Annotated in this window: 188 protein-coding genes, 1 tRNA gene, 4 pseudogenes and 2 riboswitches (2 of these 195 only partly in view); of the genes and pseudogenes, 102 read left to right on the forward strand and 91 right to left on the reverse strand. The window is 63.5% G+C overall.

Annotation, left to right across the window (positions count from 1 at the left end; genetic code table 11):
• Position 1: a 1-nt sliver of a TetR/AcrR family transcriptional regulator gene (locus tag AC1DOP_RS01295; protein WP_477249295.1), read on the forward strand. The gene continues 653 nt to the left of window position 1, outside the view; just 1 of its 654 coding nucleotides falls inside the window; its start codon lies off the left edge, out of view; the stop codon is cut by the window's left edge — 1 of its three bases falls inside, at position 1.
• A gap of 115 nt (positions 2-116) precedes the next feature.
• On the opposite strand, the gene AC1DOP_RS01300 is transcribed toward AC1DOP_RS01295, so the two are convergent.
• Positions 117-575 (reverse strand): RrF2 family transcriptional regulator, encoded by a 459-nt coding sequence (locus AC1DOP_RS01300; protein WP_477249297.1) that lies wholly within the window; start codon positions 573-575, stop codon positions 117-119.
• Between the two features lie 214 nt (positions 576-789).
• Between AC1DOP_RS01300 and pdxR the strand changes: the two genes are divergently transcribed.
• Positions 790-2,223, forward strand: a complete 1,434-nt coding sequence (gene pdxR / locus AC1DOP_RS01305) for a MocR-like pyridoxine biosynthesis transcription factor PdxR (protein ID WP_477249299.1) — start codon at positions 790-792, stop codon at positions 2,221-2,223.
• Here the strand turns inward: pdxR and AC1DOP_RS01310 are convergent.
• On the reverse strand, positions 2,220-2,627 hold the full coding sequence (locus tag AC1DOP_RS01310) for a cupin domain-containing protein (protein WP_477249301.1): 408 nt from the start codon (positions 2,625-2,627) through the stop codon (positions 2,220-2,222). The two genes, pdxR and AC1DOP_RS01310, sit on opposite strands and share 4 nt — an antisense overlap.
• A gap of 4 nt (positions 2,628-2,631) precedes the next feature.
• Positions 2,632-3,072 carry a carboxymuconolactone decarboxylase family protein gene (locus AC1DOP_RS01315; protein WP_477249303.1) on the reverse strand — a complete coding sequence of 147 codons (441 nt, stop codon included), beginning with the start codon at positions 3,070-3,072 and terminating at the stop codon, positions 2,632-2,634.
• 1,268 nt (positions 3,073-4,340) lie between these two features.
• Here AC1DOP_RS01315 and AC1DOP_RS01320 point away from each other — a divergent pair.
• Positions 4,341-4,982 carry a hypothetical protein gene (locus AC1DOP_RS01320; protein ID WP_477249305.1) on the forward strand — a complete coding sequence of 214 codons (642 nt, stop codon included), beginning with the start codon at positions 4,341-4,343 and terminating at the stop codon, positions 4,980-4,982.
• A 123-nt stretch (positions 4,983-5,105) separates the two neighbouring features.
• On the opposite strand, the gene AC1DOP_RS01325 is transcribed toward AC1DOP_RS01320, so the two are convergent.
• Positions 5,106-6,782, reverse strand: a complete 1,677-nt coding sequence (locus AC1DOP_RS01325; RefSeq protein ID WP_477249307.1) for a putative bifunctional diguanylate cyclase/phosphodiesterase — start codon at positions 6,780-6,782, stop codon at positions 5,106-5,108.
• 513 nt (positions 6,783-7,295) lie between these two features.
• Here AC1DOP_RS01325 and AC1DOP_RS01330 point away from each other — a divergent pair.
• From AC1DOP_RS01330 to AC1DOP_RS01355, 6 genes are all read left to right on the forward strand, one after another.
• Positions 7,296-7,679, forward strand: a complete 384-nt coding sequence (locus AC1DOP_RS01330; protein ID WP_477249309.1) for a thioredoxin family protein — start codon at positions 7,296-7,298, stop codon at positions 7,677-7,679.
• Between the two features lie 287 nt (positions 7,680-7,966).
• Positions 7,967-8,419, forward strand: a complete 453-nt coding sequence (locus AC1DOP_RS01335) for a MarR family winged helix-turn-helix transcriptional regulator (RefSeq protein ID WP_477249311.1) — start codon at positions 7,967-7,969, stop codon at positions 8,417-8,419.
• A gap of 45 nt (positions 8,420-8,464) precedes the next feature.
• Complete coding sequence (locus AC1DOP_RS01340; protein WP_477249313.1) at positions 8,465-9,913, forward strand: efflux transporter outer membrane subunit; 1,449 nt, start codon at positions 8,465-8,467, stop codon at positions 9,911-9,913.
• Positions 9,914-9,930: 17 nt separating this feature from the next.
• The gene (locus AC1DOP_RS01345) at positions 9,931-11,124 is read left to right on the forward strand and encodes an EmrA/EmrK family multidrug efflux transporter periplasmic adaptor subunit (RefSeq protein ID WP_477249315.1); all 1,194 of its coding nucleotides are present in this window, start codon (positions 9,931-9,933) and stop codon (positions 11,122-11,124) included.
• 1 nt (position 11,125) lies between these two features.
• Positions 11,126-12,634 carry an MFS transporter gene (locus AC1DOP_RS01350; protein WP_477249317.1) on the forward strand — a complete coding sequence of 503 codons (1,509 nt, stop codon included), beginning with the start codon at positions 11,126-11,128 and terminating at the stop codon, positions 12,632-12,634.
• 5 nt (positions 12,635-12,639) lie between these two features.
• Complete coding sequence (locus AC1DOP_RS01355; RefSeq protein ID WP_477249319.1) at positions 12,640-13,275, forward strand: TetR/AcrR family transcriptional regulator; 636 nt, start codon at positions 12,640-12,642, stop codon at positions 13,273-13,275.
• 102 nt (positions 13,276-13,377) lie between these two features.
• On the opposite strand, the gene AC1DOP_RS01360 is transcribed toward AC1DOP_RS01355, so the two are convergent.
• Genes AC1DOP_RS01360 through AC1DOP_RS01385 form a run of 6 tightly spaced genes read right to left on the reverse strand, consistent with a single transcriptional unit; the run spans position 13,378 to position 18,529 of the window.
• Positions 13,378-14,190, reverse strand: coding sequence for a c-type cytochrome (locus AC1DOP_RS01360; RefSeq protein ID WP_477249321.1), 813 nt, complete (start codon positions 14,188-14,190; stop codon positions 13,378-13,380).
• Entirely contained in the window at positions 14,187-15,806 is a 1,620-nt protein-coding gene (locus AC1DOP_RS01365; protein ID WP_477249323.1) for a cbb3-type cytochrome c oxidase subunit I, read from the reverse strand. Before AC1DOP_RS01365 ends, AC1DOP_RS01360 begins: the two co-directional genes overlap by 4 nt.
• Positions 15,793-16,380 (reverse strand): cupredoxin domain-containing protein, encoded by a 588-nt coding sequence (locus AC1DOP_RS01370; RefSeq protein ID WP_477249325.1) that lies wholly within the window; start codon positions 16,378-16,380, stop codon positions 15,793-15,795. The genes AC1DOP_RS01365 and AC1DOP_RS01370 overlap by 14 nt, the downstream gene beginning before the upstream one ends.
• Complete coding sequence (locus AC1DOP_RS01375; RefSeq protein ID WP_477249327.1) at positions 16,377-16,550, reverse strand: hypothetical protein; 174 nt, start codon at positions 16,548-16,550, stop codon at positions 16,377-16,379. The genes AC1DOP_RS01370 and AC1DOP_RS01375 overlap by 4 nt, the downstream gene beginning before the upstream one ends.
• Before the next feature lie 3 nt (positions 16,551-16,553).
• Positions 16,554-17,837: a c-type cytochrome gene (locus tag AC1DOP_RS01380; RefSeq protein WP_477249329.1), complete on the reverse strand. Its 1,284-nt coding sequence runs from the start codon at positions 17,835-17,837 to the stop codon at positions 16,554-16,556.
• A 5-nt stretch (positions 17,838-17,842) separates the two neighbouring features.
• Positions 17,843-18,529, reverse strand: a complete 687-nt coding sequence (locus tag AC1DOP_RS01385) for a c-type cytochrome (protein WP_477249633.1) — start codon at positions 18,527-18,529, stop codon at positions 17,843-17,845.
• 448 nt (positions 18,530-18,977) lie between these two features.
• On the opposite strand from AC1DOP_RS01385, the gene AC1DOP_RS01390 reads away from it, so the two are divergent.
• The 4 genes from AC1DOP_RS01390 to AC1DOP_RS01405 all read left to right on the forward strand — a co-directional run bounded on the left by AC1DOP_RS01390 (position 18,978) and on the right by AC1DOP_RS01405 (position 21,585).
• Positions 18,978-20,018, forward strand: a complete 1,041-nt coding sequence (locus AC1DOP_RS01390) for a hypothetical protein (protein ID WP_477249331.1) — start codon at positions 18,978-18,980, stop codon at positions 20,016-20,018.
• Between the two features lie 107 nt (positions 20,019-20,125).
• Positions 20,126-20,548 (forward strand): hemerythrin domain-containing protein, encoded by a 423-nt coding sequence (locus AC1DOP_RS01395; protein ID WP_477249333.1) that lies wholly within the window; start codon positions 20,126-20,128, stop codon positions 20,546-20,548.
• 270 nt (positions 20,549-20,818) lie between these two features.
• Positions 20,819-21,010: a toxin-antitoxin system YwqK family antitoxin gene (locus AC1DOP_RS01400; RefSeq protein WP_477249635.1), complete on the forward strand. Its 192-nt coding sequence runs from the start codon at positions 20,819-20,821 to the stop codon at positions 21,008-21,010.
• Between the two features lie 95 nt (positions 21,011-21,105).
• On the forward strand, positions 21,106-21,585 hold the full coding sequence (locus AC1DOP_RS01405; protein WP_477249335.1) for a MarR family winged helix-turn-helix transcriptional regulator: 480 nt from the start codon (positions 21,106-21,108) through the stop codon (positions 21,583-21,585).
• Positions 21,586-22,332: 747 nt separating this feature from the next.
• Here the strand turns inward: AC1DOP_RS01405 and AC1DOP_RS01410 are convergent.
• Together AC1DOP_RS01410 and AC1DOP_RS01415 are read right to left on the reverse strand one after the other, a co-directional pair.
• Positions 22,333-22,554 carry a hypothetical protein gene (locus AC1DOP_RS01410; protein ID WP_477249337.1) on the reverse strand — a complete coding sequence of 74 codons (222 nt, stop codon included), beginning with the start codon at positions 22,552-22,554 and terminating at the stop codon, positions 22,333-22,335.
• A 175-nt stretch (positions 22,555-22,729) separates the two neighbouring features.
• Complete coding sequence (locus AC1DOP_RS01415; protein ID WP_477249339.1) at positions 22,730-23,179, reverse strand: RrF2 family transcriptional regulator; 450 nt, start codon at positions 23,177-23,179, stop codon at positions 22,730-22,732.
• A 538-nt stretch (positions 23,180-23,717) separates the two neighbouring features.
• Here AC1DOP_RS01415 and AC1DOP_RS01420 point away from each other — a divergent pair.
• The gene (locus AC1DOP_RS01420) at positions 23,718-24,929 is read left to right on the forward strand and encodes a hypothetical protein (RefSeq protein ID WP_477249341.1); all 1,212 of its coding nucleotides are present in this window, start codon (positions 23,718-23,720) and stop codon (positions 24,927-24,929) included.
• 174 nt (positions 24,930-25,103) lie between these two features.
• Here the strand turns inward: AC1DOP_RS01420 and AC1DOP_RS01425 are convergent, their stop codons facing one another.
• Genes AC1DOP_RS01425 through AC1DOP_RS01435 form a run of 3 tightly spaced genes read right to left on the reverse strand, consistent with a single transcriptional unit; the run spans position 25,104 to position 27,383 of the window.
• A complete protein-coding gene (locus AC1DOP_RS01425; RefSeq protein ID WP_477249343.1) occupies positions 25,104-25,355 on the reverse strand; it encodes a non-oxidative hydroxyarylic acid decarboxylases subunit D in 252 nt (83 codons plus the stop codon).
• A complete protein-coding gene (locus AC1DOP_RS01430) occupies positions 25,348-26,775 on the reverse strand; it encodes a non-oxidative hydroxyarylic acid decarboxylases subunit C (RefSeq protein ID WP_477249345.1) in 1,428 nt (475 codons plus the stop codon). The genes AC1DOP_RS01425 and AC1DOP_RS01430 overlap by 8 nt, the downstream gene beginning before the upstream one ends.
• Positions 26,776-26,786: 11 nt before the next feature.
• Entirely contained in the window at positions 26,787-27,383 is a 597-nt protein-coding gene (locus AC1DOP_RS01435) for a UbiX family flavin prenyltransferase (protein WP_477249347.1), read from the reverse strand.
• Between the two features lie 89 nt (positions 27,384-27,472).
• On the opposite strand from AC1DOP_RS01435, the gene AC1DOP_RS01440 reads away from it, so the two are divergent.
• On the forward strand, positions 27,473-28,381 hold the full coding sequence (locus AC1DOP_RS01440; RefSeq protein WP_477249349.1) for a LysR substrate-binding domain-containing protein: 909 nt from the start codon (positions 27,473-27,475) through the stop codon (positions 28,379-28,381).
• Between the two features lie 1,083 nt (positions 28,382-29,464).
• Here the strand turns inward: AC1DOP_RS01440 and AC1DOP_RS01445 are convergent.
• Complete coding sequence (locus tag AC1DOP_RS01445) at positions 29,465-29,878, reverse strand: hypothetical protein (protein WP_477249351.1); 414 nt, start codon at positions 29,876-29,878, stop codon at positions 29,465-29,467.
• A gap of 641 nt (positions 29,879-30,519) precedes the next feature.
• Here AC1DOP_RS01445 and AC1DOP_RS01450 point away from each other — a divergent pair.
• Positions 30,520-30,882, forward strand: coding sequence for a helix-turn-helix domain-containing protein (locus tag AC1DOP_RS01450; RefSeq protein ID WP_477249353.1), 363 nt, complete (start codon positions 30,520-30,522; stop codon positions 30,880-30,882).
• A gap of 184 nt (positions 30,883-31,066) precedes the next feature.
• Here AC1DOP_RS01450 and AC1DOP_RS01455 read toward each other — a convergent pair whose 3' ends face one another.
• From AC1DOP_RS01455 to AC1DOP_RS01465, 3 genes are read right to left on the reverse strand one after another with little or no spacing between them, the layout of a single operon-like run.
• Complete coding sequence (locus AC1DOP_RS01455) at positions 31,067-31,696, reverse strand: DUF6988 family protein (protein WP_477249355.1); 630 nt, start codon at positions 31,694-31,696, stop codon at positions 31,067-31,069.
• Positions 31,689-35,579 (reverse strand): hypothetical protein, encoded by a 3,891-nt coding sequence (locus tag AC1DOP_RS01460; protein ID WP_477249357.1) that lies wholly within the window; start codon positions 35,577-35,579, stop codon positions 31,689-31,691. Before AC1DOP_RS01460 ends, AC1DOP_RS01455 begins: the two co-directional genes overlap by 8 nt.
• Complete coding sequence (locus tag AC1DOP_RS01465; RefSeq protein WP_477249359.1) at positions 35,572-38,442, reverse strand: hypothetical protein; 2,871 nt, start codon at positions 38,440-38,442, stop codon at positions 35,572-35,574. The genes AC1DOP_RS01460 and AC1DOP_RS01465 overlap by 8 nt, the downstream gene beginning before the upstream one ends.
• Positions 38,443-38,924: 482 nt before the next feature.
• Between AC1DOP_RS01465 and AC1DOP_RS01470 the strand changes: the two genes are divergently transcribed.
• Positions 38,925-39,479 (forward strand): hypothetical protein, encoded by a 555-nt coding sequence (locus tag AC1DOP_RS01470; protein WP_477249361.1) that lies wholly within the window; start codon positions 38,925-38,927, stop codon positions 39,477-39,479.
• Positions 39,480-39,556: 77 nt separating this feature from the next.
• On the opposite strand, the gene hmpA is transcribed toward AC1DOP_RS01470, so the two are convergent.
• The gene (hmpA, locus tag AC1DOP_RS01475; protein ID WP_477249363.1) at positions 39,557-40,738 is read right to left on the reverse strand and encodes an NO-inducible flavohemoprotein; all 1,182 of its coding nucleotides are present in this window, start codon (positions 40,736-40,738) and stop codon (positions 39,557-39,559) included.
• Positions 40,739-41,844: 1,106 nt separating this feature from the next.
• On the opposite strand from hmpA, the gene AC1DOP_RS01480 reads away from it, so the two are divergent.
• The 3 genes from AC1DOP_RS01480 (at position 41,845) to AC1DOP_RS01490 (ending at position 45,137) form a co-directional block, all read left to right on the forward strand.
• Positions 41,845-43,392 (forward strand): S1/P1 nuclease, encoded by a 1,548-nt coding sequence (locus AC1DOP_RS01480; protein ID WP_477249365.1) that lies wholly within the window; start codon positions 41,845-41,847, stop codon positions 43,390-43,392.
• A gap of 194 nt (positions 43,393-43,586) precedes the next feature.
• Positions 43,587-43,907: a helix-turn-helix domain-containing protein gene (locus AC1DOP_RS01485; RefSeq protein ID WP_477249367.1), complete on the forward strand. Its 321-nt coding sequence runs from the start codon at positions 43,587-43,589 to the stop codon at positions 43,905-43,907.
• A 3-nt stretch (positions 43,908-43,910) separates the two neighbouring features.
• Complete coding sequence (locus AC1DOP_RS01490; RefSeq protein ID WP_477249369.1) at positions 43,911-45,137, forward strand: type II toxin-antitoxin system HipA family toxin; 1,227 nt, start codon at positions 43,911-43,913, stop codon at positions 45,135-45,137.
• Positions 45,138-45,302: 165 nt separating this feature from the next.
• On the opposite strand, the gene AC1DOP_RS01495 is transcribed toward AC1DOP_RS01490, so the two are convergent.
• Together AC1DOP_RS01495 and AC1DOP_RS01500 are read right to left on the reverse strand one after the other, a co-directional pair.
• Positions 45,303-46,100 carry a hypothetical protein gene (locus AC1DOP_RS01495; RefSeq protein ID WP_477249640.1) on the reverse strand — a complete coding sequence of 266 codons (798 nt, stop codon included), beginning with the start codon at positions 46,098-46,100 and terminating at the stop codon, positions 45,303-45,305.
• A gap of 141 nt (positions 46,101-46,241) precedes the next feature.
• Positions 46,242-46,388 (reverse strand): annotated as a pseudogene (locus AC1DOP_RS01500) (DUF4236 domain-containing protein); the annotation flags it as partial.
• Between the two features lie 105 nt (positions 46,389-46,493).
• On the opposite strand from AC1DOP_RS01500, the gene AC1DOP_RS01505 reads away from it, so the two are divergent.
• Genes AC1DOP_RS01505 through AC1DOP_RS01515 form a run of 3 tightly spaced genes read left to right on the forward strand, consistent with a single transcriptional unit; the run spans position 46,494 to position 49,862 of the window.
• Positions 46,494-47,153: a vWA domain-containing protein gene (locus tag AC1DOP_RS01505; protein ID WP_442124819.1), complete on the forward strand. Its 660-nt coding sequence runs from the start codon at positions 46,494-46,496 to the stop codon at positions 47,151-47,153.
• Complete coding sequence (locus AC1DOP_RS01510) at positions 47,138-47,908, forward strand: PP2C family serine/threonine-protein phosphatase (RefSeq protein ID WP_477249371.1); 771 nt, start codon at positions 47,138-47,140, stop codon at positions 47,906-47,908. Before AC1DOP_RS01505 ends, AC1DOP_RS01510 begins: the two co-directional genes overlap by 16 nt.
• Positions 47,909-47,918: 10 nt before the next feature.
• Positions 47,919-49,862 (forward strand): helix-hairpin-helix domain-containing protein, encoded by a 1,944-nt coding sequence (locus AC1DOP_RS01515; protein ID WP_477249372.1) that lies wholly within the window; start codon positions 47,919-47,921, stop codon positions 49,860-49,862.
• A 126-nt stretch (positions 49,863-49,988) separates the two neighbouring features.
• On the opposite strand, the gene AC1DOP_RS01520 is transcribed toward AC1DOP_RS01515, so the two are convergent.
• From AC1DOP_RS01520 to AC1DOP_RS01540, 5 genes are read right to left on the reverse strand one after another with little or no spacing between them, the layout of a single operon-like run.
• Positions 49,989-50,498 carry a hypothetical protein gene (locus AC1DOP_RS01520; protein ID WP_477249374.1) on the reverse strand — a complete coding sequence of 170 codons (510 nt, stop codon included), beginning with the start codon at positions 50,496-50,498 and terminating at the stop codon, positions 49,989-49,991.
• Positions 50,495-52,588 (reverse strand): hypothetical protein, encoded by a 2,094-nt coding sequence (locus AC1DOP_RS01525; RefSeq protein ID WP_477249376.1) that lies wholly within the window; start codon positions 52,586-52,588, stop codon positions 50,495-50,497. Before AC1DOP_RS01525 ends, AC1DOP_RS01520 begins: the two co-directional genes overlap by 4 nt.
• Positions 52,588-53,778 carry a nicotinate phosphoribosyltransferase gene (gene pncB / locus AC1DOP_RS01530; RefSeq protein ID WP_477249378.1) on the reverse strand — a complete coding sequence of 397 codons (1,191 nt, stop codon included), beginning with the start codon at positions 53,776-53,778 and terminating at the stop codon, positions 52,588-52,590. The genes AC1DOP_RS01525 and pncB overlap by 1 nt, the downstream gene beginning before the upstream one ends.
• A 24-nt stretch (positions 53,779-53,802) precedes the next feature.
• Positions 53,803-55,773: a hypothetical protein gene (locus tag AC1DOP_RS01535; RefSeq protein ID WP_477249380.1), complete on the reverse strand. Its 1,971-nt coding sequence runs from the start codon at positions 55,771-55,773 to the stop codon at positions 53,803-53,805.
• Positions 55,774-55,792: 19 nt separating this feature from the next.
• The gene (locus AC1DOP_RS01540; protein ID WP_477249382.1) at positions 55,793-57,070 is read right to left on the reverse strand and encodes a hypothetical protein; all 1,278 of its coding nucleotides are present in this window, start codon (positions 57,068-57,070) and stop codon (positions 55,793-55,795) included.
• Between the two features lie 124 nt (positions 57,071-57,194).
• Here AC1DOP_RS01540 and AC1DOP_RS01545 point away from each other — a divergent pair.
• The 5 genes and pseudogenes from AC1DOP_RS01545 to AC1DOP_RS01565 form a co-directional block, all read left to right on the forward strand.
• Positions 57,195-57,554, forward strand: a pseudogene (locus tag AC1DOP_RS01545) (nicotinate phosphoribosyltransferase); the annotation flags it as partial.
• Between the two features lie 17 nt (positions 57,555-57,571).
• The gene (locus AC1DOP_RS01550; RefSeq protein WP_477249384.1) at positions 57,572-58,318 is read left to right on the forward strand and encodes an SDR family NAD(P)-dependent oxidoreductase; all 747 of its coding nucleotides are present in this window, start codon (positions 57,572-57,574) and stop codon (positions 58,316-58,318) included.
• Positions 58,319-58,410: 92 nt separating this feature from the next.
• The gene (locus tag AC1DOP_RS01555; protein ID WP_441934115.1) at positions 58,411-59,799 is read left to right on the forward strand and encodes an FAD-binding oxidoreductase; all 1,389 of its coding nucleotides are present in this window, start codon (positions 58,411-58,413) and stop codon (positions 59,797-59,799) included.
• Positions 59,800-59,866: 67 nt separating this feature from the next.
• A complete protein-coding gene (locus tag AC1DOP_RS01560) occupies positions 59,867-60,628 on the forward strand; it encodes a helix-turn-helix transcriptional regulator (RefSeq protein WP_477249385.1) in 762 nt (253 codons plus the stop codon).
• A 66-nt stretch (positions 60,629-60,694) separates the two neighbouring features.
• Positions 60,695-61,657: a DMT family transporter gene (locus AC1DOP_RS01565; protein ID WP_441934119.1), complete on the forward strand. Its 963-nt coding sequence runs from the start codon at positions 60,695-60,697 to the stop codon at positions 61,655-61,657.
• Here the strand turns inward: AC1DOP_RS01565 and AC1DOP_RS01570 are convergent.
• A complete protein-coding gene (locus tag AC1DOP_RS01570) occupies positions 61,654-62,547 on the reverse strand; it encodes a LysR family transcriptional regulator (protein WP_441934121.1) in 894 nt (297 codons plus the stop codon). The genes AC1DOP_RS01565 and AC1DOP_RS01570 overlap by 4 nt on opposite strands.
• Positions 62,548-62,659: 112 nt before the next feature.
• On the opposite strand from AC1DOP_RS01570, the gene AC1DOP_RS01575 reads away from it, so the two are divergent.
• Together AC1DOP_RS01575 and AC1DOP_RS01580 are read left to right on the forward strand one after the other, a co-directional pair.
• On the forward strand, positions 62,660-63,268 hold the full coding sequence (locus tag AC1DOP_RS01575) for a glutathione S-transferase family protein (RefSeq protein WP_477249387.1): 609 nt from the start codon (positions 62,660-62,662) through the stop codon (positions 63,266-63,268).
• A 10-nt stretch (positions 63,269-63,278) separates the two neighbouring features.
• Positions 63,279-64,187 (forward strand): pyridoxamine 5'-phosphate oxidase family protein, encoded by a 909-nt coding sequence (locus AC1DOP_RS01580; protein ID WP_477249389.1) that lies wholly within the window; start codon positions 63,279-63,281, stop codon positions 64,185-64,187.
• Here AC1DOP_RS01580 and AC1DOP_RS01585 read toward each other — a convergent pair.
• Positions 64,170-65,063: an AEC family transporter gene (locus AC1DOP_RS01585; protein ID WP_477249391.1), complete on the reverse strand. Its 894-nt coding sequence runs from the start codon at positions 65,061-65,063 to the stop codon at positions 64,170-64,172. The genes AC1DOP_RS01580 and AC1DOP_RS01585 overlap by 18 nt on opposite strands.
• Before the next feature lie 144 nt (positions 65,064-65,207).
• Here AC1DOP_RS01585 and AC1DOP_RS01590 point away from each other — a divergent pair, with 144 nt between their 5' ends.
• Positions 65,208-65,360 (forward strand): hypothetical protein, encoded by a 153-nt coding sequence (locus AC1DOP_RS01590; RefSeq protein WP_441934129.1) that lies wholly within the window; start codon positions 65,208-65,210, stop codon positions 65,358-65,360.
• 9 nt (positions 65,361-65,369) lie between these two features.
• Here AC1DOP_RS01590 and AC1DOP_RS01595 read toward each other — a convergent pair whose 3' ends face one another.
• The 3 genes from AC1DOP_RS01595 to AC1DOP_RS01605 form a co-directional block, all read right to left on the reverse strand.
• On the reverse strand, positions 65,370-66,416 hold the full coding sequence (locus AC1DOP_RS01595; RefSeq protein WP_477249393.1) for an L-dopachrome tautomerase-related protein: 1,047 nt from the start codon (positions 66,414-66,416) through the stop codon (positions 65,370-65,372).
• Positions 66,417-66,443: 27 nt separating this feature from the next.
• Positions 66,444-67,592, reverse strand: a complete 1,149-nt coding sequence (locus AC1DOP_RS01600) for a DNA topoisomerase IB (protein WP_477249395.1) — start codon at positions 67,590-67,592, stop codon at positions 66,444-66,446.
• Between the two features lie 147 nt (positions 67,593-67,739).
• Entirely contained in the window at positions 67,740-68,165 is a 426-nt protein-coding gene (locus AC1DOP_RS01605) for an SgcJ/EcaC family oxidoreductase (RefSeq protein WP_477249398.1), read from the reverse strand.
• A gap of 209 nt (positions 68,166-68,374) precedes the next feature.
• Between AC1DOP_RS01605 and AC1DOP_RS01610 the strand changes: the two genes are divergently transcribed.
• Positions 68,375-69,985, forward strand: a complete 1,611-nt coding sequence (locus tag AC1DOP_RS01610) for a L,D-transpeptidase family protein (protein WP_477249400.1) — start codon at positions 68,375-68,377, stop codon at positions 69,983-69,985.
• A 52-nt stretch (positions 69,986-70,037) separates the two neighbouring features.
• Here AC1DOP_RS01610 and AC1DOP_RS01615 read toward each other — a convergent pair whose 3' ends face one another.
• From AC1DOP_RS01615 to AC1DOP_RS01625, 3 genes are all read right to left on the reverse strand, one after another.
• Positions 70,038-70,718, reverse strand: a complete 681-nt coding sequence (locus AC1DOP_RS01615) for an NAD(P)H-binding protein (RefSeq protein WP_441934137.1) — start codon at positions 70,716-70,718, stop codon at positions 70,038-70,040.
• 183 nt (positions 70,719-70,901) lie between these two features.
• On the reverse strand, positions 70,902-74,483 hold the full coding sequence (locus AC1DOP_RS01620; RefSeq protein WP_477249402.1) for a M1 family aminopeptidase: 3,582 nt from the start codon (positions 74,481-74,483) through the stop codon (positions 70,902-70,904).
• Between the two features lie 9 nt (positions 74,484-74,492).
• Positions 74,493-75,416: an ABC transporter ATP-binding protein gene (locus tag AC1DOP_RS01625; protein WP_477249404.1), complete on the reverse strand. Its 924-nt coding sequence runs from the start codon at positions 75,414-75,416 to the stop codon at positions 74,493-74,495.
• A gap of 210 nt (positions 75,417-75,626) precedes the next feature.
• Between AC1DOP_RS01625 and AC1DOP_RS01630 the strand changes: the two genes are divergently transcribed.
• Positions 75,627-76,070: a nuclear transport factor 2 family protein gene (locus AC1DOP_RS01630; RefSeq protein ID WP_477249406.1), complete on the forward strand. Its 444-nt coding sequence runs from the start codon at positions 75,627-75,629 to the stop codon at positions 76,068-76,070.
• 12 nt (positions 76,071-76,082) lie between these two features.
• On the opposite strand, the gene AC1DOP_RS01635 is transcribed toward AC1DOP_RS01630, so the two are convergent.
• The 3 genes from AC1DOP_RS01635 to AC1DOP_RS01645 form a co-directional block, all read right to left on the reverse strand.
• A complete protein-coding gene (locus tag AC1DOP_RS01635) occupies positions 76,083-77,717 on the reverse strand; it encodes a Na+/H+ antiporter (protein WP_441934145.1) in 1,635 nt (544 codons plus the stop codon).
• 66 nt (positions 77,718-77,783) lie between these two features.
• Positions 77,784-79,970: a hybrid sensor histidine kinase/response regulator gene (locus AC1DOP_RS01640; protein WP_477249409.1), complete on the reverse strand. Its 2,187-nt coding sequence runs from the start codon at positions 79,968-79,970 to the stop codon at positions 77,784-77,786.
• Positions 79,971-80,042: 72 nt separating this feature from the next.
• Positions 80,043-81,188: a pyridoxal phosphate-dependent aminotransferase gene (locus AC1DOP_RS01645; RefSeq protein ID WP_477249411.1), complete on the reverse strand. Its 1,146-nt coding sequence runs from the start codon at positions 81,186-81,188 to the stop codon at positions 80,043-80,045.
• A 215-nt stretch (positions 81,189-81,403) separates the two neighbouring features.
• Between AC1DOP_RS01645 and AC1DOP_RS01650 the strand changes: the two genes are divergently transcribed.
• Both AC1DOP_RS01650 and AC1DOP_RS01655 read left to right on the forward strand, forming a co-directional pair.
• Positions 81,404-81,739 carry a hypothetical protein gene (locus AC1DOP_RS01650; protein WP_441934149.1) on the forward strand — a complete coding sequence of 112 codons (336 nt, stop codon included), beginning with the start codon at positions 81,404-81,406 and terminating at the stop codon, positions 81,737-81,739.
• A 135-nt stretch (positions 81,740-81,874) separates the two neighbouring features.
• Entirely contained in the window at positions 81,875-82,480 is a 606-nt protein-coding gene (locus tag AC1DOP_RS01655) for an isochorismatase family protein (RefSeq protein WP_477249413.1), read from the forward strand.
• A 4-nt stretch (positions 82,481-82,484) separates the two neighbouring features.
• On the opposite strand, the gene AC1DOP_RS01660 is transcribed toward AC1DOP_RS01655, so the two are convergent.
• Genes AC1DOP_RS01660 through AC1DOP_RS01670 form a run of 3 tightly spaced genes read right to left on the reverse strand, consistent with a single transcriptional unit; the run spans position 82,485 to position 86,762 of the window.
• A complete protein-coding gene (locus AC1DOP_RS01660) occupies positions 82,485-83,987 on the reverse strand; it encodes a tetratricopeptide repeat protein (RefSeq protein WP_477249415.1) in 1,503 nt (500 codons plus the stop codon).
• A 1-nt stretch (position 83,988) separates the two neighbouring features.
• Positions 83,989-86,277: a xanthine dehydrogenase family protein molybdopterin-binding subunit gene (locus tag AC1DOP_RS01665; protein WP_477249417.1), complete on the reverse strand. Its 2,289-nt coding sequence runs from the start codon at positions 86,275-86,277 to the stop codon at positions 83,989-83,991.
• Positions 86,274-86,762: a (2Fe-2S)-binding protein gene (locus AC1DOP_RS01670; RefSeq protein ID WP_441934156.1), complete on the reverse strand. Its 489-nt coding sequence runs from the start codon at positions 86,760-86,762 to the stop codon at positions 86,274-86,276. The genes AC1DOP_RS01665 and AC1DOP_RS01670 overlap by 4 nt, the downstream gene beginning before the upstream one ends.
• A gap of 104 nt (positions 86,763-86,866) precedes the next feature.
• Here AC1DOP_RS01670 and AC1DOP_RS01675 point away from each other — a divergent pair, with 104 nt between their 5' ends.
• A complete protein-coding gene (locus tag AC1DOP_RS01675; protein ID WP_477249419.1) occupies positions 86,867-87,706 on the forward strand; it encodes a hypothetical protein in 840 nt (279 codons plus the stop codon).
• On the opposite strand, the gene AC1DOP_RS01680 is transcribed toward AC1DOP_RS01675, so the two are convergent.
• The 8 genes from AC1DOP_RS01680 to AC1DOP_RS01715 form a co-directional block, all read right to left on the reverse strand.
• Entirely contained in the window at positions 87,688-89,016 is a 1,329-nt protein-coding gene (locus tag AC1DOP_RS01680) for an erythromycin esterase family protein (protein ID WP_441934160.1), read from the reverse strand. The two genes, AC1DOP_RS01675 and AC1DOP_RS01680, sit on opposite strands and share 19 nt — an antisense overlap.
• A 16-nt stretch (positions 89,017-89,032) precedes the next feature.
• Entirely contained in the window at positions 89,033-90,295 is a 1,263-nt protein-coding gene (locus AC1DOP_RS01685; protein WP_441934162.1) for an SRPBCC family protein, read from the reverse strand.
• Positions 90,246-90,986, reverse strand: a complete 741-nt coding sequence (locus tag AC1DOP_RS01690; protein ID WP_477249422.1) for a phosphoribosyltransferase — start codon at positions 90,984-90,986, stop codon at positions 90,246-90,248. The genes AC1DOP_RS01685 and AC1DOP_RS01690 overlap by 50 nt, the downstream gene beginning before the upstream one ends.
• 30 nt (positions 90,987-91,016) lie before the next feature.
• Entirely contained in the window at positions 91,017-91,487 is a 471-nt protein-coding gene (locus AC1DOP_RS01695) for an Hsp20/alpha crystallin family protein (protein WP_477249424.1), read from the reverse strand.
• A gap of 122 nt (positions 91,488-91,609) precedes the next feature.
• The gene (gene fghA / locus AC1DOP_RS01700) at positions 91,610-92,467 is read right to left on the reverse strand and encodes an S-formylglutathione hydrolase (protein ID WP_441934168.1); all 858 of its coding nucleotides are present in this window, start codon (positions 92,465-92,467) and stop codon (positions 91,610-91,612) included.
• A 78-nt stretch (positions 92,468-92,545) separates the two neighbouring features.
• Positions 92,546-93,133, reverse strand: a complete 588-nt coding sequence (locus tag AC1DOP_RS01705) for a chromate transporter (RefSeq protein ID WP_441934170.1) — start codon at positions 93,131-93,133, stop codon at positions 92,546-92,548.
• The gene (locus AC1DOP_RS01710) at positions 93,130-93,723 is read right to left on the reverse strand and encodes a chromate transporter (protein ID WP_441934172.1); all 594 of its coding nucleotides are present in this window, start codon (positions 93,721-93,723) and stop codon (positions 93,130-93,132) included. The genes AC1DOP_RS01705 and AC1DOP_RS01710 overlap by 4 nt, the downstream gene beginning before the upstream one ends.
• Positions 93,724-93,777: 54 nt before the next feature.
• The gene (locus tag AC1DOP_RS01715) at positions 93,778-93,948 is read right to left on the reverse strand and encodes a hypothetical protein (RefSeq protein WP_441934174.1); all 171 of its coding nucleotides are present in this window, start codon (positions 93,946-93,948) and stop codon (positions 93,778-93,780) included.
• Between the two features lie 195 nt (positions 93,949-94,143).
• Here AC1DOP_RS01715 and AC1DOP_RS01720 point away from each other — a divergent pair, with 195 nt between their 5' ends.
• Both AC1DOP_RS01720 and AC1DOP_RS01725 read left to right on the forward strand, forming a co-directional pair.
• Positions 94,144-94,332, forward strand: a complete 189-nt coding sequence (locus AC1DOP_RS01720; protein WP_441934176.1) for a hypothetical protein — start codon at positions 94,144-94,146, stop codon at positions 94,330-94,332.
• Between the two features lie 301 nt (positions 94,333-94,633).
• Positions 94,634-96,739: pseudogene (locus tag AC1DOP_RS01725) on the forward strand (ATP-dependent helicase).
• Positions 96,740-97,059: 320 nt separating this feature from the next.
• On the opposite strand, the gene AC1DOP_RS01730 reads toward AC1DOP_RS01725, so the two are convergent.
• The 6 genes from AC1DOP_RS01730 to AC1DOP_RS01755 form a co-directional block, all read right to left on the reverse strand.
• On the reverse strand, positions 97,060-97,890 hold the full coding sequence (locus AC1DOP_RS01730) for an SIR2 family NAD-dependent protein deacylase (RefSeq protein ID WP_477249428.1): 831 nt from the start codon (positions 97,888-97,890) through the stop codon (positions 97,060-97,062).
• Positions 97,877-98,488: a phosphohydrolase gene (locus AC1DOP_RS01735; RefSeq protein WP_441934182.1), complete on the reverse strand. Its 612-nt coding sequence runs from the start codon at positions 98,486-98,488 to the stop codon at positions 97,877-97,879. Before AC1DOP_RS01735 ends, AC1DOP_RS01730 begins: the two co-directional genes overlap by 14 nt.
• Positions 98,489-98,567: 79 nt before the next feature.
• Positions 98,568-99,797: a CaiB/BaiF CoA transferase family protein gene (locus AC1DOP_RS01740; protein WP_441934184.1), complete on the reverse strand. Its 1,230-nt coding sequence runs from the start codon at positions 99,795-99,797 to the stop codon at positions 98,568-98,570.
• A gap of 11 nt (positions 99,798-99,808) precedes the next feature.
• Positions 99,809-100,585: an enoyl-CoA hydratase/isomerase family protein gene (locus AC1DOP_RS01745; RefSeq protein ID WP_477249430.1), complete on the reverse strand. Its 777-nt coding sequence runs from the start codon at positions 100,583-100,585 to the stop codon at positions 99,809-99,811.
• A 65-nt stretch (positions 100,586-100,650) separates the two neighbouring features.
• Positions 100,651-101,934 carry an MFS transporter gene (locus AC1DOP_RS01750; RefSeq protein WP_441934188.1) on the reverse strand — a complete coding sequence of 428 codons (1,284 nt, stop codon included), beginning with the start codon at positions 101,932-101,934 and terminating at the stop codon, positions 100,651-100,653.
• Positions 101,935-101,979: 45 nt separating this feature from the next.
• Entirely contained in the window at positions 101,980-103,215 is a 1,236-nt protein-coding gene (locus AC1DOP_RS01755) for a pyridoxal-phosphate-dependent aminotransferase family protein (RefSeq protein ID WP_441934189.1), read from the reverse strand.
• A gap of 163 nt (positions 103,216-103,378) precedes the next feature.
• On the opposite strand from AC1DOP_RS01755, the gene AC1DOP_RS01760 reads away from it, so the two are divergent.
• The 3 genes from AC1DOP_RS01760 to glpD all read left to right on the forward strand — a co-directional run bounded on the left by AC1DOP_RS01760 (position 103,379) and on the right by glpD (position 108,750).
• The gene (locus tag AC1DOP_RS01760) at positions 103,379-104,095 is read left to right on the forward strand and encodes a GntR family transcriptional regulator (RefSeq protein ID WP_441934191.1); all 717 of its coding nucleotides are present in this window, start codon (positions 103,379-103,381) and stop codon (positions 104,093-104,095) included.
• 1 nt (position 104,096) lies between these two features.
• On the forward strand, positions 104,097-107,120 hold the full coding sequence (locus tag AC1DOP_RS01765; protein ID WP_477249434.1) for an FAD-binding and (Fe-S)-binding domain-containing protein: 3,024 nt from the start codon (positions 104,097-104,099) through the stop codon (positions 107,118-107,120).
• An 82-nt stretch (positions 107,121-107,202) separates the two neighbouring features.
• The gene (gene glpD, locus AC1DOP_RS01770) at positions 107,203-108,750 is read left to right on the forward strand and encodes a glycerol-3-phosphate dehydrogenase (RefSeq protein WP_477249435.1); all 1,548 of its coding nucleotides are present in this window, start codon (positions 107,203-107,205) and stop codon (positions 108,748-108,750) included.
• Between the two features lie 81 nt (positions 108,751-108,831).
• Here the strand turns inward: glpD and AC1DOP_RS01775 are convergent, their stop codons facing one another.
• Complete coding sequence (locus tag AC1DOP_RS01775; protein ID WP_477249437.1) at positions 108,832-111,489, reverse strand: M1 family metallopeptidase; 2,658 nt, start codon at positions 111,487-111,489, stop codon at positions 108,832-108,834.
• Between the two features lie 118 nt (positions 111,490-111,607).
• Here AC1DOP_RS01775 and AC1DOP_RS01780 point away from each other — a divergent pair, with 118 nt between their 5' ends.
• Positions 111,608-112,231 (forward strand): glutathione S-transferase family protein, encoded by a 624-nt coding sequence (locus AC1DOP_RS01780; RefSeq protein WP_477249439.1) that lies wholly within the window; start codon positions 111,608-111,610, stop codon positions 112,229-112,231.
• Between the two features lie 2 nt (positions 112,232-112,233).
• Here the strand turns inward: AC1DOP_RS01780 and AC1DOP_RS01785 are convergent, their stop codons facing one another.
• From AC1DOP_RS01785 to AC1DOP_RS01800, 4 genes are all read right to left on the reverse strand, one after another.
• On the reverse strand, positions 112,234-112,686 hold the full coding sequence (locus tag AC1DOP_RS01785; protein ID WP_477249441.1) for a RidA family protein: 453 nt from the start codon (positions 112,684-112,686) through the stop codon (positions 112,234-112,236).
• A 90-nt stretch (positions 112,687-112,776) separates the two neighbouring features.
• Positions 112,777-113,526 (reverse strand): helix-turn-helix transcriptional regulator, encoded by a 750-nt coding sequence (locus AC1DOP_RS01790; protein WP_477249443.1) that lies wholly within the window; start codon positions 113,524-113,526, stop codon positions 112,777-112,779.
• 36 nt (positions 113,527-113,562) lie between these two features.
• Positions 113,563-114,420 carry a CheR family methyltransferase gene (locus tag AC1DOP_RS01795; RefSeq protein WP_441934204.1) on the reverse strand — a complete coding sequence of 286 codons (858 nt, stop codon included), beginning with the start codon at positions 114,418-114,420 and terminating at the stop codon, positions 113,563-113,565.
• 34 nt (positions 114,421-114,454) lie between these two features.
• Positions 114,455-119,383, reverse strand: a complete 4,929-nt coding sequence (locus AC1DOP_RS01800; RefSeq protein WP_441934206.1) for a response regulator — start codon at positions 119,381-119,383, stop codon at positions 114,455-114,457.
• A gap of 357 nt (positions 119,384-119,740) precedes the next feature.
• Here AC1DOP_RS01800 and AC1DOP_RS01805 point away from each other — a divergent pair, with 357 nt between their 5' ends.
• Complete coding sequence (locus AC1DOP_RS01805; RefSeq protein WP_441934208.1) at positions 119,741-120,472, forward strand: helix-turn-helix transcriptional regulator; 732 nt, start codon at positions 119,741-119,743, stop codon at positions 120,470-120,472.
• On the opposite strand, the gene AC1DOP_RS01810 is transcribed toward AC1DOP_RS01805, so the two are convergent.
• Both AC1DOP_RS01810 and AC1DOP_RS01815 read right to left on the reverse strand, forming a co-directional pair.
• Positions 120,447-120,770 carry a helix-turn-helix domain-containing protein gene (locus AC1DOP_RS01810; protein WP_441934210.1) on the reverse strand — a complete coding sequence of 108 codons (324 nt, stop codon included), beginning with the start codon at positions 120,768-120,770 and terminating at the stop codon, positions 120,447-120,449. The two genes, AC1DOP_RS01805 and AC1DOP_RS01810, sit on opposite strands and share 26 nt — an antisense overlap.
• Before the next feature lie 89 nt (positions 120,771-120,859).
• Positions 120,860-122,965 carry a prolyl oligopeptidase family serine peptidase gene (locus AC1DOP_RS01815; protein WP_477249446.1) on the reverse strand — a complete coding sequence of 702 codons (2,106 nt, stop codon included), beginning with the start codon at positions 122,963-122,965 and terminating at the stop codon, positions 120,860-120,862.
• Between the two features lie 60 nt (positions 122,966-123,025).
• Between AC1DOP_RS01815 and AC1DOP_RS01820 the strand changes: the two genes are divergently transcribed.
• The 5 genes from AC1DOP_RS01820 to motA all read left to right on the forward strand — a co-directional run bounded on the left by AC1DOP_RS01820 (position 123,026) and on the right by motA (position 136,211).
• Entirely contained in the window at positions 123,026-126,079 is a 3,054-nt protein-coding gene (locus AC1DOP_RS01820) for a CHASE domain-containing protein (protein WP_477249448.1), read from the forward strand.
• A 69-nt stretch (positions 126,080-126,148) separates the two neighbouring features.
• The gene (recC, locus tag AC1DOP_RS01825) at positions 126,149-129,592 is read left to right on the forward strand and encodes an exodeoxyribonuclease V subunit gamma (RefSeq protein ID WP_477249450.1); all 3,444 of its coding nucleotides are present in this window, start codon (positions 126,149-126,151) and stop codon (positions 129,590-129,592) included.
• The gene (recB, locus tag AC1DOP_RS01830; protein ID WP_477249452.1) at positions 129,589-133,248 is read left to right on the forward strand and encodes an exodeoxyribonuclease V subunit beta; all 3,660 of its coding nucleotides are present in this window, start codon (positions 129,589-129,591) and stop codon (positions 133,246-133,248) included. The genes recC and recB overlap by 4 nt, the downstream gene beginning before the upstream one ends.
• Entirely contained in the window at positions 133,245-135,233 is a 1,989-nt protein-coding gene (recD, locus tag AC1DOP_RS01835; protein ID WP_477249454.1) for an exodeoxyribonuclease V subunit alpha, read from the forward strand. The genes recB and recD overlap by 4 nt, the downstream gene beginning before the upstream one ends.
• 117 nt (positions 135,234-135,350) lie before the next feature.
• Entirely contained in the window at positions 135,351-136,211 is an 861-nt protein-coding gene (gene motA / locus AC1DOP_RS01840) for a flagellar motor stator protein MotA (RefSeq protein ID WP_441934222.1), read from the forward strand.
• An 84-nt stretch (positions 136,212-136,295) separates the two neighbouring features.
• Here the strand turns inward: motA and AC1DOP_RS01845 are convergent, their stop codons facing one another.
• Together AC1DOP_RS01845 and AC1DOP_RS01850 are read right to left on the reverse strand one after the other, a co-directional pair.
• Positions 136,296-137,237: a serine hydrolase gene (locus tag AC1DOP_RS01845; RefSeq protein WP_441934224.1), complete on the reverse strand. Its 942-nt coding sequence runs from the start codon at positions 137,235-137,237 to the stop codon at positions 136,296-136,298.
• A 303-nt stretch (positions 137,238-137,540) separates the two neighbouring features.
• Positions 137,541-138,557: a sulfate ABC transporter substrate-binding protein gene (locus AC1DOP_RS01850; protein WP_477249457.1), complete on the reverse strand. Its 1,017-nt coding sequence runs from the start codon at positions 138,555-138,557 to the stop codon at positions 137,541-137,543.
• Positions 138,558-138,766: 209 nt separating this feature from the next.
• On the opposite strand from AC1DOP_RS01850, the gene AC1DOP_RS01855 reads away from it, so the two are divergent.
• From AC1DOP_RS01855 to AC1DOP_RS01890, 8 genes are all read left to right on the forward strand, one after another.
• Positions 138,767-139,285, forward strand: coding sequence for a GNAT family N-acetyltransferase (locus AC1DOP_RS01855; protein ID WP_441934228.1), 519 nt, complete (start codon positions 138,767-138,769; stop codon positions 139,283-139,285).
• Between the two features lie 115 nt (positions 139,286-139,400).
• Positions 139,401-140,072 (forward strand): YcbK family protein, encoded by a 672-nt coding sequence (locus AC1DOP_RS01860; protein ID WP_477249459.1) that lies wholly within the window; start codon positions 139,401-139,403, stop codon positions 140,070-140,072.
• A gap of 90 nt (positions 140,073-140,162) precedes the next feature.
• Positions 140,163-140,444: a DUF378 domain-containing protein gene (locus AC1DOP_RS01865; RefSeq protein ID WP_441934231.1), complete on the forward strand. Its 282-nt coding sequence runs from the start codon at positions 140,163-140,165 to the stop codon at positions 140,442-140,444.
• Positions 140,445-140,458: 14 nt separating this feature from the next.
• Complete coding sequence (locus tag AC1DOP_RS01870) at positions 140,459-140,914, forward strand: metallophosphoesterase family protein (protein ID WP_441934233.1); 456 nt, start codon at positions 140,459-140,461, stop codon at positions 140,912-140,914.
• Between the two features lie 82 nt (positions 140,915-140,996).
• Positions 140,997-141,413, forward strand: coding sequence for a hypothetical protein (locus tag AC1DOP_RS01875; RefSeq protein WP_441934234.1), 417 nt, complete (start codon positions 140,997-140,999; stop codon positions 141,411-141,413).
• Between the two features lie 78 nt (positions 141,414-141,491).
• Complete coding sequence (locus tag AC1DOP_RS01880; protein WP_477249462.1) at positions 141,492-142,298, forward strand: transporter substrate-binding domain-containing protein; 807 nt, start codon at positions 141,492-141,494, stop codon at positions 142,296-142,298.
• A 21-nt stretch (positions 142,299-142,319) separates the two neighbouring features.
• Positions 142,320-142,991, forward strand: a complete 672-nt coding sequence (locus AC1DOP_RS01885) for an amino acid ABC transporter permease (protein WP_441934238.1) — start codon at positions 142,320-142,322, stop codon at positions 142,989-142,991.
• Positions 142,992-143,086: 95 nt separating this feature from the next.
• The gene (locus AC1DOP_RS01890; RefSeq protein WP_477249464.1) at positions 143,087-143,587 is read left to right on the forward strand and encodes an EAL domain-containing protein; all 501 of its coding nucleotides are present in this window, start codon (positions 143,087-143,089) and stop codon (positions 143,585-143,587) included.
• 50 nt (positions 143,588-143,637) lie between these two features.
• Here AC1DOP_RS01890 and AC1DOP_RS01895 read toward each other — a convergent pair whose 3' ends face one another.
• Positions 143,638-145,314, reverse strand: a complete 1,677-nt coding sequence (locus AC1DOP_RS01895; protein WP_441934242.1) for an electron transfer flavoprotein-ubiquinone oxidoreductase — start codon at positions 145,312-145,314, stop codon at positions 143,638-143,640.
• 223 nt (positions 145,315-145,537) lie between these two features.
• Here AC1DOP_RS01895 and AC1DOP_RS01900 point away from each other — a divergent pair, with 223 nt between their 5' ends.
• Genes AC1DOP_RS01900 through AC1DOP_RS01910 form a run of 3 tightly spaced genes read left to right on the forward strand, consistent with a single transcriptional unit; the run spans position 145,538 to position 147,494 of the window.
• The gene (locus AC1DOP_RS01900; protein ID WP_441934452.1) at positions 145,538-146,278 is read left to right on the forward strand and encodes an SDR family oxidoreductase; all 741 of its coding nucleotides are present in this window, start codon (positions 145,538-145,540) and stop codon (positions 146,276-146,278) included.
• Complete coding sequence (locus tag AC1DOP_RS01905; RefSeq protein ID WP_477249466.1) at positions 146,275-147,021, forward strand: alpha/beta fold hydrolase; 747 nt, start codon at positions 146,275-146,277, stop codon at positions 147,019-147,021. Before AC1DOP_RS01900 ends, AC1DOP_RS01905 begins: the two co-directional genes overlap by 4 nt.
• Positions 147,022-147,062: 41 nt before the next feature.
• Complete coding sequence (locus AC1DOP_RS01910; protein WP_441934246.1) at positions 147,063-147,494, forward strand: acyl-CoA thioesterase; 432 nt, start codon at positions 147,063-147,065, stop codon at positions 147,492-147,494.
• 6 nt (positions 147,495-147,500) lie between these two features.
• Here AC1DOP_RS01910 and AC1DOP_RS01915 read toward each other — a convergent pair whose 3' ends face one another.
• Both AC1DOP_RS01915 and AC1DOP_RS01920 read right to left on the reverse strand, forming a co-directional pair.
• On the reverse strand, positions 147,501-150,401 hold the full coding sequence (locus tag AC1DOP_RS01915; protein ID WP_477249468.1) for a hypothetical protein: 2,901 nt from the start codon (positions 150,399-150,401) through the stop codon (positions 147,501-147,503).
• 91 nt (positions 150,402-150,492) lie between these two features.
• Entirely contained in the window at positions 150,493-151,023 is a 531-nt protein-coding gene (locus tag AC1DOP_RS01920; protein ID WP_477249637.1) for a LuxR C-terminal-related transcriptional regulator, read from the reverse strand.
• A 168-nt stretch (positions 151,024-151,191) separates the two neighbouring features.
• Here AC1DOP_RS01920 and AC1DOP_RS01925 point away from each other — a divergent pair, with 168 nt between their 5' ends.
• Together AC1DOP_RS01925 and AC1DOP_RS01930 are read left to right on the forward strand one after the other, a co-directional pair.
• On the forward strand, positions 151,192-151,890 hold the full coding sequence (locus AC1DOP_RS01925) for a CoA transferase subunit A (RefSeq protein WP_441934250.1): 699 nt from the start codon (positions 151,192-151,194) through the stop codon (positions 151,888-151,890).
• Between the two features lie 23 nt (positions 151,891-151,913).
• Positions 151,914-152,564, forward strand: a complete 651-nt coding sequence (locus AC1DOP_RS01930) for a CoA transferase subunit B (RefSeq protein WP_441934252.1) — start codon at positions 151,914-151,916, stop codon at positions 152,562-152,564.
• Between the two features lie 48 nt (positions 152,565-152,612).
• Here AC1DOP_RS01930 and AC1DOP_RS01935 read toward each other — a convergent pair whose 3' ends face one another.
• Together AC1DOP_RS01935 and AC1DOP_RS01940 are read right to left on the reverse strand one after the other, a co-directional pair.
• Positions 152,613-153,887, reverse strand: a complete 1,275-nt coding sequence (locus AC1DOP_RS01935; protein ID WP_477249471.1) for a TonB family protein — start codon at positions 153,885-153,887, stop codon at positions 152,613-152,615.
• A complete protein-coding gene (locus tag AC1DOP_RS01940) occupies positions 153,884-154,270 on the reverse strand; it encodes a BlaI/MecI/CopY family transcriptional regulator (protein WP_477249473.1) in 387 nt (128 codons plus the stop codon). Before AC1DOP_RS01940 ends, AC1DOP_RS01935 begins: the two co-directional genes overlap by 4 nt.
• Before the next feature lie 149 nt (positions 154,271-154,419).
• Between AC1DOP_RS01940 and AC1DOP_RS01945 the strand changes: the two genes are divergently transcribed.
• Both AC1DOP_RS01945 and AC1DOP_RS01950 read left to right on the forward strand, forming a co-directional pair.
• Entirely contained in the window at positions 154,420-156,789 is a 2,370-nt protein-coding gene (locus tag AC1DOP_RS01945; RefSeq protein ID WP_477249474.1) for an ABC transporter permease, read from the forward strand.
• Positions 156,790-156,810: 21 nt separating this feature from the next.
• A complete protein-coding gene (locus tag AC1DOP_RS01950; protein ID WP_441934259.1) occupies positions 156,811-157,611 on the forward strand; it encodes an SIMPL domain-containing protein in 801 nt (266 codons plus the stop codon).
• 72 nt (positions 157,612-157,683) lie between these two features.
• Here AC1DOP_RS01950 and AC1DOP_RS01955 read toward each other — a convergent pair whose 3' ends face one another.
• The 3 genes from AC1DOP_RS01955 to AC1DOP_RS01965 form a co-directional block, all read right to left on the reverse strand.
• Entirely contained in the window at positions 157,684-158,649 is a 966-nt protein-coding gene (locus tag AC1DOP_RS01955; RefSeq protein WP_477249477.1) for an HDOD domain-containing protein, read from the reverse strand.
• 97 nt (positions 158,650-158,746) lie between these two features.
• Positions 158,747-160,051 carry a dicarboxylate/amino acid:cation symporter gene (locus AC1DOP_RS01960; RefSeq protein WP_441934456.1) on the reverse strand — a complete coding sequence of 435 codons (1,305 nt, stop codon included), beginning with the start codon at positions 160,049-160,051 and terminating at the stop codon, positions 158,747-158,749.
• Positions 160,052-160,219: 168 nt separating this feature from the next.
• Positions 160,220-161,512, reverse strand: a complete 1,293-nt coding sequence (locus AC1DOP_RS01965) for a metal-dependent hydrolase family protein (protein WP_477249479.1) — start codon at positions 161,510-161,512, stop codon at positions 160,220-160,222.
• Positions 161,513-161,734: 222 nt separating this feature from the next.
• Between AC1DOP_RS01965 and AC1DOP_RS01970 the strand changes: the two genes are divergently transcribed.
• The 5 genes from AC1DOP_RS01970 (at position 161,735) to AC1DOP_RS01990 (ending at position 171,087) form a co-directional block, all read left to right on the forward strand.
• Positions 161,735-164,710 (forward strand): reprolysin-like metallopeptidase, encoded by a 2,976-nt coding sequence (locus AC1DOP_RS01970; RefSeq protein WP_477249481.1) that lies wholly within the window; start codon positions 161,735-161,737, stop codon positions 164,708-164,710.
• Between the two features lie 30 nt (positions 164,711-164,740).
• Positions 164,741-165,310, forward strand: a complete 570-nt coding sequence (locus AC1DOP_RS01975) for a cohesin domain-containing protein (protein WP_477249483.1) — start codon at positions 164,741-164,743, stop codon at positions 165,308-165,310.
• A gap of 165 nt (positions 165,311-165,475) precedes the next feature.
• Positions 165,476-168,067, forward strand: a complete 2,592-nt coding sequence (locus AC1DOP_RS01980) for an EAL domain-containing protein (protein ID WP_477249485.1) — start codon at positions 165,476-165,478, stop codon at positions 168,065-168,067.
• Positions 168,064-169,434, forward strand: coding sequence for a putative bifunctional diguanylate cyclase/phosphodiesterase (locus AC1DOP_RS01985; protein ID WP_441934271.1), 1,371 nt, complete (start codon positions 168,064-168,066; stop codon positions 169,432-169,434). The genes AC1DOP_RS01980 and AC1DOP_RS01985 overlap by 4 nt, the downstream gene beginning before the upstream one ends.
• A 21-nt stretch (positions 169,435-169,455) precedes the next feature.
• Positions 169,456-171,087 (forward strand): methyl-accepting chemotaxis protein, encoded by a 1,632-nt coding sequence (locus AC1DOP_RS01990; protein ID WP_477249487.1) that lies wholly within the window; start codon positions 169,456-169,458, stop codon positions 171,085-171,087.
• Here the strand turns inward: AC1DOP_RS01990 and AC1DOP_RS01995 are convergent.
• Positions 171,010-171,390, reverse strand: a complete 381-nt coding sequence (locus tag AC1DOP_RS01995) for a hypothetical protein (protein ID WP_441934275.1) — start codon at positions 171,388-171,390, stop codon at positions 171,010-171,012. The two genes, AC1DOP_RS01990 and AC1DOP_RS01995, sit on opposite strands and share 78 nt — an antisense overlap.
• A complete protein-coding gene (locus AC1DOP_RS02000; RefSeq protein WP_441934277.1) occupies positions 171,387-171,692 on the reverse strand; it encodes a hypothetical protein in 306 nt (101 codons plus the stop codon). The genes AC1DOP_RS01995 and AC1DOP_RS02000 overlap by 4 nt, the downstream gene beginning before the upstream one ends.
• 143 nt (positions 171,693-171,835) lie before the next feature.
• Between AC1DOP_RS02000 and AC1DOP_RS02005 the strand changes: the two are divergent.
• A pseudogene (locus tag AC1DOP_RS02005) lies at positions 171,836-172,021 on the forward strand (IS1595 family transposase); the annotation flags it as partial.
• A 77-nt stretch (positions 172,022-172,098) separates the two neighbouring features.
• Here the strand turns inward: AC1DOP_RS02005 and AC1DOP_RS02010 are convergent.
• Positions 172,099-172,893 (reverse strand): 3-hydroxybutyrate dehydrogenase, encoded by a 795-nt coding sequence (locus tag AC1DOP_RS02010; protein ID WP_441934279.1) that lies wholly within the window; start codon positions 172,891-172,893, stop codon positions 172,099-172,101.
• Between the two features lie 126 nt (positions 172,894-173,019).
• Between AC1DOP_RS02010 and AC1DOP_RS02015 the strand changes: the two genes are divergently transcribed.
• The 6 genes from AC1DOP_RS02015 (at position 173,020) to AC1DOP_RS02040 (ending at position 179,085) form a co-directional block, all read left to right on the forward strand.
• On the forward strand, positions 173,020-173,901 hold the full coding sequence (locus AC1DOP_RS02015; protein ID WP_441934281.1) for an alpha/beta fold hydrolase: 882 nt from the start codon (positions 173,020-173,022) through the stop codon (positions 173,899-173,901).
• 28 nt (positions 173,902-173,929) lie between these two features.
• A complete protein-coding gene (locus AC1DOP_RS02020) occupies positions 173,930-174,280 on the forward strand; it encodes a RidA family protein (RefSeq protein ID WP_441934283.1) in 351 nt (116 codons plus the stop codon).
• 9 nt (positions 174,281-174,289) lie between these two features.
• Positions 174,290-176,536, forward strand: a complete 2,247-nt coding sequence (locus AC1DOP_RS02025; protein ID WP_477249491.1) for a RelA/SpoT family protein — start codon at positions 174,290-174,292, stop codon at positions 176,534-176,536.
• A 138-nt stretch (positions 176,537-176,674) separates the two neighbouring features.
• On the forward strand, positions 176,675-177,481 hold the full coding sequence (locus AC1DOP_RS02030) for an MlaE family ABC transporter permease (RefSeq protein WP_441934287.1): 807 nt from the start codon (positions 176,675-176,677) through the stop codon (positions 177,479-177,481).
• A 27-nt stretch (positions 177,482-177,508) separates the two neighbouring features.
• Positions 177,509-178,450 (forward strand): MlaD family protein, encoded by a 942-nt coding sequence (locus AC1DOP_RS02035; RefSeq protein ID WP_441934289.1) that lies wholly within the window; start codon positions 177,509-177,511, stop codon positions 178,448-178,450.
• Entirely contained in the window at positions 178,447-179,085 is a 639-nt protein-coding gene (locus tag AC1DOP_RS02040; protein WP_477249494.1) for a YajG family lipoprotein, read from the forward strand. The genes AC1DOP_RS02035 and AC1DOP_RS02040 overlap by 4 nt, the downstream gene beginning before the upstream one ends.
• A gap of 8 nt (positions 179,086-179,093) precedes the next feature.
• Here the strand turns inward: AC1DOP_RS02040 and AC1DOP_RS02045 are convergent, their stop codons facing one another.
• From AC1DOP_RS02045 to AC1DOP_RS02060, 4 genes are all read right to left on the reverse strand, one after another.
• A complete protein-coding gene (locus AC1DOP_RS02045; RefSeq protein ID WP_477249496.1) occupies positions 179,094-179,600 on the reverse strand; it encodes a hypothetical protein in 507 nt (168 codons plus the stop codon).
• An 83-nt stretch (positions 179,601-179,683) separates the two neighbouring features.
• Entirely contained in the window at positions 179,684-180,682 is a 999-nt protein-coding gene (locus AC1DOP_RS02050; RefSeq protein WP_477249498.1) for an NAD(P)/FAD-dependent oxidoreductase, read from the reverse strand.
• Positions 180,683-180,761: 79 nt separating this feature from the next.
• Positions 180,762-181,187 carry a PAS domain-containing protein gene (locus AC1DOP_RS02055; protein WP_477249500.1) on the reverse strand — a complete coding sequence of 142 codons (426 nt, stop codon included), beginning with the start codon at positions 181,185-181,187 and terminating at the stop codon, positions 180,762-180,764.
• Positions 181,188-181,207: 20 nt separating this feature from the next.
• Positions 181,208-182,122 carry a cation diffusion facilitator family transporter gene (locus tag AC1DOP_RS02060; protein ID WP_477249503.1) on the reverse strand — a complete coding sequence of 305 codons (915 nt, stop codon included), beginning with the start codon at positions 182,120-182,122 and terminating at the stop codon, positions 181,208-181,210.
• A gap of 163 nt (positions 182,123-182,285) precedes the next feature.
• Between AC1DOP_RS02060 and AC1DOP_RS02065 the strand changes: the two genes are divergently transcribed.
• From AC1DOP_RS02065 to rplT, 5 genes are all read left to right on the forward strand, one after another.
• Positions 182,286-182,362 (forward strand) — tRNA-Val (locus AC1DOP_RS02065).
• 235 nt (positions 182,363-182,597) lie between these two features.
• The gene (thrS, locus tag AC1DOP_RS02070; RefSeq protein ID WP_477249504.1) at positions 182,598-184,508 is read left to right on the forward strand and encodes a threonine--tRNA ligase; all 1,911 of its coding nucleotides are present in this window, start codon (positions 182,598-182,600) and stop codon (positions 184,506-184,508) included.
• Positions 184,509-184,561: 53 nt separating this feature from the next.
• Positions 184,562-185,086, forward strand: a complete 525-nt coding sequence (infC, locus tag AC1DOP_RS02075) for a translation initiation factor IF-3 (RefSeq protein WP_441934458.1) — start codon at positions 184,562-184,564, stop codon at positions 185,084-185,086.
• A gap of 304 nt (positions 185,087-185,390) precedes the next feature.
• Entirely contained in the window at positions 185,391-185,591 is a 201-nt protein-coding gene (rpmI, locus tag AC1DOP_RS02080) for a 50S ribosomal protein L35 (protein ID WP_036228503.1), read from the forward strand.
• A 20-nt stretch (positions 185,592-185,611) separates the two neighbouring features.
• Complete coding sequence (gene rplT, locus AC1DOP_RS02085) at positions 185,612-185,971, forward strand: 50S ribosomal protein L20 (protein ID WP_036228505.1); 360 nt, start codon at positions 185,612-185,614, stop codon at positions 185,969-185,971.
• Positions 185,972-185,974: 3 nt separating this feature from the next.
• Here the strand turns inward: rplT and AC1DOP_RS02090 are convergent, their stop codons facing one another.
• The gene (locus AC1DOP_RS02090; protein ID WP_477249507.1) at positions 185,975-186,112 is read right to left on the reverse strand and encodes a hypothetical protein; all 138 of its coding nucleotides are present in this window, start codon (positions 186,110-186,112) and stop codon (positions 185,975-185,977) included.
• Between AC1DOP_RS02090 and pheS the strand changes: the two genes are divergently transcribed.
• The 6 genes from pheS (at position 186,111) to AC1DOP_RS02120 (ending at position 193,092) form a co-directional block, all read left to right on the forward strand.
• Positions 186,111-187,139, forward strand: a complete 1,029-nt coding sequence (pheS, locus tag AC1DOP_RS02095; protein ID WP_441934304.1) for a phenylalanine--tRNA ligase subunit alpha — start codon at positions 186,111-186,113, stop codon at positions 187,137-187,139. The two genes, AC1DOP_RS02090 and pheS, sit on opposite strands and share 2 nt — an antisense overlap.
• 44 nt (positions 187,140-187,183) lie before the next feature.
• Positions 187,184-189,607 (forward strand): phenylalanine--tRNA ligase subunit beta, encoded by a 2,424-nt coding sequence (gene pheT, locus AC1DOP_RS02100; protein ID WP_441934306.1) that lies wholly within the window; start codon positions 187,184-187,186, stop codon positions 189,605-189,607.
• 167 nt (positions 189,608-189,774) lie between these two features.
• Positions 189,775-190,185, forward strand: coding sequence for an integration host factor subunit alpha (locus AC1DOP_RS02105; RefSeq protein ID WP_441934460.1), 411 nt, complete (start codon positions 189,775-189,777; stop codon positions 190,183-190,185).
• A 19-nt stretch (positions 190,186-190,204) separates the two neighbouring features.
• Complete coding sequence (locus tag AC1DOP_RS02110) at positions 190,205-190,618, forward strand: MerR family transcriptional regulator (protein WP_477249510.1); 414 nt, start codon at positions 190,205-190,207, stop codon at positions 190,616-190,618.
• Between the two features lie 167 nt (positions 190,619-190,785).
• Positions 190,786-191,418 carry a response regulator gene (locus AC1DOP_RS02115; protein ID WP_141837548.1) on the forward strand — a complete coding sequence of 211 codons (633 nt, stop codon included), beginning with the start codon at positions 190,786-190,788 and terminating at the stop codon, positions 191,416-191,418.
• Positions 191,419-191,568: 150 nt separating this feature from the next.
• Complete coding sequence (locus tag AC1DOP_RS02120; protein WP_441934310.1) at positions 191,569-193,092, forward strand: CHASE3 domain-containing protein; 1,524 nt, start codon at positions 191,569-191,571, stop codon at positions 193,090-193,092.
• Here the strand turns inward: AC1DOP_RS02120 and AC1DOP_RS02125 are convergent.
• Positions 193,046-193,858, reverse strand: coding sequence for a Crp/Fnr family transcriptional regulator (locus AC1DOP_RS02125; protein WP_441934312.1), 813 nt, complete (start codon positions 193,856-193,858; stop codon positions 193,046-193,048). The genes AC1DOP_RS02120 and AC1DOP_RS02125 overlap by 47 nt on opposite strands.
• 453 nt (positions 193,859-194,311) lie before the next feature.
• Between AC1DOP_RS02125 and AC1DOP_RS02130 the strand changes: the two genes are divergently transcribed.
• The gene (locus AC1DOP_RS02130) at positions 194,312-195,979 is read left to right on the forward strand and encodes a peptide chain release factor 3 (protein ID WP_441934314.1); all 1,668 of its coding nucleotides are present in this window, start codon (positions 194,312-194,314) and stop codon (positions 195,977-195,979) included.
• A gap of 115 nt (positions 195,980-196,094) precedes the next feature.
• On the opposite strand, the gene AC1DOP_RS02135 is transcribed toward AC1DOP_RS02130, so the two are convergent.
• Entirely contained in the window at positions 196,095-196,424 is a 330-nt protein-coding gene (locus AC1DOP_RS02135) for a hypothetical protein (protein WP_441934316.1), read from the reverse strand.
• A 171-nt stretch (positions 196,425-196,595) separates the two neighbouring features.
• Between AC1DOP_RS02135 and AC1DOP_RS02140 the strand changes: the two genes are divergently transcribed.
• Positions 196,596-198,284: a methyl-accepting chemotaxis protein gene (locus AC1DOP_RS02140; protein ID WP_477249515.1), complete on the forward strand. Its 1,689-nt coding sequence runs from the start codon at positions 196,596-196,598 to the stop codon at positions 198,282-198,284.
• 3 nt (positions 198,285-198,287) lie between these two features.
• On the opposite strand, the gene gcvP is transcribed toward AC1DOP_RS02140, so the two are convergent.
• From gcvP to gcvT, 3 genes are all read right to left on the reverse strand, one after another.
• Positions 198,288-201,194, reverse strand: a complete 2,907-nt coding sequence (gene gcvP, locus AC1DOP_RS02145; protein ID WP_477249517.1) for an aminomethyl-transferring glycine dehydrogenase — start codon at positions 201,192-201,194, stop codon at positions 198,288-198,290.
• 105 nt (positions 201,195-201,299) lie between these two features.
• Positions 201,300-201,680, reverse strand: a complete 381-nt coding sequence (gene gcvH, locus AC1DOP_RS02150) for a glycine cleavage system protein GcvH (RefSeq protein WP_477249519.1) — start codon at positions 201,678-201,680, stop codon at positions 201,300-201,302.
• A 59-nt stretch (positions 201,681-201,739) separates the two neighbouring features.
• Complete coding sequence (gene gcvT, locus AC1DOP_RS02155) at positions 201,740-202,864, reverse strand: glycine cleavage system aminomethyltransferase GcvT (protein WP_477249521.1); 1,125 nt, start codon at positions 202,862-202,864, stop codon at positions 201,740-201,742.
• Between the two features lie 62 nt (positions 202,865-202,926).
• Positions 202,927-203,020: riboswitch (glycine riboswitch) on the reverse strand.
• Positions 203,021-203,048: 28 nt separating this feature from the next.
• Positions 203,049-203,134: riboswitch (glycine riboswitch) on the reverse strand.
• Positions 203,135-203,298: 164 nt separating this feature from the next.
• On the opposite strand from gcvT, the gene AC1DOP_RS02160 reads away from it, so the two are divergent.
• Positions 203,299-203,859 (forward strand): ATP-dependent Clp protease proteolytic subunit, encoded by a 561-nt coding sequence (locus tag AC1DOP_RS02160; RefSeq protein ID WP_477249523.1) that lies wholly within the window; start codon positions 203,299-203,301, stop codon positions 203,857-203,859.
• A 75-nt stretch (positions 203,860-203,934) separates the two neighbouring features.
• On the opposite strand, the gene AC1DOP_RS02165 is transcribed toward AC1DOP_RS02160, so the two are convergent.
• Positions 203,935-204,249 (reverse strand): hypothetical protein, encoded by a 315-nt coding sequence (locus tag AC1DOP_RS02165; RefSeq protein WP_060567171.1) that lies wholly within the window; start codon positions 204,247-204,249, stop codon positions 203,935-203,937.
• A 394-nt stretch (positions 204,250-204,643) separates the two neighbouring features.
• On the opposite strand from AC1DOP_RS02165, the gene AC1DOP_RS02170 reads away from it, so the two are divergent.
• From AC1DOP_RS02170 to AC1DOP_RS02210, 9 genes are all read left to right on the forward strand, one after another.
• Positions 204,644-207,118 (forward strand): DUF1631 family protein, encoded by a 2,475-nt coding sequence (locus AC1DOP_RS02170; RefSeq protein ID WP_477249525.1) that lies wholly within the window; start codon positions 204,644-204,646, stop codon positions 207,116-207,118.
• Between the two features lie 149 nt (positions 207,119-207,267).
• Positions 207,268-207,993 (forward strand): phosphatase PAP2 family protein, encoded by a 726-nt coding sequence (locus AC1DOP_RS02175; protein ID WP_441934330.1) that lies wholly within the window; start codon positions 207,268-207,270, stop codon positions 207,991-207,993.
• A 253-nt stretch (positions 207,994-208,246) separates the two neighbouring features.
• The gene (gene smc, locus AC1DOP_RS02180) at positions 208,247-211,771 is read left to right on the forward strand and encodes a chromosome segregation protein SMC (RefSeq protein WP_477249528.1); all 3,525 of its coding nucleotides are present in this window, start codon (positions 208,247-208,249) and stop codon (positions 211,769-211,771) included.
• On the forward strand, positions 211,768-212,991 hold the full coding sequence (locus tag AC1DOP_RS02185) for a cell division protein ZipA C-terminal FtsZ-binding domain-containing protein (protein ID WP_441934334.1): 1,224 nt from the start codon (positions 211,768-211,770) through the stop codon (positions 212,989-212,991). The genes smc and AC1DOP_RS02185 overlap by 4 nt, the downstream gene beginning before the upstream one ends.
• A 9-nt stretch (positions 212,992-213,000) precedes the next feature.
• Positions 213,001-215,364 (forward strand): NAD-dependent DNA ligase LigA, encoded by a 2,364-nt coding sequence (gene ligA / locus AC1DOP_RS02190; RefSeq protein ID WP_441934336.1) that lies wholly within the window; start codon positions 213,001-213,003, stop codon positions 215,362-215,364.
• Positions 215,365-215,381: 17 nt separating this feature from the next.
• Entirely contained in the window at positions 215,382-216,257 is an 876-nt protein-coding gene (gene galU, locus AC1DOP_RS02195) for a UTP--glucose-1-phosphate uridylyltransferase GalU (RefSeq protein WP_441934338.1), read from the forward strand.
• Positions 216,254-216,787 carry a peptide deformylase gene (gene def, locus AC1DOP_RS02200; RefSeq protein WP_441934340.1) on the forward strand — a complete coding sequence of 178 codons (534 nt, stop codon included), beginning with the start codon at positions 216,254-216,256 and terminating at the stop codon, positions 216,785-216,787. Before galU ends, def begins: the two co-directional genes overlap by 4 nt.
• Positions 216,784-217,296, forward strand: coding sequence for a hypothetical protein (locus AC1DOP_RS02205; RefSeq protein ID WP_441934342.1), 513 nt, complete (start codon positions 216,784-216,786; stop codon positions 217,294-217,296). Before def ends, AC1DOP_RS02205 begins: the two co-directional genes overlap by 4 nt.
• A 23-nt stretch (positions 217,297-217,319) precedes the next feature.
• Positions 217,320-218,327, forward strand: coding sequence for a fatty acid desaturase family protein (locus AC1DOP_RS02210; RefSeq protein WP_441934343.1), 1,008 nt, complete (start codon positions 217,320-217,322; stop codon positions 218,325-218,327).
• Here the strand turns inward: AC1DOP_RS02210 and AC1DOP_RS02215 are convergent.
• The 3 genes from AC1DOP_RS02215 to AC1DOP_RS02225 all read right to left on the reverse strand — a co-directional run bounded on the left by AC1DOP_RS02215 (position 218,284) and on the right by AC1DOP_RS02225 (position 222,063).
• Positions 218,284-220,041 carry a DUF885 domain-containing protein gene (locus AC1DOP_RS02215; protein WP_441934345.1) on the reverse strand — a complete coding sequence of 586 codons (1,758 nt, stop codon included), beginning with the start codon at positions 220,039-220,041 and terminating at the stop codon, positions 218,284-218,286. The genes AC1DOP_RS02210 and AC1DOP_RS02215 overlap by 44 nt on opposite strands.
• Positions 220,042-220,144: 103 nt before the next feature.
• Positions 220,145-221,488 carry an MFS transporter gene (locus AC1DOP_RS02220; RefSeq protein WP_477249532.1) on the reverse strand — a complete coding sequence of 448 codons (1,344 nt, stop codon included), beginning with the start codon at positions 221,486-221,488 and terminating at the stop codon, positions 220,145-220,147.
• Between the two features lie 41 nt (positions 221,489-221,529).
• Entirely contained in the window at positions 221,530-222,063 is a 534-nt protein-coding gene (locus AC1DOP_RS02225) for a 2,4'-dihydroxyacetophenone dioxygenase family protein (protein WP_441934349.1), read from the reverse strand.
• A 114-nt stretch (positions 222,064-222,177) separates the two neighbouring features.
• Here AC1DOP_RS02225 and AC1DOP_RS02230 point away from each other — a divergent pair, with 114 nt between their 5' ends.
• The gene (locus AC1DOP_RS02230; RefSeq protein WP_441934350.1) at positions 222,178-223,068 is read left to right on the forward strand and encodes a LysR family transcriptional regulator; all 891 of its coding nucleotides are present in this window, start codon (positions 222,178-222,180) and stop codon (positions 223,066-223,068) included.
• A 3-nt stretch (positions 223,069-223,071) separates the two neighbouring features.
• On the opposite strand, the gene AC1DOP_RS02235 is transcribed toward AC1DOP_RS02230, so the two are convergent.
• Entirely contained in the window at positions 223,072-224,721 is a 1,650-nt protein-coding gene (locus AC1DOP_RS02235; protein ID WP_477249534.1) for a M28 family peptidase, read from the reverse strand.
• 191 nt (positions 224,722-224,912) lie between these two features.
• Between AC1DOP_RS02235 and AC1DOP_RS02240 the strand changes: the two genes are divergently transcribed.
• The 3 genes from AC1DOP_RS02240 to AC1DOP_RS02250 are packed head-to-tail and all read left to right on the forward strand — an operon-like array spanning position 224,913 to position 228,186.
• Entirely contained in the window at positions 224,913-225,332 is a 420-nt protein-coding gene (locus AC1DOP_RS02240; protein ID WP_441934354.1) for a hypothetical protein, read from the forward strand.
• On the forward strand, positions 225,333-226,793 hold the full coding sequence (locus tag AC1DOP_RS02245; protein ID WP_441934355.1) for an RAD55 family ATPase: 1,461 nt from the start codon (positions 225,333-225,335) through the stop codon (positions 226,791-226,793). It begins immediately after the preceding gene.
• A gap of 25 nt (positions 226,794-226,818) precedes the next feature.
• Entirely contained in the window at positions 226,819-228,186 is a 1,368-nt protein-coding gene (locus AC1DOP_RS02250) for a hybrid sensor histidine kinase/response regulator (RefSeq protein WP_441934357.1), read from the forward strand.
• A gap of 4 nt (positions 228,187-228,190) precedes the next feature.
• On the opposite strand, the gene AC1DOP_RS02255 is transcribed toward AC1DOP_RS02250, so the two are convergent.
• Positions 228,191-228,879 carry the 3' portion of a pyridoxal phosphate-dependent aminotransferase gene (locus AC1DOP_RS02255; RefSeq protein WP_441934359.1) on the reverse strand. It continues 523 nt past the right edge of the window, so 689 of the gene's 1,212 nt are visible here — the last part of the coding sequence; the start codon falls outside the window, past its right edge — the gene reads right to left on this strand; the stop codon is at positions 228,191-228,193.

The raw sequence follows: 228,879 nt of genomic DNA on the forward strand, positions 1-228,879 counted from the left end.
GAACCTATGGCTTCTAACCCCATTGCTCTCGCTAGTTGTAGCGAACATTACATTTAGATGCATATAATATACATCTTTATTGGTATTGACAACAAGAACATGTGCTAGCCGAAAAATTAGCTTTCTGTCTCTACAGCACGGGGGTGAAATTTGATGGGGGCTGCGGCAGGTGCTGGCTCTGGCAGTAGGTCAGCTAGGGTTTTGCTATCGAGGACTTTCAAGTATGCAGCCGTCGCGTCAGCAAGGACGCTCTTAAGGCCACAGGCGCCTACGAGTCCGCATGGCTGCCCGTTTGGATTGAAGCACTCTGCCATGTAGAAGTCACTCTCGGTCGAGCGGACTACTGCACCGAGATTGATGTCTTTCGGCTCACGCGCGAGCCTTAGGCCCCCGTTCCTGCCTCTAATTGTCTCTAGGACACCAATGATGCCGAGTTGATGAACTACCTTCATCAGGTGGTTCTTTGAGATTGAATGAAGCTCTGCAATCTCGTGGATAGTCACAAGACGGTCGCGGTTGCTTCCGATGTGCAGCAGGGTACGGAGAGAGTAGTCGGTGTACGTGGTAAGCCGCATTTTCTAAAGATAGATTTCAACTGAATGTTCTAGCATACTCCAAATATCTATGCAGAGTGCAGTCGGACAGCTATGCTGACCCGAGGTATGCTGTCCTAGACAACAATACGGCCGATAGCATTGCCCAAAGAAGCGTTAACAGCGCTCGAAGATTGAAAAACAAGCCAGATTCTCATCATTGCTATCCAGGCAGGTGACAATTTAGGGAGGTCCAATGGAACTACACTTACAAATTGCCGGCGACACTGACCTTTCGGGGCAGGTCTATCGAGGAATCGCCGCGGCCATCGCTGAGGGACGATTAAAGCACGGACAACAGCTTCCGCCTTCGCGCTTGCTCGCTGAACAGTTGGGCATATCTAGAAAGCCTGTCTCCGACGCTTACTCTCGCCTGACATATGACAGGCTAGTCATTGGGCACATCGGGAAGGGAAGTTTTGTCAATTCTGCACGTACGCCGGCGCAAGTGGCGAAGGCGGATTGTGCAATCGAGAACAATTCGACACTGAACTTCTGGAGAACGTTGGAGACCCCACTGCGGCATGCTATGCCAGAGGGCAGTTCCAAGTACGAGTTCATTGGTGGCATGCCGGCGCCGGCTCATTTTCCGCATGATGAGTGGCGCCGTTGCACCTTGTTCGGCCTGCGAAAGAACAATGGTGTACTAGGCAAGTATGGACCAACGGAGGGAGTGCCTGCCTTACGCGAAGCTATAGCGCGGCATTGCGGTTTTTCGCGCGGAGTTCGTTGTACGAGCTCTGAGGTGGTGGTCACTAATGGTGCACAGCAGGCATTCGACCTCTTGACGCGTGTGATGGTTTCCCCGGGCGACGTCGTCGCCATGGAAGACCCAGGCTATCCTATGGCAAGGCTCCTCTTCACTGGACAAGGAGCGAAGGTTGTAAGCGTCGGAGTCGACAAGGAAGGAATAATTGTCGATGAGATTCCGCCAGAAACAAAATTGATTTACACAACGCCTGCACACCAGTTCCCGCTTGGTATGCCGATGAGTCAAGCGCGTCGTGAAAAGCTGCTTGCGAAAGCACACGAAATCGGTGCGTTAATCATTGAAGATGATTACGACAGCGAGTTCAGGTACGAAGGACGTCCGACGGACTCGCTGCAGAGCATGGACCAGCACGGTGTTGTCGCCTTCGTTGGCACATTTTCAAAAGTTATGTTGCCTGAGCTTCGGCTTGGCTACGTAGTTGCGCCTCCAGCGCTTGTGAAGGCGCTCCTGGCTGCGAAGCACGTCTTCGACTGGCATAGTCCAGCTGCAGCTCAGTACGCGCTTGCGCACTTTATTGACGACGGGTCGCTGCTAAAGCACATTAGGAGAGGTCACGGGATTTACGCTACTCGAAGAGACGAGCTAATAAAGCATTTCCAAGGAGCGCTTGAGCCTTGGTTCCGTTTGATTCCGAATACTGCAGGCTTTCACGTCGCGGCAGTTACAACTCGTGATATTGATATTCGCTTACTGCAGAAACTTGCTCGGAGAGCAGATGTGGGACTCTACGCTCTTCAAGATTTCTATACAGAGCGTACGCCTCAGAAGGGATTATTCTTGGGTTACGGCGCAATCGAAACGTTAGATATCGGACCCGCATTGCTACGGGTCCGGGATATCTTGCTGGAGATGAGTTAGCGAGGTTTCAGAATTTCTTCGCCATCGTTCATCAGCAGAAACACCACAAGAGTAGCTGGCTTGGTTTTACTGGCGTTTTTCGACACCAGGTGGCCAGCATGTGGAGTCTCGTACCAAGATTCTCCCGCTTTGTAAGTTACGGGAGGTTGACCCTCCATTTGCGAGGTAACTTCGCCTTCAAGAACGTAGGCGAACACCGAGCCAGGATGCTCATGCGGAATCGATGCTTGACCAGGTGCATAGTGAACCGTAGCCATGATACCAACCTTACCAGGAGCATCTGGAAGAGCACGATGCTGCAAAAGTGCTCGGGTTTCCTTGCCGGTTTCGTGGCCATCGTGCGCCGATGCGTTCAGCGCGAAACAAGCCACGAAAGCTGCTAACAGGTAGCTAAAGCGTTTCATAATCTTACGCAGCCGGCTGCTTACGGAAGCCAACGCCCAGGCGGTTCCATGCGTTGATGGTGCAAATTGCCAGCGAGATGTCCACCATTTCTTTCGGCGAGAACAGGGCGGCCAGCGCTTCGTAGTCTGCGTCCGGTGCGTGCGACGTCGAAACCTGAGTCAGTGCCTCGGTCCAGGCCAGGACGGCGCGCTCGCGCTCAGTGAAGAACGGGGTTTCACGCCACACGCAGACAGTGTTGATGCGGCGTTCAGTTTCACCTGCCTTACGCATGTCCGTGGTGTGCATGTCGACACAGAAGCCGCAGCCGTTGATTTGCGATGCGCGCAGCTTGATGAGTTCCAGCAGCGATTTTTCCAGACCCAGTTTGCTCACAGCCACTTCGAGGGCGATGAGGGCTTTCATTGCGTCCGGGGAGGCGGTGTAGAAGTCGGTACGTTGCGTCATGATGTTTCTCCTTAGGTGGTTGTGTGGTTGCGACGTAGTAATTGTAGGTACCACCGCCGGCGCTGCGGGTAGCCAATGTGCACTAAAAACGAGGAGCCAAAGTAAAAATCCTATTGGCCGCTATACCGCCAAAGCCAAAGCGCAAGAAAGTCTCGATGCGAATCTAGTTAAACTGACCAGTAGGTATCCAAGCAACATGGCATAATTCCGAAAAGCTTCTTTAAGCTGCATGGAAGTATGTCGGTAAGGTTAGTTCATTATGAACGCCAGGGTTATCACGAGAAGTATGCTAAAGAACTGAAAAGGCAATTTCTAATGCAAGGACTTCAATTCCTAGGCGACACCCCAAAGCTCGATGGTGAAACGTGTCAGGGCTTTATTTGCGAATCTCCCCAAGTCAACGGCGTGCCGATATGTAGCGCTTCCGTGACTTACGTGAAATTTGGCGACGTATGGCACTTACTTTGTTTTGACCCAGGCATTGTGCATTGGCGAGCGTTGGCAGAGCGACCGAAACCCCAGTCCTTTAAAGAGGCTCATTTAGAGTTCGTACATGCAGACGTTGGTCTGCTTGCTGGAATCCTTGGGGTAAGGATGCGCTCTTGTGAGTTCTCCGCAGTTGGTGACCGGATTCGTGCAATTTTTGTATTCGAAAACAATTCTGAAATTGTCATCGAACACGCAAAGCACCTTACCGACTACAGCTACAAGTCTACCTAGATGCTTTCCACAAACATCGTCTTCCAACAACTCTAACGTTGAGTGTTGCAATTCTTTCATGCTAAAATTTTTGCGTTGTTTGCAGAAATTAGCTGCGTCCGAAATTATGGAGACAAGATGAAGACCATTAGGACTTTGTGGCATTTGATTGGAATCGCCCTGACTACGTTACTAGCCTGCTCTTCCGCTTATGCGGGGCCAGGAGGTGGGCATGGAGGAGGGCATGGTGCCCACTCTGGTCATACCAGCCATGGCAAAGCGTATGGAAAATCCGGGCGCGCTAGCCACTATGGCGGAGGTAAGCGAAGCGCGTATCACGTCAATAGCGGATTCAAAGCTACCCACGTGTCGAGGTACGCGAAGAGTCGTTCGGCCAGGCCTATGTCGACTAGTGAGCACTTGGTGAGCGGGTATTACCGTAGAGATGGCCAGTTCGTACAGCCTTATTTCGCAACGAACGCTGATAGCACTCGCAATAACAACTACAGCACGAGGGGTAACACTAACCCGCACACAGGAGTTGCCGGTACTAAGCCGAGGGATGGGGAATGAGAAATTCTGCCTTGGTTGCGGCATTGACCGTGTTCCTAGGCGCTTGTGCGACGTCTAATCCCTACTCAACATATCGTGCTCCTGTAACCCCCGCGATGGTGGAGACAGAACCCGACAATGACAGTGGTTTTTCGACTGAGGAAGAAGACCAGAAAGCTGATGCTGCGCTATCGAGCGCTCAGCAAGCGTACATGTCTGTTCAGACAACGGCCGCGAATTTTATGGTCGGGAGTGCTAAATGTGACGACCGAACCATGGCAGGCACGCTGTCGACTTTACAGTCAGTCGATGAAGTCGCTCGGCGATACATGCAGATGTCGGTGTCTGCTCCAGAGGCGGCAGACCGCGAAGCGGCTATGGATGTCTTGGATGAGTTGAACAAGGTAACGCTTGATGGATTGCTCGAGGTAGCGAAAGCGTACAGGTCTCGCAAGTGCTACCCTTACGCCAAACATATCATCACTGAGGCGAAACGCATCTACGCCGGCCCAGCTTACGAAGGTTGGATGAGTGCGATGGACACTGAGTTGGCCGCCATTGCGGCACAAGAGCCCGTCAGCCAAGCAACGACGAAACCGACCGTTCCAGCAAAGGGGACAAAAAAGCGGAAGTCCACCAAGGCTCCGCAGTCATCCTGATGTCGGGTGCTTGGTTGTAAAGAGAATGGCGCGGTGTGGAAAGTAGACCTAGTCAGCCGGATACATGAGGTTTCGGTGCACCAGTCATATGACTAGTGCGCCTACGGGCTCGTAACACCGTTCTCACCGGGCGTGATTGGCTACTTGCTGGCTAGACGATGCGTACTGATAGGATTTGCTCACGCTTTGTAGCCAGTTTGAGAAGTCTTCAATCGGCATGGGCCTCGCGATGTAGTAGCCCTGCGCTTCATCGCAATTTAACGCTTCGAGAGCGTTCCAGATATCGACGTCCGCGGTTCCCTCAGCGACAACTGTCATGCCTAAGTCGTGAGCCATGTGGATAGTGGAACGCACAATTGTTGCGGAGCGCTTGTCGTGAACCATCTTCATCGTAAAGCTATGGTCGATTTTGATGACGTCGACAGGTAGCTGAGTCAGGTAATTTAATGATGAGTAGCCGGTTCCAAAGTCATCAATCGACAGGCGAAATCCCATGTCGCGTAGACGGTTCAACTCGGCGATGCTTCCCGTAGGGTTGCGCATCAGACTTCGCTCCGTGACCTCAAGCTCCAGTAGACTGGGGTCGATTTTCGTCGTTTTTAATAGGCTGGCGAGGTACTGTGCCAGTGCAGGAGTAGCTACGTCCTGAGTGGACAAGTTTACGGCTAAGGGCACAGCTATTCCGAGTGGCTGCCAGCTTAACGCGCACTGAGCGGCGCCAGCTAGCATGTGATTGGTCAGCACATGGATTAGTTCTGTACCTTCAATCAGCTCGACAAATTCGTCAGGCGGAATAAGTCCTTTCGTCGGGTGAACCCATCTGGCTAGTACCTCCGCTCCGATGACTGTCCGAGTGCGCATCTCGATTTTCGGCTGACAGTAGAGTCGGATTTCGCCGTTTTTTGCAGCGTGGCGGAAGTCTCCTATCAGGCCTAAGCGGTAAGGCGTATGCCTGTCAATTTTGGCATCGTAGGCCGCCACCGACTGACCTCTGTGGGCCGCCTGTTCGACGGCGATATCGGCCTTGCGAAGTAGTCCTGGGTAGGTTGTGTCGTCACTCGGGCAATGAGAGATGCCAATGTGAGCACCAATCTCGTATGAAATGCCCCCGAGCTGGAACGGTACCTCAAGTGCAGCGCAAATTGCGTGCGCACACTGAGCGGCCCTTTCGACATCTGCATCTTGAAGAAGAACGGGAAAGCGTGTGCCAACCCTGGCAACCTCGTCGCGGTCATGCAGGACCGCACGAATTCGTTGTCCTACCATTCTTAGTAGCTCGTCACCAACAACGTGAGTCAAAGCGTAGTTGACCTCTCTGAAGCGTGTGAGGTCGACAATGAGGAATGCTAACTCGGCGCCTGTAACCGCACGCTCCTCAAGTCGCTTTGCGAAGATTTCGTCGAACCGCTTTCGATTAGGGAGAGAGGTAACGCTGTCGTAGTAGCTCAACTGCTCTAACTGTTGGGTTAGGGTGTGAACTTCTGTAGTGCTTTGCACCAGTCCTGTCACGTCACTCAGCCGGCCTCCACCTTCGCTACGCAGTTCGAACGCAACCCTCAAATGCCGAATCTCGTGATGGTCCAATGGCAAAGCGAAGTCAAGTACTTCACTGGCAGACTCGCGCGAAACTAGGCGGCGATATGACAAGAAGAACTCGTGTCGCTCTTTTTGGCTAATAGCTCGTAGCAGCTCGGTGACGCAGAAGGGGTGTGCTTTCGACTCACCGATAATGCTTCGAGCACTAGGGGTCACTGAGACCATCCCGGTCGCCGGCGAAAATGTCCAGCTACCAAACTCCATAAGGAGCATTGCTTGCCGAAGCGTTATCTCAGGGCTGTTTTCTGGAGATGAATTGCCTGGACAAGAAGTCCCAGCTTCAGGGTTGGATGTTAGGAGGGATTCTCTGCATTTCATCGTCAACCTCACATGGGTGCCGGTGCATTCGCAAACGAACATTTACTCGACCAGTCACCATCCTCGCTACCAACTGTATGAGCTAAACAGGTGTTAGTTCGTTGTCCGTATTGACGATATTACTACCTCTCCGAAAGAGGGAATAGTGTTATTTGTTATATGAAAACAAATTGTTGAGCTCGCGTAGTTATAGGTCGAATCATGACGCAAGCCGCTGTTCGGAAGTGGCTCAACGGCAAGCAACATTGAAAAGATGCATTTATAATACATCAATACGATGCTGCGGTTGTCTACAGTAAAAGGTGGAGCTGTAGCATCGTTAGACACTCTGCCAAGTCCTTATCAAATTTTTATTGGTAGAGCTTATCGGGTCAGAACTTAACAATTTAGTAAGGTTTTATGAAACTTCGCACCATCACATCAGCAATCGTTCTCACAATGTTCACGACTTTGGCAAATGCCAGCCAAACTGCCGCTTACTCCCAGGAGATGTTTGACAAGTTGGCCAAGGAAGGAAAGCCAGTCGTTGTGAATATCTTTGCAACTTGGTGCTTGACGTCGGCGATGCAGAAGCCGATACAAGACAAGCTTCTTAAGTCACCGAAGTACAAAGATGTCACGCTATTGACCGTGAATTTTGATACTCAGAAGCCCGTAGTAGCGAAGTTGAAGGCCACGATGCAAGGCACACTCATTGCGTTCAAAGGGGGTAAGGAAATGGCCAGGAGCGAGAGTGACGCAACAGAAGAGGGAGTCGAAGTAGTTTTCAAGAAGGCTCTATAGAGCAAGCGAAGTTGGTCGCGAACAGCCAGTGTCGCGACCTCTCTCAATTGGCTACCGCCTCGCGGCTTCGCGCCGCGGTTTCGCTGCAGAGCGGTCTCGTTGACCTCAAGATTGCCTAGTTGCGGTTGGAACCTTGCAGCTCGTTGAGCGGGACCTGTAGGCGGCGGCCGGTCCCAGTTTCGGCTGAGCCAATCCTGATGATTTCGAGGGACCACTACGCAACGTGGCGATAGTCCTTGACTTTCTTTGCCTAGGCAATAGAATGACTTCACTGACTGAGGAAAATTATGAATACCAAACAGGTTTTTGAGTGGAGCAGCATGGCGGGGGGCTTGTTGGGCTTCTTGCTCAACGAAACTCGGAATGCGAATTTTTCTGAGATTGAGAAGGAGCTGGCACCGCTGGATATCACTTCGGCACAGTTCAAAATTGTCATCGGAATTGCTCACGAGCGTGCGAAAACCCTTAGCGAGTTTGCTCGCTTCTTCGACTATGACCCTGGCGCAATGAAGCGCCTCATTGACCGTGTCGAGCAGAAGGGTCTAATCCGTCGAGTACCTTCTGAGATTGACCGCCGAATCATCAACTTGGAGTTGACTGAGCAAGGAGCTGCGTTGTATCCCCAAATTATGGCAGTCGTTAGCAAGGTGAATCGCAAAATGCTTGACGGCTTTTCCGACGTTGAGACCGCGCAGCTGCAGTTTTTCCTTCAGCGCGTTATTTCGAACGCACGCAAGTAGATTTTTTTTATAGAAATGCTTGCCTAGGCAAGTAAGGAGAACATAGTGAAGCATTCGATTTCAGCGATGACGGCCCTTGTTTCGTTAGCACTCCTGGCTGGGTGTGCGAGCGATGGCGGTCTGAAACCTCAGGCGTCGCTCAGCAACGGTGGCAACCTCACCGCAAACAAGGCAACGTCGGGTGCTGCAGTGACTCCGGCAGCTTGGCCGGCACGTGACTGGTACACCCGTTATGGCGACGCTCAGCTGAATTCGTTAATCGAAGAGGCGATGGCGTCAAACCCAAGCCTTCGTATTGCAGATGCACGTGTTCGCCAAGCAGCAGCTGTCGGCGCCATTGCCGAGTCGAACCTGTCGCCACAGGTATCGGGCGGGGCGCGTACGAGTCGCCAACTGTTCAGCGAGAACAGCAATGTGCCTAAGCCTTTGGCTGGGAACTGGTTTTGGAACAACGATGCAAGCATCAACTTGTCGTACGAGCTCGATTTTTGGGGCAAGAATCAGTCTGGATTAGCTGCAGCAATTGGTCGTCAGCATGCGACGGAAGTTGAGGCTCAGGCAGCCCGTTTGATGTTGGCCGTCGCAATTACCCAGTCTTACCTTCGTCTCTCCCAAGCGTACGCACAGCTCGACTTGGCCGAAGCTGTTGTCACGCAACGGGAACACCTCTTGCGCCTCACGAAAGAGCGTGTCCAAGCGCATCTCGATTCTGTCGTCGACATGAAGCAAGCTGAACTTGCCGTTCCTCTCGCTCGTGAACAAGTTGCCGCAACCAAGGAAGCCATTTCGCTGGCGCGCTATCAGCTCGCTGCCTTGCTCGGAGCGGGTCCTGACCGCGGTGATGCTGTCACCCGGCCGGCAATGCATAAGTCAGCAGCGCCGGCGATTCCCTCTGAACTGCCGAGCGAGCTGATTGCTCGTCGCCCTGACGTGGTGGCTCAGCGCTGGAGAGTCGAAGCGGCCTCGAATGACATCAAGGTCGCTAAAGCACAGTTCCTACCCTCGTTTAACCTGGGCGCGCTCGTTGGACTGCAAAGTCTCGGTTTTGACCGCTTGCTTACTGCTGGTAGCCGTGTCACTAGCGCTAGTGGAGCTCTGAGTCTCCCGATTTTTGACGGTGGTCGTCTTCGCGGCAACCTGGCAGCTCGTGATGCCGAGTACGACGCGGCAGTTGAGCAATACAACGCGACCTTGGTCGATGCAGTACGAGACGTTGTGAGCCAGCTTACCTCGATTAAAGCGTTGAACGAGCGCGCAGCACTGCAAGCGCAAGCTCTGCAGTCCGCTCAGCAGGCTCACGACCTTTCGGTCCAGAGATACCGCGCTGGTCTGGGAAATTACCTCCAGGTCTTAAGCACCGAAATCCAAGTTCTGACTATTTCCCGCGCAACTATCGAATTCGATGCTCGTGCATTCGACCTTGATATCAACCTGGTGCGTGCCCTGGGTGGCGGATACCAAGTTGCTGCTGCCCCGAATCCTACCAACTCGTAATTTCTAAGGTAACCAACATGACTACCTCAGCTAACACCCCGGCCGCAGCATCGAAATCGCACGGCAAAAAAATTGTTGTAGCCGCTATCCTCGTCGCTCTTGCCGCAGCAGCTACCGCAGCAACCCTGCACTTTGTCGATACCAATGGCGAGAGCACCCAAGACGCGTACGTCGACGGCAATATCGTCCAAGTTACGCCTCAGCTAAGCGGCAGTGTCGTCGCTATCAACGCAGACAACACAGACTATGTGCAAGCTGGCCAAGTCCTTGTGCAGTTTAACGATGTCGACACCAAACTAGCCTTGGGCCGTGCTCAGGCTCAGCTGGCTCACGTCGTACGACAGGTCCGTGCTCAGTTCTCGAACGCAACCCAGGCCGGTGCCAATGTGACGCTGCGCGAAAGCGACCTGGCGAAAGTCGAAGCTGACCTGGCGCGTCGCCGCCAGTTGATTTCTAGCGGTGCAGTCTCCGGTGAAGACGTGACGCACGCTGAGGACGCAGTGAAGGCAGCTCGCGCTGCACTTATCGTCGCTCGTGAACAGCAGAACAGCGCTCGCTCGCTCGTGGATAAGACTGACGTTGCAAATCATCCGGACGTCCAAGCCGCTATCTCTCAACTGCGCGACGCTTACCTTGCAAATGCCCGCACTGTGGTTCGTGCACCTGTTAGCGGCGTTGTCAGCAAACGCAACGTCCAGCTTGGCCAACGTGTGAGCCCGGCAAGCCCTCTGATGTCTATCGTCCCGTCGGACCAAATGTGGGTCAATGCGAATTTTAAAGAGTCCCAACTGCGTCATGTGCGCGTTGGTCAAGCTGTAGTTCTCACTGCTGACCTTTACGGGAAAGACATTCGTTACCACGGCACCGTCGTTGGCCAGGATGCGGGAACGGGTAGTGCCTTCTCGCTACTGCCGGCCCAGAACGCGAGCGGTAACTGGATAAAGGTTGTGCAACGTGTTCCGGTACGTGTCGCTATCGCACCAGCTGAACTGGCTGCGCATCCTTTGAAGCTGGGCTTGTCCATGGAGGTAAGTGTCGACACAACTCGCAGCAATGCAGGCGTGCCGGTTAAGAGCCAGAAAAATCTGACTCACTACAGCACGGATGTCTTCAGCACCGAGCTCGCTCAAGTTGACCAACTCGTCCAAAAGGTCATCGCTGAGAACACCATCGTTGGTCAACACACGGTTCAACTCGCCAAGGGGAACTGAAATGCAAAGCCTGCGCCATCCGCATCAACGTACGCTGCTTGGTATCGTCTTCCTGCTGAATGCGACTGAATTTCTGCAGTCGGGCATGATTGCCTTCGGCGCTAGCGCCATCATGGGGCAAATCAGCGCGTCGCCGGATGATTTTGTGCTGGCGACTGTGCTTTACGCTGCCGTGGCAATTACTGCCATCGCCGCACAGCACTGGTTGGTTGAGCGTCTCGGATGGCGCCTGTATGTTCAACTCTCGGCAGCTTTGTTCGTGACGGGAGGCTTAATCTGCGCAACTAGCACCTCGTTCGCACAGTTCCTGCTGGGCCGCTTTGTGATGGCACTCGGTGGCGCTGGCTTCATGACAGCAGCACGACTACTCATCAACCTTATTCCACCGAGCCCCGAGCGGATGAAGGGCATTGGTGCATTCGGTAGCGCACTGGCGTTGGGTAATGCTTTCGCTCCCTGGCTGGCTTCGGTCAGCGTGGACGCCGACAACTGGTTTTTGATTTTCGTGGTGCCAGCAGCATTGGCCGCCGGCGCCGCTTTACTGTCCCAGTTTGCGCTGCCTAGTGACTTAGTCAACGATGAAGCTCGTACTCAGAATAGCCCGTGGCTTACTGTGTCGATTTTGTGCGCCAGCCTCTTTGGACTCTACGGCCTGCAGCGCGCAGCATTCGATTTCTACGAAAACGCGACGCCGCTGTTCCTGTGTCTTCTCGTTAGTGTCGTCGGTCTGGGAGTTGTGATTTTTCACCAGGCTCGTCATGAGCGTCCGCTTCTGGCAATCCGCAGCCTGCTTCATACCCGTTACCTTGCTGGTCTTGGACTGTTCGCCTTCTGCTACGTAATCCTAGGCGCGAACAACACGATGCTGCCAGTCCTTCTGCAGCGTGCACTTGGTGCACCGTGGGTTGCAGTCGGCGAGATTCAGACTCTGGGCCTTTTGTCGTCGCTGATTGCGTTCGTAGCGATGATACTCATCCTTAGGAAGTCGCCGAGCCCACGTAAGTTCTATGTCGTCGGTTTCGCCGCATTGTTCTACTTTGCTTGGCAGCTTTCGCGGGTTAACCTGAACGCTGACCTGGTTCGAGACGTCCTTCCTGCCATTGCAGCGTTTGGTGTGTTCCTGATTCTTGTGCTCGCCACGACCGCCATCCATACCTTCACTGAGCTGCAGAAGCACGCTGTAGGCTTCAACCACGGACAGATGATTAAGAACATGATGTCGCAGTTCGGCATCGCGCTTGGAATTGCAGGCTCCACGGTTGGCATGCAATGGCGTGTCAGTGAGCACTACAATGTGCTCACCGAACGCTTCAGCAACGGTGATGCTATCTTCTCTGCACTGCGTGACCAACTGACCGCAAACTTTGGGCCGCAACAAGCGATGGCACAACTGGGGCAACAACTGTCTCAGCAAGCTACCTTGCTGGCTGGGCTTGACTACTTCTCGCTGCTCATGATTCTCGCTGCGATATCTGCAGTCGTGATGCTTGCTCAGCGGACCTTCAGGTAATAGGAATGGAAACCAAGCGAGGGCGCCGCCGTAATTCTGAAGTCGTGGAGCGCGACGAAGAGATGCTCGCGACGGCATTCCGATTGTTCTGCGCCTCAGGATTTCATGAGGTTAGCCTAGCGGCCATCGCTGCGGAAGCGAAAGCTGCCGTACGAACGATTTACTCAAGTTTTGGCGGAAAAATTGGTGTCGTCCGCGCTTTGGTAGCACTCGAGGCGAGCCGTCACGCCAAGCAGATTGCGGCGCTAGCTCTACCCGAAGACTGTGAGAGCAGATTGCATGTAATTGCCGGGCACTTGGTAGCCCGCTCCCAGGACGAAGCGTTTCTTAAGTTGCAGGTCATCGTTATCTCTACCGGCGACCAAATGCTCTCACAAGAATGCTACGCCGCAGGCCCTGGACAGTTCCTCGACTTCCTTCGACGCGAACTGCATAAAGCCCAACAACAGGGTGTGCTAAGCGCAAGCGATTGTCTTGACGAGCTCAGTGACTTGTTTGTGGCAGTAGTAGCGGGACCGCAGCTGAAGCGATACATGCTGGGCAGTGACGAACGCTTGTGTGGAAATGCGAAGTTAAGCGACGAACGTCCAGCCAACAAATTCCTGGCTTTGACTAAGTATGGCGTTCAAAAGCCAAACTGATAGACGTAGCGTTTCAGCGTGTACGCCCCGTGTTCCACTGTTCGCTGCGGTAGTAAGGCAGGATTGGTGGTCTACAGTTGAGCTTGTTAGGTAGTTGAGCGGTTACTCTCGGCGGGGTAAGCCCTTGCGAGCATAGAAGGTCGCAACGGACTCAATTTCTTCTGCTGTCATCAGGCGAGCAACGTTACGCATTTGAAGTTCGCCATCGTTTCTACGTTCGCCGTGCTTGAAAAGAGTGAGCTGCTGAGTCAGATATTGCTTGGGCATACCTTCAAGCCATGGCGCACCAATTTTTTGGTCTACACCGCCATGACACGAGATGCATGGAGCGATGTTCCTCATGGGGTCACCAACTCTCACTAGTGCAGGTAGTGTCTCGTCGTACGTGGTTGGTGCAGTCCGCGCCTTTGGTAGGCTGGTGTAGTAAGCGGCAAGGTCTCTCATGTTTTGGTCTGAAAGGTTCTGAGACAACGCCATCATGATTGAGCTAGCGCGTTTGCCGTTCTTGTAGTCTGTCAGCTGCTTGACGATAACCTCAGGATATTGACCTGCAAGGTTCGGCGCATCAGACCTACTCATACCTTGTGCCCCATGACACATCGTGCAATTCAGCGCCAGCGTAGCACCGCGCCCTATGGAGTCAGACGATGCGCGCTTAGCCATGGCCGGAAGAAGCACTACGTTCGTAGCGACTACTGGACGAGAATCTCCATCATTACGGTTGCCCCAAGTGCTTGGAACACCGGCAGCTCGACATATACTGTCCCAGACCCCGGCGGCGCGAAAATCTGCATGGACGGAGGGAAGCCAAAGGAAAGCTACCAGCAAGGAGACAACCGTCAGCGCTACCAGCGCTACGATGCTAAGCCTTGCGAAACGACCGCTTTCCTCATCAGGACTTGGTCTGGGCATCATCGCGCTCCTATCGGTATGACCGGCACGTAAGCGTTTGGTGTGGCTGCCAGCTGGGCAATCGGGTAGCCGTAGTTGACCACCGTCAGTGCAATCATCATTGCTGTCCACAAGCCTAAGCTATTCAGCGCAGCAGGCACTCTGGCTCCTGGATGGACGGCTTTACTGAAGAAGTAGGGTGCTGCAGGCTCCGATTGCTTCTTTGCGGAAGCCAAAACGTATAGGAACAACGCTGCCGATATCACAAGCAAGAAGCCGCCAATAGTAGAGATTGTCACCGTGATAGCTTGTGAGTGAAGCGCCGGATTCGTGTAGTCGTAATAGGCCATTCGTCGCGGCGCGCCAAGAAGGCCCACGAGGTGCCAAGGCATCGTTAGAACCATCATGCCAACGAACCAAAGTGTAAGCTGAGTTCGGATGAGGTTTGCGGACAGCGGGGCGCAGTTACGAAGCTGTGGCCAGAGTTCGTAAGCTGCCATGAAGTACATGATGACGATGGCGCCGGCGAAAATCAGATGGAAGTGCCCAGTGACCCACTGCGTGTTGTGGACTGTTTCGTTAAGCTGGTAGCTCATGTTTATGATGCCGCCAGCTCCACCAAAACCGAGCATCACAAACGCGTAAGTCACTGCAAGCATCATCGGGTTAGACCAGGGTAGGGACTTCACCCAACCGAATGGGCCGCGGCCGCCGCGGAGACGGCCAACGACCTCTGCGGAGGCGACAATTGTGAAGACCGTCAGCAGCGTCGGTACCGAGACCATTGCGGTCATCGCAGCATGTACGAACTTGAAGCCTGAGCCAACTTGAGGGTCCGCAAAGAGGTGGTGAATGCCGATGGGCATGGAGAAAACCAGAAATAGCGCGAAGGCGACACGACCCATTGTGTCGCTGTAGAGCCGCCCACCGATAGCGCGTGGGAACATCGTATAGAAGACGATGTATGCGGGCATGAGCCAGAAGTAGACGATTGCGTGTAGCGTCCAAGAGAACAGCACTCGTGCAAGGCCTGCGTTAATGGTGTCGGTCAGCCCAAACGACGCTGGCAGAATGAGTACGATAATTTCGCTTGCAGCGCCTACAGAAGTCCAGGCCCACAGGTATGCTCCAGCGACGTTGCCATACATCGCAAGCGGTACTGTGTTTCCAGGATTAGCTTTCTTCCAAGCGCGAAGGTTAAGCGACATCAGTGCCACCCAAATCCATGACCCAACAACGACTAGGACAATGCCGAGGTAGTAGAACGGGCTAGCAATCATCGGTGGATAGAACGTGTACAGCACGGATGATTTGCCAGTTGCGGTTGTCGTCGCGGCGACAACTGTTCCTACAATGACGAGCCAAAATCCTACCCACGCCCACTTCAGACCAAACAGCGGTCGTTTAAGAGTTATCTCTGTGATTGCGTAACCAAATCCCATGGCAACCAGGGTAGGGAGCACATAGCCCATGACGGTCCCGTGTGCAGTTACGGACCGGTAGTAGTGCTCGGGGTTATTCACCCAGGCATGTAGTGGGCTGCGAATGTACATCTGCCACTCGCCCAGCAGGATTGCAGCAAAAAATGCAACAAAAGCGACCCAGAAGTGGGCGAGAACGAGTTTTCTAGCGTGGAACACAGTTCAGCCTCCCGGACATTTTTTCCTTAGCTGCAAACTCTTCTTGGGGAATGACTTGAACCCGAGCCCACATGGCTTCGTGTCCAATGCCGCAATATTCGTGACAGGGCATCAGCTGCTCACCCACCTTTGGGAAAGTAGTAGTGAACGTTGAGACGAAGCCTGGAATGAGCATCGTGTTGGCGTTGGTTCGCCCAACGACGAATCCATGTATCGCGTCGGTACTCGTTCCACGAAACGTGACAGGAGTTCCTGCAGGGACAACTAGGCACTGAGGGGAGAACGAGTACTGTTGCGCGATTAACCTGACCACTACACGCCCATTGTTTTCCACCGCTGTGCCTAGGTTACTTTCGACAAACTCTCCCTTGAGATGAACACTTCTGACGTCGATGCTTTCCACGCGCGATGGCGGCATTGCCGCCCAATGCAGAGCAGTGAAAACCATCATCGCAAGTAGCGAAAAAATGATGAGTCCGACGAGGACTGCCCAGCGGCGCTCTGCCGCGATTGCGACGATTTCAGACTGATGGTGGCTGTCCACGGACTGCCCTGGCGGATGCGGTGACGTCATTGCACTGCACCCCTTGGCAGATAGACGAAGGCATAGAACAAGTAAAATATTGCGACGACAATGAATGTCGCGACTCCAGCTACTGCAAAGGCACCAGTAGGTCCACTTGCGACAATCTCATCGATTCTTTTTTCGAGTTCCGGTGCTTCATCGTCGTCTGAAGTTTGCATAGCTTATTCCGGTAAGAGCTTGCGCAAATCGTTCACCTGGGTAGCGTTGACTGGCGTGCCGCTGTTACCCCATGCCACACGAATGTAAGTCACAGCAGCCGCAACTTCTTGGTCATTCAGGATGTGTGAAAAGGGCGGCATCCCATGTGGCCGCGGGTTCTTGCGAGTGCCTGGGGGATAACCGCCGTTGAGCACCATGCGTATCGAGTTGACAGGCGATTCCATGATTATCGACTGGTTGCCCGCCAGTGGCGGGTAGGAGGGAGCTTGGCCTTGTCCTTCTGCGCCGTGACACACTGCGCATTGCGCCACGTATGTTTTCCGGCCGGCCTCCATCACTTCGGGACTGACAAGTCGCGCCTTGCTAGTAGGTGGCTGGGCGCTATCTTTCTGTGGCAGGGCTTTCAAATACACTGCCATCGCCTTAGCATCGTCGTCAGTAAGGTATTGCAGACTGTTGTAGACAACCTCAGCCATAGGCCCATACACCGTGCCACGATGTGAGACCCCAACCTGCAGCAGGTCAGAAATATCTTGGAGCTTCCAATCTCCCAAACCAGCTTCCCTGTTGGACGTCAGGGAAGGGGCATACCAGTTCTGGTTTGGAATCATCCCGCCCTCGAAAGCTTTTGACTCGCTCGAGCCACCCAAAGCGTTCACCGCGGTATGGCACATGGCGCAGTGGCCCAATCCTTTAACAAGATACGCACCACGATTCCACTCAGCTGACTGGCTGTTGTCGGGTTTGTACTCGCCAGCCTTGAAGTAAAGCGTCCTCCAGCCTAAGAGGAGCTCTCGATTGTTATAGGGGAAGCGCAGTTCGTGCTCTCGATTCTTTTGCTTAACCGGGGCATTCGACATCAGGTAGGCGAAGATAGCGTCAGAGTCGGCGCGCGTGACCTGCGTGTACGAAGCAAAAGGCATTGCCGGATACAACAGCGTACCGTCACGCGAGATGCCGGTATGCATCATGCGGTAAAAGTCATCCGCATTCCATTTGCCAATGCCGGTGTCGTCGTCAGGAGTGATGTTCGGCACATATAGGTTTCCGAACGGTGTGGCCATCGCGCGTCCGCCTGCGAAAACCGGGCCATTTGGGACCGTATGGCATGCGACGCAATCCCCCGCACGAGCAAGGTACTCGCCTCGACTGATGATGTCATTTGATGCCACCTGCGCAGCTGTCTTTGAGCGAGGCAGAAAGCCTGGGTGAAAAAAGTAGAGGCCGGCTACCGCTAGTAGACCTAGGACGATTAACGCAAGAGCGATTCGGGCACTTGTACGCATAACGATTACCGTTGGCTACCGCATGCAAGAGGCATTCGGACTACATTCGAAGGTTCAGGCGAAGCATTGGCTGGTGGAGTCTGTTGAGCCAGCCAGGTAGCGACCGACGTGATATCTGAGTCCGACAACCGCGAAGCAATTCGCTTCATGCAATCAGGCTCAGCAGCGCGCCGTTCACCGACCCTCCACCGTGTAAGTTGTCCGACCACATATGCCGGTCGTAAGCCGGCCAATCCAGGGATGCCAGGCTGCATGCCAGTCAGGTTCTTGCCATGACATGCGATACAAGCAGGTACGCCTTTCGATGCGTCGCCATTGTTCGCTAAAACTTGGCCGCGTTCAGTTAGAGACGGGTCTGTCGTAGTAGGAGCCTGTGGATTGAAGGCTGGGCGCTGTTCAGAGAAGTGAGCAGCTATCTCCTTGAGGTAAGCGTCAGGGAGATACGCCACCAAATAATTCATGGGCGGGTAGCTTCTGGTTCCATCTCGAAAGGCGACAAGCTGATTGTAGAGATAGCCGGCTGGCTTTCCCGCTATCCGCGGGAAGTACCCGTCTCCAGTTCCTTGACCCTGCTGACCATGGCAGGTAACGCAGCCTTGTACTCGCGCTTCGATAGAGTCAAGCTTTTTGAATGCCGGAATGGCATCGGCACGTCCTTGCGTGGACTGGGCGGAAGCTGTAGCACTATGCAAACACAGCGCAAGGCACGCTAGCGTAGTTCCTGCTTGCCTTAGCAGTAAAGCAGACTCAACTGGACACGAAATCATGAATCGCGCCTTCCGTCTTATGACCAGCAGGCGTTGAGGACGCCCGAGGTGCGAGTTGCCGTTGGGAAATAAGTCGTTGTGTACGTACGCCATCAGTGCATTAAATATTAGCACTACGGCATGCCTGGATGTCGACAAAATTTTCACTACCATCAAATTCCCGGTCTGGTAGTTGTCCACCCCACTCGAGTGCCCTGACTCGATAAGGATAGATAAAGGCCTACTTAAAGTTACATACCATTGTTTTTTGTTTAATTAGTGGAGGCCTTCAAGCAATGGCCACCTTCATTTACTCCTGATTGGTACCTCCCAGCCGACAGTCGCCAGATAACATGTTACTCAAATGAATGTAGCATCTTCGCGAGACTGAAAAATGAGGAACTTCCGGGTTTTACAAAAAGAACAAAGTCACTGGGTTTATGCAACTCCAGCAATTGCAGCCATCTTTTATCCGTTTTTGTTGAAAGCTTATCACGCTGCATTGAGCTTTAGCGTGACAGTAGCAGTGACATCGTTTTTGCTGTCGCTGGTCGTGCCGGTTCATGGTTTCTTGGTTGCGTGGGATTTAGGTAAAAAGTCTGCCCCAACGAGCGCAGACGTGTTCCTAAAACAAATTTCGTGGCTAACTGTCGCCAGTCCAGCAATCTTTGTCGCTGATGGTGTTGTCACCTATATGCTCGGTAGCTCCCTGTCGGATACGACTGTGTGGCTGATATTCTGGCTCTTGGCTGCAGCCGCCGGATGGTTAGCCCACATGCGGTCGTCCCGGCCAGTTTTGTTGACTCGAGTCGCACAAACACCTTCCTACTCGCCGTTTTTGCGCGTTGCCCACGGTGTCAGTGCCTTGCTCATCATCGTGCTATTCCTGGGTATGCATCTGACGAATCATCTCGCAGGCATCATCAGCGAGGAGCAGCATCGACAGCTCATGGATTTGTTCCGAACTATCTACAGAAGTCACATCGTTGAGCCTGTAATTGTCCTGCTCTTCTTATTTCAAACAATCTCTGGCATAGCACTTGTTCAAAAGCTCAGCACGCGGCCTGCTGACTTCTTCAGAAGTTTTCAAATTGCCTCTGGTGCGTACCTAGTGTTTTTTGTATTAGGCCATATGAATTCAGTGTTCATATATGCTCGAAAATATGCCGGCATCAAAACAGATTGGGATTTCGCTACCGGTGCACCGACCGGGTTGCTACACGATGCTTGGAATATCCGCTTAGTACCACATTATTACCTCGGCGTATTTCTAGTGCTAAGCCACCTGACACTTGCAGCCAGACTCATCGCTATTGCTCATGGCGCCCGTCCAGAACGTGTAAATGTCATGGCCGTACTCGGAATCGTCTTTAGCGCTGCTGTGGCGTTAGTAATTATGTTAGGGATGTGCGGTGTTCATATGTCGCCACTGTGATATCGGCCTGAGTTAATGCGAAATTTAAGGGTAAACCTAATTGCATAATTAATCATTGCGTTGCGCATACGTAGTGCGCTGCGCAACATCTACTGGATTGGATAAACATGAATATCGATAAGTTTAAGCGTCAACACGTAGCAATTTTGGACGGTATCGCGAGTCTGCGTGAAGCAGCTCGGGGCGGTATTGAAGAAAACGCCGAAAAAATCGCTTCGATGATTGTCAAGATTAGCAGTGTTATTAAGCTTCATCTCGTGGTGGAAGATTCAGTTCTCTACCCAGAAGTTGCCAGTAGCTCAGACGCAACGTTGTCCCGTCTGGGCGAACGGTATCAGTACGAGATGAAGGGCATCTCGGAAGAGTTCTTTACCTTTGCTACTCACTGGAACCTGGCTGCTCGAGTGGCCGCCGAACCTGAACGTTTCCGCGCTGAGGCAAATCAAGTTTTGCGCGTGCTTTTTGACCGAATGCAGCGAGAGGACCATGAGTTTTATCCGGCAATTGAAGCAAATGCGAGAACCAAATAGGAGTGAGCTACTAAGGGACGTCAATTAAGTAGAAAGCGCCTTTAGTCGTTAGGAATATAAACGAGAGCGGATGTAATTTTACTTGTTCAACGCTCACCGCGTATTTCTTGCAGCGGCTGGCTGAGATGCCCCTTTATATGGGCTGAAACAGCATGGCCAAATTTATTCTGGAGCAGTGCTTTGCAGCTAAGTCTTGCTGAGACCTTCTACGAAGACGGCAGCCATAAACATACTTATGAACGCTATCTTGCGAATGACGGTGCAGTGTGGGTGCTCCACGGACGCTTTTATGCCTACCATCGTAATGGGCAGCTGGCATCTGAAGGGCAATACCTTAACGGGCTAGAGAATGGGCTTTGGCGTTATTACCACGAGAACGGGCAGCTCGCCGCGGAAGGACGATATGAGGATGGCTTTGATGCCGGTGAGTGGAAATATTACGTCAGTGGGACTGAGCCGTAGTTGGCTAAAGATAATCCCATTTATCCGTGCGTATGTATAAGCGATAAATGCAGCCACAGTGAGAAGTTAATTTTCTCTAAACTAGAAATTGGATAATGAAAAAAACTGGTGAATTGACTGATATGCTTATGCTGGCCGGCCAGATGGTGATGGCTGCAAAGGAAAAAGCTCTGACACCATACGATGTCACATGGACTCAATATCGATTAATGTCGATTTTGCAAGGGATGGCAGGGGTTACATCTACCGTGTTGGCACGACACACGAAGTTGGACAACGGTACGCTGTCGCGCTTAGTTAACCGCCTAGAGCGAATAGGTATGGTTGAGCGCCGTTCTGATGGCAAAGACCGTCGATGTGTTTGTCTTTATCTAACAGAAAAAGGACACACTGTGTTGCCTGGCATGAGTGATGCAGTAATGCGTATTGACTCTATGATAAACAATACTGAGGTTGAAGCAGAACTCGAACACATTACCCAATTTTTGCGTACAGTGGCCGAACATGCTTCCAATGCGAAAACGGAGCCGGACTATGGGTCAAGTAATTATGCAACCCTCGGGGTTGCTCCCTGACGATGAACAAATTGAGATTGTTCGAATAAAGCTTACGCGCAAAGGTTGCAGTGCCGTGGTGTACGAGTGGCATGCAGCGGACCTTTTGCTAGCCAAGTGGGCCCAAACCCCGGGTGAAAAATCCTTGGAGTTTGAAATTGTGTTTGGCGATGGCAACGCTTTCGTTGGCAAATATGCGTACGGCGACAAAACTACAGGTCGTCTGTCACTAAGCAGCTTTATACGTAGGACTTTCAAGCGTTTGTGCGACGTGTCCGCACCTACCTTGGAGGCGGAGTGCTTCTTCCTACGACCGCCGTCGAACTTGGCTCGGTATACGTTGACACATCATTAGCAGGGCCAGAAAGTTCTTTGAAGGTGCCAAATTCAGGGTATTCGGTCTAGCCGATTGATACCGCGGCTTCCTTTCAGAGCAAACCAGTTCGATATAAGCTCTAACCGTCTTGTACAGACATGCTTCGGTTTCCTGCCTAGTCAGCCGAAATCCAACCTAGAATTTTACGCGCAACACTGCGTTCGCGGCTCTTGCTAATCTCCATTTACGAGTACTGCAAGTGCAGTACGCGCCACAAACTAGGCACGACTGCAATGTTGAGCTCGGCGAAGCCGCGAGATGAATAAAGCACGTGCTCGTTAGTCGCTTTCTCGACACCGACCCCTGCCGCTCATGCTGGCCATCCATCGCTGTTAATGCTCACGCTGCGGGACCTCCACGCTGGTTCTTGCCGCATTCACACCAGCATATGATTACATACCGAGCTTATTCATAAGTGCAAAGGTGGCAAGTAGCAATCCTGCGAGGGATAACAAAAAAATTGCCCCCAACTTGCCGGCCATGGTGAACATCTCGCCCTTTTTCTTGCCTTTCTTAAGCTCTTTATCGTAATGCCATTTAATAGCAAAGAACATACCTGCACCCAATATGAGAGCCTTGATTGAACCAAAAGCCCAAGGAAACCAATCTAACATTTTAATACTCCTACTTAATGATATAAATATCTGCGCTGACGAATTGCTTTAATATGTATTGCCAGCTGGGGCGAGCGATTGCAGATGCCTCTTCTTCCGCATGTGTAAAAAGATGCATCATAAAATCCAAAAAACACTTATGCCTGGCGAATTCATATCGCTGTTCAATCAATGCTCACCGTAGACTCACGTACTTCCGATGCATAACAATAATCTGTTCACTGACAACGCCACCGCTTAAGTCTGCTAACACGTAACGATTCATTGCTTCGTAAAATGCGCGCAACCCAGCGGCCATTGCCCACCGCAAGAAACAATCCTTGCTCAGCTGGCAATGTTGTGCCTCGCAATTAAGCAATTCGTTGTCACCTTCAAGCTGCTGTAAAACGCTGCCCAACCGAAGATTTGTTGGGTCAGCTAGCAGTAGCAGTCCACCGTTACGACCTCGAACTCCCTGAATCCACCCACAACGCGCTAACTGAGCAACAACTTTCACCATATGGTTGAGCGGGATGTCGAATTGTCTCGAGATTTCAGCAGCGGTCACTAAAGCCCTGTGTTCATTGGCGTGAGCAAGGTAGATGAGGGCACGTATACCGATGTCGGAAAAGCGAGTGATACGCATGAGGCTCTCTTGATGTTCAACAGCATCATTCTATCAAACAAGTATTCAAAATGCATCTTAAAAATTTTGTCGTTGCGAACGTGCATCGACTCCTGGGCAGGGCAAAGTGTATAGGTCTAGGTGAGCGGTGCTGACGGACTGCTTGCCGGGTGCTCAAGAGCGCAACTTTGGCGACCAGTTTGCTGGGCAAGTAGCGGCGTTGCTTCGCGTCGACCACACCAGTGTGCTAGAGGAGAGACCAGGACCACTCGAAGGCCGGGTGCATAGTTCGCTGCCAGTCACCCGACACATCCGCAATAGTCTGCACCTTGTCAGCGTTAAGTTGGCACGCTACCTGGAGTGCGTACTGACCATGTACTAATGGTTCGGCTGAGTAAAGGACGTCCTGTACAGAGCCTCGATGGGTAGACCCTGCGTAGTACGCCGATTTATACGGTATCGACGACGATATTTGAACGTGCCAAATTTTTTTGTTGTCACGTGATTGCTCATTTATTCATGGGTTTGAACGCAGCTACCGCCGTTCATAATTTCAGCCATGAACATCTCACATACGACCACAGCGCCTACTAGCACTAGTGTTTCCGGTGCGAAGAAGGCAGAAGCGCCCAGTGCGGTTAAAACCGTTGCTGGCTCATCGAAAAACTCAGCATCGAGCGCAGTCGAAGGTGCCCTTCAGCGCGACGCCACACGAATTTCTTCCATTGGGAAGCTGACGTCAATGCTTGGGGAATTCCAAGATAAGGCGACGGCGGTGTCTTCAAATACTCTGAAAGCTGGTTTCGCACTTTCAGAAAGGGAGATAAACGCCGCCGTTGAAGCAGGGAAGGCTAAGACAAAAGGTTACACGTTTGAAAACCCGGCTGAGTCCCAAGAACTACTGTCGCCGGAGGTTCCGAGCAAATCGGCTCCTATAATTACTGGCGATAAAGCTACTATACAAGTCGATATTGGTACGCCAGGCACTAAGGCACATTCCAGCATAACGGTAACGATTGACCAGAGTAACAACACTCTTGAAGGCATTGCGAATGCGCTGAAAGACCAAGGGGTTAACGCTGAAGTCGTACAAACCCCAAAGGGTTACCAACTGCACATAACAGGGAAAAGTGGTACATCTAATGAACTTCACATTGGCGTCACTGGAGACACGGCTTTACAGGCTCTCGTAAGCTGGCCCGCTTCGGACAAAGGCGGGATGACAAAGGTGGAGGGCGCCAAAGACGCGCCCACAGGAATCTCGAACGCAAAAGCCTTCATCGACGCAGTGAACGACTTGAGTGCGCAGCTCGACTCGTTGAAGGGAGACGATGAGTATTCAACGAAGTTAATCAATCAGACCAAAAAACAGCTTGGGCAGGCGTTAGCGCGGATTGACCAAAATGCGCTGGCGGCAATAGGTATCACTGTGCACGGAACTACGCTCACAGTTGATGCAAAGAAGCTAGAGGCTGCTAATGACGCTAATCCCAAGGAAGTAGGGGGACTGATTACAAGCGCTAAGGGCATCTCCGGCGTGCTTGCGGCGGAAATTGGAAAAGAGCTTGGTTCTGGGGGAGTTGTGTCCAATGCACGGGCTAGCACTCAGGAGGACATGACTCAGCTTACACGTCAAAAAGAACTCATAACTTCAATGAACCGGCAAGCCAGTTTACTGGCTCAGCAGTACAGCAACGCTGGTCAGGGTGCTTACTCGCAGTTCGGCGACACTGGTACGGTCCGAAAGATGTCTTTGTTTGACTATATCTAAGATATCGAGCTGGCTGACCAAAAGTTGTTTTATACCTTCGGGTTACATTCTCTGGGTAGTCTGAGCTCATTATTTATCGACAAAGGCTGCGCGTCGAGAGTCACTAGGCCGACTCCGTTATGGAGTCGCCTGAACGCGGCACATGGTAGCTCGAGCAATGTGCCGTCGTAGTGCTTAAGTGCGACGCGGAGGAATTTCCGGCATCACTCTGCCTTTTTCGATTTTTGTAGGGTCGATGTAGAAGTCCTTGGACATCGCTTCTCGCTTCACTGCGTAGTCTGGCTCCGTACTACGCCAGGTGTAGTAGCACGTTGGGCATAACGCCATCGTCCATGCACCTGCAACAGGGGATTGAGCCACTATTTCGGTGGCGTTTTCGGCGCACCTGGGGCAGCTAGGAGCTTTGGTATATACGAGGTTAGGCATTGAGCATCTCCATTAACTTTACACGCCATGCGTCGGTGTTTTGTGGCCGGTCCAATGGCTGCGAGTAGTGGCCGCGGATGTCCGGAGCGACTGGCGTAGTCGCGTCAATCACCATCTTATGAGTAATGCCAGGCGGGGATGAGCCAGGGTCGAGCGGCACAACCGAGAGATTAGGGAGGACCATGAGGTCGTCGCGAGAATGGAACTTCGTCGAGACTGCCCACATCACTTGCTTCAAGTCGAAGGGGTCAACCGTCTCATCGACCACGATGACGAGCTTCGCGTATCCCATTCCGTGTGGTGTCGTAAGAACGCGTAAGCCCACGTTCTTAGCGAAGCCTCCGACTCGGCTACGTGTTGAGACAATCACTACCAGGCCGTGGGTATATGCCGCGTTGACTGCCTCGATTTCTGGGAACTGTGCTTTGAGCTGCACGTAGATTGGAGCTGACGTGTTAATGGCAGTCATGTAGTCGATTTCTGTCCACGGCATGCCGATGTACAGGCTTTCGAAAATCGGGCTGCGGCGGTGAGATACCCGGGTAATTTCGAGCACAGGCATCAAGCGGCCTCCCGAATAATGTCCAGTGAACTCGCCGAATGGGCCTTCGGTTTCGCGTTGCCGTCCGCGTATCACGCCTTCGAGCACCATCTCCGCGCCCCAAGGGATGTCGACACCCGAGTATTGCGAGTGCACGACGGGGTAGGGCTTGCCTCGTAGCGCCCCTGCCATCTCGTACTCAGACTGGTCATAGAGGATAGGCATCGCTGCAACACACGAGATGACCGGGTCGTTGCCGATGGCGATTGCAACGCGAAGGTCTTCACCACGCTCTTCAGCTTGGCGCAGGTGGATTGCGATGTCATGCGCTGGGGCAGGTTGTATGCCTAGACGATTAGGTCCTTTTACCTGCAGTCTGTAGATGCCCACGTTTTGGCGATTGGTGTCTTCAGGACGGTCCGGCTCGCGGCTCACAATCACGGCCTTGTCGATGAAGCAGCCAGCATCGTGGCGGTTCAGGCGGAACAGGGGCAGCAGTTCAAAGAGGTTGATTTTGCTTGGGTCATCAATAACGCATTCCTGCCAAGGTGCTTCGACGCGTTGCTCAACTTCGCCAGGGAAGGCTTGATATCGTCGTACGAATTCGAAGAACTGCTCCTTGCTAGGGGTGTTCTTGTCCATCCCCATCATCAAGGCATGGTTAGGCCACGAGCCATGCACGTTCAGCGCAACGCGTGCACCGTCATAACCGTGGATGTTGTCGAAGAGGAGGGCAGGCGTATCTTCGCCGATATCGCTAATTGCGCGAGCTGCCGCACCAAGGTCAGGTTCGGGCGCAACTTGGTCGCGAATGGTCAGCAGTTGGCCTTGCTGCTCCAAGTATGCGAGAAACTCGCGTAGGCTATCAAAAGTGGTCATTGATACTCCAGTCAGATGCGGTTGATAGGAAGTTCGGTAGAGATGTCCTCGCCCCAGCGCTCAAGCTGAGGCAGCTCGAGTCCAAACAGGTCAAGTGCGCGGCCGACGCTGTGGTCGACCAGGTCATCGATGTTTTGGGGGCGAGTGTAGAAAGCTGGCACCGGAGGGGCGATAATGGCGCCCATCTCAGTCGCAGCGACCATGTTGCGGAGGTGTCCTAGGTGAAGCGGTGTTTCTCGTACCATAAGCACGAGCTTGCGACGCTCCTTCAGGGCGACGTCTGCAGCTCGGGTAAGTAGGCTAGTCGTAACACCGCTGGCGATTTCCGCGAGAGTACGAACGGAGCAAGGCGCGACTAGCATGCCAAGGGTGTTAAACGAACCGCTAGAAATCGATGCTCCGACGTCTGCTATAGGGTGGACGACATCTGCTAGGGTGTGTAAGTCACTTCGTTCTAGCTCGGTTTCGTATTCCCGCGTTAGCTCACCCGCGCGTGAGACAACCAAGTGAGTCTCGATTTCTAGTGCGCGCAGCATTTCGAGCGCGCGGACGCCGTAGCGAATGCCCGTTGCGCCGCTGATGCCGACAATGATTCGTTTGCGTGTCATGGTTTGCCTCCGAGTAGGAGGCACCAGTATTGCGGGGAGGGCTCCGCCAATCAATTAAGCGATAGCCGAAGAATTGATAAGGAATATGCATGGATTTGAAGCGCCTACGCTACTTTGTGACCACTGCTGAGGAACTACATGTTGCCCGCGCCGCCGAACGTCTCGACATCGCCCAACCGGCACTAAGTCAACAGCTACGTGTACTTGAAGAGACTCTAGGAACCCGCTTATTTGAGCGCGTTGGACGGGGGATTCGACTGTCAGCGGTCGGCGCAGTTTTTCTACCTGAAGCGCGTGCCACGCTTCGTCAGGCAGAGCAGGCTCAAGCAGCAGTGCATGCGGCAGCGCGTGGACAGCTTGGGCGGTTGGAAATTGGTTACGTGGCCTCAGCCATGCTGGAGGATGACCTGCCACAGCTGCTTCACACGTTTCAACGCACGTATCCCGAGGTACGTCTGCACGTGCGGCGTATGCCAGTGTTGACGCAGTTAAGAGCCGTCCTCGACCGGAAGCTCGACCTAGCCTTCGTTCGAGGCGTTGGGCCAGCGCACGGCATTGAGTTGGACAACCAGTTGCGGGGTCAAGTGTTATCCGTAAGTGAGGTGCTAGTTGCCCTCCCACTCGAACATCCCTGCGCAGCGCAAGAACGAGTCGCCATAGCCGACTTGGCTAGGGAGCAGTGGTTAGTCCTTCAAGATAGCGAAGAGCCCGGCTATTTCGCTCACTGCACGGAGCGCCTTTGTCGTCTAGCTGGATTTGAGCCCCAAGTGGCGCTCAGGGCAGACGAGCTAGTATCCCTCACAGGCCTCGTTGCCGCCGGCCTTGGTGTCTGCCTGGTTCCTTCTTCAATAAAGCGTATCGCAGGGAATCGGGTCGTTCTACGTCCGTTGGCTGATACCATAGAGCGCCTGGAGCTGTTGATGGTTCGTCACCGCGATGCTCAGGCCCCAGCCCTGCTCAACCTGCTTTCCGAACTTTCGTTACCCGTTAAACAGTAGCGCAGTCCGTGGGGCGATTCGGACGCCGCACGCAGTGCCCACAGCCAACTGACGGACGCAATTAGGATATAAATCGAAATTTCTACACAGGTCCTCGCGCCCAACTTCAAACCCTAAAGTAACTTCTATATAAAGACTGAGTTGGCCAACGAAACACGCGGCTCGGCGCTGAAGGGACGCTGCAGACAATGGAACGAAATCAGGCTCCCGGCACTTCCCTGATATATGGGCATACCTTGAACGAGACATGGGTATGCGAAAGCGCCACCGAGATGAACACTGGCCAACTTCCATTAGGCCTTCGGTGATTTTCTTCTCCTCTGCTGTCGACATCAACGCCAGACCCGGTAGCGCGGCGCATCTCCAACAGGAGGCTAATCAAGTGACGTCGGTCTGGTTGGCCAGGGAGCCCAATGAGGTCATAGAATTCTCCAAACGTCATCTCATGCATGCACTTTTGTTCTTTTCGCGTCGCGTAGGCGGCGGCTGCCAGAGTTGCACGCTGCGCTTCATCTGACATGCCCTCCATGTTGAGGGGTGAGGTCATACTAGTCATGCTGTGGTCCATAGGGGTTAGGGAATCTTTGTCTCGGTGACGGTGACGCGAGACTGGTAAAGTAGACTTCGAAGAGTCGCGGTGTCAGGGGAGGGCGATTATGGGTGGGAGAGGCCACTCAAGAATTTCAGCCACCTTCCTAAACGTCCATTTGAGTTGGTCTTCCGTACCGTATCGCTCATCTGGCCTGAAGGCTCGCTGGTAGTACTGAAGAATTATTTCTTCCTCAGCCATATGAGCACGCTCCCCAGCCTTAGTTTGACGACACCGCTCGACCATTGCAGCGACCATGCCCTCGCTGTACTTCCAGTCTTCCCAGCGTTCATGCGGAGTATTGCCAGGACTGTAGAAGTTACCACCTGGTCCGCTTTTCAAGAGGAGTTTTGGCTGAAATCCAGAGACAGCCCCATGTTCTGCGCGGCGTGGATAGTCGGCCGGGACATCTTCGTAGTTCGGTTCATTCGCCATCGTGAACGCACCATCGGTTGGGCCTGAGGTAAATTGTGAAGCCATCCCAGCAGAGCCTTTTACTGTACATGCTGAACTTCGTTGAAGGCTTCGAGAAACAATGCACTCATATGGGCATTTGTTAGCGGGTAGCCAATCTGCCGGGAGAGTAGTGCTTGTCGTAACCAGTGTTCAAGCTCGTCCGTTAGCTGGGGGAGCAAAACTTTCGAATGCTTACGGAACGTCGGTAGGCGAGCAATGTCCTGGGCCGTGAGTAGCTGCTCAATCCAGCACACCATCAACTCTCGTACGGCGTTAGCCTCGTCCGCATAGAGGGCATCGGTTCGGTACATAGCTAACGCTCGAGCTAAAAAGATTTGGGCATCGACACGCAGACGGTGAGGAAGTAAGTCTCTACCGTTAAGCTGCTCGATAAGACTCTTCCAGTGCTGGCTCGTGGCTATCGTGTCATAAGTGCTGACCTTAGTAGACATGATGAACGCCTATCTTAATCAAGTAGCTCGCGTGAATCCGTTGGTCTGCACATGCACTCGAACCAGTAGTGGTGCCTTTGATGGGTAAGCGTACTTGTACAGCGCTAGTACGACGGTGCTCACGACGCGGCATCGAGGCCAATACCAGCGTGCTCGTCGTGCCCAATTTCGCGCTCAATTTCATAGGATAATTACCAGCAAAGGACCGTTACCAAGTCTTCGTACCGCTGTTCGTCGCAAAGGATGAGGCCGACTCCGGATGGCGTGCGGCGAAAGCACTGCACTCCGCTAGGCTGACGACACCTTGTCTGTTGAGCTCATACGCGAGACGCTTTTTCATATTCCAACACTCCTGATGGTTCTGCGAACGGTTGCTTACGTGCGCGCTGACAGATAGGTAGGGCCGCGTTTCGTCGGCTCAAACGTGTGGCCGGTACCGCGAGACGCTCAATGCTTAGGTGCGACCTAAAGGCCCTGATAACGTCTGCAGTGCGCGTAGCAATGTAGTCCTACAGGTCTTACTACCTGTCCGAGACAAAAACTTTACGCTAAAACACATATTACATCAAGTGACTTATCGTTTTATGTCATTTGTTTTAGGTGCCCTGCGGTTGACGATGTTGCCTTTTGTAAGGAAACGCATGCCCCGGAAGCCGAAAGCTCCTGACGCAGCCCTTAGCGTGAGGGTCGGCGCCAACATCAAGGTCGCACGTACTCGAGCTGGTATGACGCAAGGTCAACTAGCCGAGGCTATTGATGTTGAAAACGTAACGTTGTCACGAATCGAAACTGGTGCTCAACTACCGTCACTGGACCGGCTCCAAGTCATTGCTGATGTGCTGGATGTCCCATTGCAAGCTTTGGTCGCCGATGCGAGCACAACGTCCGGAATGGTAGAAATGATGGTCGACGCCATCGAAGGCTTGCCCCAGCGCGAGCAGGCTTTTCTATGCGAGTTTGTTCTTGGTTACTCTCGCCACTGGAAGGAAGGGCAACAGAAATAACGTCGCCAGGCGAGCCGCGGACCGTGCATTGCTCAAGCTGTGGGGCCGAGCTGAGGAGCCAATACCCGCTTCGTACTGTCTCAGCATGCACTGCATGGGTTGCCTAATCAAAGAGCCAACCGTGACGCGCGGCTCTGCCACGCGTCAGACGCCCAGGTCTTTTTGAGATGTGGCTTGCAGGACTCTATGTAGAGGTGTCGAGTGGAGGTAACACTCGTACAAATTGCCCTTGAATGTCACGTATCTTTGCGGTCATAGACGCATCGCCGGTAAGCACCGCAGCCGTCATACCGGACATCGTGACGAGTCCATTCGCGCTTACGACGATTTGCTCGATTAACGTGATGGGAAAGCCTTCACGCTGGCGTTTCGACGCATGGAGGCCACTGTGGATGAAGGAGTTCATCGGCCCAGCCGAGAATTCCTTGAACCGCGCTAGAGGTCGCACGGCCATCGGTGGGCCATTCTTCTCAAGCGCTTTCAGCATCTCGGCTGCCATTGGAAACTTGTTAGCAGCCTTCTGGTTCTCAATGTTTAACGGCCCGAGCATCGTGTCGATGTCACTGTCGCTTGCGGCATAAAGTAGCCACATTGCGCGCGTAACAGCCTCGAATTGAACTCGCAGCAGCGCGGCAGCGGAAGAGGGAAGTCCCGTCTCTACAAGGCTCAACACGCCATAAGCGTGTTCGAACGAAACGCCACATGTATCAATCGCCGCGCTAAATCTTGGGCCAGGATAGGGGGAAGCGCGCTCGAGTAACGCTCCAACCGTATCGTGCAGCTCAAACGAATCACGCAGAAGAAATTCATTCATGTGTCTCGTGCCGGCCAGGTGACGGGTGGTCACCGCGGCGTTCTGATAGGAGCAGGGTGTTGAGTAGATTCAGTTCGTTCGACGCCATGAAGTAACGGTCATCAAAGACTTGGGCTAAGTTTAGAGGTTCGACTGCGCCTACTGAAGCGCACCATGGGAAGGAGCGGTAGCGTGCTATTGGTGGCATCGTTGCTGAGCCTGCATTCAGAGATTTGGCTAACGCTTCTAACCACATGTCCGCATCGGCTAGTTCGAACGACGTTCCACTCTGCTTCGCAGCGTTGTGCCCGAACTGAATGTAGCCTGCCGGTACAGCTACCCAAGTGTTTGGAGACTTCAAGTCTTTCAAGGTATTGAACTCGACATATGAGTCCGGGTTGTCTCGACGGAGCAAGTCTGCGAGAGATTTGGCTGGCGTGCGAAGGGCGTTTGGATACGCTCTATCCTGGTCAATTTGGTAGAGCTGCGAAAGTAGCCTCTGTGCTGACTGCGCTGTCTCGACTTCATGTCCCTCAAACGTAAAAACCTCCTGCTTCGCAAAGGCTTCCCAGTTCTCGAAAATGATGGGGCCGGCAAAGTACGTGTGGTCAGCGAAGCTGCCGGTTTCACTGTAGCGTAGTAGGGGAGAGATAGCGCTTGTCGCAAGCTCATGGATGGACGACAGCTCCGTATCCTTTACAACCGTGCGCGTGTCCGCATCCTTTTTGCCTACGGCTTGCAGCTTCGTTCGAGAGAACAACTCAATAATGTTCGATGAAGCAGCTCGTACTAGGCCAACTCGAGACGGGTCCTTGCCTCGAACTCTAAAGACATCTGCTTCCTTCAGAAAGGTAGTCACATGTTGGGACATGATGCTGACGAGTTCTTCTGTGCCGACCGCGCCAACTGGCACTAGAGCGAGAGGCTGACGTAAGCCTGCATCTCCTGTTATGCGGGTAAAGATGGTCGAGCGGAGCATCACGAGCAGGGTCAGTAGGTCTAGGGACTGGCGTAGCCATTGGCGTTTGTCTGTTGGTCCGTCACCGATGATGAAGTCATCAATCATCATGACAAGCTGACGTGGGACGCTGTCACCCGACACGTAGACCCCGTCGTCGTTCAGGTATTGTCCGCGCCCCCGGTAGATAAGCTGTGCAATTTCCATCAGCGCTGACTCAATGTTGAACCGTGGGACGGTTGCGATAATCCAGTCAGTCTTCGGGAACGACACTCCGCGGGCGCCAGATGAGGTCATCAGAAAAACCTTCACCTTGTCACGAATCTCAGGTTCTACCAGTTGTTTCCGGCGCGTGCCGGGGATTGAAGAATCGAGAATCTGGATGTCCTCTTCGTCCAGTCCAACAGGGTTATGTTGAGCGAGGGTCGACTTCAGACTGCTGAGGAAAAGCTTATCCTGCGCGAAGTAGATAACCTGGCCGGCACCTTTGTCGAGAGCGCGGCAAATTTCGGAAGCAGCTGACTCGAGCAGCTTCGTCTCTGCTTCACGGCGAATGGCTTGCCTGGGCGTCTCCAAAATTCCTACCGTGGTTTCCTCAGGGTGAACTGAAGTCATTCGAACGCGGTACTGAATCCCTAGCTCGCTCGCAGGGTAGCTGTTGGTCATCACATGGAAGGTACTAGTCTTGATGCCTCCAATTTTCACGTCTGTGACCGCTACACGGAAAGCACGGTCACCTTCAGAGCGTGAGATGAGAACCTTGTCGGGAGTGCGGTCGCCCGCGTTGAGGTAGCGGTCAAGCACCACCTCGTTACCGAGAGACGCGTCAGAAATGATGAGCGTCACCGTGAACGGACATGGCTCATCTTCAAAACAGTTGATGAACTCGTTGCGGAGCCACTTTGCGACTGCATGCACGAACGGGGCGCCGGCGCCGTCTCCGGCCAGCTCGTCGACCATCACGACGATGTTAGGTATGCGCTCAGCGAAAGCCCTGCGCTCCTTTATGGCTGCGTGTGGACGACTGACAGGGTTTTTGAATAGGCTCGATAACGCGTCCATGGTGGTCTTGCCGCCACCGCGGTCCCTGAACCCTTGTAACGCCGCTGTCATCACCACGCGGTTGACATCGGGATTTAGGGCCAACAGTTCGCGGGTTGTCGACGACATCCCTTTGAGTACTCCGACTAGCGACTTGTCGCTTACCTTGTCTTCGTTTTCCGACAGCACGCTCTTCTTGTATCGACTGCCGGCAAAGCCATCCTCGATTTCATGCTCAATCTCAGGCTCGATAACGAGGATACTTCCGGTTTCAGGCTTTACTAAGCTAGCGACACCGTCAGCCACCACCGCACCTTCTACGTGACGTCGCTCCGCTTTGCCTTGTTTGACCTGTTCAGAGTGCCAGCGCTGTGCAGAGGCGATGAGTTGAGCATTCGTCGTGATGGTTAGAATCCCAGTGGGCTTTCCATCCTGGCGAGCTAAGCTTTCGGTCACGTCTCGGTTGATGACGACTCGAGGGCTCACGTAGAGGAACAGGTAGCCTTCCTGTTTCTTACCTAAGTGCTTTCGCACCGCGGTAGTCTTTCCGATGCCTGGATTGCCCTCCAAAGCGATGACGTTGAGTTTGCCCGGCGACTCCTTCTCCATCCCTGCAACGACTGACGCAGCGTGGAGGTCTCGCAGGGAAATTCCCTGTCCATCTTTGTCGTATGGTGAAAACGCCTCACGCATCGCGTGCTTTGCGGAGCGACCAAGGAACTGGCGTAGTCCTGGCGTGTCGTCGACCATCGCCAGTGCGTCATCCAGAGCGAATTTCTGCATCGGGTTAGCAAACTTCGGCAGCGTCTCCTCAAAGTCAAACGCATAGTCTTGACCAGGTTTGGGCGTACTTCGAAGAGCCTTCATCCCTCGTTGTAAAGCTGCAGGCAACTTGCGCAGCACGCTGTTGAACACAGCTTCGGTCTGCTCCGATAACGCTTCCTCGTCTCCATCAGCAAGCTTCTTCGTCTTCCGGTAGGCGGTGCCCATCTGCTCCATAAGCGCGCGGCGAGTATCACTAGACTGGTCCTCAAAGCGCGCGGCCAAGCTCTCAAGTCCGTTCGGCGTAATCGCCAGTGCGCGAACAATGCAGGGATTGGTCAGTAGGCCGGTAGCGCGGAGGAAGGACACGGTCGACTCACCATAGGCACTTGCCTGGCAGAGCTTGTAAAGCGGCTTGTTCTCGCCGGTGAGTGCACCGAGGTGGTTTCGGATGTCATCAGATAGCTCGAAGCGCTCGCCATCTACTTCCGCGGCTACGCGAGCGAACACACTACGCGAGTCTACATGCCTGCGATGACGAATCAGCTCGTCTAGGTGCGCATCCTGGTTACGAAAATCTCCAAGTTCTGGAGGCATGTCGTACGAGTACTCTTGAACCAACAAGTAGTCCTCGCGAGCTTCGCCAGACAACCAGAGGATAAAGTCCGCGTTGGCAGGCATGCCTTTCATCGATAACGCCGGGTCAGGAATGCCGGAAATTCCAAACTCCTTTGCGAAGGCCATCCGGTTCGCCAGGCGTGCGGCGTCCGTCGCTCCAGAGCTTCCTGGTAGGGACAAGGGGCACCAAAGGGCACGAAGCTTTAACGTGCCGTTCTCCAACCGCTTTGATAAGGGCTTAAGGTACTCTCGCATGGTTGTGTAGCCTAGGCCATAGGCTGTCAGTGCCATGTGCTCTACTGCGGCCTTGACGACGTTGCGTGATGTCTCATCGAGTAAATCGAGTTCCTTAATGACCGCAGACGACACGCTTAGCAAGCGTTTTTCACTCCACTCGGATATGCCCGCGTGGGCTGGCGACAGCAGATTGCGCTCGAGCAGGCACGCCAGTACGCCACGCTTGACCAGGACTTCGTAGGCTTGTCCCCAAACCGCTGCTTGCTGTTGAAAGGATGCCTCACTCATGGGACTGCTTATCCTTGTGGAGCACCTTGGTGACGTGAGCAAGCACGGCCGGAAGCGACAACAACACAGAGCGGCCGCCTCGCCGACTCATGATTTCTACCTCGCCAGCAGCGGCTGTGGTTTGGGGCGCCGTCCAGTCAAACGGGTCCAGGACTGGCAGCAAGTGGCTCTTGTCAGACGGTTTCTCGCTTTCCATGAAGTGAACGGCGCGAAGTACCGCTACCAAGGATTTTCGGACGCCGTAGCCAGCGCCGATGCCCAAGATGTTTTGACGAACGGTTTCGCTCAGCTGTATATCTGAAATGCGCTGTTCGACGTCAAGGAAGTAAGTGCAGAAGCCTGATTGAGGGCGGCTCTCTTCGTCGACCACGTTCAAAGTCGCGAACGTATAGACTGGCATGAGACTGCGCAAGACATCCTGCGCGACATCGTCATACATCGCTTGGTGGTCCTTGAATGACACGATTTCAAAGGCGCTTTCGTGGCTCTCACGACGACGAAGCCTGGTGGCAGGGAAGACGTCGCGACGCAGCGTGTACAGGAACACTTCTGGGAAACGCTTGGATGCATCGTCCAAAAACTCTAAACTACCGTGGGGCGAATGTCTCTCCGCGGCGCGGCCGATATGACGGTTACCGTAATGATGGGATAGCAGCATGATGTGCTTGAACCCATCTTTCTGCAGTCTTGAAATTTCTTCCAGAATAAGTTGCGGAGTGTTGAAGTCCTTGCTTGTCTCAACAAGGCGCGACTGCATCTGGTCTAAGCGAACCGTACTCTGGCCATTTTCTGTACTCGCCTTATAGGTCCGGCTCACAAAAAGGAAGCCATCGGCGTCAGGATGGTTCGGATGGAGGTCACAAGGGCGGGTGACATACGTCACCAGAGCCACCTTCTCTAGTTCGCCTTGGACTTTGAACTTTACCGGTTGGCTGCCCAGAAGCGCGTGTAGGGCACCGCGCTTTTTCCACCTATAGTTATCGGCAGAAGTACGGTCTAGGGTTGTCAGCCCTTGTAGCTTTACTGGTAGCTCGCGTGAGAGTGCTTTCTCCAAAGCTTGGCTAACAGCGTAAATCGCGGTGTTACCATCGTGAGCATCTTCTTCCCGAGCAGCCTTCTTGCCACTGTGCTGTAGCCGCGCAATGGTCATGGAAAGCGGGCGTCCTAGGGCTTCAATTGTCCGGCGACTCACTTCCCAAAGTGCGATATACGTCACAAGGGTGAACGCGGTTAAGACGGCCGCACGCAGCTGCTCACTACGAGCCTTATCAGACTCACTGTTACCGAGGCGGCTTAGCTTTAGGGTCTTGACGTCATATTCAATCTGTACGCCGGCGCCCGCTTTGAACACCTCGTCATTTGTGATGTCTGATGACCACTCGAGAGTCTCCTTGACCCACCGGAAGGGGACCATGCGAACAGGGAGTACCGCTGAGGACAAATCACGTTCCATTGTGACCTGCACAGCGTCACCCGACGGTGCGAATGACCGCTCCTTAAGCTCAGTTTGAACTACATAGGAAGCGATGCTTCCTGGGACGATGGATGCGTCTGAAACCGTCAGGTGACTGAACCAAGCGATTGAATTTGCGCCTCGGTCTGCTTCGATGAGTATGTTCGTCTTCGACGATGTAAGTGCTTCGACGGCTTCCCAGTTCACGATGCCGCGGTCAAGAGCCATCGTGAACTTGTCGACGCTACGATTTATTACGTCGACCAGCTTCAGGGAGCTCGTTTTCAGCACTGCGACTAACTCGTCAGCAATCTCATCGATGACCTTCGTCCGCTGAGACAGCCGGTCGTACAAGATTCGTAGAGTCTTTGCAGGATTTGCCTTCAGTTCACGGGCGATGACGGCTGACTTTTGCTCCAGATTCAGTTCTTCATCGTCATCAATGGAGTTCGGAACGACCAGGTACAGGAACAGTAATTCGGCTACGGTCTTCTTGATGTTCTTGTCAGGCGATGGCTCGTCGAGCGCACGCTCATGGATGCGCATGAGGCGAGTGTCGAACGCAGACGCGCCGGACTGCGGGTTCTTGCCGTTGACCCGGAAGCGGTAGGAGACTTCGCGTACGGTCGCGAATCCGCGCTCTGGTTCCATACGCGTTTCAAAGAGCTGGACGGACCATTCTGCCCAGGCTGGGAGACAGTTGTAGAAGAGTGCTTTGCGAAGATGGTCGCCAAAATCTGAGTTGTTTGCTTGACCGTAATCGGCGCTGACGTCTAACAGGAGTGACTCAGCTGTGATACCAGCGAATTTGTCAAAACACTCTCGAACGCGTCGAACATACGTTTTCAAGCCTGCCTTGTCGCTCTTCGCCGCGATTGACTCCATCAAGCGCATCGTCACTTGAAGCCGCACGCGGGATAGAGCCTCGTCGTCCAGGAAGTCTAGTAACTGGCGAATTTGACTTCCAGGCCGCGCCCTTTGGTTCCGTACGGCTGCTACTACTTCGTCTACGAACTCTTCATCATGACCGTCGTTGCGTAACTTCTTCGCGATGCCGTTAAGGAGCACGTCAAGCCAGTCACGTCCGTCTACTGTTTCGATAGCAGACAAAACGCGGGCGATGTCCTTCGTTCGCTCAGCAGCCTTTCGCCCTGGCGCTGCGAACTGAATAGGTACAACGGTTGCGGTTTTTGGTTGCGTTGGCATTCTCTGACCGACACTCGCGGCAAGAACGTCCAGCGCGGCTTGCAATGATGGTAGTGCGAGGCTTTTAAAATCAACCTTGCCTACAAGCGCATCCAGTTCGGTAGAAATGGCTTCTCGGAGCTTCTCGACCCCTTGTGTCGTTGCAGGCTCCGAACCAGGTAGTAATCGACCGCCTAGTTTGGCTGTTGTGCCGAACGGAGGCATGTCAATGTCCCTCACAAAACCAGTGTCTGTTCCAGGCTCGAACTCTGCCTTGAAATTCGGATTCGACAGCAAGCGCTGTATAACGCTTCGAGTGTTGAGATGGACAGTAGCTCCCTCGACCCTTATGAAGGGTAGAGAGGAAATACCGGTAGTGGAGGTGTTAGGTATAGCCGAAGCCAGCAGGTCAGCTAGCTTGGAAACTTGCAGAGACGGAGTGCGGTCGCGCGCGGAAATAGTCGACCCGCCTCGAAGAGAGGAAGTCATCGGTCAGCTCCTTTCGTTGGCAGCTACGCCACTTCCCCAAACATCTGACCAAGAGGTGAGGGGGGTTTTAAAATCAATGAATGCAGTCTACCACCGCTGCTACTGATGTCTATAAGCAAGAGATAATCTATTAGTAAAATTTGTTGCTTATGTGCAAAATCCGTGCTGAGATACCTACTTAACCTGAGCAGTAAGTTGTCAGCCAAATAGGCGGTGATATGTTCTTCAACAAGAAAGCGGAGCAGTTGCCAGTTCGCACCGCTGTAGAAACATTACACTGGGGGAGGGCGAGCAGTCGCTCGCAGTCGACCAGAGTAATAATCAAGTCGTGGTCCATTAAGTTGCTGCCGATGCTCAAATATCCTGCCGGCTGCAAAGTCGAGGTCAGTTTCGAAGGGGGTGCACGCCTGGGCACAACTCCGAGGGTGCCTGTCTATGGCGAAATTGAGATACCCATCGACCTTGAGCCTCCGAACATGCTGTCAGACTACTGGACAAACGTACCAGAATGCGTGAACGGACATGCTTCAATGTCTCTGGACGGCGTGCCCCAGCTCTTTATGACGCTTTACTGCACTAGTGCAGCAATGGAGTGGGTTCAACGTGTATGCACCGCAGGCTTCTCATGCGCCGGAAGCACCTTAGACCTTGATATTACGCTTGGGTACCCCGACGAAATTACCGATGAGTTCTGGCACACGCGCTGGCAGAGCGAAAAGCTGCTGATTCACACTTGGAAGGTGCAAGCAGGCGCTGACCGAGACCTCGATTGAGGTGGTTGACTCACAGGCGTACGCTTGCTCTTACATACATGACGAGTGGCGGGAAGAACCCGCCACAGATAGCGAAATTATTGCAGAGCTATTGCGGGGCCAAAGAACTCGTAGTGAGTCTGCTCTTCAGGGACACCGATTTCGACCAAGCTACGCTTCACCGCTTGCATGAACGGCAGAGGGCCTAGGAAGTACGCATCCACATCACGGGAGGCGGGCAACCATTTCTCGAGAAGTTCGTTGTTCAGGTAGCCACTTGCGTGAACATGCGTCTCTTCCTCGCCCACTTCGGCATAGCAGTAGAAGCGTTGCAGGTGTCCATGCTGGCCAGCAAGCGAATCGATATGGTCGCGGAATGCATGAACTTGGCCATTGCGCGCAGCGTGGATGAAGTGAATCTCGCGACCCGTGCTTAGCGCTGCATCCAGCATTGCAAGCGTCGGAGTAATTCCCACGCCACCGCTGATTAGCACCAAGGGCTTGTCCGACTCCTTCAGGGTGAAGGCACCTGCTGGCGGGAAGAGCTGCAACACGTCGCCTTCTTGTACGTGGTCATGCAAGAAACCAGAGACCTTACCGTGCTGCTCACGCTTAACACTGATGCGGTAAGTGCGGCCGTTGCTAGCTGCCGACAGCGAATACTGACGGCGTGCCTCTTCCCCATTCACTACCACTCGCAAGCCGATATATTGGCCAGGCGTGAAGTCCATGACTGGGTCGCCATCGGCCGGGGCAAGGACGAACGAAGTGATTTCAGCGCTTTCGACTTGTTTGCTTTGGACGACGAAGTCTCGCATCCCGTTCCAGCCACCTACGACCGACTTTTGCGCCTCATAGATTTGCTGCTCGGCGCCGCTCAGGATATCGGCTAACTGGCCATATGCTGCACCCCAGGCTTCGATGACCGCGTCAGTTGCGACTTCTGCACCCAACACTTCGCGTATCGCCTTGAGCAACGAAGCGCCGACCAACGGGTAGTGACTAGGTTGAATCTGCAGCGACACGTGCTTGTTGATGATGGTAGCAACCAATGGCCCAAGAGCTTCGAGCTTCTCGATGTTTCGAGCATATGCGAGCACTGCGTTGGCCAAAGCACGTTGTTGTACGCCGCCTTCCTGGTTGGCTTGGTTGAAGAATGGGATGACCTCTGGGTAGTCCTTGAACAAAATCTGGTAGAAGTGGCGCGTCAGCGCTTCACCGCCTTGCTCAAGAATAGGGACGGTAGCGGTAACGATGGCGCGATGGGCAGCTGACAGCATGGCATTTCCTTTCCAATGGGTAACTTAGCGTGGAGAAGTATAGCCTTTTTTGCTGAAAGCTGCATATGAAATACATCTTATGGCTCAACTTTTTTCGTGTCTGGTTAGAGCGTCTACAGTCGAGATTAGAAAATCATAAGCTAGGACAGGCTGCTGGCCGTCGTGCCCCTCAACTAGGAAGCAGTCGAACAGAGGGCTTAGCGGCTCCGTAGACAGCTCAGAAAACTCTACGTGGCCGTACGAAATGCAGTTTGCGGTGCGCGTTGAAGGGAGTTAAACCGCCCACGCTACCTATCGTGGACTGCCGTCGCGGTAACCCAACAAATTACAAATTGAGTAACTTTTTGTTAATAACATCATGATATTGTTCTTGTGCTTTCTTTATCGAACACTCTTATAAGGAGGTTGCTATGGAAAGGTTCATTCGTCGCCCAGAGCCTAACTCGCTCAGTGTTCGGGACTTACTCGAAGCACGCGACCAGTACCACGTTCATCTTGCTAACCTCCCGACGGTAATGGGGACCGCTGTTGGGCGATACCGAATCAGGCTTAAGGACAAGAACTTCGAAGACAAGAACGAGGAATCGCTTAGTGGTGAGCTCGGACCTAGGACTCTCCTCAACAGTGACGTCAGAGATTGGTCCTGGCCTTGCGTACTGGTGTTCGTGAACCGATGGCTGAGCCTTGACGAGTTAGGCAAGCATCCGGAACGAACTGTGCCGCCAGTTCTCTACCTGAGCGATGGGCGCCAAGTACGTACGTGTCCAATCTTGGTTGAGCGTAGAGACATGAACCGCTCAGCTGCTGAAGCTGCTCGGTACGGGGCAACCAAGTTCGGACCGAACTTTCAGATGTTCGTTGATGACCAGGGAGCGACGCGTCTTGGCATCGCTTCCGCTGTGGTCGAGGACGGAGCTTGTGCGTACATTCTGGCTAATCGGCACCTGACCGCCGGCGCCGACATTGGCACAGAGGTCTACGTATACCCTCGAAACAAAAGAAGCCGAGTTGGCCATGTGACTAATCGGTGCGTCAACTCGACCCCGCTTGGGAAAATCTATCCTGGCTTCAGTAGCCGCCCTACTGAACTTACGCTAGACGCTTCCTTGGTTAAGCTCGACAACGTTACAAGCACCACTTCGCAATACCTCGGTGTTGGTACAGTGGGAGAGCCCGTCGATTTGAACGCCGATACGATGAGCCTCAACCTCATCGGCTGCCCGGTCTTCACTGAGCTCCCTGGTGGTATTCGTACTGAAGGCAAAATCCAAGGGCTGTTTTACCGACATAGCTCTATTGGCGGCGTAGACTCCCTTGCAGAGATACTTATCGGCCCACGCGACCCAGCTGGAAGCGTCGAAACCCGACCTGGAGACTCAGGTGCAGTATGGTTTTGGGATGAAGACGCTGATGCGGCTAGAGCAGACCAGGGCGCCCAAACGAAGGCCGATAAAGACGACGGAACCAGCTCGGGAAATGCTGCCGCAAAGGTCGCTCGAGCTTACAGGCCGCTGTGTGTCCAATGGGGCGGTCATGGCTTCCTCTCGCAAGGGGCGAAGGACTCAACAGAGTTCGTGCTTGGGACTGGCTTCAGCTCGATTTGTAAGGCACTGGCGGTCGAAGTCGTTAGAGACTGGGGTCTTGGCCAAAGCAGGTACTGGGGCAAGGTAGGCCACTACGCTATCGGCTACTTTGCCTGCAGTGCTCTGGAAAGCGAAAAGGCCAGAACGCTCTTTAAGGCTAACGTAGTCTCGATTGGTGTCTCGACGGATGACATCGTCAACGGAGAGCTACCAAGCGCTGCGCACACAGACCGGTTTATCCCGCTCGCAGATGTTCCTGACCTGGTGTGGAGACGGTCACGAGCGAAAGACGCAGCGAACCACTTTGCAGACATGGATGAGGAAGGGAAGGGGAAGTACGCGGGCAAAACACTACTCGACATGTGGAAGGACAAAGCGACCCGCACGACGCAGGTATGGAACGACTTCTACAGCAGTATCGACCCGAAACGCTTACCCAAACACCGCGGAGCCCTTCCGTTTCGCGTAGCCCAGCTCTTCAACGTGATGAAGGACGCAGTCCAAGCTGGCAAACTCGACGAATACATCTGCGCAGCTGGCGTGTTGGCGCACTACGTGGGCGACGCTTGCCAGCCATTGCATGTGTCGTCACTCCATCACGGACTCCCAGACGACAAGAGCGACGATAAGGTCCATGCGGTCTATGAAGACGACATGCTGAACTACGCTAGCGCGGAGATGGTCGCCGGCGTTGAAAAACGCCTCAAAAAGCAGGCAAACACGGCATCTTTTTCTGATGCAGCTGGTGCAGCAAACGCAGTCGTAGAACTCATGCGGAGGACAATCAATAAGCTACCTCCTGCAGAGGTCTTGGAGGTCTACAACCGTGTGAGAGGACAGAAACAATCGGCAGCGCTATGGGCAGAGCTTGGAGACCGCACTACGGACTGTATGGCGGACGGTGCTATAACTCTCGCTAAGATTTGGCAGGCAGCGTGGACTGCCGGCGGTGGTGACACGAAGGGCCGCTTCACCAAGAGTGACTTGGCAAAGCCAGTCGACCAAGCTCAGTTGAAGACGCTCTACGAGACTAAGACGTTTGCCGAGTCGAAATGGCTCTACGAAATGTAATGTTGCTTAACTCGAGCGCTTCTCTAAACAAGCCGCAAGCCTCGTCTCGCTAAATCCACCCTGACTTGAGCCTGATGTTGGAAGCTAATGTATCGAAAACGAGTTTTTAAGGCCTGAAATGGACTATAATTACTCAAAATCGATACATCATTTAGGCCCGGTCTGACTTGGCCACACGGGTTAAAAGGGAGGGTATGCTAGAGTTTGCGCTTGCAACTGAGAAGGAAATTCGTGTCGAACTTGTCGGGCGATTACGTAGGCAACGTCTAGCCCAAGGATTGACCATGGAAGCGCTTGCAGCTAGGGCCGGCATCGCAACGGCCACGCTTCAACGGCTGGAGACAGCCGGAGACTGCACCTTCGAGAACTTCATACGGGTAGTACAGGCACTAGGACTGGTGTCGCAGCTTCACGAACTTTTTGCTCTCAAAGTATCGTCGATTGCAGAGATGGAGCGCCAAGCTGCACAGGCTACTCGCATCCGGGCGCCACGGAGAACTCGGGCGGTACGATAAACCATGCAAAAAATTCAGGTGAAGTTTTGTGGCTGGGGCCAAAGTTGGCTGCTAGGCGAGCTCGCTAGCGATGGCCCAAACACGCTCTTTGAATACTCGGCAGATGCGCGAGTGAAGGGCGTTGAGCTTTCCAAGATACGGATGCCCCTTAGTGTCGACACTTATCGGGGCTTCCCGCGAGAGCAAATGCAGCTACCTGGCTTGATTGCAGATGCGATGCCAGACGGGTGGGGAGTTCTACTCATGGACCGGTTCTTCCGAAAGCAATTCGAACGACGTCCACATCAGGTTTCTGCGCTAGACCGGCTCGCATTTATTGGCGACAGAGCTATGGGCGCGCTTAGCTTCGCACCCGCAACAGATATCGAGCTGGCACCTCAGAGGCTCAACCTCGTTGAGCTGGCTAGGGACATTCAGCAAGTTGTGGTCGACAAAGACACTACTGCTCTGAAGCAGCTCGTGCTGTTAGGCGCCTCTCCCCATGGTGCACGCCCTAAAGTGCTGGTTCAATACGACGAACACTCTGGCGTTATTAGCACTGATGAGAGTGCCTTGGGTACGCCTTGGCTCTTCAAGTTTCCAAGAGGGAATGAACACAAGGAAGTATGCGCGATTGAGTGCCTCTACTTAGAAATGGCGCGTCGGTGTGAGCTGGATGTGCCGGCAACAAGGTACTTCGACCTTGGCCCGAAGACAGCAGCCTTCGGTATCAAACGATTTGACCGGTTTGACGGCATGCGGGTGCCAATCCATACCTTAGCCGGTGCTCTGAATATTGACTTCCGGGTTCCGAACACAAGTTACGATACGTTGCTTCGAACGACACGCGCGCTTACGCTCAGCGAGGTTGAGGTGTTAAAAGCCTACGAGCGTTGTGTGTTTAATGTTGTATTCAATAATCGCGATGACCACACCAAAAACTTTTCTTTCAGGATGGATGGGTCTCTCGCGTGGAACGTTTCGCCATGTTATGACCTGACCTATTGCCCTGGTCCCGGCGGCTACCATCAGATGGATGTCGAAGGAGAAGCATTGTCTCCAGCGAAACCACATCTGTTAAAGCTAGCAAGCTCTAACGGCATCCGCCCGTCACGAGCTCAAGCCATCGTTGACAGAGTCGTCACCGTAGCCCGCCAGTTTCAAAATGCTGCAAAGGACTACCCGATTCGGAAGACGACCGTTAGTGAGATTGCGCGAGCCATCACAGCTAACTGCAATCGAATGACTTGATTGCGAGAGTCAGTCTCGATAGGTGCCGCGCCTGATGCAGCTGGGTACGACTACACGGTGATAGGGCTAGGCGAAGGTCTGTTGTTCTGCTGACTGCTGCCTATGCCTTGTACTACCGTTTCCGCGCTGTTGCCTAGCCTTCAGAGGACACAACAAAGACTGTCGTTAAGCTGGCAGAACTGAGGACATTCGTTGTACTTCAGTCCGAACACGAGCGCTCACGGAATGCTTGGATAACTGGAAGAGTTCGTTAAGGCCTGAATGGCTCTTAAACGCTAACTCTTCGTAAAGTGCAATCGGTAGCTGGCGGTTATTCTTGAAGCGCCTGTCGGGCCCGCCACCTTTGTTCACGTACCGCCAAGTATGTCCTACCACCTGAGCATCGCCCGGAACAGCTCCGTCCTCGATGAACCGCCTAGACTCACTGCTGACGTCCAAGTCTTTGTACGAGATAGCGCCGACGCCAGAAGCCGAATACAACAGTACGCGGTCAGGCATGTAGTAGATAGATGTGGAGCCTGACTTTACATACGGCACTTCCAGATTTGACTTGACCATTGGTGGCAAGCCTTTTCCAAACTGTGCGTCTTTTCGGTTCACGACCGACCCGGCCCCGGCATGGTACTTGCGGTCATAAACCGCCGCTTGCGCATTAATGCGCCACGCTCTACGACATCCAGCCAAGGTTTGGAAGGCCTCATGCAGTGCTTCAAAAGCGCGCTCATTTGCAGCATCCAGGTCGTAGAACAGCACTGAAGTCTTGGCAACGGTGTCTCTAACTGACATGTAAATCGTGAGAGCTACCAGAACCGCAAGGGAGAGCAGAGCGACCCAGTCCGGTGCGGTCGAGAAGGCAACCCAAAGAGCAGGAACGCTACCGGCGGCTGTCCATTTCCAATAGTTAGGCCGATTTGCCTTGTTATTCAACTCACTGAGCAGTTCAGCAGACGAAGTGTCTTGCATAGCCGACACTGGGGCACTTTCAATCGCCACCATAGGGCCTAAGCCAGGTTCGGGCACTGTGCTCGACAGTGGTCTAGGTGTCGGTGCCGGCGGCGGCGTTAAGGCAGGCTGAGCGGTTGGTATGGTGGCACGATAGTAGAGCCCACCTCGACCAACCGAGATGTAGTTCCCTCGCGGCCCTGTGCCAACTCGGAGGCCTTTAATTCCAGCTGACACTCCGACGCCAGATTTCGAAAAATTGAACCGGAAGGGGCCAACGCTCACGCTCTTTCGTAGATAGAAACCCATGAAACCTCTGAGGAATTAGTTTCAAAAAAACAATTAAGTTGCATTCTGCGCACTGCAATGTTGATATAATAAAGGTATTGCAGAAAATCAACTATAGGGAATGTCATGTCAGACCAGATTTCGTTTGGTGCCGCCGAATTCGCCAGCAATCCTGAACCGCGCTGCCCTTGTATCCTTTTACTCGACGTCTCCGGCTCGATGTCAGGCCAACCGATTGCTGAGCTCAATGCCGGTTTGTCGGTTTTTAAAGACGAACTGGCGGCTGACTCTCTCGCGATGAAACGCGTAGAAGTGGCGCTCGTGACATTCGGTCCAGTTCGCGTCGAGGCACCATTCCAGTCTGCTGAATCGTTCTATCCGCCAACACTGTCGTCCCAAGGTGATACTCCAATGGGCGAAGCAATCCGCCAGGCGATTCAGCTGGTCGACAACAGAAAGCAAGAGTATCGAGCCAACGGCATCTCGTACTACCGCCCTTGGATTTTCCTTATCACTGACGGTGGGCCGACTGACGAATGGAAGTCTGCTGCCGCAGCAGTTCGTGAGGGTGAGGCGGCGAAGAAGTTCGCTTTCTTCGCTGTAGGGGTAAAAGGCGCCAACATGGATGTCCTTTCGCAGATTAGTACTCGCACTCCGATGTCCCTCGAAGGCCTGAAGTTCCGCGAACTGTTCACCTGGTTGTCCAGCTCTCTGCAGCGCGTGTCGCAATCGACCCCAGGTACTGAGGTCAAGCTGGATGCACCGACGGGATGGGCCTCAGTGTGACTTGGCGCGTCGTTACCGGTTCTGCAGCTGGCACATCGCACATCGCTACTGGACTCGACTGTCAGGATAGCTGCTGGGCTCAAGTGGACACACCGGCAGGTAAGACTGCAGTCTTGTCTATCTTCGTTGCTGACGGCGCCGGTAGTGCACAGCACGGCGGGGAGGGGGCGGAGCTTGCTATCAAAGCAGCGGCGGAATTCATGCAGAAAAAGGTGGCGTTGCCCGAGTTCGGGTTAGGCGACGATTTTGCGGTCGACTGTGTCCTGGCCATCCGAGCCGCGTTGTTTTCTGCGGCCGAGAAGGCAAAAGTCCGGGCGCGAGAGTTCGCTTGTACGTTTCTTGGAATAGTCTCGACAAACCTCGGCACACTGGTCATGCAAATCGGCGATGGAGGCATCGTTGTCGACGTCGGAAACGGTCTCGAAGTTCCAATCGTGCCAATGTCCGGCGAATACGCCAACATGACTCACTTCATCACCGATGAAGATGCGGTCGACCGCTTGGAATCGCACGCCTTTAGTAAGCCGGTTCTGAAAGCGGCGGCGTTCTCCGACGGTGTTCAGCGCCTCGCGCTCCAGATGGATACGAACACTGCTCACGAGCCGTTCTTCGCTCCGTTCTTCAAGGTTCTCTCTACTGCTACTGTCGAGCAAGAGGACCAGCTCCAGGAGGCCCTTATGCGATTTCTAAATAGCGAGGCGGTGAACGAGCGGACCGACGACGATAAAACTCTCGCACTCGCAGTCCTCATCTAGACGAATCATTATGACGAAACGCTTCGTCACGGCTTCAGGCGCCGAAGTCCATTTAGGCCGCGAGTTAGGGAAGGGCGGGGAAGGCTCTGTCTTCGACATTCCTTCGTTACCGAATCAGGTCGCCAAGCTCTATCACCAAAGCGTAGACAAACTGAAGCAGGACAAGCTTCGGTTCATGGCTACCCACGGTGACCAAGCGCTGCTCCAGTACGCAGCCTGGCCACAGGGCACGCTTCATCCATCAGTGAGTGGGCCCGTCGCTGGGTTCTTGATGCCCAAAGTTACTGGGCGTGACCCCATTCATATGCTGTACAGCCCAGCACATCGCCGGCAGAACCGGCCGAACGCCGCTTGGGACTTTCTCCTCTACGTAGCACGCAATACCGCAGCAGCTTTTGAAACACTGCACGCGCACGGCCACGTGTTAGGCGACGTTAATCAAGGTAACGTCATGGTCGGGGCGGATAGCAAGGTCATACTGATTGACTGCGACTCCTACCAGATTAATGCAAGTGGAACGCTCCACCTATGCGAAGTCGGCGTCTCTCACTTTACGCCTCCTGAACTTCAAGGGCTTTCGTCGTTTCGCGGAGTGAAGAGGTCGGCCAACCACGACAATTTTGGCCTAGCCCTCCTAATTTTCCATCTGCTGTTCGGCGGTCGTCACCCGTTCTCGGGAGTGCCGCAGAAAAACGAAGCTGGCGAAGCCCTGGAGTCAGACATCAAAGCGTTCCGCTACGCATACGCCCGTGACTCCAAGTTGCGTGGAATGCTGCCGCCGCCGAGGTCGATTCCCGTGACGCTTGTGCCGGACTCCATGCAAGCGATGTTCGAGCAAGCGTTTACCGAACGAGGTTCGTCAGGTCTACGTCCGACAGCTCAACAATGGGTTGCCGCCATAGATGCGCTAAGAAAGCGCTTGAAGAAGTGTTCGGCGGCTTCGATTCATGTCTACCCTGACCACCTCACGCACTGCCCGTGGTGTGCGTTGGAACAGCAGGGCATTGTCTACTTCGTCGACCTTGGTACGACAATCACTGCAACCGCCAGCGGGTTCGTCCTGACGAAAGTGTGGGCATTAATCGAGGCGGTCGCACCGCCGCCACCGGTCAGTATGCCCAACGTTGCAAGCATCAATGTCACCGCTACGCCGCTACCTACAGGCCTCAAACGCAACGGCCACGCTGGACTATTGAAAGCGCTTGTCGTTATCGTAGCGTTGTGTCTTACTGCAGCCGTCCCAGCAGCCTGGATTATTTGGGGTGGAGCTGCCTATTTCGCCTGGAGCGCGGTTGGGGGCTCTGACTCCCCCGAACTAGCCGCAGAGAAGCACAAGCGTATGAACAAGCTGATTAGCGCTGAGCGAACTTACCAAGCGCTCGCTGACAGGGTTCGCAAAGAAGCCGGACCAGAAGGCTTCAATCATCGTAAAAAGCAGCTGGGAGACCTGCGGAACGATTACGTTGGGCTTGCCGCCAAGGAGAAGGTGGAACTTGACAAACTACACCAGACAGCCGAGCAGCGGCAACGAGACAAGTTTCTAGACCGCTATTTCATTGACTCTGCTTCAATTCACGGTGTTGGGCCGGCGAAGAAGGCTGCTCTGCGTTCGTTCGGCATTGAAACTGCGGCCGATGTCCATTGGAACAAAGTTCGCGCCGTGAAGGGGTTCGGGGATGTGCTTACGCGGGCAGTTGTCGATTGGAGAAAGGCTTGTGAGCGCAAATTTGTCTTCAATCCCGCGCAAGCAGTTACAGAAGCTGACCGCAATGCAGTTCGTGGCAAGCTCCTGATGCAAAGGAAGTCTATCGAAGCAAGTCTCCTTACAGGGGCTATGGAGCTTCAACGTATGAGCACGGAAGCAAACGGAAGAACCGCGGCGCTACGAAGCCAGCTTCAAGCCGCTGCTCAAGAGTTTGCGCAAGCCAAAGCTGACTTAACACTCCTGAGCTGAGTCTCCTAGGTGCACTAGGTTTTCCCCTAATGCGAGCCAACCACGCGAATATTTGGTCGCAGTAATCCTGCGGTTTTGGTACCGCCCTAGTTAGCATCCGGGGAAGGACAGACAAGAGCCTCTAGCTCAAGAGTCATCGGGTTTCTTGCGCTTAGGGCGTATGGAGGTCACATTCGATTCTTTTTTCGCCAACTGTTCTCGTAGAGCTGCATTTTCAGCAGTTAGCTCAGCAATACGTGTCTGCGCCATTTCAAGTCTGAGCATGTCAATTTGATACGACGTCGTTACCTTTCGATGTTCCTCTTTCCAGTTATCAGCTCGTTCGGTGACCGCCCTCCTTACGTTTTTCTTTCCTGTAATCAGAACAGAATTTATTTCTTTGACCCACGTGTCCAGCGCAACTTTTGTGGTGGTCTTATGGGCTTTGCCCTGAAGTAGCGTATTTTTTATGCCAGCACGACGACATACTTCCGCCTGGCTAACTGTGCCGCCGTTGAACGGATATATGTTGTCGTTGCGCTGGATGTCGAGTTCTATTGCCTTCATGGCACCGGTAACTTTGCTTACGGTAGCTGAAAACCTCTCATCCGAATTTTTTTTCAGCCAAGGTGCCTCTCGCTTTTTACTCTCGGTCATTGAACCTCCGTCTCATAACGACGCCTTAACAGGTGTTCAACAACCGGATGTGTTTCCCATTTGGCTTTCAGGTCCTTGAACCGGCCGATGTTAGTCAATATCTGACCGCGCCACATTTCCGCCTTTGCGTCGTCATCTTCGGCAACTGCTTCGCGTAGCTGTTTAACAGCAAACGCGATGGAGGCATCGACGTCGCTTCTCAACGCTGGAAGTTCAAGGCGATGGTCGCACTCCGGTCTACAACGCGAGGGCTCAGGCATTGCTGACGTAGGCGTACATGCGCCAGAAACCTGTGGCCCCTTCGTGCAGATAACTCCGGGCCTAACTATTTGCCAAGAGCGCCCATTTATCGTCAGGGTTTCCGCCATTTCCTGCAAGCTTTCGACACCAAAATCGCTCCCCATTCGGAAGCGTTGTTCCTTGACCGCTTCCTGCAGGGTTTTGGCAGCTGGCCCTCCGCATTCATCGGCATCGGTAATTGCGGTCTTCGCAAGCATGATGGTTTGCGCTCGAGCCACCTCAAGCATCTCAGCTCTAATTGTCGGGTCAGCAAGAATGTAATGGAGCGTCATACCAATCTGCTTGTGTCCAAACAGGTCCATCAGAATCTTTGGTGCGCCTACGATTGCCAACGCAATAAGCCGAGCAGTGGTTTTCCGAAATCGATGCGCGTGAAGATTGCCTTTTCCTAACTCTTCAGTTAAACCAAAGACTTTGACAATATTGCGTAGATACTGATTGTATTCGCCGTCGATGCGTTCGCCACCGCCGCCCTCACGTGTCCAGATTCCCTCAGTAACATTTGCTTCTTCGCCCGAAACCACGTCGAAGTCAACACTTTCATCGCCGGCTTCGTCATCTTCAAGACTGTCAGAGTCGGGAAGTACTAACTCAGCAAGTTCTTCTTGTTGCTTAAGAGCTTGGACTGCAAGAGCGGGCAAGGGCCAGTCGCGCTTCTGCCCGTCTACAAAAACGGACAATTTATAGGTGCGCCCGTTTGCTAAGGATATGCCGTCCGGGCTCTCAGTGATTGAGCCAGGCGGTAGAGAGAGCATCTCGCTAATGCGACCGCCAGTGCTTAAAAGAGCAACGAACAGATGCGCGCTCTGCAGGATTCTTAGCAACATTCGGACCTGAGCCATCGTTCGAGGAGGCCAAGTGAATTCACCGCCCTTACCAATACCCTTGAAGTGCATAGGGAAAGGCAGGCTACCAATCGGATTTCCGTCCGGGTCTACCCAACGAAAATTCTTTAAAAACTTCTTCGAGAGATTGGAACGTTGCGTACTCTGATTTTTGCGTACACCCACGGAGAGTAGATTGGCTTTACGAATCTCGTGAATTTCGCGCCCGCACTTTAAGAGTGATGGACCTAATTTTTCGACCACCCATGCCACCCGATACCCGGCTTCAGCAACGAACTTGTCGCTCATCGGCATGTATGGGTTTGTCTTCGGAGGCGGAATTGGTGTGACCTTGTCGCCTGCTGGAGAAGTTGGGAGACATGCTCGCAAAGAGTCGCTTACACAATCGTCCCATAGATTGCGCTCTGCGAAACGAGCTAGGCGCTCTAACTCAATGCGTTTTCGCTTCTCCTTGTCTGTATTGCCCTGAGGGAGCTTCAGTAACCTCGCTAGCAGCTTGCCGTCCTCTCTTGCAGGAAGCTGCGTAGATTCCGCGGCAATTTTAATCAGTGTTTTTGCGTTCTTACAGATTGACGTAGGTTTAAGATACTGAGCGTACCGAGGGTTAAAGACAGGAGTCGCAACGGTGAGAAGCGTTGCAGCCACTACCGTTCGAATTGCCAACTCTTCGTCTCTAGGATTCACCGACAAACGTCGTAGACGTTTTTGTATGTCAATAGTGCGTGAAGACTCGGTTGAGCCAGTACCTGGAGCGAGCCAATCCTTCGGAAAGACTAGTACCCCCCAAGTGTCACCAAGACCGAGAAGTGTCTGCAAATTCAAAAGCTCTTCGCTAGACATCTTGTGAATAGATGCTACGCCGATGTTTCTGAAAACACGCGCACGTATCTCTTCAAACTCGTTATGTGGGGCCGGGGATGTTGCCTTTTTATCTACAGTTTTCATTATTTTAAAGGCTTATTAAAGACCTGACTGAGATAATTTAAGAATGCCTGGTCGACATTAAGCATTTTACCTGGCGAATCCGAGATTTTAGCTACCGCCTGCCCATTGCACGATACAAGCTTCATTACGATGTTCAGTGCCGGAACGCCGGTATCATTTGTGAGATTGGTTCCAATGCCAAATGCAGGCCGAGTGCGGTCAGCGAAATGCTTGTGTAAGGTGATTGCACGCTCGAAGTTAAGACTGTCTGAGAATGTAATGCGCTTTGTGTTAGGGTCAATTCGCAACTTTTTATAATGTGCAAGAATCTTCTCGCCTACTTCGATTGGGTCACCACTGTCTACCCTTAAGCCATCGTATAGCAAACCGAAGTACCGGTCGAAGTCATTTAAGAATGCGTCAATCCCTACAACATCAGTCAGCGCGGTACCTAACTCGCCGCGGAACTCGTGCACCCATCCTTCCAGTGCGGCGCGTTGAAAGTCCCTTAGGCGAACCCCGAATGCCTGGTACGATTGGAGATATTCGTGAGCCATTGTGCCGATAGGCGTAAGGCCCAGATTTTTTGCGATATATACGTTTGACGTTCCTTTAAAGCTCGAAGGGAATTCACGGGCCAGGGTCGCAACAACTTCATCCTGAAGTTCGGCAGAAAATCGGCGCCGCACCCCAAAATCAGAAAAAGCGAACGGATGCTTTGTTTTGAGCGCTTCGAGTTTTTGATGCAAAAATTGGATTTTAGTATCGAGGCGCGACCGTGCCTCGGCAAGGCACTGTTCTTTGTCGAACCGGCGATAATAAAGTTCACTAACTATATAGAGCGTAAAAATTTCAAAACCCATTACGTGAACTTGAGGTCCACAAGCTTCAATTGAAAGCTGGCCGTCGACAACCTTCACCTCGATGAACTTCCTTTGGAACTTGAAAATCGCCAGGTAGTCAATAAAGTCGCTCTTTAAGAAACGTAGGCCGCGGAGATACGCCAGTTCATCTTCGTTAAAGCGCAGAGTACATAAATGGTCTAGCTCCCGGCTGACTTCTTCTGCCAGCGTGGCAAGCGGATATGTAGGCGTTGAACGACACACGAACGAGTATTTCGCTTGTGCTCCTGGATGGCTGTGCAGCAAAGCTTGCCACATTGTAAACTTATATAAGTCAGTTTCCAGCAGGCTGCGTACAATCGGATTCATGCTGTCCTTTCATTATCGTTTTATTTAGTACGAGCCTTCAAAGCTCAATGGTATGTACCGACCAGATTCGATTTCTTCTTCCCAGAAGCGCTTTCGCTCCTCGACCATAGCAGAGTCGTATTGACTTAGCGCAAGCTCGATGTTTTCGACCTCGATGGGGAAGGACGACTGCATCCACGCCAGCAAGGGAATCGTGCGCTGTATGTGTGCAAGTTCCATTAGTCGGCGACACAGGTGGTCACTGCTTTCATCGAATAGGATAGCGTGGTGACACAAGGTGCAGCGCTGCACACGACAGCCATCTCCTTCCTTGTGTTCAGGAGAGAGGTACTTAGGAGGGTTGAAGAAGTCTTTGCAACCAGTACCGACGTGAGTTCGCCGGGTCCAGCGTGCCCTTTCCTCCTCGGTGATTTCGCCACGTTGCACCCTGGCATGCAATATTGCGGGGTCCACACTTCGGTGAACCTTGATTTCGCTCCACAGGGCTTCGTTCCAAGCGTGAACCTTTGCTTCGCCATGTGCCTTAAAGTGTCGCTTACGAAGATAGGTTCGCAAACTTTCCAGACTTTTGTGCCCGGCGGCAAGCTTGGCGACTAGCCAAGAGTACCCGCTAGTCTCATAAGCGAACGATATGTAGGCATCCCTAAAATCGCCAACCGACATTTCGATATCGATTTGGTCGCCCATAGGACGGTTACGATTGATTTTTTCAATAATCAATCGGAGGCCTGAGCCTTTAGCTCCCTCCGCATTTATGATTAAGTGGTCGTCATCACTCAAGCGGCCAATTGCACCAGCTTTACTAGAGAAAAGCCATGGTGTTTTCACCATCAATCGTAGTCGGCGAACGCGCTCGAGAGTATTCTCGTCTCCATTTGTATCCAAATCCCGCTCAAGCTCGGTCAGCTGTGAACGCAAATGTTTGCGCAGAGGAGCAGTGCGCGTGATTAACATTTGTAGAATAGCTCCGGGCGAAAACTGAGATTTGTTCAGGCCAATTGCAATCTGCTCGGTCATCCCTCGTTTTTTAATCGAGTGAACGATGTGATGCTCGCTTGATGTCGGGTGAGTCATTATGCAGTTGTCGACATCAAGTTCAAGTGCCGTAGTTGCGTTCCAGCCGGTACGTAGCAGAAAAAGAAAAAGCATATATTGAACATCCACCCTGCGAGGATATAAACCCTCAATAGCTCGAGTCATATGCTGTACAGCTGACGCAGCGGAGCGTTTCAATAAACTCTGTAGTTGCGCTTTGCCAGGGCTGGGGTCTTGCAGGCGTACAATTGCACCCCGGTAGGTTGCATGTGTTTCGGAATCGCTCCAATAACCATGAATTTTACTATGTCGGCCGCTGAGTCCTCCAGACCAATCTTGCCCGCAGGTTGCTAACCGGTCGGCTACATCCCACCGCTCTATCACAAGCTTAACGTGCTGTTTGAGCTCGTGATAAATTAACTTCACGTGCGGAAAGTGAGGTAACGGTCCAGCTGGCAATTCGTCATCCTGGCGCGGCCAGTAAAGGATAGGCAAACCACTCTCTGTCCGAACTGCGTTAATCAATCGAAGGAAATCTGTGCGGTAATTCCCACCTAATGCTTTCACACGCGATTGTTTATATCCGATGAAGTCATCAATGTCGTGAAACGTGATTATCTGCTGCTCATCATTTATCTCATCAAAAAACATCCACCATCGCCGTAACATCGCCTCGACGTTTTTCAAGGTCTTTCCCGGCTTATCGCCGAACTTCGATTGTATATGTGGTGCTAACTGAGCGATAAGAATTGGGCGCCCCGTAAATCTATTTTGTATCAGCGGGTAAGCATTTGAATTGAACGTTCCCTCTGCAAACTGACGCAACGAAAGTACGGTTGCTCCACTTGCGTGGTCGGCTCGTATCTCCAGTGCATCGCGTCTTAAGGACGTTTTAGCTGTTGGAAAGTCGACGACGTTGGTAGCGAAGCCTTTGACCTTTTTGCGGGAGGGTTGTGCCATATAAATAGTTAGATTAATGTCAGGATTCTAAGGCCTGTTCAAATCGCTCGCCGATGTCAGCGCTCCGATATTGTTGAATAGCCCAAGCAATGTATCGGTCGGTGGTCTCTTCATCAATGTGACCTAGCTGTGGCTGTACTCTAATTTTGATTATGTCTTGCACGTTTCCACTAATCCAATCAATCGGAATTTCGGATTTCTTAAGTTTTTTTAAGGCCGAAAACTTCCTGTCAAGTTCATTCATTAATTCGTTGCAAGCCCAATAGTGACGACCTGGATGGGGGGACCAGCCTTTGAATGGTAGTCGACTTACACACGTCCAAGCTTCATAAAATGTTTGAGCCGATACCGGTTGCCCAGTGAAGTCAGAAAGAAATAGTTGCGAAAATGGCTTTTCCATCCTTTTACTGCGTTCTTGCGGATTTTTGGCACTCTTGACATAAGTCGCGAAAAATTTAAGTCTTTTTGTTTCCCGGTAGAGGTGTAGTTTTTCTGCGAGCTCAAGTGGTAAAAATACGATTCGCGGTGGCCCCACGAGGTCACCGCGTTCATTAAGGTATTGTGGCCCTTTTGCCCCATACTCGACCTTAACAGCTACCTCACTGCCGGTAATTTTCCAATCACACTTTTGCTCAGGAAGAGTATGAATTTGCCATTGGATAGCTTCTTCGCGACGAATGCCAGATTTAATGACTGTTTCTGCCATTAAGTGCTTGGTAATGCCTTTCTCGATGCGGATGCTCTCAAGCCATAATGCTATTTCCTGCTTTGAAGGCATTCGCAATGACTTTGGGTCTGGTCGTACGCGACCAGCCCGAACATCTTTTTCTAGGGTCCTGTGTCCATGTGATAGTTGTGAATTCTTGTGTTTGTTTTTGACTTTAACAGTCGGTACAGCGAATTTTTCGCGAAGACCCCGTCCGTAAGCCCACTCAAGGAAGTTGCAGGCTTCTTCAACTCGCAAGTTTATTGTGGAAGAAGCTAGTCCGCGGAAGCCGACGGAAAATGTGCCGCCTGAAAGCTCTTTCTGATAGCCTTCAAGAATGTGTTTGTTGTATTCGACGTTCCTCCAGTTGAGGTTCCTTAATTCACACCACTCGAGAAAATTGCAAAGCGACTCTCCAAAAGACTGAGTGCTACCCGGCCTCAACACCTGAACCGACAAGCGGGCGTTTCTTGGCAGGAAGTCACGTACAGCGCGTGCTATAAGGTACTGTGAGGGAGCATCTTGATAGGCCCACCTGGCGTCGAACACAGCAGGAACTTCGGCGACCTTACCGAACCCTGCTGCGACCATTTGACCCTTGTCCGGCCAGAATAGGTAGAATGACACGATATGTATGTGATGAGTTACCCTAATGTCTCAGGATACCCCATGGAAAGGTGGGTGTAAAGTGACGATATGTAGAATAGGGGTTACCCTAATCGACGGCCTGCGCCACGACTCGGGCGATCCGGTCGAATGGGGCGAGAAGGCGCTGGCCCATTACACCAAGCTGCGCATCGACGCCCGCACCAAGCGCCTGGTGTTCTCGGACGCGCTGTCGGTGCCGAAAGCCTTGAACCTCTACCGCCATTTCGCCGACCGCGTGCAGCTCGGCTTCGGCATCGGCACCAAGCTCACCAACGATACGCAATTCGAGCCGCTGAACATCGTCATGAAGCTCACGCGCTGCAATGGCCAGCCGGTGGCCAAGCTGTCCGACAGCCCGGGCAAGGGCATGGGCACGGATGAGACTTTCATTGCTTATCTGCGCCAGGTGTTCGATCAGCGTATTTGAACGACAAGGAGGTCGCCATGAAGCTCGATGAGTGCAGTGCCATCGTCACCGGCGCCGCGGGTGGCATCGGCTACGCCACCGCGCGCCAGCTGCTGAGGGAGGGCGCCAGCGTGCTGCTGGCCGACCTCGACCAGAAGCGGCTGGACGATGCGGCGGGCCGGCTGGCCACCGACACCGGGGCCGATCCCAAGCGCATCGCCACCATCGTCTGCGACGTCTCGCGCGAGGACCAGGTGGCGGCCGCGGCCGACGCCGCCATCGCCGGTTTCGGCCGCTGGGACATCCTGGTGAACAATGCCGGCCTGATGAGCTTCAAGCCGATCGAGGAACAGACCGTCGAGGACTGGCAGCGCATCCTCGGCGTCGACCTGCTGGGCGCCTTCCTCTTCATCAAGCAGGCCTTCCTCAAGATGAAGGCGGGCGGCACGGTGGTGAACGTCTCCAGCGTGCATGCGATCAGGACCGAGCCCCTGGTCGCGCCTTACGCGGCGGCCAAGACGGCGCTGCTGTCGCTGACCCGCTCGGCCGCGCTGGAGGGCAAGCCCAAGGGCATCCGTGTGAACGCCGTGCTGCCGGGTGCGGTCGATACGCCGATGCTGTGGGATAACCCGAACGTGCGCTCCGGCGCCGAGACCATCAACAAGGCCGACATCGGCTCGCCGGACGACATCGCCGCCGCCATCGCCTTCCTGGCCGGGCCCGCTGCCGCCTTCATCTGCGGCGACGCCATCCGCGTCGACGGCGGGCGCCTGGTGCGGCTCTGATGCCTCGACCACTTCTCCGCTTGCACATCCCCCGATAGCACCTATGCTGCATGGATGGCGCCCTGTGGCGTCCTCTTTGGTGGAGGTGGAGCATGACCAATATGAAAAACGAAGTGGTCGATGCATTCAAGGCCACGCTGCGGGGGCCGGTGCTGCAGCCGGGCAACCCCGGCTACGACGACGCGCGCGCGATCTGGAATGGCATGATCGACCGCCGTCCGGCCCTGGTCGCGCGCTGTTCCGGCACCGCCGACGTGGTGGCGGCGGTCGGCTTCGCGCGCGACAACGGTTTGCCGCTGGCGGTACGCGGCGGCGGGCACAATATCGCCGGCAGCGCGTTGTGCGATGACGGCCTGGTGATCGACCTGTCGGGCATGCGCGACGTCCACGTGGACCCGCGCTCGCGCCTGGCCTGGGTGAGCGGCGGTGCGCTGCTGTCCGACGTCGACCACGAAACCCAGTCCTGCGGGCTGGCGGTGCCGCTCGGCATCAATTCCACGACAGGCGCGGGCGGCCTGACCCTGGGCGGCGGCTTCGGCTGGCTCAGCCGCATGTACGGGCTGGCGGTCGACAGCCTGGTCGGCGCCGAGGTCGTCACCGCGGACGGCCGGCGGCACTGGGCCAGCGCCCAGGACGAGCCGGACCTGTTCTGGGCCATCCGCGGCGGCGGCGGCAATTTCGGCGTGGTGACGCTGTTCCAGTTCGCCCTGCACCCGGTCGGACCCGAGGTCACGGCCGGGCTGGTCGTGTTTTCGGCCGCGCAGGGGCGCGAGGTGATGCGCCGCTACCGCGACCTGGTCGACACCCTGCCGGACGAAATGAGCGTGTGGGCCGTGCTGCGCCAGGCGCCGCCCCTGCCTTTCCTGGCGCCCGAGGTGCACGGCAGCGACATCGTGGCGCTGGCGCTGTTCTCGCCGCAGCCCATGGATGCGGTGGCGCCGCTGGTGGAGCGGGTGCGCGCCTGCGGCCAGGCGGTGGGCGAGCACGTCGGCGCGATGCCCTACGAGGCGTGGCAGAAGACCTTCGACCCGCTGCTGGCCCCGGGCGCCCGCAATTACTGGAAATCGCACAACTTCACCCATCTGTCCGACGAGGCCATCGACGTCGTGCTGCGCTATGCCGCTTCGCTGCCGACGCCGCATTGCGAGATCTTCCTCGGCCTGATCGGCGGCAAGGCGAATACGCTTCCACCGGACGCCACCGCCTACCCGCACCGCAACGTGCAGTTCGCGATGAACGTCCACGGCCGCTGGACGGAGGCGGCGGACGACGGCAAGGTGATCTCCTGGGCGCGCGAATTCTTCGGCGCCGCCGCACCGTATGCCGCCGGCAGCGTCTACATCAACTTCCTGACCCAGGACGAAGGGGGGCGCATCCACGAGGCCTACGGCCCGAACTACGCGCGCCTGGTCGACATCAAGCGCCAGTACGACCCGGACAACCTGTTCCGCTTCAATCACAACATCCGTCCTGACGCATGACGCGCCGGACAGGATGTCCCCGGGGCGCCTCCAGCGGGCCCCGGGGTCCACATGCTACACTCGGCCGATGCCTTCTTCCGTCGACCTCCACCTGCGCAGTTACGGCCAGCCCAGCGCGCCCGACCGCCACGAATTCGCCCAACTGGTGCTGCCGCTGAAGGGCGAGCTGCTGCTCGAGGTCGAAGGACGGGAGGGCGTGCTGGATCCGCTGCGCGCCGGTTTCGTCGCCCCTGGCGCCTGGCATGCCCAGCACGGCAATGCTTCCAACCGCTCGATCATCGTCGACATCGGCACCGAAGCGCTTGACGCCGCTACCGCCGGGCGTCTGTTCGAGCGCCCCTTCGCGCCGCTCGGCGCGGCCTCGCGCAAGCTGGTCGAGTTCATGGCGCTGATGGCCGACGGCGGCGCCGTGGCGCCATCGGTGCTGCAGGGCTGGGTGCCGCTGCTGCTCGACACCCTGGTCCTCGACGCGCCGCGTCCGAGTTCGCGCCTGGCCGCGCTGCTGGCCCGCATCGAGGCCGAGCCGGGACTGGCGTGGAGCACCGGCTCGATGGCGAACTCGCTGGGCTGCAGCGTCAGCCGCCTGCACGCGCTGTTCCGCGAGGAGCACGACACCACGCCGCATGCCTGGCTGCTGGAACACCGCCTTGCCCGCGTGCGCGAATGGCTGGCGCGCACCGATGTGCCGATCGCCGAGCTGGCGTTACGGAGCGGCTTTTCGGAACAGAGCGCGCTGACGCGGGCGCTGCGCAAGGCCACCGGCATGACGCCGGCGGCCTACCGGCGCCGGCACCGGGAAGCCGGCCTGGAGAATACGTCAAAACAATAGCAGGGCCGGTCAAGACAATCCCGGGGTAGTCCGGAGATCATTCCGGACTCGGGAGGTTGGTAGAACATGCTTGTACGACATCACTGGCTCGGCATTGGCGCGAGCATCCTGGCCGGCGCCTTCTGGGGCCTGGTCTTTCTCACACCGGAACTGACGCGCGGCTTCCAGCCGATCCAGCTGTCGGCCGGCCGCTACCTGGCCTACGGCCTGGTCGCAGCAAGCCTGCTGGCGCCTTCGTGGCGGCGCGTGCGGCCACTGCTGGGCTGGCGCGAATGGAAAACCCTGGCCCTGCTCAGCCTTGCCGGCAACATCATCTATTACGTGTTCCTGGCGAATGCGGTGCTGCTGGGCGGTGTGGCGATGACTTCGCTCATCATCGGCCTGTTGCCGGTCACCGTGACCCTGGCCGGCCGGCGCGATGCCGATGCCGCGCCCCTGCTGCGCCTGCTGCCCTCGCTGGCGCTGGGCGTGGCGGGGCTGGTCTGCATCAGCTGGCAGTCGCTGTCGGCGCCCCAGCATGGCTCGCTGCAGGGATCCCTGCTCGGCCTGCTGTGCGCGGCAGGTTCGCTGGCCGCGTGGACCTGGTACGCGGTCGTCAACAGCCGTGAACTGACCCGCCTGAAGGGGATCTCGGCACAGGACTGGAGCCTGCTGGTCGGCGTCGTCACCGGCGCCCAGGCGGTGCTGCTGGCGGTGCCGGCCTTCATCCTGCATCCGGGCGTGCATGCGTCCTCGGCCTGGTGGAGCTTCGCCGGCATCGTCACCACGGTCGCGATCCTGTGCTCGGTGGTCGGCAACGCCCTGTGGAACCACGCCAGCCGCCTGCTGCCGCTGACCATGACCGGACAGATGATCGTCTTCGAGACCCTGTTCGCGCTGTTGTACGGCTTCTTGTGGGAGCAGCGCTGGCCGAGCGGACTGGAATGGCTGGCGATGGCGCTGCTGCTGGGCGGCGTGCTGTCCTGCGCGTCGGCGCACCGCAAGAAGGCGGCGCCGGAGGTCGAGCCTGAAACCGCACTGAGCGCCTAGCCCGGCGCGGAATCCTGGCGCAACTCCTTGACGGCGAAATCGACGAAGGCGCGCAGCCGCGCCGGCATGTGGCGGCTGCTCGGCAGCACCAGGTGGACCGGCAGCGGTTCCGGCTCGTAGTCCCGCAGCAGGCGCTGCAGGCTGCCGGCGCGCAGCAGGGGCTCGACCTGGTAGGACAGGGCGCGGGCGATGCCGAAGCCGTCGCAGGCGCTCGATAGCATGGCCTCGACGTCGTTCACGCGCAGGCGCGGGCTGTAGCGTACCACCTGCTCGTGGGCGCCCGAGCGGAAACGCCATTCGGCCACGCTGCGCACCGAGGTCGACATGATCAGTTCGTGCGTGGACAGGTCGGCGGGCGTCGCCGGCGTCCCGCGCCGCGCCAGGTAGGCGGGACTGGCCACCGTCACCCGGCGTACCTCGCCCAGGCGGCGCGCCACCAGGCTCAGGTTGGTCAAGGGGCCGATGCGCACGGCGGCGTCGATGCCTTCCTCGATCAGGTCGACGTTGCGGTCCGACAGCAGCAACTCGGCCTGCACGTCCGGATAGGCGGACAGGAAGCGCGTGACGACCGGCGCCACGTGGCGGCGCCCGAACACGTTCGGCGCGGCGATGCGCAGCAGTCCGCGCGGCGTCGAGGTTTCCTCGGCATCCAGCGCGGCCTCGTAATCGGCCAGCAGGCGGCGCGCCTGTTCGGCCAGGCGCAGTCCGGCCTCCGTGGGCGTCAGGCGGCGGGTGCTGCGCTCGAGAAGGCGGGCGCCGGCACGCGCTTCCAGGGCACCCAGCACGCGGGTCACGGCGGCCGGCGAGCGGCCCAGCTTGCGCGCGGCGGCCGCCATGCTCCCGGTGTCGAGGATGGCGACCAGCACCTCCAGCTCGTCGAATCGGTCCATTATTGCGAATGTCGAAATGGTGAATTGCGATTATGCTGGATTCTCGCAATAAGGCAATGGGCCTAGGATGGCATCTCCGATCACATGACGAGAAACGAGAAACGAGACCACCATGGAACAGCCAGCACGCATCCTCCACGGCACCCGCCTGTCCGGCCATACCCACCGGGTCATGCTCTTCCTGCACCTGCTCGACCTGCCCCATGAATTCGTCGACAGCCCGGCCGCGGTGCGCCAGTCGCCCGCATTCCGCGGCCTGAATCCGCTCGGCCAGATCCCGGTGCTGGAAGACGATGGCCTGGCGCTGGCCGACAGCAATGCCATCCTCGTCTACCTGGCCAGGCGCTACGCCCCCGGCAGCAACTGGCTGCCGGACGACCCGGTCGGCGCGGCGCGCGTGCAGCGCTGGCTGTCGCTGGCCGCCGGCGAGATCGCCTACGGCCCGGCCGCCGCCCGCATCAACGCGCGCTTCTTCGATACCGGCGTGCCGGCCGCGCTGGCGCAGCGCCTCGCCGCCCGGGTGCTCGGCCTGATGGAAGAGGAGCTGGGCGCGCGGGACTGGCTGGCCGGCGCCGCGCCGACCGTCGCCGACCTGGCCTGTTACGCCTACATCGCCCACGCGCCAGAAGGCGGCATCGCGCTGGATGCCTACCCGCAGGTGCGCGCCTGGATCGCCCGCGTGCAGGCCTTGCCCGGCTTCGTGCCGATGCCCGCGGACTGAGGTGGCGGCCATGGACAACGACCGCATCGCCCTGCCTTTCCACGCCGGCGAGCTGCAGGCCCAGCGCCTGGCGGGAGCGGCGCCGGCCGCTGCGCCGATCCGCACCCGCATGCCGGAACAGCATCGCGCCTTCTTCCCTCTGCTGCGCTTCGTCTGCGTCGCCGTGCCTGATGCCGAGGGCTGGCCGCTCGCCACCCTGGTGGAAGGGCCGCCGGGCTTCGCCAGTTCGCCGGACCCGGCGCAGCTCAGCATCGCCACCTTGCCGCAGTCCGGCGACCCGGTGCGCGCGCATCTGCATGCGGGAGCGCCGGCCGGCCTGCTCGGCATCGACCTCGGCACGCGCCGCCGCAATCGTCTGAACGGCGTCGTCGGCCGGGTGAGTGACGATGGTTTTTCGGTGGACGTGGTCCAGTCCTTCGGCAACTGTCCGCGCTACATCCAGGTGCGCAGCCTGGCGCCGGTGGCGCGCACGCCCGGCGCGGTGACGGCATTCGGGACCGGGTTGCCGGCGCGTGCGCGCGAGATGCTGGCGGCCTGCGGCACCCTGTTCGTGGCCAGCGCCAGCGGTGCCGCCGTGCAGGGCGCCGCGGCCGGGCTGGACATCTCGCACCGCGGCGGCCCGCCCGGCTTCGCGCGGCTGGAAAGCGGCGTGCTGACGGTGCCCGACTACAACGGCAACCGCTACTTCAACACGCTCGGGAATTTCATCGCCGAGCCGCGCGCCGCCATCGTGCTGGCCGATTTCGCCAGTGGCGACCTGCTGCAGCTGCAGGGATTGGCCGACATCGACTGGGCCGCGGCCGATCCCGACCAGATGCCGCCGGTCGAGCGGGTCTGGCGCTTCCGCATCGTGCGCGGCCTGCTGCGCGAAGGCGCCTTCGGGCTGGCCTCGGGGCTGGCCTCAGAAATGGCGCAATAGCCACAGCCAGGCCGGGATGGTGGCCGCGCACAGGAGGCTGGACAGCAGGATGGCCGAATTCACCAGCTGGGCGCCGCCGCCGGCCGGCCTGACCACGAAGGCGGCGTTGACGCCGACCGGGCAGGAAGCCAGCACGATCAGCACCATCGCCGCCGCCGGCGGCAGCTTGAACACGAACACCGACAGCAGCATCACGCCCAGCGGCAGGAAGACCAGCTTGGCCAGCACGATGGCGCCGGTGGCAAGCCAGCGTCCCGGCGCCAGCGAGGCCACCGAGGCCCCCAGCGACAGCAGGGCGCAGGGCAGGGCGGCCGCGCCCAGCATGTCGAGCACGCGCAGCAGCGCCGGCGGCAGCATTACGTGGGCGAGATTCAGCGCGAGGCCCAGCAGCAGCGCCGCCACGATCGGGTTCTTCAGCGTATTGGCGACCGGCCCGAGCCAGCCGGAGGGTCCGCCTTCCTCGCTCAGGTGATACAGCGTGAAGCAGCACAGGCTGTGGAAGGCGATCACCGGATAGGCGAATTGCAGGCTGCCTTCACCGAGCACCTGGATCAGCACCGGTACGCCGACGAATACCGTGTTCGAATAGGTGGCCGCCAGGGCCGCCGCGGCGCCGGTGCCGGCGCGCCCGGCGAACAGGCGCGCCCCGGCGAACAGGAAGCCGAGCGGCAGGTAGAAGGCGCACAGAACTTTCCAGGACAGCGAGGGTGGGATGCCGGTGCGCCAGGCGCTGGCGAACAGCAGCGCCGGCACCAGGAATTTCGCCGTCAGTTCGGTCACGCCCGTATGCCATCCGGGACGCAGCCAGGGCAGTTTCACGAGCAGGGCGCCGAGGCCGGCGAGCAGGAAGACCGGCAGCAGCAGGGTAAATGGCATCGGCGCGAAAAGGAGTCGGGGCAGCCGTATTCTAGTCGAGTGTTGCGTTCCCGGCACTCGTTACAATTCGCGTATTTTGGGCGAGGGAGGCTTTGGTATGCTGATTGGCTAGCAGTACGTAAATACCAAAACTAGGATAACAAGATGAGACACTCCCTGCCTTCCACCCGCTATCGCCGCCTGCGCGTGCTGACCATCCTGGCGGCCCTGGTGGCGCTTGCCAGCATCGGCTTGCAGGCGCATGCCGCCGCGCCGCAGCCCGCCCAGGCCGCTGCCCCTGTCGTCAGCGGCGCCTGAGCGCGCCCCTCAGCCTGCGAAGCGCAGCTTCCAGAGCTGCGTCGGCAGCGCCGGCGGCGCATCCGGCTTGAAGAAGGCCGAATCCTGGATGTGCGACGTGGTGACGTAGACCGTGCCGTCCGGGCCCTGGCTGAAAGTATCCGGCCAGCGCAGGCGCTCGTCCTGCACCACGACTTTCGCCTCGGCCTGCGGACCGTCGGACAGCTTGCGCACCTTGATGGCATTGTCCTGGACCGAGGTGAGGTACATGTCGTCGGTGCCGCGCGAGATCAGCAGGCCGTCGTTGACGCCGTTGATGCCGTACTGCTCGACCTGGCCCGACACGTCTTCGCCCTTCAAACCGGCACCTAGCAGGGCGGCGGTCGGGATGCGGTACAGCTCATCGCCCTTGATCGCCTGCCAGTACAGGTAATCGCCGTCCTTGGACAGCTCGATGCCGTCGGCCGAGAACTCGACGCCGCGTCCGTCCGGGCGGCGCAACTCCTTGCCCTCAAGCTTCACGTTCAGTCCCTTTTTCATCTGCGTGGACGGATGGCCGTCCAGCACGCGCACCGCCTTGCCGGCCGCGATGTCGACCACCAGCAGCGCGCCCCGGACGCCCGAATCGGTGATGAAGGCGTACTTGCCGTCCTGCGAGAAGCGCACGTCGTTCAGGTAGGAGCCCTGCGGCGCGGCGTCCTCGTCGAAGGCGATCGTCTGCGCGACCTTGTCGCTGGCGAGGTCGATCCTCACCAGTTTCGGCCCTTTCGACACCACATGGGCCTGGGCCGGCGCCGCCGGATCCAGCACCCACAGGCTGCCGCGCTGGTCCGCCACCACGCTCTGCACGCAGACCCAGTGGTCGTCCGGCGTGATCTCGTCCTTCTTCGCATTGCGCCAGGCGTTCCATTCCTCGTCGGGGTAGGGCTTGAGGCCGCCGTCCCTCAACTCCGCCACCGAGACGGCGCTGTCCTCGGTCCAGCGCGGGAAGTTGACGAAGATGCGTCCGGTTTCCGAGACCGAGACGCCGGTCACCTGGTGCCCGAATTCGGCCACGAGCTCGATACTTGCTGGCATGCTGCTTCCTTTCCTGGTCGTTTGGGATCACGCGGCCTTGCGCGTGTGCTGCACTTTCCTGGGTTCCGCCGGCACGTCCTGTGCCAGGCGCTGCTGCAGCAAGGCCAGCACGGCCGCCTCCTCGGGCTGCAGGTCCTGCAAGTCTTCGGCCAGCGTTTCCTCGGCGCGCGCGAGCAGGCCTTCGACCATGGTGCCGTCCATATACGACTCCAGCACGGCCGGATGGACATAGCACTTGCGGCACACCGAGGGCGTGTTGCCGAGCTTTTCGGCCACCGTCTCGATGGCGCGCACCACGTTCTTCTTGGCCTGGGCCTCGGAATCGAATTTCTCGAATTCCTGCAGCGCGATCGCGGCCAGCACCGTGCCCGACCAGGTGCGGAAGTCCTTGGCCGTGTAGTCTTCGCCGCTGATCTCGCGCAGGTAGTCGTTGACGTCGGCGGAGCCGATGGTGTGCGTTTCGCCGTCCTCGTCGAGATACTGGAACAGGTCCTGGCCCGGCAGGTCGCGGCTGCGCTGGACGATGCGCGCCAGGCGCCGGTCGTTCACCTTGACGTCATGGTAGACCCCGCTCTTGCCGCGGAAGCGGAACTCGACCTCGCTGCCGTCGATCTTCACGTGGCGGTTGCGCAGCGTGGTCAGGCCGTAGGACTTGTTCTCGCGCGCATACTCGTCATTCCCGATGCGCATCATGGTGGCTTCCAGCAGGTAGACGATGGTCGCCAGCACCTTTTCGCGCGGCAGGCCGGGCAGGCCCAGGGCGCGGTCGACTTCCTTGCGGATCTGCGGCAGGGCCTTGCCGAACTTGATCATGCGCTCGTATTTCACCTCGTCGCGCACCTCGCGCCACTTGGGGTGGTAGCGGTACTGCTTGCGCCCGCGCGCATCGCGCCCGGTGGCCTGCAGGTGGCCGTTGGCCTGGGGGCAGATCCAGACCTCAGTCCAGGCCGGCGGAATGGCCAGCGACTTGATGCGCTTGAGCGTGGCCTCGTCCTCGACCGGATCGCCGCGGGCGTCGAGATAACGAAAGCCCTCCTTGTCCGGCTCGCGGCGGATGCCGGGGCGGTCGTCGTGCACGTAGCGCAGGCCGGCCGCCTTGGCCGCGGCGGGCGGATCGCTGTTCGGTATCGGGTCGCTGCCCGATGCGCGTTCTTCCAGGTCGGTATCGCTCTTCATGATGCTCCCGTTCGACATGCAAACCGTCGCCGGTGGGGCACGCGGTGCCCACCGGCGGTCATGCGAAGTCTACGCGGTCGGAGCGGGCGCTCCGTACGGGAGCGCACCTTGCGCGGCCGGCTTGCATCGGGCGGCGCCGAGGCCGAATCAAAAACTGCTGTGTTCCCGCAGGACGGTTTCGCCGGTACGAGGATTCGTCAGGGTAACGTTCTCGAGCGCCTTGATGCGCCATGCGCCGGCCTGCCGCGTGAGAACGGCCAGGATCAGCGTGTCGACGGCGTGCGCCCCGGCCGGGTGCGCGGCGCCGGCCGTGAGACGGCCCCAGAAGTGCACTACGGCCGCATCGTCACCGATCGGAACCACGTCGATCAACTCGTTCACCAGGCTGGAGTCGCTGTAGATGGTGGCGTGGATCGGGGCGTGCAGCTTGACGATGGCGTCCACGCCGCGGAAGTAGTGGCCGAAGCGGTTTACGAAGCTGGCGTCTTCGTGGAAGAGGGCGCCGAGGGCGGGCATGTCGTGGGTGTTCCAGGCGGTCTGGAATGCCTGGGGCGTGTCTTCGGGGCGCTTCATCGGCGTCATCGGATTCTCGTGGATGTCTGTACAAGGGGCTGCCGTCACCTCGGCAAGGGCGAGTGTAGGGCGATTATTGTCCTGGAGGCAAATGCTTACGCTAGCTTGTTGCATGTCGTAAGGGCAAGCGTATTCCCGCTGGGCATCCCCGGACCCAAAGAGTATGATGCTGACCGGTAACGTAGTCTTGCCGAAGTCCGAAAGCATCAATGAAGCCCAGTCTGAAAATCGGCGCCGCGCTCGCGTTCTGTGCAGCCGTGGCGCTCGCTCCCCGTCCCACCCTCGCGCAGCCCGTCCCCGCCACCATCCGCAGCCTGGCCGTTCAGGCCGCCCAATCGCCGGCCGCGCCGACGGGGCCCTACGACGAACGCGGCTGGCTCGACCGTTTCTACGCTCCGCGCAAGTATGCCCCCGCCTGGACGACGTCGACGGCTGCGGCCGCATTGTGGGTGCTGCGCCAGGCGAGGGTGCAGGGCCTGGATCCGCGCGACTACAGTGCCGATACGCTGCAGCGGCAGCTGCTCGCCGGCGAGGCCGACACCGCCCGCTTCGACGTCGCGCTCACGGCGGCGATGCTGCGCTACCTGGCCGACCTGCGCGTCGGCCGCGTGCGTTCCGAATATCACACCCGCCTGCCCGATGCGCGCCTGAAGCAGTACGATCCGGTCGAACGCCTGCGTACCGGGCTGGCCGCCGGCAAGCTGCAGGCGGCGGTGCAGGCGGCCGAGCCGCAGTTCGGGCAGTACGGGCAGGTCAGGGCCGCGCTGGCGCATTACCGCGAGCTGGCCAGGCAGCCCTGGCCGGCGCTGACGAAACCCCAGGCCAAGGTCGCCCCGGGCGGCGCCTATGCGGATGCAAAGGCCTTGTACAAGCGCCTGGTGCTGCTGGGCGACCTGCCGCCCGAGACGCCGCCGCCCGACGGCATCTACGCCGCGCGGATGAAAGAGGGCGTGCGGCGTTTCCAGGCCCGTCACGGCCTGGATGAAGACGGCGTGCTGGGCCGCGGCACCATCGACGCGCTCAATGTGTCGCCGACGCTGCGCGTGCGCCAGCTCGAATTGACGCTGGAGCGCCTGCGCTGGCTGCCGGATATCGGTTCCGGTCCGCTGATCGTGGTCGACTTGCCGGCTTACCGGCTGTGGGCGCAACCGCGGGGCAGCGCCGAGCCGCCGCTCGAGATGCGGGTCGTGGTCGGCACCTCCGCGAAGACGGAAACGCCGCTGTTCGTCGGCCAGATGCGCTACCTCGAGTTCAACCCCTACTGGAACGTCCCGCGCAGCATCCTCGACAGGGAAATCCTGCCCAAATTGCAGCGCAATCCCGCCTATCTGAAGCAGAACGAGCTGGAGACGGTGCCGCCCAACGCCAGCGTCGCCGATCTGCAGGCAGGCCGGGCGCGGTTGCGGCAGCGTCCGGGGCCGAAGAACTCGCTCGGCGCGATCAAGTTCGCGATGCCGAACCCGATGGACATCTATCTGCACTCGACCCCGGCGCGCGAGCTGTTCAAGCGCAGCCGGCGCGACCTGTCGCATGGCTGCATCCGGGTCGAGGATCCGGCTGCGCTGGCGCGCTATGTGCTGGCCGAGCAGCGCCAGTGGAATGCCGATGCCGTCAAGGGGGCGCTGCAGCCGGGGCCGACCCGGCATGTGGACCTGGCCCGCCCGGTGCCCGTCGTGCTGTTCTACGCGACCGCCACCGTCGACGGCAAGGGGAGTCCGCGCTTTGCCGCGGATATCTATGGCCGCGATGTCATGCTCGAGCGGGAGCTGGCGGCGCGGCACAGCCAGCTTGTTTCCCTGGTGGGCCGATCGCCGAAATAGCCTGTCGTCACCGGCGGGCGGCGGGTGGCGACGGCGAGCCGGCCTCGCCGGTTCAAGGCCCAGGCTTTGCAGCGCTGCCGATCCTCGCAAGCTCATCGGAAGCAAGTACCCTCAAGCCCTGCGTCAAGGGAAGCGTTCGCACCAGCGCGGCCGCCACGGCGCTGGCTTCGACCGGCGCGTAGCGGCCGGGCACGAAGGGACCGAGCATCCGGGCAAAGGGCATGGCGATCTTTTCGCCCCATCGCGTCGGCTGTTTCAAGCGATCCCGATCGCCAAGCAGGAGAGAGGGGTGGGCGATCAGCAGGTTCGGATACAGGGTCTTGAGCGCATCCTCCAGTTCGCCTTTGACGCGGTTGTAGAACACCGGCGATGCGGCGTCGGCGCCGACGGCGCTCACCAGGGCGGCGCGCGAGGCGCCCGCCGCGATTGCAGCCCGGGCGACGGCAAGGTTGGCCTCCAGGTCGACGGCCCGGAACGCCTGCTGGCTTCCGGCGACCCGGATCGTCGTGCCGAGCGCCAGGTAGACCTCATCCACCCTGGGCAAGGCCGGCAGGCGGGTGAAATCCACGAGTTGGACCCGCACCCTGGGATCGGCTTCGGCGAGGGGCCGCCGGCTGAGCACATGAATGTCGCTCACCGTCCGGTCGTCCAGCAGGGCGCGGAGGATATGCCCTCCGACCAGCCCTGTGGCACCGGCAAGCAAGACCCGTCGAGGTGCTAGATGTTCAGGCATGGTTGTCCAGGAAAGTTCAAGCGCGGATCGTCAGGACGATGCCGGCAGCGATCATGCCGATTGTACAGCGATTGGATGCCGGGCCTGGCTGGCGACCGCGAACCGGCCCTCGGCAAGCAGCTTGCCGACCGGGGCCAGGCGACCGAGCGCGACACCCTGTCCGCAATGCCTGTTCATCATGCCTCAGTCGAATCCGACCTCCTTGCGATTATCGCGCGGCACCCGGTCGATCATCTTGTTATACGGATCGACCCCGACCTCGAAGGGTTTGTCTTTCACCGTCACGGTCAGCACCGGATTGTCGCCCGACAGCTTGCGCTTCTCCAGCAACAGCACCTTCTCGTCCGCCTCCTTCGCTCCCTTGGCGCGCGCAAACACGCCAATCTCCACCGGCTCGTCATAGGCACGCGCGCTTTCCTTGCCCTTGCCGTCGGCTTCCATCTTCGCCAGGTGCAGCTTCATGGTCACGTCCCACTGGCCGTCGGCGCGCCGCTTCGCCTTCGCCTCGAGCACGCGGTTATCGTAGAAGACGATTTTCTCGAACAGGTCGGTGATCAGGGCCTGCTTGTCCGCCGGCGCTTCGGCGCGGATGTAGCCGAGCAGCTCGGCGGAGGTCGTGAACGGCGACTCCTGGTAGCCCTTGTCCTGGAGGAAGCGCTTGAGCGCGCGGTTCAGCGCTTCTTCGCCGATCTCGTCGCGCAGGCGGTAGAAGACCAGGCTGCCCTTGCGGTAGTGGATGTACTGCTGGTTCTCCACGCGCATCAGCGGCAGTTCCTCGATCTTCTCGCTGCCGCGCGAGCTCAGGTAGCGATCGAGTTCGTAGCGCAGGAAGCGGCGCATCTGGCCGCGGCCGTATTCCTTCTCCATCACCATCAGCGCCGAGTACTGCGACAGCGATTCGATCAGCATGCTCGAACCCTGCACGTTGGCGGCGGTCACCTGGTGGCCCCACCATTGGTGCGCCATCTCGTGGGCCGTCACGTAGAACACGTAGTCGATGTCCTCCTTGTCGCGCAGGTCGGCGATGAAGCCGATCGACTCCGAAAACGGGATCGTGTTGGCGAACGACTGGGCGAAGCTGGCGTAGTTCGGGAATTCCAGGATCCGCACCTGCTTGTGCTGGTAGGGCGTGAACTGGGCCGTGTAGTAGTCCAGCGACTTCTGCGTGGCCGAGATCATGCGGTCCACGTTGTACGCGTGCTTGCGGTCGTAGTAGATCTCGATCGGGATGCCGTGCCAGTCGCCTTTCTTCACCTGCCAGTTGGCGGACAGATAGGCGAAGAAGGGCATCATCTTCCGGTCCATCTTGTACTGGAAGTAGTTGCGGCCGTTTTCCTTCCACGACTTCTGCAGGTAGCCCGGCGCCAGCGCGATCTGGTCGCCGCTGGTCGAGACGGTGGTCTCGAAATTGATCCAGTCCGCATCCGCGCCGAACATCGAGTTCGCCTGCGCCGCCTTGTCCTCCAGCTTGGGCATGCGCTCGGGTTCGCCCAGGCCGCGCTTGCGGCGTTCGTTGCGGTCCCTCAGCTCCTGGTCCGGCTGGTAGCCAATCAGCGGGAAGAAGGCGCGGTTGTTGAAGAAGCTGCCGTTCAGGTTGATCGTGTCGGCCTCGCCGTTGTTCTGGAAGCCGGGACGGCGCACGTCGACGACGAAATCCAGCGGCAGGCGTCCGCCCGGCTGCAGGGCCTGCGCCAGCTTGATGATCCGGAAGCCGAACTTCTTGTCGTCCAGCTCGACCCGGTGGGCCGGCAGGCCGGAGAGGGTGGTCTCGACGTCGGGGTTGAGCTGCAGGCGCAGGGTGTCGAGCGGCTTGCCGGTCTTGTTCTCGAGGACGTAGCTGCCCTTGATCCTCACGTGGCGCTGTTCCGGATAGATGTCCACCGCGGCATGCACGTCCGTGATCTTCGCATGCGGCAGGTCCTTGTACTTGCGGTAGGTTTTTTCGTACTGCGCCTGCTTGTCCATCGCCACGTCGCCGGCCTCGTAGTGCGCCAGGACGTTCGTGTTGTAGAAGATCCAGCCGCCCGCGCCGGCGAAGGCGATGCCGCATGCGGCCAGCGCCGCGCCCAGGGGACCCTTGAGGCGGCGGCGGGCTTCGCGCGCGCGGAAGCGCCACTCGACCGACAGCCCGCGCACCCAGAAGGCCTGGGCGAGGATCAAGGAGGCGACGGTGAACAGGGTCCAGTACAGCGCGAACCAGGCCCAGCCCGTGATGAAGTGGCCGTAGCCGTTCATGTCCGAGTACGGGGTCCGCGGCAGGCCGTCGATGCTGTACAGGTTGTGGTCCAGGTGCATGACGCCCATGACGATCTGCGACACCATCAGCAGGATCATCAGCAGGTAGCCGATGAACTTGTTGTTGGTGATCACCTGCAGCACGACCGCGAACAGGCCCATGAGGATGAAGGGCAGGCCGGAGATCAGGGCGCCCTTCAGGTACACCAGCGGCTCGATCGGCGCGCCGCCCTTGACCAGCTGGATCCCGATCGCGGTCAGAACGCCGGCCAGCATGAAGGCCAGCACCACGCCCACCACGGCCAGGCTCTTGGCCACCAGCGGCGCCCAGTTCGGCACCGGGGTCGCATCGGTGACGTCGGCAATCTTCACCTGGCGCTCCTTGAACGCCAGCTCGCCGGCATAGAAGGTCACGATGATCAGCAGCAGGAAGTTGAAGCTGTTGTTCAGCAGTTCGACCATCAGGTGGGTCATCGGGTAGACCGAGGTGCCGAAGATCTTGCCCATCTGGGAGCCGGAACCGACCATGTTCAGCACGCCGAACAGCAGCATCACGAGGAAGGGCACGCTCCTGAACACCGCCACGGCATCGAAGGTAAAGATGTGCCAGCACTGGATCCAGCGGGTGGCGCCGGTAAAGCGAGGCTCGATGCGCGGCAGGGCCACGTGGGCCGGCATGGCGGCGCTTGGTGCCGGCGCCTTTGCCTTGCCGAACAGGCGCTTGCCGGTGCCGGCGCGCTGCGGCTTGAACAGGACCAGGGTCAGGCCGAACAGCGCCAGCGCGACGGCGGTCCAGAGCAGGCGGTTGGCCAGCATGTAGCCTTTGAGGTCGGGCAGGCCGGCATTCGCCTCGGCGGTCGAGAAGTAGCGGGTGGCGCGGCCCAGCGCGCGGATGCCGAAGGGGTCGGTCAGGACGGCGATCCATTCGTTGTCGATGTTGGCGGTGAACTTGCCGGCCACGACCCACAGGACGAAGAAGGCCAGTACGCCGACGTACACCAGCATGATCGAGCGCGTGGTCGAGGCCAGCAGCATCAGCACGGCGCCGATGAAGAACAGGTTGGGCACCACCAGCACGCCCAGCGCCCACAGGTAGGCGGCGCCGGCGAAGGGGCCGACGCGCTGCGGATCGACCCAGGGCATCAGCGGCCCGACGATCATGCCGATGACGATCACGGCGAAGATGAACAGGCAGGTCACCAGGCCGGCACCGAAGCGGCCGACCAGGTAGTCGCGCTTCTTCATCGGGGTCGCGAACAGCATGTCGGCGATGCCGACTTCCGCATCGCGCAGCACGGTGCCGGCGATGAAGATGGTGACGACGAACATCGACATCAGGCTGAAGATGCCGAGCATCTGGGCGACCACCACCGGCGCGTTGCGGTTCACGTTACCGATGCTGCCGCCGACCTGGACCGCGTCGGTGGTGCTGGCGCCGAAGGCCAGGGCGCCGAAGACCAGCGCGCAGACCCACAGCAGGGGCTGGCGCAGCTGGGTGCCCAGCTCGAAGCTGAAGAATTCTCTCAACATGGCCGCTCCTTAAGCCGGGACCGCGGGAGCGGGCGAGGCGGCGGCCGGCGCCGGTCCGGCGGCCCGGCCGGCGTTGCGGATCTGCTGGAAGTAGACGTCTTCGAGGTCCGGCTCGACGCTCGTGAAGCCGTCGTCCGGCTGCGTTTCGGCGTAGACGTTGATCTGCGGGCGGCCGGCCACCAAGCGGGTCGACAGCACGTTGAAGCGTTCCTGGTAGTCGGCCAGCGCTTCCTGGCTGACGGTGCGGCGCCACACGCGGCCCTTGAGCGTGTCGATCGCGGCCTGGGGTTCGCCCTGCAGCAGCACGGTGCCCTTGGCGATCATCGCCATGCGCGGGCACAGGTCGGTCACGTCCTCGACGATGTGGGTGGACAGGATGACGACCACCTGCTCGCCGATCCTGGCCAGCAGGTTGAGGAAGCGGTTGCGCTCGTCGGGGTCGAGGCCGGCGGTCGGCTCGTCGACGATCACCAGGCGCGGCGCGCCGAGCAGGGCCTGGGCGATGCCGAAGCGCTGGCGCATGCCGCCGGAATAGGTGCCCAGCAAACGCTTGCGGGCGTCCCACAGATTGGTCTGGTGCAGCAGGGCTTCGACCGCTTCCTTGCGCTCGCCCTTGGCGGTCAGGCCCTTGAGCACGGCGAAGTGGTTCAGCAGCTTCTCGGCGCTGACTTTCGGATAGACGCCGAAGTCCTGGGGCAGGTAGCCGAGCTGGCGCAGCAGGCCTTCCTTGTTCGCGAGGACGTCGAGACCGTTGAAATGGATGCTGCCGCTATCGGGATCCTGCAGCGTCGCGATGGTGCGCATCAGCGAGGACTTGCCGGCGCCGTTCGGACCGAGCAGGCCGAACATGCCGTTCGGGATCTCGAGACTGACATTGTTGATGGCTTTGACGCCATTCGCATACGTCTTGTTGAGCTGCTTGATGGATAGCATCGGCGTTTCTCCAGGTTATAAAAATTGTTGCCCTAGAGATAATGTACAGTTAACGAAAAGTAAAGTCAGCAATTTGCGACGAACTGCGGATTCCGGCGCCTGAAATGCTGGCTTGACTTCTCCTGCAAGCGTACTAGGCTGCTTTGATCGACCATCCCCGGCATGACCAGCCGCGATTGCCGTCCGAGGCCGATCTACTGGAGAGACACCATGACCGCGCAAGAAAACAAACAGATGGTCCAGCAGCTCTACCGGATGTTCCAGCAGGGCGACATCGCGGGCATCCTCGCGCACAGCAGCGACGATTCGGACTGGATCAGTCCGGAATCGGAACTGGTTCCCTTCTCGGGACACTTCCACGGCAGGCAGGGACTCGCCGACTTCTTTACCAAGCTGGGCGAGAACATGCAGGCGATCCGCTTCGAACCGCTGGACTTCATTGCGGAAGGGGACAAGGTGGTGGCCATGGGCGAAGCCAGCTGGCTGGTGAGGTCGACCGGACGCCGCCTCGACTCGCCCTGGGTGCATGTGTTCACCATCCGCGACGGCCAGATGGTGCGCTGCCAGGCGCTGACCGATACCGCGTCGACCGTGCAGGCCTTCCTGCCCGAACCGGCCGCCCAGGCCTCGCCGAGGACCGAACTGCACCACTGATGCCGGCGGCCTTCAGGCCTCCCGGTAGCGCGCCTCCACCAGGTCGATTTCGCGCAGGAGTTTACGCGCCGTCTCGTCGGAGATTTCGCCGCGGCGGCCCAGGCGCAGGATGGTGTCGCGCTCGGCGCGCAGGGCGGTCAGGCGGTAGTCGCGCTCGGCCTTGCGCGCCGCGTGGACGTCGGGACCGGCGCCGTCGCCCAGCTGGATGTTGCGCAGGCGGTTGCGGTAGAGGTTGATCACCGTGGTGCTGGCGTTGGCCTGCACTTCGCTGTCGGCGCCGGTGTGCCGGCGGGCGGCCTGTTCGACCGCGTCGACGGCGGCCAGCACGGCGGCGTGGCGGGCGCGGTCTTCCTCCTGCTCGGCGGAGGTCTCGGGCGGCACTTCCAGTCCGCGCAGCAGGCGCGGCAGGGCCACGCTGGCCAGCAGCAGGGAGACCACGATCACCGCGCTGGCCAACAGGATCGCCAGCTCGCGGCCCGGGAAGGGCGTGCCGTCTTCCAGCACCAGCGGCAGGGTCAGCACGCCGGCCATGGTGAGGGCGCCGCGCACGCCGGCGAAGGACGTCGCCAGGATCAGGCGCATGCGCGGCTTGAACACCTGCTGGCCCAGCCGGCGCTGGTTCAGGATGGTGAGACGCAGCGAGACCCAGACCCAGATGAAGCGCAGCAGCACCAGGCCCAGGCTGAGCGCCAGCGCGTTCCCGGCCAGCCACCACGGATCGAAGGGCGCGCCGCCGCCGGGCGGGTGCAGGGCGCCGCGCGCGATGTCCGGCAGCTGTTCGCCGAGCAGCACGAACATCACGCCGTTCAGGCTGAACTGCAGGGCGTCCCAGATGACGTTGCGGCGGATGCGGGTGGAGGGCGTGGCCGAGCCGCCCAGCTCCACATAGCTCATCGTGACGCCGGCCGCCACCGCGGCCAGGATGCCGGATGCCCCGATGTGTTCCGCCGCCAGGTAGGCGCCGAAGGGCGTCAGCAGGTTGATCAGGATCGGCATGCCTTCGTCCTCGCCGAAGCGGCGCAGCAGGAAGTTGTGCAGGCGCGAGATGGCCCAGGTGACGGTGACCCCGGCGCCGACGCCGGCCAGCGCCACCCACAGGAAGGTGAGGGCGGCCTGGGTCGGCGAGAACACCCCGGTGACGGCGGCCGCCACCGCGAAGCGGAAGCACACCAGGCCGCTGGCGTCGTTCAGCAGGCTCTCGCCTTCGATGATGTGCATCAGGCGCGGCGGCACAGGAATCCGGCTGGTGATCGCGGACACCGCCACCGGATCGGTGGGCGCGACGATGGCCGCCAGCGCGAAGGCGACCGGCAGCGGCAGCGCGGGAATCAGCCAGTGCATCAGGAAGCCGGCGCCGACCACGGTGAACAGCACCAGGCCGAAGGCCAGTTCGAGGATCGTGCCCTTGTCGCGGAACAGGCCGACCTTCGGGATGCGCCAGCCATCCAGGAACAGCAGCGGCGGAAGGAAGAGCAGGAAGAAGATGTCGGGTTCGAGCGCAACCCCATGGTGAAACATGCCCGAGATGACGGCGCCCAGGGCGATCTGGATCAGCGGCAGCGGGATCGCGAACGGCAGCATCCGTCCCACCCACCCGCTGACGATCACCGCGAGCAGCATTGCCAGGACGACTTCGACCGACTCCATCCGCTTACCTCCTTGTCAAAACCCGATGATAAGGGATGCGGCGGCTGAGCGCCGGACTTTAGAACCTTAGCGCTTGATGTTCGCCTCCGCGGCCGCCGCCAGGATGTCGGACAGCTGGGTCGTATTGACGGGCTTGACCAGGTAGTGGTCGAAGCCGGCCGCCATCGAGGCGTCGCGGTCCTGCTGGCGGCCGTAGCCGGTCATCGCGATCAGGGTCGCGTTGCTGGCCTCGGGCAGCATGCGCAGGCGGCGCGCCAGCTCGTTGCCGTCGAAGTCGGGCAGGCCGATGTCGAGCAGGCAGACTTCCGGCGCCATGGTTTTGGCCAGCGCCAGCGCGTCGCCGGCCGAATACGCGACCTCGACTTCGTGGCCGGCAGAGTGCAGGAACAGCTGCAGGGTGTGGACGGCGTCGACGTTGTCGTCCACCAGCAGGATGCGCAGCGGGACGGCGCCGTTGTCCGCGCGCTCGCCGGCCGGCTGCGCGGCCAGCACCACGTCCTGGCTGTAGCGCGGCAGGCGCACCGTGAAGGTCGAGCCCTTGCCCAGGCCCGGACTGTAGGCGGACACGCTGCCGCCGTGCAGCTCGATCAGGCTCTTGACGAGGGCCAGGCCCAGTCCGAGGCCGCCCTGCGAGCGGTCCGGGGTGCGTTCGGCCTGGGTGAACAGGTCGAACACGCGCTCCACCAGCACCGGGTCCATGCCGATGCCGTCGTCCTGCACCGTCAGCACGTATTCCTCGCCGCTGGCGTCCAGGCGCAGCTGCAGCGAGCCGCCTTCCGGCGTGTACTTGGTCGAGTTGTTCAGCAGGTTGGCGATCACCTGCACCAGGCGCTTGTGGTCGCCCTTGACGTGGGCCGGCTCGGGCGGCAGGTCGATCACCAGGCGGTGGCGGCGCGCGGTGACCAATGGGCGGATCTGCTCGGCGGCGTCGTCGACCACGCGGCGCAGGTCCAGTACCTGGGTCGACAGCGACACCAGGCCGCGCGTGACCCGCGAGACGTCCAGCAGGTCGTCCACCAGGCTGGTCATGTGGTCGACCTGGCGCACGATGATCGAGCAGGTCTGGGTGATCTGGGTGTTATCCGAGTGGAGCAGCTTCAGGAGGTGGGCGCCGGTGCTGATCGGCGCCAGCGGGTTGCGCAGCTCGTGCGCCAGCATCGCCAGGAATTCGTCCTTGCGCTGGTCGGCGGCGCGCAGCTCGCGTTCGGCCAGCGAGCGCGCGGATTCCTTCTTCTGCAGCGAGGCGGCCATGCGGTCGAGGGCCTGGGCCAGGTTGCCGATCTCCTCGTTGGCGTAGTCGATGCCGGAGCGGGCGTCGAGGTCGCCGGCGGCGATGCGCTCGGCGGTGCCCATCAGCTTGCGCACCCGCTGCACGATCAGGACGTCGCCCACCAGCCAGGCCGCCAGCAGGGCCAGCAGGGTGGTCGCGGCCAGGCCCAGCAGCGACATCAGCTGGTCGTGGCGCGCGGCCGAGGTGATGGTGTCGGTCGGGATGCCGATCGTGACGGTGTAGTCGGTCAGGGCCGGGGCGCCGACGCGGGCGAAGGTGTGCAGGCGCTCGACGCCGTCGTCGCCGCGGATGGTCACGGCGCGCTGGCCGGCGGTGGACATCGCCTCCAGCGTGGCGGGCGACAGGCGGGTGCCGAAATAGCGTTCCGGGTCGGGACGGCGCGAGATCACGCTGCCGCGCGCGTCGGCGGTCGCCAGCACCGAGCCGGGCGGCAGGTTGATGTCGTTGATGAAGGTGTCCAGGCCTTCCAGGTCCATCGCCGCGAACACCACGGCCAGGACCTTGCCGGTGCGGTCGATCACCGGATAGGTCAGGTTGATGGTGTGCTTCTTGATCACGCGGCCGAACACGTAGTCGCCGGCGATGAAGCGGCGCTCCGAGATCGCGCGGCGGAAGTGGCTGCGGTCGCCCAGGTTGACCGGGTGGAGCAGGGGCACGGCGGAGCAGGTCACGTCGCCGTTCAGCTGGATCAGGCCGAAGTTGACGAAGCCCTCGTTGCGGTCGAGGACATCCGACAGCAGCGAGGTGCATTTGGCGGTATCGCCCATGAGGTCCGGCACGGACGCCAGGTCGACCAGGATCTGGCGCGCGCCCTCGATCGACTGGGCCTCGTTGGCGGCCGCCATGCCGGTAAGGCGGCGCAGGTTTTCCTCGGAAGCCTTGATGGCATGCTCGCGCTCGCGGATGCCCGACAGGATCGTCATCACGGCCAGCGGCATCATCGCCAGCGCTACCAGCAACATGAGCCTGCTGCGCAGGCTGTTCAAGCGAAAACGGCCCTGCGCGAAGCTGCGGCCCAACCCAGATGTCATTATCTATTTCTTCAAATCGCCGAATTCCACAATCCTGCGAATGCCGTCGCGCAGCGTCGCCACGTCGTCGGAAATGTAGCCGAGGCGGATAAAGCCCGGTACGCCCAGCGCGTCGCCGGGCATGATGGCCACTTTCTTGTCTTCGATCAGGCGCTCCGCGAAGCCGACGGTATCCATCGTCAGGCTGCGCACGTCTCCCCACAGGTACGGGCCGGATGCCGGCGCGTGCATGACGATCCAGGGGACCTCGGCAAACAGCCTCACCGCCAGGTCGCGCCGCTGGCGGTAGTCCGCCATCATCTCGTGGGGCGCGCCGGTGGCGAAAGCGGCGACGGCCGCCACCTGCGAGAGGTGGGGCGCGGCGGCCGTGATCGGTCCCTGCAGCGTCTGCATCGCGTCGACCACATCGGCCGGGGCCAGCGCGAAGCCGACCCGCCAACCCATCATCGCGTAGCTCTGCGAGGCGGAGAAGATGGTGATGACACCGATCTTCCGCCAGTCGCACAGCGCGGCAAGGCTGGTGTGTTCGCCTTCGAAGATCAGGTGCTCGTAACTTTCGTCGACGATCACCTTGGCCCCAATACGTTCCACCCAGGCACGAATGTGTTCCAGTTCGTCGCGAGTGTACACCTTGCCGGTCGGGTTGTGCGGGTTATTGATGATGACGACCTTCGGGATTTCCAGACTGTCCAGCAGCTGCGGCGTGATGGCGTCCGGCAGGTCGACCAGGATGGGGCGCAGGCCCAGCAGCTGGGAGGTGGCGACATAGGCCGGCCAGTGCGGCTTGAAGATCAGCACGCTGTCCCCCGGATCGGCGATCGTGTACAGGGCTTCGTACAGCGCCTGCTTGGCGCCGTTGGTGACGATGATCTCGGAGGCGGACGCCTCGATGCCGTTCTCCTCGCGCAGCTTGGCGGCCAGGCGGGCGCGCACGTCGAGGGCGCCGACCACGCTGGTATAGGGCATGGTGCGCTCGCGTTCGACCGCGTGGGCGACCGCGTCCAGCACTGGCCGCGGCGCCGGGAAGTGCGAGATCGCGATCGAAAAATCGATGACCGGCTGACCCTCCGCACGCAAGGCTTCCACCCGCCCATGCATGGCAGTCGTGGCAAGTGGACGGGAGGAAGCGATCCGGGCCGATGTGTGCATTCTTGTCTGTCTCCGTAAGCGTTTGAAAGGCTGGGTTTCTTGCCACCCTGGACTCGAGTGTTGCTTGATTGTACTGGTTTTAAAAATCTGTGACGCACGAGACACACATGTAACTTTTTGGCAATCCCTGTGCGCAACCGGCGCTGGCGCGAGCGCCGCGCGGCGACCGTTTCTGGTACGGTGGACCGGACCGAATCATTTGTTGGAGCAAAGCCATGGCTATGGAAAATGTGATTGTGCGGACCTTCATCCACCCGAGCGCCGCCGAAGAGGCGCGCAATGAGCTGCTCGCCGCCGGCATCCCGGCCGACGACGTCGAGGTCAAGGTCCGCATCGACGAGACCGGCGGCGTGCGGGGCAATTTTTCGGTCGGTGACCCCGGTGTCCGGGGCGACACCGATTACCGCTATACCTATGCGCCGATCGACCAGACCGATGTGCACGACTGCCAGATCACGGTGAACGCCGGCGACGCCGCCCAGGCCGCGCGCGCGGCGGCGATCCTGGACAGGCTGGGGGCGCTGGATCCGGATCCGGCGCATCGGCATTAATACCGCCGTTCCCGCGAAAGCGAAAAGAGCCCAGCGGGCTCTTTTCCCCATGCCGAGCGGCCGAAGTTGTACTGTCGAATACGCTATAGTGTTGTCGAAGCACGGAATCCTGTGCCTCAAGCCAGTGGAAAAAATATGAGCGCTATCCATCTCGATAACACCGACGCCCTCTTGATCATCGACCTGCAAGTCGACTTCCTCCCCGGCGGCGCCCTCGGCGTCGCCAGCGGACACGAAGTCGTCGCGCCGATCAACCACCTGATCGAACTGTTCCGCGAACAGGGCCTGGCGGTCTATGCCTCGCGCGACTGGCACCCGGGCGACCATTGCTCGTTCACGGCCCAGGGCGGCCCCTGGCCACCGCATTGCGTGGCCGGTACGCCGGGCGCCGAATTCACCGCCGAGCTGGCCCTGCCGGACGACGCCATCGTCGTCTCGAAGGCCGACACCGCGGCGGTCGACGCCTATTCGGCCTTTGCCGGCACCGACCTGGCGGCCCAGCTGCGCGCGCGCGGCGTCGGCCGCGTCACCGTGTGCGGCCTGGCCACCGACTACTGCGTGCTGAATACCGTGACCGACGCGCTGGAAGAGGGCTTCGACACCATCGTGGTGCCGGAAGCGATGCGCGCGGTGGACGTCAGGGCGGGCGACGGCACCCGCGCGCTCGACCGCATGGTGGCGCGCGGCGCCGTGCCGGTGCGGCTGGGCGAGTTCGGAATGATGGCGCTGTCGGTGGCCTGAGGAATCAGGGGCGGCGCAGCAGGAACAGCATGCCGGCGACGTCGGCCCCATGTTCCTGGCGCAGGACGGCGTCGCGCTGTTCGTGCACCGTCATGCCGGCCGCGGCGGCGCAGGCGCGCACATAGGCCGGTGCGTGCGCGAAGCGGTTCGAGGCCGTGATCGCGTAACCGCTGCCGCTCTCCTGCGCCAGCGTCTCCACCGAGAACGCGAAGCGCCCGCCCGGCCGAAGGGCGCGCGCCACCCGCTCGAACAGCTTTCCCAGTTCGCCGATGTACACGAGCACGTCGGCCGCCAGCACCAGATCCCATTCCGCCTGCCGGCCGTCCAGCCAGGCGACGATATCGGCGCAGGCCAGTTCGTCGTACAGGCAGGTCTCGCGGGCCTTTGCCAGCATCTTTTCGGACAGGTCGACGCCGCCGAGACGCCGCGCCAGTGGGCGCAGCAGGGGCGCGCACAGGCCGGTGCCGCAGCCGAGATCCAGCACGGCATCGAAGGGCGTATCCGATCCCGCCGGAAGCATCGAGACCAGCAGCTCCGGCGTCCGGTACCCCAGCACCCCGACCAGGTGACGGTCGAAGTGCCCGGCATACTGGTCGAACAGGCCCTTCACGTAATCGGCGGGCGCCGAAGCGGGCGGATCGCCTTCGCCCAGCGCCGCCAGCGCGAAATCGATGCCGGCGGGGTCGGCGCCCAGCTCACGGGCGCGCCGATAGGCGGCGATCGCCGCTTCGCGCCGGCCCAGCGCGCGCAGCGCGTTGGCGCGGTAGTGCTCGGCCATCGCGTAATCGGGGCGGAGCCGCAGGGCGTGTTCGTAGCTGTCCAGCGCCCGGGACAGGTCGCCGGATTTCTTGAGGGCCGCGCCGCGTGCGCACCAGATCTCGGCCTGGCGGGCCGGCGCGGCGCTCGTCAACGCGGCGTCGTAGGCCTCCACGGCCTGCGCAAACCGGTCGAGCGCCTGCAGGGCGTTGCCCAGTGCCTGCAGCGCGTCCGCATAGCCGGGGCGTGCGGCCAGGGCCTGTTCGGCGCTGGCGGCGGCGTCGCCATGGCGGCCGAGATCGTTGAGGACGATGGCGCGGTGGCACCAGGCTTCCGGATAATTCGCGCTCAGCGCGAGGGCGCGTTCGTAGCTGTCCAGCGACTCGGGAAGGCGGCCGAGGCGGCGCAGGGTGTTGCCGCGGTTGTTCCAGGCCAGGGCATAACGCGGGTCGAGGCGCAGCGCGGTTTCGACGCTCTGCAGCGCGGCCTCGGCCTGGCCCAGGTCCTGCAGGGCGGCGCCGAGGTTGCAGTGGGCACGGGCCTGCCGAGGGTCGACCTGCAGTGACTGCCGGATCAGCTCGACGGCCTGTGCCGGATCGCCGCGCTGGCGTTCGATGACCCCGCTCAGGTGCAGGGCGTCGAACTGGCGCGGGTCGAGCGCCAGCACCTGCCGGTAGAGTTCGCGCGCCTGCTCCAGCCGTCCCTGCTGGTGCAGGGCGACGGCCTGGCGGAGCAGGGAGCCCGCATCCAACTCAGCTCCAGCTCAGGTCGGTCTTGCTGAGCGGGAGTTCGCGCACGCGCTTGCCGGTGGCGGCGAAGATCGCGTTGCAAACGGCCGGCGCCAGCGGCGGGAACACCGGTTCGCCCAGGCCCGTGACCGGGTAATCGGTCTTCAGGAAGTGGGTTTCGATCCTGGTCGGCGTGTCCGGCATGCGCAGCAGCGGGTAGTCGTGGAAGTTGCTCTGCACGATGCGGCCCTTCTCGAGATTCAGCGAGGGGTACATCAGCGTCGAAAGACCATCGATCACCGAGCCCTGCACCTGGTTCTCGGCGCCGGACAGGTTGACGATCTGGGCGCCGATGTCGCTCACCACCACCACGCGGTCCACCTTCAACTGGCCTTCCTTCGACACCGTGACCTCGGCCACTTCCGCCACATAGCCGCGGTGGCTGAAGTGGAAGGCCACGCCGGCACCCTGGCCGCGCGCGAACTTGCGCCTGCCCCAGCCGGACTTCTCGGCCACGGCCTTGAGCACATTGCGCATGCGCGAGACGTTATAGGGCACGCCGCGCTCGCCGGTACCGGCCACCATGTTGGCGTCACCGAGGATCTCGAGGCGGAACTCTATGGAATCGCGGCCGGCGGCATGGGCCAGTTCGTCGATGAAGCTGTGGAAGACCCAGGCGAACACGTTCGAGCCCGGCGCACGCCACGGTCCCATCGGGATGCGGCATTCGAGCGGGGTCTGCTCGAGCAGGCAGTTGGCGACCCAGCGGCCCGGGAACTCGTCGCCCGACAGGCTGGCGCCGCTGCCCGGCCGCAGCACGCTGCCGGTGGTGCCGTCGCTTTCTTTCTGCTCGACGCGGTTGGCGAAGGTGACGAAGTGATCGTGCCAGGCCACCAGCTTGCCGGCGGAATCGACGCCGCCACGCAGGAAGTGGAAGCCGCCGGCGCGGAAGTGGTCATGCTGCAGGTCGTCCTCGCGCATCCAGGTCAGCTTCACCGGCGCCTTGACCTTCTGGGCGATGGCGACCGCGTCGACGATGAAGTCGGACGACAAGCGTCGGCCGAAGCCGCCGCCGCTGCGCGTGATGTGCAGGGTAATCTTCTCTTTCGGGATGTTGAAAGTGCTGGCGACCAGGGCCTGGCCGGCGCCCGGGTTCTGGGTCGGCGCCCACAGTTCCACGCTGCCGTCCTTCGGATCGATGGCGGCGGTGCAGTTCTGCGGCTCCATGCTCGCATGCGAGATGAAGGGGTAGGTGTAGGCCGACTCCACGGTGCGGGCGGCGCCGGCCAGCGCGGTGTCGACGTCGCCATCGCGGCGCATGGTGACCGTGCCCGGCTGTTTGGCTGCAGCCTGGGCCTGGGCCAGGAAGCCCGCCCAGCTATGGTGCGCGCCTTCGCCTTCGTCCCACTGCACCTGCAATTTTTTACGCGCGCTGATCGCGTTCCAGGTGCTGTTGGCGACGATCGCCACGCCCGGACGCAGGCCGTTCAGGTTTTCGGTGCCTTCGACGATGAAGGCATCCTTCACGCCCGGCATGGCCTTGATGGCGGCCAGGTTGGCGGAGCTTGGTGCGCCGCCCAGCACCGGACATTTCACATACACGGCGTACAGCATGCCGGGCAGCTGGACGTCGATGCCGAACAGAGGCTTGCCGGCCACGACCTTGTCGTTGTCGACGCCGCCGATGCGCGTTCCCAGCAGGCGGTAAGTGGACGGATCCTTGAGCTGGACGCCTTTCGCATCCGGCACCGGTAGCGCGGCCGCGGTCTTCACCAGCTGGCCGTAGCCGAGGCGGCGCTTCGACGCATCGTGCAGCACGGCGCCGCGTTCGGCGCGGCATTCGCCGGCCGGCACGCCCCAGGTCTGGGCGGCGGCCTGGACCAGCATGGTGCGCGCGGTGGCGCCCAGGCGGTGGAAGTTCTCGTAATTGGTCGGGGTCGAGGTGGAACCGCCGGCGCCCTGCGGACCATAGGCCGGGTTCAGGTCGCCCTGGACCACGCGCACATCTTTCCATTCGACGTCCAGCTCTTCGGCGATCACCATCGGCAGCGAGGTCTTGATGCCCTGGCCGATTTCCGGCTGCTTGGACACCAGGGTGACGATGCCGTCCTGGGCAATGCGGATGAAGACGTTGGGCGAGAATTCGGTGGCGGCGCCCGGGGCGGCGGCCTGGCCCTGGGCGAGGGCGGCGATGGTGCCGCCGCCATACAGGCCGAGGGCCAGCAGCGAGCCGCCGGCGGCGGACTGGCGCAGGAAGCTGCGGCGCGAAGCGGAAGCGGAAGCGGATTTCAGCTCGTCTTGGCGCGCGCTCATTGCTTGCCCTTTCCGGCGGGTTTGGCGGAAGCGATCTCGGCGGCGCGGTGGATACCGGCGCGGATGCGGACATAGGTGGCGCAGCGGCACAGGTTGCCGGCCATGGCGTCGTCGATCTGGGCGTCGGTCGGTCGCGGATGCTGCTTGAGCAGGGCGCAGGCGCTCATGATCTGGCCGGACTGGCAGTAGCCGCACTGGGGCACGTCGAGTTCCTGCCAGGCCTGCTGCAGCGGGTGGGCGGCGTTCGCATCCAGTCCCTCGATGGTCGTGACCTTGCGCTTGCCGATGGCGGACACCGGCAGCTGGCAGGCGCGCGCCGGCTGGCCGTCCACGTGGACGGTGCAGGCGCCGCAGGCGCCGACGCCGCAGCCGTACTTGGTGCCGACCAGGCCCATGGTATCGCGCAGGGCCCACAGCAGCGGCGTGTCCGCTTCGACGTCCACGGTCTGCGCCTTGCCGTTGACGCTCAAGGTGTATTTACTCATGTCTTCCGTTTCCGAGTTGCCAGAACATAAGGACGCAATCGTAAACCAAAGCGGGGCGTCTGGAACAAGGATTTATCGCACACCGCGTTTTGCGGGCTAAGATGATGCCATTTCGATACTCCGGCTGGCTGTCCGGGCAAGGGGAAGCGATGGTCGAATTGAATCCAGACGTGGTCCGGGCGATCGCCGCCAGGCATGAAGGACGTCCTGAAGACGCACTGGTGATACTGATCGGGCTGTTCGCACGTGTCTGCAAGGATGAAGCCTTCGCCGGCAAGAATATGTTCATCGTGGTGTTCGAGTGGGAAATGCTGGCCGGGGAGCACGGTCCGGCACGCGATGCCCTGGCCCGGGCGCGCGACGCCCAGGCCCGGCAGTTGCTGGACGGCGACAACATATTCCGCTCGGGCCGCGGCTACCCCGGCACGCGCTTCCAGCTGATCGCCGGCATCAACGACACGCTGAAGGATCCGCAGTCGACCGTCGAGCTGTTCGCGCACATGGAAGACACGATGCCCGAGGATGCGCGGCATGCGGCCTGGACGGCCTTGCCGGCGATGGTGGCGGCCGGCGACTTCGAGCGCGCCGAACGCTACCTGCCCGATCCCCTGGCGCGTACCGGCGAGCTGAACGCGATGGCGGCCAGCCTGCCGCTGTTCCCGCCGCTGGGCGCCGCGCCGCGGCTGGCGGCCGAGCTGGCCAATGCGATGAAGGACGTCTGGCTATGCGCTTCGACCTTCGAGGGACTGGGGCGAGGCACCGAAGCGGACGAATTGCGCGGCGCGGCGCTGGCCGGCATCGAGTCCGAAGAAATGCGCGCGCTGGCCGCGCGCGAACTGGCCGACCCCGGAACGATCTTCCGTGAGATCGGCGAGCACCAGGAGGCGCAGGCGGCGCGCGCCGGCCGCCTCCACCTCGTGTCGAATCAGAATCCGCCCGGATAGGTTTCCGGCGGCTCTTCCGAGTGCCAGCCGCCGCCCGGATCGATGGGCGTGACGGCCGTGGTGCGGTCGATGTGGATCACGGCGTCGAACTGGACCGCCATCTGGGCCGAAAAATAATGGCTCTGGCGTTCCGTGCGCGGCAGGTAGATGACGCCGATCGCCCGCTCCAGGCGCTTCTGCATCAGGGCTTCGCGGGCCGGACTGTCTCCGCGCAGAGGCAGCAGGAAGCGCTCGATGCCGGTCTCGTGCAGCAGCTCTTCGTAGCTGCCGGGCATGCCGGGGCGCACCCGCTTGTGTTCGGCCGGGCCATCCCATTCCGAAGCCGCCGTGACGAAGCCTTCGTAGGTCGAAAAGCCGATCAAGCGTGTCTGGCCGTCGTAGGCCTTGCGCGCCAGTTCGCCGACGTTCCATTCGCCCAGCTGGCCGACCTCGGTGGCGCGTGCATCGCCGATGTGGGAATTGTGCTCCCACACGACAATTTTGGCCGGCTCCCCGTGCCGCGACAGGTGCTGGGCCAGGGCTTCCAGGGTCTCGGCCATGTGGCTGTCGCGCAGGTTCCAGGACGAGACGCGGCCGCGGAACATGGTCCGGTAGTATTCCTCGGCATTCTTGACCAGGCGCGCATTCTGCTGGGCGTAGAAGAAGCCGTCCTCGCTGCCGTCCTTTTGCGCGTATTCGCAGGCGCGCCGCTGCATCTGGTTCAGCTGCTCGATCACGCCTTCCTCGCAGGAAGCCGACAGGTCCAGGTTGGCCGAGTAGCCGTAGTGCTGGCTGTCCTCGTAGTAATGGTCGAAGCAGGCATAGCGTTCGCGCGCGATTCTGGCGGCCTGCGGATCGACCTTGTCGAGATAGGCCAGCACTTCGCGCAGCGAGGTGAACAGGCTGTACAGGTCGAGGCCGTAGAAGCCGACCTGCTTGCCGCCGGCCTGTTTCTCATTGTGCTCGCGCAGCCAGTCGACGAAGGCGGAAACGTCGGTATTCCGCCACATCCAGCTCGGGAAGCGTTCGAAGCCGGACAGGGCGGCGTTGGTATCGGCATCCTCGCCCTGGCCGCGCACGTAGCGGTTGACGCGGTAGGCGTCCGGCCAGTCGGCCTCGACGGCCACGGCATGGAAGCCCTTTTCCTCGATCAAGCGTTGCGTGATGCGCGCGCGCTCCTCGTAGAACTCGTGGGTGCCATGGGTGGCCTCGCCCAGCAGCACGAAGCGGGCGTCGCCCACCAGGTCGAGCAGTTCATCGTAGTCGCGCCGGCCGCCTCCCAGCGGGATGGCGGCGGCGCGGATGGCGGCAACGGGGTCAGGGCTGGCCATGATGCCGGGTTCCGCTTCAGTGCAGCAGGCGGCTCATCCAGCCGGACTGCGCGGCTTCACGCGGCATCGAAGCGCGCTCGATGAAGGCCTTCATGCGCGCCAGGTCCTCGTCCATTGCCGACTTCGGATCGGAGCCGAGCAGCAGGGCCAGGCCGTGGCCGATGGCGCCGGCCGGCGGCGTGTAGGACATGCGCACGGTGACCAGGGTGCCGCCGCGGTGGCGCTCGAACTGGATCGAGCCGGTCTGCGGGATCTCGGCGCCGGGTTCGCTGCGCCAGGCCAGGCGGTTCGGACGGTTCTGCTCGGTCAGGACGGAATTCCATTCGAACTCGGAGCCGCCCGGGCCTTTCACGATCCAGTGCGAGCGGCGGCGGCCAAGGTCGCGCACCTCGACCACGTGGGACATGAAGCGCGGGAAGTTCTCGTAATTCGCAAATTGCTGGTAGACCTCGTCAGGCGACGCGTCGATGTGAACGGTCTTCTCGAAGTCGATGGTCTTGTCCATGCCAAGGCTCAGACCCTTGGCCATGCCGAGACCGGCGGCGCCGCGGCTTGCCAGGCTGCGCAGCGGCTGGTTGGCGACGCCGCGCGCCAGCAGGGCGGCGCCGGCCAGGCCCAGCACGGCGGTCAGCGGCGAGCGGCGCATCAGGCCCATCAGGGCCAGCAGGCCGCCGCCGACCAGGGCGGTGTTGCGCATCCCCGGGTTCCAGGCGCCTTCGCTGTCGCCGTGCACTTCCTGGGCCACACGCTTGCCGAGGCGGCCGGCGGTCTTGCGGGTGTCGTCATAGAAGTCGGCGACGCTGTCGGCGGCGCGGCTGACCGCGCTGCGGGCGCTCGCATAGCCGTCGCTGTCCCGGGCCTGGCTGGCGCCGCTCTTCGCTTTGGAGATTGCATCGTCGGCCAGGTCGCCGGCGGCGCTGGATGCGCGGGCCATGGCGTCTTTCGCCTTCGAGACGGTGTCGCCGATCATGTCGCCGGCGGCGCTTTTCACGCGCGAGATCGTCGAGCCGATGCCGCCGTCCGGCCTGGCCGATTCCACCAGCTCGTCGGCGGCGGCGCCCATGCGGCTGCCCGTGCCGTGCCAGACATTGCCGATGGCGCCGGATGTGCGTGAGCCGACGTTGCGCACGGCGGCGGCCGACTGCGCGCGGCGTGCGCTGCCGCGGTCGGGGTCGAGCATGTACATCAATAGGGCGCCGGCGGCGGCGCCGCCCAGCCATTTGGCAAGTTCAAGCCCGGTGTCCGTCGTCGTCGTGCTTTGCGTCGGCAGTCGTTGCATGATGTTCGTCCTCCATTGGTTGTTGTCGGTCGGCCGTCCGCGCATGCCAGGCGGCGGCCAGCAGATCCTGTACTTCCTCGTCGCTGGTCTGGTCGAAGGCCTCATACCACTGGCCCACGGAGCGGAACAGCGGCGGCGCCGACAGGCAGACCAGCAGGTCGACCTGACCCTCGAGCGCCGCCAGGGTTTGCGGCGGCGCCACCGGCACCGCCAGCACCAGCTTCGCCGGCTTCAAGCCGCGCGCCACGCGGATGGCCGCCAGCATGGTCGAACCGGTGGCAACGCCATCGTCGACCAGGATCGCGGTCCGTCCGGTCAGCGCCAGCGGCTTGCGGGCGCCGCGGTAGGCACGCTCGCGCCGCTGCAGTTCGGCCAGTTCGCGCACGGTGACGGCCTCGACCTGTTCGGCGCTCACGCCCATCAGGCCGGGCACGCCGGGCTGCAACACCCGTACGCCGCCGCTGCCGACCGCGCCCATCGCATATTCCTCGTGCCCGGGCATGCCCAGCTTACGTACGAGAAGGATATCGAGGTCGATGCCGAGCCGCTGTGCGATAGCGAACCCAACGGGCACTCCGCCGCGCGGCAGCGCCAGCACGACCGCGTCAGCGCGCCCCGCATATTCCCGCAGCTCGCGGGCCAGCAGCTTGCCGGCCTGTCTGCGGTCCTTGAAGTGGCGAAACTCGGTCATGCTGTGCTGCGCCCCCTTGCCGCTTCGGGCCTACTGGATGGTCAGCCGCTTTGCCGCGCCGCCCTGTTTCTTGGGCAACGTGAGCATGAGGACGCCATTCTCGAGCCGCGCTTCGGCGCCGGCATCGTCGACCTCGGAAGGCAGCGTGAAGCTGCGCTGGTACCTGCGTGTCGAACGTTCAGAATACACCACCTGTTCGCCCTCACGCTGTTCGTTTGCCTGCTGGCATTCCCCTTCGATCGTGACGCGCTGGCCGTCGATCGAGACCTTGACGTCTTCCTTCTTGACGCCCGGCAGCTCGGCCTGCACTTCGAAGGCTTTCTCGTGCTCGCTGACGTCGAGGCGCGGCATGGCCAGGCCCTCGTCGGCCCAGCGCCCGCCCTGGGCCAGGGGCGCGAAGAAATCCTGGAACATGTTCTCGACCATGCGGCCGAACTGGTCTTCCATGGGGCCGCCGCGCAGGGTGGACAGCGGGCTATTGTTTCTGCGGATGAGATTCATGATGACCTCCATTGCAAATGAATGCATCACCATTTATACGGCGACCGGAAGCCGATTTCAAGGGCCGCACAAGCAGGTTTGATGCCCGCCAGCCGGCGGGCAGGTGGAGGGAATTATCGGACTCAGGCCAGATTGCGGCGATGGAAGCGCAAATGATCTTCGACGAAGGTCGAGATGAAGTAATAGCCGTGGTCGTAGCCGGGGTGGCGGCGCAGTTCGAGCGGCTGGCCGGCGGCGCGGCAGGCTTCCTCGAAGGCTTCCGGATACAGCTGTTCCGCGAGGAATTTGTCGGCCAGGCCCTGGTCGATCAGGATGCCGTCCGGGAACACTGCGCGGCCGGCATCCTTCACCAGCTCGCTCGCGTCGTGGGCGCGCCAGGCCGCCTGGTCCTGGCCGAGATAGCCGCCGAAGGCCTTCTGGCCCCAGGGGCAGCGGGTCGGCGCGGCGATCGGCGCGAAGGCCGAGACCGAGCGGAACAGGTCCGGGTGGCGCAGCGCCAGGGTCAGGGCGCCGTGCCCGCCCATCGAGTGGCCGAAGATGCCGACCCGGCCCGCATCCGCCGGCAGGGTGGCCAGCACCAGTTGGCGCAGCTCGAGGATGTAGCTTTCCATGCGGTAGTGGCGGGCCCAGGGCTCGGCGCTGGCGTCGAGATAGAAGCCGGCGCCCACGCCGAAGTCCCAGCTGTCGGTCTCGCCGGGAACGCCGGCGCCGCGCGGACTGGTGTCGGGCGCGACCAGGATCACGCCGAGCTCGGCGGCGACGCGCTGGGCGCCGGCCTTGATCATGAAGGTTTCTTCGGTGCAGGTCAGCCCGGCCAGGTAGAACAGCACCGGCAGCTTCTTGCCTTCCGCTCCGGGCGGCAGGTAGACGGAAAAGCGCATCGGCAGGCCGATGGCGCTGGAGTCGTGCTGGTAGAAGCGCTGCACGCCGCCGAAGCAGGCGTGTTCGCTGAGTACATTGGCTTGGGCAAGATCGGTCATCGTCTTTCCATCGATAGGTGAACAATTGCATAAGTATGCCCGCTGCGCCGCCGTCTTGCAGTAGACATTGCAGCGAACTCAGACGATGCCGAGCGCGCCGAGCAGGGCGCCGGCCGCCAGCACCCACAACAGGTGCAGCCGGGTACGCCAGATCACCGCGCCGGCGGCGACGGAAAGCAGCCACAGCCGCCATTGTCCGCCGCCGGCCGAACTGCCGAGGATCCAGGCGGTCGACAGCAGCAGGGCGATCACCACCGGCGCCATGCCCTGCTTGAAGGCGCGCACGGCGCGCAGGTCGCGGTTGCGGTGGCCCCAGCGCGCCGCCGTGTAGGTGATGATGGTCGAGGGCGTCATGATGCCGACCATGCAGACCAGCACGCCGAACAGGGCGGCGCCGACGCTGCCGGCATTGAGGCCGACGTGCCAGCCCATCAGGGCCACGAACAGCACGTTGGGGCCGGGCGCGGCCTGGGCCAGGGCGATCGCGGCGTTGAACTGGTCCTGGGTCAACCAGTGGTGCTGCTCGACCAGGAAGCGGTGCATCTCGGACGAGGTCGAGATCGCGCCGCCGATCGACATCGTCGACAGCAGCAGGAAGTGGCCGAACAGGTTCAGCCAGTCGGACCAGGCCAGCGCCAGGTGCAGGGTCTCGTGTGCCGGGCTCATGATGTCAGGCGGCGCCAGGTGAGGACGCAGCCGAGGCCGCCCAGGCCCAGCAGCACGTACAGCAGCGGGCATTTCAGCAGCGCCACCAGCACGAAGCCGAGGGCGGCGATGGCCAGGCACCAGGACATCGGCAGCGGGCTGCGCTTGAGGGCCGCGGCCAGCCGCAGGCCGGCGACGCCGATCAGGCCGGCCGAGACGGCGGCCATGCCGCGCAGGGCGCCGGCCACCTGCGGGCTGTCGGCGAAGCGGTCGTGCAGCACCGCCAGAGTCAGCACCAGCACCAGCGGCAGGGCCAGCAGCCCGGCCAGGGCGGTCATGGCGCCGGGCAGGCCGAAATAGCGGCCGCCGATCATCAGCGACAGGTTGACCACGTTCGGGCCCGGCATGATCTGGGCGACGGCCCAGTCTTCGATGAATTCCTCCTGGGTCAGCCAGCGTTTGCGCTCGACGAGCTCGCGCTGGACGACGGCGAGCACGCCGCCGAAACCTTGCAAGGCCAGCAGCGTGAAGGAGATGAAGAGGTCGGACAGGGATTGCGGGCGGGGCGGGGAGCCGGGCTCCCCCGGCAGCGGATGCGGCGAGGTAGTCATGCACCGATTATCGCGCTGCGCCCACCCTCCTGTCCATGTGGCAGTGGCTGAGCTTTAGCCGCCGCCGATGCCGCGCATCACGCGGCCGGAACCTTCGCATTCCGGGCAGATCTTGCCGTCGGCCAGCTTGCCGCTGCCGCCGCAGGTCTCGCACAGGTCCTCGCCCGCGCCCGGGGTGCCCGGTTCGGCTTCGTCGCCCGGTTTCAGGTCGGGATCGGGAGTCATGGCCATGGGGTCCTCGCTGGTGATGGTTGACGGGATCATTCTAGGCCGGGCGGCGCGGCGGCGGCGCACGCGGATGCGCTGCGCCGTCATCTGCGCGTAATATGCGGATGCGATATGTCCTCTTGACTTGCAATTAATCTGGCCGATACTGCATCTGCGGCAAGCGGCCTCGATTCCGATCAAACAGGAGATGCAATGGAGCAAACTAGCCTGACCCAGCGCCTGGATGCGCAGCGCAGCAGCGTCGTCGATCTCGGCGTAGCCTTGCAATCACGCGACGGCACGATCTCGGCCGTGGAATTCCTGCGCTCGCGGGACATCGATCCAGCGGTCATCGAAAGGGTGCTGGGCGAGCCGGAACGCCGCCGCCCGCCCTCCGCTTGAGTGTTTCTGGGGTGTCGTGGTTATGCACAAATTTTTCTGCAATGCATCTTGCAAAAATATTTGAATCGTGCGCCGCTTGACATCGTAAGCCCTTGATTTTGCGTGCTTCACATCCTGCACGCACAATGGGCAAATTGTTGGAAGCCGCATCATTCCTTGCTTCCCGCATGTCAAGGGGGTGCTTTTCCACATGGTTATTCACAGATTTTGTGGATATCTGAACAAGCCTGGCCAGCTTATGGGGCTTGCCTAACTCTACTGGATAAATGTACAGTTCTGGCATCTCCAGACCTGTTGCATTATGCCCGATACCGCCGACCCCAGCGTTTCCGCACCCGCGCTGCATGATCCGCTGCCCGACCCCTATGCGTCCCTGAATCCGGAACAACGCGCGGCCGTCGAACACGACGTCGGCCTCGCGATGCCGCGGCCGCTGCTGGTCGTCGCCGGCGCCGGCTCGGGAAAGACGAATACGCTGGCCCACCGCGTGGCCCGGCTGATCCAGTCCGGCGCAGATCCGCAGCGCATCCTGTTGCTGACCTTTTCGCGGCGCGCCGCCAACGAGATGGTGCAGCGCGCCGGCGGCGTCCTGCAGCGCGTCTTCGGGACCTCGCCCCAGGCGGTGGCGGGCTTGCCCTGGGCCGGCACTTTCCACAGCATCGGTGCCCGCCTGCTGCGCGAGTACGCCGGCCGGATCGGGCTGGAGTCCTCCTTCACCATCCACGACCGCGGCGATTCCGAAGACCTGATGGGCATGGTGCGCCAGGATATTGGCCTTACCGGTGGCCAGAAGCGGTTTCCCTTGAAAGGCACCTGCCTGGCCATCTATTCGCGCGTGGTGAACAGCCAGGACGCGCTCGGCGAGGTGCTGCAGACGACCTTCCCCTGGTGCAGCGAATGGGAGGAGCAGCTGAAACGCCTGTTCGGCGCCTATGTCGACGCCAAGCAGGAGCAGAACGTGCTCGACTACGACGACCTGCTGCTGTTCTGGTCCGAGATGGCGTCCGACCCGGAACTCGGACCGGAGCTGGGCGCGCTGTTCGACCACGTGCTGGTCGACGAATACCAGGACACCAACCGCCTGCAGGCCGCCATCATCCAGGGCATGAAGCCGGACGGGCAGGGCGTGATGGTGGTCGGCGACGACGCCCAGGCCATCTATTCCTTCCGCCGGGCGACGGTGCGCAACATCCTCGACTTCCCGCAAGCCTTCTCGCAGCCGGCCCGCGTCATCACCCTCGACCGCAACTACCGCTCCACCCAGCCCATCCTGGATGCCTCGAACGCCGTTATCGCCGCCGCGCTGGAGCGGCATGCGAAGACGCTGTGGACGGATAAAGTGTCGACGGCGAAGCCGCAGCTGGTGCTGATTCCGGACGAGGCCGAGCAGGCGCGCTGGGTCTGCAACCGCGTGCTGGAACAGCGCGAAGCCGGCACCAGGCTGACCCAGCAGGCGGTGCTGTTCCGCGCCGCCAGCCACAGCGCCGCGCTGGAGCTGGAGCTGGTGCGCCGGAACATCCCCTTCGTGAAGTTCGGCGGCCTGAAATTCCTGGAAGCGGCCCATATCAAGGACATCCTCGCGGTGCTGCGCTTCGCCCAGAACCCGGCCGGACGCCTGGCCGGATTCCGCGTCGCCCAGCTGATCCCCGGCATCGGCCCGGCGAACGCGGCGCGGCTGCTGGATGCGGTAGGCGAGGCCGCCGATCCGCTTGCGGCCGTGGAAGCCTTCGAAGCGCCGGCGCGCGCCCAGGGCGACTGGGAAGCCTTCGTGGCCCTGTTCCGCAGCCTGCGGACGCCCGGGCTACACTGGCCGATGGACATCGAACTGGTGCGCGGCTGGTACCAGCCCCACCTGGAGCGCCTGTACGACGACGCCCCGGTGCGCGCGGCCGATCTCGAGCAGCTGGTGGCGCTGGCCGGCGGCTACGGTTCGCGCGAGACCTTCCTGACCGAGCTGACCCTCGATCCGCCCGAAGCGACCAGCGACCGCGCCGGTCCGCCGCTGCTGGACGAGGATTACCTGATCCTGTCGACCATCCATTCGGCCAAGGGCCAGGAGTGGCAGTCGGTGCACGTGCTGAACGTGGTCGACGGCTGCATCCCCTCCGACATGGCCACCGGCAGCGGCGACGACATCGAGGAGGAGCGGCGCCTGTTGTATGTGGCCATGACGCGCGCCAGGGAGTAGTTGCACCTGGTGGTGCCGAACCGCTTCTTCATCAAGCAGCAGTCGCAGATGGGCGACCGGCATGTCTACGCCCAGCGAACCCGCTTCATCAGCCCGGCGATGCTGAAGCATTACGAGGAATGCGTGTGGGTGAACGGGGATACACCGCACAGCCGCAAGCCGATGCCGGACGAAGTAAGGATGCTGGTGCGCGAGCGGGCGCGAAGCCGCTGGAAATGAGCTTGGAAAGAATAGTTATCCCCCGTGTCCTACCCTTGTAGGAATTTGCCGCATAGCCATGTCCTGCACAAAACTGGGGCTTAGCTAAGTCCTTGATTTTGCAGGGCTAAGATTTTGCCTGTTGAACGGGCAATTTGTTGAAACCCGCACCAATACTGCCCTCCCGGCTTGTCAAGAGGCGCTTGTCCACAACGTTATCCACATTTCCTGTGGATATGAAAATAAAGGCTGTGGAATCAAGTATTTAGGGCCTGATCTTGAGAAAAGCCTTGGCATTTTCGTCAGGTAAATTCTTGCGCCGGGCGATGGGCCCGGCCGGCTCAGTCCAGATGCTCGCGCAGGCGCCGCAAGGCTTCCAGCGCCCCGGCCGGAATGCCGACGTCGCGCGCGGACGGCACCCGCGGCTCGCGCGGATTGATGCGGACCAGGGGCGCGCTCCGGGACTCGCATATGCGCCGCACCGAGGGCACGTCGGTGCCGGCGCCGAGCTCGATCACCACCAGGCGCCGCGCCTGCGCCAGCCAGGCCTCCAGGCGTTCGTACTGCGCTTCGGTGCGCTCGTCCAGCCAGGCGCCGTCGTTGAACATCAGGACATTCGGACGCGCCAGCGCACCGCAATGCGGGCAGGCCGGCAGGGGCGGGCGCATCAGGCAGTCGGCCGGATCGATCTCGGGGCGGACCGCATCCGCCGGCCAGATCGCCTCGCCGCAGGGGTGGCTGCATTGCAGGTGGTGAATGGAGCCGTGGCATTCGACCAGCCGTTCCTCGGGAAAGCCGGCACGCTGGAACTGGCCGTCGACATTGCTGGTGAAGACGAAGGCGCCCAGCGGCAGGCGCTCGCCCAGTTCGCGCAGGATCGCAAAACCTTCGTGGGGCACAGTGTCGCGGTAGAGCGCCAGCCGGTGTCCATAGAAGCCCCAGGCCAGTTCGGGATGGTGGGCAAAGCTGCGCGGGTTCGCGATCTCGACGAAGCGGATGCCGAGTTCGGCCAGCGGCGGATAGGCGCGCCAGAAACCGTGGTCGCCGCGGAAGTCGGGCAGGCCGGAATCGACGCCGATGCCGGCGCCGGCGCCGATCAGCAGGGCGTCGGCCTCGCGGATCAAGACGGCAGCGCGGGCGATGGCGGCGTCGAATGCCTCAGTCACGGACATCTTCGGCATCGATGAGCCGCTTCTGGTGGTCTAGTTCAGCCAGGAAGCGCTCGGCGGCGACGGTCGGCGGCCACGGTTCCCAGGGACGGCAGCGGTAGCGCGCCGCCAACGGATCCTCCTCCAGCACGGCGGCGCGGATCTTTAAGGTAGTGCGCACCTCTTCTTCCTTCCAGCCGACCACGTGGACGGCCTCGCTGGCGGCGGCCAGGCGGTCGGCCTGCTTGTGCTTCGCGTGTTCGGTGGGCGTCCAGGCCGGCAGGCCGTAGCGCAGGAAGACCATGTGTTCGAGTCTTTGCGTGAGCGCCTTGAAGCCCTCGCCGAGGAAGGGTTTGAGCGGCGACACGGCGTCGAAGCCGAGCAGGCCTTCCTCGGCGTCGTGCAGCAGTTCGCGCAGTTCGATCACCGGGGACAGCGGGATGGGCGAGGCGGCGCGCCGCAGCAGCATCACGCAGATCGAGTGCTGGGCCACCGACAGGGGCAGCGGCCAGGCCGAGTGTCCGCCCCAGCGGTAGGTGCGGGCCAGGCCCAGGGCCAGGTCGGCGTCGTCCCAGTCGAAGGGCGTGGGATTCAGCAAATCGAGCCGTTTGCCGGAAGGCATACGAACCCAGGCACGCAGGTCCTGCACCATCAAGGAAGCCCCATCATTGTTTCAGATGGGGGGATTGTACACGCAGCGCCTAATCCAGCCGGGCTTCCTCGATCACCCCGTCGGCCGCGAAACCGTCGATCTCCTCGTCGCCATAGCCGTACTCCCTGAGCAGTTCGCGCGAATGCTCGCCCAGCATCGGCGCGTGGCGGTCGACGCGGGTGGGCGTCTGCGAAAAATGCACGGGGCAGCCCAGCGCGCGCGTGGTACCGGCCTGGGGATGCTCGACCTCGACCACCATGCCGCGCGCCTCCACCTGCGGATGGCTGAGCGCTTCGGCGATCGTATGCACCGGACCGACCGGCACGCCGGCGGCGTCGAAGGCGGCGATCCATTCGTCGCGCGAGCGTGTCTTCAGCACCGCAGCCATCGCATCGGTGAGCACGCTCAGGTTGCGCATGCGCGCGCCGTTGTCGGCGAAGCGCGGGTCTTCGCGCCATTCCGGGTGGCCCAGCACGTCGGCGATGCGCTCCCAGTTGGCCTGGTTGGCGCCGCCGATATTGATCCAGCCGTCGCTGGCCTGGAAGGCCTGGTAGGGCGCGGTCAGCAGGTGGGCCGAGCCGGTCGGGCCGCTGGAGTGCCCGGTCGCGAAATAGATCGCCGCGTGCCAGTAGGTCTGCTGCAGCGCCGCTTCCATCAGCGAGGTGTCGACCACCTGGCCCTGGCCGGTCTTCTGCTTGTGCGCATAGGCGGCCAGGATGCCGACCACCGCCAGGATGCCGGCATTGATGTCGGCGATCGAGTTGCCGGTCTTGACGGGCGGGCGTCCGGGTTCGCCGGTCACCGACATCAGGCCAGCAAAGCCCTGGGCGATGAGGTCGAAGCCGCCCTTGTCCGCGTAGGGGCCGTCGCGGCCGTAGCCGGACACCGAGCAGTAGATCAGGCCCGGATTGATCTCCCTGAGGGTTTCGTAGCCCAGGCCCAGGCGCTCCAGCGTGCCGCGGCGGTAGTTTTCGGTCAGGACGTCGGCTTCCTTCACCATCCGCAGCAGGATCTCGCGCCCCTTCGCATGCTTCAGGTTGAGGGCGATGCCGCGCTTGTTGCGGTTGAGGATCAGGAAGGGCGCCGAGACGCCGTTGATGCGCGGTTCGCGATAGCCGCGCGAATCGTCGCCGCCGGGGAGCTTTTCGACCTTGACGACGTCGGCGCCCATGTCGGCCAGCATCATGCCGCAGGTGGGGCCGGCCATGATCTGCGCGAGTTCGAGCACGCGCATGCCGGCCAGCGGTCCGGGATGGGGAGTGGTGTTTGTGCTTGTCATGGATGTCGTGTTCAGGAGCCGGACCAGGCCGGTTTCTGTTTATCGAGGAAGGCGGACACGCCGATCTTGAAATCGGCACTGCCGTAGCAGGCGGCCACCAGGTCGTCGCCCTGCGGGACGGTTTCCGCCACCACCCTCCGGATCGCTTCCTTCGACACCCGCTGGGTCACCGGCGCCAGCTTTTCGAGGCGGGCGCACAGCTTGTCGGCGGCATCGTCGAGCGCACCGGCGTCGGCGATCTCGGTCAGGAAGCCGCAGTCGTAAGCTTCCCGGGCCGGGAGCAGGTCGGCCAGCAGCAGCATGCGCTTGGCGCGCGCCACGCCGAAAGCCGCGACCACGCGCGCGGTATTCGCCATCGACAGGCAGTTGCCGAGCGTGCGCGCGATCGGCACGCCGAACGACGCGGTGGGGGCGGCGATGCGGAAATCGCAGGCGGCGGCGATGGCGAGGCCGCCGCCGATGGTCCAGCCGTCGAGGATGGCGACGGTGGGCATGGGCAGGCCCTCGATCTGGCCGATGCGCCGGTCGATCACGCGTTCGTAGGCGAGACCGTCGTCGCCGCCTTCGAAGGTCTTGAATTGTTCGATGTCGGTGCCGGCCACGAAGGCGTCGCCGCCGGCGCCGCGGAAGGTGGTCACGCGCACGTCGGCGCGTTTGGCGATCTCGTCGCAGATGCGGCCCAGCTCTTCGTACATGGCCCAGGTCATGGCGTTGCGCGCCTCCGGGCGGTCGATCAGGATGGATGCGATGCCGTTACGGACGCTCAGTTGTACACGGCCCTTGTTCATGGATTTCCTTTCGCGGCTTGACTGGGCAGCCGGCCGGCCCGGACGGCGCGGCCGGCTGCCATGGCTCAGATGGCGACGGTCGGCTGCGGCTGCAGCGCGCCGTGCGCGGTTTCGTCGAACTGCTTGCCCGGCTTCATGGCGAAGGCGGTGATCGAACCGACGATCATCAGCGCCATCGAGAAGATGAAGGGCGTGTCCCAGTTGCCGGTCTTGTCGATCAGCCAGCCGCCGAACAGCGGGCTGATGATGGCGGCCAGCGCCGAGCCGGTGTTCATCATGCCGCTCGCGGTGCCGGAGAATTTCGGCGCGATGTCCATCGGGATCGCCCACATCGGGCCGATGGTGAATTCGATGAAGAAGAAGCCGAGGCTCAGGCAGACCGCCGAGATCACCAGGTCGTGCACGAACATCAGCGGCACCAGCGAGGCCAGGGTCAACAGCATGCAGATCACGACCACGTTGCGGCGCGCGGTGTTCAGGTTGCCGGTCTTCTTCAGCAGGTGGTCGGAGACGATGCCGCCCAGTGCATCGCCGACCACGCCGGCCAGGAACACGCCGGCCGAGAAGATCGCCGACTTCTTCAGGTCGAGCTGGTAGTTGTGCAGGAAGTACTGCGGAATCCAGCTCAGGAACAGCCACAGGATCCAGCCGTAGCAGAAGTAGGTGATCGTCACCGGCGACATGCGGCGGAACAGCGGCATCCACGGGACTTTCGGGCGGTCCTTGAACTGCTTGTATTCGGGCAGGGAGGCCAGCTCGTCCTTCGTGATGCGCGGATGGTCGGCCGGGTTGTCGCGGAAGCTGATCGCCCACCACATCACCCACAGCAGGCTGATGCAGCCGAGGATGATGAAGGAGCCGCGCCAGCTGGTGGCGGCCATCAGCGCCACCACCAGCGGCGGGGTGAGGGCGTTGCCGAGGCGCGCGCAGGCGTGGGTGATGCCCTGGGCGAAGCCGCGCTTCTCGGCCGAGAACCAGCTGGCCATGGCGCGGGTGGCGGTGGGGAAGGTGGCGCCTTCGCCCAGGCCCAGCAGCATGCGGGCGAGGAACAGGGAGACCAGGCCGGTGGCCAGGCCGCTGAGGATGGTGGCGCCGGCCCACACCACGGCGCAGACGGTCAGGGTCTTGCGCGCGCCGAACTTGTCGCCCAGCCAGCCGCCGATGATCTGGAAGACGAGGTAGGGATAGGCGAAGGCGGAAAACACGAAGCCGAGTTGGGTCTTGCTGAGCCCGAACTCCTTGCCGAAGCTGGCGGCGGCGGTACTGACGTTGACGCGGTCTACATAGGTAATCAGGTACATCACGCAGAGTAGTAACAGCACCTGCGTCGTGGCACGGCTTGCTTTCATGTGGTGTCTCCTGTTTGGTTTTTCTTGGATCCGGCGCGGCGCTCGTCAGGCGGCCTTGGCCAGGGTGTCGGCGTGCTTCCCTTGTGGGGCGGTCGCCGTCAGGTACTGCATGGCGGCGAGTACGCCGCCCTTGCGGTGCGGGACGCCCGCCACCTCGAAGCCCATCTCGACACCGGCGAGGGTGCCCATCAGGCTCAGGTCGTTGAAGTCGCCGAGGTGGCCGATCCGGAATACCCATCCGGACAGCCTGGTCAGGCCCTGGCCCAGCGACATGTTGAAGTTCTCCAGCACCGCCTTGCGGAAGGCGTCGGCATTCGCATACTGGCCGGAGGCGTCCTTCGGCATCACGACGGCGGTCAGCACGCCGCTGTACTCGGCCGGGTTCTGGCACAGGATCTCCATCCCCCAGGCCTCGACCGCGGCGCGGGTGGCGGCCGCATGGCGCTGGTGGCGCGCGAACACGTTCTGCAGGCCTTCCTCGAGCAGCATGTCGCAGGCTTCGGACAGGCCGTAGAGCAGGTTGGTGGCCGGGGTGTAGGGCCAGAAGCCGTTCTTGTTGGCTTCGAGGATCTCGTCCCAGCCCCAGTAGGCCTTCGGCAGCCTGGCCTGGCGCGAGGCGGCGATGGCCTTGCTTGACACCGCGTTGAAGGACAGGCCGGGCGGCAGCATCAGGCCTTTCTGCGAGCCGCTGACGGTGACGTCCACGCCCCATTCGTCGTGGCGGTAGTCGATCGAGCCGAGCGAGGAAATGGTGTCGACCAGCAGCAGGGCCGGGTGGCCGGCGCGGTCGATGGCGCGGCGCACGGCGGCGATGTCGGAGGTGACGCCGGTCGAGGTTTCGTTATGCACCACACATACCGCCTTGATGGTGTGCTCGGGGTCGGCGGCCAGGCGCGCCTCGATGGCGGCGGCATCGGCCCCGCGGCGCCAGTCGCCGCCGAGGAATTCTGCATTCAGCCCGAGCTTGTCGGCCATCTTCTTCCACAGGGTGGCGAAGTGGCCGGTCTCGACCATCAATACCGTGTCGCCGGGCGAGAGGGTGTTCACCAGCGCGGCTTCCCAGGCGCCGGTGCCGGAGGCCGGATAGATCACGACCGGGTTCTCGGTCTGGAAGATCTTGCGGATGTCGGCCAGCACCTTCCTGCCGAGGGCCTGGAATTCCGGCCCGCGATGGTCGATGGTCGGATAGTCCATCGCGCGCAGGATGCGGTCGGGGACGGTGGAGGGGCCGGGGATCTGCAGGAAGTGGCGGCCGGCGGGATGGGAGTTCAGTTTGACCATGTGGGACCCTGTCGTAGTGAGAAAAATGGCGAAAACATTTTGTATACAATATTCAAACGTAAAACGAAGTCAATGCGAATTGCATTCGTATCCATCGTTACCTAGCAGGATTGACAGGATGTGCTGGCATCCAAATTTGTATGTGGTATACAATTTTGGAACCATGAATAATCCTGCAACTCCACCCATCATCGCCAGCATCGACCGCCTCGGCCTGTCCGCCGCAGTCGGTGCGCGTCTGCGCGACATGATCGTCGAGGGCGTCCTCGCCCCCGGCACCCGCCTCAACGAACGCATGCTGTGCGAGCAGCTGAACGTCTCGCGCACGCCGCTGCGCGAAGCCTTCAAGACCCTGGCGGTCGAAGGCCTGATCGTGCTGCAGCCCAACCGCGGCGCCGTGGTCGCCCAGATGTCCGTACCCGAGATCGAGCAGACCTTCGAAGTGATGGGCGCGCTGGAAGGGATGTCGGGCGAGCTGGCCTGCGCCCGCGCCACCGACGCCGAAATCGCCGAGGTCAGGGCCCTGCATTTCGAGATGATGGCGGCCCACGCGCGGCGCGACCTGCCCACTTACTACAAGCTGAATCACGCGATCCACGACTGTTTCAACGCGATGGCGCGCAATGGGGTGCTGACCGAGACCTACCAGCAGATCAATGCGCGCATCCAGAGCCTGCGCTTCCGCTCGAACTTCAACCAGGACAAATGGGATACCGCCGTCAGGGAGCACGGCGCCATGCTCGAAGCCCTGGAGAAGCGCGACGGCGAGGCCCTGCGCCAGATCCTGCTGCAGCACCTGCGCAACAAGCGCGACGCGGTGCTCGCCGTGCTGCGCGCAGCGTCGCAGGCGCCCGACGACACCCCACCCGGAGCCCCATGACATGAACGATTCGGTACCTTCCAGAGTATTGCTTTCCACCGGCCTGCAGGCGCGCATCGACAGCCAGGAACTGGCCGGCCGGCTGCGCAAGGAAACGACAGGGGAGGTACTGTTCGACCGCGGGTCGCGTGGGCGCTACGCCACCGACGCTTCGATCTACCAGATCGAGCCGGTCGGCGTGTTCGTGCCGCGCACCCCCGACGACGTCGCGCTGGCGCTGGCCATCGCCCGCGACGCCCGGGTGCCGGTGCTGCCGCGCGGGGCCGGCACCAGCCAGTGCGGGCAGACGGTCGGCGCCGCGCTGGTACTCGACAACAGCAAATACCTGAACCAGGTGATCGCCTTCGACAAGGAAGCGATGACGGTCACGGTGCAGCCCGGGATCGTGCTGGACCACCTGAACGCCTGGCTGAAGCCGCACGGGCTGTGGTTCCCGGTGGACGTCTCGACCGCCGCCCAGTGCACCCTCGGCGGCATGGCCGGCAACAACTCCTGCGGCTCGCGCAGCCTGTATTACGGGAACATGGTGCACAATGTGCTGGCCATCGACGCCTGGCTGGCGGACGGCAGCCAGGCCCGCTTCTGCGAACTGGACGCGATGCGCGCCGGAGCGTCCGCCCGCATCGGCCAATTGGTCGACACGGTGGAGGCGATCGCCGCCCGCGAGCATGCGGAAATCGCCGAACGCTACCCGAAGGTGCTGCGGCGCGTGGGCGGCTACAACCTCGACATCTTCCATCCGCAATCGGAGCGGCCCTATACCCGCGACGGCAGCGTCAACCTGGCGCATCTGCTGGTGGGCTCGGAAGGCACGCTGGCCTACACCGGACAGATCACGCTGGCGCTGGCGCCGCTGCCGAAGGCGAAGGCGCTCGGCATCGTCAACTTCACGGACTTCAGCAAGGCGATGGACAGCACCCGGCACATCGTCAAGCTCGGGCCGGTGGCGGTGGAGCTGGTCGACCGCACCATGATCGAACTGGCGCGCGGCAATCCGGCCTTCCGCCCGACCATCGAGAAGGCCCTGATCGGCAAGCCGGATGCGATCCTGCTGGTGGAATTCGCCGGCGAGGACAGGGCCGGGCAGCTGCGCGGCTTGAAGAGCCTGGTGGACCTGATGGGCGACCTCGGGCTGCCCGGCTCGGTGGTCGAGATGCCGGACGAGCAGGAGCAGAAGGCGCTGTGGGAAGTGCGCAAGGCCGGCCTGAACATCATGATGAGCCTGAAGGGCGACGGCAAGCCGGTCTCCTTCATCGAAGACTGCGCGGTGCCGCTCGAGCACCTGGCCGAGTACACCGACCAGCTGACCGAAGTCTTCGCCAGGCACGGCACGCGCGGCACCTGGTATGCCCACGCCTCGGTCGGCACCCTGCACGTGCGCCCGATCCTCGACCTGCGCCGCGACGGCAGCGCCAAGATGCGCGCCATCGCCGAGGAAGCGGCAAGCCTGGTGCGCCGCTACAAGGGCGCCTTCTCGGGCGAGCACGGCGACGGCCTGGTGCGCAGCGAATGGGTCGACTGGCAGTTCGGCGAGCGCATGATGGGCGCCTTTGCCGGGATCAAGGATGCCTTCGACCCGGACGGCCTGATGAACCCGGGGAAGATCGTGCGTGCGACGAAAATGGACGACGCCTCGCTGTACCGCTTCAAGCCCGGCTATGCCGAGCAGCCGCTGCGCACCGCGCTCGACTGGTCGGCGTGGAACGTGCAGACCGACCCGGTCACGGAACAGGCGGGCGCGCCCGGCAGCGGTGGCGATGCGACCGGCGGCTTCGCCAAGGCCATCGAGATGTGCAACAACAATGGCCACTGCCGCAAGTTCGACAGCGGCACCATGTGCCCGAGCTACCGCGTGACGAAGGACGAGCAGCACCTCACGCGCGGCCGCGCCAACACCCTGCGCCTCGCCGTGTCGGGCCAGCTCGGGCCGGACGCCATGAGCTCCGAGACCCTGCACGAGACCCTCGACCTGTGCGTGAGCTGCAAGGGCTGCAAGCGCGATTGCCCGACCGGCATCGACATGGCGCGCATGAAGACCGAATTCCTGTACCACTACCGCAAGCGCCACGGCATGCGCCTGAAGGACAAGCTGGTGGCCAACCTGCCGCGCTATGCGCCGTGGGCGGCGAAGTTCGCGCCGCTGCTGAACCTGCGCGACCACCTGCCCGGCGCCGCCCGCCTTTCCGAACACTGGCTGGGTCTCAGTGCGAAGCGTTCGCTGCCGCGCTGGCGCGCCGATACCTTCATGGCGGGCCTGGTCGCGCCCTCCGCGGCGCCGGCGGGGGCGGCGGAAGTGGTGCTGTTCGCCGACACCTTCAACAACTATTTCGAGTCCGAGAATGCGAGCGCCGCCCTGCGCGTGCTGCAGGCCGCCGGCTACCACGTGCACGTGGCGCGGGCGAAGGGGGAGTCGCGGCCCCTGTGCTGCGGGCGAACCTACCTGGCCGCAGGCCAGGTCGACCAGGCCAGGCAGGAAGCGCGCCGCAGCATCGATGCGCTGCTGCCCTTCGTGGCGCGCGGCATCGCCGTCGTCGGGCTGGAGCCGTCCTGCCTGCTGACCATGCGCGACGAGTTCCTGGCTTACGGCTTCGGCGAAGAAGCCAGGCTGCTGTCCGGCGCGGCCATGCTGTTCGAAGAGTTCATCGCGCGCGAATCGAAGGCGGGCAGGCTGAAGCTGAAGCTGAAGGCGCTGCCACAATCGACGGCCCTGTTGCACGGCCACTGCCACCAGAAGGCCTTCGATGCCGTCAAGCCGGTACAGGCCGTGCTCGGGCTCATCCCCGGTCTCGAGGTCAAGCTGATCGAGAGCAGCTGCTGCGGCATGGCCGGCAGTTTCGGCTACGAGGCCAGCCATTACGAGGTTTCGATGAAGATGGGCGAGCTGGCGCTGCTGCCGGCCGTGCGCCAGGCCGGAGCGGATACACTGATCGTGGCCGACGGCACCAGCTGCCGCCACCAGATCCTCGACGGCGCCCAACGCGAAGCCCTGCATGTGGCGCGGGTACTGGAGGCGGCGCTGGCTTGATATGGCCGAACACCCGGGCCGGGAGGGGCACTAAACTTGTCTGTTGCGGCCATCCGGGGCCGTCCAGGCGAGGGAGCGGCAGATGGCAAACAATCCGAAGCGCATCGATTGCGACGTACTGGTGGTGGGCGGCGGCATCAACGGCGCCGGCATCGCGCGCGACGCCAGCGGGCGCGGCCTGCGCGTGCTGCTGTGCGAGAAGGACGACCTGGCCCAGCATACGTCCTCGGCGTCGAGCAAGCTGATCCACGGCGGCCTGCGCTACCTCGAGCAATACCACTTCGGCCTGGTGCGCAAGGCCCTGGCCGAGCGCGAGGTGCTGCTCAAGAGCGGCCCTCACATCATGCATCCGCTGCGCTTCATCATGCCGCATACGTCCGGCCAGCGCCCGGCCTGGCTGATCCGCATGGGCCTCTTCCTCTACGACCACCTGGCGCGGCGCGACTTCCTGCCGGGCTCCGAGGCGCTCTCGCTGCAGGGCCATCCGGCGGGCGCGCCGCTGCAGCCGCGCTTTGCCCGTGCCTTCGCCTATTCCGATGCCTGGGTCGACGATGCGCGGCTGGTGGTGCTGGCCGCCGTCGATGCGCGCGAGCGCGGCGCCAATGTCCTGACCCGCACCCGCTGCACGGGCCTGGCGCGCGAGCCGCAGCGCTGGATCGCTACCCTGCAGGGACCGGACGGCGAGCTGCGCGTGCATGCGCGCTGCCTGGTGAACGCGGCCGGCCCCTGGGCCGCCGGCTTCCTCGGCACGGCCACCGGCAAGCCCGGCGCCGCGCGCCCGCTGCGCCTGGTGAAGGGCAGCCACATCGTGCTGCCGCGCCTGTTCGAGCACGACAGCGCCTACATCCTGCAGCAGCCGGACGGCCGGATCGTGTTCGCCATTCCCTACGAGGGCCGGTTCACCCTCGTCGGCACCACCGACATCGACTACCAGGGCGACCTCGACCGCGTCGCCATTGACGCCGCCGAGATCGATTACCTGTGCGCGGCCGTGAACCGCGCCTTCGCGCAGCCGGTCGCGCCGAACGATGTGGTGTGGACGTACGCCGGCGTGCGGCCGCTGATCGGCGAAGAGGGGGCCACCGCTTCGAGCGCCAGCCGCGACTACAGGCTGGAGACGAATCTGGACGGCGCGCCGCTGCTGTCCGTCTTCGGCGGCAAGGTCACCACCTTCCGCAAGCTGGCCGAACAGGCGGTGGACTGGATCGCGCCGGCGCTGGGCCGCCGGGTACCCGGCTGGACCGACAAGGCCTGCCTGCCGGGCGGCGACCTGTTTGGACGCCAGCCCAGCGCGCGTTCGGTGCTCGAGTTCGAAGCCTGGACCCGCACCCGCCAGCAGCAGTACGCCGGCCTGGCGCCGGCGCTGGTGGCCCGCTATGCGCGCGCCTACGGCACCCGGCTCGGCGCCATGCTGGGGCATCGCCGCAGCCGCGCGGATCTCGGCGAGGAAATCGTGCCGGGACTGTTCGAAGTGGAGGCGGACTGGCTGGTGAAGCAGGAATGGGCGCAGACCGCGGACGACATCCTGTGGCGCCGCACCAAGCTGGGCCTGCACATCCCGCCAGGCACGGAGCGCCGCCTGGAGATATGGCTGGCGGCGCGCCGCGGCCTGCCGCTGCCGGCCGCGTAGCGCGTGCATGAATAGACGAGCGTGCGCCCGTTAGCTACGCGCAGTAAAACATCGTTCCCGCCAAGCTCCCAAGCCAAGCTCTCAACCGCCATTCCTGGCCAGCCAGGCATCAATCTCCGGCAAGCGCGCCGCATTCGTCTTGATCCGATCCTGAATTGCCGCAATCGCCGCATCGACATCGCCGCGCGAACTCGGCGCCAGGTTGGCCTGGGCATAGGACTTCAACTTGTCGATCATCGCCGGATTTGCCGACACGCTGCCCAGGCGCGCGAAATAACGGCTGCGCGAACTGGCGTCGACGCGCTGGTTGATCTTGTCCACGTTCGCCAGCGCGAAGTCGACCGCCATGTCCGGGAAGTTCTGGGCCACCGCCGAGATCATCGCGGCGCTGTTGGTCAGGCCGGGTTCGTCGGTCAGCGCAAGCTGCAGGGCGCGCTGGGCCAGGGCCTTGTCCTTGGCGGCAGCGAGCAGCACGTACAGGTGGTCGCGCAGCAGCGGCGTGGTCTCGGCGCGGGCGCGGGCGCGCAGCGCATCCCAGGTCGCGGCGTCGGCATGCTGGGCGACCACCGCCAGCACGGTCTTGCGCAGCGGGCCCGGCACCGCGGACGGATCCTTGTCCATGGCGGCGTAGCGGCGGCGCGCTTCGGCGATCACGGTGGTGTCGCCCAGTTCGCTCAGGGAGTCGATCAGGGTCTCGCGCAGGTTGGCCACCGCGGCGGCTTCGCCGTTGCGCGCTTCCCAACCGGTCTGCGCCATCACCGGCGCCAGGCGGGCGATGGCGAAGGCGTCCAGGCGGTGCTGGCGTTCCCGGTCTCCCTGATAGCGCCAGTGCAGGCCATCGAACAGGCGGGCGATGCGGCTCCAGACCTGCGGATCGGCGCTCACCGGCGTGGCCTTGACCAGCTCCAGCGCGCTCGATGCCGGCTGCAGGCCGGCCAGGCCCAGCGCCGAGCTGTCCGACAGCAGGCCGAGCTGGTCGATCGGCGCCAGGCCGGCGAAGGCTTGTGCCAGCTGGGCGAATTCCTTCGGCGCGTACAGGGTGCGGTAGTAGCCGCTCTGGCCGGCGTTGACGATCACCGCGCCGCAGCCCGGCAGGGTGACCGTAGCCTTGCCGCCCGAGACAAGGGCGGTCGCCTGTTTCGAATTTCCCGCGACTTGCGCGATCACCGGCACGCGCCAGGCCAGCGGCTTCTTCTCCGGCAGGTCGCGCGAAAACTCGCCCTGGACCAGCGGAACACTCGTGCTGCCGTTGCGGCACACCGGTTCGCCGACGCGGATCAGCGGCACCCCCGGCTGCAGCGTGAAGTCGTGGGCGATCGCCGTCACCGGCTTGCCGGCGGCCTTCTCGATCTGCTTCCACAGGTCGTCGGACACGGTATTGCCGTAGGCATGGGCCTTCATGTAGCTGCGCACGCCGTTGCGCCAGGCGTTCTCGCCCACATAGGCTTCCAGCATGCGGATCACCGCCTCGCCCTTCTGGTAGGTGATCTCGTCGAAGGCCTGGTTGGCCTGCTCGACGGTCTCGATGTGCTGCACCACCGGGTGGGTGGTGGCGACCGAGTCGCGCTGCATGGCGCCGTCGCGGCTGCCGACCGCGCCCAGGTGGGTATTCCATTCCGGGTGCAGGCGCTGGGTCATGCGGCTTTCCATCCACGAGGCGAAGCCTTCGTTGAGCCACAGGTCGTCCCACCAGCGCATCGTGACCAGGTCGCCGAACCACTGGTGCGCCATCTCGTGGGCCGCGGTGGCGAAGATCTCCTGGCGGTCGTGCTGGGTCGAGCTGGCCGGATCGAAGAGCAGCGCGTATTCGAAGGTGAAGATCGCGCCCCAGTTTTCCATCGCGCCGAAGAACTGGCTGCGGCCGGGGCCGGCGATGTTGTCGAGCTTGGGCAGCGGATAGCGCACGCCGAAGTAATCGTTGTACTCGCGCAGGATGTCCTTCGAGGAGTCCAGCGCGAACCTGGCCTGGTCGATGGCGCCGCGGCGGGTGACGACGCCCAGCTCGGTGCCCTCTACTTTGGTGGTGGCGCGCTCGAAGTCGCCGGCGCCGAAGAACAGCAGATAGGTCGACATCTTCGGCGTCTTCGCGAACACCACGCGCTGGCGGCCGTCCGGCAGTCTGGTGACGCTCGACGGCGGCATATTACTGACCGCCATCTGGCCGGCCGGGATGGTCGCCTCCAGCGAGAACGTCGCCTTGTAGGCCGGCTCGTCCCAGGACGGGATCATGCGGCGCGCGTCCGAGTTCTCGAACTGGGTATAGATGGCGCGCTGCTGCTTGCCCTCAAGCCCCGGGTAATCCAGCGAGAACAGGCCCACGGCCTGGGTGCCGATCACGCCGCTGTAGTCGAGGCTCAGCTTGTACAGGCCGGGCGCCAGCGGACGTTCGAAGCTGAAGGTGGCGGTCTGGGCGCCGGCGTCGACCTTGACCCTGGCCGCCTGCGCGCTGCCGCCGGCGGCCGGGACCAGGCTCACGCTGTTGAAACTGAGGTCGGCGGCGTTCAGGGTGATGCTGTCGGTCGCCTTCGTGATATTGACGGTGATGCCGGCATTGGCCGTGAAGCGTCCGCCGGCGGCGTCCGGCGTCAGCGCGATCTCGTAGTGGCTGGGGATCACGCCGCGCGGCAGCTGGGTGGTCGCTTCCTGGACCGCGGCCGCTTTCGGCGCGGCGGCGGCATGCTGGAAGGGGAGGGCGGCGAAGGCGAGTGCGACGGCGGCGGAGATCAGGCTGCGATGCATGGAAAATCCTGTGTGGAAGGGGACCAGTCAGCGAATCTACGTTCAAGATGCATGCCTGTCAATCGGCGTTCGTGATGCGCTATGATCGTCCTTACAAGCATAAAACCGGAGGAGACACATGAAGTTGTACACCAGCCACCGCACCCCGAATCCGCGCCGCGTCCTCATGTTCATCGCCGAGAAAGGCATCACCGGCATCGAGCTGGTGCCGGTCGACCTGTTCAAGGGCGAGCACAGGGATTCTGTATTTACGGGGCTGAATCCGATGGCCCAGGTCCCGGTGCTGGAGCTGATTGATGGCCGCCGGCTGGCCGAGACCCGCGCCATCTGCACTTACCTGGAAGGACTTTACCCGCAGCCCAACCTGATGGGCGAGGGCTTCGAGGAACGCGCCTTCATCGAGATGGCGGACCGCCGCGCCGAGCTGCAGCTGTTCCTGAAGGTGGCCAACTGCATCCGCCACACGCACCCTGGCCTGGCGCCGCTGGAGCAGCCGCAGTTCGCCGAGTTCGGCGCGTCCCAGGGCCGCAAGGTGCGCGACACCGCGCGCTGGCTGGACGGCGTGCTGGCGCAGCAGAAATACGTGGCGGGCGGGCGCTTCACGATCGCCGACATCACCACCTTCTGCGCGCTGGAGTTCGCGCGCGGACTGATGAAGTTCAGGCCGGGCGAGGAGGGTTTCGGTCACCTGCAGGCATGGCGCGACCGCATCGCGGAGCGGCCGAGCGCGCAGGTGGTGTGACTCTACCTTACCGCGATCGCCGAGATCTCGACCGCCACGTCCTTCGGCAGGCGGTCGACCTGGACGGTGGCGCGGGCCGGCGGTTTGTCGGTGAAGTACTTGCCGTAGACCGCGTTCAGCTTGGGGAAGTCGTCCAGGTTCTTCACGTACACCGTGGTCGAGACCACGTTGTCCATCGACATGCCGTCCGCCGCCAGTACCGCCTTCAGGTTGTCGAGCACCTGGGCGGCCTGTTCCTCGATTGGCCCGGTGCGTGCCTGGTTGGTCTTCGGATCGATCGGCAGCTGGCCCGCCAGGAACACCAGGTTGCCGGTCCTGACCGCCTGCGAATACCGCCCGACCGCGGCCGGGGCGTCCTTGGTGGCGACGATGTCCTTCGCCGGCGGCGCGGCCACAGCGCTGCCGAGCGTAGCGATGGCCAGCAGCGCAAGCACTGCCCGTGGCGTGGTCCTCATGATGTGTCCTCCCTTCGTGGAAAAAGACCGGTATGCAGGCAGTCTAGAGGCTGCCACGGCCGATTTCATCACCCGATCGGGTGAAAGGGCTCATGCAAGCAGGTCAAGGCTCGACACCAGCCGCGTCAGCGCGGTCTGGCTGGCGCAGCCAGTCTTGCGGAACACCGACTTGAGCTGGGTGCGCGCCGTTTCCGGACTGATGTCGAGGCAGGCGGCGGCGTCCACCAGGCTGCCGCCGGCAGACCAGGCCAGCACCAGCCTGACTTCGGCCTTGCTTAGACCATACAGTTCGCGCAGTAAGCCGAGGTCGCCGTGGCGGGCCAGCTCGCTGAAGCGGGCCCGCAGCCTGGCGGCGCAGCGCAGATGCGGGATCAGTGGCTGCAGGCGGCGTGCCTTGGCGGTGCCCGGCTCGCGGTCGCTCAGGTGCGACTGGAAGGCCAGACCGGCCAGCGTCGGGCCGGCATTGATGAGGGGTGTGCAGATGATGGCGCCGAGGCCGTAGGGCCGCAGGAAATCCTGGTAGAACTCGCTGTGCCGCTTGGTGCTGGCGCCGAGTTCGCGTTCGTCGATGAACCATTCGCCTTCCGGCATCGCGTCGGCGACCGGACGGACCGGATCGAGGGCGACGTAGCGGGTCTCGTACTGGCGCACGAAGTCGAGGTCGAGCTGGGCGACTTCGGCGATCAGGGTCTGCTGGCTGCCGCGGTCATGCACCAGGCAGGCCGACTGCTCGCAGCCGAGTTCCAGCGGCAGTGCGGCCAGCACCGGCTGCCAGCCATCCGGCGCCAGCACGCCTTCGGAGATCGAACGGACCAGACTGTCGAAGCGCCGCGCGTCCATATCGCCTCCCGCATTGCACTGCAATGATTTCTGTCGTCAACCCACCCTTTTGTACCAGGGCCGGTCGCCCTCGATCGCCTGGTAGGTCCCCGCATACGCATCCGCCACCGACATCTGCTGGTCCAGGCACAGCACGCCGAAACGCGCGAGGCTGTCGTGGAACAGGCGCAGCACGCGCTGGCGCAGCACCGGACCGAAATCGGCCAGCGTGTGGCAGCACAGGATGGCCTGGAACTCGTTGAAGGAGGCGTCGGTCACCAGGCTGTACTGCGACCAGGTGACGCGGCGGCGCAGGTCGGCGCGCAGCCGTGCGCGCCGTTCGCCGTTCGCACCAATCTCGATCTCGAACCAGGACAGCAGGTCGCCGCGCCCGCCACTTTCTTCGTGGCGTCCGCGCGCTTCCTCCAGCGCGGCCAGCGGCAGGCAGGCATCCTGCATGTCCGCGAGCAGCTCCTCGTTGGCGAGGGTGGCGTGGATGTCCAGCTTGCCCAGCACGCCTTCCTCGGCCAGCACGACCGCCAGGGTCCAGGCTTCGCCCACGCCGGCGCACTCGGCCAGCCAGACCCGCGGCACCGGCCAGCCGCGCAGCGACGGCGCCAGCACCCCGCGCAGCCTGGCCGCATGGCCGACGCAGTCGAACAGCGGCGCCGGTGGCGGCGACAGCGCACGCAGCAGCTTCGATGCCGCGCCCGCATCGTGCAATGCCTTCTCCTGCAGCCCGGACAGGGTGGCGGCGCCGCTGGCGTGCACCGCCTGGCTCAATTTTTGCCGCACGGCGGCGCGGTCGTAGGCGCGGAAGTCGTAGCCGAAGCGCTGGAAGATCGCTTCCAGCAGCAGCTCCGTTTCCAGCTCCTCGACCGCGAGGCCGGCGGCGAGGCCGGTCCACGCATTCATGCCAGCCCCCTCGATGCAGCCATCAATGGAGCCATCAATGGAGCCAAACCCGCATCATCGACAGCAGCTGGGCCACGTCGACCGGCTTGGTGATGTAGTCCGAGGCGCCGGCGGCGATGCACTTGTCGCGGTCGCCCTTCATCGCTTTCGCGGTCAGGGTGATGATGGGCAGCGACTTGAACCTCGGGATCCGGCGGATCGCCCGCATGGTGTCGTAGCCGTCCATCTCCGGCATCATGATGTCCATCAGGACGATCTCGATGCCGGGGTCCTTCTCCAGCACCTCGATGCCGTCGCGGCCGTTCTCGGCAAACAAGACCTGCATCTGCTGGCGCTCGAGCAGCGAGGACAAGGCAAAAATGTTGCGCAGGTCGTCGTCGACGATCAGCACCTTGCGTCCGGCCAGGCCGGAATCGAGGGCCTGGATCTCTTCGAGGATGCGGCGCTGCGTGTCCGGCAGGCTGGCATGCGAACGGTGCAGGAACAGCGCGGTCTCGTCCAGCAGGCGCTCGGGCGAGCGGGCGTCCTTGACCACGATGGTCTTGGCGTAGCGCTTGAGCTTCGTGACTTCCTTGCGGCCCAGTTCCGCGGCCGTGTAGATCACGATCGGCAGGTCGCGCAAGGCCGGCTGCTTGCCGATCTGGTCGAGCAGTTCGAAGCCCGAGATGTCCGGCAGGGTCAGGTCCAGCACCATGCAGTCAAAGTGCTGGCCGGCCAGCGCCGCCAGCGCGGCCTCGCCGGTTTCGGCGGTGACGATGCGGACGTCGGAATCGCCGATCAGCGAGACGATCGCCTCGCGCTGGGCCATGTCGTCCTCGACCACCAGCAGCGAGCGTTTGCCGCCCATCAGGAACTTCTGGATGCGCGTGAATTCTTCCTGCAGCGTCTCGCGGCTGACCGGCTTGTTGATGTAGCTGATCGCGCCCTGGCGCAGCGCGCGTTCGCGTTCGCGCATCGCCGACAGCACGTGCACCGGGATGTGGCGGGTGCCCGGGTCGCGCTTCAGGCGTTCGAGTACGGTAAGGCCGTCGATGTCGGGCAGGTCGATGTCGAGCAGGATCGCGGCCGGCTGGAAGTCGCGCGCCAGCGACAGCGCGGAGTCGCCGCGGTGGGTCACGATGCCCTTGAAGTTCTTCTCGCGGGCGAAGTCGAGCAGTGTCTTGGCGAAGCGCTCGTCATCCTCGACGATCAGCACCGAGGGATCGCCCGGCGCGATCAGGCCGCGGTCGTCCAGCATGGCCGCATACTCGACCAGGTTGTTCGCGGGATCGGGCACGGCGATGCTGGTGGTGGTGGCTGCCGTATCGGCGTCCAACTCGGCTTCCAGCGAGGCGCGCGACGCCGGCGTCGCGGCCGGCGCGGGCTGCGGCGGCGCCAGGCGGGCCGGCTGGGGCTGGCGGGTCTGCTCGTAGTTGATGAAGCCGGCGCGGTTGTAGGGCAGGTACAAGGTGAAAGTGGACCCGACGTTGACCGTGGACTCCACGCGGATCTCGCCGCCCAGCAGGCGCGCCAGTTCGCGCGAGATCGACAGGCCCAGGCCGGTGCCGCCGTATTTGCGGGCGGTCGAGCCGTCGGCCTGCTGGAAGGCTTCGAAGATCAGCTGCAGCTTGTCGGACGGGATGCCGACGCCGGTGTCGCGCACCGAGAAGGCCAGCACCGCGTCCGCGTGCAGCAGGTGGGGGTGGTCGGCGGTCCAGCCGCTCGTGACCAGGCTGATGGTCAGCGCGACGTTGCCGTGGCTGGTGAACTTGAAGGCGTTCGACAGCAGGTTCTTGAGCACCTGCTGCAGGCGCGTCGTATCCGTCATCAGCGCGGTCGGCAGGTTGTCCGCCAGGTCGACCTGGAAGCCGAGGTGCTTGGCTTCGGCCATGTGGCGGAAGGTGCGGTCGACGTAGTTGCGCAGCGCCGAGAAGCGATACTCGGACACGTCCAGCGTGACGGTGCCGGACTCGATCTTCGACAGGTCGAGGATGTCGTTAATCAGGGTCAGCAGGTCGGAGCCGGAGCCGTGGATGGTCTTCGCGAATTCCACCTGCTTCATCGACAGGTTGCCCTCGGGGTTATCCGAGAGCTGCTGCGCCAGGATCAGCAGCGAGTTCAGTGGCGTACGCAATTCGTGCGACATATTCGCCAGGAACTCGGACTTGTACTTCGAGGACAGCGCCAGCTGGGTCGCCTTTTCCTCGAGCGCCAGCTTGGCCTGTTCCACCTCGCGGTTCTTGCGTTCCACCTCGATGTTCTGCTCGGACAGCAGGCGCGCCTTCTCCGCCAGCTCCTGGTTGGTCTGCTGCAGTTCCTGCGCCAGCGACTGCGACTGGGTCAGCAGCGATTCGGTACGGCTGTTCGCCTCGATGGTGTTGAGCACCACGCCGATCGATTCCATCAGCTGGTCGAGGAAGGACAGGTGGGTTTCCGTGAAGCGGTCCAGCGAGGCGATCTCGATGACGGCCTTGACCTGCTGTTCGAACAGGATAGGCAGCACCACGATATTGGTCGGCGGCGCCGCGCCCAGGCCGGACGAGACCTGGATGTAGTCGCGCGGGACGTCGGTCAGCCAGATGCGGGTCTTCTCCAGCGCGCACTGGCCCACCAGGCCTTCGCCCGGCAGGAAGGAGGTCGGCAGCTTGCGGCTGGAACGGTAGCCGTAGGAGGCGATCAGGCGCAGGCGCGCATCGCTCTCCTGCGAGTCCATCATGTAGAACACGCCGTGGTGGGCGGTAATCAGGGGCGCCAGTTCGGACAGGATCAGCTTGGTCACGGCCTGCAGGTCGCGCTGGCCCTGCAGCAGGCGGGTGAAGCGCGCCAGGTTGGTCTTCAGCCAGTCCTGCTGCGCGTTCTTCTGCGTGGTTTCCTTCAGGTTGCGGATCATCTCGTTGATGTTGTCCTTCAGGTAGGACATCTCGCCGCGCGCTTCCACGGTAATCGAACGCGAAAGGTCGCCGCGGGTCACCGCCGTCGCCACCTCGCCGATCGCACGCATCTGGTTGGTCAGGTTCGCCGCCAGCTGGTTCACGTTCTCGGTCAGGTCCTTCCAGGTACCGGCCACGCCGGACACGTTCGCCTGGCCGCCGAGCTTGCCCTCGGTACCCACCTCGCGCGCCACCCGGGTCACTTCGGAGGCGAAGGAGGACAGCTGGTCCACCATCACGTTGATGGTGTCTTTCAGCTCCAGGATCTCGCCCTTCACGTCCACCGTGATCTTCTTCGACAGGTCGCCGCGCGCCACCGCGGTGGTCACCGCCGCGATGTTACGCACCTGGCCCGTCAGGTTCGACGCCATGAAGTTCACGTTGTCGGTCAGGTCCTTCCAGGTGCCGCCGACGCCAGGCACGTAAGCCTGGCCGCCCAGCTTGCCTTCCGTACCCACTTCGCGCGCCACCCGCGTCACCTCGGAGGCGAAGGAGGACAGCTGGTCCACCATCACGTTGATGGTGTTCTTCAGTTCCAGGATCTCGCCCTTCACGTCCACCGTGATCTTCTTCGACAGGTCGCCGTTCGCCACCGCGGTGGTCACGTCCGCGATGTTACGCACCTGGCCGGTCAGGTTGCCGGCCATCGAGTTCACGCCGTCGGTCAGGTCCTTCCAGGTGCCGGCGACGCCAGGCACGTTCGCCTGGCCGCCCAGGCGGCCCTCGGTACCCACCTCGCGCGCCACGCGGGTCACCTCGGAGGCGAAGGAATTCAGCTGGTCCACCATCACGTTGATGGTGTTCTTCAGTTCCAGGATCTCGCCTTTCACGTCCACCGTGATCTTCTTGGACAGGTCGCCGTTCGCCACCGCGGTGGTCACGTCCGCGATGTTACGCACCTGGCCGGTCAGGTTGCCCGCCATCGAGTTCACGGAGTCGGTCAAGTCCTTCCAGGTACCCGCCACGCCCTTCACCTGCGCCTGGCCGCCCAGCTTGCCCTCGGTACCGACCTCGCGCGCCACCCGGGTCACCTCGGAGGCGAAGGAGGACAGTTGGTCCACCATCACGTTGATGGTGTTTTTCAGTTCCAGGATCTCGCCCTTCACGTCCACCGTGATCTTCTTGGACAGGTCGCCGTTCGCCACCGCGGTCGTCACCGCCGCGATGTTACGCACCTGGCCGGTCAGGTTCGACGCCATGAAGTTCACGTTGTCGGTCAGGTCCTTCCAGGTGCCGCCGACGCCAGGCACGTAAGCCTGGCCGCCCAGCTTGCCTTCCGTACCCACTTCGCGCGCCACCCGCGTCACCTCGGACGCGAAGGAACGCAGCTGGTCCACCATCACGTTGATGGTGTCCTTCAGCTGCAGGATCTCGCCGCGCACGTCCACCGTGATCTTCTTCGACAGGTCGCCGTTCGCCACCGCGGTGGTCACCTCGGCGATGTTACGCACCTGCGAGGTCAGGTTACCCGCCATCGAGTTCACCGAGTCGGTCAGGTCCTTCCAGGTACCGGCGACACCCGGCACATAGGCCTGGCCGCCGAGCTTGCCCTCGGTACCCACTTCTCGCGCCACCCGGGTCACCTCGGAGGAGAAGGAGGAGAGCTGTTCCACCATGGTGTTCGCGGTGGTCGCCGCGCGCAGGTACTGGCCCTTCAGCGGGTGGCCATCGACCTCGAGGGCCATGGTCTGCGACAGGTCGCCTTTCGCCACCGCGCCGATGACGCGCGCCATCTCGGTGGTCGGACGCACCAGGTCGTCGATCAGGGTGTTGACCGAGCTGATGATGGTTGACCAGCCGCCGACCACGCCCGGCACGTCGGCGCGCTGGGTCAGGTGGCCTTCGCGGCCCACGACGCGCGAGACCTCCGTCACCGTCTCGACCATCTTCTGCTTGGTCTCGATGATGTCGTTCAGGGTGTCGGCGATCTTGCCGGACACGCCGGTCCAGTCGGAAGGCATGCGCACGGAGAAGTCGCCTTTTTTGAGCGCCATCAACGTGGATAGCAGCAGCTTGACATCTAGCTGTTCAGCCATGTCAGTCATGTTATTCATTGACCAGAATTCCTCGAAGGTGAGAAGGGTAGGGCGGACACTTTTTGTTAAATCTCAGAAACTTGTAAAGATACGCTTGTGTTTTATCAAGTCAAGCAGTAATGACGACACTGTCAAGGGCTGCCATAAACTTGCATTTTTGCAATTTTGCATGGACAATTCGCGCGAGCTTATCCAATTTCAACGGTGAGGGGCGCACGATTGCCGGGACCGGCAAGCTGGTTGTTGTATCAAAACGACAAGCTTTGTGCGGTGGTGGCTGGGAAAAAGATGACTAAAAGAATAATTCTTCGTGCTTTTTAGTTACAAGTCATCTAGCATACGGTTGTTACACCATCAATACAGCGCGGAGTTACCATGATGAGCGTCGAACTTGGCGAGCTGATGCATAGCGACACGGCGTCGAGCTGGGGAGAGGCGCTGTTTTCCCTGGGCCGGCACTACGGTTTCGAGAAAGTGCTGTTTGCGATGTCGGGCTCGCGCCATGCGCGCCTCGAACACGCTTTCTTCCAGACGAATTATCCGCGCCAATGGCGGGAACGTTACGAGGCCGAGCGCCTTGCCTACGTCGACCCGCTGGTCAGCCATTGCCTGGCGAGCACCCTGCCGCTGGTGTGGCAAGCCGATACTTTCCGCAGTCCCGCCCAGCGCGCCATGTATGAAGACGGCTGCAACCATGGCATCCGGGCCGGTGTGGCCTTTCCGATCCACGGGCCGAACGGCGAATTCGGGCTGCTCAGTTTTGCCTGCGATCCGAAGCCGGAAAATGGGTTTGCGGAGACGGTGACGCCCTTGCTGCCGGAACTGGCCCTGGTGCGTGACCATGTGTTCGCTTCCGGAGTACGCTTCTGTCCGCCAGTCACGCACGAAGCTGCGCCACGGCTCACGCCGCGCGAACTCGAAGTGCTGAACTGGGTGATGGCGGGAAAGTCTTCGTGGGAGATTTCAAAGATTACCGGCTGCTCCGAGGCGACGGTGAATTTCCATATGGGCAATATTCGCCAGAAATTCAACGTCAACACCCGGCAGCAGGCGGTGGTGCGAGCGATCTCGCTGGGCTTGATCAGCCCAGAAGATCACCATCGTTGAGTTTGCCGTTCACATAGAGCTTCAACAGCAGGGCAACCGGTGCCGGAATCGTGAGACCGGTTTCGAACCGGCTGCCGCTCGATTGCGTCACGCCGAAGCGTCCCCAGAATTTTTCCTGACTTTCCCGTTTGCTGATCCGGTATTTCTTCAGCTCGCTGACTGTCGGAGCCAGCGCTGCTTGGAATTTTGCCGCATTAGCCTCGGGCTCCCGCAGGCTTGCTTCGGTAACGAAATCATTAGCCATCGCCGCTCCTCCTTGAAAAAGGTTGTAAAGATGTGTGGAAGACAAGTATTCCATGCATCATTCATCCGGCGACCTAGCAATATTGATAGTTCCGACAGGAACTCCCCCCTAGAGAGGGGGGAAGTGTTGTATCGCTAATTGAGCTAGCGCAAGTTTGCTGATTTCGGGCTTGATTTTCGGGTCAATTCTTCCCACAGGAAAGTATAGGTCAAGGCCCACATCGTGGCGGTCTGCTCGTTATTCGCCGCGCCGGCATGGCCGCCCTCGGTGTTTTCCCAGTACAGCACGTTGTGGCCCTGTTCCCCCATCAGGGCCGCCATCTTGCGCGCATGGCCCGGATGCACACGGTCGTCGCGGGTCGAGGTCGTGAACAGCACGCGCGGATAGCGCCGCTGCGGCGACACCTGGTGGTAAGGCGAGTACTTGCCGATATAGGCCCATTCCTCGGGCTGGTCCGGATCGCCGTATTCGCCCATCCAGGATGCGCCGGCCAGCAACTGGTGGTAGCGGCGCATGTCCAGCAGCGGCACCTGGCAGACCACCGCGCCGAACAGTTCCGGACGCTGGGTCAGCGCGGCGCCCACCAGCAGGCCGCCATTGCTGCCGCCCATGATGCCGAGGTGATCGGGGCTGGTGAGCTTGCGCGCGATGAGATCTTCGGCCACCGCCAGGAAGTCGTCGAAGGCTTTCTGGCGCTGGTGCTTGAGCGCGGCCTGGTGCCAGCGGGGGCCGAATTCGCCGCCGCCGCGGATGTTGGCCAGCACGTAGACGCCGCCGCGCGCCAGCCCGCGGTCCAGCCAACCCGCGCCGGTGACGCCGCTGTAGAAGGGCGTGAGCGAGACTTCGAAGCCGCCGTAGCCGTACAGCAGGGTGGGATTGGCGCCGTCCATGCGGGTGTCCGCGCGCATCACCGTGAAGTAGGGGATGCGGGTGCCGTCCAGCGACACCGCTTCGAACTGGCCGATCGTGTAGGGACTGGCGTCGAAGAAGGCCGGCATCGACTTCAGCAGCTCGCGCTCGTCGCTGCCGGCATGCCCCAGGTAGAGCGAGCTCGGGGTCAGGAAGTCGGTCACGGTCAGGAAGTAGTCGTTCGATTCGAGTTCGTCGACGCCGGACACGCCCAGCGCGCCCATCCCCGGCGCGGCGACTTCGCGCCGCTGCCAGGCGCCGTCCGCATGGCGCAGTTCGACGATGCGGTTCTTGACCTTGTCAAGTACCGTCAGCAGGATCGCGTCGCGGGTCACGGCGATGCCGTCCAGCGACGTCGTCTCGGTGGGCAGGAACAGGGCGTCGAACTCGCGCGCGCCGGCCAGGAAGGCGGCGAAGCCGATCGCCAGCAGGGCGCCCTGCGGCCACGTTGTCGCGCCGATCCGCCAATCCGAGCGGAGCTGGACCAGTAGCTGGTCGCGCACCGTGAAGGCATCGGCGTCCTCCGGCTTCTCGACCCTGGTCAGCACGCCGGTAACGGCGTCGCGCACGAACAGCTCGCTGCTGTAGAAGCCGATCTGGCGCTGCACGAACTGGCGCTCGTGGCCGGGCGTGTAGTCGAACCAGGCCGAGGCCGACAGATCGTCTTCCTGCGCTTCGTAGACCAGGCGGGCATCCGCCAGCGGGGTGCCGCGCCGCCATTCCTTGACCACGCGGGGATAGCCGGAACTGGTCATCGAGCCGGGGCCGAAATCGGTGGCCACGAACAGGGTGTCGCGGTCGATCCAGGCGGCGCTGCCCTTGGCCTCGGGCAGGCTGAAGCCGTCCGGCACGAAGGCCGGCGCGTCCAGGTCGAATTCGCGCACCACGTGGGCATCGCCGCCGCCGCGCGACAGCGAGACCAGGCAGCGGCTGCCGTGGGGCTTTAGGAAGGAGGCACCGGCCCAGACCCAGTTCTCGTCCTCGTCGCGGGCAAGCTTGTCGAGGTCGAGCACGGTCTCCCATTGGGGCTCCGGCTTGCGGTATTCCTCGAACGAGGTGCGGCGCCAGAGGCCGCGTTCGTGGCCGGCGTCGCGCCAGAAATTGTAATAATGCCCGCCATGCAGGCCGACGTAGGGAATCCGGTCCTTCGAGTCGAGGATGGCCTTCAGGCGCGTGCGCAGGGCCGCATAGCCGGGCGCCGCCGTCAGTTCGGCTTCGGTGCCGGCATTGCGTTCGCCGACCCAGCCGAGGGCGGGCTCGGAGGCGACCTCCTCCAGCCAGAGATAGGGATCCTGTTCCATCGATTGCATAATCACTCCATATTGCCGGGCTCTCGCCATTTGAGGCCGATTGCGTAATACTAGCAATTATCCAAATTCAGCCGCACGACGAACACAGACATGCCTGAAGCGAGCACGCGCAATATGGGGAAAACCGTCGGCGCCAGCGGCCCGATGCGCATCGCTTTATGGGCCGGCGGCCTGTGCCTGGCCCTGCTGGTCGGCGCGGCCCTCTACCTGGGCGCGGCGCGCACCGCCGACGACGAAGCCCAGCGCCGCTTCGACGGCATCGCCCAGGGCGCCCGCCAGCGCCTGGACGGCGCGGTGCAGTCCTACACCCAGGTGGTGCGCAACCTTGCCGGCCTGTTCAACGCCAACGGCGGCGAGGTCTCGCGCCTGCAGTTCCACCGCTACGTCGAGTCGCTGAACGTGCGCGAACACTATCCGGCCATCGTGTCGGTCAACTACGGCGCCTGGGTGCCGGACGCCCAAAGGGAGGCCTTCGTGGCCGCGGTCCGCGCCGACCGCAGCATGGATCCGCGCGGCTATCCCGAATTCGACATCAAGCCGCCCGGCCGCCGCCCGGCCTACCTGGTGCTGAACTACATGGAGCCGACGATGGCGTCCCGGTTCGGCGTCGACATGCTGGCGGCCGGTCCGGACGTGGCGCGCACGGTCGAGGAATCGCGCGACCGCGGCGAAATGGCGGCCTCCGGCAAGCCGGTGCAGATCGAGACTCCGCGCCGCTACCTGGGCCTGGGCCTGCGCTTTCCGGTCTACCGCGGCGGCGCCATGCCGGCCGACCTCGAAGCGCGGCGCGCGGCCTTCCTCGGCTCGGTCGGGATCGGGTTCTCGATTCCGGACCTGGTGCAGGGGGCGTTGGCCGGCATGGGACGGCATCCAGTGACCCTGCAGCTGTATGCCGCCGCGGAGACCCAGCCGCCGGCGGGGCAGCCGCTCGCCATCGGCCCGGCAGACACCCTGCTGTACGACAGCGCCGACGGCCATGCGCCGCAGCCGCGCGCCCAGGGCGGCGACGGCGAGTCGTTCGAGACGGTGCTGCCGGTGCGCTTCCAGGGCAATCTGTGGAAGGCCCGCTTCCTTGCCGATCGTGCCGAACTGGTCGACGGCTTCGGGCGCTGGTTTCCGCGCCTGGCCTCGGTCCTGGGCGCCGGCGCGACCCTGCTGATCTACGCGCTCTTCCTCAAGCTGTACTGGTCGCGCCGCCAGGCGGTGGAGCAGCACGTGCTGCTCGACCTGGTGCTCGACAACGTCGACGCCTACGTCTACATGAAGGACCGCGAACGGCGCTTCAGCTACGTGAACGCGAAGATGGCGCAAGCGGCCGGCCTGCGCGCCGAGGAGATGGTCGGTCGGCGCGACCGCGAGGTGCTGCCGCAGGCGCGCGCCGACGAGGTCTGGGAGCTGGACCGGCCGGTGCTGGAGACGGGGCAGGGCCGTTCGGTGCAGCACGAGGCGGTGCTGGCCGACGGCAGCGTGCGCCAGCTGTGGAGCGTGAAGGTGCCGGTGCGCGCCGCCGGCGAGGTGGCGGCGGTGCTGTGCGTATCGACCGACGTCACCGATCTGCACCAGCTGAAGGCGAGGGCGGACGCCGCCAGCCAGGCCAAGACCGACTTCCTGTCGAACATGAGTCACGAGATCCGCACACCGATGAACAGCATCATCGGCATGTCCTACCTCGCCCTCAAGCAGGCGGACGAGCCGCGCCAGCGCGACTACCTGCAGAAGATCCACCATTCGGCCCAGCACCTGCTGGGCATCATCAACCACATCCTCGACTTTTCCAAGATCGAGGCCGGCCGCGTCGAGCTGGAACTGCTCGACTTCACGCTCGACGCCCTGATGCGCAACCTCGCCAACCAGCTGGGCGAGGCCGCCGCCGCCCGCGGCCTGAGCCTGGAGTTCGAGATCGCGCCGGAGCTGCAGCGCCCGCTGCGCGGCGACCCCCTGCGCCTCGAACAGGTGCTGCTGAACTTCACCTCGAACGCGATCAAGTTTTCCGAGCAGGGCAGGGTGCTGGTAAGGGCCAGCGTGCTGCGCACCCTCGGCGCCGAGACCCTGGTGCGTTTCGAAGTGCGCGACCGCGGCATCGGCATCGCCTTTGATGAGTTGCCGAAGCTGTTCGCACCCTTCCACCAGGCCGACCCCTCGACCACGCGGTGCTATGGCGGGACCGGCCTCGGCCTGGTGATCAGCAAGCAGCTCGCCGAACTGATGGGCGGCGAGGTCGGGGTCGACAGCACGCCGGGCGAGGGCAGCACCTTCTGGTTCACGGCCCGCCTGGCCAGTCCGGCCGACGCTGCCGCGGCGGCGCGGCGCGCATCCACGCCGGCCGGCGCCGCGACCGCCGGACCGGGCGCGCTGGCGGGCAGCGCCATCCTGCTGGTCGAGGACAATGCCTTCAACCAGCAGGTGGCGCAGGAACTGCTCGAAGACGCCGGCGCCCGCGTGACGGTGGCCGGCAACGGCAGCGAGGCGCTGGCCCTGATGCGCGAGCGCGGTCCGCACACGCCCTTCGACTGCGTGCTGATGGACGTGCAGATGCCGGTGATGGACGGCTTCGAAGCCACCCGCCGGATCCGCGCCGACGCACAACTGAAGGACACCCGCGTGATCGCGATGACGGCCAACGCCGGGCTGGAAGACCAGGCGCGCTGCCTGGCCGCCGGCATGGACGAATTCGTGACCAAGCCGGTGGCGCCGGAAGCCCTGATCGCGACCGTGGCGCGCGCCCTCGGCCGCAGCGTGCAGCGCGCGGTCGCGGCGCACGTGCCGGCAGCACCCGCGAACACGCCGGCGCTGCTCGACATGGACGTCCTGGCCGACACCTTTGCCGGCAATCCCGACAAGATGCGTAAATATGCCTTCATGTTCCTGGAGACGGCGCGCGAAGGCCTGCTGGAGATCGACCGCGCGCTGGCGTCCGGCGAGGTCGGGCGCGCCGCCGGCGTCGCCCACCGCATCAAGTCCTCGGCGCGCACGGTGGGCGCGCTGGGCTTCGGCGAGGTCTGCGCCGACCTCGAAGCCCAGCGCGAGCGCGGTTCGATCGCCCAGGCGCGTTCGCTGGCGGCGCGCCTGCGCGCGCTGCTGGCGCGGCTGGAACGCCACGTCGCCGCCGAACTCGGGGCGCGCCAGCAGGACCAGAAGGTCTAGCCCAGCCATAAACTTGTTCGGGAACCCCCTTGGTAGTATCCTGCGGGGGTCTATCCGAAGTCTTCCACCATGCGATCCCCGATCTCCCCCGGCCTCCTCATCCTCCACGGCAACCAGATGGAGCTGCTGCGCGCCGCCGTCTTCGACTGGCTGCGTGCCAATCCCCTCGGTCCGCTCGAGGAGGAAATCATCCTCGTGCAGTCGAACGGCGTGGCCGAATGGCTGAAGATCGCCCTGGCCGAGGAGCTGGGCGTGTGCGCGGCCACCCGGGTGGCGCTGCCGGCGCGCTTCCTGTGGGAGGCCTACCGCGGCATGCTGGGGCCGGAGCGGGTGCCGAAGCGCTCGCCCTTCGACAAGGACGCGCTCACCTGGCGCCTGATGCGCCTGCTGCCCGAGGTGCTGGCCAAGGAACAGTTCGCGCCGCTGCGCCACTTCCTGCTGGATGGCGATCCCGAGCGCCGCCTGCAGCTGGCGGAGCGCCTGTCCGATCTCTACGACCAGTACCAGGTATATCGCGCCGACTGGCTGACCGACTGGGCCAAGGGACTCGACCAGCTGCGCCGGCCCGGCGGTGAGCCGGTGCCGCTGGCCCCCGACCAGTGCTGGCAGGCCCAGCTCTGGCGCGAGGTCCACGAAAGCCTGCCGCCGGAGCGCCGCTGGTCGGGCCGCGCCACCATCCACCAGCAGTTCATGGCCGCGGTCGAGGAAGACCGCCAGCCGGCCCAGCGCCTGCCGCGCCGCGTGGTGCTGTTCGGGATGTCGACCCTGCCTTACCAGACCATCGAGGCGATGGCCGGCCTGTCGCGCCACACCCAGGTGCTGCTGGCGGTGCCGAATCCCTGCCAGTACCACTGGGGCGACATCATCGAGGGCCGCGAACTGCTGACCGCAGCCTACCGCCGCCACCAGGGGCGCAACGGCAGCAACCTGGCCGAGATCCCGGTCGAGGAACTGCATGCGCACAGCCATCCGCTGCTGGCCAGCTGGGGACGCCAGGGACGCGACTTCGTGCGCATGCTGGACGAGTTCGACGGCGGCCAGGGCGCGAAGTTCGGCAACCTGCGGGTCGACCTGTTCAACGAGGGCGACAACGGAAGCCTGCTGTCGCAGGTGCAGGCCGCGGTGCGCGACCTGCTGCCGCTGCTTGAGCATCCGCACGTGCCGCCGGAGCCCGGCGACCGCTCGATCGAATTCCACATCGCCCACAGCGCCCAGCGCGAGGTGGAGGTGCTGCACGACCAGCTGCTGTCCTGGTTCGAGGACAGCGATGGCACATTCGGCGACCAGCCCCTGCGTCCGCGCGACGTGGTCGTCATGGTGCCGGACATCGACACTTTCTCGGCCGCCGTCCACGCGGTGTTCGACCAGCACAAGCGGAACGACCCGCGCTACATCCCCTTCGAGATCGGCGACGTCAAGGACCGCAGCGTGAACCCGCTGCTGGTGGCCATGGAATGGCTGCTGCGCCTGCCGCAGCAGCGCTGCCGCCAGAGCGAGGTGCGCGACCTGCTGGACGTGCCGGCGCTGGCCGCACGCTTCGGCCTGGAGGAGGATGACCTGCCGACCCTCGGCCGCTGGATCGAGGGCGCAAGCGTGCGCTGGGGCCTGGACCAGACCCACCGCGCCGGCCTCGGCCTCGGCTCGGCCGGCGAGCAGAATTCCTGGCTGTTCGGGATCCGGCGCATGCTGCTGGGTTACGCCACCGGCGCCGGTCCCAGCTTCGGCGACATCGAGCCCTATGCCGAAGTCGGCGGCCTCGATGCGGCCCTGGCCGGCGCCCTCGCCGAACTGGTGGAGAGCCTGCTGGCCTGGCGCGAACAATTGGATGCCGTCCTGACCCCGGTGGAGTGGGGCGAGCGCGCCCGCGCCCTGATGGCGCGCTTCTTCCGCGCCCGCGACGACGAAGACCGCATGATGCTGAACCAGCTCGAGGAAGCCCTGCAGTGCTGGCTGGAGATCTGCGAGAACGCGCTGTTCGAAGAGCCGGTACCGCTGGGCGTGATGCGCGAAGCCTGGCTGTCCGAACTCGACCAGCCGGCCCTGAACCACCAGTTCGTTTCCGGCGGCGTCACCTTCTGCACCCTGATGCCGATGCGCGCCGTGCCTTTCCGCGTGGTCTGCCTGCTGGGCATGAACGACGGCGATTTCCCGCGCCGCGGCCACCAGTCCGATTTCGACCTGCTGGCGCTGCCCGGCATGCAGCGTCCGGGCGACCGCTCGCGCCGCGACGACGACCGCTACCTGATGCTGGAAGCGCTGCTGGCGGCGCGCGACAAATTCTACGTGAGCTGGGTCGGCCGCAACGTGCGCGACAATACCGAGCAACCGGCTTCGGTGCTGGTCTCGCAGCTGCGCGACTACCTGAAGGCGGGCTGGGACCTGGACCTCGATGAGCGCACCACGATGCACGCCCTGCAGCCTTTCTCGCGCCGTTATTTCGAACGCGGCGGCCTGCTGACCTATGCCGGCGAGTGGCGTTCGGCGCACCGCGATGACGAAGAATCGGCGCTCGAGGGCGACGCGCTTCCGCCCTACGAGCTGGAAGCCGACTACCGCCTCAAGCTGAGCGAGCTGGCCAGCTTCCTGCGCCAGCCGGCACGCTACTTCTTCCGGCGCCGCCTGGGCGTCAACTTCGGCAGCCACGAGGTGGTGGGCGAGGACGAGGAACCGTTCTCGCTGGACGCCCTCGACCGCTACTTCCTCGAGGACGCCCTGCTTGGCGAAGACAGAAATGCGGACAGCGGCACGCCCGAACCCCAGGACGAGGTGCGCCAGGTACTGGATGCGCGCGCCCAGCGCCTGGTGCGCGAGGGCAGGCTGCCGATCGGCCTGGTGGGCCGGCAGTGGCAGCAGCAGCTGGTGGAAGAACTGGTGCCGGTGCGGCGCAGCTGGCTGGCGCTGGGTGCCCGCTATCCGACCCCGGCGGCCAAGCTCGTCGTCAGCCTGGACCTGGACGGCCGGGGCGCCGTACCGATCCTGCTCGACGACTGGATCGACAAGCTGCGCAGCAATGACGACGAGACCGTGTGGTTGCTGCAGATCTCGTCCAAGGTCCTGGATCGCAAGGGTGCGCCGCGCGGCGACAAGCTGATCGGCCCCTGGCTGCGCCAGCTGGCGGCAAGTGCCGTCGGCGAGGCGGTGAGCGGTTACCTGGTGGCGCGCGACGCCACCCTGAAGATGGCGCCGCTGGATGTCGAGGCCGCCCGCGCCACCCTCGGGAAACTGGCCGCGCTGTGGCGGGCCAACCTCGACCACCCGCTGGCGGTGGCCTGCAAGACAGCACTGGCCCAGCTGGCCGGGGACGACCCGCGCGAGGCCTACGATGGCGGCTTCGAGATCGGCGGCGAGGTCGATGATCCGGTACTGGCGCGCATGTGGCCGGAATTCGCCGTGCTGCGCGCGTCCGGCGACTGGCCGCGTACGGCCGAGGCCCTGTATGGTCCGCTGGCCGCCTGGCTGCGCGACAGCGTGCAGGTGACCCGCTTCGGCGACAAGGAAGGGGAGCAGGCATGAGCCAGTTGCTGCAACCCCTGGATTTCCCCCTGCACGGTTCGCGCCTGATCGAGGCCAGCGCCGGCACCGGCAAGACCTGGACCATCGCCGCGCTGTATTTGCGCCTGGTCCTCGGCCACGGCGAAGCGAACGGCTTCGCCAGGCCGCTGCTGCCGCCCGAGATCCTGGTGATGACCTTCACCCGCGCCGCCACCCGCGAGCTGTCGAACCGGGTGCGCGAACGCCTGGTGCAGGCCGCCGCGTACTTTCGGGGGGAATCCCATGCGGACGATCCCTACCTGGAAGCGCTGGCCGACAGCTATGCCGACGATGCCGCGCGCCTGGTCGCCGCCCACCGCCTGGTGCTGGCCGCCGAAACCATGGACGAGGCGGCGATCTTCACCATCGACGCTTGGTGCCAGCGCATGCTGCGCGAGCACGCCTTCGACAGCGGCAGCCTGTTCGACGAAGAGCTGGTCAGCGACGAGCGCGCCCTGTTCGAGGACGCCGCCAACGACTACTGGCGCCAGCACGTCTATCCGCTCAACGGCCATGCCCTGAAATCGCTGCTGGCGGTCTGGCCCGACGTCGAGGCCCTGAAGGGCGCGGCGCGCGAGCTGGTCAAGCGCGCCGAGCTGCTGGGCCCGGACTGCGTCGACGAGAACGGCAATCCGAGCGACATGGCGCCGCTGGGGGCCGTGATCGCTGGCGTCGAGCGCGCCCAGCAGGCCAGGCTGGCGCGCCTGAAGGAAGGCTGGAGCGAACGCGCCGATGCGATGGAGTCCTGGATCGGCTCGCACCGGGCGGCGAATCCGCGCTGCTTCAACGGCAACAAGATGCGTCCCGACTCGCTGGTCAAATGGTTCGAAGCCCTGCGCAGCTGGGCCGCCGATCCCGCGCGGGTCATGCCCGACCTCGGCGACGCGGCCTGGCGCCGCCTGACCCCGCACGGCATCGCCGATGCCTTCTCGCGCGACTTCAGCGCCGAGGTGCCGGAATGCTTCGAACATACCGAAGCCCTGAAGGAAGCGCTCGACCGGATCGAGCCGATGGCGCACGCGCTGCTGCGCCACGCCGCCTGCAATATCGCGCGCCGCATGATCGACCTGAAGCGTCGCAACCGCCAGTTCGGCTTCGCCGACATGCTGGCGCGTCTGAAGGCCGCGCTCGAAGGGGCGAACGGCGAAGCGCTGCGCAAGCGCATCCTCGACCAGTTCCCGGTCGCGATGGTCGACGAATTCCAGGATACCTCGCCCGACCAGTACCGCATCTTCGACCTGCTGTACCGCGTGGCCGACAACGATCCGGGCCACGGCCTGTTCCTGATCGGCGACCCGAAGCAGTCGATCTACGGCTTCCGCGGCGCCGACATCCATAGTTATCTGTCGGCGCGGCGCGCCACCGAAGGGCGGCATTACCAGCTCGGCACCAACTACCGTTCGACCAAGGCGCTGGTGAAGGCCGTCAACCGCCTGTTCGAATACGCCGAGGGAGAGGGTACATGCGCCGGCTACGCCGCCGGCGCCTTCCGCTTCCGCAAGGACGGCCGGAATCCGCTGCCCTTCGAGCCGGTCGACGCGGCCGGGCGCGGCCAGGAACTGGTCGGCGTGGACGGTCCCTTCCAGGCGCTGGCGGTGGCCTCGACCCCGCGCGACGACCTGCGCGCCGAGGACTACCGCGAGTTCTTCGCCCACCACTGCGCCGAGCACATCGTGACCCTGCTGAACGATCCGCAGGTGGGCTTCCGCGACCGCGAGGGCGGATTCAAGCGCCTGATGCCTGCCGATATCGCGGTGCTGGTGCGCGACCGCCGCGAAGCCTCGGCGATCCGGCGCGCGCTGGTGCAGAGGAAGGTCGCCAGTGTCTACCTGTCCGACCAGGATTCGGTGGTCGAGAGCCAGGAGGCGGTGGACGTGCTGCGCTGGCTGCAGGCGGTCGCCAGTCCGCTCGACGGCGCGCTGGCGCGGACCGCCTTCGCCACCGCCACCTGCGCGCTGCCGCTGACCGAGCTGGCGCGCCTGTCGAGCGACGAACTGGCCTGGGAAGAGCGGCTCGAGCAATTGAAAGGCCTGCACCAGACCTGGCAGCGCCAGGGCGTGCTGGCGATGCTGCGCCGTTTCATCCACGAACTGGGCTTGCCGGCCAAGCTGCTGGCCGCCTCCGGCGGCGAGCGGCGCCTGACCAACCTGCTGCACCTGGCCGAGCTGCTGCAGGAAGCCAGCCGCGAACTGGATGGCGAACAGGCCCTGATCCGCTGGTTCGCCGAGCAGATCGAGGGACTCGGGGAAGGCGGCGATGAGCGCGTGCTGCGCCTGGAGAGCGACGCCGAGCTGGTCAAGGTCGTCACCGTGCACAAGTCGAAGGGCCTGGAATACCCGCTGGTCTACCTGCCGTTCGCCGTCACCGCGCGCAAGACCGACCGCCGCAACCGCGCCTTCTTCGAATACGTGGTCGAAGACGGTGCGCGCCGCATCGACCTCGGCCTGAGCGAAGATGCGCTGCAGGCGGTCGACCGCGCCCGCCTGGAGGAAGACCTGCGCCTGCTGTACGTGGCGCTGACCCGCGCGCGCCACTTCCTGTGGCTGGGCGTGGCGGCGGTGGCGGCCGGCCGCAAGGGCGAGAACCGCCTGCACGAATCGGCGCTCGGCTACCTGCTGACCGGCGGCGAACCGATCGGGGCCGACGCCATGGCCGAACGTTGGGAAGCCCTGCGCGGCGACCTGGACGCGATCGAGCTGCACACCCTGGACGCGCCCGAGGGCTGTACCCGCCTGGCGCGCGCCGACGTGCGCCCGGAGCTGGTCGAGGCGCCGGCCTTTGCCGGCCAGTTCGAGCGCAACTGGGCGGTCGGTTCCTTCACCTCCCTGACCCGCCACACGGTGGCGCCGCCGACCCGGCCGCAGGAAGAGAACCTGCTGGAAGAGGACGAGCCGGGTACGGTCGAAGCCTTGCGGGTGGACGACGCGCCCTGGCACCGCTTCCCGCGCGGCGCCACGCCCGGCAACTTCCTGCACGAGCAGCTGGAGTGGATGGCGCAGGAAGGTTTTGGACGCATCGACGAGGACGACTTCATCAAGCGCCTGCACCAGCGCATCAAGCGCGCCGGGTGGGGGAACCGCGTGGATGACGCCATGGCCTGGCTCGATGCCCTGGTCACCTTGCCCTTGCCACCAAGCGGCTGCGCCCTGTCGGAGCTCGAGGAGCTGCTGCCGGAGATGGAGTTCTGGTTCCCGAGTCAAGCCCTCGACGTCGGCGCGCTCGACCGTTTGTGCCGCCAGCGCCTGCTCGGCGACCTGCCGCGTCCGACCCTGCCGGAGCGCCAGCTGCACGGCATGCTGAAAGGCTTTACGGACCTGGTGTTCGAATGCCAGGGCCGCTACTGGGTGCTGGACTACAAATCGAACGCGCTGGGACCCGGCGACGCCGCCTATACCCAGCCGGCGATGGCGGCCGCGATGGCCGTGCACCGCTACGACATCCAGGGCGCCATCTACCTGCTGGCCCTGCACCGCCTGCTGCGCGCGCGCCTGGGCGAGCGCTACGACCCCCGCGAGCAGCTGGGCGGCGCCGTCTTCCTGTTCCTGCGCGGGATCGGGAACGAGGCCACCCGCGGCTGCTACCTGATCGAGCCCGACATGGAACTGCTCGACGGACTCGACGAGCTTCTTGCGACATGAATACCTTTATCGACCCCGACAAGATCGACGTCTTCTGGTTCGAGGTGGAACGCCTGACCGAAGCCGGCGAGCTGCGCCGCCTGTCCGGCGCCTTTGCCCGTTTCGTCGCCTCGCTCGGACCGGCGCCCGGTCCGCTGCTGCTGGCATCCCTGGTGCTGTCCGAACTGGAAGGCCGCGGCCACAGCTGCCTGCTGCTGTCCGACCTGGCCGAGGACGCGGCCGCGCTGCTCGGCCTGCCCGCCGAGGAGTGGACGGAACTGGCCGCCGCCATCAAGCCGCTGCCGAAGAACGTCAAGGGCTGGATGGCCCAGCTGGCCGGCTGCGAGCAGGTGTGGCAGGCCGGCACCTTCGATTACGGCCAGCCCCTGGTGCTCGACGGCGATGCCGACGAAGCGCGCCTCTACCTGCGCCGCTACTGGCGCGATGAGACGACGGTGGCGACCAGCGTGCGCGAGCGCGCGCGCGAACGGCGCGAGGTCGACGCCGGCGCCGTGCGCGGCTGGCTGGACCTGCTGTTCGCCTCCCAGCGCGCGTCCGGGACACCTGACGCGGCCCGACCGGACTGGCAGAAGCTGGCCTGCGCGATCGCCCTGCGCGGCAGGATGGCGATCATCACCGGCGGCCCCGGCACCGGCAAGACGTATACGGTGGCGCGCCTGCTGGCGCTGCTGTTCGCGACCGCGCCGGACGCCGCCCGCCAGCGCATCGCCCTGGCGGCGCCGACCGGCAAGGCGGCCGCGCGCCTGAAGCAGTCGATCGACAAGGCGCTGGGCGAGCTGGCCGACAAGGTCGGCGCCCGGCTGCCGTTGCGCGAGCTGACCGCGCGCATGGGCGCCGCCCGCACCCTCCACAGCCTGCTGGGCGCGCGTCCGGACAGCCGCGCCTTCGCCCACCACCGCGGCAATCCGCTCGACGTCGACGTGCTGATCGTCGACGAAGCCTCGATGGTGCACCTGGAGATGATGGCTTCGCTGCTGGACGCGCTGCCGCCCACGGCGACCCTGATCCTGCTGGGCGACAAGGACCAGCTGGCCTCGGTGGAGGCGGGCGCGGTGCTGGGCGACCTGTGTGCCGACGCCCAGGGCGGCAACTACGACGATGCCACCGTGGCCTATGTGCGCGAGGCCAGCGGCGAGGAGATCCCGGCGGACTATGTGCACCGCGGCGGCGCCCTGGCCCAGCAGACCGTGATGCTGCGCCACAGCCGCCGTTTCGGCGGGCCGATCGGACGGCTGGCGCTGGCCGTGAATGCCGGCGACATCGAGGCCGCGGCGGCGGTGCTGCGCGCCCGCGGCGTCCAGGACGTCGAAGGCGCCCACACCCTGCGCTGGATCGAGCACGCCCAGCAGCAACACGCGATCGGACTGGCGCTGGAAGGCTACCGGCCCTATCTGCGCCAGCTGGGCGAGGGACAGGCAATGGGGCAGGACCACGAAGACTGGGTCCGCAGCGTGCTGCAGCGTTTCGAAGCCTTCCGCATCCTGTGCGCGGTGCGCGAGGGCGAGTGGGGCGTCGAGGGCCTGAACACGGCGATCGAGCAGCGCCTCGACCAGACCGGCCTGATCCGCCGCGGCGGCGACTGGTACGTCGGCCGCCCGGTCATGGTGACCCGCAACGACTATTCGACCAATGTGTTCAACGGCGACATCGGCCTGACCCTGGCCGACCCGGGCCGTCCAGGTTCGCTGCGCGTCTACTTCCTCGAAGGCGACAAGGTCCGCAGCGTGCTGGCCACCCGCCTGCGCCACGTCGAGACGGCGTACGCAATGACGGTGCACAAATCCCAGGGCTCGGAATTCGCCCACACGGTGCTGGCGCTGCCGAAAGAGGGTGGGGCGGTGCTGGCGCGCGAGCTGGTGTATACCGGCATTACGCGGGCGAGCCGGGAGTTCACCTTGCTGACGCCGGTGCCGAATGTGCTGGGGGAGGCGATTGGGCGGCGTACGCACCGGGCCAGTGGCTTGCGGGGGATGATCGAGCGATGAGGTCCTGGAACCTCATTTCCGCTTTCGCGGGGATGACGATGTAACTTTGCGCCAGTCTTTGCTTTCCGTGCGGCAACAATGTTAAAGTTGCTGTCTGGGAATTCTGGAGACCGAGCCATGTTGATCGTAGTCGGATTTGTCGTCGTGCTGCTGGCCGTGTTCGGCGGCTTCGTGCTGCAGGACGGGCATTTGGCCGCGCTGTTCCAGCCCTATGAATTGCTGATGATCTTCGGCGGCGCGCTCGGCGCCTTCGTGATCGGCAACGACCGCAAGGCCATCTCGCTGACCTGGCACAGCATCCCGACCCTGTTCCACGGCTCGCGCTACACGCGGGAGCTGTACATGGAGCTGATGGCGCTGATGTTCGACCTGCTGACCAAGGTGCGCCGCGAAGGCCTGATGTCGCTCGAGAACGACATCGACGCACCCCACGAAAGCGCGATCTTCGCCAAGTACCGGCAGGTAGCGATGGACCATCACCTGCTCGACTTCATCACCGACTACCTCCGCCTGCTGGTGTCCGGCACCATGAATTCCTACCAGCTCGAGAACCTGATGGACAACGAGATCGAGACCTACCAGGAAGACGCCGAGATCCCGGTACAGGCGATCAGCAAGCTGGCCGACGGCATGCCGGCCTTCGGCATCGTCGCCGCGGTGATGGGCGTGGTGCACACCATGGGTTCGATCGGCCGTCCGCCGGCGGAGCTGGGCAGCCTGATCGCGGCGGCCCTGGTCGGCACCTTCCTCGGCATCCTGCTGTCCTATGGCCTGGTGGCGCCGCTCGCCAGCCTGCTGCACCGCCGCCACCAGGAAGTGGTCAAGGCCCTGCAGTGCGTGAAGGTGACCCTGCTGGCCAGCATGAACGGCTATGCGCCGACCATCGCGGTCGAATTCGGGCGCAAGGTCATCTCCGCCACCGAGCGTCCGAGCTTCGCCGAACTCGAAGGACACGTGCGGCAGCTGAAGTCGCGCTGAGACTCGCGACTGCCTGCCTGATCGGGCGAAAAAAAAACCGCGACAGTGAACCGTCGCGGTTTTTTTCGTTTGACGCCGGACCGATCAGCGGTGACGGCGGTGGCGCGACACCGGCGCATGCTTGAAGCGGCCGCGGCTTGCGGAGGCCTTGACGCGGGCGCCGCCGGCCGAGGCCTTGATGCGCGGACCGCCGACGGCGGCGCGAGCGCGGACCGGGCTGGTGGCCACCGGCGCATCGTCGCCCAGCACGTGGCGGCGGATGTTCAGGGCGTCCAGCACGCGCACCGAGGAGGCGCCGGCGTTCAGCAGCACCATGGTCGCGTTCTTGCCGGCGGCCTTGATGCGCATGATCAGGCAGCGGCCCGCTTCCTGGGTGTAGCCGGTCTTCGATAGGCCGATGTCCCAGCCCTTGGCGCCGACCAGGCGGTTGGTGTTGTGGTACTCGACGTCGCGGCCCTTGATGTTGATCAGGTGCTCGGAGGAGGTCGTGATGCGGGTGATCTCCGGGTAGTTGGCGGCGGCGGTCGCCATCTTGACCAGGTCGGCCGCGGTCGACTGGTTATGCGGGCTCAGGCCGGTCGGTTCCTCGATCACGGTCTGGGTCATGCCCAGGGCGGCGATCTTGCGCTTCACCGCCATGCGGAAAGCATCCATGCCGCCCGGATAGGTCCGGCCGAGAGCGGCGGCGGCGCGGTTATCCGAAGACATCAGGGCCAGCTGCAGCACGTCGCGGCGCGGAATGGTCGCACCGACCGGCACCCGCGAGCTGCTGTGCTTGAGCATGTCCACGTCCTGCTTCTCGATCTCGATCGGCTCGTTCATGTCCTGGTGGGCATCGAGCACGACCATCGCGGTCATCAGCTTGGTCAGCGAAGCGATCGGCGCGACTGTCGAGGCGTTCTTCTCGTACAGCACCTTGCCGGTGTCGTCTTCGACCACCAGCACCGATTGCGATCCGAAAGGCACGGCGAAGGCGGCCGCGCTGGAAATCGTCATCAGCACCGCAGCGAGGAATTTTTTGATCATGTGTGTGTATGGGGTACGGTTAATGGTCGGGCGCCGGACGGCGGCGGAGCATCAAATCGTTCAGTTAGCCCAATAGCGTCGAGCTACATGGGAACTTTTATTGGCGATCCATAGAGATCGAAACCAACAGCAAGATTCTACAAGAAAAAAGGCCTCGCGTTGAAGCAAGGCCTTCTTTGTGAACGGAAATTTAGCGAATTATCTTAAAGAAATCTCTTAAAAGCGACTCAGCTTTATTTTCCAGCGATTAATCCTGTATATCTATACAGCATTATTGTATTTATACATTCTAATTCGACTTATTTATTTGGATTGATAGATCTTGTCGAATTCGCCGCCATCGTCGAAGTGACGTTTCTGGGCCGCGCGCCAGCCGCCGAATACGTCGTCGACCGTGAACAGTTGGATCAGTTTGTAGTTCGCGGCGTATTGCTTCATCACCTTTTCGTTACGCACGCGCAGGTAGTGCCTGGCGCCGATCGCCTGGCCGGCATCCGAGTACAGGAAGTTCAGGTAGGCGGTGGCTTCCTTGCGCACGCCCTTGCGGTCGACCACCTTGTCGACGATGGCCACCGGGGTTTCGGCCAGCACGGAAATCGACGGGTAGACGACTTCGAAGTTGTCGCCGAACTCGGCGCGCACCAGGTTCACCTCGTTCTCGAAGGTTACCAGGATGTCGCCGATCTGGCGCTGGGTGAAGGTGGTGGTGGCGGCGCGGCCGCCGGCGTCCAGCACCGGCACGTTCTTGAAGATCTTGCCGACCAGCTCGCGGGCCTGGGCTTCGTTGCCGCCTTTCTTGATGACCGAACCCCAGGCCGCCAGATAGGTGTAGCGGCCGTTGCCGGCGGTCTTCGGGTTCGGGATCACGACCTTGACGCCAGGCTTGGCCAGGTCGGCCCAGTCGTGGATGCCTTTCGGGTTGCCCTTGCGCACCAGGAACACCATGGTCGAGTAATAGGGCGAGGCATTGTTCGGGAACTTCTTGGTCCAGTCCTTGGCGACCAGGCCGCGGTCGGCCAGCATGTCGATGTCGTTGGCCTGGTTCAGGGTCACGACCGAGGCTTCGAGGCCGTCGGCGACGGCGCGCGCCTGCTTGCTGGAGCCGCCGTGCGACTGCTTGATGGTGACGGTTTCGCCCGTACTCTTCTTCCATTCGGCGATGAAGGCGGGGTTCACGTCCTTGTATAGTTCGCGCGCGACGTCGTAGGAGACGTTCAGCAGTTCGACCTCGGCGGCCTGGGAGGCGATCGGGAGCGCAGCGCCCAGCGCCAGGGTGAGCGCCAGCAGGCGGCGGCGCAGCGGGGAATAAGTTTGGACCATTATTTGTTCTTCCTTGTAGAGACCAGTGGAAAGCGGATTCATCATCGACGAAGACTCAGGGGAACAGAAGTACATTTTAATCATATGCTTAGAGCGCCTCTTTTGGAGCGGATGCCCGGCGCATGGACGGACAGCAGGATCCCGGACTTTGGGTTATAGTCCGGCCTTCCACATCCCGGAACAACTTTTTTAAACCTCGCAAGTACTACATGGGTATTGACATTCGCCAGGCAACACTGAACGACGCGCCAGCAGCGTGCACACTGCTGCGCCGCTCGATCGAGGAGGGCTGCGCGGCCGATCACGGCCGGCGCGCGGACATCCTCCAGTCCTGGCTGAGCAACAAGACGACGCAGAACGTCAGCGCCTGGTTGTCCTCGCCGAGCAATTACGCGGTGGTTGCCGTCGACGGCGGGGAGCTGGCCGGGCTGGCCCTGCTGACCCAGGCCGGCAAGCTGGCCTTGTGCTATGTGATGCCGGGCCAATTGCGCAAGGGCATCGGCCGCGCCATGATGCGCGCCGTCGAGGTCCAGGCGCGCAGCTGGGACATCGGCCGCCTGCACATGCAATCCCCGGCCTCAGCCAGTCCCTTCTTCGAAACCCTCGGCTATATCAATGCGGGCAAGGACAAGGCCTGTTTCGGCCTCGAATGCGATTTCCTGTGGAAGCAGTTGAATGCGGTCGAGCCGCCGGCCGGCAAGCGATTCTGTAATTGCACCGGCAAATAAGCACAACGGCGCGTAACTGGCGCGTTTGTTGCACGAAACCTTACGTTACACGAACTCATCTTTTTTCCTTTTGTCCATTGAGATATAGTAAGGAAGTTTCAATGATGAGTTTGATATGGCTTCCCGCAGAGATTTTCTTCACCAAGGCTTGCGTCTTACCGCACTCGGCCTGGTCGCGACGCCGCTGATCGACGCCAGGGCCGCCAGGCGCGACGCCGGCGCCTCCAGCCAGGCCACGCCGGACGCACCCAGCATCGACATCGCTCCGCCGCCCGACCTGTTCGACGCCCAGGTCGTCGACCTCGACTTCTGGGTCAAGCCGCGCACCCTGTCCGTGATCCGTCCCGCCAGCGGCGAGCGCAGCAAGGTCCTGTACTGGAAGGATGGCGAGATCATCGACTCGGCCTACCAGGAACTGTGCCACATGCTGCGCGACGTGAACGGCAAGGCCAGCATGGCGATCGACCCCAAGCTGATCGAGACCCTGTGGGCGTCCCAGGCCTTCGTCCAGCGCTACGGCCTCGACAAGCCGCTCGAAATCCTGTCCGGCTACCGCACCCCGGCTTCCAACAACCGCCTTATCGAGCAGGGCGTGCCGGCCGCGCGCCAGTCCCTGCACATGTCCGGCAAGGCGGCCGACGTCCGCATCGCCGGCCTCACCGAGGAGGTGCTGGGCGGCCTGGTGCGCAGTTTCCGCCAGGGCGGCGTCGGCTTCTATTACCGCTCCGGTCCCAAGGGCGGCTGGATCCACACGGACACCGGCCTCAACCGTACCTGGAAGGGCTGAGGCCCGAGCGGTAGGCGGCGCGCGCCCGCGCGCATTTTTGCTATCGTGGTTACCGCATCGACCTTTTCGAGGGAGGACATGATGGCAACCATGAACGCACCTACCATGGAACGGCGGCACCTGCCCGAGCGGCGGGCGGCCGTGCGCGAGGAGCACTCGACGATGTCGGCGATCGACTACATCGCGATGGCCCTGCTGATCATCGGCGGCCTGAACTGGGCCATGGTCGGCCTGTTCGACGTCGACGTCGTCGCCAGCCTGTTCGGCGCCGGCAGCCCGGCCAGCCGGCTCGTGTATGTGATCGTCGGCATTGCCGCCCTGTGGTCGATCTGGACGGCCACCAGGATGGGCCGCGCCCGGCATTCGGGCTGAGCGCACGGCGGGCCATGCGGATCGGACTGATCTCGGATACGCACGGCCTGCTGCGCCCGGAAGCGCTGGCCTTCCTGGCGGGCAGCGAACACATCGTGCATGGCGGCGACATCGGCAAGCCCGAGATCCTCGAGCGCCTGGCCGCCATCGCGCCGCTGACCGTGGTGCGCGGGAATAACGATACCGCCGCCTGGGCCGGGACGATTCCCGAGACCGCCCGCCTGGTCGTGGGCGGGGTGGCCATCCTCGTCATCCACGACCTGAAGGAACTCGCGGGCGAGCCGGCCGCGGACGGCGTGCGCGTGGTCGTGTCCGGGCATTCGCACAAGCCGGCCTGCGTGGAGCGCGGCGGCGTGCTCTACGTGAACCCTGGCAGCGCGGGGCGGCGCCGCTTCAGCCTGCCGATCGCGGCGGGCGAACTGCTGGTCGAGGATGGACGGGTCGAGGCCAGGCTGGTCACGCTCATGTGAGCCGTCCTTCTTGCGCCGCCGGGTATAGTGGCTTAGCATACGCGCCGTTTCCATCCTCATCATCACCGTAGCCGAGCCCCTCATGAGCCAAGATTCGACCAAGGACAGTGCCGAACGCCCCCGTTTCCGTCCGGTGCCCTGGACCCCGCTGGAAACCCCGCAGGACGTCGAACTCTGGATCGATGCGCACAACCGCACCATGCAGGAGATGATCGGCCCGCAGGAGACCGGGATCGGGGTGCGCTTCACCCTGGCGCCGGGCGGCGAGGTCTACCTGCAGACCGCCGGCGACGCCGTGCTGCTGGACGTCGAGCCGGATGCCTCCTGGATCGCGCCGCTGATCATGGCCGCGACCGGGGCCGAACAGCCGTCCGGCCAGGTCTGGGTCCTGCCCGACGACAAGCTGGTGCAGCTGCTGCTGGGTCTGTCGACCCTGGTCGAGAGCACCCTGATCGTCACCGGCCACAACTTCGGCAAGCATAGCCGCAGGCTATATTGATAGACGAATAATTCCCTTTTCGCATGCCCGTAATTGCGTTATAACTCTGGCTCTAGTGCTTGAAAGGAGAGCGAGGCGATGCAAACGGGGTCCCCGAACAATTTCCGTAGAACGCTGCTGGGCGCCGTCGTCGCGGCCTGCGCGGTGCTGGCGTTGCCGGTCCATGCGGCCGACCTGCTCGACGCCGCCAAGGCGCGCGGCACCCTGCGCATCGCCCTCGAGGGAACCTATCCGCCTTTCAATTTCAAGGATCCGAAGACCGGCCAACTGACCGGCTACGACGTCGACGTCGCCAGACTGGTGGCGGCCAGGCTGGGCCTGAAGCCGGAATTCGTGACCACCGAATGGGCCTCGATCCTGGCTGGCCTGGGCGCCGGCAAGTACGACGTCATCATCAGCCAGGTCAACGTCACGCCCAGGCGCGAACAGGCTTTCGACTTCTCCACCCCCTACACCTATTCGACCCCGCAGCTGATCGTGCGCCGCAACGAGCGCATCGAGTACCGGAAGCTGGAAGACCTGAAGGGCAAGAAAGTCGGTGTCGGCCAGGGCAGCGTGTTCGAGCAGCAGGCCAAGGCCATGCCCGGCATCGACGTGAAGAGCTACCCGGCGGCGCCGGAAAACCTGCAGGACCTGGCCTTCGGTCGCATCGACGCGGCCCTGAACGACAGCCTGATGGTGGCCTACCTGCTGAAATCCTCGCAGCTGCCGATCCGCGCCGGCGCCCGCGTGGGCGCGGTCGAGCGCACCGCGGTCGCCTTCCAGAAGAACAATCCGAAGTTCCGTGCCGCCATCGACAAGGCGCTCGAGGACGCCCGCGCCGACGGCAGCCTGAAGGCCGTCTCGGTGAAGTGGTTCGGCGTCGACGCCACCCACGCGCCATGACCGGTCCTTACTGAAGCCGGCATGGCGTTCCAGGAACTGCTGGACTTGCTGCGCGAGTCCGCGCCGGTCATGCTGCGCGGCGCCGGCTACACCCTGCTGCTGGCGGTCGCCGCCATGCTCGGCGGACTGGTGCTGGGCCTGCCCACCGCCCTGATGCGGGTATCGCCGTGGGCGCTGCTGCGCTGGCCGGCGGTGGTCTACGTCAGCGCCTTCCGCGGCACGCCGCTGCTGGTGCAACTGTTCGTCGTCTATTACGGTCTGCCGAGCATCGGCATCGAGTTCACGCCGGTCACGGCCGGGGTGCTGACCCTGTCGCTGAACGCCGGCGCCTACCTGTCCGAGAGCCTGCGCGGCGCCATCCTGGCGGTCGCCCAGGGCCAGTGGCGGGCCGCCTACAGCCTCGGCCTCGGCTGGGGCCAGACCCTGGGCCACGTGGTGCTGCCGCAGGCGCTGCGGGTGGCGGTGCCGTCGATGAGCAATACCTTGATCAGCCTGATCAAGGACACCTCGCTGGTGTCGGTGATCACCATGACCGAGTTGATGCTTGTCACCAAAGAATTGATCTCCGTCACATTCCGTCCATTGCCGCTCTACCTCGCAGCGGCCATCCTCTACTGGATCCTGAGCCTGTTCTTCGAACGCCTGCAACGCCGTGCCGAGCGGCGCTTCAGCCGGGGCCATCAAGCACACTAAGCCTGGTCACCGACATCACGCGCAGCAAGGAGTCGGTCGAGCGGATCTGGCACCCGGCGAATTTCGACGAGCTGACCGGGCTGCCGAACCGCCACATGTTCCGCGACCGCCTGGCCCAGGAGATGCGCAAGGCCGACCGCGGCGCCGGCCAGTACCAGGGCTGGCTCGACTACCTGCGCGAGCTGGCGCTGCCGCCGCAGAGCATCGTGGTGGAGATCAGCGAAGGCGCGCTGCAGGGCGGCGCCGACGCGCTGCTCGGCCGGCTTGCCCAGTGCCGCATGCTGGGGCTGCAGGTGGCGCTGGATCACTTCGGCAGCGGCCATGCCTCATTGGCGTATTTGAAACGCTACGACATCGACCAGGTGAAGATCGACCCTTCGCTGGCGCAGACCCTGGACGGAGAAGGCGGGGAGCTGGCGCTGTACGAGGCGATCGTCGCCATGGCGCACAAGCTGGGACTGAAGGTGGTGGCGGAGGGCGTGGAGACGGCGGTGCAGCGGGCGCTGCTGGTCGATGCCGGCTGCGATTATGCGCAGGGCTATATGTTCGGGCGGCCGATGACGGCGCAGGAGTTGGAAAAGCTGGCGCTGCGCTGACACGTGGGCACACCGTGCCCACGTGCGACGTACGTGTCGCGCCGACCGGATTACATGTTCGGGTAATTCGGCCCGCCGCCGCCCTCCGGCGTGACCCAGACGATGTTCTGGGTCGGATCCTTGATGTCGCAGGTCTTGCAGTGCACGCAGTTTTGCGCATTGATCTGCAGGCGGTCCTTGCCCGAATCAAGCTTCACGAATTCGTAGACCCCCGCCGGGCAGTAGCGCTGTTCCGGACCGGCGTACTTGGCCAGGTTGATCTCGACCGGCACGTCCGGGTTCTTCAGGGTCAGGTGCACCGGCTGGTCTTCCGCGTGGTTGGTGTTCGAGATGAACACCGAGGACAGGCGGTCGAAGGTCAGCTTGCCGTCCGGCTTCGGATAGACGATGGGCTTGAAGCTGGATGCCGGGCGCAGGCATTCGTGGTCGGCGTGCTGGTGGTGCAGGGTCCACGGCGCCTTGCCCTTGAACAGGATCTGGTCGATGCCGGTCATGATGGTGCCCAGGTACAGGCCCTTGCTCATCCACGGCTTGAAGTTGCGCGCCACGTGCAGTTCCTCGTGCAGCCAGGACTGCTCGAAGGCGGCCGGGTAGCTCGCCAGTTCGTCGTTCTGGCGGCCTTCGCCCAGTGCCGCGAAGGCGGCGTCGGCTGCCAGCATGCCGGTCTTGATGGCGGCGTGGCTGCCCTTGATGCGGCTGACGTTGAGGAAGCCGGCATCGCAGCCGATCAGGGCGCCGCCCGGGAACACGGTCTTCGGCAGCGACTGCAGGCCGCCGGCGGTGATCGCGCGGGCGCCGTAGGAGATGCGCTTGCCGCCTTCGAAGAAGTGGCGGATTTCCGGGTGGGTCTTGTAGCGCTGGAATTCCTCGTAGGGCGACAGGTAGGGGTTCTGGTAGGCCAGGCCGACCACGAAGCCGACCGCGACCTGGTTGTTCTCCAGGTGGTACAGGAAGGAGCCGCCGTAGGTATCGGAAGGCAGCGGCCAGCCGGCCGTGTGGATCACCAGGCCAGGCTTGTGCCTGGCCGGGTCGATCTCCCACAGTTCCTTGATGCCGATGCCATAGGTCTGCGGGTCCTTGCCCTGGTCCAGGCTGTACCTGGCGATCAGCTGCTTGCCCAGGTGGCCGCGCGAACCTTCCGCGAACAGCGTGTACTTGGCGTGCAGTTCCATCCCCAGCTGGAAATCCGGACCCGGTTCGCCGTCGCGCTTGACGCCCATATTGCCGGTGGCGACGCCCTTCACGGAACCGTCGTCGTTGTACAGGATCTCGGCGGCCGGGAAGCCGGGGAAGATCTCGACGCCGAGGCTTTCCGCCTGCTGGCCCAGCCAGCGCACCACGTTGCCCAGCGAGATCACGTAGTTGCCGTGGTTGGTCAGCGCCTTCGGCACCATGAAGTGCGGGGTCGCGTAGGACTTGGTCTCGGTCAGGAACAGCACGCGGTCCTCAAGAACGGCGGTGTTCAACGGTGCGCCCAGTTCTTTCCAGTTCGGGAACAGTTCGTTCAGCGCGCGCGGATCCATCACCGCGCCCGACAGGATGTGCGCGCCCAGCTCACCGCCTTTCTCGAGCACGCAGACCGAAACGTCGCGGCCCTGTTCCGAAGCCAGCTGCTTCAGGCGGATGCTTGCCGCCAGGCCGGCAGGGCCGCCGCCGACGATGACGACGTCGTATTCCATCGCTTCGCGCGGACCGTATTGTTCGATGAGGTTGTTGGGCTGAGTCATGTTTTAATAGTGTTAGAAAAATTTAAGCACGAGTGTGCACTTTTTTGCTCATGATTGCAACGCAGCGCGCTATTGTAGGGCAGATATTAGATGCGGCAATCTAAACGAGGCGAATTTGGTGAAGTATGTAATGATTATGTCGTCGCAACAGAATATAGTTCGGTGGGCTCAGGCAGAGGAGTGGAACGTGGGGATTGAAGTCAATTTCGAAGGCAAGATCGCAATGGTGACGGGCGCATCCAGTGGACTGGGCGCGCGTTTCGCGAAGGCCCTGGCAGGGGCGGGGGCGCAGGTGGTGCTGGCCTCGCGGCGCGTCGAGCGCCTGAAGGAGCTGCGCGCCGAGATCGAGGCGGACGGCGGCGCGGCCCACGTGGTGTCGCTGGACGTGACCGACCTTGCGAGCATCAAGTCGGCGATCGCGCATGCCGAGACCGAGGCCGGCCCGATCGACATCCTGGTCAACAACTCGGGGGTGTCGAACACCCAGCGCCTGCTGGACGTCACCGAGGACGATTACAACTACATCATGGACACCAACCTGCGCGGCGCCTTCTTCATGGCCCAGCAGTGCGCGAAGCGCATGATCCAGCGCGCCAAGGGCGATCCCAGGAAGCAGCACCGGATCGTCAACATCGCCTCGGTGGCGGGCCTGCGCGTGCTGCCGCAGATCGGCGTCTACTGCATGAGCAAGGCTGGCGTGGTGCAGATGACCAAGGCGATGGCGGTCGAATGGGGCCGCTACGGCATCAACGTCAACGCGATCTGTCCCGGCTACATCGCCACCGAGATGAACGAGGATTACTTCGGTTCCGAGCAGGGCAAGAAGCTGATCGAGATGCTGCCGCGCCGCCGCATCGGCAAGCCGGAAGACCTCGACGGCCTGCTGCTGCTGCTGGCGGCCGAGGAAGCCCACTTCATCAACGGCACCATCATCACGGCCGACGACGGCATGACGGCGCAATGACGGCACTGGTCGTGGTCCACGGCCTGCTGGGGTCAAGCAGCTACTACGAACCGCAGCGGCGGCTGCCCGGGCTGGACGTGCGCACCCCCGACCTGCTCGGCTACGGCGCGCAGCGCAGCGTGGACATCGGCATCGACCTGCACGCCCAGGCCGAGGAGATCGCGCGCGTGCTGCGCGAGGAAGTCGGCGAGCCGGCCTGGCTGCTCGGCCACAGCGTCGGCGGCGCCGTCATGATGCTGGCCGCGCAGGAGGTGCCGGAACTGGTGCGCGGATTGATCAGCGTTGAAGGCAATTTCACGCTGAAGGACGCGTTCTGGTGCTCGCGCATCGCGCCGATGCTTGACGCCGACTGGGCGGCCGAATACGGCGCCATGGAAGACGATCCGGCCGCCTGGCTGGAGCGCATCGGCATCGAGGCCAGCGACGAGCGCGTCGCCCTGGCGCGCGAGGTCCTGGAAAACCAGCCCTACACGACCATCCAGGCGATGGCGCGCTCGGTGCTCGAAGTGACCGGCGCGCCCGGCTACCTGGAAGGCGTGCGGCGCGTGCTCGGGCTAGGGGTGCCGCTCTACCTGCTGGGCGGCGAACTGTCCGCGGCCGGCTGGGACATCCCCGAATGGGTGCTGGCGCTGGCCTGCGCCAGCCTGGTCCAGCCGAAGGCCGGACACATGATGATGCTCGAGGACCCGGCCGCCTTCTGCGGCATCGTCGGCGACATCGTGCGCCGGCACGCCGGCGGCTGAACGACTACAATGCCTGCTTTTTCAAAACGAAGCAGGCAACGATGAGCAACGAAAAACCGACGCGCAAGCTGATGCACACGATGCGCCAGGCGATCCGCTGGGGCGACATGGACGTGCTGGGCCACGTCAACAACACAGTCTATTTCCGCTACATGGAAAGCGGCCGCATCTGCTTCCTGGAAGAGGCCGCGGGCGAATTCAATATGCAGGGCGAGGGACCGGTGATCGTCACCGCCTACTGCACCTTCATCAAGCAGCTGAAGTATCCGGGCGAGATCGAGGTCCGCACCTACGCCGGCGCCCCGGGCCGTTCCAGTTTCGAAGTCACCCACGAGATCAGCCTGGTGGATGCCGAGGGCAAGGCCGACGTCGTCTATGCGGAAGGCGGCGGCAAGGTGGTGTGGATCGACTTCAAGAAGGAGAAATCGGTGCCGCTGCCGGAGCACCTCAGGAGCGTGCTGCCGGCAGCCTGATCGCGCTCAGCGGCGCTTGCGTTTGTCCTCCTCGCCGCGCTCATTGTCCTGCAAGGGGATGATGAAGGTGGCGGCGTCGCGCAGGATGCCCTCCGGTCCCTGCTGCTCGACGACGATGGTGTGGCCGCCGATGCTCACCACGGGCGGCAGGGGCAGGGTGAAGCCGCGGGCCGCGTCGAAACGCGGCTGCACGTCGATCCGCACGGGAGCGCCGTCGATCGAGACCGACAGCGGCAGGGCCGGATCGAAGCCGAATCCGTGCAGCAGCACGACCAGCGCACCGCCTTCGCCGTTCGGATTCTCTTCCTGCCTCACCTCGACCCGCACATAAGGCCCGAGCGCCGACTTGCGCGGCAGCTGCGCTTCCTGCACGTCCCGCGGCGCCAGGACCACGCCTTTCAGGATCGCCCCATCCAGGTAGAGCCCCTTGATTTGGGCGCCGGCCTTCACCTGCGCGCGCAGCTCGTGGTCACCGCCGAGCTTGCCGAGGCGGTCGGCATGCGTCACCTTGAACGGCGCCGGCACCGGCGTGCGCTCCCAGGTGAGGCCGCGGATGCTGCCGCCGCTCAGCGCCACTTCGCGCAACTCGCCGGTGGCCGGGTCGAGCACGAAGTCGAGGATGTCGCCGCCTTCGGTGACGAAATAGCCGCATACCGGGCAGACGTCGGGATTGTGGATCTGGCTGAGCGGCACGCGGGCCCCCTTCCAGTAGATGGTGGGCTCGGCCAGGGCGCTCAGGACGCCGGGCCGGATGACGCGGCGCGGGCAGGTAGTGAACTTTTTCCATAGTCCGCGGCCGTAGGAAGAGATGATAACCTGTCCGCTGCCCTGGAAGTAGAAGGACGACACCTGCGGGATGTTATCCGAGCCGGCCAGGTAGTTCCAGGTCGCGCCGCGGTCGAAGCTTTCCATGATGCCGGCCTGCTGGGTCCCGACCAGGATGTGGCCGGCGCAATCGGGATCGAAGCCGAACGCGCTGATCTGGGAGAACGGCCCGAAGCTGAACTTGAAGATGCCGCCGCGCGTGGCCAGGCCGGTCAGCGCGGTGTCCGTGGTCCAGGTGGCGCCGGCGTCATGCGTCACCCTGACCGTGTTGCCGACGATGTCGGGCACGATCAGGAAGTTGGCGTCCCGCGGGTCGACCCCGAAAGGCTTGTACCACGCGAACTCGGTGGGAAAGATGCCGAGGCTGCCGAAGCCGCCGATGTCCGATACCAGGGGCGAGCCGGCGGCCAGCGTATCGGCGATACGCTTGATGCCGACGACCGGGAAGCCGGCCGGCGTCGCGCCCGACAGCTTGACCGCGGTGTAGATCACCGGGTTGGCCACCGGCCCCGCGACCTTCGGCAAGTCCTGCGGATCCTCGAGGAAGCCGTAGCGTGGCGTCCAGCTGGCGCCGTTGTCGGTGCTCAGGTCGTAGATATTGCCCGGCAGGCCGCTGAGCTGGGTGTTCTGGACATAGGCCCCGGGCTTGAGCAGGCGCGGGTTGCCGGCATTGTTCGGCGGGTTGGGGAAGGCGCTGAAGCCTGCCAGCAGCGGGCCCGAGATGAAGTTGAAGCAGGCGCCGCAATCGACGCCGGTGAGCCTGGTGTCCGCGGCCGGGATGGGCTCGCGCCAGATGTTCAGGTAAAAGCCTTCGCAGCAGACATTGGTCGGCCAGGTGACGCCGGCATCGGCCGAGGCCCAGATGGAATTGTCCTGGGTCGCGAAATACAGGTCGGAAGTCCGGCGGTCCGGGTGCAGCTGGCCGATCACCTCGGTGATTTGCAGGGCATCGTAGCCGGCGTCGCCGCCGCCGGTCACGTGCCAGTGGAGGCCGGCGTCGGGGGTGCTGTTGAGGCCGGCGTCGGAGGTGAGCAGCAGGGGCGTCCTGCCGTCGGCGGCGCTGAAGGCAAGGTCGGAGGTGTCGCAGTGGTCGAGTTCGGACGTGGTCCAGCCCGACAAGGTCGGCACCGCGCCGTTCGTCACCGTGGCGCTCTGCTGGGTGCAGCTGCCGTCGCCGAAGTGGATGCCGTAATGCGTCGCATCGCTCGGCTGGGCCGTCTTGACGAAAGAGGGGCGGTTATAGCCGGGAATATCCAGCAGCGGCCCCCAGGTCGCGCCATTGTCCCAGGACCGGTACAGCAGGGTGTGGCCCTCCCATTTCGCCGCGGCGACGTTCCAGACCCACTGGTTGAAGGTGAAGAAGAGGTGGGAAGGATTGAGCGGCGATACGGCGATCTCGTTATGCACGCCCCTGACGATGAAGCCCGGCAGGCCGGTGGTCGACAGGCTCCAGCTACCCCCGGCGTTGGCGGAGACTTTGACGCCGCCGTCGGTCAGGATCGCCAGGCGCGTGGCGGTGGGCGCCAGCACCGCATAGCTCCTGTCGTTGTCGTAGCCGGCGGCCTTGGGCAGGAAGTGCCAGCTCGCGCCGGAGTCGCTGCTGAAGGCGACGCCGCAGGAGGTGGCCGCCCAGACCCGGTTGCGCGCGGTTTCCGCGGCCAGCCCGAAGCCGGAGAGGTCGGCCGCGCAGGCCGGGACCGGCGTGGTGATGGCCACCCTCGACCAGCTGGCACCGGCGTCGAGGCTGCGCCAAATGCCGCCGCCGGTGCTGGTCCTGGTGTCCGAGAGGGCGGTGGCGATGACGATGTTCGCGTTGCTCGGCAGGTACTTTAGGTCGGTGAAGGCGAAGGTGCCGTTGCCGCTGGTCTGGGTCCAGGTGGCGCCGGTGTCGGTGCTGCGAAAGATGCCGCCCGAGGCCGACGCCACCACGATGCGGCTGGAGTCGCCCGGTGCGACGGCGGCCGCGACCGCACGCCCGCCGTTCTTGATGTTGGGCTGATACTGGAAGGGCGAACAGCCGGCCAGCGCGGCTGCAAGAATGGCGGATGTGAGCAATCCGCGCCAGGTCAATCGGGCCATCATGTCCTCCTCGAGCGCATTCGTATGGAAATGCACGCCGCATAGCGTGCTCATCCATAATGGCTAGGGGAGGCGGGTCGGGCGTTGACGCGGCTCAGCGGGCCACGCCGACCAGCTTGTGCACCAGCTCGGACGAAGTCGATGCCGAGAATTTCTTCATCAGCTTGGCCCGGTGCATCTCCACCGTGCGCGGGGAAAGGTCGGTTTCGCGCGCGATCACCTTGCTGGTCTTGCCTTCGACCAGCAGGGCCGCGATCTCGCGCTCGCGCGGGGTCAGTGCGGCCGTCACCGGGCGCTTCTCGCTGACATCTTCGAAGGTCCAGATGCCGGCGCCCAGCGGCTGCTGCGGGTCGAGGGCGCGGCCGCTCACGTGGCACCAGAACAGCTCGCCGTTGGCGCGGCGCATGATGCGCTCGTCCGAGTAGCGGCCCTTCGCGTTCATGATGGGGACGATGCGGTCGCCGGTGCGCAGGAATTCGTCCTGGGTCGGGTAGAGCACTTCGAAGGACTTGCCGTTGAGCTGGGCACAGTCGTAGCCGAACATCGACGCCAGTGCCTGGTTGCACGCCTGGATGATCCGATTGACGGAGATGCACATGCCGACCGGGGCATGCTGGAAGATCATCTCGTAATCGATGGCGTATGATGCTGTCGTCTGATGCAAACTAAAGTCTCCATGGCCGGCCCTTGCCGGTATTTCTACGGTATTGTGCTTTGCAGGGGGCTATTTTATTCTCGAATTCTACTCTGCTGTACAGAAAGAGCTGTTGGCTTAACTACTAAAGGGACGGGTATGAATAAAGTTTATCCAGATGCGCGGTCCGCACTCGAAGGCGTCGTCAAGGACGGCCAGACCATTGCCGTGGGCGGCTTCGGCCTGTGCGGCATTCCTGAAGCGCTGATCGCCGCACTGCGCGATTCCGGCGTCAAGGACCTGACGGCGATCTCGAACAATGCCGGCGTCGACGACTTCGGCCTCGGCCAGCTGCTGGCCACGCGCCAGATCAGGAAGATGATCGCGTCCTACGTCGGCGAAAACAAGGAGTTCGCGCGCCAGTACCTGGCCGGCGAACTGGAGCTGGAATTCACGCCCCAGGGCACGCTGGCCGAGAAGCTGCGCGCCGGCGGCGCCGGCATCCCGGCCTTCTTCACCAAGACCGGCTACGGGACCATCGTCGCCGAAGGCAAGGAAACCCGCGAATTCGACGGCGAAATGTTCGTGATGGAACGCTCGCTGAACCCGGACGTCGCCCTGGTCAAGGCCTGGAAGGCCGACCGCGCCGGCAACCTGGTGTTCCGCAAGACCGCGCGCAACTTCAACCCGAACGTCGCCACCGCCGGCAAGATCTGCATCGTCGAGGTAGAGCAACTGGTCGAGACCGGCGAGATCGATCCGGACCAGGTGCACCTGCCGAGCATCTTCGTGCACCGCATCGTTCACAACCCGACGCCGGAAAAGCGCATCGAACAGCGCACCGTGCGCGCAGCCTAAGCTAGGAACAGGAGACAGACGACATGGCATGGACTCGTGATGAAATGGCCGCGCGCGCGGCGAAGGAACTGCAGGACGGCTTCTACGTGAACCTGGGCATCGGCCTGCCGACCCTGGTGGCGAACTACGTCCCGAAGGACGTGGAAGTCTTCCTGCAGTCGGAAAACGGCCTGCTGGGCATTGGCCCGTTCCCGCTTGACGCCGAAGTGGACGCCGACCTGATCAACGCCGGCAAGCAGACCGTGACGGCGCTGCCGGGCTCGGCCTACTTCAGCTCGGCCGATTCCTTCGGCATGATCCGCGGCGGCAAGATCAACCTGGCGATCCTGGGCGCGATGCAGGTCTCGGAAAAGGGCGACCTGGCCAACTGGATGATCCCGGGCAAGATGGTCAAGGGCATGGGTGGCGCGATGGACCTGGTGGCCGGCGTCAAGCGCGTGGTGGTGCTGATGGAGCACGTGGCCACCGCCAAGGACGGCTCGGTCAGCCACAAGATCCTCAAGAAGTGCGATCTGCCGCTGACCGGCGTGGGCGTGGTCGACCGCATCATTACCGACCTCGGTGTGATCGACGTCACCGACACCGGGCTCAAGCTGGTGGAACTGGCGCCGGGCGTCACCAAGGAAGAGGTGGTGGCCGCGACGACTGCCGAGCTGGACGTTTCGGCGGTCTGAAGCCGGGCATTGCACACCGAAGCCGCGGCCGGGACTGGCCGCGGCTTTTTATTTGAGCGTCCAGACGTACTGGATATGCGCCAGTTGCTCGATCGGCTTGCCGGCTTCGAGCGCCGGACTGAAGCGGCACAGCGCCAGCGCAGTGCGCGCGGCCTCGTCCATGCTGGCGTAACCGCTCGATTTAGCGATGGACGAGCCGGTTACCATGCCATGCTCGTCGATCATGAAGCCGATCGTTACGGTGCCTTCATGGCCGGCTGCGATATCGGCCTTCGGGTAGTAGGGCTTGCGGCAGGTCGAGAAATCTGCGATCGCGCCCCGGGTTTCGCCGCGCAGGACAGGTGCCGCGTCGTTACGGTTCGCCGGCGCATGCGCGCTGGCCGCGCACACCACGGCCAGGCCCAGCACCGGAATCGCCGCCTTCCAGTTGAGCGCCTGCACGTCAGGGCGCAACAGGCGGCGGATCCGTGCCATCAGGTCGCCGCCGTTCGCGGCCTGGGCCAGGTGATGGCTGGAAAACTGCAGCTTTTCCAGTTCCGACAGCGCCAGCGCCAGGCGGCGCGGCTCGCCCAGGTGGCGGGCGGCGAAGTCGTCGGCGATCTGCTCGCGCTCGGCGCGGATGCGGCGCGACAGCCACCACACGGCCGGGTGGTAGAACAGCAGGGTTTCGATCACGTTCTGCAGCAGGTTGACCAGGTAGTCGTGGCGCCGCACGTGGCCGAGTTCGTGGGCCAGCAGGGCTTCCAGCAAATGCGGCGGCATGCCGGCGACCAGGCTGGCCGGCACCAGCACCACCGGGCGCCACCAGCCGGCCGTGATCGGACTGGCGAGACCGTCGACCACGCGCAGCCGCACTTCGCGGCCCAGGCCGCAGCGCTCCGCCAGGCGCGACAGGCGTTCCTGCCAGGCCGGGTCGCAGGCTTGCGCGCGGGCCGCGCGGCCGATCCACAGCAGGCCGACCGCCATGCGCAGGCTCAGCGCGCCGGAGCAGGCGGCCCACAAGGCGACGATCCAGCCCAGGTTTTGTCCAAGCCAGGGCAGCAGGCCGGTCGCACCGGGCGCGACGGCACCGCCACCGCCGGCGCCGGGGAAGAGCCTGCCGCCCGCATCACCGGCGCCGGCCTTCAGCAACAGCGCCAGGTCGACCGCCGGCCAAGCCAGGCACAGCAGCAGGCCCCCGCATGCGACCGCATAGCGCGTCTCGGGCCGCGCATTGCGCAGGGCGACGAGCAGCACCGCGACGGCGCAGCCGAGAAGGGCGCCTTGCCACACGAAATGGACCAGGGTCCAGCCCAGCGCCGCCACCAGGGCCTGGGCGCTCATCGTTTGTCCTCGCTCTTGAGCAGTTCTTCGATTTCCTCCCTTTCCTTCTTCGAGATCCCGGACTTGAGGGCCGCCAGCACCAGCGCCTTGGCCGAGCCCGAGAAGGCGCGCTGCATCAGGTCCTTCAGCAGATTGGTCTGCAGCGATTCCTGGGCCTGGGCCGGCGCGTACACGTGAGACCGTTCGCTCTCGTCGCGGATCAGTAAACCCTTGGCATGCATGATCTGCATCAGGCGCAGCACGGTCGCGTAGGTGACGTCCGGTCGCGTCTTCAGGATCTCGTCATGCACCTGGCGGGCGGTGCCGGAGCCCAGCGGCCACAGCACCTGCAACAGGTCGAGTTCGGCCGGGGTCGGCTTGGAGGGGGCGGGGGACTTGGCCATGATTCATCCTCGAAAAACACGATGCACACGCGCGTAGACTAGCCCTTCTAGATAGGACTGTCTACAGAAATATTTATTGAAATGCTATTGCGAGAACAGCCATAAAAGGCATAGCATAGACATCATTGTCTACTTCTGCGGGAGTGCGGATGCGGCTTCGGAACCTGAAACTGGCCTGGCGCCTGCTGGCGAGGGAGCCCCTGTATTCGGCGGTCGCGGTGCTTGGCCTGGCCGTGGCGCTGGCCGCCTGCTTCCTGCTGTTCGGTCTGGTGCGCTACGCCTGGACCTATAACGACGCCATCGCCGGCGCCGACGGCATCTACGTGGTCAAGGAGCGCCGCAACCTGCTGCCGCGCCCGGACTGGGGCGAGAGCGCGCCGCCGCCCTTGGCCAGGGTGGCGCTGGCGGCCGGGCTGGTCCAGGACGCGACCAGCGCCAAGCCCTTCCAGCTGGCGGCACGCGTGGGCGAACGCCTGCTTCTGGTGGACCTCGCGGTGGCCGCACCGAATTATCTGCGCTTCTTCGGCATCAAGGCCCTGGCCGGCGATGCCGACGCGGCGCTGGCGCGCCCAGATGCGCTGGTGGTGAGCCGCAGCGAGGCCCTGCGCCTGTTCGGGACCGCCGATGCGCTCGGCAAGGTGGCCTCGATCGACGGCGTCCCCTTCGTGGTGCGCGCGGTCCTTGCCGACATGCCGGCAAATACCAGTCCGGAATTCGGCCTGCTGCTCGGCGAGGGCCGGCACAGCTGGGATCGGCCGCCGGACAGCGAGCGCCAAGCGTGGTCGCGGCGGGCGCGGCTCTACCTGAAGACCGAACCGGCCATCGATACCGCCGCCTTGCGTCTGACCCTGGAGCAGGCGGTCGCCACCCAGCGCGACAGCGTGTTCAGCGGCGCGCTGGTCGCGGGCCGACCCAAGCCCTACACCAGCATCGCCGTGACGCCGCTGTCGAAGGTCTATTTCGATCCCGACCTGCTGTCCAGCCGCGGCGGCAGCCGTTACGGCAGCCCGGCGGCGATCGCCGGCCTGGCGAGCCTCGGCATCCTGATCCTTGCGCTGGCGGTCACCAATTACGTGAACCTGGCGGCCGTGCGTACCGCCGCGCGGCGCCGCGAGATCGCGGTGCGCAAGACCCTCGGCATCTCGGGCGCCGCCCTGGCCGGGCAGTTCCTGGCCGAATCCCTGCTGGTCGGCGCCGCCTCGACCTCGATCGGCGCCGTGCTTGCCTGGCTGGCCCTGCCCCTGTTTTCGGAACTGGTTGGCCGCCCGCTGTCGTCCACCTATGGGCCGGCCGGCTGGGCCATGCTCGCCGCCATCGGGCTTGGCTCCGGGCTGCTGTCTGGGCTGTATCCGGCATGGCTGGCGGCACGGGTCCCGGCCAGCGTTGCTCTCGGCGGGCGTGGCGGCGAGACGTCCGAGGGGCAGCACATGCGCCGCGTGCTAACGGCGGCCCAGTTCGCCGCGGCAATCGGGCTGGCGGCCGCCAGCCTCGCCGTGTGGTGGCAGGCCCGTTACGCGAGCCATGCCGATCCGGGCTTCGATCCGCGGCCGCAACTTGTGATCGAACTGCCCGACAAGGCCGGCCCGGCCGCCGCACATGCCTTCAGGACGGAGCTGGCGCGGCAGTCCGACGTCGCCGGCGTGGCCGCCATGCAGGACGCGGTCGGCCGCGACGGCAACAAGAGCGTCATCATGATTCGGCGGTCCGGGGCGGAATCCGTGCCGTTGGAGCTGAAAGACGTCGGCGCGAATTTCTTCGAGGTGTTCGGCCTGCGTCCGCTGGCGGGCAAGCTGTTCTCGCGCGAGGGCGAAGAAGGCGTCGTGTTGAATGCGCGCGCCGCGCTGGCGCTCGGCTTCCCTTCGCCCGAGGCGGCGGTCGGCCAGTTCATCGACGACGACAGCCGCATCATCGGCATCGCGCCCGACCTGCGCTACAACTCGCTACGCGAAAAGCCGGAGGCGATCCTGTACCGCCTGAACGAGGAGCAGGGTGTGCTGACGGTGCGCACCCGTGGCGATATCGCCGGCGCCCGTGCCGCCATCGAGGCCCTGTGGGCGCGCCATTTCCCGAACGACTTGCCCGTCATCGAGACCGCGTCCTCGGTGTTCGCCCGCAATTACAGCGACGACCTGCGCCAGGCCAAGCTGCTGGCGCTGGCCAGCATCGTCGCGACTGCCCTGGCCTGCTTCGGCATCTATGTGCTGTCGAGCTACACGATCCGCCGCCGCGCCCGCGAATTCGTGCTGCGCAAGCTGCACGGCGCCACACCCCGCCATATCGGCCTGCTGGTCGCGCGCGAATGGCTTGCGCTGCTGGGCGTGGGCGCGCTGCTGGCGCTGGCGCCGGCCTGGCTGTGGACCGAGCGCTACCTGGCCGGTTTCGTCGAGCGTGCGCCGATGGGCTGGTGGCCGCTGGCGATCGCCTGTGCCGGTGTCGGCCTGGTCGCCCTGGCCGGCTGTGCGCGCCAGGCGGTGGCGGCGATGCGGATGTCGCCGGCCCTGGCCTTGCGCGACCAATGATTTTTCAATGATGGAGTGTCCATGTTCAAACTGAAGCCTTTGCTGCCGATCCTGGCTGCCTGCACGATGGCGGCCGCCGCGCTGACCCTGCCGGCGGCGCCGGCCGTGGCATCCAGCATCCCCGACTATCCCTTCGTACACGTCACCGGCAGCAATTTCCGGGTCGAGATGCCAGATATTGCCACCCTCGATTTCCAGGTCGTCGCGGCTGACGCCGATCCGGCCGCGGCGCGCGCCGTGATCGATGCGCGGATGGCCGAGGTGCGCGAGCTGATGCAGAAGCTGAGCATCGAGGAGGACGACATGCAGGTGCGCGAGGTGCGCCAGTCCGTGCGCAAGGAACGCAACGCCGATGGCACCCCGGTATATGAGCTGAGCTGCGACGTGCACATCCGGCTGCGGAATACCGCCAACTGGCCGGCGCTGGGCGGCGGCCTGCTCGGCAAGCCCAACCTGGACAGCTTCGCCGCGGATTTCGATCTCAGCACCATGGAGCAGGTCAACGACGAGATGGTGGCCGCAGCCATCGCCGATGCGCGCCGCCGCGCCGAAGTGATGGCGGCGGCCGGCGGACGCCGGCTGGGGCCGATGATGGCGGCAACCCCGGACGCCCTCAAGAAGCTGGGCACCACCCTGGGCCTGGAACGCGACGAGTTCCGGGTAGAGCGCAGGGCCCGCGCTACCAGCAACCAGCGCGCCGCCGACATCGACCGCGAGACTTTCGTGATGGTCCAGTTGCTCAAGCTGCGGCAGTCGGTCGACATCGTGTTCCGGCTGGAGAACGGGGCGGCGGCCAGGGCGCGCCCGGCCAATAAACCGTGAGCGGGGGCGTATGCGCAGCCTTGGCTGCCGCCGCAGCGTATCGCGCCGAACAGTCGCCCGCCTGAATATCCGCTAGCCCTCGAGCTTCGCCAGCTTGCCCAGACAACGCCGCTGGAAATTGTCGAGTCCGTCGGTGACGAGGTTGTCGTCTTCGCCGATCACGCCGGCGTCGATCAGCAGGCGCAGCTTGGCGATGCGGTCGCCCTGGGCCAGGGCTTCGGCCAGGTGGTCGCTGCCCGGCTCGCCGGCGTGGGCGATGGCGTCGACGACTGCCTGCGGGAAGCTCCAGTGGGCGGCGATGGCGGACGAAAGCTGGCGGCTGGCGGCCAGCAGCTGGGCACCGAAGTCGCTGGAGCCGGGCACGCGGCCGTCAGTGCAGATGCGGTCGGCCAGGCGGAAGGCGACCACCAGGCCCACGTTCTGCATCAGGCCGGCCAGGTAGGCTTCGAACACGCCGGTGCTCAGGCCCGGCGCCATCAGGCTGGACGCCAGCGCGCAGCTGACCGACTGGTTCCAGACCTGGGGCGCGGCCTCGCGGGCGAAGCCGTTCGCCTGCATGTTGATGAGGGGACGGAAGGCGATGCGCGCCAGCAGCATGCGCAAGCCGTTCTGGCCGAGCATCATGATGGCGGCCTCGACGTTCTTGACCGGGGCGATCGGGCGGTAGTAGGCGCTGTTGGCTTCGCGGATGACCTCTGCCACCAGCACCACGTCCTGCGCGACCTGGCGGGCCAGGTCGGCCACCGAGGCGTCTTCGTCGCTCAGGCTGGACAGCAGTTTGGGAATCGTTTCCGGCACGCGCGGCACCAGCCCGGCGGCTTCGCCCGGTTGCGCGCTCAGCTGGTGTACCGAGTCGAGGATGCGGGTCTCGACCTCTTCGGGGGCGGCGTAGCCGCGCGCTGCGGTCAGCCAGCGGTAATAGCTTGCTTCGATGTCGGCCGCGAGGTCGGCCGCCTGTTCGTCGGGCGCGGCCGCAGGAGCGGCTGCGGCGGGCGCATTCTCGGGGGCGCCGCGCAGGCGGTTGATCCAGTTCTTCATAGCACGGATTCTAAAGCAAAAAAAAGACGCCGGGCGAACCCGGCGTCTGAACGAGGAGAGTTATTTCCAGCCCGAGCGGCCCGCTCGAGCGGCCGACTCAAGCGGTTTCGTGCACGGCCTGCTCGCGCAGGGAGCTGTCGTCCACGCTCGGATTCTTCAGCTCGGCGCTCAGGCGCTCGTGGTCGAGCTCGCCTTCCCACTTCGACACGACGATGGTGGCGACGCCGTTGCCGATGATGTTGGTCAGGGCGCGGCATTCGCTCATGAACTTGTCGATGCCCAGGATCAGGGTCATGCCCGCCACCGGGATGGTCGGCACCACGGCCAGGGTCGCCGCCAGGGTGATGAAGCCGGCGCCGGTGATGCCGGACGCGCCCTTCGAGGTCAGCATCGCCACCAGCAGGATGGTCAGTTCCTGGGTCAGGGTCAGGTCGGTGTTGGTTGCCTGGGCAACGAACAGGGCCGCCATGGTCATGTAGATGTTGGTGCCGTCGAGGTTGAACGAGTAGCCGGTCGGAACCACCAGGCCCACCACCGATTTCGGGCAGCCAAGCTTTTCCAGCTTGCGCATGATGGCCGGCAGCGCGCTTTCCGACGAACTGGTGCCCAGCACGATCAGCAGCTCTTCCTTGATGTAGGAGAGGTAGCGGAAGATCGAGAAGCCGGTCAGGCGGGCGATGATGCCCAGCACGATCACGACGAACAGGGCGCAGGTCAGGTAGAAGGAACCGACCAGCGAAGCCAGCGGGATCAGCGACTTGACGCCGTATTTGCCGATGGTGAAGGCCATCGCACCGAAGGCGCCGATCGGGGCGGCCTTCATGATGATGTTCACCACGCCGAAGATCATGTGCGACAGGGTTTCGATGCCGCGGGTGATCGGACGGCCACGCTCGCCCATCATCGACAGCGCGAAGCCGCACAGGATCGCGATCAGCAGCACTTGCAGGATCTCGCCCTTGGCGAACGCATCCACAAAGGTGTTCGGGATGATGTTCATCAGGAAGTCGGTCGTCGTCAGCGCCTTGGTCTTGTCGGTGTACTGGGCGATCGAGTGGGTGTCGATGGTGGCCGGGTTGACGTTGAAGCCGGCGCCCGGCTTGATGACGTTGGCGACGATCAGGCCGATCGCCAGCGCGAAGGTGGACACGACTTCGAAGTAGAGCAGGGCCTTGCCGCCGACGCGGCCGACCTTCTTCATGTCCTGCATGCCGGCGATACCGGCGACCACGGTACAGAAGATGACCGGGGCGATGATCATCTTGATCAGTTTGACGAAGCCGTCTCCCAGCGGCTTCATCGCAGTGGCGAGGCCGGGATCGAAGATACCCAGCAGCACGCCGACAATAATCGCGAACAGTACCTGGAGGTACAGTACTTTATAGAATGGTTTTTTCATGATCGGGCTTCATGAGCGAATGATAGTGCCGTCATCATTACTGAAAATATCTGCGCCAGCTATTGTGGAAAACCGCAACGCCGGCACGTATAACCCATCCTACGCTTCCTGAATGTCAGGAGCGCCCGATTGGCGGGCGCGCCAGGGATCACGGCGCCTTACCGGCGCCGTTCAGTCGCGGCGATACACCGTGCCTGCCTTCATCACGAAGCCCACCTTGCGCAGCGCCGCGATGTCGGCGGTCGGGTCGCCCTCGACCGCGATCACGTCGGCCAGGCTGCCGGCCTGGATCGCCCCCAGGTCCTTCTTGCCGAGGATGTCGCCGGCGACCACGGTGGCGGCGCGCAGGGCCTCGGTCGGCGTCATGCCCAGGCGCACCATCCACTCCAGCTCGCGCTCATTGCTGCCGTGGGTGAACACGCCGACGTCGCTGCCGTTGCCGATGGTGACGCCCAGCTTGTGCGCCAGTCGGAAGGCGCGCGCCGCTTCCTGCATGCCCGGGGTCGGCGTGCCGCCGCGCACGTGCTTCTGGAAATACTCACCGATCGCTTCCGGCGCGGTCAGGGTCGGCACATAGGCGGTATGGCGCTCCAGCATCAGCCTGAAGGTCGCCTCGCTGGCGCCGTAGCCGTGCTCGATGCTGTCGACGCCGGCCAGCACGGCCATGCGGATCGCGTCGTCGCTGCTGGCGTGGGCCGCCACCTTGCGTCCGGTCACGTGGGCGGCCGCCACCATCGCCTTCATTTCTTCCAGGGTGAAGGTCGGACGGGTGCTGCCGTCGATACCGGTGCGGTAGTCGGCATAGAACTTGATCCAGTCGGCGCCGTGCGAAGCCTGTTCGCGCACCGCCTTCGTTACTTCGTCGACGCCGGTGGCCTGCTGGGCGTCGTAGGGAATCTCCATGTCCGGACGGTAGTTGCGCTCGGCCGGGCCGTAGCTGGCGGTGGCGACGATCGCGCGCGTCGCCACCAGCAGGCGCGGCCCCGGCACCTGGCCTTCTTCGATGGCGCGCTTGATGCCGACGTCGGCATAGTCGACACCCTCGGTGCCGAGGTCGCGCAGGGTGGTGAAGCCAGCCTGCAGGGTGTCGGCGGCATGGCGCACCGCCAGCGCGATGCGGTAGGCCGGCGCTTCCTTGATCACCTGGTCGTCCCAGGTGGTTTCGTTATACGGATGCAGCAGCAGGTGCGAGTGCAGGTCGATCAGGCCGGGCAGCAGGGTCTTGCCGGGCAGCTCGATCCGTTCGGCATCCGCCGGCACGGCCAGCCTGTCGGCCGGGCCGACGGCCTGGATGCGGCCCTGGGCCACCAGTACGCCCCAGCCGGCATGCGGCGCGCCTTCGCCGGTCCAGACCTTGTCGGCGGTGAGCAGCACCGGACGCTGCTCGGCGGCGCGCGCGCCAACGCCCAGCAGGCTAAGGGAGGCGAGGGCGGTGAGGGCGATTTTCCTGGTCCAGCTCGGCATGCTTTTTTCCTTCTGAGTGTGAATTTGCGGAAACGAAATCATAGCGGACAGGGCTTCTTTGCGGTAAAGAAAGCATTTGCATAAATGAAATATTTAGCTTGTGTTAATAATTTTTTGGCAATACTATCGGTTTGCTGTATTGACTCGACCGCATGCCGGGGCGTGGGTCCGGCATACCTATAACCATAAGCACAGCAAGACCATTCCGAGAGAGGACACCGCATGAAAACGAAGTGTTCGAGTTCCATTGCACTATGTGTAGCCCTGGCTTTCCTGGGGACCGCGCCGGCGGCATTCGCCCAGGCCGGCTCCGGCGTCAAGAGCCAGCCCGCAGCACCGTTCTGGCAGAACGTGGGCGGCGGGATCCAGTCATCCTCCAGCCTGACCCAGGCCCTCGGCGCCTCCGCAAGGTTGCCCGAGCTGCAGCTTAAGCGTTTCCACGCTGCCACGCTCGACCTGCCCGGCATGAAGTCGTTTACCGCCGGCGCGCCACGCGAGCGCCTGGCCGCCGGCGCCACCGCCACCTCGAGCACCCTGAGCATTTCGCTGCCCCACCCGGATGGCGGCTACCAGCGCTTCACCCTGGTCGAATCGCCGATCATGGAGGACGAGCTGGCCGCCAGGCACCCCGAGATCAAGACTTATCGCGGCAAGGGCATCGACGATCCGAACGCCAGCCTGCGCATGGATATCACCCCGCTCGGCCTGCACGCCTCGGTCCGTTCGCCGAACGGCGGCTGGTACGTCGATCCCTACTATCGCAACGACACCAGCGTCTACGCCGCCTATACCCGCGCCGACCTGATCAGCCCGCGTGGACCGCTGATCGAAGGGAGCCTCGACCAGGCCACGCTGAGCGTGTCGCGCGGCTTCGTAGGCGAAGGCGACAATGTCGAAGTGCGCGGCGCCGGCTTCGCGCCGGGCGCCAGCGTCAACCTCGAACTGCACGCCGAAGGCGACAGCGTTCCCCTGCAGAATCTCAGCGCCACCGCCGGCAAGGACGGCAGCTTCAGCATCGCGCTGCCGGCCGGAGCCAATCCTGGCGCCTACGAGATCAGCGCGGCCGACGGCGGCGCCAGCGCCGCCTTCCACGTGGTCGGCCAGGACGCGACGCCGATGGCCAGCGCCGGCGGCACGCTGCGCATCTACCGCCTGGCGCTGGTGACCGACCCCTCGTATGCCGCCTATTTCGGCGGCGACCCGGCGAGTGTGACCGCGGCCAAGGTCACCCTGATCAACCGCGTGACCCAGGTGTACGAGGACGAGACCTCGATCCGCCTTGTGCTGATCAACGGCACCGAGGCCCTGAACCTCGACACCGCCGCCAAGATGACCGGCGCCAACGGCCCCTGCGGCGGTTCCGCCTGCTTCACCGCCGCCCAGGCCTCCACCTGCGGCAGCGGCACCCTGTCGCGCAACCGCGTGGTCGCGGGCCTGCTCGCCGGCGCCAGCAATTTCGACGTCGGCCACATCGGCCTGGGCCTGAACGGCGGCGGCATCGCCAGCCTGGGCGTGGTCGGCGGCACCAGCAAGGCCCAGGGCTGCACCGGCATCCCGACCCCGAAAGGCGATTTCTACGCGGTCGACTACGTGGCGCACGAGATGGGTCACCAGTTCTCGGGCAACCACACGTTCAACGGCACCATCAGCAACTGCGCGAGCACCAACCGCAACGCCGGCACCTCGGTGGAGCCTGGCAGCGGTTCCTCGATCATGGCCTATGCCGGCATCTGCGGCACCGACAACCTGCAGACCCACAGCGATCCCTACTGGTCGCAGCGCAGCTTCGACGAGATCACCGCCTACACCTCCGCCGCCGAAACCTCGGTGAGCGAAGTGCAGATGGGCGTGCTGACCGGCTTTGCCGGCACCCAGCAGTTCCAGCTGTCGTGGAACGGCAAGCTGTCGGCGCCGATCGTGCGCGGTTCCAACTTCAGCACCGCCGGCATCAAGGCGGCGATCGAGAACATCGCCGGCTGGCAGGCCGGCGGCACGGTTGCGATCAGCGCGCTGACGGATACCGGGTTCACGATCACCTTCGGCGGCACCCTGGCGAACACCAACGTGCCCTCGCTGGAACTGCTGAACTGCAGCGGCGGCTGCACCGGCTACGTCGGCGAGATCACCGCCGGCGGTGCGACCACCCGGCGCGGCACCCTGTCGGGGACCGGCAACACGCCGCCGGTCGTGAGCGTGACGCCGTCCTACACGATCCCGGTGCGCACGCCTTTCGTGCTGACCGGCAGCGCGACCGACGCGGACGGCGACGCCCTGACCTATATGTGGGAGCAGAACGACCGCGGCGCCGCCACCGGCACCGGCCTGGTGAGCAACGTCAAGACCAACGGACCGCTGTTCCGCCAGTTCGGCCAGCGCGCCATCGTCAACAACACCGACACGCTGGAGTATGAATCGCCGGGCGAGAACACCGTGACCGGCGAGCCGACCCGCGTGTTCCCGGACATGAAGCAGATCCTGGCCAACAACACCAACGCGGAAACCGGCGCCTGCCCGACGGCTTCGCCCACGCCGACCGCGGACCAGATCGAGTGCTTCTCGGAGTTCCTGCCGACCGCGGCCTATGTCGGCGTGGCGGGCGTGAACGCGAGCCCGGCCTCGTTGAACTTCAAGCTGACGGCGCGCGACGGCCGTGGCGGCGTCAACAGCGCCATCACGACCCTGGTGCTGGCCCCGGCGGCCGGTCCCTTCCAGGTCACCGCGCCCAACACGGCCGTGACCCTGGATGCGGGCGTTCCGCAGACCGTCAGCTGGAGCGTGGCGAACACCAACGTCGCGCCGGTTTCGACCAGCAAGGTGAGGATCACGCTGTCGACCGACGGCGGCACGACCTGGCCTTACGAGCTGGCGGCCAGCACGCCGAACACCGGCAGCGCCAGCGTGGTGCTGCCGCGGGTGGCCACCAGCGCCGCGCGCATCAAGGTGGAAGCCGTGGGCAATGTGTTCTTCGACGTGTCCAACGCGAACTTCACCATCAACCTGCCGCCGGTGGCCGGCGACGTCGATGGCGACGGCGCGGTGAGCTGCGCGGATGTATCCATCGTCAAGGCCCTGATCGGCAAGCGCAACGGCCAGGCCGGCTTCGATGCCCGCGCCGATGTCAACAAGGACAACGTGATTGACATCCGCGACCTGAGCTATGTGAACGCGCGCCTGCCGCAAGGCAGCAGCTGCAATTGACCGCATCTTTAACAAATCCGGAGAAACATGATGAAAAATTGGAAAAAAATGCTGGGCGCGGCGGTACTGATGGCCAGCTGCGCGCAAGCCTGGGCGGCGCCGATCCTGTCGACCGTCACGACCAAGTCCAGCGACGGTTCGACGGTCAGCGTTGCCGTGATGATCTCGAATATCGCCGACCTGTATGGCTATCAGTTCAGCCTCGGCTTCGCCCCCGGCCTGCTGAAAGCGACGGCTTATACCGCCGGCGACTTCCTGGGTGACGCCAACACCGCGATGCAGGACGTCGTCGATCTCGATAACGCCTCCGGCCTGGTGAGCTACGCCTTCGGTTCGCTGTTCAGCGCCGTGCCGGGCATCAGCGGCAGCGGCCTGCTGGCCACCATCAGCTTCAATGTGCTGGGCGCCGGCGAGTCGCCGCTGTCGTTCTCGGATGTCCTGTTCCTGGACAGCAATCTGAACGACATCGCCGTGACCGCGCTCGATACGGCGGTCCAGACCGGCGGCGACGTGCCGGAACCGGGCAGTCTGGCCTTGCTGGCCCTGGGCGCGGCTGCGGTGGGGGCGGCGCGCCGGCGCCGTGCCGCCGCGACGGCCTGAGCGCCCGTAGCAGGCGAGTAGGGGAGGCCGGCCTTGTGCCGGCCTTTTTAGTTGAGGCGGGTAAATTCGATTGGTTTTTGATGCAGATCAAGCAACGGGTTTGATCAAAAATTAACCCGTTCATAAAATTGCAAACAGTTCACACCTGTGGCTCTTTTGCAATTTATGCGTGATAAAACGAACGATTCCATCGATGCGATCGCCCTCGAGATCGGCCTCGACCGGGAGGAACTGGCCGCCCGCATGGCCTTCCTCGAACTGGGCGAGGGAGATGTCGCGCTGCTGCGCGAACTGCACGGCCTGATCGACAAGGATATCGATACCTTTTCGGACAGCTTCTACGATCACATCCTGAGCTTCCCGGAACTGCAGGCCCTGATGGAGGACGGCGGCACGGTGCAGCGCCTGAAGCACGCGCAGGCCGCTTACTTCCGCAGCCTGACCGCCGGAGAGTATGGCGAGACCTATATCCGCGACCGCCTGCGCGTCGGCCTGGTGCACCAGCGCATCGGCCTTGAGCCGAAGTGGTATATCGGCGCCTACCGCAAATACCTGGCCGAGATGATCGAGCTCCTGTGGGAGCGCATGCACGCCGAGCCGCGGCGTTTCCGCGCCGCCTGCGACAGCATCCTCAAGGTCGTCTGCCTGGACATGGGCCTGGCGCTCGACACCTATGCGCATGCCGACCAGCGCAGCGTGGTCCAGTACCAGAACTACCTGGAGCAGGTGATCGACGGGATGCCGGCCGGCCTGATCGTGGTCGACGACGAATACCGGATCCGCTCGATCAACGCGACGATGCTGGAGATGCTAGGCATTCCGGACGACGCGGTCGAGGCCCAGCCCCAGCTCGACAGCCTGATTCCGGCCCCCGAGCTGGCCGAACGCATGGCGGCCGCGCTGGCCTCGGGCGCGCCCCAGGACGGTGTGGTGGTCACCGTCGACGGCCATGCCGAAGGCGCGCGCTACTTCGAATTCAATATCCGCCGTACGCGCCAGGCGGGCGGCGCGATCCTGCTGCTGATCGGCCAGGACGTCACCTTCCGGCGCCAGGCCAAGTTGCGGCTGCAGGAAAGCGAGGAGTTCTTCCGTTTGACCTTCACCCAGGCCGCGGTCGGGATCGCGCTGCTGTCGCGCGAGGGCCGATTCGTGCGCGTCAACCGCAGGCTCACGCGCATCGTCGGCTTTACGGAGATCGAACTGCTGCAGCGCTTCGTCCACCAGATCACCCACCCGGACGAGCTGCTCGAAGACCGGGTGCTGATCCGGCGGCTGGTCGATGGCGAGATCCGCGATTTCCAGCGCGAGACCCGCTACGTGGCCAAAGGCGGCAATCCGATCTGGGTAACCGTCAGTGCGTCCGTGATGCGCGAGGTCGCCAGCGGTCAGCTGCGGCTGATCATCGCGGTCGAGGATGTCTCGCGCCGCAAGCAGGCCGAGGAAGCCCTGCAGCGGATGGCCAGCCACGATGCGCTGACCGGCCTGCCGAACCGCACCCTGTTGCAGGACCGGCTGGCGAATGCCATCGCCCAGGCCCAGCGCACCAGGCGCCAGGTAGGCGTGATGTTCATCGATCTCGACCGCTTCAAGCACGTCAACGACAGCCTCGGGCACGAGGCCGGCGACCAGATGATCATCGAGATCGCGCGCCGCCTGGCCTGCGCCCTGCGCGAGAGCGACACCGTGGCGCGCCAGGGCGGCGACGAATTCGTGGTGGTGCTGCCCGACCTGGCCTGCGCGGACGACGCGGCGCTGGTGGCGCAGAAGCTGCTGGCCCAGCTGTTCCAGCCGCTGACCCTGTGCGGCACCGAGCTGTTCCCGACCGGCAGCGTCGGCATCGCGATGTATCCGCGCGACGGGACGGATTGCCATGCTCTGCTGAAGGCGGCCGACACGGCGATGTACAGTTCGAAGGCCGAGGGCGGCAATCACTTCCATTTCTATACGGCGGACATGGGCATGCACGCCGAGGAGCACCTGAAGGTCGAGGCAAGGCTGCAGCGCGCGCTCCAGCGCGGCGAGTTCGCGCTGTATTACCAGCCGCAGTTCGACGTCGCCAGCGGCTGCGTGGTCGGCCTCGAAGCGCTGCTGCGCTGGCGGCCGGAAGGGCGGGAGATGGTCCTGCCGGCCGATTTCATCCCGCTGGCGGAAGAAACCGGATTGATCGTGCCGATCGGCGAATGGGTGCTGGCCACCGCGATGGACCAGCTGGCGGCCTTGCAGCGCATCGGCCTTGGCCCGCTGCGGATGAGCGTTAACGTGTCCGCGCGCCAGTTCCAGCAGCAGGACCTTGCCGCCCAGGTGGAGCGCCTGGCTGCGCGCAGCGGCTGCGATCCTGCCACGCTGACCCTGGAGATTACCGAAACCCTGCTGATGGAGAGCCCCGCCGTGGCCGCCGAGACCATGGCCCGCCTGGCGACGATGGGCGTGCAGCTGGCGATCGACGACTTCTGCAGCGGCTATTCGAGCCTGGCCAACCTGAAGCGCTTCCCGATCCATGGACTGAAGATCGACCGCTCCTTCGTCGCCGACATCGAAACCGACAGCGACGATGCCGCCATCGTCGCGGCCGTGATCGCCCTGGCCGCGTCCCTGAAGCTGGACGTGACGGCGGTGGGCGTCGAGAGCGCCGGCCAGCAGGACTTCCTGAGCGCGCACGGTTGCCGGCGGATGCAGGGCTACCGCTTCGGCGCGCCGGTGCCGGCAGCGGACATCGAAGCGCTGCTGCGGGCGCGGCGGGCGGAATCGGCGGCATGAGGAAACCCTTGTGGAGTGTATTGCGGCGCTGCAAAGCCGAGCGGCGCCGCCTCGAGCGCGCCCTGGTGGAGCGGCAGTCCCGCGACGACCTGACCGGGCTGCCGAACCGGCGCGGCATCCTCGACCTGCTGGAGGCCGCGCTCGATGCCGCGCGCCACGATGGACGGGTGCCGGCGGTGCTGGTATTCGATGTCGACGAATTCAGGAAGATCAACGGCAGTTATGGCCACGCCGGCGGCGACGAGGTGCTGCGCGAGTGCGCGGCGCGGCTCGCGCGCCTGCTGGGTCCGGACGACATGCTGGCGCGGCCAGGCGCCAACCAGTTCATCGTGGTGCAGCCGGATTCCGGCATCGATGCGGCCGCGCGCCTGGGCCGGTCCATGCTGTGCTGCATGCGCGATTCCTTCGTGCTGGGCGGCCAGCGCCTGTTCCTGTCGGCCAGCATCGGCATCGCCACCGCACCGCCGGCGCCGTGCACGCCGGCGCAACTGCTGCAGATGGCGGAGGTGGCGCTGGACTCGGCGCGCGCCGGCGGCCCAGCCCAGATGTGCTTCCACCGCGCCGAGATGGAACAGGTGATCCGCGACCGCGTCGACCTCGAATCGATGCTGCGCCATGCGATCGGACGCGGCCAGCTCGCCCTGCAGTACCAGCCACGCGTGGGTCCGGACGGCGGCATGGCCGGGGTCGAAGCCCTGGTGCGCTGGCGCCATCCGGTGCTGGGCCTGGTGGCGCCGGCACGCTTCATCCCGCTGGCGGAGGAAACCGGCATGATCGAGCAGCTCGATATGTGGGTGCTGCGCGAAGCCAGCGGCCGGGCCGCCCGCTGGCGCCACGAAGGCCTGCCGCTGGGCCGGGTGTCGGTGAACCTGTCGGCGCGCCAGTTCCAGCAGGCCGGCCTGACCGCCCAGGTAAGCGCCGCGCTGGCCGGGAGCGGCCTCGATCCGGCCGGCCTGGAAATCGAGATCACCGAAAGCACGGTGATGCGCGACACCGCCAGGGCGGTCGAGGTGCTGCGCTCGCTGAAGGGGCTCGGGGTCGCGTTGTCGATCGACGATTTCGGCACCGGCTATTCGTCGCTGAGCTACCTGAAGCGCTTCCCGCTCGACGTGCTGAAGATCGACCGCGCCTTCGTCAAGGACGTGGTCGACGACCGCAGCGACGCCGCGATCACCCGCGCCATCATCGACCTGGCGCATGGCCTGAACCTCGAGGCGGTGGCGGAGGGTGTCGAGACCGCGGAGCAGGTGGCCTTCCTGAAGGCGAACGGCTGCGACGAGTTCCAGGGGTATTACTTCAGCTCGCCGGTATGGCCGGAACAGCTGGAGCGGCTGTTGACGAAAGACCTTCCCTATCCAATCCTCTAACCGGTACAAGCAGGGCTGTTCATGCTGAATAAACTCACCAAACAACTCACTATCAAGACGCGCCTGATCCTCGTGATCGTGCTCCTGGGCCTGGAACTGATCGTCGGCGCCACCGTGGGGCTGCTCAGCCTCGGCCACGCCAACGACCAGCTGCACTCGCTGTACGACGACCGCATGGTCTGCCTGGGCCAGCTCGACCGCATCGTGCGGCGCCTGAACCTGAACCAGCTGGCCGCCGCGGAAGCCCTGAACGCCGATCCGGGCGCGGTGCCGGCCCTGCTCGAGAATATCGCCCGCAACAAGGTGTTCATCGACGAACAATGGAAGGCCTACAGCGGCACCAGGATGACGGAACGCGAAAAGGAGCTGGCCGCAGGCTTCGTGCGCGCCCGTGGCCGCTTCGTCGGGGAGGCCCTGCAGCCGGCCGTCGAGGCGCTGCGCGCCCGGGACATGGAGCGCGCCAAGGCCCTCGTGCAGGGGCCGATGATCGCGCTGTTCGTGCCGGTGCGCACTGCCGTCGACGGCCTGATCCAGCTCCAGCTGGACGAAGCCGGCCGGGCCAGCACCGAGTCGCAGTCCACCTACGAGATCGTGCGCCTGGTCTGCCTGGGCGGCATGGCCTTCGGCCTGGTCCTGGCCGGCGTCGTCGGCGCGATGCTGATCCGCGGGATCGTCGTGCCGCTGGAGGAAGCCGTTCGGGTCGCCGGTGCGGTGGCCGGCGGCGACCTGACCCAGAGCATCGCCGTGACGGCGCAGGACGAGACCGGGCGCCTGATGCGCGCGCTGAACGAGATGAACCGCGGGCTGGCGAGCCTGGTGGGCCGGGTGCGCGGCGGTACCGACACCATCGCCACGGCTTCCGGCCAGATCGCGGCGGGCAACCTGGATCTGTCCTCGCGCACCGAAGAACAGGCGGCCTCGCTCGAGCAGACCGCGTCTTCGATGGAGGAGCTGACCGCGACCGTGCGCCAGAACGCCGACAATGCGCGCCAGGCCAATGCGCTGGCGCTGTCGGCCTCCGAAGTGGCCGACCGGGGCGGCGCAGTGGTGGCCGAGGTGGTCGGCACCATGGGTGCGATCGACGCTTCGGCCACGCGGATTGCCGACATCATCGGCGTCATCGACGGCATCGCCTTCCAGACCAATATCCTGGCACTGAACGCCGCGGTCGAGGCCGCGCGCGCCGGCGAGCAGGGACGCGGCTTCGCGGTGGTCGCCGGCGAGGTGCGCAACCTGGCCCAGCGCAGCGCGGCGGCGGCGCGGGAAATCAAGGCCCTGATCGACGATTCGGTGCGGCAGGTGCGCCACGGTTCGGCGTTGGTGGACCGCGCCGGCAGCACGATGCAGGAGATCGTCGGCAGCGTCGGCCGGGTCACCGGCATCATGGGCGATATCATGGCCGCCAGCCAGGAGCAGGCGGCGGGCATCGAACAGGTGAACCAGGCGATCGCGCAAATGGACCAGGCCACCCAGCAGAACGCGGCCCTGGTCGAACAGGCCTCCGCCGCCGCCCAGGCCCTGCGCGAAGAGGCGGACAGCCTGGCGGCCGCGGTGCAGGCCTTCCGGCTGAACGGTTCAGCCCTCCAGGTCCCCCAGCGACTGCTCGACGCCCAGCTGCACGTCGCGCAGGAAGGCACCGCCCTTGTCCGATAGGGCGATGCCCGGCACCGCCAGTTCGACCAGGCATACCAGGGCCTGGCGGAACCATTCCATGTCGGTGCCCATCAGGGGCAGGGCGTGGGCGTCGATCATGTAGTAGACCGCGCGGCTCAGGAGATTCGGATCGCGCCCGGCGCGCGCGATGCCGGGCGCGAAGTCGACGACTTCGCGGTGGAAGCGGTCGGCCAGGGTTTCGAGGATGTCGTTCGAGACTTGCGGCTGGCCGGCGGCCAGCACGACCCGGGCCAGGTCCAGGCAGGCGTCCTGCAATTCCCGTTCGTCGAGGCGCTGAGTCATGGATGTGCTGCTTTCTTGCGTTGAAAAAAGCGCAGCATGCCATGAATCGGCGATTCGCGCCGGCCGCGGCCTTGCTCGAACTTGCGTTCGTACTGGAGGCGCAGGCTGCGATAGGTGGCGCTGGTGGCATCGCGTTCGGTGGCGCCGAGCGCATTCGCATACAGCATGCCGCGCGCGCCGTTGACGTCGGCGACGAGCTTGCCCGACCAGCGTGGTTGCTGGTCGAGGCGGTTGCCGGGGCCAGGCACGGTGTCGACGCTCGACCAGTTGCGGCCGAGGTTGCCGCGCAGTTCGAGCGGCAAGGCCGCCCCGAAGGGCGCCGAAGGCAGCTTGATCTCCAGCGCCAGGCTGCGGACCTCGGCTCGCTGATCGCCGCTTCGCCGCGCGCTCAGGTATCACGCATGCGTGGGTGAACGTGCAGGCGCGAGAGCGCACACGCGGCGCGATCCACGTGCAAAACGTGAACGGCTGGCATAGCCGGTTCAAGAGCTGGCTGGTGCGGTTTCGCGGCGTGGCAAGCCGTTACCTGATCAATTATTCGGGCTGGCAGCGCATGCTGGATGCGCGGCGTCTGGCGACGCCCCGGCATCTGCTGCAAGCCGCCGTCCAGCTCAGCTACATGGCGCAATGACCGAAATAACGCGAACACAGCCAATGAAAACGGCGGCACAGGAGGCGCCGCCGGAGGAGGGAATCGCGGGAAGGAGATTACTGCGCCGCCCAGCCGCCATCCATATTCCACGCCACGCCGCGCACCTGGTCGGCGGCCGGCGAGCAGAAGAACACGGCCAGCGCGCCCAGTTCCTCGGGAGTGACGAATTCGCCGGACGGCTGCTTCTCGCTCAGCAGGGCCTTCTTGGCCGCTTCGTTCGAGACGCCTTCGCGGGCGGCGCGGTCGTCGACCTGTTTCTGCACCAGCGGGGTCAGGACCCAGCCCGGGCAGATCGCGTTGCAGGTGACGCCGGTGTGGGCGTTTTCCAGCGCCGTCACCTTGGTGAAGCCGACCAGGCCGTGCTTGGCCGCCACATAGGCCGACTTGCCCGCCGAGCCCACCAGCCCGTGCACCGAAGCGAGGTTGATGATGCGGCCCCAGTTCTTCTGCTTCATGCCCGGCAGGGCCAGGCGGCTGGTGTGGAAGGCCGAGGTCAGGTTGATGGCGATGATGGCGTCCCATTTCTCGACCGGGAATTCGTCGACGTTGGCGACGTGCTGGATGCCGGCATTGTTGACGAGGATGTCGACGCCGCCGAATTTCTCGGCCGCGAAGGCCATCATGGCCTCGATCTGTTCCGGCCTGGACATGTCGGCATTGTGGTAAGCGGTGCGCACGCCGAATTCCTGGCCGATATCGGTGTACAGCTTCTCGATCTGCTGGGCGTCGCCAAAGCCGTTGAACACGATATTCGCGCCCTGTTCGGCCAGCGCGCGCGCGATGCCCAGGCCGATGCCCGAGGTCGAGCCGGTCACGAGGGCGGTCTTGCCGCTTAACATGGTTGATTTCATTGCTTCCTCTTCTCAGAAAATGGTGATCGTGAAGTGATGCGTCGCGGACTTGGTAGAATTCTAATCGCTTAGCCGGTTAAAATGTTGGCGGCCGTTCAGACATCACGAATCGAGAGGAGGCAGGGCATGGGCGAACCGAGGCTGAAGAGCGTGCAATGCAGTTCGCCGGCCGGCCTGCACCGCATGGCCTACAAGGAGTGGGGCGATCCCGCCAACCCGCGCGTGCTGGTCTGCGTGCATGGCGTGACCCGCGTGGCCGACGACTTCGACGCGCTGGCGGATGCCATGAGCGACCGCTACCGCGTGGTCTGCCCGGACGTGGCCGGCCGCGGACGGTCGGAGCGCCTGCGCGACCCGAATCTCTACGTGGTGCCGCAATATGTGGCCGACATGGTGACCCTGATCGCCCGCGTGACGGCAAACGATGAGGACGAAGCCGTGCACTGGGTCGGCACTTCGATGGGCGGCCTGATCGGCATGATCCTGGCTTCCTTCGACAACAGCCCGATCCGCCGCCTGGTGCTGAACGATATCGGCCCGGTACTGGACCCGGCCGCGATGGCGCGCATCGGCGAATACATCGGCCAGGACCTGCGCTTCCCGAACTTCGAGGCCGGCGCGCGCTTCGTCAAGGATGTGTCGAGCTCCTTCGGCCCGCACAGCGACGCCGAATGGCACAAGCTGGCCAGCGACGTGCTGGTCCAGGAATCCGGCGGCGAATGGGTGCGCCACTACGATCTCGGCCTGGCCAGGCCCTTCGCCGCGATCACGCCGGAACGCGCCGAGCAGGACCAGGCCGCGCTGTGGGCCGCCTACGATGCGATCCGCTGCCCGACCCTGCTGCTGCGCGGCGAGCTGTCCGACCTGCTGTCGCGCGCGACAGCGGAAGAAATGACGCGCCGCGGACCGAAGCCGATACTGGCGGAGATCCCCGGCGTCGGCCATGCGCCGACCCTGATGCACGCGAACCAGATCGCCATCGTCAGGGATTTTTTGAGCACCGAATAACTTATTTAAATCAAAAGGTAGAACACACATGGAAATCCAACGTCTGCACGTAGGCAAGCGCCTGTCCGAAACCGCCATCCACAACGGTACCGTCTACCTGGCCGGCCAGATCGCCGAGGACACCACCCAGGACATCGTCGGCCAGACCCGCGAAGTGCTGGGCCACGTCGACCGCCTGCTGAACGAAGCCGGCAGCAGCAAGGCCCGCATCCTGAGCTGCCAGATCTACATCTCGGACATGAGCTACTTCCCGGGCATGAACGAAGTCTGGGATTCCTGGGTCGTGCCGGGCCACACCCCGCCGCGCGCCACCGTCGAGGCGAAGCTCGCGAATCCCGCCTGCCTGGTCGAGATCGTGGTCGTCGCCGCCCAGGCGTAAGAAAGCCGTATGGTATCGATTGCCGCGCTCGGCGACGCCACCACCCAGCTCGTCCACGGTTTAGGCAAGGACGATTGCACGCGGGTGCAGGCGGCGCTGGATTTCGCCGCCGAGGCCTATGGCGAGCGTCATGCCGCCTCCGGCCAGAGCGCCTTCGAATTCTCGCTCGGTGTGGCGGGCACGCTCGCCGTGCTGCGCAGCGACGCCGAGACCCGCATCGCCGGCCTGCTGTTCGAGCTCTGCCTGGTCGAACCGCTGATCGCCGAAAAGCTCGAGGAACGCTTCGGCAAGGAAGTCGCCGACATGGTGCACGGCGTGCACCAGCTGATCCGCCTGCGCGACCTGACCGCCACCCAGGCCCCGGTCGGCCGCGGAAAGAACGCCGCCCAGCAGGCCATGGCGCAGGTGGAAACCCTGCGCAAGATGCTGCTGGCGATGGCCTCCGACATGCGGGTGGTGCTGGTGCGCCTGGCCTCCTGCGTGACGACCCTGCGCTATTTCGCGGAGCAGAAGCGCTTCGACGAGCTGACCCGCAACTACGGCAGCGAAGTGCTGGATTTGTATGCCCCGCTGGCCAACCGTCTTGGGATCTTCCAGCTCAAGTGGGAGCTGGAAGACCTGTCGTTCCGGATGATGGAGCCCGACACCTACAAGCGCATCGCCAAGATGCTCGAAGAGAAGCGCATGCTGCGCGAGAGCTTCGTGCAATCCTCGATCGAGCGCCTGCAGGCGGAGCTGTCCGCGGCCGGCATCAAGGCCGAAGTCAGCGGCCGGCCGAAGCACATCTACAGCATCTGGAAGAAGATGCGCGGCAAGGAGCTCGACTTCAGCGAGCTGTATGACGTGCGCGCCTTCCGCGTGATCGTCCCGGACGTCAAGACCTGCTACACGGTGCTGGGCGTCATCCACAACATCTGGACCCCGATCCCGAAGGAGTTCGACGACTACATCTCGCGCCCGAAGGCGAACGGCTACCAGTCCTTGCACACGGTGGTCACCGCCGACGACGGACGTCCGCTCGAGGTGCAGATCCGCACCCAGGAGATGCACAACTTCGCGGAATACGGCGTGGCCGCGCACTGGCGCTACAAGGAGGAGGGCGGCTCCAACTTCAAGAGCCAGCAGTACGACGAGAAGATCGCCTGGCTGCGCCAGCTGCTGGCCTGGAACAGCGAAGTCGCCGACGCCATGACGGGCGGCGACCAGGAAGAACTGCAGCGCGAGTGGGTCGAGAAGCTGAAGTCCACCACCCTGGACGACCGCATCTTCGTGCTGACCCCGCAGGCGCGCGTGATCGAGCTGCCGCAGGGTGCGACCCCGATCGACTTCGCCTACCACCTGCACAGCGAGGTCGGACACCGCTGCCGCGGCGCCAAGATCGACGGCGTGATGGTGCCGCTGAACACGCCGCTGAAGAACGGCCAGACCTGCGAGATCATCACCGCCAAGGGCGCGCCCGGCAGCGCCGGACCCTCGCGCGACTGGCTCAGCCCCGGCTACACCGTCAGCAGCCGCACCCGCACCAAGATCCGCGCCTGGTTCCACGCCCAGGAACTGGCCGAGACGCTGGCGCATGGCCGCGCCCTGGTCGAGAAATCGCTGCAGCGCGAAGGCAAGACCGCGGTCAACCTGGAGGCGCTGGCGCACAAGCTGGGCTTCGCCAAGGTCGACGACCTGTTCATTGCGGTCGGCAAGGAGAAGTTCAGCCTGCGCCACGTCGAAGCCGCCCTGCACGATCCGGGAGAAAGCCCGCCGCAGGAAGACACTGCGGTGGTCAACAAGAGCCGCGCCTCGAGCGTGGAGCAGGGCGCCAAGTCCGGCGTGCTGGTGGTCGGCACCGAAGGCATGCTGACCATGCTGGCCAAGTGCTGCAAGCCGGCGCCGCCGGACCCGATCGTCGGCTTCGTCACGCGCGGCAAGGGCGTGTCGATCCACCGCGCCAGCTGCAAGAACTTCGGTGAGATGGCGTCCAAGGCGCCGGAACGCGTGATCGAGACCGAGTGGGGCCGCGCCGACAAGGAGACCGTCTATCCGATCGACATCTTCATCCTGGCCTCCGACCGCCAGGGCCTGCTGCGCGACATCTCCGAGGTGCTGGCGCGCGAGAAGATCAACGTGATCGGCGTGAACACCCAAAGCGCGAAAGGCTTCGCGCGCATGGTGTTCACGGCGGAGATCGGATCGACCGGGCAGCTGCAGAAAGCCCTGGCCGCGATCGGGGAAGTGAGCGGCGTGCAGGAGGCACGACGCACGTAGGGTGGGCTCGCCGTGCCCACGCGTAAGCAGGCGTGACGCAAACGGTCGCGTGGGCGCGGAGCGCCTGCGCCGGCCGCGCCCACCCTACGATGTGATACGTCCCGACGTGCCGCATGCCGAAAAATGTATCATGTAAATATGCCACTCTCGTCCTTCCTCTACATCAAGCCGCGCGACTGGGGCGCCCGCATCGCGCGCTACCTGGGCAGCTGGTGGGCCATGCTGCACCTGGGCGCCGTCGCGCTGGTGATGGCGATGTCGCCGTCCATCTGGCACCGCGGCAACCGGCTCGCGACCTCGCGCTACATCTACGCCAGCACCTGGGCGGTGCTGCCCTGGTTCACCGTGCTGACGGCCCTGATCAGCCTCGTCATCATCCGCATCGTGCTGGTGACGGCGCAGAGCTACGGCCTGTCCGGCTTCGCGCTGGAGATGATGGTGCGGGTGCTGGTGCTGGAACTGCTCCCGCTGTCGGCGGCGATGTTCGCGGCCCTGCGCGCCAGCATGGCCTTCGACGCCAATGCGATGGGGCTGGCGGCCAGCGGCGTGGCAACCGGCGACGCGCTTGAGTCGACTCTGCGCCGCGTGCGCCACGACCTGGTGCCGCAGGTGATCGCGAACGCCTTCTCGGTGCTGAGCCTGGCCATGGTCAGCAGCGTGATCGTGCTGGTGCTGGCCTACCTGAACGTGTACGGCGTGTCGCCGTGGGGGCTGTCCGACTACACCCGCACGGTGGGCCGCGTGTTCGATCCGACCGTGACCCTCGGCTTCGTGTTCAAGACCGTGCTGTTCGGGCTGGCCGTGGCCGTGATCCCGAGCGCGGCCATCCTGGACATGCTGCGCCACCGTCGCCGCCACCGCAGCAATGTGCAGCCGGGCGCGCTGCGCCTGTTGTTCGTGCTGCTGCTGATCGAGGCCAGTTCGCTGGCCGTGAAATACATCTGAAAGAAAACAAGGAACCAAGGACCCCGCATGGCCGACCCCATTTCCGCCAACCCGCCCGACGAACCGAAACACGTGGAGGCGAAGGCGCTGATCCTGCTGATCGTGATCGGCGCCCTGATCATCGCCTTCTTCGTGTACGTGATGTACGCGCGCGGCGTGTTCGAGCCCACCCAGCGCCTGGTGCTGGTGACCGACAATTCCGAGGGCGTGATCCCCGGCATGGACATGAGCTTCGCCGGCTTTCCGATCGGGCGCGTGCGCCAGGTCGACCTCGGCCAGGACGGCAAGGTCAACATCCTGGTCGACATCCCGAAGGATGACGCCAAATGGTTGCGCACCACCAGCGTGTTCACCCTGGAGTCCAGCGTGGTCGGCCAGACCCGGCTGCGCGCCTACAGCGGCATCCTGACCGACCCGCCGTTGCCGGACAAGGCCCAGCGCCCGGTGCTGCGCGGCGACGCCGCCGCCGAGATCCCGCGCCTGCTCTCCACCGCCCACACCTTGCTGGAGAACCTGGAAGCCATGACCCGCCCCGATTCCGCGATCGGCAACACACTGACCAACGTCGAGACCCTCAGCGGCCGCCTGACCGGCAAATACGGCGTGCTCGGCACCGCCCTCGGCGGCGACGAGGAAGCGAAGAAGCTGCTGCAGACCTTGCAGCGGGTCGACGCCATTCTGGCCAAGACCGACCAGCGCGTGTTCGGCAAGAACGGCGTGATGGACGATACCCAGGCCGCGGTCCGGCAGCTGAACGGCGTCCTGGGCGACGCCCGCACGACCTTGCAGAAGGTCGATGCCGTGCTGGTAGAGGCCCAGGCCGTCGGTGCGAATGCGAAGGTGGCGACCCAGGACCTGGGCCGGCTGCGCGGCGAGGTCGACGCCAGCCTGCGCAAGGTGAACCGGCTGGTCGACGAAATCAACCGCAAGTGGCCGTTCAAGCGCGACGAGGAGATCAAGCTGCCATGAAGAAGACCGCCTTGTTGTTCGTGACGATGGCTTCCATCGCCCTGGCCGGCTGCGCCAGCAAGCCCCAGCCGCCCGACTGGCAGCCGAACGCGAAGAGCGCACTCGAAGGCTATACCGACGCCTGGCTGCATGGCGACACGGCCGCCGCCGACGCCGAATTCGTGCGCGCCCGCCGCGCCACCGCCAGCACCGGTCGCTTCGACAACGTGGCCCAGGCCGAGCTGGTGCGCTGCGCGGCGCGCGTGGCCGCCCTGGAATTCGACTGTCCCGGCTATGCGGCCGTGGCGGGCGACGCGAACCCGGCCCAGCAGGCCTATGCGGCCTACCTCGAGGGCCGCTGGCAGGGGCTGAACGCCAGCCTGCTGCCCGAGCAGCACCGCGCCGTCGTCACCGGCGGCAGCCTGGCCGGCGTGCAGGATCCGCTGGCGCGCCTGGTGGCGGCCGGCGCCCTGTTCAAGGCTGGCAGGATCAGCCCGGCGGACATCGGGAATGCGGTCGACACGGCGTCGAACCAGGGCTGGCGCAGGCCGCTGCTGGCCTGGCTGGGGGTGCAGGAGCGGCGCGCCGAGGCGGCGGGCGATATGCAGGCCGTGGAGCAGATACGGCGCCGGATGGCGCTGGCGTCGGAAGGCTGAGGCGGGCCTTACCTGACCCGTGCCACCCTTGCGCTGTTGGTATGGCCCTCGACCTGCAGGAAGTAGGCGCCCAGCAGGCCGCGCGTGATCTCGACCTTCGGGTTCTGCATGATTGGCAGCACGGCGTCGGCATCGTCGGTGACTTTCCAGACCTGTCCATTGGCGAGCGTAAAGACCGTTCCCGGACTCCAGCCGTCGAAGCGGCCTACCACGCTGCTGTGGATGGCCGAGGGTTCGGCAACCTTCTGCTTCTTGACCACCGGGCGCAGGCCGAAATTCTGCTCGGTCGAAGCGGCCGGTGCGGCAGTGGCGGCCGCCACCGGCGCGGCAGCCGGTGCGGAGGGCCGGGCGGCAGGGGGAGCGGCGAAGTCGACCGGAATCGCGTCATAGCAGGCCAGCCGCTTCGCGGTTTCGGCCATGGCGCGGCATTTCAGGATGGCGGCATCATCGGCGGCGAAGGCGGCGCCGGACAGGGTGGAGGCGATCAGCAGCAGGGACGGAAAGGTCTTCTTCATGGGCTCGTCGACGTTGTCATGCCGGTCCGGGGCGGGCGCGGCTTGACACTATTATATCGACACCTTGCCCGTCAGGAAGCCGTTCATCCCGCCTGCGCCGGACCGCCGGAAGCCGGCCGAAGGGGGGACGGCCGAATGGGCGGCCGGCGCAGCGCCGGCGGCAGCTGGTTGTGGATTCGCACCGCCGCCCTGGCCGCGCCGCCTGTCGCCACCGCGATCTGGTTCAGGCCCACGGTCACGTCGCCGATCGCGTACAGGCCCGGCACGCTGGTGGCCTGGTGCGCGTCCACCAGCAATTCCTCGCATTGCGCGGTGCGGGCGCCCAGCTTCGCGGCCAGGTTCGAGCGCGCCTTCTCGCCCAGCATCGGGTAGAACACGTCGGCCGAATAGTCCTCGCCGTCCTCGGTATGCAGCACCGGCTTCATCGACGCGTCCAAGGTGACGGACAGCAGCGGCGATTCGATCAGGCGCACGCCGGCGGCATCCAGGCGGCGCCTGTCTTCATCGTTCAGCATCGAGGCCGAGCCGCGTTCGAACAGGGTCACGTCGGCGCTGAAGGTACGCATGAAGAGGGCGTGGCCGACCGGGTTGGTGTCGGCGGTGGCGACCGCGATGCGCTTGTCCATCACGTCGAAGCCGTCGCACACGGGGCACAGGCGCAGCGAACCGAAGGCGATCGCTTCGCGCCAGTTCTCGATCGGCAGGCCGCCATCGGCGACGCCGGTGGCCAGCAGCACGGTGTGGGCGCGGATCCGGGTGAGCTCGCCCTCGGGCGCATCGTCGGCGGCGTAGTCGCCGACGAACAGGCCGTCCTCGATGCGCAGGTCGACGATCTCGCCCGGCATCACGCTGCCGCCGTAGCGTTCCAGCTGGACCGACAGATTGCCGAGCAGGACGTTGCCCGGCACGCCTTCCGGAAAGCCCGGATAGTTGTGCGACACGGGAATCAGGCGCAGCCGGCTGTTGCCCTTGTCGACCAGGGCGACGCTGCGGGTGAAGCGGCGCAGATAGATGGCGGCGGTCAGGCCACCGGGGCCGCCGCCGATGATGAGGCAGTCGTAGACTTGATCTTGGATAGGCATGTGCCGATTATCGGCATCCACCCATCGCTCGGCCTATCGGCGTGCGCCCCGGCATGGGGTCGGAGGGCGCTGACAAGCACTAGGAAGAGGAAAGGTCGGCCCGCGCGGCGCGCTCCGCCTTCCAGCGCTCGGTGTCGTCACGGATCACGGCGGCGATGCCCGTTACCGGCCTGTTTTCCACTGTCCCCGGCGCGTGCAGCAGGGCCACCGTGAAGGCGACCGACAGCGGCCGGCCCTCCTTGTGCAGGGCCGGTACGCGCAACAGCTCGCCGCCGTAGCGCGTGCTCCCGGTGGCGACCGTCCGATGGAAGCCGTCCCAGTGGCGCTGCTGGTGGCGGCTCGGAATGATCAGGTCGAGCGAGCGGCCGAGCGCTTCTTCCTGGGTAAAGCCGAAGATCCGCGTTGCCGCCGTGTTCCAGAACACGATCACGCCGGCGGCGTCGCACACGATCACGCCGTCGCCCAGGTCCTGCACGATCTGCTGGAAGTCGAGTTGGGTCTGCATGCGTCCTCCGTGTCGATCTCTTAGTGATTATGCGGCTCCGGCTGCAGGGTCACGTGATCGATGCCATGCTTGGCCAGCAGCATCTCCTTCACCGCGCGCAATACCTCGGGCCAGGCGTTCAGGTCGGCAATCTCGAGGTGGCCGATCAGGGCCGGCTCGCCCGGCGACATGTCCCACACGTGCAGGTCGTGCACCGACAGCACGCCGGGCACGGCGGCCAGGTCGGCGCCGACGCCCAGGTAGTCGATCTGGTGCGGCACGCCTTCCATCAGGAAGTGGTAGGACTCGCGCAGTACGCCGAACGTCGATTTCAGGATCAGCAGCGACACGAAGATCGACAGGATCGGGTCGATCCGCAGCCAGCCGGTGAAGTGGATGATGGCGCCGGCGGCGATCGCGGCCACCGAGCCGAGCAGGTCGCCCAGCACGTTGACGAGGGCGGCGCGGGTGTTGATGCTCTGCTCGCCGCGCGACAACACCCAGGCCACCAGGATATTGATGCAGGCGCCGATCGTAGCGACCACGAACACGGTGCCGCCCCGCACATGCTCCGGATGGGCCAGCCGCTTGGCCGCCTCGTAGACGATCCAGCCGACCAGCAGCAGCATCGCCAGGCTGTTCACGAAAGCGGCCAGCGCCTCGGCGCGCACGAAGCCGAACGAGTGGCGGCTCGACGGCGGCCGGCGCGCAATCAATTGCGCCATCAGCGCCAGGCCGAGGGCGGCGGCGTCGGTGGTCATGTGGCCGGCGTCGGAGATCAGGGCCAGCGAATTCGAGAAGAAGCCGGTGACCGCCTCGATCACGGCGAACAGCAGGGTCAGGCCCAGCGCCAGCCCCATCGCGGCCTGGCTACGGCCTTCGATGACGTGGCCATGGCGGGCGTCGCCGTCGAGGTGGGCGTGCAGGTGGGCGGAGGAGGCGGACTGGTCGGACATTGGGATGCGTTATAAGGATGAACAGGCGGCAGTATACATGTAGGGTGGGCACTGCGTGCCCACGCGGCAGCTGCGATCCGCGAACCTCACGCGTGCGCATAAGATGCCCATCATCCGTGCTGCCTTGCACAACTGCAGCCGACCCCCTATAATGGCGGCATACGGGCGGTTAGTTCAGCTGGTTAGAATACTTGGTCGACATCCAAGGGGTCGCAGATTCGAATTCTGCACCGCCCACCAGAATACTCTTCAGTAAGAGCGAGAAAGGCACCGACGGTTATGACACCGCGAACTACAACTGAGTTGTGGGGGAATCGCTAGACGCGGTACGGTGGTCTTTTGTCTCAAGAAGCTCGACAACACTGATAAAAACGCGCCTGGTGCGCGTTTTTTTTCGTCCAAATATTTTTCGTTTCAAATTTTTCAACTCATATCCCAACTTTGCGGGCGCGACGGCGCCGAACAGGAGATCAAGATGCTGAATGTGCGACTTCCGGACGGCTCCAGCCGTCAATTCGAGGGCCCGGTGACCGTGGCCCAGGTGGCGCAGAATATCGCCCCGAGCCTGGCCAAGGCCGCGCTGGCCGGCAAGGTCGACGGCAAGGTGGTCGACACCTCTTTCCTGATCGAGAGCGATGCCGATCTCGCCATCGTCACCGACAAGGATGCGGAAGGCCTGGACGTGATCCGTCACTCGACCGCCCACCTGCTGGCCTACGCGGTCAAGGAGTTGTTCCCGGAAGCCCAGGTCACCATCGGCCCGGTCATCGACAACGGTTTCTACTACGACTTCTCGTACAAGCGCCCGTTCACCCCGGAAGACCTGCAAGCCATCGAGAAGAAGATGGTCGAACTGGCCAAGAAGGACGAGCCGGTGACCCGCAAGGTCCTGCCGCGCGACGAGGCGGTGGCCTATTTCAAATCCATCGGCGAAGACTACAAGGCCGAGATCATCGCCTCGATCCCGGCAAACGAAGACGTGTCGCTGTACTCGGAAGGCAAGTTCACCGACCTGTGCCGCGGCCCGCACGTGCCTTCGACCGGCAAGCTGAAGGTATTCAAGCTGATGAAGCTGGCCGGCGCCTACTGGCGCGGCGACTCGAAGAACGAGATGCTGCAGCGCGTCTACGGCACCGCCTGGGCCAGGAAGGAAGAGCAGGAGCAGTACCTGCACATGCTGGAAGAGGCCGAGAAGCGCGACCACCGCAAGCTGGGCAAGCAGCTGGACCTGTTCCACTTCCAGGACGAGGCCCCGGGCCTGATCTTCTGGCATCCGAAGGGCTGGTCGATCTGGCAGCAGGTCGAGCAGTACATGCGCCATACCTATCAGGTGACCGGCTATAACGAGGTCAAGGCCCCGCAGATCATCGACGTGTCGCTGTGGAAGAAGACCGGCCACTGGGACAACTATCGCGAAAACATGTTCACCACCGAGTCGGAGAACCGCACCTATGCGCTCAAGCCGATGAACTGCCCGGGCCACGTGCAGATCTATAACGCCGGCCTGCGGTCCTACCGCGACCTGCCGCTGCGCTACGGCGAGTTTGGCCAGTGCCATCGCAACGAGTCCTCGGGCGCGCTGCACGGCCTGATGCGCGTGCGCGGCTTCACCCAGGACGACGGCCACGTGTTCTGTACCGAAGAGCAGATCGCGCCGGAAGTCGTGGCTTTCCACGCCCAGGCGATGAAGGTCTACGAGGACTTCGGCTTCGAGAACATCGATGTCAAGATCGCCCTGCGTCCGGAAAACCGCATCGGCAGCGACGAGGTCTGGGACCAGGCCGAGGAAGCCCTGCGTTCGGCCCTGCGCGGCTGCGGCGTCGAGTGGACCGAGCTGCCGGGCGAGGGCGCCTTCTACGGCCCGAAGATCGAGTACCACCTGAAGGACAGCCTCGGCCGTCCGTGGCAGGTCGGTACCATGCAGGTCGACTTCTCGATGCCGGGCCGCCTTGGCGCCGAATATGTGGCGGAAGACAATACCCGCAAGGTGCCGGTGATGCTGCACCGCGCGATCGTGGGTTCGATGGAGCGCTTCATCGGCATCCTGATCGAAAACTACGCGGGCGCGCTGCCGCTGTGGCTGGCGCCGGTCCAGGTGGCGATCTTGAACATTTCTGATGCGCAAGCTTCCTATGTGAAAGAAGTGGAAGCCCGCCTGAAGGCGGCCGGCCTGCGTGTTCACGCTGATTTGCGGAACGAGAAGATTACCTATAAAATCCGGGAGCATTCCGTCCAAAAGCTGCCGTACATCTTAGTTGTCGGTGATAAAGAGCGGGATGCCAATACTGTGGCCGTTCGCGCGCGCGGCAACGTCGACTTGGGCGTCATGTCCGTCGATGCGCTGCTGGAACGCCTCCAGAGCGAGGTGGCAACCAAGGCGAAGTGAGTTTTCTTGCGCCTTGAGACGGCCCGATCTAATTAACTTTTAAAGGAAACACCATAGCTACTGACAAGTCGTCACATCGCATCAATGGCGAAATCAACCATCCCGAAATGCGTCTGAGCGGGGTGGATAACGAGCCGCTGGGCATTGTGAGCCTGGCCGAAGCGTTTCGTCTGGCTGAAGAAGCGAACGTCGATCTGGTGGAAATCGCCCCGAATGCGACTCCGCCGGTCTGCCGCCTGATGGACTACGGCAAGTTCAAGTATTCGGAGCAGAAGCGGGCGCACGAAGCGAAGCTGAAGCAGAAGATCATCCAGGTCAAGGAGATCAAGTTCCGTCCAGGTACGGACGAAGGCGACTACAGCATCAAGCTGCGCAACCTGATCAAGTTCCTGGAAGAGGGTGACAAGACCAAGATCACGCTGCGCTTCCGTGGCCGCGAGATGGCCCACCAGGACATCGGCCAGCGCATGCTGGAGCGTCTGCGCGGCGACCTGGAGCCCTACGGCCAGGTCGAACAGTTCCCGAAGCTGGAAGGCCGCCAGATGATCATGGTGGTCGCGCCGAAGAAGAAGAAATAAGCTACTTCGCTCGTTGAGACAGTTAAGCCGGGCCAGGCCCGGGCTGCAGGTGCGCCTGTTGCCCGGGCCTGGCCTATTCTGCCTGGGCTGTCGATATGCAAGCTTTTGGCGTGAGCACGCTGTGCCCACGGAACGAAAACTATGCTAAAATCTGCGGTTCCCGTATCGTAATGATGCAGGAATGCAAGACTGTAGTGGACTCGCTTCTGCTGCAGAAACAAGTGAAAGCAGGCATCCAAGAGCAGCGTTGCTGCCACCTGCAATCCTGTTACATATGAGGCTGCCTCTAAGAGGGCAGAAGACTATGCCGAAAATGAAAACCAAAAGCTCCGCGAAAAAGCGTTTTCGCGTGCGTCCGGGTGGTACCGTCAAATCGGGTATGGCGTTCAAGCGTCACATCCTGACCAAGAAGACCACCAAGAACAAGCGCCAACTGCGCGGCACCCGTAACATCAATGCGTCCGACGTCCAAAGCGTCTACCGCATGATGCCGTCTGCTGTTTAATCTCACACTAAGGAGCGAATATGCCTCGAGTAAAACGTGGGGTTACTGCACGTGCCCGTCATAAGAAGGTTCTTGAGCTTGCAAAAGGCTATCGTGGCCGCCGCAGCAAAGTATTCCGTATTGCCAAGCAAGCAGTCATGCGCGCTGGCCAGTACGCATACCGCGACCGCCGCAACAAGAAGCGCGTCTTCCGCGCACTGTGGATCACCCGTATCAACGCGGCTTCGCGTTCGCACGGCATGACCTACAGCGCATTCATGAACGGCCTGAAGAAAGCCGCGATTGAACTGGACCGTAAAGTCCTGGCCGACATGGCTGTGAACGACAAGCCGGCATTTGCCGCTATCGTGAACACCGTCAAGGCAAAGCTGGCTGCTTAATCGCTAGCCTGCAAAGCAGAAGTACAGCGTCGCGCGGTTGAAAGACCGCCGGCGCGCAAAGGACGGGGCAAAGGTTTCACGACCGATGCCCTGTTTTTGTTTCTGGCGTTCCCCGCCATCGAACAGGAAAAGAACAAGCATGGATCTCGCAAACCTCGCCCTGGAAGAACTTGTCGTCTCGGCCCAATCCGATTTTAGTGCCGCGCAAGACGCCGCCGCGCTGGAAAACGCAAAAGCGAAATACCTGGGCAAGACTGGCCAGGTGACCGAACTGATGAAGGGCCTCGGCAAGCTCGATCCGGACCAGCGCAAGGCGCAGGGCGCCCTGATCAATGCCGCCAAAGAAAAAATCGAACAGGCCTTGACCGCCCGCCGCGAAGACCTGGCGAACGTCCAGCTGATGGCGCGCCTGAACGCTGAGAGCATCGACGTCACCCTGCCGGGCCGCGGCCGCTCGACCGGCGGTATCCACCCGGTGATGCGCAGCTGGGAGCGGGTCGAACAGATCTTCCGCTCGATCGGCTTCGACGTGGCCGACGGCCCCGAGATCGAGACCGACTGGACCAACTTCACCGCACTGAACAGCCCGGAAAACCACCCGGCGCGTTCGATGCAGGACACCTTCTATATCGAGGGCAACGACAGCCAGGGCAAGCCGCTGCTGCTGCGTACCCACACCAGCCCGATGCAGGTGCGCTATGCCCGCACCCACACGCCGCCGATCAAGGTGATCGCGCCGGGCCGCACCTACCGCGTCGACAGCGACGCCACCCACTCGCCGATGTTCCACCAGGTCGAAGGCCTGTGGATCGGCGAGAACATCAGCTTTGCCGACCTCAAGGGCGTGTACCTGAACTTCGTGAAGGCCTTCTTCGAGACCGACGACCTGCAGGTGCGCTTCCGTCCGTCCTACTTCCCGTTCACCGAACCCTCGGCCGAGATCGACATCGCCTTCGGTTCCGGCCCGCTGAAGGGCCGCTGGCTGGAAGTCTCGGGCGCCGGCCAGGTGCACCCGACCGTGGTGCGCAACTTCGGCCTGGATCCGGAAAAATTCATCGGCTTCGCGTTCGGCTCCGGCCTCGAACGCCTCACCATGCTGCGCTACGGGATCAACGATCTGCGCCTCTTCTATGAGGGCGATCTGCGCTTCCTGAAGCAGTTCAATTAAGAAGAAACTCTTATAAAAGACAAGCAGCGATAAGGCAAACTAATATGCAATTCTCCGAAAACTGGCTCCGTTCCATGGTCGATCCGAAAATGACTTCGGACGAACTGGCCCACCTGCTCACCATGTCCGGCCTCGAGGTCGAAGAAGTGGAAGCGGTCGCGCCGCCGTTCTCGAACGTCGTGGTGGCGGAGGTCAAGGAAGTGGCCAAGCACCCGAACGCCGACCGCCTGAACGTGTGCCAGGTCGACGTCGGTAGCGGCACTTTACTGAATATTGTCTGCGGCGCCCCGAACGTACGCGCCGGCATGAAGGCGATCTGCGCCATGGCCGGCGCCGTGCTGCCGCCGGGTGCGGATGGCAAACCCTTCGAGATCAAGGTCGGCAAGCTGCGCGGCGTCGAGTCGCAGGGCATGATGTGCTCGGCCAAGGAGCTGAAAATCTCCGAAGAGAGCAGCGGCCTGATGGAACTGCCGGAAGACGCGCCGGTCGGCCAGAATATCCGTGACTACCTGGGCCTGAACGACCAGAAGTTCACCATCAAGCTGACCCCGAACAAGGCGGACTGCCTGTCGGTGCTGGGCGTGGCACGCGAAGTGTCGGCCCTGACCGGCACGCCGCTGACCTTCCCGGCCCAGCGCATCGTTGCGGTCGGCATCGACGAAGTCCTGCCGGTTAAAGTGTCCGCGCCGGACCTGTGCGGCCGCTTCACCGGCCGCGTGATCCGCGGCCTGAACGCGCGCGCCGCCACGCCCGAGTGGATGAAGCGCCGCCTGGAACGCAGCGGCCAGCGCTCGGTCTCGAGCCTGGTCGACATCTCCAACTACGTGATGCTGGAAACCGGCCAGCCTTCGCACGTGTTCGACCTGGCCAGGATCCACGGCAGCATCGACGTGCGCTGGGGCAAGAAGGGGGAGTCGCTGAAGCTCCTGAACGGCAACACCGTCGAGGTCGACGAGTGGGTCGGCGTGATCGCCGATGAAAAGGAAATCGAATCGCTGGCCGGCATCATGGGCGGCGACTCCACCGCCGTCACCCTGGACACCACCGACATTTACCTGGAAGCCGCGTTCTGGTGGCCGGGCGCCATCCAGGGCCGTGCGCGCCGCTTCAACTTCTCGACCGATGCGGCGCACCGCTTCGAGCGCGGCGTCGACTTTGCTTCTACCTGCGAGCGCATCGAGCGCATCACTTCGCTGATCGTCGAGATTTGCGGCACGCCCGACACCAAGGTCGGCCCGGTCGACGACCAGATCGTGAACATCCCGCAGCGCCTGCCCGTCACCCTGCGCACCGAACGCGCGCAGAAGGTCATCGGCGTGGCGATCGACGACGACACCGTGGCCGACATCTTCACCCGCCTTGGCCTGCCGTTCGAGCGCGAGCCGGGCCGCTTCACGGTCACCGCGCCGTCCTACCGTTTCGACATCGAGATCGAGGAAGACCTGATCGAGGAAGTCGCCCGCGTGTACGGCTTCGAGAACATTCCGGCGCTGCCCCCTAGCGCGCCGAGCGCGATGCTGATCGAGCCGGAAAACACGCGCTCGCTGTTCGCGATCCGCCACCAGCTGGCCGATCTCGGCTACCAGGAAGTGGTCAACATGAGCTTCGTGGAAAGCCAGTGGGAAGCCGACTTCGCCGGCAACACCGATCCGATCCGCCTGCAGAACCCGATCGCAAGCCAGATGAGCGTGATGCGCTCGAACCTGATCGGCAGCCTGGTCGCCAACGTGCGCTACAACGTCAATCGCAAGGCCGGCCGCGTGCGCGTATTCGAAGTGGGCGCGGTGTTCCACCGCAATCCGCAAGCCGTCGACGGTCCGCTGTCGATTGCCGGTTTCGACCAGCCGAAGCGCGTCGCCGCGATCGCCTACGGTCCGGCCAGCGACGAGCAGTGGGGCATGCCGACCCGCGCCGTCGACTTCTTCGATGTCAAGGGCGACCTCGAAGCGCTGTTCGCGCCGCGCAGCCTGCGCTTCGCCAAGCTCGAACACCCGGCCCTGCACCCGGGCCGCTGCGCCCAGGTGGAACTGGATGGCAAGGTGATCGGCTTCATCGGCGAACTGCATCCGCGCTGGCTGCAGAAGTACGACCTGCCGCAGGCGCCGGTGCTGTTCGAGGTCGATGCCGAAGCCCTGCGCGAGCGCGTGGTGCCGACCTACACCGAAATCTCGAAGTTCCCAGGCGCAACCCGCGACCTCGCCCTGGTGGTGAAACAGGACGTTCCGGCACAGGTGCTGCTCGACGCGTTCAAGGCCGAGCTGGCGTCGAACGCGTATGGTAAACTCGTGCAAGCCGTTGTTTTATTTGATGAATATCGCGGCAAGGGTTTGGAGCAAGATGAAAAAAGTCTTGCTTTCCGCTTTGGCTTGCAAGATACTCAATCGACGCTCCAGGACGATGCGGTCGAGGCCATCATGGCCGCGCTGGCATCGGCGGCGCAACAACACGGCGCCAGACTGCGCGCCTAACGATGAGGGGCTACGTGCCTCAAGAGGATTCGAGAAACCGTAGCGAGCGGAAGCAATGGTGGCCGAGAAGCGCAGCCGTACTCAGGTACGGCGAGCATCGCAGGCCGCCAGTGCGACGCGCAGTAGGTTTATCGAATCCTCATCCAAAACTGAAGGTAGGGCTAAAAATTAACAACAACGACTTAGACTCCGTCGTACTCGAGGAAGCGCTCGCCGCCCACAGGGTGCGGCAGGCGGCCCAAAAGGAGTTGCCGACCCTGACCAAGGCGGAGCTGGCCGAGCTGCTGTTCGAGCAGGTTGGCCTGAACAAGCGCGAAGCCAAGGACATGGTCGAGACCTTCTTCGACGAAATCCGCAATGCGCTCGAGCGCGGCGAAGCGGTCAAGCTGTCCGGTTTCGGCAACTTCCAGTTGCGCGACAAGCCGCAGCGTCCGGGCCGCAATCCGAAAACCGGGGAAGAAATCCCCATCACTGCGCGTCGCGTTGTGACTTTCCACGCCAGCCAGAAACTCAAGAGCATGGTCGAGGAGGCCAATCCGGCAGGTTCCGGCAACGGGTCGCTGGCGCGCGCAGCCTGAGTAGTCAAGCCAAAGAGCCATGAATGACCGACCGAACAAGATGGAACTGACTGTATTGCCACCGATTCCGGCCAAGCGCTATTTCACGATCGGGGAAGTCAGCGAATTGTGCGGGGTCAAACCGCATGTGCTGCGTTACTGGGAGCAGGAATTTACCCAGCTAAAGCCGGTCAAACGCCGTGGAAACCGCCGCTATTACCAGCACCACGAAGTGCTGTTGATCCGGCGTATCCGCGAGCTGTTGTACGAGCAGGGCTTCACGATCAGCGGCGCCCGCAACCGCCTCGACGGCCGTGGCGCCCAGGTCGAGGAGGCCGAGCTGCCGCCGCCAGTGCCGCCCGAACCACCGGTGCCGACCATCGCCCCGGAGCTGCTGCGCGAGGAATTGCACAGCATCCTCGCCATCCTGAAGCACGGGGCGCCGGCAGCCTGAACCGGGATCGTCAGGTATCGGGCTCAAGTATTCGTGCTCCTGTTGTTCTGCACCTAGGAGGTGCTAGAATGTCACTTGCTTATTTTGCTGACTCAAACGCTTGCCGTTGCAGGCGCGGATGTCGGCGTCGGCTCTTTCCTGCCTCAGGAAAAATCTAAGGGAAGACAATGATACGCGTTGCCATTTGTGACGATCACCAGATAGTTCGAGCAGGTTTCAAGCAGATTTTTTCGTCCTCCGGCGATTTCGAAGTCGTCGCCGAGGGTGCGACCGGGCGCGAAGCCCTCGACATCGCACGTCGTGAGATCTGCGACGTGCTGCTATTGGATATTGCGATGCCCGACCAGAGCGGCATCGACATCCTGCGCACGATCCGTCAGGGCCAGCCGAACCTGCCGGTCCTGATCCTGTCGGGTTACCCGGCCCAGCAGTACGCGCTCAACCTGTTCAAGATGGGCGCCAACGGCTACCTGAACAAGGAGTGCGACGCCGACGAGCTCAAGACCGCCGTGCGTACCGTCTACCAGGGCCGCCGTTATGTCAGCTCCCAGGTCGGCGAACTGCTGGCCCAGAGCTTCGACCGCGACCCCAACACGGCCCTGCACACCGAGCTGTCGGACCGCGAATTCCAGGTCTTCCTGCGCCTGGCCAAGGGCGCAACCGTGTCCGATATCGGCAATGCGCTGTCGCTGTCGATCAAGACCGTCTCGACCTACCGCACGCGCATCATGGAAAAGATGGGCCTGCAGTCGAACAGCGACCTGACCTATTACGCCATGAAGAACAACCTGCTCGACTGAAGAGTCGGCTTCAGCAGTACGGAGGGCGGCGCGCCTGCCGCGTCGTCCTCCCGCCACACCTCTCCGCACGCCACCTCTAGCGCGCTGCACAGCAATTTCCCTCAGTCTATAATTCCGCACATCGTCGCTGCGTGAGAGGATCGTTCAAGGATGTATTTCAGTACCGACCCCGCGTTCAAGCCGGGCCGCAGCCTGCCCTTGTACCAGACTCTGCTGTGTGCGGTCTGCGTGCTGATCCTGGTGCTGAACGCCGTCAGCCTGATGCGCAACCTCGACGGCCTGAAGGAGGCCAATACCAGGCAGGCGCAGGCCGACCGCGTGTCCGCCCGGCTGCAGTATGTGAACCTGCTCGTCACCGATGCGGACAGCGGGCTGCGCGGCTATTTCCTGTCCGGTTCCGACACCTATCTCGGCCCGTTGCGCACCGCCGAGCACGAGCTGGACGGCCAGATCGGCGTGCTCAAGGACCTGCTGGCCGACAATCCCTCCCAGCTCAAGAACCTGGCGCAGCTGCAGACCCTGGTGCGGCGCCGCATGGACCTGATGAACCAGGCCCTCGAGGTCTACCGCCACGGCGGCCTGAAGGACATCATCGCGATCGCCCGCACCCAGGAAGACCCGACCCAGATGGATGAGATCCGGCTGCAGGTGGTCATCATGACGGGCGAGCAGAACGAGCTGCTGGCCGCGCGCGGCGCCGCCTTCTACGACCGCTACCAGCGCACGGCCCTGCTGGGGCTGGGCACCAACATCGCCGCCATCGCCGTCCTGCTGCTGTTCTATAACCTGATCCGGCGCGGCTTCCGCCTGCGCCTGCACGCCCAGCACGCCCTGGAGCAGACCAACGACCAGCTCGAATCCCTGGTGGCGTCCCGTACCGAACAACTGTCGGTATTGTCGCGCCACCTGATCAGCGTGTCGGAAGAAGAAAAGGCACGCCTGGCGCGCGAGCTGCACGACGAGATGGGCGCCAACCTGACCGCCATCGGCATGTACCTGTCGACGGTCGGCGAGCAATTGAAGGAGACGCATCCGGAGCAGGCCGCGGCCCTCGGCTTCGCGCGCAAGACCCTGATCGAGACCGTGCAACTGAAGCGGCGCATCGTCGAAGACCTGCGGCCCAGCCTGCTGGACAACCTGGGCCTGGCGGCGGCGTTGCAGAGCTATTGCGAGGATTACGCGCGCGCCACGCGCCTGGACTGCGAAGCCTTGATCGACCCGGAAGCCGACAGCGCTGGGCCGATGCAGGCGATCGCGCTGTTCCGCATCGCCCAGGAATCGCTGAACAATATCGCCAAGTACGCGCAGGCGCGCCACGTGGTCGTGCACCTGGCGCGCGAAGGCGAGGGACTGGCGCTGGAAGTCAGCGACGACGGCGTCGGCATTCCGCCGGATGCGATGCGGCGCACGAAGTCGCACGGCCTGCTGGGCATGCGCGAACGTGCACTTCTGCTGAACGGAACACTGAAGGTGGAACGGGGAGTGAACGGCGTGGGCACCTGCGTACAGGCTTGGGTGCCGCTGGAACCGCCTGGCGCCGAACCGGCGGGAACCGTCTCAGTGGCGGTTCCGGCGCCGGCAGCGCTGGCATTGGGTGGTGGTCAGAGGGATCCGGGGCCGCCTGCGCTCATGCACGCGCCACATCCATCAGCAGACGGTCATACTCGCTCTTAGCAACCTTGTAGCACTCGCCGGCGTAATCTTCCAGGCCTTGGCGGTTCAGCACGGTGATGTTGCCGCGGCGGTACTGGATCAGGCCTTCGTCCTGCAGCTTGCCGGCGGCGGCGGTGATGCTTTCGCGGCGCACGCCCAGCATGATGGAGATCAGTTCCTGCGTCACTTTCAGCTCGTTGCTGGCCGAACGGTCCAGACGGTCCAGCAGCCAGCGGCACAGTTTCTGTTCGATCGAGCTGTGGCGGCCGCCGACGGCGTTCTGGGCCATCTGGGCGAACAGGGCATTGGTGTAGCGCATCAGCAGCTGGGGCAGGGCGCCGCCCTTGTTGAAGGCGTCGCGCAGGTACTGGGTTTTCAGGCGGTAGCCATAGCCGGCGCTCTGGACCACGGCGCTGCAGGTAGCGCGTTCGCCCATGAACAGCGACACACCGACCGCGCCTTCATGGCCGACCACGGCGATCTCGGTGGTGGCGCCGTCTTCCATCACGTACAGCAGGGAGACGATGGCGGTGGTGGGAAAATAAACGTATTCGAGTTTGCTGCCGAATTCGAACAGTTCCTTGCCAAAGGGCAGCGGAACCAGTTCCAGGTGCTCAAACAGGGTTTCCAGGTCTAGTCTTGGCAGGGCTGCCAGCAACTCATTTTGTTGGGTGCCGCTGTAGCTGACGACCGGACGGGACGCCACTTTGAATTCCTCGGCGGAGGCGGGAATCTGGTTGACCGGCTGGGCCTTCTGGGCGGCAACACCAAGTTGAGCGTTATTCATATTGTCCTCGTTATCTCTGTCTTACATCGGGTACTTCGTGGGGTGCGACTGTTGGATGGGTTTCCTCATCGCGATGTGTGTACTTTATTGCCATAGTCTCTTGCCGAACATAAGACTAGTCGTCGCCCCCATGTAGGTTCTATGCATGATGTTTTGTCAGTCCAGTCCTACTAGAGAGAAACATTCAAAGCAGGATAGTTTTAGCCACCTGGAAATGGCCAAACTGCATTAAAACGTTTTCGCGCTCAGCCGTATAAGCCGATCCGGCAACGATTCGACTCCCCATGAGTTCGTCAGGAACATAGGGCATGGCATCGGCGTTTTCCCTGGTTAACGAAAAATTTATAAGTCGCCAAGCGGGAAGCCCGACTTGTCCTACAGCGGATTTCAAGACAAACCGCATGAGACTCGGTAAAATCGAGGGTTTATGCAAAGCGCCGCGAAGGCGAGACCATGTCCAACGAAACCGCAGCAAGTACGCCTGAAACGGGCGACGATATCGCCGTTACTCCCTCGGCCAAAACCGCCGCGCAGATCGCGCGCGAGGTCCAGCGCCGCCGCACCTTCGGCATCATTTCCCACCCCGACGCCGGCAAGACCACGCTCACCGAAAAGCTCCTGCTGTTCTCGGGCGCGATCCAGCTGGCCGGTACCGTCAAGGGCCGCAAGAGCGGCCGTCATGCAACCTCCGACTGGATGGACATCGAGAAGCAGCGTGGCATCTCGGTCGCCTCGTCGGTGATGCAGTTCGAGTTCCGCGATCACGTGATCAACCTGCTCGACACCCCGGGCCACCAGGACTTCTCGGAAGATACCTATCGCGTGCTGACCGCGGTCGACTCGGCCCTGATGGTGATCGACGCCGCCAAGGGCGTGGAAGAGCAGACGATCAAGCTGCTGGATGTTTGCCGCATGCGCGCGACCCCGATCGTCACCTTCATGAACAAGATGGACCGCGAGACCCGCGATCCGCTGGAACTGCTCGACGAGGTCGAGTCGGTGCTGAAGATCGAGTGCGCGCCGGTGACCTGGCCGATCGGCATGGGCAAGAACTTCCGCGGCGTGTATCACCTGCTCAAGGACGAGATCATGCTGTTCAAGGCCGGCGAGGAAAAGGCCGACGGCGACTACGAGATCATCAAGGGCATCGACAACCCGCGCCTGGCCGAGATGTTCCCGATGGAGATCGAGCAGCTGAAGATGGAAGTGGAGCTGGTCCACGGCGCTTCGCACGTGTTCGACCTGGAGCGCTTCCTGTCCGGCGTGCAGACCCCGGTGTTCTTCGGTTCCGCGATCAACAACTTCGGCGTGCGCGAGATCCTGTCGGCGCTGATCGACTGGGCCCCGGCCCCGCGCGAGCGCGACGCCACCGTGCGCGCCGTGAAGCCGGACGAGCAGCCCTTCTCCGGCTTCGTCTTCAAGATCCAGGCGAACATGGACCCGGCCCACCGCGACCGCATCGCCTTCCTGCGCGTCTGCTCGGGACGTTTCGAAAAGGGCATGAAGGTCAAGCACCTGCGGCTGGGCCGCGAAGTGAAACTGTCGTCCGTGGTGACCTTCATGGCCTCCAGCCGCGAACAGGTCGAGGAAGCCTACGCCGGCGACATCATCGGCCTGCCGAACCACGGCAATATGCAGATCGGCGACAGCTTTTCGGAAGGCGAACTGCTGACCTTCACCGGCATCCCCTACTTTGCGCCGGACCTGTTCCGCACCGTGCGTATCCGTAACCCGCTGAAGATGAAGCAGCTGCACAAGGGCCTGCAGCAGCTGGGCGAAGAGGGCGCCGTACAGGTGTTCAAGCCGGTCATGGGCAGTGAGCTGATCCTGGGCGCGGTCGGCGTGCTGCAGTTCGAGGTGGTCGCCAGCCGCCTGCTGAACGAGTATGGCGTCGACGCCGTGTTCGAAGGCTCCAGCATCAGCAGCGCGCGCTGGGTCTCCAGCGACGACAAGAAGGCGCTGGCCGACTTCGAGACCGCGCTGGCGCCGCAGGTGGCCTACGACGCCGCCGGCAACCTGGCCTTCCTGGCCACCTCCGGCGTCAACCTGCGCCTGACCCAGGAGCGCTGGCCGAAGCTGCAGTTCCACGCGACGCGCGAGCACGCGGCGAAGCTGGACTAAGCCGACCATGTATCGGTAGGGTGGGCACTCCGTGTCCACGCGGACGTTTGCGACATGGCGGCGTTTGCGTGGGCACGTGATTCAGGCCACTGGCCTGAATCACCCCACCCTTGGTTTACGGCCGCGGTTTGTGAAGCAGCGCCTCCACCACACTGCCCACCCAACACACCACGAACACCCAGCCGCTGAGCGTCACCGCCCAGGAAGTCGGCTGTGCATCGACCTTCGCCGCAATCGCCGCCGGATCCAGCGGCACCGAACCCGACAGCACTTGGCCGGCCACCGCATTTGCCTCCTCCAGCGCGAAATCGAAATAGACGAAGCCGGCCACCAGGGCCGGTACGGCGAACAGCAGGGCCAGGCGGCGGCGGCTCAGATACCACTGGCCGACACCGGGGAAGACCAGCGCCGACAGCAGGGCGGCGGCGCCTTTCGAACGTTTCATGTGATTCCTTTCCGAACCCGGCTGTTTGAGTTATCGCAACTGTCATTGTGCCGGACAGCGTAGATTGCCTCAATGCACGTCTATTTCGTGCTTACCAGAAATGGTTGAGCGACATTGTTCACTGGGAGGAGACCATGACGCTTGCAACTTCTCATCCGGAAGTCCGCTGAGATGCTGGCCCGACTGCGGATCGGCCCCAAGCTGCTGCTGGCGCCCGGCGTTGTACTGGTGCTGCTGGTACTCCTCTCCTGCGGCGCCTATCTCGCGATGCTGCGCCAGAACGATTCCCTCGACACCATCGTCCAGCAGCGCGCCACCCATATGCGGGCGGCCTCGAACCTGGTGGCGTCGGCGCAGAAGGCCCATGCCCAAGCCTACCAGATCCTGGCCTGGATCAGCGGCAGCTTTCCGCGTACCCGCGTCGAGCCGCTGGTGGGCGAGGTCCGCCGGCAGCATGAGAACATCGGCCGCGGCTTTGCCGGCCTGGCACGCCTGGTTCGGGACGGCGCGGCGCGCCATCGCGAGGCCGAACTGCGCTATGTCGAGCAGGCCGCCGGCGCCTGGCGCCTGTACGTGGCCGCGGTGGACGACGTGATCGAGATCGCCCGTGAAGACCAGTCGATCAGCGCCAGCGCAATGACCAGGGCGGAGCGCGCCTTCGGCGTGGTGGCCGAGCGCCTGACCGAGCTGGCGCGCCGCGAGCAGGAGCTGTCGGAACAGGCATCGAGCGAGGCGGCGGACGACTTCAGGGCGATCGCGATCCTGATGCCGATCGTGATCGTCCTATCGATCGCCGCGTCGCTGGCGATCACGATGGCGGTGCGGCGCTCGCTGCTGGGCGAGGTCGGCGCCATCGAAGCGGCCGCCAGCAGCCTGGCCAGCGGCGACCTGACGGTGCGCGCCCGGGTCGACGGCGACGACGAGATCGCCGCCACCTCGCGCGCGCTGGACGACAGCATCCGCAGCCTGAACCTGTCGCTGAGGACGATCCTGGAATCGGCGCGCTCGATCGGCTCGGCTTCGCGCGAGATCGCCCTCGGCCGCGCCGGACTGCCGGCGCGCGCCGGCGTGCGCGCATCGCTGGAACAGACCGCGACCTCGATGCAGGACCTGGCGGCGGCGATGATGGAAACCGCCGACTCGGCGCGCCATGCCAACCGGCTGACCGAAGCGGCAAGCAGCGCGGCCCAGCAGGGCGGCAGCGTGGTGCACCGGCTGGTGGCGACCCTCGAAACCGTGCGCCGCTCCGCCACCCGCCTTGACGAGATCGGCGAGGCGATCGAGATCGCCTGCGGCCAGGCCGGCAGCCTGGCCCTCGGCGCGGCGGTCGAGGCGGCCGAGGGAGGCCCGCAAGCCTGGCGCTTCGCCCAGGCTGCCTGCGAGGTGAGGGCGCTGGCCGGCCGCGCGGTGGCGGACGCCCGCGAGGCGCGCGAACTGGCGCGCGAAGCGATGGCGGCGATCGAGGGCGGTACCGGGATTGCGCTCGACGCCGGCTCCAGCATGGCGAACCTGGCCAGCTCGGTGCAGGAGGTCGGCGACATCGTCAACCGCATCGGCAGCAGCAGCGCCGCGCGCGCCGAGAACCTGGCGGGCGTGAACCAGGCGATCGTGCGCATGGACGAGCTCACCCAGCAGGGCACGCGGATGGTGGAAGAGGCGGCGCTGGCCGCGCGCACCCTGCAGCAGCAGGCGCTCAGCCTGTCGCAGGCGGTGGCGGCGTTCCGGCTGGACGAGGCGGTGCAGATCGCGGCCGACGAAGACGCCAATGAAAACGGGGCTGCAGGAGCGCCTTACAAGCGCCCCGGCAGCCCCGGGCATCCCTATCTCCGGCTGGCCAGCAGCCGGAGGGGCAAGGATTAAGTTTTATTCATAATCCTCGATCGGTGCGCAGCCGCAGAACAGGTTACGGTCGCCATACACGTTGTCGGCGCGGCCGACCGGCGGCCAGTACTTGCGCTTGCGCAGCGACGGCACCGGGAAGGCGGCCACTTCGCGCGAGTAGCCGTGCTTCCAGTCGTCGGCGGTGACGACTTCGGCGGTGTGCGGCGCACCCTTCAGCGGGTTGTCCATGCGGTCGTACTCGCCGCGCTCGACCTTCACGATCTCGGCGTGGATGGTGATCATCGCCTCGATGAAGCGGTCCAGCTCGACCTTCGACTCCGACTCGGTCGGCTCGATCATCAGCGTGCCCGGCACCGGGAAGCTCATGGTCGGGGCGTGGAAGCCGAAGTCCATCAGGCGCTTGGCCACGTCTTCGTTGCTGATGCCGGTCTTTTCCTGCAGCGGACGGAGGTCGATGATGCATTCGTGCGCGACCAGGCCGTCGTGGCCGGTGTACAGCACCGGGTAGTGCGGGGCCAGGCGGCGTGCGATGTAGTTGGCATTCAGGATCGCGGTCTCGGTGGCCGCGGTCAGGCCTTCGGCGCCCATCATCGCGATGTACATCCACGAGATCGGCAGGATCGAGGCAGAGCCGTAAGGCGCGGCGCTGACGGCGCCGATGCCGGCTGCGGTGTCCGAACCTTCGCGCTGGTAGCCGGTCGACACATGGTTCGGCAGGAACGGCACCAGGTGGGCGCCCACCGCCACCGGGCCGACGCCCGGACCGCCGCCGCCGTGCGGGATGCAGAAGGTCTTGTGCAGGTTCAGGTGGCTGACGTCGCCGCCGAAGATGCCGGGGCCGGCCACGCCGACCAGGGCGTTCATGTTGGCGCCGTCCACATAGACCTGGCCGCCGTGCGCATGCACGATCTCGCACAGTTCCTTGATGCCTTCCTCGAATACGCCGTGGGTCGACGGGTAGGTGACCATCACGCAGGCCAGGTTGGCGCTGTGCTGTTCGGCCTTCTTCTTCAGGTCTTCCAGGTCGACGTTGCCGTTCTCGTCGCAGGCGGTGACCACCACCTGCATGCCGACCATGCTGGCCGATGCCGGGTTGGTGCCGTGGGCCGAGGACGGGATCAGGCAGATGTTGCGATGGCCTTCGCCGCGCGACTCATGGTACTTCTTGATGATCAGGAGGCCCGCGTACTCGCCCTGCGAGCCGGCGTTCGGCTGCAGCGACACGCCGGCGTAGCCGGTCACGGCGCACAGCATCTGCTCGAGCTGGCCGATCATCTCGCGGTAGCCGACGGTCTGCTCGTCCGGTGCGAAGGGGTGGATGTTCGAGAATTCCGGCCAGGTGACCGGGATCATCTCCGAGGTCGCGTTCAGCTTCATGGTGCACGAACCCAGCGGGATCATGGTGCGGTCCAGCGCCAGGTCCTTGTCGGCCAGCGAACGCAGGTAGCGAAGCATCTCGTGCTCGGCGTGGTAGCGGTGGAAGGTCGGGTGGGTCAGGTAGGCGCTGGTGCGGCTCAGCGATGCAGGGAAGGCGTCGGTGGCGTCGCTGTCCAGGCTGTCGAAATCGACGGTGGCGGCTTTGCCGGCGGCTTCGCCGAAGATCTTCGCCAGCACTTCGATTTCTTCGCGGCCGGTGGTCTCGTCCAGCGACAGACCGACGTGGCGGGCATCGATGCGGCGCAGGTTGACGCCGTTCTCGACGGCGATGCGGTGCACGTCATCGGCCTTGTCGGTGATGACCGTCAGGGTGTCAAAGAAGGTCTCGTTGACCAGCTGGTAGCCGAGGCTCTGCAGGCTTGCTGCCAGGATGCCGGTGTAGCGGTGCACGCGGCGGGCGATTCTAGCCAGGCCCTCGGGGCCGTGGTAGATCGCGTACATCGAGGCCATCACGGCCAGCAGCACCTGTGCGGTACAGATGTTCGAGGTCGCCTTTTCGCGGCGGATGTGCTGTTCGCGGGTCTGCAGCGCCAGGCGGAATGCCTTGTTGCCCTGGGCGTCGACGGTGACGCCGGCCAGGCGGCCAGCCATGCTGCGCTTGTAGTCGTCGCGGGTGGCCAGGTAACCGGCGTGCGGGCCGCCGAAACCGAGCGGCACGCCGAAGCGCTGGCTGTTGCCGACCACGACGTCGGCGCCCCATTCGCCCGGCGGGGTCAGCACGGTCAGGGCCAGCAGGTCGGCCGCGACCACGACCATCGCGCCCATCGCATGCAGCTTCTCGCAGGCGTTGCGGTAGTCGCGCACGTCGCCGTTCACGCCCGGGTACTGCAGCAGCACGCCGAAGCAGGTTTCAGTCAGGTTCTCGATGTCGGCGGCGGCAATGGTGCGCACTTCGACGCCGATCGGGGTGGCGCGGGTGCGCACCACTTCGAGGGTCTGCGGCAGCACGTCGTCGGCGACGTAGAAGACCTTCGAGGCCGACTTGCCGACGCGCTGGATCAGCGTCATCGCTTCGGCGGCGGCGGTGCCTTCGTCCAGCATCGAGGCGTTGGCGATGCCCATGCCGGTCAGGTCGGTGATCACCTGCTGGAAGTTCAGGATCGCTTCCAGGCGGCCCTGCGAGATCTCCGGCTGGTACGGGGTGTAGGCGGTATACCAGGCCGGGTTTTCGAAGATGTTGCGCAGGATGACCGGCGGGGTGAAGGTGCCATAGTAGCCCTGGCCGATCATCGACTTCATGACCTTGTTCTGCGAGGCGATGCTCTTCAGCTTCGCCAGCGCGGCCTGCTCGGGCAGCGGCTCGAAGAACTGGCCGAGTTCCAGCTTGTCCTTGCGGCGGATGTTGGCGGGAACGACGGCATCGATCAGGGCGGCGCGGCTCTGGTAGCCGAGGGCGGACAGCATGGCTGCCTGTTCGGCGTCGGACGGACCGATGTGGCGCGGGATGAAGCCATCGCGTGCTTCGAGTTGGGTCAGGCTGGTGCGGGTCATGGCGGAAGTCGAAAAAGAGGAATCGAGGCGGGAGTGATCAACGACGTTCCCGCGCAGCGAGACGCATACGCGGGAACGACGTGGGGGCTGCGGAAACGGGGGTAATTAACCTTCAGTGGTCTTGCCGTAAGCCGCGGCATCCAGCAGGCCGTTGATCGCATTCGGATCGCTCGGCTGCAGCTTGAACAGCCAGGCGCCATAGGCGTCGGCGTTGATCGAGTCCGGAGCGTCGGCGGTGGCCTGGTTGACGGCGGTGACGGTGCCCGAGACCGGGGCGTAGATGTCGCTGGCGGCCTTGACCGACTCGACCACGGCGGCGTCGTCGCCGGCGGTGAAGGTCTTGCCGACCTGCGGCAGTTCGACGAACACGATGTCGCCCAGCGCGTCCTGTGCGTATTCGGTGATGCCGACGGTAACGGTGCCGTCAGCTTCTTGACGGACCCACTCGTGGGACTCGGTGTATTTCAGGTCGGCTGGGATGTTCATGCATGGCTCCTAATGAGAAATGAGGCTGTAAGTATACGTTGTTCTTTGCGGGCTGCGAATCAGGAAGCCAGCACTTTGCCGTTGCGCACGAACGGCAGCTTGACCACCGAGGCGGCCAGTTTCTTGTCGCGGATTTCGACGTGCACGGTGTCGCCCACCTGCACCTCGACCGGCACGCGCGCCAGTGCGATCGCCTGCTGCATGCTGGGGCTGAAGGTGCCGCTGGTGATCTCGCCGGCGTTGCCCGAGCTTGCCACGACCTTCTGGTGGGCGCGCAGGATGCCGCCTTTTTCGCGCAGGATCAGGCCGACGAAGTTCTGCTGCTGGCCCTTTTGCTGCAGGGCTGCCTTGCCGATGAAGTCGCGCTCCGATGCCAGGTCGACGGTCCAGGCCAGGCCGGCGTCGAGCGGGGAGACTCCATCGTCCATGTCCTGGCCGTACAGGTTCATGCCGGCTTCCAGGCGCAGGGTGTCGCGGGCGCCGAGGCCGGCCGGCTTGACGCCGGCTGCCAGCAGGGCGTTCCACAGGGCTTCGGCCTGCGAAGCCGGCACGCCGATCTCGAAACCGTCTTCGCCGGTGTAGCCGGTGCGCGCCACCATCACTTCGCCGAACGGGGTGCCGTCCACGATCGTGACGTTGAAAGGCTTCATCTCGCTTGACGCGGCCTGGGTGGCCGGCAGCACCTGCCAGACCTTGGCGCGGGCGTTCGGGCCCTGGACGGCGATCAGGGCGATGCCGTCAGCGGACAGGTCGGCGCGGCGCGGGGTGATGGTGAGGCCGCTGCCGGTGGCGTCGTTCTGCTGGCGGATCCAGGCGATGTCCTTCTCGGCGGTGCCGGCGTTGACGACCAGGCGGAACCAGTCTTCGCGGAAGAAGTAGACGATCAGGTCGTCGATCACGCCGCCTTCCGGATTCAGCATGCAGGAGTACAGGGCCTTGCCCGAGGTCTGCAGCTTGTCGACGTTATTCGCCAGCAGGCCGCGCAGGAAGGCGCGCACATTGGCGCCGTGCAGGTCGACCACGCACATGTGGGAGACGTCGAACATGCCGGCATCAAGGCGGACGGCATTGTGTTCCTCGATCTGGGAACCGTAGTTGACGGGCATGTCCCAGCCCCCAAAGTCGACCATCTTGGCTCCCAGGGAGCGGTGTGCGGAATTGAGCGGGGTCGCTTTGAGCGTCATGGCGTGAGATCCTCGGACAGATTGAATAGGGTTCAGGCACGTGGAAACATTCCACATGCATGTCGCACCCCTCTGTCCTCGGTACCTGAGAGATAGCGGTCGAAACCGCCTGCCCCTTCGGTGGGCCCGCCTGGGCCGCTCTCCAGAGTTGGTCCACGGCGCTTGCATCGTGCATTAGCGCTGTGTCCCCCGACCGGTCCGGTTGCCTGAGAGTTTTCGGGTGATGCCCCTTCGGCGGCAGCCTGCGCTGCGCTCTCCCGGTCAAGACTGCGAAGGATATGCGAGGCGTGCAGGGAAGTCAATCAGAGGGGGCCTTCGGCGCGGGAAAGCGTGCGGCAGGCGAGGGGCGCGCACTATTGCAGTGCGTCCATACGGGCAAAAACCCGTCCTTTGTTACACTTGGCCTATGACCCTTGTGACAGAAGAGACCCACTATGAGCGAAGATCAAGTAAAACAGCAAAAGGAGGCGTGGTTCACGCTGTCCGGTGACGTCAACAGCGATATGGTGCATCGCGTCTTCGAGGCGGTTGCGGAGATGACCGAGGACGGCATCGAGACCGCCCACGTGCTGCTGCAGTCGAACGGCGGCTATGTCAGCGACGGTCTGTGCCTGTACAACTTCCTGGCCAATGCACCGGTCCAGTTCGTCATGTACAACGGCGGCGCGGTGGCCTCGATCGCCGTGATCCTGTTCCTCTCCGGGACCCGCCGCTACGCCAGCGAGACGGCGCGCTTCATGATCCATAAGTCGCATGCGACCGCCTCGCCGGGTTCGCGTCCGGACGCCCTCAACATCATCGTCGAAGGCCTGCGCGCCGACGATGCCCGCACCGAGTCGATCCTGCGCAAGCACATCGAACTCACGCCGGAGCAGTGGGGCATCCACCAGTACGGCGACCTGCACCTGAACGGACGCGACGCCAAGACCTCCGGCCTGGTCAACGAAGTGAAGGACTTCGCGCCGCCGAAGGGCGCGCCGCTGCGCAATATCTGAAAACGACAGGGCCCGGGATGGTTTCCCATCCCGGGCCCGCTTACTTACCGCCTAGGCCGGCTTGTATCTGCCAGATTAGCGGTTGCCGTCGTTCTTGTGGCTCTGGCGGCCGGCAGCGGCATGCTGCTCGGGGGTGCCGCCACGGGTGCTGCCCGAGCGCGAACCCGAGCCCGAACCCGACTGCTTGTTACCGTCATTCTTGTGGCTTTGACGGCCTGCTTCCGCATGCTGCTCCGGGGTGCCGCCACGGGTGCCGCCCGAACCGCCCGAACGCGAGCCCGAGCCCGAACCCGACTGCTTGTTGCCGTCATTCTTGTGGCTCTGCTGGCCTGCCTTCACGTGCTGCTCGTGGGAGCCGCCCTGGTTGCCCGATTTACTGTTGTTAGCCATGATCATTCCTTTCTAAAATTGGAAAGTCTTGCTTACCGAAGCGTTAGCGTTTCCGGTATTGCAATAATGCGAGCCCGGCAGTAGATGTGGTATCGGATCACGTCGTGTGGTCTTGTAGGAATTAGACCTATCGATAAAGAATAAACTTCCAATAATTCCTGCCATGGAGCGAAATTTATTCCAGAAAATTGCTTTCCTTATCGTTAAGTGCCAATTTTCTAATGCTGAGTTAGCTCGACAGTAGCATGTTTGTTTTTGTTGGCATGCCTGCCGGCTTGCATCGGCGGCGGCTCTTGTGAAGCGCCGCCGGCGCCACGAGCTGCAGAATGTGGTTGCTATGTGGAAATTATGTGCCACAATAGCAGGAAGCAAGCCACAGCAGCCACCATCCACCATGTCATCCAGCCGAGTCCAGAGTCCGGCAGCGCGTCAGGCCGCCTCCCAGCAGCAGGCGGTGCTGGAGTCGCTCGTCGGTATCGCAGCCGGCCAGCTCAAGGAGCGGCTTACGCCGATGATAGGCCGCTTCGGCGCGGCCCTGGCGGACGTCGACCAGCCCGGCCTGGACACGCGCGAAGTCTACCGGCGCGTACGCTCCGGCAAGCTGCTCAAGGAAAACAGCTACGCCTTCTTCCACCTGGCCAGCACCGGCATCGAACTCGCCCTGCGCCAGGAACTCGAGCGCCTGCGGCCCCAGCATGCCGCCGGCAAGGCCGCTCCCGCCACACTCAGCCTGGTGCCGCTCGAGGTCATGGACGGCAAGGTCGCTTTCGGTGCCATCACCCGTCCCTTCGACATCGCCCATTCCGAGCAGCTGGCGACCCTCTCGGTCCGCCTCGGCCTCTTGCTGGGCAAGGGCGTGCTGCGCGCCGACGCGAATCCCTTCCGCCCGGAAGTCTTCCTGAAGGCGCTGGAAGAAGCCTGGCGCGAGTTCGAGCCGGAAGAAGAGTGCCACGACCTGATCCGGGGCCTGCTGCGGCCCGAACTGGTCTTCGATTTCGCGCCCCTCTACGAAGCCCTGGTCGAGGCCCTGACCCGCAAGGACGGCCAGCCCGGCTCGGTCGAGGCTTACCGCATCCAGAAGACCGACGACGCGGCGGCTGCCCGTGCGGCGCGCGCCAGCGGCAAGGCGGCGCTGGCCGAGCAGCTGCGCAAGCTGTTCGGCGACGATGGCGACGGCCTGCCGGCGGTGCCGCTGATTCCCGATCTGCCCGAGATGCCGGCGGGGACCGGCGGCTGGCGGCCCAGCGCGGCGGCCGGCTTCGCTCAGGCCCAGGCGTCGGAAGAGAAGGGCGAGGCGAGGCCGGCGCCGGGCTTTGCGGCCGCGGCGCATCAGGGCGCAAGCCCGGGTGTGCAGCCGGTGAGCTTGGCAGTGAGCGGCGGCGATGCTTCCTTCGCAGGCGCGGCCGCTTCCTTTGGCGCGCAAGCCGCCGGCGCCGTCCCGGTCTCTGCCGGCCTGGCACCGATCGCCGGGCTGCCGCGCGTTTCCGGCATGCCGCAGGACGGCGCCATCCTGGTCCCGGGCCAGGTCGCGCCGCTGCTGGAACTGCTGGCGCGCGTCGAGCCGACCCTGCAGGCCCAGGTCCAGGGGCAGGCGCCGCCCGCAGGCATGGTCCCGGCCGTGGCCGGCACGTTGCCGCACAATGTGTTCTACCTGCCGCGCTTCGCACAGAGCCTGCCGAAGGGCAGCCTGTCGCGCGGCGACGAAAGCACCCTCGGCCTGCTGTCGCGCGTGTTCGAGACCGTGCTGCTGGACGACAGCATCCCGTCCCAGACCCGCGAGCTGCTGCAGCTGTTGCAGGTACCGGTGCTGAAGGCGGCCCTGCTGGACAAGAACTTCTTCTTCGAGGAAGCGCATCCGGCGCGGCGCCTGGTCGACCTGCTGTCGCGCATGGGCTGGGAACAGCGCAAGGACACCGACGATCCGCTGTTCCAGGTGATGCGGCGCAGCGTCGAGCGGGTCGGCGGGGGCGGCGAAGCGGGTCTTGACGCCTTCGCCGAAGCCGTGGCCGAACTCGAGGCGGGCATCGCCGCCGAGGAGGACGCCCAGCAGCGGGCGATGGCCGGTCCGGTGGCCGGCGCCCTGAAACAGGAAAAGCTGCAGGTCGCGAGCCGCGCCGCGCGCGACACCGTCGCCTTGCGCGTAAAAGCCGGCGACGTCGAACAGGTGGTCAGCGGTTTCCTCGAAGAGCGCTGGACCACGGTCATGACCTTCGCCTACAGCATCGAGGCAGACAAGCCGGGCGCGGTCGGCAATGCCACCCGCGCGATGGACGACCTGATCTGGAGCGTCAAGCCGAAGCAGACCCAGGAACAGCGCAAGGCCCTGATCGGCAAGCTGCCGCGCCTGCTGTCGACGCTGAACAAATGGCTCGATGCGATCAAGTGGCAGGACGCCGAGCGCCTGCAATTCTTCGCCCGCCTGGCCGAATGCCATGCCTCGATCGTGCGGGCGCCGATCGAACTGTCGCCGGAACGCCAGCTGGAACTGGCCGTCGAGGCGGCCCAGCAGGACGCGCTGCGGCGGGTCGAACTGGAGCAGTTGGCCGCCGAACAGGAAGAGGCGCGCCAGCAGATGATCTCGCCGGTGGACGGCCTGGAGCGCGGCATGTGGTTCGAATTCCGCACGGCGGAAGGGGCGCGCAAGGTCAAGCTGGCCTGGGTCAGCCCACTGCGCACGCTGTTCATCTTTTCCGGGGCCGGGCGGCGCGAGGCCTTCTCGCTGTCGGCCGAAAAGTTTGCCGAACTGCTGCATGCGGGCACGGCGCGCGTGCTGGCCATCGATGGGGTGGTGGGGCAGGTGCTGTCGGCGGCGATGCAGGCCGGGGCGGTCAATGATGCTTCTAGCGATGTCCGGCAGTGCCGGGCATGACGGCGGCGGCCGCCTGAGTCCCTAGCCCCAGAACCGTCATTCCCGCGTTCGCCGTCATGATGTTGACACGGCGCCGGGCGACTGCGTGTTCTCCCGTCCGCGCATCCTGCGCTATAGTCGAGCCGACCCATCCACATCCTCGACTAGCCATGATCTGGTGGTACCACCTATCCGCCCTCGGCGGCCTGAACGTCACCGCATTGCTCGCCGTCGCCATCGCCGCCTGGCTGGTCGGGGCGCGCTGCTGGCGGCTGGCGCTGGCGTGGTGCCTGCTGTTCGGCGGGGCGGTGTTCATCGCGGTGGCCAGCCAGGTGGCCTTCCTCGGCTGGGGTATCGGCGTGCGCGACCTGGAATTCACCGGCTTTTCCGGCCATGCGACGCGCGCCGCTGCCGTCTTTCCGGTCGCGCTGTTCCTGCTGATGGAAAGGCGCGGCTTCAGGCGCGAGGACCGGCGCACGGAATCCCGGCCGGGTGGCCGGGACCGGCGCACAGGCGGCTGGTTGCGCGCTGCGGTGCTTGCCGGCGTCGTGCTCGCGCTAGCGGTAGCGGCGGCCCGCGTCAAGGTCGGCGCCCACTCGGCCAGCGAAGCGGTGTCCGGCTGCATGCTGGGCCTGGCCTGCGCCGGCCTCTTTATCGCTCACACCCGCAGCGCCGGCGACAGCAAGCCCCAGCCGCTGCTGCTTGGTCTGCTGGCGGCGACCCTGCTGCTGCCGCGCGCCGACCCGATCAATTCCCACCAATGGCTGACGGCAGCCGCCCTCAAGCTGTCCGGCAGCGACCGCGTCTGGCTGCGCAACGGCTGGCAGCCGGCCCTGGGACCCTACGTGCCGCCGTGCGCGCCGGAGAAGCGCCGCTTCGGCGTCCTCTGTACCTGACTCAGGGGCGTTCGGCAATCCTGAGAAATTGGACTGGCATTGAAAAATGCCACGTCCTGGCAATTTTCCTTGCTCGAACGGTGATGGGCGGCTTGGGAGGCACGCCAGGGACGATCGAAGGTCGCGTAACAAAGGAAGCAATCGGGCCGTCGCGGGCGCCGAGAGCGGAAAGCGACGCCAAATCTTGGCCGTAAAGCAAGGAACAGATGGTATGATGCGGTTTTTCACAGCTCCCACTCCACCCTGAGCAAACGTGCGTCTATCCTCCATCAAATTGTCGGGATTTAAGTCTTTCGTCGATCCCACCAATTTCCAGGTGCCGGGGCAGCTGGTCGGCGTGGTCGGCCCGAACGGATGCGGCAAGTCGAACATCATCGACGCCGTACGCTGGGTGCTGGGCGAATCGAAAGCCTCCGAGCTGCGTGGCGAGTCGATGCAGGACGTGATCTTCAACGGCTCCACCTACCGCAAGCCGGCCGGGCGCGCCTCGGTCGAGCTGGTGTTCGACAACAGCGACGGCAAGGCGGCCGGGCAGTGGGGACAGTATGCCGAGATCGCCGTCAAGCGCACCCTGACGCGCGACGGCACCTCGACCTATTACATCAACGGCCAGCCGGTACGCCGGCGCGACATCCAGGACATCTTCCTCGGCACCGGCCTCGGACCGCGCGCCTACGCCATCATCGGCCAGGGCATGATCTCGCGGATCATCGAGTCGCGCCCCGAAGAGCTGCGCGTGTTCCTGGAAGAGGCGGCCGGGGTCTCCAAGTACAAGGAGCGGCGCCGCGAGACCGAGAACCGCCTGTCGGATACCCGCGAGAACCTGACCCGCGTCGAGGACATCCTGCGCGAGCTGAACGCCAACCTGGAAAAGCTCGAAGCCCAGGCGGCGGTAGCGAACCGCTTCCACCAACTGCAGGCCGACCAGGAAGAAAAGCAGAAGCTGCTCTGGCTGCTGCGCAAGAACGAGGCCAAGGCCGAACAGACGCGCTGGTTCCTCGAGATGGAACAGGCCCAGACCGGCCTCGAAGAGCAGAACGCGAAGATGCGCCACCTCGAGCTGGAACTCGAACGCATGCGCCAGGCCCATTACGCCACCGGCGACCGCCTGCACGCGGCCCAGGGTGAGCTGTACCAGACCAATTCCGAGATCGGCAGCCTGGAGGCGCAGATCAAGTTCGTGGTCGAGTCGCGCACCCGCCTGCAGAACCAGATCGGCACGCTCACCGCCCAGCGCGAACAATGGCTGAACCAGGCGCGCGATACCCAGGAGCAGATCGAGGAAGCGGAGTATCGCCTCGAAGAACTGGCGGCGCGTGTCGAAGGTGCGCAGATCGCCGTCGAGGCCCAGAACGAGCGCCTGCCGGAGCTGGACGCCGCCTGGCGCGCGGCCCAGGAGAAGTCCACGGAATCGCGGGCCCGCATCATGCAGGTGCAGCAGCGCATCGAGCTGTCGTCGGCCCACCAGCGCAATGCCTCCAACATCCTCGCGACACTCGGCACGCGCCGCGAGCGCCTGCAGCAGGAGCGCGGCAACCTGAACCTGCCGGACGCCGGCCAGCTCGACAACCTGCGCATGCAGCTGGAAGAAAAGCAGCTGCAACTGGAAGAGCAGAACCTGTTGTTGGAAGAAGCCGCCAGCCGCCAGGAATCGAGCGAGCAGGAACGCCGCGACGCCCACGCCCAGGTCCAGCAGGAGAGTGCCGCCAATGCCAAGCTGGAAGCGCGCCTGTCGGCCCTGCGCCAGCTGCAGGAGCGGGTCCAGACCCAGGGCAAGGTCCAGCCCTGGCTGCAGAAGCACGAACTCGACAAGCTGCCGCGCCTGTGGCAGAAGCTCGACATCGAGACCGGCTGGGAGACCGCGCTGGAATCCGTCCTGCGCGAGCGTACCGGCGCACTGGAGATCTCGAACCTCGACTGGGCGCGCGGCTTCTTCGGCGATGCCCCGCCGGCCCGCATGGCGCTGTACACGCCATCGACCGGCGCTGCCGCTCCGCACGACCACCACGGCCTGAAACCCTTTGCCAGCCTGCTGAAGCTGAACGATCCGGGCCTGCGCGGCCTGCTCGACGACTGGCTGCACGACGTCTACGCGGCCGACGATCCGGGCGCCGCCCTGGCACAGCGCGAGCGCCTGCCGGAAGGCGGCTGCTTCGTCACGCCGCACGGCCACATCGTCAGCCGCTCCAGCGTGCGCTTCTATGCCGCCGACGCCGAGCAGGATGGCGTCCTCGCGCGCCAGCACGAGATCGACAACATCACCAAGCAGCTGCGCGCCCAGGCCCTGTTGCTGGACGAAGCGCGCACCCGTTCCACCCGCGCCGACGCCGCGGTGAGCGAGCTGCAGCGCCAGTTGCAGGACGGCCGCCAGAAGGTCGCGACCCTGCAGAGGGAAGTGCACGCGCTGCAGATCGAGGTCGTGAAGCAGGCCGAGGTCGAGGCCCGCTTCAACCAGCGCAGCGGCCAGATTTCCGCCGATCTCGACGAGATCGCGGCCCAGGAAGCCGAACAGCGCCAGATAAAGATGGAGGCCGAGGCCGAGTTCGAAGAGCTCGACATGGAACTGGCCGAGCTGCAGGGCGCGCACGAAGACGGCCAGACCGCCTTCCTGGACAAGGAGCGCGCCTTGAACGAAGCGCGCGACAAGCTGCGCGAGCTGGAACGCGCGGCCCAGGAAGCGGTGTTCGCCGAGAAGACCCAGCGCACCCGCATCGAGGAACTGCGCCGCACCATCGCCACCGCCAACCAGCAGGCCGAACAGGTCCTGGAAAGCATAGGCTCTGGCAAGATGGAGCTCGAGGCGCTGGAGTCCGGCACCGCGGCCGAAGGCCTGCAGGAATTGCTGGCGCGCCGCACCGCCCAGGAACAGGCGCTGGCCGACGCCCGCCACGAACTCGACCAGCTCACGCAGCAGTTGCGCGCGGCCGAGGAAGCGCGCATGGCGGCCGAACGCAGCCTGCAGCCGCAGCGCGAGCGCATCACCGAGATGCAGCTGAAGGAACAGGCCGCGCGCCTGAACCAGGAACAGTTCGCGGAAGCCCTGGGCGCGACCGGCGCCGACGAGGCCGAGCTGTCGCAGAAGCTGCAGCCCGACATGAAGCCGCAATACCTGCAGGGCGAGGTGACGCGCCTGACCAATGCGATCACGGCGCTCGGCGCGGTGAACCTGGCGGCGGTCGAGGAGCTGGCCCAGGCCACCGAGCGCAAGCGCTTCCTCGATTCCCAGAATGCCGACCTGCAGGAAGCGATCGCCACGCTGGAGGGGGCGATCGCACGCATTGACCGCGAGTCGCGCGACCTGCTGCAGGATACGTTCGACCGCGTCAACGCCAACTTCTCGGAGCTGTTCCCGATCCTGTTCGGCGGCGGCACCGCCAAGCTGATGATGACCGGCGAGGAAATCCTCGATGCCGGCGTGCAGGTGATGGCCCAGCCGCCGGGCAAGAAGAACGCCACCATCCACCTGCTGTCGGGCGGCGAAAAGGCGCTGACGGCGACGGCCCTGGTGTTCTCGATGTTCCGTTTGAATCCCGCGCCGTTCTGCCTGCTCGACGAAGTGGACGCGCCCCTGGACGACGCCAATACCGAGCGCTTCTGCCGCATGGTCAAGCGGATGTCCGACCATACCCAATTCCTCTTCATCTCGCACAACAAGATCGCGATGGAGATGGCCAACCAACTGATCGGTGTGACGATGCAGGAGCAGGGCGTATCGCGCATCGTGGCGGTGGACATGGAGTCCGCCGCGAATTTTGCACAAGAGGCACAAGCAGCATGACAGATTTAGAGATGAGCCTGGTTGCCGCGGGCGGCGTGTTCGTGGCCGGCGTCTTCGGTTACAACAAGTGGCAGGAGTACAAGGCGAGGAAGAGCGTCGAGCGCGCCTTCGCCTCCGACCATGACGACGTCCTGATGAAGGGCGGGGCGGTGCCCGAACGCGGCGCCGCCGAGCCGGTGCTGGGCGAGACCGGCGCCGTCGACCGCCACGAGCCGGTCCTGGATGCCAACGTGGACGCGCCGTTTGCCGAGCTGGCCGGGGCCGATGCGCTTGCCGAACCTTCGGTGCGCGAATCCCAGCACGGCGCCGCCGGCGCTGGCGCCGCTGCCTCGGCCGGACCGTCTGCCGGCGCCACCCTCGATCCGCTCGCCGGGCTGCCGGGCGCCAAGCCGGACACGCCGCCGGCCCAGCTGGCCGAGAACCTGGTCGACCCGCTGATCGACTGCCTGATCCCGCTGAACACCGAAGGCGCCCTGCGCGGCGACAAGATCCTGCCCGCGCTGCTGAAGCTGCGCCGCGTCGGCAACAAGCCGGTCCACTTCGTCGGCCTGGCCGTGAACGGCGACTGGGAGCCGATCGTGCATGGCGGCGTCTACACCAAGCTGCAGGCCGGCGTCCAGCTGGCCACCCGCACCACCTCGCTGAACGAACTCGAATACTCGGAGATGGTCACGCGCCTGCGCGCGGTGGCCGACGAGATTGGCGCCGAGCCGGAAGTGCCGGACATGATCGAGGTGATGAGCGAAGCGAAGAACCTGCACCGCTTCGTCGCCGGCCACGATGCCCAGCTGGGCGTGAACCTGGCCTCGAAGGGCGCGCCGTGGGCGATGTCGACCCTGATCGGCGCGCTCGAGAGCCAGGGCTTCGACGTGCGTCCGGACGGCCGCTTCGCGATGCCCGACAAGGAAGAGGGGACTGCGGGCGGGGTCCTGTTCACCCTGTCGACCAACGTCAACCTGGGCGCCGATACGACTTCGCGCCTGACCCTGCTGCTCGACGTGCCCTGCGTGGCCCCGGCCCGCGACGGCTTCGGCAAGATGGTCGCCTGCGCCAAGTCGCTGGAGCTGCGCCTGGACGCCGCCATCGTCGACGACTTCGACCAGCCGCTGCTCGATGCGGCACTGGGCGAGATCGCCGGCCAGGTCGGCGAGTTCTACCAGGAGATGGAAGCGGCCGACATCCCGGCCGGCTCGACCCGCGCGCTGCGCCTGTTCAGCTGAGGCTTTTTCATGAGCGAGCAGCAGAACTACCTCGAGCGGATGGCGTGGCTGGTCAAGGAGCTGAACCACCACATCTATAACTACCACGTGCTCGACGCGCCCACCATTCCCGACGCCGAGTACGACAAGCTGTTCCGCGAACTGCAGGAACTGGAGGCGGCGCATCCGGAAGCGGTGTCCAACGACACGCCGACCTCGCGCGTGGGCGGTGCGCCGATCCCGGAATTCAGCCAGGTGACGCACGCGATGCCGATGCTGTCGCTGAACAACGGCTTTTCAAGCGAGGACATCGACAACTTCGACCGCCGCGTGCGCGAAGGCTTGGACCTGCCGAACGGCGCCCGGGTCGCGTATGCGGCCGAGCTCAAGTTCGATGGCCTGGCGATCAGCCTGCGCTACGAGAACGGCGTGTTCGTGCAGGCCGCCACCCGTGGCGACGGCTATACCGGCGAGGACGTCAGCGCCAATATCCGCACCATCAAGGTGATCCCGCTGCGCCTGCAGGGTGAGGATATTCCCGAGGTGCTGGAAGTGCGCGGCGAAGTCCTGATGTTCAAGCAGGACTTCGAGCGCCTGAACCAGCGCCAGCGCGAGCTTGGGCAGAAGGAATTCGCGAATCCGCGCAACGCCGCCGCCGGCAGCCTGCGCCAGCTCGACGCCCGCATCACGGCCCAGCGCAAACTGCGCTTCTTCGCCTACGGTATCGGCGTGCTCGAAGGCGCGGCGATGCCGCAATCGCACTCCGCTGTGCTGGACTGGTTCGAACGCCTCGGCCTGCCGGTGTCGAAGGAGCGCGCGGTGGTGCAGGGCTGCGAAGGCATCCTCGACTACTTCGGCTCGATCGGCGAGAAGCGCAAGTCCCTGCCTTACGAGATCGACGGCGTGGTCTACAAGGTCGACCGCATCGCCGACCAGGCGCGGCTCGGCTTCGTCTCGCGCGCCCCGCGGTTCGCGCTGGCCCACAAATTCCCGGCCGAGGAAGCGCTGACCACGGTCCAGGCGATCGACGTGCAGGTGGGCCGTACCGGCGCCATCACACCGGTGGCGCGCCTGACGCCGGTGTCGGTCGGCGGCGTGACCGTCACCAACGCCACCCTGCATAACGAGGATGAAGTGCGCCGCAAGGACGTGCGCATCGGCGACACCGTAATCGTGCGGCGCGCCGGCGACGTCATCCCCGAGGTGCTGGCGGTGGTGCTGGAGCGCCGTCCGCAGCCCGCGCCGGCCGTCTACGAGCTGCCGAAGACCTGCCCGGTGTGCGGCTCCCACGTGGTGCGCGAAGAGGGCGAGGCGGTGGCGCGCTGCTCCGGCGGCCTGACCTGCGCGGCCCAGCGCAAGGAAGCGATCCGCCACTTCGCCGGCCGCCGCATGATGGACATCGAAGGCCTGGGCGACCGCTACATCGACAGCCTGGTCGAGTGCAACCTGATCCACGGCGTGGCCGACCTCTACCGCCTGACCCTGGACGACCTGCTGGCCATGAAACGCCTGGCCGACGAGCGCGACGGCAGCACGCCCGAATCGGACAAGCCCGCGCTCAAGCAGGGCAAGGTGGCGACCAAGTGGGCCGACAACCTGCTGGCCGCGATCGCCGCCAGCAGGCGCCCGCCGCTGGAGCGCCTGCTGTTCGCGCTCGGCATCCGCCACGTGGGCGAATCGACCGGCAAGACCCTGGCCGACTGGCTGGGCAGCCTGGCGCTGGTGCGACGCGCCCCGGCCGCGCTGCTGCGCGTCCTGCCCGACATCGGCGGCACCGTGGCCGAGGCGATTGCCGAATTCTTTGCCGAACCGAAGAACCAGGCCGCGCTGGATGCGCTGCTGGCCGCCGGGGTCGAACCGCAGGGCGAACATGCGCCCAGGGCCCAGCTGCGCGAGCGCCTCGACGAGGTGCAGCTGCTGGCCGCGCTGGGCATCCCGAAACTGACCGAGCCGCGCGCAAGGCAGCTGCTGGCGGACGGCCGCACGCTCGACGAGCTGGCCCACCTGAAGATCTTCAGCGTGTTCGGCCTGCCGTCGACGGTCGCGGAGTCGCTGGAAGAGTGGATGGCTGCGGACGGCCACCGCGAGACCGTGCAGAAGCTCGCCGACCTGCGACGCGAGCTGCTGGCGCACTTGCCGGAACAGGCGCCGGCGGGCGAGGAAGGCCCGCTGGCCGGCAAGACCTTCGTGCTGACCGGAACGCTGCCGACCATGTCGCGCGACCAGGCCGGCGCCCTGATCGAGGCGGCCGGCGGCAAGGTGTCCGGCTCGGTGTCGAAGAAGACTTCCTATGTGGTGGCGGGGCTTGAGGCGGGCAGCAAGCTGGAAAAGGCCGAGAGCCTGGGCGTGACCGTGCTGGACGAGGCAGGCTTGCTGGCGCTGCTGCCCAAATGAACCCTGACGGAGGCAGAATGAGTGCAATCAAGAAGGCCGTATTCCCGGTGGCCGGCCTCGGCAGCCGCTTCCTGCCGGCCACCAAGGCGCAGCCGAAGGAAATGCTGCCGATTGTCGACAAGCCGCTGATCCAGTACGCGGTCGAGGAGGCGGTCGCCGCCGGCGTCACCGAGCTGATCTTCATCACCGGCCGCAATAAGCGCGCCATCGAAGACCACTTCGACAAGGCCTACGAACTCGAGGCCGAGCTGGAGGCCCATGGCAAGGAAGAGCTGCTGAAGCTGGTGCGCGGCGTGATCCCGAAGAACGTCAACTGCATCTACATCCGCCAGTCCGAGCCGCTGGGCCTGGGCCACGCCGTGCTGTGCGCCCGGCCGGTGGTCGGCAACGAACCGTTCGCAGTGCTGCTGGCCGACGACTTCATGGACAGCGCGCCCGGCCACAAGCCGGTGCTGGCCCAGATGACCGACCTCTACGACTACGAGAAATGCAGCGTGCTGGCGGTGCAGGACGTCCCGCGCGCGAACACCCGCCAGTACGGCATCGTCAGCGCCAGCGCCTACCGCCCGGACCTGGAGCTGGTGTCGGGCATCGTCGAGAAGCCGCAGCCGGACGAGGCGCCGTCGACCCTGGCGGTGGTCGGCCGCTACGTGCTGTCCGGCTCGATCTTCGGACACCTCGCCAGGATCGGCGCCGGCGCCGGCGGCGAAATCCAGCTCACCGACGGTATCGCCTCGCTGATGGCCGACGAGCGCGTGCTGGCCTACCGCTATGCCGGACAGCGCTATGATTGCGGTTCCAAGCTCGGTTACCTGAAGGCGACCGCGGCGATGGGCCTGAAGCATCCGGAAACGGCGGCCGGTTTCGCCGAGTTCCTGAAGGAGCTGAAATGATCCGCGAGATTCTGAAGATGGGCGATCCACGCCTGCTGCGCCTGGCCGAACCGGTGAAGGAGTTCGACACGCCCGGGCTGCACGCGCTGGTTGCCGACATGTTCGAGACCATGCACGCGGTCGACGGCGCCGGCCTGGCCGCGCCGCAGATCGGCGTCAACCTGCAGCTGGTGATCTTCGGCTTTGGCCAGAACCAGCGCTATCCGGACGCCCCCGCGGTGCCGGAGACGGTGCTGATCAATCCGGTCCTGACCCCGTTATCAAGCGAGATGGAAGAGGGCTTCGAAGGCTGCCTGTCGGTGCCGGGCCTGCGCGGCAGCGTGCCCCGTCATACGCGTTTGCATTACGAAGGCTTCGATCAATATGGAAAACATATCAGTCGTGAGGTCGACGGTTTCCATGCGCGCGTGGTGCAGCACGAGGTCGACCACCTGCTGGGCATCCTCTACCCGATGCGCATCAAGGACTTTTCCCGCTTCGGCTTCACCGAAGTGATGTTCCCCGATCTCGATCCGAAAGCAGACGATTGAACACGTTTTTCCCTAAGACCGCGGCAGCCTGCCTGGCGCTGGCTGCGCTGGCGCTGGCGCTGGCACCGGCCGCCCATGCCGACGAGCTGTTCACGAAGATCGACGCCGCGCCGAAGAGCGAGTTCTGGATCGACAGCGGCTTCGCCACCTGGCACTTCAACCGCGACAAGGACCTGAACGGCGCCAACTGGGGCCTCGGCGGCGAGTACCGCTTCTCGGGCACGATGGCGGCCACCGTCGGCCGCTTCTACAACAGCGACCGCGAATACTCGAACTATGCCGGCGTGATCTGGCAGCCCTATGCGATCGGCCCGGTGCGCCTGGGTGCGGCGATCGCCGCCTTCAACGGCTATCCACACATGCGCGACGGCGGCTGGTTCCCGGCCGTGGTGCCGACCCTGACCTACGAATACCGGCGGGTGGGCGTCAATGTCGGCATCATCCCGAGCTACAAGGATCGCTTGTACGGCGGGATTTCGGTGCAACTCAAGCTGAAGCTGTTCGAATAAGCCGACCCCGAACCGGAGCCGCCATGCGCCTCGACTGGACCCAGCCTCTCCCGCGCGAGCAGATCCGTCCTTTCCTGGCGAAGTCCGACCTGGCGGGCTGGCGCATGCTGGCCTTCAACTGGGGCCTGATCGCGGCCTGCTTCGGGCTCGTCATGTGGCACCCCAATCCCTTGACCGTGGCGCTCGCGCTGATCGTGCTGGGCGGCCGCCAGCTCGGTCTCGGCATCCTGATGCACGAGACCGCGCACCGTTCGCTGTTCAGGACCGCCGCGCTGAACGAATGGGTCGGCCAGTGGCTGTGCGCGGCGCCGATGTTCGTCGAACTCGGCATCTACCGCCGCTACCACTTCACCCATCACCAGCAGGCGGGCACCGATGGCGATCCCGACCTGCCGAATTACGAACACTACCCGGTCAGCCCCGCCTCGCTGCGCCGCAAGCTGTTGCGCGATCTGAGCGGACGCTCAGGCCTGCGCGCCTTCGCCGCCCTGATGCTGCTGTATGCGAGCGCCGACCAGCGCAGCGGCTACAGCTACCGCGCCGGCGCCGGGGAGAAGCGCGTGCTGAGCGCGCGTACGCTGCTGCGCAACAGCTGGCGTTGCGCGCTGGCGAATGCGCTCATGCTCGCCGCCTGCGCCGCCGCCGGGCAGGCCTGGACCTATCTGTTGTGGCCAGTCGCCTGGCTGACCACCTATATGCTGTACAGCCGCATCCGCAACGCCGCCGAGCATGGCGCGCTGCCGGGCACCCGCGAGCCCGACATCTGGCGCAATACGCGCACCGTGCTGGCTTCGTGGTGGGAGCGGCTGACGGTGGCGCCGAACTATGTCAACTACCACTTCGAACACCATCTGGTGCCGGCGGTGCCGGCCTGGCAGCTGCCGCGCTTCCATCGCTGGCTGCGCGAGCATGGGGCCTATGAGGCCGGCGCGCCGCTCGAACGCGGCTACGTGCAGGTGCTCAGGCGCATGACAGGTCGAGGAGGGTTCAGTCCTTGCGCGGATACGGCGACTTCCCGCCCTCCGCAATGAAGGTATCGATGCGCGCTTCCAGCACCGGCAGCGGCACGGACCCGAGCTGCAGCACGGTGTCGTGGAAGGCGCGGATGTCGAATTTCGGCCCCAGCGCCGCCTCGGCCTTCTTGCGCGCATTCATGATCGCCATCTCGCCCAGGTAGTAGGACAGGGCCTGGCCCGGCCAGGAGATGTAGCGGTCGACTTCGGTCTCGATCTCGTGATCGGACAGTGCCGTGTTGTCGTGCATATAGGCCTGCGCCTGCTCGCGGGTCCAGCCCTGGGCGTGGATGCCGGTGTCGACCACCAGGCGCGCCGCGCGCCAGGCCTGGTAGCTCAGCATGCCGAACATTTCATAGGGCGTCTCGTAGATGCCCATCTCGGTGCCGAGGCGTTCGGAATACAGGGCCCAGCCCTCGCCATAGGCCGAGATATACGCCCTGCGGAAGGGCGGCACGCCTTGCTGTTCCATTGCCACCGGCATCTGGAAGGCGTGGCCGGGCGCCGATTCGTGCAGGGTCAGGGCCGGCAGGCTGTAGAGGGCGCGGGCCGGCAGGTTATAGGTGTTCACCAGGTAGACGCCGGGACCGCCGCGCGCCGAGGTGTAGTAGGGCGCCTGGTCGGGCGGCACCGGATTGATGCCGAAGCGGCGGCGCGGCAGGTAGCCGAAGTACTGCTCGGCCTTGCCGTCGAACTTCTTGGCGATCCAGGCGGCTCGCATCAGCAGTTCTTCGGGTGTCTTCGCATAGAACTGCGGATCGCTGCGCAGGAAGGCCAGGAAGGCCGGCAGGTCACCCTTGAAGCCGGCCTGGTTCATGGTCTCCTGCATCTCGGCGCGGATCTTCGCCATCTCGGCCAGGCCGATCCGGTGGATCTCGTCGGCACTCAGCGAGGTGGTGGTGTACTCGACGATCTTCGATTGATAGTAGGCGCGGCCGTCCGGCAGGCTGCCCGCGGCCAGGGCGACGCGCGCTTTCGGGAAGTACTCGCTGCGTACAAAGGCCAGCACTTCGGCATGGGCCGGCTGCACGGCGTCGCGAATCGCGGCCGCGCCTTCCGCGCGCAGGCGCTCCTGTTCGGCCGCCGGGATCGCCGAAGGCATGTTGCGGAACGGCGTGTAGAAGATCGTGTCCTGCGGTGTCTTCGCTTCCGCCACCGAGGCCAGCGGCGCATCGCGTCCGGCCAGGGTCACGCGCGGCGGCGTGAAGCCGCGCGCCAGGCCGGCGCGCATGTTCGCCAGCTGCTCGCGAAAGTAGCGCGGCATGTCGCGCAGCTGGGCGATGTAGTCGCGGTACTCCTGCGCCGACTTGAACGGACGCCGTGCGGCATAGGTGATGTCGGTCCAGAAGGAGCTGTCGGCGTTGACCGGCTGCTCGTATTCGCGGAAGCGCTGGGCTTCGTACAGTGCCTGGATCTGGGCGCGGTAGACGGCGTAGTTGATGCGCTCCGCCTTGGACAGCGTGCCGGGATCGATGGCGTCGAGGCGCTTCAGCACACCTTCCCAGTAGCGGCGCCGTTCTTCCTGGGTGGCGGCATCGACGTGGGGCAGTTCCGGGCGCCTGCCCTGGGGCAGGTCCTCGTCGTCGGCAAGGTGCTGGGCGATGCGCCATTGCCATTCCTGCTCATGGATCGACTGGAAGCGCTTGTCGGCAGTGGTGGCGGCGGATGATGCGTTGGCGCTGGCACACAGCGACAGCGCCAGGAAAAGGGCGGCGCCCGGTTTTCTTGTCATGTTCTTCCCGGAGTGGACGGCGGATAGGATGAGCCTGGGCTCACGGCGCAGAATAAACGAAAACGGCCCCACGCGGGGACGTCGGCAAGCGATCAGGCAGGACTCAGCCCGTCCGTTTCTCGCGCAGCGCCTCCGCTGGAACGCCCGCCAGCAGCACGATCGCCCCCAGCACCATCAGCCCCGCCACGAAGTACAGGCCGTAGTTGACGCTGCCGGTGACGGTTTTCATCCAGCCGATCACGAAGGGGCTGACGAAGCCGCCGATAAGGCCGATCGAATTGATCAGCGCAATCCCGCCCGCCGCGGCCGGGCCGGTCAGATAGGCTGTCGGCATCGCCCAGAACAGCGGCATGGTGGCGAAGATGCCGATGGTAGCGAAGGACAAGGCGACCAGGGCCAGCGGCAGGTTGCCGGTCAGGAGGCTTGCCGCCACCAGGCCGGCGCCGCCGAGGAAGGCCGCGCACGCGGCGTGCCAGCGGCGTTCGCGGGTGCGGTCCGAATGCTTGCCGAGTGCGATCATGCCGATCGCGCCAATCACGTAGGGAATCGCGGTGAGGAGGCCGATCCGCAGCGGATCGGCGAGGCCGAAACCCTTGATGATGGTCGGCAGCCAGAAGGTGATCACATAGGTGCCGGCGATAAAGGCGAAGTAGGCGAACGCCAGGATGTAGATCTTTGGATCGCGCAGCGCGCCTTTGAGGGAGCCGTGGCGCGACGGTCCCAGGGCCTGGCGGTCCCGCTGCAGGGTACGCTCGACCACGTCCTTCTCCTGCGCCGACAGCCATTTCGCTTCTGCAGGGCGGTCGCACAGCAGGAACCACACCAGCAGCCCGAGCGCCACCGCCGGCATGCCTTCGAGCAGGAACATCCACTGCCAGCCCGTCCAGCCGTTCACGCCAGCCAGGTCCTTCATGATCCAGCCCGACAGCGGGCCGCCGATGATGCCCGCCACCGCCATTCCCGACATGAACAGGGCGATGATTCTTGCCCGCATGTGCGAGGGATACCAGTAGGTGAAGTAGAGGATGATGCCGGGGAAGAAGCCGGCTTCGAACAGGCCGAGCAGGAAGCGGGCGGCGTACAGCTGCGTTGGGGTCGTCACGAACATCATGCCGGCCGAGGTCAGGCCCCACAGCAGCATGATGCGCAGCAGGGTCTTGCGCGCACCGAACTTTTCGAGTAACAGGTTGCTCGGCACCTCGAACAGCGCGTAGCCGAAGAAGAAAATTCCTGCGCCCAGGCCGTAGACGGCGTCGGAAAAGCCCAGGTCCTGCTTCATCTGCAGCTGGGCGAAGCCGATGTTGATGCGGTCCAGGTAGGACGCGACGTAGCAGATGAAAAGGAAGGGAACCAGGCGCAGGGTGATCTTGCGGTAGACGCGCGCGGTCTCGTCGGCCGCTCCTTCCTGAGGGAGCGGCACGGCTAAACGGGTGGTATCGGTATTCATGTCTTGTCTCCTTCAGGGCGGCACGCCGCCCGGCACTGCGTTCAGCGAATGAACTTCTTCACGTAGTCCGTACCCAGGCCCACGGCTTCGTAGTGCTTTATGGCCGCCTCCAGCTTGGTGAACACGTCTTCGTAGCCGACCGGGCGGCCTTCCTCGTCGAGGTAGGTGTAGGCGCCGGTGACGTGGAACAGGGTGCGCATTTCGGTGACGTCTTCCGGCACGTACAGCGTGTGGATCTCGCCGGGGATCTCGTGGGCGTAGGAGCCTTCGATCGCGGTCCAGTCGTGTTCCAGGTAGTACCAGCGGCCCTTCAGCACGACGGCGTGAACCGGGCCGTCATGGCGATGGCGCGACAGCACGCCGCTCTTGCGCACCCGCAGCACGTTGACGAAGTAGCCCTGGGTGACATTCAGGATCAGTGGGCGGAACCAGACGTTCGGGGCCTGCGGCACCCATTCGCGCTCGTCTTCCGGAATGGCGTCGGGTACGACCAGGTCCTGGATCGCAAAACGGGGAATTGGCTGGGCAAAGCCGACCAGGCTGCTGGGATGGGTGCGCTCTAGGGATTTGGACACGTGATACCTCTTATCGATACGATGAATGAGGGTTGCATCTTGCGCTGCGCACGGGCCGTGGTAAATGCGATAATCGTCAATGGGCTTTGACAAAATTTCACAGATGGAGCAGCAGTGCCGATTCCCCTGGGTGAGCTGGAAGTGTTTTTTGCTGCCGTCGACAGCGGCAGTTTTTCCGCGGCTGCGCGCCGGCTGGACCTGACCCCGTCTGCGGTAAGCAAGCTGGTGTCGCGCCTCGAGGCCCGGCTCGATGCACGCCTGCTGCAGCGCAGTTCGCGCGCACTCAGCCTGACCGAGGCCGGGCGAGCGTTGTACGAGGAAGGGCAGGGCGTGTTCGCGGCCCTCGCAAGCGCGGAGAACGCGGTGAAGGCCTGCTCCGACGAGGTCAGCGGCACCTTGCGCGTCCACTCGATGGTGACCTTCGCCAAGTATCAGTTGGCGCCGGCGATCGGCGACTTCCTCGCGCGCCACCCCAGGCTGCGGGTCGAATTCGTGCTGTCAAACGAGGCAGTCGATTTCATCGAGCACCGGATCGACGTCTCGATCCAGGGCGGACCGCTGCCCGATTCGTCGCTGGTGGCGCGGCGCTTGCTGCACAGCCCCTGGATCATCTGCGCGGCGCCGGGCTACCTCGCGCGTTACGGCACGCCGGCGGTACCAGGCGACCTCGCGCATCACAACTGCCTGAACTTTACCCAGCGCACGGACTGGAACGCCTGGCCGCTGGTCGAGAACGGCGTGGAAAAGGCGGTGCCGGCGCAGGGCAACGTGGGAGCGAACCTCGGCGACATGCTGCTCGAGCTGGCGAGAAGCGGCCTGGGCCTGGTGCGTCTGGCCGAGTTCCACATCCGCGACGACCTGAGGAGCGGCCGGCTGGTGCCGGTTCTGGAAGCCTTTCGCGCGCCGGCCCAGGAGCCGCTCTATGTGGTCTACCAGGGCCGCAAGCACCTGAGCCCGCGCGTGCGGGCCTTCCTCGGCTTCATGGAAGAGTGCTTCGGCAACTGAGATTCAGCGCTTCACCCTGCCCCAGGCCTCGCCCGCGCGCCACACCGGCATCGCCGGCGCATTCGCCACTGCATACCCCAGGTTCAGGGTGAACTGGGCCTGCTGCACCATGCCCGACAGGTCCCAGCCCGGGTCGTACTGGTCGCTGACCTGGTGGTAGTCCTTGGTGAAGGCGCGCATGCGGCTGCCGGAGGCCGCCGGATCGTGGACGAAGGCGAAGCTGCCGTCGCCGGAGAACACGGCCGAGCCGACGTTGAAGGCGGGGACGCCGGCCCTGGCGAACATGAAGTGGTCGGCGCGGTAGTAGGCGCCGCCCAGGTCCGGCACGCTGGGCGCCAGGCTCAGGCCCATGGCCTTCGCGACCTGGCGCGAGGTCTCGAGCAGGGAGCTGCGCTCGGCGCCGGGTACGCCCATGTCGCGGGTCGGGCCGACGAAATTCATGCTGTCGAGGTTGAGGTCGGCGGCGGTCCTGGCCAGCGGCCACAGCGGCGCGCGGGTATAGGCCAGGCTGCCCAGCAGCCCCTGCTCCTCGGCGCAGGGCCACAGGAAGATCTGGGTCCGGCGCGCCGGATGGGCCACCGCCGCCTGGGCCATCGCCAGCAGGGCCGCGGTGCCGGAGCCGTTGTCGATGGCGCCGTTCCAGATGTGGTCCGGCTGGCCGTTCTGTTCGTCGATGCCGAGATGGTCCCAGTGGGCCGAATAGATGACCGCTTCCTCGCGCAGCTTGGGATCGGTGCCGGGCACGATGCCCGCCACGTTGTACTCGGCCACCTGGCGCACCGCGCTCTTCACCTCGGCTTGGGCGCTGGCTTTCAGCTCGACCGGGCGGAAGCCCTTCACCTCGGCGCGGGCGCGCAGCTGGTCGAGGTCCTGGCCGGCGGCCGCGAACAGGCGGCGCGCCATGTCTTCGCTGATCCAGCCCTGCAGCGCGTTGCCGGGGCCGGCCAAGTGGAACTGCTCGTGCGAGAAGCTGTTGGCCGGCACGCTCCACGGATAGGACGCGGACGCCGTCGTATGGATCAGCAGGATCCCGGCCGCGCCCTGGCGCAGCGCCTCGTCGAATTTATAGGTCCAGCGGCCGTACCAGGTCAGCGATTTGCCGGCGAAGCGCTGCGGCTCGGTGGCGGTCGGCTGCGGGTCGTTCACCATCGCCACCAGCAGCTTGCCCTTCACGTCGGCGCCCTCGAAATCGTTCCAGTGTTCCTCGGGCGCGTCGATGCCGTAGCCGACGAAGACCAGGGGCGCGTCCAGCCGGGTCTCGGCCTGGCCGCTCGCATTGGCGTACACGGCGTCCTGGCCGAAGGCCGCCTCGATGGTCTTGCCGCCGGCTTCGAAGCGCAGGCTGCTGCCGGGCCGGGTCTTCTGGCCGACCAGCTCGACCTTCTGGCGATAGCCCTTGCCGGCGGCCGGTTTCAGGCCGATCGCGGCGGCCTGGGTTTCCAGGTAGCGCACCGTGAGTTCGCCGCCGCGCTGGCCGGTGCCGCGGCCTTCGAGCAGGTCGTCGGCGAGGAAGGACAGGTGGGCGCGCAGCGGGGCTTCCAGCACGGCGGGTGCGGCGGCGGGAGCGGCGGCGGGAGCGGCGGCGTGGATGGCGGGCAAGGCGGCAATCAGGGTGGCGCCCAGCAGGGCGGCGCGGAATCGGCGGTCTGGCATGGATACGTCTTGTTGTCGTGTTTGTCTGAAGCAAGGATCTTAGCAGTCCCTGGCGCGTGGCGGCGACTAAATCGGCCAGGAAAATATTGTCACGATTTTACAATTCTCCGTCCGGCGATCCCGTTATAATATGGACCACATGCCTTGGCCGCCTCGGCGGTGCCGCACCAAGATAAATCCAGTTGACCTGCATGGAAAGAGACGACAACAAGCGGCGACAATCCAGCGATGACGGGACGGCGCAGCCACAGGCGAGCGCTGCCGTGTACAGGCTGCGCCCGTGGCGCCGCATCAGTGGCCAGTTGGTCACGCTGATCGGCGAGAGCGGTTTTTGCGCATTGTTCGGCCGCGCCCTCCGCACGATGGCGGTCCGTTACGAGTGGTTGAGCGTGGATACTTCGCGCAAGACCATCGACGGACTGCTCGTTGCGTTGGAGCGCGACCTGGCAGGCGTCGAGCGCGCCGTGGCCGACATCGCGAACGCGGAGTTGCTGAACACATTCACCAGACAGCTGTCGTCGCTGATCGGCGAAGCGCTCACGGCCCGGCTCCTCGAGCAGGCCAGGGCTTCGGAGCAGGACGGACCGGAAGATGTACAGGAGCACAAGTAAATGACCGACAAAGTACGCCTGGGATTGCTGGCAACCGGGGTTCCGGGCCTCGATGTCCTCCTCGGCGGCGGCCTGACCGAATATTCCTTCACCCTGATCGCCGGCGCCCCCGGCAGCGGCAAGACCACGCTCGCGCACCAGATCATGTTCGCGCAGGCCGGTCCCGAACGGCGCGCCCTGTTCTTTACCGTGCTGGGCGAGCCGCCGCTGAAGATGCTGCGCTACCAGCAGCAGTTCGCCTTCTTCGACATGGCCAAGGTCGGGCCCGACATCCGCTACGTGAACCTGGCCGATGATTTACGAGCAGGCCATTTCCATGGAGTACTGGAACGCATCATGCGCGAGGTCGAGGATTTCGGTCCCGGCCTTGTCTTCGTCGATTCCTTCCGCTCGGTCATGCAATCTGCGCGCAGTGGCAACGAGGGGCTGTCGGACCTGCAGCAATTCATTCAGGAACTCGGTTCGCGGATGGCGACCTGGCAGGCCACCACTTTCCTGATCGGCGAATATTCCCAAGCCGACGTCGAAGCCAATCCGATCATCACCGTGGCCGACGGCATGATCACGCTGATCCAGGCAAACGAGGACAACTCGATGCTGCGCAAGATCCGCATCAACAAGATGCGCGGCCAGGCCCACATGACGGGCTCGCACACCATGCGCATCACCGACGACGGCATCCGCGTCTATCCGCGCGTGCTGCCGCCGCTGGCCGACGACCGCCTGCCGGGCAGCCCGGTTGACCGCAGTCCGCGCCGCATCCCGACCGGCACCGCCGGACTGGACGAGCTGCTGCGCGGCGGTCTGCCGCAAGGCCACACGATGCTGGTGTCCGGACCGACCGGCATCGGCAAGACTATCCTCGGCACCCGCTTCCTGCAGGCCGGCGCCGACCTGGGCGAGAAGGGCGTCGCCCTGTATTTCGAAAAGGGCACGGCGCGCCTGCGCAACGCCGAACTGGCCGCGCTGTCGCAGTCCGGCCAGGTCGAGGTGGTCGAGAGCCGTTCGCTTTCGCTCAGCGTCGAGGAATTGCTGGACGCGCTGATGTGCGCGATCGAGCGCACCGGCGCCACCCGGGTGGTCATCGATTCGCTGTCCGAGATCGAGCTCTACCTGGCGCCGGAAGTGCGCGCCGACCTGCGCCTGGCGGTATTCCGCACCCTGACCGCCCTGGCCAAGCGCGGTGTGACCGCGCTGGTGACGGTCGGCATGGAAGACGATTACATGGGCCTGCGCTTCAGCCCGAGCGCCTTGTCCTTCCTGACGGATGCCGTGGTGTCCCTGCGCTTTGCCGAGATCGAAGGCGAACTGCGCAAGATCATGATGGTCGTGAAGGTGCGCGGCTGCGATCACAGTTCGGAATTACGGGAATACAGGATCACGGACGCCGGCATCGAGGTCGATGGCAAGCCGAGCGAGTACGACGGACTGCTGACGGGACATCCGACGCCAAGGCGTTGACGGGAAAGGCATGGGCGAGGACGCAATGGAACCGCAAGACGACGACATCACGGCCTCGCAACAGCGCGCGAGCACGCACGAGGAGCCGCGCGTTGCCCTGCCGGAGGAATACCTGCTGCGCCGCATTCGCGTCCTCGAAGACGAAGTCGAGAGCCTGCGCGCCGCCGCCGCCGAACGGCGCCGCCTCGAATCCACTCTGGAGCAGCTGCGCGAAGCCAACGAGCACCTGGTGCTGGCGGCGGTGCAGGCCCAGCACCTCCAGGAAGACGCCGAAGCCGCCAACCGGCGCCAGAACGAGTTCCTCGCGATGCTGGCGCACGAGCTGCGCAACCCGCTGTCGCCGATCGGCATGGCGGCCTCGCTGCTGGAACGCGCCCCGGACGCCTCGCCCCAGATGCACAAGCTGTCGCGCGTGATCGCACGCCAGGTCGAGCATATGGCCAAGCTGCTCGACGACCTGCTCGACGCCGCCCGCATCAGCAGCGGCAAGATCACCCTGTCGACCCAGCCGCTGGTGCTGGCCGACGTGCTGCAGCAGGCGGTCGAGACCATGCAGCCCTGTATCCAGGAACGCCGCCAGAGCCTGCAGCTTGAACTGCCGCCGGAAAACGTGTTGGTCGAGGGCGACCAGGTGCGCCTGACCCAGGTGTTCACCAACCTGCTGGCGAATGCCTCCAAGTACACCGGCGACGGCGGCAGGCTGCACCTGCGGGCTGCTGCCTACGCCGACGAGGTGTCGGTGGCGATCGAGGACGACGGCAACGGCATCGCGCCCGAAATCATCCCCTATATCTTCGACCTGTTCACCCAGGGGCCGCGCTCGCTGGCGCGCTCCGAGGGCGGCCTCGGTGTCGGCCTGAACGTGGTGCGCAACCTGGTGTCCATGCACGCCGGCACGGTGACGGCGGAGAGCGGCGGCGCCGGCCAGGGCAGCTGCTTCACGGTGCGCCTGCCGCGCTCCGGCAGCCACAGCATCGGCCGCGGCCCGGCCCAGGTGGCCGTTACCGGCGGACGCAAGCGGGTGCTGGTGGTGGAAGACAATCCGGACACCTGCGCCACCCTGGCGGCCTGCCTGCGCGAAGAGGGACACGAGGTGGTGACCGCGCTCGACGGGCGCAGCGGCCTGGCGGCGGCGCTCGAGCGGCCTTACGACGTGATCGTGTGCGACGTCGGCCTGCCTGGCCTGGATGGATTTGGCCTGATCCGCGCGGTGCGCGCGACGATGGGAAAGGGAGAGCAGAGCACGCGGCCCCTGGCGATCGCTCTGACCGGCTACGGCCAGCCCGAGGACGAAGCGCGGGGCCGCGAGGCCGGCTTCGACCACTACCTGGTCAAGCCGGTCGGGCTGGATGCGCTGCTACCGCTGATCGACGCCTCGCAGCCGCATTTCTGATTCCTTATTTGCGCAGGAAGCCACCGAGGCGCTGCACCGCCTCTTCGATCCGCTCGTACCTGGTCGCATACGAAAAGCGCACGTGGCGGCTCGGCGCGGCGAAGCCGAAGTCGTCGCCCGGCACGATCGCCACATGGGCGTCTTCCAGCACCGCCTTGCCGAAAGCGGTGCTGTCGCCTGCGAGATGGTGCGGCAGGTGCGAGATATCCGCGTACACGTAGAATGCGCCGTCCGGCATCACCGGCACGGAAAAGCCCAGTTCGCGCAGGGCCGGCACCAGGAAATCGCGGCGGCGCTGGAATTCCAGGCGACGCGCTTCGAAGATCTCCAGCGCGTCGTCGCGGAAGCAGGCCAGGGCGGCATGCTGGGCGATGGTGGGCGCGCAGATGAACAGGTTCTGGGCCAGTTTCTCGATCGCCGGCACCAGGGCTTCCGGCACCACCAGCCAGCCCAGGCGCCAGCCGGTCATGCTGAAATACTTCGAGAAGCTGTTCACGGTGATGACATTGTCGTCGAGCGCGAGGGCGCTGACCGGCTTGCCGTCGTAGGACAGGCCCTGGTAGATCTCGTCGACGATGGCGAAGCCGCCGCGCTGCCTGACGGCGGCCAGCAGCTCGCGCGCCTGCGGCACGGTCATCGAGGTACCGGTCGGGTTCGAGGGCGAGGCCACCAGCACGCCGCGGGTGCGGTCGT

This window comes from Massilia sp. 01N410, from assembly GCF_056399665.1.

Bases quoted from the DNA above. Each gene is read 5' to 3' on its own strand.
- AC1DOP_RS01850 (WP_477249457.1), bottom strand. From the start codon at position 138,557: ATGGTCCAAACTTATTCCCCGCTGCGCCGCCGCCTGCTGGCGCTCACC.
- AC1DOP_RS01370 (WP_477249325.1), bottom strand. From the start codon at position 16,380: ATGACGTCACCGCATCCGCCAGGGCAGTCCGTGGACAGCCACCATCAG.
- AC1DOP_RS02135 (WP_441934316.1), bottom strand. From the start codon at position 196,424: ATGAAACGTTCGAAAGGCGCCGCCGCCCTGCTGTCGGCGCTGGTCTTC.
- AC1DOP_RS02050 (WP_477249498.1), bottom strand. From the start codon at position 180,682: ATGCCTATCCAAGATCAAGTCTACGACTGCCTCATCATCGGCGGCGGC.
- AC1DOP_RS02035 (WP_441934289.1), top strand. From the start codon at position 177,509: ATGGCCGACCCCATTTCCGCCAACCCGCCCGACGAACCGAAACACGTG.
- galU (WP_441934338.1), top strand. From the start codon at position 215,382: ATGAGTGCAATCAAGAAGGCCGTATTCCCGGTGGCCGGCCTCGGCAGC.
- AC1DOP_RS02170 (WP_477249525.1), top strand. From the start codon at position 204,644: ATGTCATCCAGCCGAGTCCAGAGTCCGGCAGCGCGTCAGGCCGCCTCC.
- AC1DOP_RS01590 (WP_441934129.1), top strand. From the start codon at position 65,208: ATGAGACACTCCCTGCCTTCCACCCGCTATCGCCGCCTGCGCGTGCTG.
- AC1DOP_RS01710 (WP_441934172.1), bottom strand. From the start codon at position 93,723: ATGACTACCTCGCCGCATCCGCTGCCGGGGGAGCCCGGCTCCCCGCCC.
- AC1DOP_RS01635 (WP_441934145.1), bottom strand. From the start codon at position 77,717: ATGGAGTCGGTCGAAGTCGTCCTGGCAATGCTGCTCGCGGTGATCGTC.
- AC1DOP_RS01895 (WP_441934242.1), bottom strand. From the start codon at position 145,314: ATGACTCAGCCCAACAACCTCATCGAACAATACGGTCCGCGCGAAGCG.
- AC1DOP_RS01950 (WP_441934259.1), top strand. From the start codon at position 156,811: ATGTTCAAACTGAAGCCTTTGCTGCCGATCCTGGCTGCCTGCACGATG.
- AC1DOP_RS01860 (WP_477249459.1), top strand. From the start codon at position 139,401: ATGGCTTCCCGCAGAGATTTTCTTCACCAAGGCTTGCGTCTTACCGCA.
- AC1DOP_RS01670 (WP_441934156.1), bottom strand. From the start codon at position 86,762: ATGAGTAAATACACCTTGAGCGTCAACGGCAAGGCGCAGACCGTGGAC.
- AC1DOP_RS02245 (WP_441934355.1), top strand. From the start codon at position 225,333: ATGACCGACAAAGTACGCCTGGGATTGCTGGCAACCGGGGTTCCGGGC.
- def (WP_441934340.1), top strand. From the start codon at position 216,254: ATGATCCGCGAGATTCTGAAGATGGGCGATCCACGCCTGCTGCGCCTG.
- AC1DOP_RS01470 (WP_477249361.1), top strand. From the start codon at position 38,925: ATGTTCTTCAACAAGAAAGCGGAGCAGTTGCCAGTTCGCACCGCTGTA.
- AC1DOP_RS01740 (WP_441934184.1), bottom strand. From the start codon at position 99,797: ATGACAAGCACAAACACCACTCCCCATCCCGGACCGCTGGCCGGCATG.
- AC1DOP_RS01975 (WP_477249483.1), top strand. From the start codon at position 164,741: ATGAAAAATTGGAAAAAAATGCTGGGCGCGGCGGTACTGATGGCCAGC.
- AC1DOP_RS01675 (WP_477249419.1), top strand. From the start codon at position 86,867: ATGCCATTTCGATACTCCGGCTGGCTGTCCGGGCAAGGGGAAGCGATG.
- AC1DOP_RS01485 (WP_477249367.1), top strand. From the start codon at position 43,587: ATGCTAGAGTTTGCGCTTGCAACTGAGAAGGAAATTCGTGTCGAACTT.
- AC1DOP_RS01505 (WP_442124819.1), top strand. From the start codon at position 46,494: ATGTCAGACCAGATTTCGTTTGGTGCCGCCGAATTCGCCAGCAATCCT.
- AC1DOP_RS01575 (WP_477249387.1), top strand. From the start codon at position 62,660: ATGGAACAGCCAGCACGCATCCTCCACGGCACCCGCCTGTCCGGCCAT.
- AC1DOP_RS01395 (WP_477249333.1), top strand. From the start codon at position 20,126: ATGAATATCGATAAGTTTAAGCGTCAACACGTAGCAATTTTGGACGGT.
- AC1DOP_RS01405 (WP_477249335.1), top strand. From the start codon at position 21,106: ATGAAAAAAACTGGTGAATTGACTGATATGCTTATGCTGGCCGGCCAG.
- AC1DOP_RS01925 (WP_441934250.1), top strand. From the start codon at position 151,192: ATGAATAAAGTTTATCCAGATGCGCGGTCCGCACTCGAAGGCGTCGTC.
- AC1DOP_RS01760 (WP_441934191.1), top strand. From the start codon at position 103,379: ATGAATAATCCTGCAACTCCACCCATCATCGCCAGCATCGACCGCCTC.
- glpD (WP_477249435.1), top strand. From the start codon at position 107,203: ATGGCAAACAATCCGAAGCGCATCGATTGCGACGTACTGGTGGTGGGC.
- pheS (WP_441934304.1), top strand. From the start codon at position 186,111: ATGGATCTCGCAAACCTCGCCCTGGAAGAACTTGTCGTCTCGGCCCAA.
- AC1DOP_RS01620 (WP_477249402.1), bottom strand. From the start codon at position 74,483: ATGTTGAGAGAATTCTTCAGCTTCGAGCTGGGCACCCAGCTGCGCCAG.
- fghA (WP_441934168.1), bottom strand. From the start codon at position 92,467: ATGACCGATCTTGCCCAAGCCAATGTACTCAGCGAACACGCCTGCTTC.
- AC1DOP_RS01645 (WP_477249411.1), bottom strand. From the start codon at position 81,188: ATGCACACATCGGCCCGGATCGCTTCCTCCCGTCCACTTGCCACGACT.
- AC1DOP_RS01495 (WP_477249640.1), bottom strand. From the start codon at position 46,100: ATGCAAGACACTTCGTCTGCTGAACTGCTCAGTGAGTTGAATAACAAG.
- gcvP (WP_477249517.1), bottom strand. From the start codon at position 201,194: ATGACCCGCACCAGCCTGACCCAACTCGAAGCACGCGATGGCTTCATC.
- AC1DOP_RS01435 (WP_477249347.1), bottom strand. From the start codon at position 27,383: ATGACACGCAAACGAATCATTGTCGGCATCAGCGGCGCAACGGGCATT.
- AC1DOP_RS02010 (WP_441934279.1), bottom strand. From the start codon at position 172,893: ATGAAATCAACCATGTTAAGCGGCAAGACCGCCCTCGTGACCGGCTCG.
- AC1DOP_RS01360 (WP_477249321.1), bottom strand. From the start codon at position 14,190: ATGATGCCCAGACCAAGTCCTGATGAGGAAAGCGGTCGTTTCGCAAGG.
- AC1DOP_RS01990 (WP_477249487.1), top strand. From the start codon at position 169,456: ATGCTGAATAAACTCACCAAACAACTCACTATCAAGACGCGCCTGATC.
- AC1DOP_RS01900 (WP_441934452.1), top strand. From the start codon at position 145,538: ATGGTGACGGGCGCATCCAGTGGACTGGGCGCGCGTTTCGCGAAGGCC.
- AC1DOP_RS02140 (WP_477249515.1), top strand. From the start codon at position 196,596: ATGCTGGCCCGACTGCGGATCGGCCCCAAGCTGCTGCTGGCGCCCGGC.
- AC1DOP_RS01310 (WP_477249301.1), bottom strand. From the start codon at position 2,627: ATGAAACGCTTTAGCTACCTGTTAGCAGCTTTCGTGGCTTGTTTCGCG.
- AC1DOP_RS01680 (WP_441934160.1), bottom strand. From the start codon at position 89,016: ATGGCCAGCCCTGACCCCGTTGCCGCCATCCGCGCCGCCGCCATCCCG.
- gcvT (WP_477249521.1), bottom strand. From the start codon at position 202,864: ATGACGCTCAAAGCGACCCCGCTCAATTCCGCACACCGCTCCCTGGGA.
- AC1DOP_RS01800 (WP_441934206.1), bottom strand. From the start codon at position 119,383: ATGAATAACATGACTGACATGGCTGAACAGCTAGATGTCAAGCTGCTG.
- AC1DOP_RS01650 (WP_441934149.1), top strand. From the start codon at position 81,404: ATGGCTATGGAAAATGTGATTGTGCGGACCTTCATCCACCCGAGCGCC.
- AC1DOP_RS02055 (WP_477249500.1), bottom strand. From the start codon at position 181,187: ATGCAGACCCAACTCGACTTCCAGCAGATCGTGCAGGACCTGGGCGAC.
- AC1DOP_RS01445 (WP_477249351.1), bottom strand. From the start codon at position 29,878: ATGTCTACTAAGGTCAGCACTTATGACACGATAGCCACGAGCCAGCAC.
- AC1DOP_RS01355 (WP_477249319.1), top strand. From the start codon at position 12,640: ATGGAAACCAAGCGAGGGCGCCGCCGTAATTCTGAAGTCGTGGAGCGC.
- AC1DOP_RS01745 (WP_477249430.1), bottom strand. From the start codon at position 100,585: ATGAACAAGGGCCGTGTACAACTGAGCGTCCGTAACGGCATCGCATCC.
- AC1DOP_RS01715 (WP_441934174.1), bottom strand. From the start codon at position 93,948: ATGACTCCCGATCCCGACCTGAAACCGGGCGACGAAGCCGAACCGGGC.
- AC1DOP_RS01425 (WP_477249343.1), bottom strand. From the start codon at position 25,355: ATGCCTAACCTCGTATATACCAAAGCTCCTAGCTGCCCCAGGTGCGCC.
- AC1DOP_RS02240 (WP_441934354.1), top strand. From the start codon at position 224,913: ATGGAAAGAGACGACAACAAGCGGCGACAATCCAGCGATGACGGGACG.
- AC1DOP_RS01750 (WP_441934188.1), bottom strand. From the start codon at position 101,934: ATGAAAGCAAGCCGTGCCACGACGCAGGTGCTGTTACTACTCTGCGTG.
- AC1DOP_RS01535 (WP_477249380.1), bottom strand. From the start codon at position 55,773: ATGGCACAACCCTCCCGCAAAAAGGTCAAAGGCTTCGCTACCAACGTC.
- AC1DOP_RS01540 (WP_477249382.1), bottom strand. From the start codon at position 57,070: ATGGTCGCAGCAGGGTTCGGTAAGGTCGCCGAAGTTCCTGCTGTGTTC.
- AC1DOP_RS02235 (WP_477249534.1), bottom strand. From the start codon at position 224,721: ATGCCAGACCGCCGATTCCGCGCCGCCCTGCTGGGCGCCACCCTGATT.
- AC1DOP_RS01300 (WP_477249297.1), bottom strand. From the start codon at position 575: ATGCGGCTTACCACGTACACCGACTACTCTCTCCGTACCCTGCTGCAC.
- AC1DOP_RS02025 (WP_477249491.1), top strand. From the start codon at position 174,290: ATGGTATCGATTGCCGCGCTCGGCGACGCCACCACCCAGCTCGTCCAC.
- AC1DOP_RS01580 (WP_477249389.1), top strand. From the start codon at position 63,279: ATGGACAACGACCGCATCGCCCTGCCTTTCCACGCCGGCGAGCTGCAG.
- thrS (WP_477249504.1), top strand. From the start codon at position 182,598: ATGCTGAATGTGCGACTTCCGGACGGCTCCAGCCGTCAATTCGAGGGC.
- AC1DOP_RS01315 (WP_477249303.1), bottom strand. From the start codon at position 3,072: ATGACGCAACGTACCGACTTCTACACCGCCTCCCCGGACGCAATGAAA.
- AC1DOP_RS02210 (WP_441934343.1), top strand. From the start codon at position 217,320: ATGCGCCTCGACTGGACCCAGCCTCTCCCGCGCGAGCAGATCCGTCCT.
- AC1DOP_RS01515 (WP_477249372.1), top strand. From the start codon at position 47,919: ATGACGAAACGCTTCGTCACGGCTTCAGGCGCCGAAGTCCATTTAGGC.
- AC1DOP_RS02175 (WP_441934330.1), top strand. From the start codon at position 207,268: ATGATCTGGTGGTACCACCTATCCGCCCTCGGCGGCCTGAACGTCACC.
- AC1DOP_RS01410 (WP_477249337.1), bottom strand. From the start codon at position 22,554: ATGTTAGATTGGTTTCCTTGGGCTTTTGGTTCAATCAAGGCTCTCATA.
- AC1DOP_RS01940 (WP_477249473.1), bottom strand. From the start codon at position 154,270: ATGGCCAAGTCCCCCGCCCCCTCCAAGCCGACCCCGGCCGAACTCGAC.
- AC1DOP_RS01885 (WP_441934238.1), top strand. From the start codon at position 142,320: ATGGCGTTCCAGGAACTGCTGGACTTGCTGCGCGAGTCCGCGCCGGTC.
- AC1DOP_RS01955 (WP_477249477.1), bottom strand. From the start codon at position 158,649: ATGAAGAACTGGATCAACCGCCTGCGCGGCGCCCCCGAGAATGCGCCC.
- AC1DOP_RS01880 (WP_477249462.1), top strand. From the start codon at position 141,492: ATGCAAACGGGGTCCCCGAACAATTTCCGTAGAACGCTGCTGGGCGCC.
- AC1DOP_RS02165 (WP_060567171.1), bottom strand. From the start codon at position 204,249: ATGGCTAACAACAGTAAATCGGGCAACCAGGGCGGCTCCCACGAGCAG.
- AC1DOP_RS01350 (WP_477249317.1), top strand. From the start codon at position 11,126: ATGCAAAGCCTGCGCCATCCGCATCAACGTACGCTGCTTGGTATCGTC.
- AC1DOP_RS01735 (WP_441934182.1), bottom strand. From the start codon at position 98,488: ATGCCTTCCGGCAAACGGCTCGATTTGCTGAATCCCACGCCCTTCGAC.
- AC1DOP_RS01550 (WP_477249384.1), top strand. From the start codon at position 57,572: ATGAAGCTCGATGAGTGCAGTGCCATCGTCACCGGCGCCGCGGGTGGC.
- AC1DOP_RS01335 (WP_477249311.1), top strand. From the start codon at position 7,967: ATGAATACCAAACAGGTTTTTGAGTGGAGCAGCATGGCGGGGGGCTTG.
- AC1DOP_RS01785 (WP_477249441.1), bottom strand. From the start codon at position 112,686: ATGAGGACCACGCCACGGGCAGTGCTTGCGCTGCTGGCCATCGCTACG.
- motA (WP_441934222.1), top strand. From the start codon at position 135,351: ATGTTGATCGTAGTCGGATTTGTCGTCGTGCTGCTGGCCGTGTTCGGC.
- AC1DOP_RS01805 (WP_441934208.1), top strand. From the start codon at position 119,741: ATGATGAGCGTCGAACTTGGCGAGCTGATGCATAGCGACACGGCGTCG.
- AC1DOP_RS01440 (WP_477249349.1), top strand. From the start codon at position 27,473: ATGGATTTGAAGCGCCTACGCTACTTTGTGACCACTGCTGAGGAACTA.
- AC1DOP_RS01490 (WP_477249369.1), top strand. From the start codon at position 43,911: ATGCAAAAAATTCAGGTGAAGTTTTGTGGCTGGGGCCAAAGTTGGCTG.
- AC1DOP_RS02020 (WP_441934283.1), top strand. From the start codon at position 173,930: ATGGAAATCCAACGTCTGCACGTAGGCAAGCGCCTGTCCGAAACCGCC.
- AC1DOP_RS01790 (WP_477249443.1), bottom strand. From the start codon at position 113,526: ATGGACGCGCGGCGCTTCGACAGTCTGGTCCGTTCGATCTCCGAAGGC.
- AC1DOP_RS02125 (WP_441934312.1), bottom strand. From the start codon at position 193,858: ATGAATAACGCTCAACTTGGTGTTGCCGCCCAGAAGGCCCAGCCGGTC.
- AC1DOP_RS01610 (WP_477249400.1), top strand. From the start codon at position 68,375: ATGAAGCCCAGTCTGAAAATCGGCGCCGCGCTCGCGTTCTGTGCAGCC.
- AC1DOP_RS01920 (WP_477249637.1), bottom strand. From the start codon at position 151,023: ATGATCTTCCAGCATGCCCCGGTCGGCATGTGCATCTCCGTCAATCGG.
- rplT (WP_036228505.1), top strand. From the start codon at position 185,612: ATGCCTCGAGTAAAACGTGGGGTTACTGCACGTGCCCGTCATAAGAAG.
- AC1DOP_RS01330 (WP_477249309.1), top strand. From the start codon at position 7,296: ATGAAACTTCGCACCATCACATCAGCAATCGTTCTCACAATGTTCACG.
- AC1DOP_RS02160 (WP_477249523.1), top strand. From the start codon at position 203,299: ATGAGCGAAGATCAAGTAAAACAGCAAAAGGAGGCGTGGTTCACGCTG.
- AC1DOP_RS01915 (WP_477249468.1), bottom strand. From the start codon at position 150,401: ATGATGGCCCGATTGACCTGGCGCGGATTGCTCACATCCGCCATTCTT.
- AC1DOP_RS01455 (WP_477249355.1), bottom strand. From the start codon at position 31,696: ATGAATGAATTTCTTCTGCGTGATTCGTTTGAGCTGCACGATACGGTT.
- AC1DOP_RS01345 (WP_477249315.1), top strand. From the start codon at position 9,931: ATGACTACCTCAGCTAACACCCCGGCCGCAGCATCGAAATCGCACGGC.
- AC1DOP_RS01510 (WP_477249371.1), top strand. From the start codon at position 47,138: ATGGGCCTCAGTGTGACTTGGCGCGTCGTTACCGGTTCTGCAGCTGGC.
- AC1DOP_RS01640 (WP_477249409.1), bottom strand. From the start codon at position 79,970: ATGTTGCTGGTAGCGCTGGCGATGATGCCGCTGGCCGTGATGACGATC.
- AC1DOP_RS01720 (WP_441934176.1), top strand. From the start codon at position 94,144: ATGGAGCAAACTAGCCTGACCCAGCGCCTGGATGCGCAGCGCAGCAGC.
- AC1DOP_RS01390 (WP_477249331.1), top strand. From the start codon at position 18,978: ATGAGGAACTTCCGGGTTTTACAAAAAGAACAAAGTCACTGGGTTTAT.
- AC1DOP_RS01450 (WP_477249353.1), top strand. From the start codon at position 30,520: ATGCCCCGGAAGCCGAAAGCTCCTGACGCAGCCCTTAGCGTGAGGGTC.
- AC1DOP_RS01420 (WP_477249341.1), top strand. From the start codon at position 23,718: ATGAACATCTCACATACGACCACAGCGCCTACTAGCACTAGTGTTTCC.
- AC1DOP_RS01965 (WP_477249479.1), bottom strand. From the start codon at position 161,512: ATGCCGAGCTGGACCAGGAAAATCGCCCTCACCGCCCTCGCCTCCCTT.
- AC1DOP_RS01905 (WP_477249466.1), top strand. From the start codon at position 146,275: ATGACGGCACTGGTCGTGGTCCACGGCCTGCTGGGGTCAAGCAGCTAC.
- AC1DOP_RS01970 (WP_477249481.1), top strand. From the start codon at position 161,735: ATGAAAACGAAGTGTTCGAGTTCCATTGCACTATGTGTAGCCCTGGCT.
- pheT (WP_441934306.1), top strand. From the start codon at position 187,184: ATGCAATTCTCCGAAAACTGGCTCCGTTCCATGGTCGATCCGAAAATG.
- AC1DOP_RS01565 (WP_441934119.1), top strand. From the start codon at position 60,695: ATGCTTGTACGACATCACTGGCTCGGCATTGGCGCGAGCATCCTGGCC.
- recD (WP_477249454.1), top strand. From the start codon at position 133,245: ATGAATACCTTTATCGACCCCGACAAGATCGACGTCTTCTGGTTCGAG.
- AC1DOP_RS01705 (WP_441934170.1), bottom strand. From the start codon at position 93,133: ATGAGCCCGGCACACGAGACCCTGCACCTGGCGCTGGCCTGGTCCGAC.
- AC1DOP_RS01555 (WP_441934115.1), top strand. From the start codon at position 58,411: ATGACCAATATGAAAAACGAAGTGGTCGATGCATTCAAGGCCACGCTG.
- AC1DOP_RS02120 (WP_441934310.1), top strand. From the start codon at position 191,569: ATGTATTTCAGTACCGACCCCGCGTTCAAGCCGGGCCGCAGCCTGCCC.
- AC1DOP_RS01605 (WP_477249398.1), bottom strand. From the start codon at position 68,165: ATGAAGCGCCCCGAAGACACGCCCCAGGCATTCCAGACCGCCTGGAAC.
- hmpA (WP_477249363.1), bottom strand. From the start codon at position 40,738: ATGCTGTCAGCTGCCCATCGCGCCATCGTTACCGCTACCGTCCCTATT.
- AC1DOP_RS01910 (WP_441934246.1), top strand. From the start codon at position 147,063: ATGAGCAACGAAAAACCGACGCGCAAGCTGATGCACACGATGCGCCAG.
- pncB (WP_477249378.1), bottom strand. From the start codon at position 53,778: ATGAATCCGATTGTACGCAGCCTGCTGGAAACTGACTTATATAAGTTT.
- AC1DOP_RS01380 (WP_477249329.1), bottom strand. From the start codon at position 17,837: ATGCGTACAAGTGCCCGAATCGCTCTTGCGTTAATCGTCCTAGGTCTA.
- pdxR (WP_477249299.1), top strand. From the start codon at position 790: ATGGAACTACACTTACAAATTGCCGGCGACACTGACCTTTCGGGGCAG.
- AC1DOP_RS01855 (WP_441934228.1), top strand. From the start codon at position 138,767: ATGGGTATTGACATTCGCCAGGCAACACTGAACGACGCGCCAGCAGCG.
- AC1DOP_RS01795 (WP_441934204.1), bottom strand. From the start codon at position 114,420: ATGAATGCGTGGACCGGCCTCGCCGCCGGCCTCGCGGTCGAGGAGCTG.
- ligA (WP_441934336.1), top strand. From the start codon at position 213,001: ATGAGCGAGCAGCAGAACTACCTCGAGCGGATGGCGTGGCTGGTCAAG.
- AC1DOP_RS01695 (WP_477249424.1), bottom strand. From the start codon at position 91,487: ATGAATCTCATCCGCAGAAACAATAGCCCGCTGTCCACCCTGCGCGGC.
- AC1DOP_RS02110 (WP_477249510.1), top strand. From the start codon at position 190,205: ATGAATGACCGACCGAACAAGATGGAACTGACTGTATTGCCACCGATT.
- AC1DOP_RS01690 (WP_477249422.1), bottom strand. From the start codon at position 90,986: ATGACCGAGTTTCGCCACTTCAAGGACCGCAGACAGGCCGGCAAGCTG.
- AC1DOP_RS01945 (WP_477249474.1), top strand. From the start codon at position 154,420: ATGCGGCTTCGGAACCTGAAACTGGCCTGGCGCCTGCTGGCGAGGGAG.
- AC1DOP_RS01665 (WP_477249417.1), bottom strand. From the start codon at position 86,277: ATGAGCGCGCGCCAAGACGAGCTGAAATCCGCTTCCGCTTCCGCTTCG.
- AC1DOP_RS02030 (WP_441934287.1), top strand. From the start codon at position 176,675: ATGCCACTCTCGTCCTTCCTCTACATCAAGCCGCGCGACTGGGGCGCC.
- AC1DOP_RS01325 (WP_477249307.1), bottom strand. From the start codon at position 6,782: ATGGAGTTTGGTAGCTGGACATTTTCGCCGGCGACCGGGATGGTCTCA.
- AC1DOP_RS01775 (WP_477249437.1), bottom strand. From the start codon at position 111,489: ATGCATCGCAGCCTGATCTCCGCCGCCGTCGCACTCGCCTTCGCCGCC.
- AC1DOP_RS01730 (WP_477249428.1), bottom strand. From the start codon at position 97,890: ATGTCCGTGACTGAGGCATTCGACGCCGCCATCGCCCGCGCTGCCGTC.
- AC1DOP_RS01985 (WP_441934271.1), top strand. From the start codon at position 168,064: ATGAGGAAACCCTTGTGGAGTGTATTGCGGCGCTGCAAAGCCGAGCGG.
- AC1DOP_RS02115 (WP_141837548.1), top strand. From the start codon at position 190,786: ATGATACGCGTTGCCATTTGTGACGATCACCAGATAGTTCGAGCAGGT.
- AC1DOP_RS02015 (WP_441934281.1), top strand. From the start codon at position 173,020: ATGGGCGAACCGAGGCTGAAGAGCGTGCAATGCAGTTCGCCGGCCGGC.
- AC1DOP_RS01820 (WP_477249448.1), top strand. From the start codon at position 123,026: ATGCCTGAAGCGAGCACGCGCAATATGGGGAAAACCGTCGGCGCCAGC.
- AC1DOP_RS01865 (WP_441934231.1), top strand. From the start codon at position 140,163: ATGAACGCACCTACCATGGAACGGCGGCACCTGCCCGAGCGGCGGGCG.
- AC1DOP_RS01595 (WP_477249393.1), bottom strand. From the start codon at position 66,416: ATGCCAGCAAGTATCGAGCTCGTGGCCGAATTCGGGCACCAGGTGACC.
- AC1DOP_RS02185 (WP_441934334.1), top strand. From the start codon at position 211,768: ATGACAGATTTAGAGATGAGCCTGGTTGCCGCGGGCGGCGTGTTCGTG.
- AC1DOP_RS01890 (WP_477249464.1), top strand. From the start codon at position 143,087: ATGTTCCGCGACCGCCTGGCCCAGGAGATGCGCAAGGCCGACCGCGGC.
- AC1DOP_RS01995 (WP_441934275.1), bottom strand. From the start codon at position 171,390: ATGACTCAGCGCCTCGACGAACGGGAATTGCAGGACGCCTGCCTGGAC.
- AC1DOP_RS01570 (WP_441934121.1), bottom strand. From the start codon at position 62,547: ATGGACCGATTCGACGAGCTGGAGGTGCTGGTCGCCATCCTCGACACC.
- AC1DOP_RS02040 (WP_477249494.1), top strand. From the start codon at position 178,447: ATGAAGAAGACCGCCTTGTTGTTCGTGACGATGGCTTCCATCGCCCTG.
- rpmI (WP_036228503.1), top strand. From the start codon at position 185,391: ATGCCGAAAATGAAAACCAAAAGCTCCGCGAAAAAGCGTTTTCGCGTG.
- AC1DOP_RS02090 (WP_477249507.1), bottom strand. From the start codon at position 186,112: ATGCTTGTTCTTTTCCTGTTCGATGGCGGGGAACGCCAGAAACAAAAA.
- AC1DOP_RS02250 (WP_441934357.1), top strand. From the start codon at position 226,819: ATGGAACCGCAAGACGACGACATCACGGCCTCGCAACAGCGCGCGAGC.
- gcvH (WP_477249519.1), bottom strand. From the start codon at position 201,680: ATGAACATCCCAGCCGACCTGAAATACACCGAGTCCCACGAGTGGGTC.
- AC1DOP_RS02130 (WP_441934314.1), top strand. From the start codon at position 194,312: ATGTCCAACGAAACCGCAGCAAGTACGCCTGAAACGGGCGACGATATC.
- AC1DOP_RS01630 (WP_477249406.1), top strand. From the start codon at position 75,627: ATGACCGCGCAAGAAAACAAACAGATGGTCCAGCAGCTCTACCGGATG.
- AC1DOP_RS01460 (WP_477249357.1), bottom strand. From the start codon at position 35,579: ATGAGTGAGGCATCCTTTCAACAGCAAGCAGCGGTTTGGGGACAAGCC.
- AC1DOP_RS01810 (WP_441934210.1), bottom strand. From the start codon at position 120,770: ATGGAATACTTGTCTTCCACACATCTTTACAACCTTTTTCAAGGAGGA.
- AC1DOP_RS01815 (WP_477249446.1), bottom strand. From the start codon at position 122,965: ATGGCGAGAGCCCGGCAATATGGAGTGATTATGCAATCGATGGAACAG.
- AC1DOP_RS01415 (WP_477249339.1), bottom strand. From the start codon at position 23,179: ATGCGTATCACTCGCTTTTCCGACATCGGTATACGTGCCCTCATCTAC.
- AC1DOP_RS01615 (WP_441934137.1), bottom strand. From the start codon at position 70,718: ATGCCTGAACATCTAGCACCTCGACGGGTCTTGCTTGCCGGTGCCACA.
- AC1DOP_RS01560 (WP_477249385.1), top strand. From the start codon at position 59,867: ATGCCTTCTTCCGTCGACCTCCACCTGCGCAGTTACGGCCAGCCCAGC.
- AC1DOP_RS01685 (WP_441934162.1), bottom strand. From the start codon at position 90,295: ATGCAACGACTGCCGACGCAAAGCACGACGACGACGGACACCGGGCTT.
- AC1DOP_RS02060 (WP_477249503.1), bottom strand. From the start codon at position 182,122: ATGTCCGACCAGTCCGCCTCCTCCGCCCACCTGCACGCCCACCTCGAC.
- AC1DOP_RS02215 (WP_441934345.1), bottom strand. From the start codon at position 220,041: ATGACAAGAAAACCGGGCGCCGCCCTTTTCCTGGCGCTGTCGCTGTGT.
- AC1DOP_RS01755 (WP_441934189.1), bottom strand. From the start codon at position 103,215: ATGGTCAAACTGAACTCCCATCCCGCCGGCCGCCACTTCCTGCAGATC.
- recB (WP_477249452.1), top strand. From the start codon at position 129,589: ATGAGCCAGTTGCTGCAACCCCTGGATTTCCCCCTGCACGGTTCGCGC.
- AC1DOP_RS01375 (WP_477249327.1), bottom strand. From the start codon at position 16,550: ATGCAAACTTCAGACGACGATGAAGCACCGGAACTCGAAAAAAGAATC.
- AC1DOP_RS01585 (WP_477249391.1), bottom strand. From the start codon at position 65,063: ATGCCATTTACCCTGCTGCTGCCGGTCTTCCTGCTCGCCGGCCTCGGC.
- recC (WP_477249450.1), top strand. From the start codon at position 126,149: ATGCGATCCCCGATCTCCCCCGGCCTCCTCATCCTCCACGGCAACCAG.
- AC1DOP_RS01430 (WP_477249345.1), bottom strand. From the start codon at position 26,775: ATGACCACTTTTGATAGCCTACGCGAGTTTCTCGCATACTTGGAGCAG.
- AC1DOP_RS01625 (WP_477249404.1), bottom strand. From the start codon at position 75,416: ATGCTATCCATCAAGCAGCTCAACAAGACGTATGCGAATGGCGTCAAA.
- AC1DOP_RS01320 (WP_477249305.1), top strand. From the start codon at position 4,341: ATGAGAAATTCTGCCTTGGTTGCGGCATTGACCGTGTTCCTAGGCGCT.
- AC1DOP_RS01845 (WP_441934224.1), bottom strand. From the start codon at position 137,237: ATGATCAAAAAATTCCTCGCTGCGGTGCTGATGACGATTTCCAGCGCG.
- AC1DOP_RS01780 (WP_477249439.1), top strand. From the start codon at position 111,608: ATGAAGTTGTACACCAGCCACCGCACCCCGAATCCGCGCCGCGTCCTC.
- AC1DOP_RS01875 (WP_441934234.1), top strand. From the start codon at position 140,997: ATGAGCCAAGATTCGACCAAGGACAGTGCCGAACGCCCCCGTTTCCGT.
- AC1DOP_RS01980 (WP_477249485.1), top strand. From the start codon at position 165,476: ATGCGTGATAAAACGAACGATTCCATCGATGCGATCGCCCTCGAGATC.
- AC1DOP_RS01655 (WP_477249413.1), top strand. From the start codon at position 81,875: ATGAGCGCTATCCATCTCGATAACACCGACGCCCTCTTGATCATCGAC.
- AC1DOP_RS02045 (WP_477249496.1), bottom strand. From the start codon at position 179,600: ATGAAGAAGACCTTTCCGTCCCTGCTGCTGATCGCCTCCACCCTGTCC.
- AC1DOP_RS01525 (WP_477249376.1), bottom strand. From the start codon at position 52,588: ATGAAAACTGTAGATAAAAAGGCAACATCCCCGGCCCCACATAACGAG.
- AC1DOP_RS01765 (WP_477249434.1), top strand. From the start codon at position 104,097: ATGAACGATTCGGTACCTTCCAGAGTATTGCTTTCCACCGGCCTGCAG.
- AC1DOP_RS01600 (WP_477249395.1), bottom strand. From the start codon at position 67,592: ATGAAGAGCGATACCGACCTGGAAGAACGCGCATCGGGCAGCGACCCG.
- AC1DOP_RS01520 (WP_477249374.1), bottom strand. From the start codon at position 50,498: ATGACCGAGAGTAAAAAGCGAGAGGCACCTTGGCTGAAAAAAAATTCG.
- AC1DOP_RS01465 (WP_477249359.1), bottom strand. From the start codon at position 38,442: ATGCCTCCGTTCGGCACAACAGCCAAACTAGGCGGTCGATTACTACCT.
- AC1DOP_RS01870 (WP_441934233.1), top strand. From the start codon at position 140,459: ATGCGGATCGGACTGATCTCGGATACGCACGGCCTGCTGCGCCCGGAA.
- AC1DOP_RS02220 (WP_477249532.1), bottom strand. From the start codon at position 221,488: ATGAATACCGATACCACCCGTTTAGCCGTGCCGCTCCCTCAGGAAGGA.
- AC1DOP_RS01930 (WP_441934252.1), top strand. From the start codon at position 151,914: ATGGCATGGACTCGTGATGAAATGGCCGCGCGCGCGGCGAAGGAACTG.
- AC1DOP_RS01935 (WP_477249471.1), bottom strand. From the start codon at position 153,887: ATGAGCGCCCAGGCCCTGGTGGCGGCGCTGGGCTGGACCCTGGTCCAT.